The following is a 180,006-nucleotide window of genomic DNA, read 5'->3' on the forward strand; positions in this document are numbered from 1 at the left end:
GCATCATGGCGATCTGGCCATTGTCCTCATTGGCGGAGAATTGCAGCTCGCTGACGGTGTACCTGTCACCGGGCTTCACGAACAGCATCGGCTTGGCCCTGCCATCCGCATGCGAGAAGAAGCCAACCTTGCAGTGGCGGCCCGCGAGTTCCTGCGGGGCCGCAGGCGTCCCCATGCGTTCGAGATAGGCGGGCGACGCGCACGTCACGAACCCGGCATCGAACAGGTGCCGTGCCACGAGGGACAGGTCGCCGATGTCCCCGGCCCTGATCGCACAGTCCACGCCCTCGCCGACGATGTTCGCCGTTCGGTTGCTTGTGCCCAAGGCAATGGTTATGTGCGGGTATTGCGCATGGAAATCCGGCAGGTGCGGGATCAGGATATTCTGGGCGAACGTGGCGGTGGATTCGATGCGCAGATGCCCTCGCGGTGTCAGCTTGCTGCCGCGCACCGCTCCGTCGGCCTCGTCGATCTCCGCCACCAGACGGGCCGCATGGCGGTAATATTCCTCGCCCTCCGGTGTCACCGCGACGTGGCGGGTGGTCCTGTGCATCAGCCGGGTGCCGAGATGCTTTTCCAGATCGGTCACGAGCTTGCTCACCGTCGAGCGCGGCAGCAGCAGCTGGTTGGCAGCGCCCCGGAAGGAACCGAATTCAACGACCCGTACGAAGGCGCGCATCGCAAGCAGCTGATTCACCGCGTTTCTCCACGTGCGAACGATTGTCCACGATTATGGACAGTGATGCCATCAATGCGGCATTTTGTTTCCGATTTCAATCACCTATTTCCTGCTTTCAGCGCGGCCGGAGCCCGTCCGGCTGCTCGTCTCCCACAGGAAAGAGTGAATCCATGACCATCGATCCGATGAAAATTCTGCGCCTGAACCTGCCGCAATGGCAGGGCGGCGACCATCCCGACTATGCAATCGGCGCCCGCGTGCTCGCTGCCTTGGCGCCGCAGGCGCCGGGACCGGAAGAGACGGTGGCCGTGCCGGAAGCCGATGACGCCCAGCGGCCGGTCGAGCGGGGCATCGTCTCCCGCCAGCCGCTGCTCGATCTCATCGCCGCAACCAGCGCATCCATCGCCCGGCACGATCCCGAGGCCATTGTCACCCTTGGGGGCGACTGCCTCATCGACCTCGCGCCGATTGCCTATCTCAATGCGAGATACGGCGACGATCTCGCGATTCTCTGGGTGGATGCCCACCCCGACGTGATGGGACCGCAGCAGTTCCGCAACGCCCATGCGCATGTCCTTGCCATGCTGATGGGCATGGGCGATCCGGATTTCGTTGCCGCCGTGCCCAAGCCGGTGAAGGCCAGCCAGATCCTCTATGTCGGCCTGACCGAGACCACCCCGTTCGAAACCGATTTCATCCCGAAGCACGGCCTGGCACGGCTCAGCCCGGAAAACCTGGCGGGTTCGGCCGAGCCCGTCCTCGCCTGGCTGCGCGCGTCCGGCGCCAGGAAGGTGGCGGTGCATTTCGACCTCGATGTGCTCGATCCCGCTTTCTACGATTTCCTTCTTTCGCAGGACCCCGCTGCCAGTCCGGATGCCTTTGACGGCGTCGCGAAAGGCCGGATGCGCTTCGAGGAAGTGGCCGGAATTCTGCGGGCGGTGAATGCCGAAGCCGATATTGTCGGGCTGGCGATCGCCGAATACATGCCGTGGAGCGCGATCCGGCTGGCAAAATCGCTGCGGACACTGCCACTTCTCGGCAGCGGTTAGCCAAAACGGACGAGACGGGGCGCAAACCCCGTCTCGTCCATGTGTCGATGGGTCGACCCCCTAGTTCAGCGGGATCGAATTCTGATCCTTGCCCGCCTGATACTGGTTCGACAGATCCGCATATTTCTTGGCGATCCGGGCGGCACGGGCATGCAGCCTGCCCCGGTCCGGCTCCGGCAGCGCCGCGATCAGCGCGTGGATGGCAAAGCTTTTCCAGAACGCATTTTCAGTGTTGTAACCGCCGGGCTCCAGCGTGAAGACTTCCTTCAGAATCTTCAGGTCATGCGGGATGGCGAAGGCATCGCGGGAATCCTCATGGCTGAAGAAATAGTAGAAATTGTCGAAGCCGGCCCAGGTGATGGCCGAAAGGCACATCGAGCAGGGTTCGTGCGTCGACAGGAAGATGAGATCCCTGGGGTCCGGACGCTTGTCCGGGTTCACTTCGTAGAAGCGCTTGAGCGTATGCACCTCGCCGTGCCAGAGCGGGTTTTCCGTCTCGTTGTTCGTCTCCGCCAGAACGAGCGACAGATCCGATTTGCGCAGCAAGGCGGCGCCGAAAATCTTGTTGCCTGCCGCCACACCCTTTTCCGTCATCGGAATGATGTGATGCTCCATCGCGTCGAGCAGCGCATCGATCGTCGCGGTCGTTGGTCTTTCCACAGTCATTGACGTGTCCTTCGCTTAAGCCTGCAAACAGTCTGGCCCGGATGCGGCATGCATCCGGGCCGCTTTTTCACACAGGGAACAGGGTGTAACGGACGACAAACAGGATCGCCACGAGCCAGGTTGCCAGATGCACGTCCTTGACCCGGCCCGTGAACGTCTTGATCACGACGTAGCTGATGAAGCCGAAGGCAAGACCGTTGGCGATCGAGTAGGTGAACGGGATCATCAGCGCGGTCAGTGCCGCTGGGGTTGCCTCGGTGACATCACCCCATTCGATGTCGGTGAGTTCACGCATCATCAGGCCGGCGACGTAGAGCAAGGCTGGTGCCGTGGCATAACCCGGAACGGAACCGGCCAGCGGCGAGATGAACAGGGCCGCCAGGAACAGGACGGCAATGGTGAGCGCCGTCAATCCGGTCCGGCCGCCGGCCTGAACGCCCGATGCGCTTTCGACATAGGCGGTGGTGCTGCTGGTGCCCAGCAGCGAACCGGCAACGATGGCGGTGCTGTCGGCAAACAGGGCGCGTCCGAGACGGTTGGGTTTCCCCTCCTCGATCAGGCCGGCACGCTTGCTCACACCGATCAGCGTTCCCGTGGCATCGAACACCTCGACCAGCACGAATACCAGGATCACCTGCAGCAGGCCCGTATGCAGGGCGCCCATGATATCGAGCTGCAGGAATGTCGGCGCGAGGCTCGGCGGGGCGGAAAACACGCCCTTGAACTCGCTGGCGCCCACGGCCATCGACAGGACGGTGACCACGAGAATGCCGATGAGGATCGCACCGCGCACCTTCAGGGCATCGAGCGCCGCGATGATGAAAAAGCCCAGCATGGCGAACAGGGCGGGCGTGCTGCCGAGATGGCCCAGACCGATGAAGGTGGCGGGGTTGGCGACGATGATCCCGGAATTCTTCAGCGCGATGAAGGCAAGGAAGAGGCCGATGCCCGCCGCAATGGAACTGCGCAGCGATTTGGGAATGCCGGCAACAAGCCAGCTGCGCACGCCCGTAACGGTGAGCAGGATGAAAATACATCCGGAAATGAAAACGGCACCCAGCGCCTGCTGCCAGCTGAAGCCCATCGCCGCCACGACTGTGAAGGCGAAGAAGGCATTGAGACCCATGCCCGGCGCCATGCCGATGGGCCAGTTGGCGACAAGCGCCATGACCAGCGAACCGACCGCCGCGGCGATACAGGTGGCGACAAAGATGGCATTGCGGTCCATTCCCGTCGACGACAAAATCTCCGGATTGACGAAGATGATGTACGACATCGTCAGGAATGTCGTCAGTCCCGCGAGCATTTCAATGCGTGCGGATGTGTTGTGTTCTCGTAGCTTGAAAAGCTTTTCGAGCATGATTCCTCCCCCTGGCTCTCGCCGAGTCTCCGGTTGCTGCGTGACCCCCTTGGATCGGCGAGTCGCATGGCTGCCTGTTTTGAGTTTTCGAACGTCTTCAATCAAGAGAAAACTGGCGCAGCTCCTCCACAGCCAGCCTCTCCTCAGTGCTTCCACTGCGGGGCTGATAGTGCGTCTTCCGGCGCGGCGATGCTAGGCCATGATTTCCGCAGACATGAGCGAAACAGCTTCAATATTTTATTGATGCCAGCTAAGTTTCGGATGGGAAAAGAGACAGATAGCGGCTGCCGCTATCCCGCTCATTCATAGAAACATTTGCCGCATCCCGCAAGCATCCCTCGCTGACTTAACTCAACCACAGGCTGGACAGCGGCATTGCATGCAGCTTTTCACCGAAGGGCGTTATCCGGTCGTGATCGTGCAGCACGATGCCGTGGACGAAGCGGTCGCCGACCGCCTCCTGCAGCTGGCGCAGCCCGCGCAGATCCTGCTGGCGCACGGTGGCCGCCGCCTTGACCTCGATGCCGATGACCCGGCCACGCCTGTCCTCGATGACCAGATCGACCTCGTCCTGATCCTTGGTGCGGTAATGCGAAAAGGTCAGGCGGCGCTCCGACCAGGCCGCCAGCTTGAAGATTTCCGACACGACAAAGCTTTCCAGGATGGCGCCGAACCGCGTGCGGTCGCTCAGCACGTCGTCGGCATCGGTGTCGCGCAGGGCGCCGAGCAGACCGGTATCGAGAAAATGCAGCTTGGGCGTCTTGATCAGCCGGGTCAGGCGGTTGGTGGACCAGGGCGGCAAGGTGCGCACCAGGAACAGGCGTTCGAGAATGGCGACATATTTCTGCGCCGTCACGCTGGAAAGGCCGAGCGCCGCACCGAAACTGGAATGGTTGGTCAGTTGGCCCGCATGTTCGGCCAGCACATCGAGCAGCCGCGGCAGGCGGTCCAGCTGATCGATATTGGCAATGTCCCGCACGTCGCGGTCGAGAATGAGGGCAACGTAGTCTTCCAGCCAGGCCTTGCGGCGCGCTGGCGACGACCGGCGCACGACCTCGGGGTAGCCGCCGCGCAGCACGATATCGCTCAGGGCCTGTCCGGTGACCGGGCGGGCTGCCAGCTGCAGATCGTCCCCGGCAAACAGCCGGTCGAGAAAATTGCCCGGCGTTCCCGCCAGTTCGCATTGTGCAAACGGCAGCAGCGGGATGACCGCCATGCGTCCCGCGAGGGAATCGGCGATGGCCGGAACCGTGGCGAGATTGGCCGATCCCGTCAGCAGGAAGCGCCCTGGCTCCTGATCGGTATCGACGCTCTCCTTGATCGCCAGCATCAGTTCCGGCGCGCGCTGCACTTCGTCGATGACGGCCCGTTTCAGCCCGCGGATGAAGCCGACCGGATCGGTACGGGCCGCCTGCAGGGTCGCGGCATCGTCCAATGTCAGATACGGCCTGTCGGCACCCGAGAACTGGCGGGCCAGCGTCGTCTTGCCCGCCTGGCGCGGGCCGGCGATCAGCACGACCCGCGTATCCGACAGGGCGGTTGCGACGTGCGGCCCGACGCGTCTTTCGATCAGGCCATGCTTTTCAGGCGGGGAATCACTCATGCGTCCACTCCTAAATCATTTACCGTCTGATTTAAAGCGAATAGACGTCTATTTTTAATCACATGCGCGATGCAATACAGGCGAACGAGCGGCGCTTCAGTTCGGAACAGGCGGCACTTGCAGCCTGTAGATCCGTGAAACCACCAAACCGCACCCGAAAGCGCTTGGCTGCGGGTTCAATATAACCCTTGGCCTCGGGCAAAATCGAACGGACCAGCTGATCCGCCTTGCCCAGCAGCCGGTTGGCATCGGCGCGCGTATCCACCGCACCGATCTGGATATTCCACTGGCCGCTTGTTTTCAAAGGCTGAAGACCACCGTCGCCCTGCTCGATGGCGGATTCATCGATAAGTTCGGCAATGCCGGGTTTGCGCTGCGGTTCGGCTTTGGCAATAAGATTATTGCCACGTTTGCCCGCATCGCTTGCAAGCGGCATGTACTGGGTCAAAAGCTCCGCCATCCGGTCATCACGCGACCGGCCGGTCTTGCCGCCGAGGACAACGCCGACAATATGCCTGTTGTTGTCAGTGAACGAGGATACGAGATTGAAACCTGAAGCGTCGGTATAGCCGGTCTTGATCCCGTCAACGCCGGCATAGCGATACATCAGATTGTTGTGACCGTTGATCTGCTTGCCGCGGAAGACGAAGGACCGCTGCGAGAAAAGACCATATTCCTTGGGGAAATCGCGCATCACGGCCACGCCCAGCACGGCCATATCCCGCGCCGTTGTCGTCTGTCCCTTTTCCGTCAGGCCGGATGCGTTGCGGAACACCGTGTTTCTGAGACCAAGCTGCCGTGCACGCTGGGTCATCTGCTGTGCAAAACGCGCCTCCGATCCGGCCAGATGCTCACCCATAGCGGAAGCCGCATCATTGGCCGAAAGGATGATCATGGCATCCACGGCTTCGCGCACGCTCAGCGTATCGCCGCCGCGCATCCACAGCTTCGCCGGAATCTTGCGGGCAGCGTTGGCCGACATGACGATACGATCATCCCACTTCAGCTTGCCCTTCCGGATCGCCTCGAAGGTTAGATAAAGCGTCATCATCTTAGCCAGCGAGGCCGGTCCGTGCGGCGCATAGCCGTTGCCCTCGCCTAGGACCTTGCCGGTCGGCACGTCGAGCACCAGCCAAGGCTGGTCCGCTGCCTGCGCCGCGCCCGCCAAACCGGTGGCAAGGGCACAGGCCAGCGCAAGCGTTCTGACGCGGTACAACAGGCTTTGACGAGCGAAACCAAGGAGCATTGCGGGATCTCCATGCGAAAGGGGCGAAGGGCATAATTCAACGGGTTGGGCGTCGGTTGAGACTACTGAGGCCGAGGTTGACAAGGTGTAAACAACCATGGTGAACGGCGTGATCTTCACCGCTGATTGAGCAGAAATTGCGGCCGGCCTATCCGCCCTGTCCGCCCCGCATGGGGCAACGAGGTTCATTGAATTGTCATTGGCTTGAAACGCAGCTGTCACAGACCAAGCCTAAGAAGACCCCGCGCCGGGTCGGGTCGAAAATGGCTTTCCCCCAGCACCACATGCGCCCCCATTGTTCGATTTTGAAGAGAGATATCCTGTGCGGATCATCCAGATCACCGACACTCACCTCAGCCCTTCCAAGGCCCATTTCAACGCCAACTGGTCACCTCTGGCCCAATGGGTCGCGGAGCAGAAACCGGACCTGGTGGTGCACACGGGCGATCTGTCCATCGACGGCGCGGATATCGAGGATGACCTGGCCTTCTCCGCCGGATTGCTGAACGCGCTTCCCGTCAAGGTCCTGAGCCTGCCCGGCAACCACGACGTCGGCCACATGCCCGGCAGCCCGCAGCCGGTCAACGCCACGCGCATCGACCGCTGGCGCGAAATGGTCGGACCGGACCGCTGGATTCACGACATGGACGGCTGGCGGCTGGTCGGCCTCAACAGCCTGATCCTCGGCAATGACAGCCTCGAAGAGGAAGAACAGTTCGACTGGCTCGAGGACGCGCTTGCCGAAGCGGAGACCCGCCGCATCGCCCTCTTCGCGCACAAACCCTTGTTTGTCGACGCGGCCGACGAAGGCGAAACCGGTTACTGGAGCGTTCGCCCTGCGCCGCGCAAACGGCTGCTCGACCTGATCGGGGAATATGATGTGGCCCTGCATGCCAGCGGGCACCTGCACCGCGCCTGGCAGGGCATGCACAACGACACCAGTCTCGTCTGGGCCCCGGCTTCGTCGTTCGTCGTCGGGGATATGGAGCGGGACATGCCCGGCCAGCGCATTGTCGGCGCGGCGATCCATACGCTGACCGACACGGTTGCAACAGACATCGTCGAGATCGGCAGCCTTTCGCGCTTCATCCTCGATGACGTCATCGAGGAGGTCTATCCGCGTGCACGCATCGCGCAGGCACCGGAGACAGCCGCATGAGCGCGTTCGCCCTCAGGAACATCTCGAAGTCCTACGGCACGAACAGCATCCTGAACGATGTCAGCATCGAAGCGGAAGACGGCGAGTTCATCGCCCTCGTCGGGCCATCCGGTTGCGGCAAGAGCACCTTGCTGCGCATTGCCGCCGGTCTTGACCATGGCGATGCCGGCAGCATCTGGATGGGCGACCGCGAAATCACGGCGGAGCACCCGGCCGACCGCAATGTGGCGATGGTGTTCCAGTCCTATGCGCTCTATCCGCACCTGACCGCCGAGCAGAACATTGCCGTGCCGCTGGCCATGCGCACGCTTTCCACCCTGCAGCGCATGCCGTTGCTTGGCCGCTTCATCGCGGGCCGAAGCGCCGCGCAGGCGGCAATCAAACAGCAGGTGCTGGCCACGGCAACCAGCCTGAAGATCGACCACCTGCTCGACCGCAAGCCGGGACAGATGTCCGGCGGCCAGCGCCAGCGCGTGGCGCTCGCCCGGGCGCTGGTGCGCCAGCCCGGCGTGTTCCTGATGGACGAGCCGCTTTCCAATCTCGACGCCAATCTGCGCGTGCACACCCGCGCGGAGATCGTCGACCTGCACCGGCGCACCGGCGTGCCGACCATCTACGTCACGCACGACCAGTCGGAAGCCCTCAGCATGGCCGACCGGGTCGCCGTGATGATGGGCGGCAAGGTGCTGCAGTTCGCCTCGCCTGCCGAGATCTATGACGATCCGCGCCATGTCGAGGTGGCAAAGTTTGTCGGCAGCCCGCGCATCAACATCATCGATGCCGTGACCGCGGACAATGGCACGGTGTTCTTCAGCGGCAAGGCCGTGGTCGACGGCGTCACCGGTCCGGTCGGCACGCCGGTCCAGCTCGCAATCCGGCCGGAGCGCATCAGGCTGAGGCCGCAGGGCGCCAAGGGCATTGCCGCCACCGTCACCCGGCTGGAGTTCCTCGGCTCGGAAGTGCTGGTGACAACGCAGGCCGATGGCGCCGGGGACGGCATTGTCATCAAGGCCGCCCCGGCCGACGTCACCCATCTGGGTATGGGATCGCCGGTCACGCTCGAGATCGACAGGGATGCCTGCCTCGTCTTCGGGCAGGACGGGCTGCGCGTGCCGCTGCGGGCAACGGCAAGGGTTGCCGTCGATGCATGAGACCGCGATACCCAATCTTCTTCCCGCCAGCCGGACCACTGCTCGGCAGGCGGCCATCCGCGCCGCCAAACGCGAAGAGCGCGTGGCCTGGCAGCTGGCTGCACCGGCAATCCTGCTCATCATCGTCCTGATATTGCTGCCGACACTCGCCGTCTTTGTCTTCAGCCTGACCAATTATGAGCTCGGCTATGACGACTTCCAGTTCATCGGCCTCGACAATTATATCGAGCTCTTCGCCGACCGGACGTTCCTCATCTCGCTGAAGAACACCGCCGTCTATACCGCCATCGTCACGCCCTTTTCCGTGTTCATCGGACTTGGCGTCGCTCTCCTCATCGAGAGCGAGACGCGCGGCCGCGCCTTCTTCCGCACCGTGTACTTCCTGCCCGTCGCCTCGCTGCTGGTGGCCATGGCAACGGTGTTCCAGTACCTGCTGCACCCGACCATCGGCCCGGTCAACGCCATGCTGTCCATGCTCGGCATTGCCGGTCCCAACTGGCTCGGCAGCAGCAGCACCGTGCTGATCAGCCTGGCGATCATCGGCATCTGGCAGTCGGTCGGTTTCAACATGGTGCTGTTTCTTGCGGGCCTGACCGCCATCCCGCGCGAACTTTATGCCGCGGCGGAAGTGGATGGCGCCAAGGGCAGCTGGGAGCGCTTCCGGCTCGTCACCTGGCCGATGCTCGGACCGACCACCCTGTTCGTCGCCACGATCAGCGTGATCAATGCGGTGAAGGTGTTCGAGACGGTCAAGACGCTGACCGAGGGCGGCCCGAACAAGGCTTCGGAAGTGCTTCTGTGGACCATCTATCAGGAGGGCTTCGTCTATCTGCGCGTCGGCTATGCCTCGGCCATGACCGTCATCTTCCTCGCTTTCCTCATCGTGCTGATGCTCGTCCAATACCGGGTTCTCGACAGACGGGTGCACTACACATGAAAAACACCGCCTTCTTCTCCATGCGCAACCTGCGCCTCGGTGTCCTGTCCGCCGGTGCGCTCGTCTTCCTGGCGCCCTATATCTGGATGATTTCCACGGCGGCGAAATCCCGCGAGGAAATCTTTTCGTCCTCGCTCACCCTTTTGCCGCAGCACTGGGCGCTGTGGGAAAACCTTGCCAAGGCGCTCACCCGGGTGCCGATGGGCCAGCTCCTGTGGAACGGGCTTGTCGTCTGCGGCCTGATCTTCTTCTTCCAGGTGGTCATCGCCATTCCCTGCGCCTATGCCATGGCCAAGCTGAAATTCCGCGCCGCCCGCACGATGATGACGCTTGTCATGCTCGGGCTGCTCATCCCCATTCATGCCACTGCCCTGCCCATCTATGTGGCCCTGAACAAGGCCGGCATGCTCAACAGCTATTTTGCCCTGTCCGCGCCGTTTTTCATCTCGGTCTTCGGCATCTTCCTGTTCCTGCAGTTTTTCCGCGCCATGCCGGACGACCTGATCTCGGCTGCCCGGCTCGATGGCATGTCGGAGCTTGCCATCGTCAACCGGGTGATCGTTCCCAATGCCTGGCCGGCCGTCACCGCCTTCGCCATCTTCTCGGTGGTGGCGCACTGGAACGACCTGTTCTGGCCGCTCATCGTCATCACCGGCAGCGAACGGGCGACACCGCCTTTGGGCCTCCTGTTCTTCCGCGCCGCCGAAGCCGGCGACGATTACGGCGCGCTGATGGCCGCAACCCTCATCATCACCCTGCCGCTCGTTGCAGCCTTCCTGCTGGCGCAGCGGCGTTTCATCGAAGGCATCACCCTCACCGGCCTCAAAGGCTGACCGTTCCCAAGACCAGGAGATAACAATGAGCTTCTTCCGAAAGACGATTGCGGCAGCCGCGATCGCCACCGCGTTCAGTGTTCCCGCTTTCGCGGAAACCACCCTGAACGTGCATTACCCGATGCCCGGCTTCTTCAAGGATGTGATGGATGTCATCTCCAAGAAGTTCATGGAAGAAAACCCCGATATCAAGATCAGCTTCGTCAGCCCCTCGGCCACCTATGAGGAAGGCATCCAGACGATCCTGCGGCAGGCGGGAACCGCCGAAATGCCCGATATCACCTTCATCGGCCTCAACCGCCTGCGCATGATTGCCGAGCGCAGCGTCAACGTCGACATGAAGCCGCTGATCGCCAAGGAGCCTGATATGGCGGCCCAGGGCTTCAGCGACAACATCCTTCGCCTCGCCCAGGTCGGCGACCAGCAGGTTGGCCTTGCCTTCGCCACCTCCAACCCGATCATGTACTACAACGCCGACCTGATCCGGCAGGCGGGCGGCAATCCCGACCAGCCGCCGAAGACCTGGGACGAGGTCATTGCCCTCGGCGCCAAGGTCAAGGCGCTCGGCAACGGCAATGAAGGCATCGATTTCCGCTGGCAGGGCGATGACTGGATGTTCTCCGCCCTGCTGTTCGGCGCCGGCGGCACCATGCTTTCGCCGGATGAAAAGAAAGTCGCCTTCAACGGCCCGGAAGGCATCGCCGCCTTCAACCTCGTCAGCCGTCTGGTCAAGGAGGGCGGCATGCCCGTCCTGACCAAGCAGGCGGGTGAACAGGCCTTCGTTGCCGGCAAGGTGGGCTTTGCCTTCCAGACCACGGGCGCGCTGCGCAACACGATCAAGAATGTCGGCACGAAGTTCGACCTGCGCACCGGCCCGCTGCCGCTGCTCAATCCGGAAAAGGGTCATCTGCCTACGGGCGGCAATGCCGTCGTCATCCTGACCAAGGATGCCGCCAAGCAGCAGGCTGCATGGAAATTCGCCAAGTTCGCCGCCGGTCCCTACGGCGCTTCGGTGGTGGTTCCCGGCACCGGCTATGTGCCGAACAACGAACTTGCTGCGAAGTCGCCGGACTATCTCGCCGATTTCTACAAGCAGAACCCGCTGTTCCAGGCTGGTCTCAACCAGATGAACCGCATGATCCCCTGGTATGCCTTCCCCGGCACCAATGGCGTCAAGGTGACACAGACAATCGTCGACAACCTCTCACGTGTCGTCGAACAGTCGGCCACACCGCAGGAAGCCCTGAACAACGCGGCCGACGAGGTCCAGAAGCTTCTGCCACGCCGCTGACACCGGTTCAATCAAGGACAGGCGCCCTGCCCACCACGACAAGGCGCCTGTCCGCATCACACGCATTTGCCAACTTGGTATAACGGTTTTGCAATGGTTTGAGACTATGACCATCAGGGACAACCACCGGCTTGAAATATGTATCCCGGATACGTACTCGCGCCGGACCATCAATCCTTGCTGGACCAGCCATCGATGCCACCAACCGAATCCGGCCACAAGACGGAAAAGCGTATTGAAGAACGCAAGCGGACACGCCTGCGCTCAGGAAAGCTTGCAACGCTTGAAGGCCAGTTTCTGACCGAGTGCCACTTTCACAACATTGCCGGCGGCGGCGCCCGCATCCGCACCGTGGGGCCCTGCACCATTCCCAACCGCTTCTGGCTGTTCGACGACCAGTATCGCGGGGCGCTGATGACCGAGATTGTCTGGCACCGGGATGGCGACTTCGGCGTGCGCTTCATCGAGGATGCGAATGTGACACCGCTGAGCGAAGCGGTCCTCAGCGCCCTTGCCGGAAAATACTATTCCCTGTGAGGCGGATCAGGGTGCCGCGGGTGCCTGCCGCTGCAGGCCCTTGGTGTTCTGGTCGCGGATTTCCTTGGCGGTGATGTAGTTGAACTGTTCGACCAGAAGATCGCGCACCAGCGGTTCGGGGAATTTGGCGTTGACCCCGTCGATGACCGCTTGCTTGACGCTGGCAAATTCAACCTTCTGCACGTCTTTCACATCGGAAAAGCGGCCGTAGAACTGGCGGAAGATTTCATCATTGATGAACGGCGCAACGGGCACGGTGACCGAGGCCTTGACGCGGCTGTCGAGCGTGTAGCCGAGCTGCACCACGATATAGCCTTCCACTGCCCCGTCCAGAATGATCGGGACACTGAAACTGTCGGTCTTGCCGAAATCGAGCACATCCTTGCTCTGCGACGCCACAGCCGCCGTCGCCGAATTCTGCCACACGGCAAAATACAGCGATCCCAGCGCCACGCCGCAGATCCAGAGGCCGATCAGGACAATACGGATCATGCGCCTTGCCCGTTCCTCATCTGCTGGGCGGTATAGGTGCCGTCGGCTTCCTGCGTTTCCAGCGCATCCCGGATGAGGCCGGTCAGCTCGGTCACGGCACGCAGATGCAGCTTGATGGCATCACAATTGCGGTCCAGCTTCTGCTTCAAGGCATCCAGCACCGGCTGCAGCGATTTCAGCGCCGGTACCCCGGCGGTTTTCGCAGCCTTGTTCATCGCCTTGTTGAAATCGCGCAGGCCACGGCTCTTGTGCGAGTTGATTTCGGCAAGATCGATGGTCTCGCCATCGAGCAGCAGTTTGGTTTCGCGCTCGACGACCTCTTCGAGGCGCTTGATGGCAAAGAGGACTGGCTCAAGCGCCGGTTCGACCTCGGGTACAAGGGGAGCGTGTTCGATCACGGTGCCGTTCTCTTCATTATCGTTGACTATATCCATATTCATTTCCTCCAATCTTGCCGGCATCAGCCCCGTTTGATCGCGTCAAGAGGTTTCGTCGTCTTCAATTGCTTGTGAATGAGTTGCCGTTCGATCTGGTACAAAATGACATTCGGGTCCGGGGTCTGATCGCCGGAGACCGCAGGCGCGGCGCTCGCCGCCGCGCTTTTCGCCTTGTTGGCGCTTTGCTGTTCCAGCATCCGCGCCACGCCGATGCCGCCGGCATCGGCCATCTTCTTGGCCACCGCCTCCGCCATCATGGATTTCCAGTAATCACCGGCGATGCCCTTGCCGAACACGGCCTGGTTGTCGCCGGTAAACATGGATTCGACAAAGGACTGCAGCATGAACGACTCGAATTTCTTGTAGGCGGGGTTCGGCGCGCCCGGCGCGCTGGTGCTCCCGACGGAAACCGTTGGTGTCCCGGCCTGCTGGATGGACGCGAATGTCTCGCGCGACAGCCGTGTCTGGGCTTCGACGCGCGCCGCTGCAAGGCTGCGAAGCTTCTCGACCGACGCCTGCAGGGTTGCCGGATCGGCTGCATTGGCAACATCCAGCACCAGATCGGAAGGTGGATTAATGGCCATCGGTCACTGTCCCATCGTGTTTCATGCTTCGTACCTTACCGCGCCAAACTTACGGGAGGCTTGTGCCGCCAACGATTGTATGGATGACATATTCCTCGATTTCCTCGGCAGCAGCGGCCCGTTCCAGCGCCTGTTCCAGCTGGCGCAGGCGGTCGCACAGAATATCGATGGTGCGCGACACCGCCAAAAGATCGCGCTTTTCCCGCACCATCCGTTCGGACAGGCCCGCCTGCTTCGCCTTGTTGGTTTCCAGCCGTTTCATGACGAGATCGGGCGGAACGATCCCGGCGCCATTCTCGAAGCGGTCGTTCTGCATCCTGAACAATGCCGTATTCTCTTCCGCGATGGCCGAGGACTGCGCATTCAGGCGCGCCAGCGCCATCTCGTGCCGGGCCTTGGTCAGCCGCTGCAGTTTGATCATTCCGCGCAGGGATTGGCGCGAGCCGGGCCTGATGCTCATGTCAGAAGTTCCGAAGGTAAGTGCCGGCCTCGCTGGTGAAGAAGCGCAGGAGATCCGGCATGCTGAAATAGAGAAGCATCAAGCCTCCGGCGAGAACGAACGGCATGGAGATGAAGTAGACGGGAATGGTCGGCGTCAGCTTGTTGATCAGCCCGACCGCAATATTCACCACGATGGCGAAGACAATGAACGGCGCGGCGATGCGGATGGTGCTGAAGAAGGCCTTGGACAGCGTATCGGTGAGGTTGACCATGGCGGTTGCGGGCTGGAAAACCCCATCCACCGGAATGGCCGAATAGGATGAAAGCAGGGCGCGCAGCACCTCGAGATGCAGATCCATCACGAAGAACATGAGTAGTGCCGACAAGGTGACGATGGTGGCGATGGCCGCCTGCGGTTCCTCCGATTCGATGCCCGCCCCCGGCGCGCCGGAATAGCCCGTCGCCATGGCGATGGTGTTGGCCATGAACTGCAGGGCCCAGAAATACATGCGCGCCAGGATGCCGATCAGCGCGCCCACGACGGCTTCGATAAGGATGATGCGCATCAGCACCAGCGGCGCGGCATTGGCCACCGGCGCCATCTGCTTGAACACCAGCGGCACCACCATCAGCGAACAGGTCAGGGCGAGAAACAGCCTTATCTGCATGGGAATGCGCGGGCTGGAAATGCCCGGCATGATCAGAAGGCACGAGCCGACGCGGGCGAACACCAGAAAGGCGGCGATCACCATGTCGCTGAGCGCCAGGTTCTGCAGCATCGATCAAGGCCTCACGAGATCGTGCCGAGCGAACGCACTTCGACGCCACGGGCAATCTCCACATGGGACAGCACGGACAGCGTGGCGAACAGCCGCTCGATGATCATGCGGATGTAGGGGCGCGCTTCCGGCGACGCGACGAGCACGAAGCGCTCGCCCGCGTCCAGATGCTTGCGGATGGCGGTGCTGGCTTCGGTGCCGAACTGTTCGAGCAGGCGCGGATCGATGTCGAACTCGACGATTTCGCCCTTGGCATCGCGCTTGAGGCTCTGGTGGAACACCATGTCCCAGCGGTTGCCGAGGCGCAGCACGCTGAGCACGCCATTGTCCGCCAGATCGCCGCAGATCTGCTGCGACATGCGCATGCGCACATGCTCGACGATCATTTCCGCACGGCGGATATGCGGCGCGACTTCCGCGATGGCTTCCAGGATCAGGTTGAGATTGCGGATCGATACGCGCTCCGACAGCAGCAGCTTGAGCACGGCCTGCAGGCCGGAATAGGACAGGTGCACGGGGCAGATGTCGTCAAGCAGCTTGCGGTATTCCGGGCCGAGCCGGTCGAGCAAAGCGCGCATGTCCTTGTAGGACAGGAGCTGCGCCAGATTGTTGCGGACGATCTCGCTCAGGTGCGTCAGCAGCACCGAGAGATTGTCGACGGTCATGTAGTTGTCGCGCTTCAGATCGGCGGCAAAGGTTTCCGGCACCGAATAGGCCTTCATGCCGAAGGCGGGTTCGCGCACCTCTTCGCCGGGAATTTCGGGAATGGGCCGGTCGCCGGGGATCACCAGGATTTCACCGACGCGCAGTTCCTGCGAGACCACTACGGTGCCGTGGATCTTGATGCGGTACACCTTCGGCGGGATGAGGAAATCATCGGTGACCTTGATCTCGGGAACCACGAAGCCGTATTCGGTGGCGAATTTCTTGCGCATCTTGTTGACGCGGTGCGCCAGCTCCAGCTGCGAGGCCATCAAGCGGGTCGACAGCTGCTTGCCGAGGCACAGCTCGATCTGCGCGGTTTCGAGCGAGGCGCGGACGGAATTGCGATCCTCGTCCTCCGCCTCTTTCTTCCTCTGGTTCTGCTCGGCCACGGCTGCTGCCGCCACCCGGGCGATCTTGCGCGGAACGGCAATGCCGATGGCGACGAGACCAAGGGCGAGAACGAAGAAGGGAAAGGAAGGCAGTCCCGGCAGCACGCCCAGCACGAACAGCAGCAGCGCGGCCACGAACAGAGCCTTGGGATAGGCGCCGAGCTGGCCGAAGACGGCCTTGTCGGTGGAGCCCCGCGTGCCGCCCTTGGACACCAGCAGGCCCGCCGCCAGCGAGACGATCAGCGCCGGAATCTGCGTGACCAGACCGTCACCGACGGAAAGCTTGGTGAAGACGTCGGCCGCCTGGCTGACTTCCATGCCGTGGCGGGTGACGCCGATGATGATGCCGCCGAAAATATTGACAGCGGTGATGATGAGGCCGGCGATGGCATCGCCGCGCACGAATTTCGACGCACCGTCCATCGAGCCGAAGAAGGCGCTTTCCTCTTCCAGCTCGCGGCGGCGGTGCTGCGCTTCCTTTTCGTCGATCAGGCCGGAGGAAAGATCCGCATCGATTGCCATCTGCTTGCCGGGGATGGCATCGAGCGTGAACCGCGCGCCGACTTCCGCGATGCGCGTGGCGCCCTTGGTGATGACGAGAAAATTGACGATGATCAGAATGGCAAAGACCACGAGGCCGATGACGAAGTCGCCGCCCATGACGAACTGGGAGAAACCGTGGATCACCTGCCCGGCGGCGGCATAGCCTTCATCGCCGTGGGTGAGGATGACGCGGGTTGTCGCGATGTTGAGCGACAGGCGCATCATGGTGGCAATCAGCAGGACCGTCGGGAATGCAGAGAAATCGAGCGGGCGCTGGATCCACAGGGACACCATGAGAATGAGAACCGAGAGCGCAATGGAAAAGGCCAGGCCGATATCGAGCACCATCGGCGAGACGGGCAGAAAGAGCACGGTCAGAATGATGACGATGCCAAGCGCCAGCCCGACATCGCTGCCGGTCAGATAGCCCTTGTCGCCCAGTTTCTTTACGGCAGCCTGTTGCACAGCATTCTCCTATGATCACAGCAAGCATAGGGAGCGAAGCTTACGCGAAGCCAAAGCGGCCACGTCGACCAGTTGCCACGCCCGCAATTGCGTCTGGCCATTGAGAAGGTGGGAAAGACGGGCGGTCCCTGGAACGCGGGTCTTGGGTATTCTGGTATGCTATGCTTGCGATCCTGGGGACCACCCGCCCCGGCAACCGGTTTCGTTCAATGCGGCATCATTGAACGCTCCCTCTCCGGCCGCACAGGTTTTCTTCCCTGTGAGGCCGAAGCGCCGGTCCTTTCCCGACTTTCGAAGGTTTCCGGAAGCATTCCCGCCGGAAAGGACAGGGATGAGAATAATGCGGGTTGGGATGTGGTGGATAAGTTGGCGTGATTTTTTGTGATGAGGGATGCGTTGCATAGCTGTCGTGCGCCCTTCGACAAGCTCAGGATGAGGGAGGTTGCATTTTTGCAGAGCGCTGGATTCCCTCATGGTGAGCCTGTCGAACCACGCACCAAAGACTCAAAAGCCCTTTTCGATCCGCGAATAGGTGAGCAGGGTCAGCGTGTTGATCTGCGAGCCGACGAAGGGGGCGGTCAGCGCAAGCACAGCGAGAATGACGATGATCTTCGGCACGAAGGTCAGCGTGACTTCCTGGATTTGGGTCAGGGCCTGAAACAGGGCAATGATGACGCCCGCCAGCATTGCGGCGCCGACGGCCGGGCCGGCGGCGACAATCACCGTCCAGATCGCCTGGTTGACGATGTCGAGCGCATCGGCCTCATTCATGGTCGGCGGCGGGCTGTCAACTGATGACGATGCCGGCGGTGATCGGCAGTGTGGCCCCGCCCTTGAGCGTGGCGATCATGCCGTCGCTGTAGATCTTGACCGATTCCACCACGCCGGTGACCTTGCCGTCGGCGCTGGTGACGGTCTTGCCGATAACGCCATCCGCCTGGGAAAGCGAGGCGCTGGCAAGAATCTGGTCGAGCTTCTTGTTCATCAGCGTCGCCTGCTCGACATTGGAGAACTGCGCGAGCTGCGCGACGTATTGCGTGCCGTCCATCGGCTGCGTCGGGTCCTGGTTCTTCATCTGCGCGACGAGCAGCTTCAGGAAGGACTGGTAGTCGACGCTCGGTCCGCCGGTCTTGGACGTGTCCGGTGTATTGCCGGTTGATGATCCTATGGGAGGTGTGGTGGTCATGCGATTGCCTCCGGCCGGTTTGGCTGATCCGAATGGGTGGGATGAATGGTTTCAAGCTCGCCGGAGAGGATTTGCGCCTCCAGCGGATAGAGCAGCCGTATGGCCTTGAGCGCCTCGAACACCCGATCGTTGCAGACGATCTCGTCGATCAGCTTCAGCTCCTTGAGCATCAGCGGATTTTCGAAGGTGGCCAAAAGGTTTGCCAGCATGCGCTTGAAGGTGATGCTGGCTTCATTCCTGATCAGCGGATTGATCAGCATGATCTGTGCGGCGTAATAGAGCTGGCGCAGCGGCGTCGTCGTCTCGTCCGCCTGCAGGACGTGACTCTCGAGCAGGAACGTCACATCGTTGAGAAACTCGAGGGAAACCTTGCGGTCAGCACAAAGGATAGCGCCGTTGATATAGACTTTCTCGCCGGCGCGCAGGGTGATTTTCATGGTGTTCAGATCCCGTCCCGAATGGTTCTGGTGATCTCGATAATGCCGTCATAGTCGGTCGACCGGCCCTGGCGGATCTCTTCAAGCTCCTTGAGGATATAGATGCCGATCGAGATCAGCGACGCCCGCAATTGCGGCGGCAGGCCGTTTTCCGGGCTGCCGAGATCTTCGATCACGATCACCCACAGGCGCGAGGTGAAATGCACGGCTTCGATGCCCTTGAAGGAATAGGCGCCCTCGTCGCGCGCTTCCTCCAGCATCATGATCGACTGGTCGAACAGCGAGCGTTCGCGCTCCTTGGCGCTGGCAGCGCCGTCATCCATGATGTCGTTGTATCGGGCCTGGTACATATGTTTTTCCGGTATCGGCGCAGACGGGCGCGGCAACCGCGCCCGCTACAGCTATTTCAGGTAGTTGAGCAGGCTCAGGCTCTGCAGCTTGACGGTCAGGGCGTAGGAAGCCTGGATCTGGTTTGAGAGTGCGTTCACGCGGTTCGCCGCCTCATAGGGATCGACGGCCTCCAGATCGAGAACGGAGCTGTTGAGCACCTTGATCTGCACGGTCAGGCGGTCCGTCGCATCCTTGGTCCGCGCCTGGGCATCACCCAGAAACGCCTGTGCGCCGGTCAGCGAGGTGACGGCCTGGGTTGTCGTGGAGATCGCCTTGTCCATGACCGCATCGAAAGCGCCCTGGTTCAAGCCGATATTGCTCAGTTCGGCAACCATGGTGTAGCTCAACGCCATCTGCCGGAACCCGGCATTGTTGGCACTGACCGAGGTCTCGGCCAGCTCCGTCGGCGCGATCCGGCTTTTGACGACGGTGTCTGACGCGGACGACCAGTTGCTGGACCACGAGCCGGCGCTGAACTGGGCGGTCATCGTGGTGTCGAGGAAGGTCTTCATCTGATCGGCGGTGATGTTCTTCACCTGCGGATCGGTCATGGGAAAGCCGAACTGCGTCTGGAAAGCCGTCTGGATGGCTGCGCGCGCCGGACTGCCGGCGGCGTAGTAGTCGTCCATCGGCTGCACGTCCGTGTTCACGCCGGCAAAGACATACTCGCCATTGTAGTTGGTGTTGGCGAGGCCCGTCATGGTCTGCAGACCGCTTTTCGCCTTGTCCAGGGCAACCGAATGACCGTCGGACGAACCGCGCAGCGCGGTCACGGTACCGAGAAAATCCGTCGCGCCCTTGACCATATTGCCAAGCGCATTCTGCGATGTCGTCATGCGCTGGCCGATCAGATTGTTCGTTTCGGTCAGAACCGTCAACCGGTCGAACTCCTTGCGCAGGGAGATGGACTGGCCCGTCCGGCTGCCGAGTGCGAGACCGGTGTCGGACACGAATCCGGTGGTCGACTCTTCCTTTGCCTTGATCAGGTCTGCCTGCGCCTTGGCCAGGATATTCCGGGTGGAATTGGCCAGCATGTAAGATGAAATCGATTGGGTTTTCATCGTCATTTCACCGCATTCATGAGTTCGTTCAACATGGCATCCACGGCGGAGAGAATCCGGGCCGACGCCTGATAGGAGTGTTCAAGCTGCAACATCGACTGCATCTCGACATCGATGTTCACACCCGACGCATTGGAGATCGCGTCTTCGGCCCGCGATGCCAGCACGCCGTTGTAGGTATTGGTCTCCGTGGCAGCCTTGCGCTTGGTTTCAAGCGAACTGATCGAGGCGGCGGAATAGTCCAGGAGGTTCTTCTGGCCGGTGATGCCGGCATTCGCATCGTAGCTGCGCGGCGCATTGATGGCGCCGATCAGCCCCTGCAGGCGGGATGAAAAGCCAGCCGACCCCGAAGTGTTCTGCACATAATCCGGATTGGCCGGGTTGGTGCCGCCGTCACGCAGGAGCGTCGGGCTGCCGCCTTCCGACTGGATATAGGCCGACGAGACCTTGATGGTCCCGGCGATACCGGGCGATATCGTTCCGTCCGCAGGCATGGCCGGCGCGCCGGAATAGGTGAAAAGCCCCGGAACGTCCGGCAGGGTCGGCGGCGTCTTCTGGTCTTTCTCGGCAAACATGCTGACAAGACTGCGCGCGATCTCGTCGAGCTGGTTCTGGTAGGCAGGCGCGGTCTGGTCGCGCAGCTGCAGCAGGCCGCTCAGCCGTCCCGTCCCGTAGGGCTGCTGGAACGTATCGTGCGACAGCGGCACGCCGTCCACATAAACCTGGTTGCCGGTGGTTCCCGCGGCAAATGCAGCGGTCGGCGTGAAGCTGACCTTGCGCGGCGATCCTTCGAACAGGGTGACCCCGGACTCGGCGAAAATCACGACATCGTTGTCGCCGCGCACCATCGTCGTGATGCCGATCTCACCGGAAATTTCCTTGAGCAGACCATCGCGCTGATCGAGGAAATCCGACACATCGGCGCCCGAGCGGGTTCCGTTGACCACCCGGTTGTTGATGGTTTCGAACTTTGCCAGCAGCGCGTTCAGATTGCTGACGGAGTCCTTGATGTCGTTGTCGGCATCCTGGCGCAGCTTCTGGATGTCGCTTGTTCCCTTGTTCAGGGCATTGGCCAGGTTGACGGCCTTGGACACCGCTGCCTCACCAACGGAGTTATTGCCCGGCTGCGATGCATAGAGCTGCAGGGAATCACGCAGGTCACCCAGAAGAGCGCTCGGCGAACCGGATGCGTTGTTGGCGGAGTAAATGCCGGAAAGCCTGTCAAGGCCGCTCTTCAGCGTCGAGGACGAGCCGTACTGGCTGTTCGTCTCGATGTATTTGGACAGGAGCGCATCGTCGGCCGAGCGGCTGACGGACAGATAGGTCGATCCGTTGGGGCCGCTGACGACGGAGCCAATGCGGCGCGTAAAATTGGGATCGTTGGCACCCGCAAGATTGCGGGATACCAACGCTGTCTGTTTCGACGTCGTCGTCAGAGCACTCTGAGCGGTAAGGAGCGCCGAGCTTAGTGACATGCCTTAGGTCCAATCAACATTTGCGATGCTACCTCTTCAGATTGACCAGCACGTCCATCAAATCCGCACCGGTCTGGAAGACCTTGGAATTGGCCGTGTAGCTTCTCTGCGCCTCAATCATCTCAGTCAGTTCCTGCGCGATATCCGCGTTCGATTCTTCCAGCGCGCCGGATGTCAGTGTTCCGAAGCTGCCCTTGCCCGGCCTGCCGAACTGCACATCGCCGGAATTGGCGCTGGTCGCAAACACATTGCCGGACAGGACAAGCAGATTGTCGGGGCTGGGAACGTCAGCCAGAGCGATCTGGTAGATGGCGCGCTGCGCGCCGTTCTTGTAGCGGGCAACGACGGTGCCGTCTGCCGCGATATCGACGTTCTCGATCGGGCTCGGGGTGCTGCCGTCGATCTTCGCCTCGATCGGCGTATAATCGCCTGCCAGCTGCTTGGTGGCCGACATGTCGATCTCGAGCATCTGGCCATTGGGAATCTGCACCGAAAGGGATTTGTCGGCCGACGTCATCTTGCCGGTTGCGCCATCGAAATTGAAGGTTTCGCTGGCCAGGGGCGCTTTTGAGTAGGGGAAGCCGCCGCTGGCCGCCGCATCGGCCTTGTTGTAAACCGTGGCCTCCCACGTGGCGTTCTTGGTGACCGGATCTTCACCCGTCTTGGTGAAGTAAACATCGAGAACCACCAGATTGCCGAGATTGTCAAAACTCTGAAGCGATGTCTTGGCGGTGTATTTTGCCGTCCCGGCGGCATTGGCGGCCGCATTGGACGGAAGGTCGGCGGCAGCGACAACGGCGGAACCCGCCGGCAGGTTGGCCGTGAACGTGCCCTTGCGGCTTGGATCGGCGACAAGATCGTTCTGCTTGACGTTGATCTTCTCGAGCCCCTGGTAGCCGTTGATGACCGAATTGGTCTGGCCGTTCACGATCGGATTGCCCATGAGATAGTAGCCGGCCGCATTGACCAGATTGCCCTGCGCATCCGGCACGAACGAACCGGCGCGTGTCAGGTATGGCGTGCCGCTGCTGTCATTGACCACGAAGAACCCGTTGCCCTTGAGCGCAAGGTCCGTCGACGAGGTGGTGAAGCGCAGCGAACCATCGTCGGAAATATGGTGACGCACAACCGTTTCGACGCCGCCGGAATTGTAGGAGCCGCCCGAGCTTGGCAGAACCAGCGAGGCAAACTGGGTGCTGGCGCGCTTGTAGCCGGTGGTGCTGGAATTGGCGATGTTGTCGGACACGGTCGACAGGCGATTGGCCTGGGCGTTCATGCCCGATACACCCGTCCGCATCATTCCATAGAGGCTCATTTCCGTCTCCTTGCGCGATGATTCCGTTGCGAATCGTAACCTGACGATGCTTGCGTGAACCTGACGCCTTGAATGTTTCGAGAACTTGCTGAACGCCCCGCCGGCGGCGGAGCGGTGGGGGCTCAATCGAGATTGATGCAGTAACCGAGGAACCGCTTGGAATCGATCGGATCGTGGCCGAGCTGCTCGCGCAGTTTCTTGCGCAGCTTGCTGATGTGGCTCTCGACCACGCTTTCCTCGACCTCACTGTCGAAAATGCCGTAGATCGCGCTGAATATCTGCGCCTTGTTCAAGCGCCGCCCGCGGTTGGCGATCAGATATTCCAGGATGCGGCGTTCACGCCGCGGCAGCGAAAACTCGACCCCGTTGACCTGCGGATCACGGCCGTCGGAGAAGACGCGGATCGGACCGACCTGCGTGCCCGTATCGCCGTTGCCGTAGCGCCGGCGGATTGCGTTGATGCGGGCGAGAATTTCCCGCACATGCATCGGCTTGCGCACCACGTCATCAACACCGGCCTGGAAGAGTTCGAGCGTGTGTTCGAGCGACTGCGTTTCGTTGACCGCAATGACCGGAGCCGAGCAGCGCTCACGAATCTTGTGGGGAAACTGGCTGCGGTTCGCACATTCCCCTATCAGAAACGCCTCAACCGCCATAATGTCGCTCTGCTGGACGGTCGAAACCCAGTCACCGAAATCATCGGGAGCGAACCCTGTTGTTGTAATGCCCTCGCGGGCGAACCACGCCGAATACCCACTCGTCACCAGACTTCGTTCGTCGACGACTACAATCACGGCCCCACCTTCCGAATCAGTAAAAACCCCACACAACACACACCTAGCGGGGTCGATGACTCGCCGACAATCCCCAACTAATTGACCGCAATTAATTGGGAGTCTGAAATGGGGAGTCCGAAGGGAAAACGGGAGGGAAACGCGATGCGACTCGCATGGCTGAATGTCTACCGCTCATACCTTAACGAAAGATGACCGCGTCAACAAATTCACGTTTTATTACCGATCATTAACACCCTCACTTATCGCAGAACATTCGCGCCTTTTGCGTCCAGTTTCCGAAGCCCGAAGCCACCATGTTTTCCATGACCCGGCAGACATATTGCTTCTGTGCCGGATTGTTGTTGGGACCCGCATGGTAGCGTGCCACCGCCATGGTCCAGTTGCCTTCGCGTGCCCGGAGCTGCTTGAGAAAGCGCGCGGCGTAATCGACATTGGTTGCCGGGTCCAGCATTGCCCCCACGGAGGGAAAGGCGCTGGCATGAAAATAGTGATTGATCTGCATGCAGCCGAGGTCGATGAGCTTGGCTCCCTGGCCATGCGCTTCGTTGAATTTCATCACGGCGGCCGCGGCTGACGGCATGAAAACCGCTTTGCCTTCGATGTTCATGGCGTAGGGCTGCAGCGAGTCCTTGCGCCCGGTTTCAGTCAATCCAACCGCATAGAGAATGCCGATCGGGATGTCGTACTTGCTCGACGCCCGGTGCATTTCGCGCTCGCAGAGATTGTCTGCAAGCGCAGCATGCGCGGTCAGCAGACTGCTACACGACCAGACCGCGAGACACAGTGCGATCAGCCATGGCTTTGGCAGTCTTGTCATCGCTTTCATCGGGTCTGCTGTCTCCAAAATGCTGCTGCCCGGACGAGCGGTCGCCCTGCGTTCCCTGCGAGCCGGTGTTGGCCTGTCCCCGGCTCCCGGCCGGCTGGTCCTGGCCGGTCATGGCCTGCTGGCCGGGTTGCGTGCTTGCCACGGCTCCACTGCGATCGATCACCGAAATGGTGACGGCGGATGCGTCATCGGCAACACCGGCGCGCTGCAGGGCCTTGCCAAGGGCTTCGTGGTCGCGCGCGAGGTGCTCGGCTGCCGCCTTGCTTTCCGCCATGAGCTGGATATGCATGCCTTCGCCGGTCAGACGCAGGCGGGCCGTGACCGTACCGAGTTCGACCGGCTGCAACTGGATCACCAGCGTTCGTGCCGCACTGGTGCTGTGATCCGAGATGATCTGGACATCCGCGATGGCGGGGCGGCTCTGCGGCGCTGCCGGTGCTGCCTCGGCGAGCGTTGTCAGGGTGACGCGCGGCTCGGCGGCGGGGGCCGGCTGGGCAACTGGAGCCGGGGTGCTGACGGCGGGCGGCGGCGCCTGTTCGGGAGCCTGTTTTGCACTGACGCGGGCCTTGGGCGCATCGGCCGCCGCTGCTTCGGCAGGCTGCGGCTGCGGGCCATCGGCCTTGTCCGGCTGAGCCTTGGTATCAGGATTGGCGGCGGTCTTCACAGCCGGCTTGCCAGCCCCATCGGCAGCGGATTTCCTGTCGGCCAGCGACGCAGGCGCAGGCGGTTCGTCCTGACCATCATTTCCGCCGGTATCGAGCGCCGTTTCCCCGTCGGTCAGGGCATTGGCGTCCAGTGCCCGCAGCGGCTTGTTCTCACGTCCCGGCTGACCGCCACCGGCCGATGCCTGCCGGTCAAGCAGCTGTTCCAGGGCGAGGATGGACTGGCCGAACATGGCCTGCACGGACGGGCCCGTGCTTGCCTGTTCATCGTCCGCTTCAACCGCCGGTTCGTCATCCATCGCGGCGACGTCATCCGGCGCGATCCCATCGCCCGCCTCGGACGGCAGGCGCAGCGGCTTTGCCTCCAGCATGGACTTGAAGTCAACCGCGTCGTCCTTGCCCTTGGCCGCTTTCCTGTCGGGCAGGCGGTTTCCCTTGCCTGTCTCCCCGACAATCGCGTCCTTGAGTGATCTGAGCGGCATATCCGGTCCGATGGTCATTTCCTGGCCTTCCCTAGAAGCGCATCGATTGCGTCAAGCTTCTTGCGTGTTTCATCGATCATCGGATCAACCGCGATGGCCGGTTTGGGTGCACCGGTCTTTGCCCTGGCGTCCGTTGGTGCGGCACCGGCCCTCACGACGGATCGCTGCGGTGTTTCCGCAACATCCGCGGATGGCTGCTCGAGGATTTTGCCCCCCATCGCCGCCGCTGCTTCCAGCAGTTTGACATCGCGTTCATGCAGGCGGTCGCGCGGCAATTCCGAGAGCATTTTCATCGCATCGTCGGTCTTTTCCGTACCGACATTGCTGATCCCGAGATAGAGCCGTGCCTGCGTGTCATCCGCCTTGAGCGACTGGGCCAGCGCTTCGGCTTTTTCCGACATGAATCGGGCGCGCTGCATGTCGCCGCCGACGATCGCACCGCGGGCTATGCGCAGGTAAAAGGGCATGCGGGCACCGGTCCAGGCCAGCGACGCCATTTCCTCGATCTCGTCATTGCTGATCTTGGCCTTGAGGACCATGACCGCATCGACCAGCTGGCGGAAGAAGTCCTCCGAATAGGGTGAAAGGGCAAAGCGCTGCAGATAATTGCGGGCCAGCAGCCTGACCTTGTCCTTGTCGCCCAGATTGGCGGCCATCATCAGGCCGCGCCGAAGGGCAGCCTCTTCCAGCAGGGTTCCCGGCGCCGTCAACCGGATATAATCCAGGCGCTTCAGCGCTGTCGGTACATCGATGGCGGCGAGCTGTGCTGCCGTCACCAGCGAGATGGAAGCGATCAGTTCGCTCGGCACATCCGGCGGCAGCTCCTCGCTGAAGTTTTCAACAATGCCAAGCGGGTTGCCATCCGCATAGGCCAGCGAACCGGCGACCAGCTTGGGACTGATGCCATCCAGTTTCGTCGTGGTGAGGATGGTGCGCACGACCTGCGGATTGCCGCCATTGAGGAGATAGATGACAATGGCGTAGGCGTTGGCCGGCTTTTGCCAGACATCCGGATTGGCCGCCTGGAGCTGCGCCGCAATATGGCCCAGCACCCGGTTGAGCATGGGCAGGGCTTCCGGCTTGCCGGAGGCCACCTGATCCTGCAGCATGCGCATGGAGCGCACCAGCAGATAGGGTTCCGGCGACAGAATGTCGGCCCGGGCCATGCCAAGAGGCAGGCTCACAAAACCGATCAGCAGCCATCGCAGACGGGAGCCCCACATCATCTCTTGGCCGTTTTCAAAAAGATGTCGATACGCCGGTTCTGAGCCGCGTAGGGATCGGCCGGCACCTTGGGATCGCGGTCGGCATAGCCTTCCACGCGCAGGATGCGCTTGGCATCGAGGCCGCCGCGCGTCAGCATGTAATAGGCCATGTGCGCGCGCGCCGACGACAACCGCCAGTTGTCATAGGTATCGCTTTTGAAGGGGCGTGCGTCGGTGTGGCCGCTGATGATGACGTCGCCCTTGCGCGTTGCGATGATCTTGGCGATCTGCTCGAGAACCTGCACCACCCGCTTGTCCGGCTTTGCCGATCCGATGGCGAACATGCCGTAGTCGACCTTGTCGGTCAGCTGGATCAGGACACCCTCGTCGGTGGGCACCACGGTGATGTCAGGCGCCTTTTCATCGGCGGCAGTGCCGGTCTTCTTGGAAATTTCCGAGGCAAGCTCGCGCGCCGAAGCAAGCTGCGCCGAATCCGGCTGCTTGTCGCCCTTCGCCGGATCGACGGTTACGCTGGCGTCGGCGGGCTTGGCTGCCGCCTTTTCCAGCTTCTGCTGGTTCGCCTGCTGGGCGGCACTGGCCGTATCCATCGGCTTTGCATCGGGCGTCTGCGCCTGCGCACCGGCCTTGTCTTCCACGCCCGCGGCCCGCTTTTCCAGCTGTTCCTGCGAGGGCGGCGGCACGGCGGGACTGTCGGTCAGCGGAAAGAGATCATCCTCCACATGGGTCGACCAATAGTTGGGATTGAACGGATCGCGATAGGCGTCGCCGCCCTGCGCGCCCGTGGATGGGCCGGCATTGTTGGACCCGCCGTCACCCTTGGCAGACCTGTTCTGCAACACGCCGGAATCCGTGGCGATTTCCGCAAGCACCGCATAGGGGTCCTTGAACATCTGCCGCTCTTCCGTCTCCGGCTTGGCTTGCAGTTCCTTTTCGTTGCGTGCGCTCTTGGTTTCCGCATCGGTCGAATTGGGGCGCTCGAACCGAACCTTGCCTTCCTGATTGTCCGTGGCTTCAATGCCCTTCGGCCGCGCCTGCCGGTCCATCAGCTTGACCGGATTGAAATAGCTGGCAACGGCCGCCTTGGTTTCCTCATTGGCGGCATTGATCAGCCACATGACCAGGAAGAAAGCCATCATCGCGGTCATGAAATCCGCATAGGCGATCTTCCAGACGCCGCCATGGTGGCTGTCTTCGCCGTCATTGCGGCCGCGCCGGACAATGACGATTTCGCGGCGGGTTTCCGGGTCGATATTCATCGGGTCGTATCCTTCACCGCATCAATCAGGTGACCAAGCCGCGTTTCGACAACCACATCGTCGAGTTTCATCGACAGTTCCGGTTGATCGGACCGGGTGAACGTAAAGCGCATGAGATCAATCCCCGGGCGATTGCGCAAAGCATCGATGAGGTGCGGTGGCCCGGAAATGTCGATCATCACGCCCTCCAGGCCCTGTGTCAGCCGCTCGATTTCCCCGACAAAGCCGGTAACAGCGCGCTCACGCAGATTCTTTTCAACCAAAGGGGAAAGAACGGTTGCAAGACTGCTCGACAGTCCCGCCGATATGACCGCCAGCCCCGCTTCCACCTGTTCGTACAGGCGGGTTCCGATCCGATCCATGAAATCCGCTTCCGCCGCCGCCAGCTGTTCCTGAAAATCCCGCTCCAGCCGCAGTTTTTCCGCATCGAAGAGCACGGAGGCCTCCGCCTGCCCCTCGGCGCGGCCGAGCTCGAAGGTTTCCTTGATCTTCAGCTCGATATCGATGAGATCGACAACATCTTCGGGAACCGCATCGTCCACCAATGTTTCAACGCGCTCACGCGTCGCGGCGGCAAAAACCGTCACCCGGTCATCGGGCACATGTTTCGGCGTGAAGTCGGTGAGCATACTGGCAATCGATCGGGCCATATCAAGCTGCCTCGTGAACCCATTGCTTCAGGATCGCCGCCACGCGCTCTTCATCCATATCGATCATCTGTTCCAGCCGGTTCTGCGCGGGAACGCGCATGCGCCGCCGCAGCTCGCTCAGGTCGTCATAGGGCAGGCTCTGGTCGGCATTGGCGGCCAGCGCCGGTTGCGGCCGCGATGCGGCGGTGAAATCGGGAACGGCCACGTCCGTGCCGGCCGCCAGCTGCAGCGCATCCTGCGGCTTGGTCATTTCGCGCATCAGCGGGCGAACGCCGAACCACAGGATCAGACCCACGGCGACGATCAGTGCAGCGGCATTGACGAAGCTGCCCGCCTGCCGCGATATCGTCTCCGACAGCGGCGTGGCGGCCGGCTGCAGCTGATCGTCGGTTGCTTCCATGAAGTTCAGCGCGGTCACGTTGATGACGTCCCCACGTTTCTGGTCGAGGCCGGCCGCGGTTGCCACCAGTTGGGTGATCTTGGCGATCTGCTGTTCGACGAATTTGTCCGGAACCGGCGTGACGCCTGCGGTTGCCAGCAACCGCGCCTGGTCGATGACGACGGCGATCGACAGGCGCTTGATCTGATAGCTGTCGCTGACCGTCGAGATCGTCTTGGAATTGACCTCGTAATTGGTCAGCTCTTCGCGCTTGTCGGTCTTTTCGGTCGAGCTGTCGCCGTTCTTGCTCTGGATTTCTTCCTGCGGGATGTTCTGTTCCACACCGGTCGCGTTGTCGCTCTTCGAGTTCTTCGAATCGCCGCTTTCGCGCACGACACGCACGGACCGCTCAACCTTTGATTCTGGATCGAACACGGTTTCGTTGGTTTGGCGCTTGTCCGTGTCGAGCGCCACCTGGACGCTGGTCTGGAAATGGCCGATGCCGAGATAGGGTGCCAGCGCCTTGCGGATATTGTCATCGACCGAGGCCGAAACATTCTGCTCCAGCGTCGCCGACATGACGGCACCGGCATTCGAGCCATCATCCTTGGATGCCAGGAGCCGCCCGTTCGTATCGAGCACGGTGACTTCGGAGGCAGTCAGCTGTGGCACGGCAGCCGCGACAAGCTGGCGGATCGACTGCGCCGACTCCATCGAGAACCCGCCTTCGGTGCGGATCACCACGGAAGCGGAGGGTGCCTGATCGCCGCGGCGGAAACTGCCCTTTTCCGGCAGAACAATATGCACGCGGGCGGCCTTGATGCCGCGGATCGCCTGGATTGTCCGGGAAATTTCGCCTTCCAGCGCCCGTACCCGGGTGATTTCCTGCATGAACGAGGTAAGGCCCAGCGAGCCCATATTGTCGAAGAGTTCGTAACCGGCGTTGTTGCTGGTCGGCAGCCCCTTCTCGGCCAGATACATGCGGGCCTGGTCCGCCTTGCCGAACGGGACGAGCACGGAGGTGCCGTCGGCCTTCACGTCGAACGGTATGCCGGCTTCGCCGAGAGCCATGCCCATGCGGTTGACGTCGTCGCGGCTGAGACCGACATACAGCGTCTCATATTGCGGGCGGTTGAGATAAATGCTGGAGACAAGGATGGTGGCGAACAGGGTGACGCCGACAAGGGCGAGCCCGATGAGCCGCCGCGCGCCAAGCTTTTTCATGGCACCCAGAAACTGCTCCAGAGACTGTCTGATATTCTTTTCCATCGATGCCCACCACGCTTGCGTCGTCCGACCATAGAGGCCGAAGCTTGCGCGAAGTTAGAGCGTGCTGCGAAGTGGAAAAGAAAAAGGCCACGCACGAGGCGTGGCCCAATTCAGTACCGATCCCGAGGGATCGTCATCCTTAGCGGAACAGCTGCTGGATGGTCTGGTTGCTTGCATTGGCAATCGACAGCGCCTGAACGCCGAGCTGCTGCTGAACCTGCAGAGCCGACAGACGAGCCGATTCCTTGTTCATGTCAGCGTCGACCAGCGTGCCGATACCACGATCAACGGCATCCGAAAGCGCGCTGATGAACGACTTCTGGCTGTCGATACGGGTCTTGGCAGCACCGAGCTGCGAAGCACCGGAAGCCAGGCCCTTGGCAGCAGCTTCGATACCGGTCAGCATGCCGTCAATCGCCGTGTTGTCGACGCCTGCAGCGGAAACGTCGATCGTCAGGATCGAGGTCTGCGTTGTGACAGGTGCGGCTGCTGCGTTGGTAACAGCAAACTGCTTGTCGAGAATGCCGGTCTTCGTTGCAGCGGTGCCGCCTGTGTCGATAAGACGGGTATTGGCAAGCGCAACGTCGATCGAGCCGGTCGTTACGACGCCGGTCGAGCTGCGGCTGTAGGAAGCGATCGTGCTGAAGTTTGCCGTTGCAGGAGCAGCGTCGACAGCCTGGTCGGTGGTGAGCAGGTTGGAACCGGCGTAGGAAGCGCCTGCGTTTTCCTTCAGGGCGCCGATAGCCGAGTTGATCAGCAGCTGGTTCTTGGCGCGGTCTTCAGCGCTGGCATTCTTGGAAGCCAGAACCAGGTTCTTGATGGTGTTTACCGAGTCAATGGCCTTGTTCATTGCGGAATAGGCAGTATCGATCTTGGAGCTGCCGAGACCGAGAGCGTCCTGGATAACCGAGTTGGCACCATTGTCCGAACGCATTGTCGTGGCAATCGACCAGTAAGCGGCGTTGTCGGAAGCTTCGGAGATCTTCAGGCCCGTTGCAATGCGGTTCTGAGTGGTGGCAAGGTTTTTGCCGGTTGCAGTAAGTGTCTGAAGCGCGGTCATTGCTGACGCGTTGGTAAGAATGCTGGCCATGGAAAAAGCCCCTATAAAAGATACATGTGATGGGGACATGTCGGATCAGAACCGACCTAACAGAGCGGCATGATGCCTGTAACCGAAGCGGTCACCTGTTATGACGAGCAGGAGTACGCCAGAATTGTTACGGTTTCAATAACGGCCAGGATTAATTTTCATCATGGTTACGAAAACGATCGTATCAAACTGCCGACCAGAATATTCCAGCCGTCGATCAGCACGAAGAACAGGATCTTGAACGGCAGCGACAGCACGGTCGGCGGCAGCATCATCATGCCCATGGACATGGTGAGTGTCGCGACGATCAGGTCGATGACCAGGAACGGCAGGACGATGAGAAAGCCGATCTCGAAACCGCGGCGCAGCTCGGAAATCATGAAGGCGGGCACGAGGATACGCATATCAATGGCCTCGTTGGCCTTGGTGCGGAAGGATTCGTCCGCCAGATCCTCGAACAGCCGCAAATCCTTGTCGCGCACCTGCCGCAGCATGAATTCACGGAACGGCGACATGATCTCGCGGATCGCCACATCCTGGGTGATCTGGTTATTCACCAGCGGCTGCACGCCATTCTGCCATGCCCGGTCGAAGACCGGCGCCATGACATAGAAGGTCATGAACAGCGCAAGGCTGATCATCACGAGATTGGCCGGCGTTGTCTGCAGGCCGAGGCCCGAGCGCAGCATGGAGAAGGCAATGGCGAAGCGGGTAAAACTCGTCGCCATGATCAGGATGCCCGGCGCGATGGAAAGCACCGTCAGCACCGCCAGCATCTGGATGATCTGGCCGCTGGTCGACGCGCTGCCCTGCGGGATCAGTCCATCCAGGAGCGAGGGCGTCTGGGCCATGGCGGTTCCGCCGAGTACAAGCAGCAGCAGGGGTGTCAGAAGACGCCGTTTCATTCCATCACCAATGCCCAGATGTACACTTTCTCGATCTTGCCCTCGGAGCGCATCCGCGCCCTCTCCTGCAGATCCATGCGCAGATATTCCAGCCCCGCCGCCCCGCGCAGCTGCATGAGATTGACGGTGCGCAGGAAGGCCATGAAGTCGCCAGCAACGGTTGCCGCCATTTCATCGGATATCTTCTCGCCGGGCTTGGCCACGATGCCCGCTTCCAGCCTGATCCAGACATCCTGCGGGATTTTCACGTTGGTCAGGATCGGTTTGAGCGCCACGACATTGCCGGATGGCAGGTCGGTACCGGCGGGGCGCGTCTTCTCACCCGCCCCGGCGGCCTGACCGGCCGGCACGCTCAGGCCGAGCTGTGTTCCAAGAAACCAGCCGCCTGCCGCAGCGACGAGCGTGAGGACCGCCACCGCAGCAATGACCGCCACGCTGGATGGTGCTTTCGGGGCGGGTGTCGTGTCTTCGGCGAGCGTGCTCATATCGGTCAGATCGGCGATACTTGATCGAGGATCTGCTGACCCCATGCCGGCTGCTGCGTTTCGCTCTGGCGCCCGCGGCCGCCATAGGAAATGCGCGCCTCGGCGATCTTCTCATAGGAAATGACATTGTCGCCGGAAATGTCACGCGGCCGTACGACGCCGGCGACATTCAGCACCCGCAATTCATAGTTGACGCGCACCTCCTGCGAGCCGCGGATGACCAGATTGCCGTTGGGCAGAATATTGGTGACGATGGCCGCAACCCTCAGCACGATCTTTTCCGACCGCTCGATCTTGCCCTCGCCCTTGGTGCGGCTATCGGATTTCAGATCGAGATTGCCGCCGATATTGCCGGCGGAGAAGCCGCTGCCGCTGATATCCGCCTTGCCGCCGACATCGGATGAGGCGACGCGCGAACGGCTGTTCTTGTTGTCGAACGTCGCCTTTTCGTCGATCAGAATGTTGACGGTCAAAACGTCGCCCGGATTGGTGGCGCGCGGATCGCGGAAGAACCCGGCCGCGCGGTCCTGCCAGAGCGAATAGCGTTTCGGCTGCGGCTGGGACGGATAATAGGATGGATCCGAGACGCTGAAGCTTTGCCCGACGCCCGCGCCCACCGGCGACATCTGTGGTGTGCGGTTCAGATCACGAAAATTGTCGGCGCATCCCGAAAGGGCAACGGCACCGGCGATGGCAAGCAGGGATGCCGCTTTCTTCATTGTGCGGTTCTTTCTTTGTTTGTGACCACACGGGATCCGACAATCACGCGGGCAAGACGCGAGGATTTTTCCGCGGGCATTTCATTCAGGATAACGCTGGAGACACGGGGATTGAGCTTCAGCAGCAGCGCGGCTGCCGGCTCGTCGCCCATCAGCGCCATCTGGGCCGCAGCCGCATCCGGCCGCATCTTGGAAATGATGCCCACCAGCGAATCTTCGGCCTTGTCGATGAACTCGTCACGCCGTTTCAGCCAGACTTCATATTCCTTGCGCTTGGCCTCCAGCTCCTGAATGCGGCTGTCAATATCCGCCCGCAGCTGCTCCAGTTCGCGCGTCTGCATGGCATAGCGCGCATCGGCCGCCTTGTCGGTGATGTTGGTGCAATAGCGGCCGATTTCCTGCCCGGTTTCATCCTTGGGGGCCGCATCCTGCGCCATGGTGGCGGATGGCAGCAGGGACATTGCCAGCAAGAATGCAGCGGCCTTGGAGGATGCCGTGATTTTCCGTCGCGCGTTCATGGCAACACTCATTGGACCACCAGCTCCGCATGCAATGCGCCGGCCGTCTTGATGCCCTGAAGGATGGCGATGATGCCCTGCGGCTTCACGCCGATCTGATTGAGACCCTTCACCAGGCTTTCAAGATCGGTTCCGCCAAGAACACCGATCTTGGAGGTTTGCCGAACCTGGATGTTGGTGTTCGGTTCGACCGCCGTCACGCCGTCACTGAACGGTTCCGGCTGAATGATCGTCGGCGTCTCGGTGACCTTGACGGAAAGCGTGCCATGGCTGATGGCGACCCGCGATATCCGCACCTTCTCGCCGATGACCACTGTCCCGGTGCGCTCGTCGACGACGACGCGCGCCACCTCGTCGGTCGGCACCGGCAGACCTTCGATTTCCGCGAGGAAGCGGGCCGCGGTGATATCCTTGGGCTTGCGCAGGCGGATCGACTTGGCGTCGCGCTCCTTGGCAACAGGCTGGTTGTACCGCCGTTTGGCAAAGGCATTGATCGTATCGGTGATGCGCACGACCGTGGTGAAATCCGGCTGCCGCAGCTCGACGAGAAGTTCGCCGTCCTGGCCGAAATTTCCGGAAACCTCCCTTTCAACCAGGGCGCCGTTGGGAATACGTCCGCTGGTCGGCGTACCCTGCGTAACGGTGGCGGCGTTACCGGATGCCGCGAAGCCGGACACGATCAGGTTGCCTTGAGCCGCCGCATAGACCTGGCCATCGGCCGCGGCCAGCGGCGTCATGACCAGCGTGCCGCCGGACAGCGAGGTGGCATCACCCAGCGAGGAAACGGTGATGTCGATCCGCGAGCCGCGCCCGGCAAAGGGCGGCAGATTGGCGGTGACGATGACGGCCGCGATATTCTTCGAACGCGACGCACCGGCCGGCGGGCTGATGCCGAGATTATCGAGCATGGCGCGCATGGATTGCTCGGTGAACGGCGCATTGCGCAGGCTGTCGCCGGTTGAGTTCAATCCGACAACGAGACCATAGCCGACGAGCTGGTTTTCGCGCACGCCCTGAATGGCGGCGATATCCTTGAGCCGTGCGATGACTCCGCCGTCGCCGAACTGGGAAGCCGGTCCGCCCCAGCGCCCGTCGTCGACGTCCTTCTGCCAGGCGGCCTGGGCTTGGGCCGGCGTCTTGTAGCCCCTTTCCTTGGGCGACGATTCGCCCGCATGCAGTGCGGTCGATGCAAGGAAGGCCAACAGGACAATCGCGAAACGCCGCATCATTGCATGCCTACCTGTATGCGCCCATCGGCGAGGATGGTGCCCGTTACGGTGATGCCGCTGTCGATATTGCGCACCTTGATGAAATCACCGACACGGCCCGGCTCCAGCGGCGTGCCCCGCGCCGTGATGACGAGCGCACCGGTATCATAGACCAGTACCGCCGGAACCCCGCGCTGCACCATGTCGGGTTCATTGACCGAAGACAGGAGGATAGGCTGCCCCGGCAGCAGTGTCCGGCGCGATATCTTGCCGACGAGTTGATCCGGCGACAGCACATATTGGGCGGCGGCGGAGGCACGGATTGTAAAATACTTTTCCGTCAATCCCGCATTGCCGATGGTCTGGCCGGGATAGATGATCTGGGAAGGCACCAGGAATGCAATGCGCTCGGCGCGGGCGGCGACGGAAAAGACCAGCGCGCACAGGCTGAGTGCCAGCACGCGAAGAGCCCAGTTCCCGATGATCTTTGCCGCCGTCATGATCGTCCTCAGCGCAGGTTCTTCGACACGACCGATGCCATTTCATCGGCTGCCTGGATAACTTTCGAATTCATTTCATAGGCCCGCTGGGCCGTGATCAGATCGGTGATTTCCTTGACAGGGTCGACGTTGGAATTTTCCAGATAGGCCTGCTTCAGCGTACCGAAACCGGGATCACCGGGGACGCCGACAACCGGAGCACCGGACGCATCCGTCTGCTTGTAGAGGTTATCGCCAAGCGGCTCGAGACCGGCTTCATTGGCAAAATTGGCAATGGTCAGCTGGCCCAGATTGATCATCGGAATCTGGTCGGATTGCTTGGCAAAAACCTGGCCGGAATCGGTGATTTTCACTTCAATGGTGTTGGGCGGAACAACAATGTTTGGCTCGACCAGATCGCCGTTGAGCGTCACGAGCTGCCCCGTCGCATTGGTGTTGAATGCCCCGGCGCGGGTATAGAGCGTTTCGCCCGCGGTGTTCTGGATCTGGAACCAGCCGCGGCCCTTGAGCGCCACGTCGAAGGGATTGCCCGTCTGATTGAGCCCGCCCTGAATATGCAGGTTGCGGACGGCCGAGGTCTGCACGCCGAGCCCGACCATCGCGCCCTCGGGAATGATGCTCTGGTTTGCCATGTTCGGCACACCGGCGCTGCGCTCCGTCTGATACAGCAAGTCCGAGAACTCGGCCTTTGCGCGCTTGAACCCGGTCGTGTTGATATTGGCGATGTTGTTGGCAATCACTTCCAAATTGAGCTGCTGGGCATTCATGCCGGTCGCAGCAATGGTGAGCGCTTTCATTCTGATTCCTTAAATCGGCATACGGCTGATTTCGAGATAGGCCTGGACGATCTTGTCGCGAATGGCGATGGCCGTCTGGAGCGATTTTTCCGCATCCATGACCGCGTTGACGACATCACGCGTCGGCACGTCGCCGGTCATGCTCTTGAGCGAAACCGCTTCGGCATTCTGGAGTTTGCCGGTGAGCTGCGACAGAATGTTGTCAAAGGACGGCTGACCGGTTGCGGCTGCCGCCGGCGACGCGGCACCGGGCATGGATGTCTGATTGACGGTTTCCGATAGTTTGGAAAGCGCGTTGCGGGTGGATACACTGAGAAGCTGGTCTATCATCAGGAGTTCCTTAAGAGATCGACGGTCATGGCAATCAGTTCACGTGCTTGCTTGACCACCTGGAGATTGGCTTCGTAGGAGCGGTTGGCTTCGCGCATGTCCGCCATTTCGACGACCATGTTCACGTTTGGATATTTGACCATGCCCTTGGCGTTGGCGGCCGGGTGGCTTGGATCATATTCTTCGGTAAAGGCGGAAACGTCATGCCCGACTTCCGCGATGCGCACGGTCTCGACGCCGCTGCCGCGGTCGAGCTCGGTGGCAAAGGAAACGGTCTTGCGGCGGTATGGATCGCTGCCCGCCGTCTTGCCGGTCGACTGGGCATTGGCCAGATTCTCGGAGACGATGCGCAGACGGGTCGATTGGGCATTGAGGCCGGAAGCGGCAACCTTGAGCGCGGCCTGGAGCGGATCTGACATCTGTTTCAGCCCTTTACTGCGGAGAGCATCATGCGGTGAAACGCCTTCACGATGCTGGTGTTGAGCGCGAACTGGCGATTGATCTCGCCGGACTTGACCATTTCCCCTTCGAGGCTGACCGTGTTCTTCGAATGGTTCTGTTCCGTCACTTCATTCTTGCGCAGCGCGGTGGCGGCGATGCCGGATGCATTGATTTCAAGGTGCTTCGCATTTGTCGCCGCCATGGTCAGCTGCGTCTGCTGCAACACGTCCTTGAACGGCTCCACGTCCCGCGCCTTGAAACCCGGCGTATTGGCATTGGCGACATTGCCGGAAACCGCGGCCTGCCTGACGGACAGCCACTCGGCCTGACGTGATGCCAATTCGAACAGATGAATCCCCTGCATGTGCCTGCCTCGCGTCCCGGACCAATCAATTGAGGTCACTCTATGCGGTCAATCTTGCGTGAGACTTGCGGCGGCGACAGCCACGGAACTTATGCATGGACAAAGAGGCATTTGATCAATTGGTTCGGCTGATCACTTCGCCGTCGGATGTCTTGATCTGCCACGAACCGTTACCATTGCCGCGCTCGATCGCAACCAGGGTGCTTCCGTCCGGCAAGGGCGATCCCTTCTCGACAAACCAGTAGCCGGTATTGTCTTCGATCATCACCAGACCGCCGACCACTTCGCGCACCAGGAACACCGGCTTGTCGGGAAATGGCTGTTTGCTGGCGGCATTGATCCCGGCCAGACGATCGCCGGTCAGGGCAGAGGTGGTTGCCGTGGTCATGAGGTCCACTTCGCCGGTTTTCGTTCTCGACAACGACACTTCGGTGCCGTTGTTCTTGCGCACGACCTTCTGGTTTGTCCGGTCCAGGGGGTCCCGAACGGTTTTGCCTGTGGCTTCCGGCTTGGGCCGTGCTTCCCAGATGTCGTAATACATCACGAAGGGCAGGATGGCGCAGATGGTTGCAAGGACAAATCCAGCACCCTTGATATAGCCGTCAAAGCGCTTGTCGCGCTGGCGGGGTGCGGGAATTTCCGTTGCGGGATCGCTTTCAGGCGCCAGGCCCGTGGTCTTCTGTTTTGTCATGCCCCCTCCTTTGGCCGAAGCGCCGCTGCCAGATCGCTGTAGGGATCCAGCGAAAGCGGCGTGGCCGGTGTCTGCTGCATAGCGTCGTAAATGCGTGGAACCAGATGCACGGCCTGATCGAGCAGGGGATCACCCCCCTCCTGATAGGCGCCGATCATCCGCAGGTCGCGGGTCTCTTCGAACCGCGAAATGAGGCCGCGCATGCTGGTGACGAGTTTCGCCTGTTCCGGCGACCAGTTGTGCTGCGCCAGGCGCGAAATGGAACCGAGAATATCCATGGCCGGAAAACGGCCCTGCGCGGCGATAGCGCGGTCGAGCACGATGTGCCCGTCCAGCGTGCCGCGGATCGCATCGGACACCGGATCATTGTGATCGTCGCCATCGACCAGAACGGCATAGATGCCGGTAATCGTACCGCTGTCCGACAATCCGGGGCCGGCGCGCTCAAGCAGGCGCGGCAACTGGCTGAACACGCTCGGCGGATAGCCGCGCGAAACCGGCGGTTCACCCGCGGCAATGGCGATTTCGCGCGCCGCATGGGCAAAACGCGTCACGGAATCCACGATCAGCAGAACATTGTCGCCCAGATCGCGAAAATATTCGGCGATGGCCGTTGCCGTATTGGGGGCAAGCCGGCGCATCATCGGACTTTCGTCGCCGGTCGAAACAACAGTGACCGTCTTGCCAAGCTTGCCGGCCATGGTGTCTTCGAGCATGTCGCGCACTTCGCGGCCGCGTTCGCCCGTCAGCGCCAGGACAACCGTGTCGAAATCCGTTGCCTTGGTCATCATGGCCAGCAGCGTGGATTTGCCGACGCCGGACCCGGCAAAGACACCCATGCGCTGGCCGAAACACATCGGCGCAAAGACGTCGACGACATTGACGCCGGTGCGCAGGCCGATTTCGACGCGGCTGCGGTTCATGGCGAGCGGAGCCGGACAATCCACGGGCTTGGGATTATTGCCTGCGGTGAGCAAACCCTTGCCGTCGAGCGGTAGACCGAGGGCGTTGATGACCCGCCCCTTCCAGTCGGGCGCCGGGGCAATGCGAAACGGCCCCTCGGGGAAGACGGGCGTTCCGAGCGATGGCACGATCCGGTCATCGAACGGCTTGACCAGGACGCGCGACTGCTCGATCCGCACGACTTCGGCCGGGTGCAGCCGGTTGTCGCTGCGGATGGTCACCATGTCGCCGAGCTGCGCCCGTTCCGAAATGCCGCGCACGCCGATGGCGGAGCGTGACACCTCATTCACATAACCGCCGACGGCCACGGGAGCCGGAGCCGTCACGACCTGCGAGACAAGCCGGGCCAGCGCCTCGAGACTGCCCGTCCCGGTGCTCATCGTCGGCAGGGCTGCTTCAAGATCCTGCATGCTTATCCCGCCGGTTCAAGGAGACGGTGCATCAGGTCTTCGATCCAAGTGTCTTGATGGCTTCGGAGAAGGTGCCTTCATTGCCGCGCAGCAAGGCATCGACCCGCTCGAAAGCCCGGGTAACGCTCATGAGCCGGGTCATTTCGCCGATCGCATCGACATTTGATCCCTCGATGGCGCCCTGAACAACCCCCGCATGCGGATTGTCGATGGTCGGCTGCGCGGTAATGCTCGGAATGACAGCCGAATTGTCGAAATAGGTCAGCTTGGCATTGGGGCTGATCGTGAACAGGCCAATGGAGCCCAGCTGGCGCTTGTTCTGATAGACCGCCCCATCGGCGGAAATCTGCGGCGGACCGCCATTGGGGTCGATGACCAGGGGCTGGCCGCCCGCATCCAGGATGGGGTAACCCTTGACCGAGCGCAGCTCGCCGGTCGTTGTCATCTGCATGCGGCCGTCGCGGGTGAAAACCTGCCCGGCCGGTGTCTGCAGCGAAAACCATACGTCGCCCTTTGCAGCGATATCCAGGGGATTGCCTGTCTGGGTGATCGGGCCCGCATCCGTCTTGATATAGCTCTGACCGGCTGAAACGAAGCTCGAATCCTCGGCCGCCTTCGACACCATGGTTTCGAATTTCATGCCCGTGGCGCGAAACCCCGGCGTCGACATGTTCGCCACATTGTGCGCCAGGGCATCCAGGCGGCGCTCCAGCGATATCTGCGAGGACAGGCCGACATAGATCGAGTTTTCCATCAGCGGCCACCCAGCTTGAACGACTGCAAGATCGTCAGGATATTCTGCGAAATGCCGATGGTGGTATCCCCGCCGAAAAGCAGCGAGGGAATGGTGGAGGCAGTCGAGGGATTGTTCATTTCATACATAGCCGTAAACCGGGTGAGGAATTTCTCAAGCTTCGCCGGATCCTTGAGAGATGCGAGATCGAGCTTGTCGGTGACCATCTTGGCCTGCCGGTCGATATCCATGTTGGACGCCTGCGTCGGGATGGAAAAGGTTGTCTGGAAGACCTTGAGCAGTGCCTTATCGCCGAGAATTTCATAAGCATTGGTGATCGTGGGCGCCTTGCGGGCAAAATACAGGGCAAGCCGCACGCCTTCATTGTCCTGCCCGGCTTCCTGCTCCAGTGTCTGGCGGGCATATTTGTCCGTCACCGGCTTGAGCACGGCCGGCTGGCTGGTTGCCTTGTCGCCCAGTTTGGCGAAATCGAACGTCGTGGCAAACTCCAGGTAGCGCTTGTCCGTCAGTTTGTTGGCAAAGCTGTCCTTGCCGGTACCTTCGGTGAGAACTTTGCGGATAAAGGCCTTGGCGAAAGCCATGTCCTCAAGCCCGATAGCCTTCAGGGCGTATTTATACAGCCGGTCATCCTTCATGAAATCGTCAATGGTTTTGACCTTGCCGATATTCTTCAGGTAGTAGTCCGTATCGCGCTGCACGACCGGTTCGGCCGCCACCCTCGTCAGCGAACGCGTCAGGTTCGACGAGATCAATTTATAACTGGTCATCGTATTGATCATGGCAACGGCACTCCCACGGCTTTCGCCTATCTGTGCCAAAGCAAGCTTGCCTGAAGCTGTCCGCGCAATTTCACCCCGACCACAAACCTGCGTCTCCATGCAAGGTTCACGCAAGCCGGACTTGCTACTCCTCGGCCGCTGGCAATATTTGCAGGAGAGCGCTTTGGGAATCCTTGTTGGACTTGTGGTAACGATGGGATGTCTCCTTGGCGGCTTCATTGCCATGGGCGGGCATGTGAGTGTTCTCATGCAGCCGTGGGAATTCGTCATCATCGGCGGCTCCGCGCTCGGCACGTTCCTCGTCGCCAATCCGTTTTCGGCGGTCAAGGATACCGGACGCGCCTGCATGGAGGCCTTCTCCAACAAGGTTCCCAAACAGCGCGACTACCTTGATGTGCTCGGCGTCCTCTACGCATTGATGCGGGAACTGCGCGCCAAGTCGCGCAACGAGGTGGAAGTCCACATCGACAATCCCAATGAATCACTGATTTTCCAGGCATTTCCGAGCGTTCTGAAGAACCATGATCTGACGCAGTTCATCTGCGACTACTGCCGCCTGATCATCATCGGCAATGCGCGCTCGCACGAAATCGAGGCGCTGATGGATGAGGAAATCCACACGATCTCCCGCGACAAGCTCAAGCCCTACCATGCCATGGTGGCCATTTCGGAAGGTTTGCCGGCACTCGGCATCGTTGCTGCGGTGCTGGGCGTGATCAAGGCCATGGGCGCCCTCAATGAATCGCCGGAAGTGCTGGGTCATCTGATCGGCGCGGCGCTGGTCGGCACCTTCGCCGGTATCTTCCTTTCCTATGGTGTGGTCGGCCCGATTGCCACCAAGATCAAGACGACGCGCGAGAAGCAGAACCGCCTTTACATGATCGTCAAGCAGACACTGCTCGCCTACATGAACGGCGCCCTGCCGCAGATCGCGCTCGAATATGGACGCAAGACGATTTCGGCCTATGATCGTCCGTCCATCGATGTGGTCGAGCAGGAAACCATCTCCACCGTTCCGATGCAGCAAGCGGCGTAGGCTGAACAATGGATGTCGAGACAGAACAGAAAAGACCGGACGTGCTTGCGGAAAGCATCCTGCGCGCCGCCGGCATGTCGGTGGACGATCTCAAATCCCTCGAGGCGGTGTTTCGCGACCTTGCAACGACGTTTGCCGGCAAAATAACCAGCCAGTCCGACGTCGCCATTGCGGCCGAATTCGTGCGCATGGAATCAATCGAGAAGGATGCCATTGCCAGCACCCTGATGCGCTCAGGACTGATCGGAACCGTGCAGGTCGTCAAATGGGCATCGCGTCTGCTGCTGGCTGCCGACCGGGCTTTTGTCGATTGCGGGGTCGATGCCCTGTTCGGGTCCGGCGCCAGCCAGGACCACCAGCCGCATCGCCCGATGACCTCGGTCGACCTTGGCATCGCCCGCCAGATCTTCACCGACGTCACCGCATCGCTCGATCACATGTTCTCGGGTGGCAGCGACACGCTGTTCCAGATCGCCGAACTGACGGAAGCCGCGCATTTCTCGGTTGCCTCGGTGACCGATACGCGCATGATATGCTGCACGATGCTGCTCAAGGTTGGCGGACACAGCGGCCAGATCATCATCATGATGCCGCGTTCGAGCTTCCGTCCCATGCAGGACGCCATCGCGCGGATGCTGCAACAGCCGGCACACCATTCCGATCCGACCTGGGCAAAGAAGCTGCGCCTTGAGGTGAGCCGGGCCCATATCGACATTGAGGCCTTCATCCAGCAGGGGTCCATGACGCTGGAACAGATCACCCTTTTGAAACCCGGCCAGATCCTGCAGCTGCCCAAGGATGCGATCAATCAGGTACGCCTGCGCAGCGGCAAACAGGCACTTTACAAATGCCGTCTGGGCAAGACCGGCACGGCATTCACCGTGCGCATCACCGATCCGATCAATGAAGAAGAGGACCTGCTCGATGAGCTTGCTGCTGGCTAATCTCATTTCCGCCGCCCTGATCGCAACCGGGCTTGTGGTCTTCCTCGTTGCCCTGCGCAAGGCCAACCGGCTGACGGCCATGAGCCGCGCCATGGCGCAACAGGTGGCCGGTTCGGCCCGGAGCCTCGAGCAGGCGCTGCTCTTCCTGCAGAACGAGCGTGAAACCTGCCGGGACGAAAGCGTGCGTCTGGAGGCCAAGCTCAAGGATTCCGACCGCGCCCGTTCGGAAATGACGCGCACCATCCGCATGGTTGAACGCGCGAAGAACGAGTTCAAGGACAATGTGCGCCCCTTCCCGGCCGTCGATGCCGCCCAGCGCGCTGCCGCACCCGCTTTTGCGCAGCAGCCGGTTCCGGCAGCCCCGGCGGAGCTTCGTCAGGGCGCGCCTATCCACAACCAGCCCGCGGCTCCGGCGAAAGTCCTGCCCGTGTTCGTCAATCGCATCGTCCGCAGTGCTGACGTGGCGAATGCCGTCCTTTAACCCAGTGTGAACGGGATTTCCCATCATGGCCATTTCCGACAAGAATTCCATCGAAGACGAGCTCAACGAGGCAATCGAAGATCTCAAGCGCGATGAACCGCAACCAAGCCGCAAACCTGCGGGATCGAAGCCGAACATCGATCTCATCATGGGCATTCCCGTCGACGTCCAGGTTGTTCTCGGCAGCACGTCGATGCCGGTGGCCAATCTGATGAAGCTCGGCCGCGGCGCCGTCGTGACCCTCGACAAGCAGATCGGCGATCCCGTCGATATCGTCGTCAACGGGCGGGTGATCGCACGCGGTGAAGTCATCGTCCTCGAAGACGACTCCTCGCGCTTCGGCGTCAGCCTCACCGAAGTCATCGGCAGCGGCAGCTAAGTCATCCGCCGCCGCGCCGCCTTCCCCCCTACAAGCACGAGAAGCCAGACCGCATGAGCGATCAAGACACACCTCAGGGCGAAAGCACCATCCAGGACCTGAGCGGCCCGGAAAAGGTGGCCGCATTGCTTGTGGCGATCGGGCGGCCATCCGCCTCGCGGCTTCTCAAGCATTTCAATGCGGACGATCTGCGCTCGCTTGCCGGCCATGCCCGCAAGCTCGAGCCGATCACCCCCGGCGACTTCGAAGAGCTGGTCAAGGAATTCGAGAACGCCTTTGCCGACGGCGCGCCGGTTTCGGAAGCCGGCATGCGCTTTGAGGGGCTGCTGCGCGAAACGCTGTCGGCGGAAGAGGCCAGCGCGGTGATCGAGAACCGCCGCCCCGAACTGCTGACGCAGGAATCCGTCTGGGATATCCTGCCGCGCGTGCCGCTCGACGTCCTGCAAGCCTATCTGTCAACGCAGCATCCCCAGGTGACGGCCTATGTGATTTCGCGCCTGCCTTCCGATATCGCGGCCCGGCTGCTGATCGGCTTTGCACCGCAGGAACGTGGTGCCATCATTCAGCGCACGCTGCATATCCGCAAGGTGGGTCCATCGACGATCGCGATGCTGGAAAGCATCCTGCAGCGCGAGGTCACCGGAAAAGACAATTCGGGTTCCGAGAAGAGCCATCACGGCACCGTTGCCAACATCATCAACCAGCTGGAAAAATCGGAGATTGACGAGCTGCTGGCGAGCCTCACCGATCTGGGCGCGGAAGACCTTGCCAAGATCAAGGCCAAGCTCTTCACCTTCGAGGATATCGTGCGCATATCGCAGCGCGCGCGCCTCATCCTTTTCGATGAAATCCAGACGGATGTGGTCACCTCGGCATTGCATGGCTGCGAGCCGCGCCTGCAGGAACTCATCCTCCAGTCCCTGTCCACACGCGGACGGCGCATGGTTGAAACCGAATTGTCCAGCCAGACCAACATCAATGCCAACACGGTCACGGAAGCGCGCCGCGCCATTGCCCGCACCGCCATTGCCCTGGCCGAACGCGGCGAGCTCAAGCTCGAACCGCAAGAATCCGAAACATGATCGGCAGGGCCTGCTAGAGCATGTCGGACGGGCCCGACAAAGAGAGTAAAACCGAGGAAGCAACTGAGAAGAAAATCAGTGATGCGGTCGAGAAGGGCAATCTGCCCGTCTCGCGCGAAGCGCCGATCCTCGCCTCCATCGCCGCCTTTCTCGTCATCATGGTTTTCGTCGCCGTGCCCAGCGGCTCGAAACTGGTGGCGTTCCTCTCGGCCCTGCTCGACAAGCCCGAGGAATGGCGGCTCAACAGCGCGCAGGATGCCCGGCAATTGTTCGGCATCGTCGGCCTGGCCGTGGGTGCGGCCTTGCTTCCCGTGTTCATCATCATTCCCACCGCCGGCATCCTCGCATCGGTGCTGCAGAATGCCCCGCGCATGGTCTTTGACCGTATACAGCCGCAGTTTTCGCGCGTATCCATTGCCAAGGGCTGGACACGCATCTTCGGCGCGTCGGGCCGCATAGAATTCCTCAAGTCGGTCTTCAAGTTCGCGGCGGCCAGCATCATCGTTTTCATGATGTTCTTCCGCAGCAGCCATTTCTTCGTCGACACGATCATCACCGAACCCAGCCAGCTGCCCGAGCTCATCCGCAGCAACATCACCCGGCTTCTGGCATCCGTGACGATTGCGGTGACCGCGCTCGCAGCCTTCGACCTTGCCTGGGCCCGTATTCACTGGCGCAGCGAACTGCGCATGACCAAGCAGGAAATCAAGGACGAGCACAAGCAGGCAGAGGGCGATCCGCTGCTGAAGGCCCGCTTGCGCTCGCTCGGCCGTGACCGGGCGCGCCAGCGCATGATTGCCTCGGTCCCGACGGCCACGCTGATCGTCGCAAATCCGACACACTTCTCCGTTGCTCTACGCTACAGCCCGGCGAAAGATCCGGCCCCTATCGTGGTTGCCAAGGGGCAGGATCTGATCGCTCTCAAAATCAGGGAGATCGCCGAAGCCAATGACATACCGGTTTTCGAGAATGTGCAACTGGCGCGCGCGTTGTACAAGCAAGTGCAAGTGAACAATGCCATTGCACCAGAATTCTATAAAGCCGTGGCAGAACTGATCCAATTCGTTAATGTACGACGTAAATAATAAAACCGTTTCCAATCGGGTAAACAGCAGATGAAAAGAACGCAGTATTCGGTTGCCCGGGTTGATATCATTTCAAACCATCTGACAGAGGTCATCCATGATCTTCGTCTTGTGGATGTTGCCGACTATATTGCCTTCATACGGTGTGAACTGTTCGGCAACATCGCCGATATCGTCAATTCAGCGACGGAACTGACATTCTATCCCGATACGTTGACGTTCGGTCTTGGCGGCGAATATGCACTGGACTGGAACACCGCGCCGAAAGTGATGCTCGATCTCGAGTTCAGCAATATGGGGGTCAATGCCTATTTCCGGCTGACGCTGTCCTCCGAAAGCACCGAGATCGATCTGCACCATCTGCGGTTTGCCGAAACGGGGCATAGTCCCACGCAAAACACCGCATTGCTGGCCCAGGCCTTCGAGAATGCACGCCTGCCGCAATTGTCGGCATCGGCAAAGGCGCAATAAACGCCTTCCTACAGATAGGCCTTGGCAACGGTGGGTATGTCGATCACGCCGAGAGCAAGCGCCGTCGCCACGGTCGATGTTCTGTTGGAACAGCCCAGCTTGTTCTTGGCGTTCTGCAGATAGGTAACCACCGTCCAGCGCGCGATATTGAGAATCTCGCCGATCTCGCCATCCGTCTTGCCATTGGCTGCCCAGAACAGGCAGTCGATCTCGCGCCTGGTCAAAAGATTGGAGATGATCGCGGCAAGGGCCGGATTGCGGGTGCCGTGCAGGGCGTTGTGGATACGCGCCGAAGCTGCCGATAACTGTTTGCGCCTGCGCTCGACAAAGGCACCCTGTTCAGCCTTTTCGACGTCGAAGGTGAAGAGCGTGATCCCGCGGAAGCCGAAGGCATTCGTCGCACAAATCGCAAGGTACAGGTTGCCAAGCCCGCGCCGTTCCGCGTCCATCAGATAGCGTTTTACGGCTGGCGAAGGGACGGCGTCGCCAGTCAGGTTGCAGATCGTGCCGGGCGCGTCGGCACGCGGCTGGAACAGCGTCATCCCCTGCATCACCGGATCGATCTTGAGATAGTCCTTGGCAAAATACCGCAACATCCAGCTGACCGGATAGGTCATCAGAAGCGGGACATTTTCATCGACCACATCGCTGCCAGGCCGCGGTTCCGGGTGCCCGACATGGGCAATATGGCGGCAGCCAGTCTGCTGTTTGACCTCGTGGAGCATTGCAAGCGTGTCCGAAGCCACCACGTCCTTGAACAGGCCCTTTTGAAAATCGGGAAAATGAGCCAGTTCAAGCAGCATTGGATACAAGTCATTCCTCTTGGCCCGCAAAGTGCCGGCTTCCGCAACGGTATTCTTCTGGATTTCAGATGGCTTTTCATCGCATGGGATTAAAAGCCCCTTCATGCTCGCACGAGACAGGCAGGCAGACAAGACGATGAACAATTGTATTTGCAGTTTTTCACATAAATGCTGCAAAAGGCAATTTATGGTTGAACCCTGCCTGCCAAGCTTTGATTGTCAGTATCAATCCTGACAAACCAGAAAACGCGCGTTTCCTTTAACCCACATTTTCCGGTATTTTCGGTCATTTTGCCGCAAAATTCGGGCACAGGCGCCCGACTGTTGCGATCGCGCCAGCCGTATCCACAACCGCTGCGCGCATGGTTCGCGCGCTTGCCTTTGGCCGGGAAGCGGCCCCGCAGCGGTTGCCGGCAAGGCCGGTTATTCCCGCTTCATCGCCGTACATTCATCCTGCCCGTCGCCTGTTCCCGCACAATGTGCTAATTGCCTTGCATGGGTGCCATTGCAAACGACGATTTCTTCGACTCGCTTCCTGTCTTCGTTGACTTCGAAGGCGTGGCGGATGCGGGCAATTATCGGCCGCTCCCCAACGACTGGATACTGGCGGTAGCCGATATTGTCGGCTCGACCGGGGCGATCGAAGCCGGGCGCTACAAGGCCGTGAACATGGCAGGCGCAAGCGTCATCTCCGCCCTGCTCAATGCTCTGGGCAGGCACAACTACCCTTTCGTCTTCGGCGGCGATGGCGCGCTTGTCGCCATTCCGGCCTCCGCCGCCGTGCAGGCGCGTGAAGCGCTTGCCTCGGTTCAGGCCTGGGTGCGTGAGGACCTGCAGCTGACCCTGCGTGCCGCCCTCGTGCCGATGAGCGAGATCAAGGCGCAAGGCCTTGACGTGCGCGTTGCCCGGTTCAGTGCCAGTCCCGAAGTCTTCTACGCGATGTTTACGGGCGGCGGCAGCAGCTGGGCGGAAGCGCAGATGAAAGCCGGCAAATATGCCATCGCCGCCGGTCCCTCCGGATCGCGCCCGGATCTGACGGGGCTTTCCTGCCGGTGGAATCCGATAGTGGCACGCAATGGCGAAATCCTGTCCATCATCGCCATTCCCGGCGACGCCGGCGCAACGGCGGCGTTCCAGCAGCTTGTTGCCGATGTCGTTGCGATTGCCGCCGAACAGAATCGCGGCGCGCATCCCTTGCCGGCGGATGGACCGCCCATTGCATTCAATACCAGCGGTGTGGAGACGGAAGCACGCGCCACGGCCCCCAGGGGGCAACGCCTTCTTCGCAAAATCGCGATACTCTGTCAGATCGGCCTGACCGTTGCGATGGACAGGCTTGGCCTGCATTGGGGGAAATTTGATCCGAAACAGTACAAGCGCGACGTCGCGCGGAACTCGGATTTTCGCAAATTCGACGATGGTCTGAAAATGACGATTGATATCGATCCGGCCCGGTTGCAGCGCATTGAGGCGCTGCTGGAAAAGGCATCGAAGGCGGGCATCGCCCGCTTCGGCCTGCACCGGCAGGATTCTGCCCTGATGACCTGTCTTGTCCCGACCCCCCTATCGCGCAATCACATGCACTTCATCGACGGGGCATCGGGCGGCTACGCCATGGCGGCCAGCAATCTCAAGGCCAAGCTGTCCTGACCTTAGGATTTCACGATATGCCCGGCGGCGAGCCCGCGCCTGGTGAAAATGTTGCGTGTATCGACGATCAGCGGCGACCATTCGGCCAGCGCCGCATAATCCACGTCGTCATGGTCGGTCGAAACCAGAATGGCATCGTAGGATTTCACCGTTTTCTCATCCAGAGGCACGGATGCACGGCCTTTCAGCGCCATATATTCGCGGGTCGATGGTATCTCGCTGACAAACGGGTCGTGGTAGTCCGCATGGCCGCCGCGCTCCTCGATGATTTCGATGAGGCGCAGCGACGGGCTTTCACGGATATCAGGCACGTTCTTCTTGTAGGCAAGCCCGAGAACCAGCACGCGTGAGCGGCTGAGCGCCTTGCCCGCCCGGATATCCAGCGCTTCCGCCAACTTGCCGACCACATAACGCGGCATGGCCGAGTTGATCTCGCCTGCCAACTCGATGAAGCGGGTCGGCAGCTCGTACTCGCGCGATTTCCAGGTGAGATAGAACGGATCGATCGGGATGCAGTGGCCCCCGAGGCCGGGGCCGGGATAAAACGGCATGTAGCCGAAGGGCTTTGTCTTGGCCGCCTCGATGACCTCCCAGATGTCGATGCCCATGGCGGCGTAGACGGTTTTCAGTTCGTTGACGAGCGCGATGTTCACCGCCCGGAAGATGTTCTCGGTCAGCTTGACCGCCTCGGCCGTGGCGTTGGACGAGACGGGAACAACCGTCTTGACCGCCGCACCGTAGAAAGCCTGCATCAGCCGGCTGGCTTCCTCGCCATCGCCCGCAACGATTTTCGGTATGGTCGAGGTCTGGAAATCGCGATTGCCGGGATCTTCCCGCTCCGGGGAAAAGCCGAGGAAGAAGTCCTTGCCGGATGTGAGACCGGTCTTTTCCAGAATGGTTTTGACCACATCATCGGTTGTTCCGGGATAGGTCGTCGATTCGAGCACGACAAGCTGGCCGGGCCGGAGCGCCGCGGCAATCGAGCGGCAGGTTGCCTCGACGAAGGACAGGTCGGGATCGCGATGTTTCGTCAGCGGTGTCGGTACGCAGATGACGATCACGTCGCACTGGGCGAGCCGGACAAAATCGCTTGTCGACCGGAACCGGTTCTGCGCCGTTTGCGCACCGAGCGCCGCGTCCGTGACCGCCTCGATATAGGAACGGCCGGCGTCGAGGGCGACAATCTTCTTCGGATCGATATCAAAGCCGGTCACCGAAAACCCGCTCTGGGCAAGGGTGATGGCGAGCGGCAGCCCGACATAGCCCAGCCCGATCACCCCAGCCTGGGCGGTGCGCGCGTCGATTTTGGCGGAAAGGTCGGAGAAGGGAGAGGAGGAAACGGCCAAGGCGATCTCTTCTTTGCGAAGCACGCCGCGTGAGCGGATGCGGTTGAGGGCGCAGTGGCGGCCCGGAATTCGTCCGGTTTAGATGGCTGCTCCGGCCACCGCTGTCAAGCAAGGCCGGCTGCGTCCGGCCTGTCACAAACAGTTGATGCGACGGCAAGCCCGCGCCAGCAGGCTGCTGACAGGAGGTTGTCAGGAGTGCGCGCCGATCCGGTGAATTAACCCCGGCGCCTCTATTGTTTCAGATCGGTGACATGCCCATTTCAGTGCCAGCACGCAATCAGGATCGATAGAGAACCGCCAGCCAGCCATCCATTTGAACAGAACCGGGCAGTGCAATTGTTGCCGGCGACCCCGCTGCCAGCGTTGACACCATTGTCCGGTTCGCTCATCTTGTCTCCGTATCTGCTTGTTTTGGGTATGATTTTTCATGTGCCCGGCCGATCACGGAACAGCGCATCGAAGCTGGACGCGGTTCGCAAGGACAAGGACGAGTGATGAGCACGCAAACGGATGTTTCCACCATACTTCTCGACAAGGTCGCAGACTGGCTCACACGTTCTTCTCTCGCCGGCGAGAATCTTGAGACAATCATACGCGGTTTTTGTGAACGCATTGCCGCGGCGGGCCTGCCGATTGCCCGTGTCCACCTGACGTTCTCCATGCTGCACCCGCTCTACGACGCGCTTGGCTTCACCTGGCAGCGCTCCAGCGGGCTCGTGGTGGAAGGCTATCGCCACAATGCGGGCGAGAAACCCGAACGTTTTCTGCTCAGCCCCTATTATTATCTGCTGTGCAACAACCTTGAACATGTGCGGCGGCGCATCGATGCGGACGGGCCGCATGAATTCCCCATCTTTGACGAGCTGAAGAAGCAGGGCGTAACGGACTATCTGGCGTTCGTGCAGCCCTTCAGTGGCGAGTCGACCCAGGGCATGATGGGCTCCTGGTCAACGGACAGCAGCGCGGGTTTCAGCGAAAGCATGATCGGTGCACTGCTGAAGCTGCAGAACCATCTGGCCGTTGCTGCCAAAATGGCGGTTCTCGGCAAGCTCGCCGACAACATGCTGACCACCTATCTCGGCGGCAATGCCGGCAAGCGCGTTCTCAACGGCCAGATTCGCCGGGGTGACGGCGAAACGATCCGGGCGGCTCTGGTGATGGGCGACATGCGCCAGTCGACCATGCTGGCCGAACGGGAAGGCCGTCAGGCCTATATCGACACACTCAATCATTTCTTCGATGCGATCGCCGCGCCATTCAACCGCGGCGGCGGCGAAATCCTCAGTTTCATGGGGGACGGTTTTCTTGCGGTCTACCCCTGCGGCCGGCACAAGGACGCTTCAAAGGTTGCCTGTCAGGCGGCTCTTTCGGCTGTTTTCAAGGCACAGGCCCGCGTGGCGGAGCTCAATCGCGACCGGCGCAAGGACGGCCTCAGCGACATCCGCTACGGCATCGGCCTGCATGTGGGCAATGTCATGTTCGGCAATGTCGGCCTGAAGGACCGCCTGACCTTTTCCGCCTTCGGTTCCGCCGTCAATGAGGTGCAGCGGCTGCAGGGCCTGACCAAGAAGTATTCGCGCGAAATCGTCGCCAGCCAGGCGTTCGCCAACTATTGCGGTGGCGACTGGACAACCCTCGGCGAAGAAAAATTGCGCGGCGTCGGGCAAAAGGTCACTGTTCTCCTGCCCAAACAATCGGCTACTGTCGTGGCGGAAGATGCCTTTGATGAAGTGGCCTATGACGGCCTGTCGGAAGCGGAACAGGTCATGCTGCTGCACCGCGATGCGAAAACACAGGATCAGAGGCCCCTTCTGGAGAAGTTCATGCAATGAAGCGAAAGACCGTTCTGATGGCTGCCCTGGCTGCAAGTTTGACTCTCTCATCCCAAGCCGGCGCAGAGCCAAGGAGCGACGTGCTCATCGACCGTTTTGATGGTCAGGACTTTTCGCCGGCCGGCGGCCTCTACTACCGCAAGAATTTCGAGCAGAGCGCCGGAACGGTTGAATTTCAATCCGAGGTCACGCGTAACGGCAGCGGCGCCCTCAAGCTGAGCGTCAAGCCATTGTGTCCGGGCACGAAGCACAATTGCAGCGAACGGGCGGAAATCTGGGAAAAGACCGACAAGCGCGTGCCCTACAACCAGGGGGTCTGGTACGGGTTTGCCGTCAAATTTGCCGATCCCATTCCCAGTGACGATCACCGCTATCTGATTGCCCAGTGGAAACGTGAGATCGGGCCGAAGGCGGTCGGCGATTTCAGCCCCTTTCTGGCGCTGCGGCTCAACCAGGGAAAGCTGTTCGCCACCATCGAGACCAATTACATCGCGCCGGCCAAAAAGAATGGAATCGCGGCGGATCCGGCGTGCGCCGGCGGACAGACACCGGTGTGGCTGCGCCCTGAAACCAACCAGATGCGCGCCCTCGTGGCGACCGATTCGAACTGGTCGGCCGAGAACGGCAAGCAATTCTCCACCTGCACCAGCGCCATGACGGTGACGGATCGCGGCAACAAGCTGCCGACGCCGGATTCGGGCTGGATCGACTTTGCGATCTACACGAAGCCCGGACCTGACGGCTCGGGCCATGTCGAGATTTTTGCCAACAACAAATGGATCGTGACGGTCAAGGGCCATATTGGCCATGCCGACAAGGGACTGGGCAAGAATCAATATTTCAAATTTGGCCCGTACCGTGCAGCCGACGACAAGGAATGGACGCTCTATTACGACGATTTCCGCCGTTCGCCGCGCTGTGAAGACGTCATGGACGCGCAGTTCTGCCCGGTGTTTTGAAGCTTTCCCATTTAAAAATAACCGTTAAAAGCCAGAGTGATGTCATCGGCGTGTGACCTAGCTAGACTCACTGTATATCGTGCGATAGTCTTCATCGTAATGGCGATAATAAAAACGCTCTGGGGGAATGAAAAACTGGCATGACGTCGGGGTCTGATCTGTTGCGTATCGAGAATCTCGGCATTTCGTTTTCGATGCTGGGCGGGCGTATGCATGTCGTCAAGGGTGCGAATCTGCGCATCCTTCCGGGAAAAGTAACGGCATTGGTGGGCGAATCCGGATCGGGAAAATCCGTCATCAGCCAGTCCGTCATGGGCATTCTGCCCAACACGGCCGCCGTAACCGGCAAAATCCTGTTTACGGACCCGATCGACGGCAAAACCACCGATATTCTGCAATTGGAGCGGGACGGACCCGAAATAAGAGCCCTGCGCGGCAGCCGCATGGCCAAGATATTTCAGGAACCCATGACGTCGCTCTCGCCGCTGCACACCGTCGGCAACCAGATCAGCGAAGTCCTTGCCATCCACACCAAGGCGACCAAATCCGAACGCCGTTCGCAGACCGAGGAAATGCTCGGACTGGTCGGGTTCTCCAATCCCAAACGCACCTATGACATGTACCCGTTTGAATTGTCGGGCGGCATGCGGCAGCGGGCGATGATTGCCATGGCGCTGATCTGCCGCCCTGCCCTGCTCATTGCGGACGAACCGACAACGGCACTCGACGTCACCATCCAGGCGCAGATCCTGGAACTGCTGCGCAATCTCCAGCACAAGCTCAATATGGCCATGCTGCTGATCACCCATGACCTCGGTGTCGTGGCCAACATGGCCGACGAGGTGGTGGTGATCTACCACGGCGAAATCATGGAGGCCGGGCCGGTCGATGCCATTTTCCGCAACCCCCAGCATCGTTACCTGAAGGGGCTGATGGCTGCCATACCGCATTTCGACATGAAACCCGGTGAACGCCTGAAGGCATTGCGTGAAGTACCGGTCAATTCCGGCGCGTTGTGGGGAAAGAGAAAGCACGAGGAAACGGCGCCTGACGTGCTTGTATCCGTGCGAAACCTCACCAAGAGCTACGGCATCCGCAAATCCGGTCTTTTCGGCAAGCAGGACAAGACCCGCATACGCGCCGTCGACGGTGTCAGCTTTGATATCCGGCGTGGTGAATGTCTTGGTCTCGTCGGCGAGAGCGGCAGCGGCAAGACCACCGTCAGCAAAATCCTGATGCGAGCGGTGACCCCGGATAGCGGCTCGGTGACGTTCGATGACGGCCGGGGCAAAATCGACGTGCTTGCCGCGCAGGGCGCCAAGCTTCTGGAATTGCGCACCAAAATCCAGATGGTGTTCCAGGATCCGGTTTCTTCGCTGTCGCCGCGCATGACCGTACAGAACATCCTCAGCGAGCCCCTGGAAATTCACGGGCGCGGGGATCGGGCCTATCGTCTGGAAACGGTGCGCGCACTGATGCAGGCGATCGGTCTTGACCAGCGGTATCTCAACCGTTACCCGCACAGCTTCTCCGGCGGCCAGCGCCAGCGCATCGGCATTGCACGGGCACTGGCGCTCGGACCGCAATTGCTGATCTGCGATGAGCCGGTTTCGGCGCTCGACGTTTCGGTTCAGGCGCAGATCCTCAACCTCCTGAAAGACCTGCAGAAGGAGCTGGGCCTGACCTATCTGTTCATTTCCCATAATCTTGCGGTGGTTGATTACATGGCCGATCGTATCGCCGTGATGTGTGCCGGGCGCATTGTCGAGATTGCGCCCCGCGAAATTATCCTGCGCGATCCCGTCCATCCCTACACGAAAGCGCTCCTTGCTGCCGTGCCCTTTCCGGACCTCGACCGGCCGCTGGATTTCAAGACGCTCAAGGCCAGCGGTGCCTCGGATGAACGTGCCTGGGGACCAAAATTCTCCAGCGGCGACAACGATGATCCGCTCTCGCCCGCGGATCTCGGCAATGGTCACGTGGTGCTGGCCCGGCGCAATGTCGATACACGGGAACTACGCTCGTGGTGACGCGGCGGACAGTCCTGGGCGCCCTTGCCGCCGCCGTGGTTCCGGTCACGGTCAAAGCGGCCGATCGCGAACGCGAACCGGAGTTTCTCGAGGACCGGCTGCGTGCCACCAGCCTGCCGCCGCTTGCCCAGCGTATTCCCAAACGGCCGCGGATTATTAACCTGAAGGAAATGGGCCGCGTCCCCGGACAGTACGGCGGAACGCTGCGCACCATCATCGGCAGCCAGAAAGATATCCGGTTCATGACCATCTACGGCTATGCCCGTCTGGTGGGATATGACGAACATCTCGTTTTGCGGCCTGATGTGCTCGAATCGTTCGAATCGGAAAACGACACTGTTTTCACCTTCAGGCTGCGCGAGGGGCACAAATGGTCCGACGGTTCGCCGTTGACAACCGATGATTTCAGTTACTGGTGGAACGATGTTCTTCTGAATTCGGACCTGACGCCCGCCGGCGGCGCGCTGGAGCTGCGCATCGACGGGAAGTTGCCTAAGTTCGAGGTCCTCGATCCGCTGACCGTGCGCTATTCCTGGGAGTCGCCGAATCCTGATTTCCTGCCCAGCCTGGCGGCCCCGCAAGCCCTGGTTGTGGTTGGCCCGTCGCTCTATCTGAAACAATTCCACAAGGATTATCAGGACAAGTTCCGCCTTGCCGCCCTGATGAAAGAAAACCGGGTCAAGAAGTGGGCCGATCTTCACATCAAGATGGCGCGCCAGTACCGTCCGGAAAACCCCGAACTGCCGGTGCTCGATCCCTGGCGGAACATGACAGCCCCTCCGGCCGAACAGTTCGTGTTCGAGCGCAACCCGTTCTTTCATCGCGTCGACGAGAACGGGCGGCAGCTGCCCTATATCGACCGATTCATCCTGAACATCAGCTCGTCGCCGATCATTCCGGCAAAGGCGGGTGCGGGCGAAAGCGAACTGCAGGCCACCGGCATCGATTTTGCCGACTACACCTTCCTCAAGGATGCCGAAAAGCGCTATCCGGTGAAGGTCGACCTGTGGAAACTGACCCGGGGTTCACGGGTCGCAATCCTGCCCAATCTCAATTGCGCGGATGAGGGATGGCGATCGCTTTTTCGCGATGTGCGCTTCCGGCGCGCGCTGTCGCTTGCCATCGACAGGCATGAAATCAACATGGCGGTGTTTTACGGCCTGGGAACGCCAAGCGCCGACACGGTGCTGCCGGAAAGCCCGCTGTTCAGACCGGATTATGCCAAGGCATGGATTGCATTCGATCCGGACAAGGCCAATGCGCTCCTGGACGAAGTGGGCATGCACAGGCGCAACGACGATGGCATCCGCCTGCTCCCCGATGGCCGCCTTGCGGAAATCACCATCGAAACGCCGGGCGAGAGCACACTGGATTCCGATGTTCTCGAGCTCATAGTGGATCATTGGCGCAAGATCGGCCTGGCGCTGTTCACCAGAACCTCCCAACGCGATATCTTCCGCAGCCGCGCCAAGTCAGGCCGGATCATGATGTCCATCTGGTTTGGCATCGCCAATGGCGTGGCAACACCGGACATGAATCCGGGACAGCTGGCACCGACCACCGACGATCAATGGCAATGGCCGCTTTGGGGCATGCATTACCTGTCGCTCGGGCAGAGCGGCCAGGCACCCGACCTGCCGGAAGCACAGGAACTCGTCGCCCTGCAAAACCAGTGGCGGAAATCGGCCCATTCGGCCGAGCGCGCGGACATATGGCACAAGATGCTGTCCATCTACACCGATCAGGTGTTTTCGATAGGGTTGGTCAACGGAACGTTGCAACCCATTCTGCGCTCCTCGCACTTGCAGAATGTTCCCGAAAAAGGTCTCTACGGCTTTGATCCGACCTGTTGGCTCGGAGTTTACATGCCCGATACTTTCTGGATGAGCGGGGGGAAGTAGACGTGCTGCGATATATCCTATGGCGCATTGCCGCGATGGTGCCCACGCTGCTGATTATTTCGGCGCTGGTTTTCGTCATCATCGATTTGCCGCCCGGCAACTTCTTTGAAAGCCAGATCGCCGAAATGCAGGCGCAGGGCGAAACCGTCAACCTGCAGGATCTGGAACAGCTTCGCCACCAATATGGCTTCGACCAGCCGCCGGTTCTGCGCTATTTCCACTGGCTGGGCGGCATGCTGCAGGGGGATTTCGGCTACTCCTTCGAGTATCAGTTGCCGGTTACCGCTGTCGTGGGCGACCGGTTATGGCTGACTGTTCTCGTTTCATTCGTCACAATTCTGGTGACCTGGCTGCTCGCCTTTCCCATCGGCATGTACTCGGCAACGCATCAGTACAGCTGGAGCGATTACGGGCTGACGCTTTTCGGCTTGCTCGGTATCGCCATTCCCAACTTCATGCTGGCCCTGATCCTGATGTATTTCGCCAATATCTGGTTTGGCACATCGATCGGCCATCTCATGGATCAGAAATATCTCAGTGAACCGATGAGCTGGGAAAAGGCGCGATCGATCCTCGCCCATCTGTGGATTCCCGTCATTATCGTTGGAACGGCCGGGACGGCCGGCATGATCAGACGCCTGCGCGCCAACCTGCTCGACGAGTTGCAGAAGCAATATGTGATGACGGCGCGGGCCAAGGGGCTGCATCCCTTCCGTACCCTGGTCAAATATCCCTTGCGCATGGCGCTGAATTTCTTCGTGGCCGATATCGGCTCGATCCTGCCGCATATCATTTCCGGTGCGGAAATTACCGCCATTGTCCTGTCGCTCGAAACGACCGGGCCCATGCTGATCAAGGCATTGCAGAGCCAGGACATGTATCTTGCCGGTTCGTTCCTCATGTTCCTGGCGTTTCTCACGGTGATCGGTGTGCTCATCTCCGACATTGCCCTGGCCTTTCTCGATCCACGCATCCGGTTGCAGGGCAGGAGCACGAAGTGACAGCACAACTCCCGCTCCCCGGCGCGCCCCTGCAGCACTATGTCTCAAGCGCACCATTCGATCCGATGTCGATCGAGACGATGACCGAGGCTCAGGCCAAGGTTCATCTCGCGTCACAATTGCGGCTGATGTGGTGGAAATTCAGACGCCACCGCCTTGCGCTGGCGTCCGGCATTTTCCTGATCGCACTCTATGGCATGATCATCATTGCCGAGTTTCTGGCGCCCTATAACCTGCACACACGCAATGTTGATTTCATCCATGCCCCGCCGCAGCGGGTCCGCCTGTTCCATGACGGAAAGCTGATCGGACCGTATGTCTATGGCCGTGAAATGATCCTGGATATGGACTCGCTGAAACGCGTATACACGGACAACAAGAGCGACGTGCAGCCGCTGCGCTTCTTCTGCCGCGGCGACGATTACCGCTTCTGGGGCCAGATTGCGACCAATGTCCATCTGGTCTGCCCGGCCAAGGGCGGGCAGCTGTTCCTTCTGGGAACCGACCGGCTGGGCCGCGACGTGCTTTCCCGGATTATCTACGGCGCGCGTATTTCCCTGACCATCGGTCTTATCGGCATCACCATCAGCTTCGTCCTCGGCATCATCATCGGCGGGCTCGCGGGATACCATGGCGGCTGGTTCGACCTGCTCGTTCAGCGCGTCATCGAGGTATTGCAATCATTGCCTAGTCTGCCTCTATGGATGGCGCTTGCCGCCATCATGCCGGTGACATGGAGCCCGATCATCATCTACTTCGGTATCACGCTCATTCTTGGTCTGCTCGACTGGACGGGCCTTGCCCGTGCGGTGCGCTCCAAAATTCTGGCGTTGCGCGAAGAGGATTATGTTCTGGCGGCCCAGTTGATGGGAGCAAAAAGCGGACGTATCATCGGGCGTCACCTCGTTCCGGGATTCATGTCACACCTGATTGCAACGGCAACCATATCCATCCCGGGCATGATTCTGGGCGAGACGGCGCTGAGTTTTCTCGGTCTCGGCCTTCGTCCGCCCATCACCAGCTGGGGTATTCTCCTGACCGAAGCCCGCAGCGTCAGTGTAATCGCTTTTTATCCCTGGCTGCTTTTCCCAATGATTCCGGTCATTCTAGTTATTTTGGCATTCAATTTTCTGGGAGATGGGTTGCGCGACGCCGCAGACCCCTACAGATAAGTGGAAAGTTGACATACCAATGGATTTGCATTCTCCCAGCCGTCCCGAATGTGCTGCGCAGCGAAACCTGCCAAAGCTATTCGTCTCAAAGAGGTTTTGACCATGATGCGGCGTTTTGAAGATGCTCGGATCCTCATGTACAGCCATGATACGTTTGGCCTCGGCCATCTCAGGCGCTGCAGGACCATCGCCCACTCGCTTGTCGAGGACTATCGCGGGCTCAATATACTCATCATTTCCGGCGCGACCATCGCCGGGGCATTCGATTATCGCGCCCGCGTTGACTTCGTGAAGGTTCCAAGCGTGATCAAGCTGCGCAACGGCGAGTACACCTCGCTTGCCCGGCACATCGATCTGCATGAAACCCTGAAAATGCGCCAGTCGATCATCCGGCACACCGCTGAAACGTTTCAGCCGGATATTTTCATCGTCGACAAGGAACCCATGGGCCTGAAAGGCGAGGTCGAGGAAACCCTGGCCTATCTCAAGTCGCGCGGCACGACGCTTGTGTTGGGCCTGCGTGAAGTCATGGACGCACCGCATCTGCTCGAGGCCGAATGGAAAAAAGCCAATGTGATGCAGAAGATCGATCAGTATTACGACAATGTGTGGGTCTATGGCCCGCCGGATTTCTACGATCCGCTGGTTGATCTCGACGTGCCGGCCGGCGTGCGCAACAAGATGGAGTTTGTCGGCTTCCTGCAGCGCAGCCTGTCGCACGACAACGCCTCGGTGCATGTGCCGGAAGGCGATTACATCCTGGTGACGACCGGCGGCGGCGGCGATGGCGCCGACCTCGTCCACAACGTCATCCACGCCTACCAGCAGGACCCGACACTGACGCACAAGGCCTTCATCGTGCTCGGGCCCTACATGCCCGCCAAGCAACGGGCCAAGCTGGTGAAAAAAGGCGGCAAGATCCCCTATATCGAGGTCATCGAGTTCGACAACCGCATGGAAGAGCTGATTGCCGGTGCGAAGGCGGTCGTGGCCATGGGCGGCTACAACACCTATTGCGAGATTCTGTCGTTCGACAAGCCGGCATTGATTGTCCCACGCATCCAACCGCGCGAGGAACAGCTGATCCGGGCCCAGCGCGCCTCGGAACTCGGCCTTGTCGACATGCTTCTGCCGGAAGAGGCCGAAAACCCCCAGTTGCTCGCCGAAGCGCTCAAGCGTCTGCCCGACCGGGCACCGCCATCGAAAAGCGGCAAGGGCGAAGGCATGCGCTTGGAAGGACTTGTCCATATCTCGACGATTGTCGGCGATTGGCTGGATGAGCGTCAGCAAGAACAACCTTTGGCCGTTGCCGAGTAAAGAGCCGATTTTGCCCATACGCCGTAAAACACTGGTGGTGCTGAAGGGTTATCCGCGCCTGTCGGAAACCTTTATCGCCCAGGAATTGCTCGGGCTGGAACGCGCCGGGTTCGACCTGACGCTCATTTCGATGCGCAAGCCGACGGACAAGAAGCGCCATCCCATCCATGACGAGATCAGGGCGCGGGTGGTCTATCTGCCGGAATATCTGCACGAGGAGCCGCTGCGGGTGCTGCGGGCACTGTTTGCCGGCTGGTCGAAGCCGGGCTTCAAACCGCTGCTGCGGCGCTTCTGGAACGATCTGCGCCGCGATGTCACCCGCAACCGGTTCCGCCGCCTGGGCCAAGCCCTTGTGCTTGCGCATGAATGGCCCGATGCCGGGGAATGGCTGCATGCGCATTTCATCCACACGCCCGCCTCGGTGACCGCCTATGCCAGCATCATGACCGGCGTGCCGTGGACCTGCTCGGCCCACGCCAAGGATATCTGGACGTCGCCGGACTGGGAATTGTCGGAGAAGCTGGCGGAGGCCCGCTGGAGCGTCACCTGCACCCGCAGCGGCTATGAACACATGCGTGGGCTGACCGATCGCCGGGAACAGGTGCACCTGAGCTATCACGGTCTCGATCTGGCGCGGTTCGGCCATTTCACCGGGGCGCGATCCGGCCGCAACGGTTCGAGCCCGGCAGATCCGGTGCAGATCCTGAGCGTCGGACGCGCGGTGGAAAAGAAGGGCTATGACGTCCTCATGCGCGCGCTGGCGGCTTTGCCCGGCGATCTCAACTGGACGTTCGTCCATATCGGGGGCGGCGACCAGCTGGCCAGGCTCAAACCGCTGGCGCAGAAACTTGGCATTGCCGATCGCATCACCTGGAAGGGCGCGCTCGCGCAGGAAGAGGTGCTGGAGCATTATCGCCGCGCCGATATTTTCGCTCTGGCCTGCCGGATTGCGGCGGATGGTGACCGCGACGGCCTGCCCAATGTTCTTGTGGAAGCCTCAAGCCAGAATCTTCTCTGCATCTCCACCAATATTTCCGGCGTTCCGGAACTGCTGACTGACGGGGAAAACGGTTTTGTCGTGCCGCCGGAAGATCCGCAGTCCCTGGCCCGGGCGCTGGAGGAAGCAATCCGCGCGCCAGACCTGCGCCACAGTCTCGGCCAGGCGGCCGAAGCGCGCGTGCGCGAGCACTTCGACCATAATTCCAGTATCCGGCAATTGACCAACCTGTTTGAAACCGAATGGCAAAGGACGGAATGACCGCTCCCCGTGTGCTCTTCTATGTCCAGCATCTTCTCGGCATCGGCCACCTTGCCCGCGTCAGCCGCATTGCCGCAGCGCTGGCCCGCGATGCATTCGATGTGACGGTCATTACCGGCGGATTGCCTGTTCCGGGATTTCCGGGCCCCGACGTCAAATCCGTGGCCCTGCCCGCCGTTGTCGCCGGCAATGCCGGTTTTTCCGGCTTGGCCGACGAGCACGGCAACCCGGTTGACGAGGACTTTCTCCACCGCCGCCGGGATCTGCTGCTCGAGACATTTCATGCCGTCCGGCCCGATATCGTCATCATCGAGGCCTTTCCCTTTGGCCGCAGGCAAATGCGCTTCGAACTGCTGCCGCTGCTCGACGCCATAGCAGCCACCTCCCCCCGGCCCAAACTCCTGACCTCCGTGCGGGACATATTGCAGGAACGGTCCAAACCCGGACGGGACGAGGAAACCGTTGCACTGATCAAGGCGCATTTCGATCATGTTCTCGTCCATGGCGACCCGGATTTCGTCACCCTGCCCGAGACATTTCCGCTGGCCGCCGAGATTGCCGGCAAGATCATCTATACCGGCCTCGTGGCTGCACCTGTTGCCGCCCTCCCTGCGGAAAACTTCGACATCGTCGTTTCCGCCGGCGGCGGCGCCGTCGGCCTTGATCTGATCCGCGCGGCCCTCGAAGCGGCGAGGACCTCGAACCATCGCAGCCGCTGGTGCCTGATAACCGGGCCCAATCTGCCGGAAGCCGATTTTGCGGCACTTTCACACGCCGTGCCCGACAATGTCAGCGTGGTGCGTTTCCGCAAGGACTTCCCTTCCCTGCTGCGCGGCGCGGCGCTTTCCATATCGCAAGCCGGCTACAACACGGTCTGTGACGTGCTGCGCGCGCAATGCCGTTCAATCCTCGTGCCATTCACCGCGGGGGGCGAAACCGAACAGACGGTGCGGGCAAACCGCCTCGCAGCGCTTGGACTGGCCGTGGCCCTGCCTGAAAACGGCTTGACCGGGCGCCTGCTCGGCGAGACCATCGAGACATCGCTCGCACAGCCTAAACCGGGCAGCCATCGTCTCGATCTGAACGGAGCGGCGCACACTGCAAAGCTGCTGCGGGACATGCTGTAGCGCAGTCGGGCTCCCGGCAACAGTAGCGTTTTGTACATCCGAAATCCGAGCGGAGAATTTCCGGTTCATTACCACTTGTTATCCCGCCTGCGATACAGTCGCCCAAATATAGTGCGGATGAGATCACGCGAATGCCAGTAATACGATCCTTTAGATGGCGGATTGTGCCGCAAATTACTCTGGCCATCGCTCTCATTGTGCTGGGAAGCTTCGCCGGATCGTGGATCGGCAGGCTTGTCATCATCCGCAGCGACCGCGGGCACATGCTGTCCCTGTCGAACCAGCTGCTGAAACGCGCCGACTTCGTTTTCGCCGAGGCGGATACGATCCTGTCCATGGCAAATGAAACTGGTTTTCCATTCTGTTCGAACGATGAGATCAACCACCTGCGCGATGCGCTTTTCGATACGAAGTATCTGAAGGACATCGGACGCGTGCGGGATGGCGCATTTCATTGTTCCGCCGTCTTCGGTTCAGCCAAGCCCACCCCACTTGCCAAGCCGGATCTGGCAACGGCTGACGGCACGCTTGTCTACGCCAATACGCCCCTTGCCATTTCCAACACCACGGCGCCCATAATCGGCAGGGGGAATGCGAACGTCGTGCTCGACCCCACCGCTTTCGACGCCATGGCCGACCCGAACTATAGTTTCGGCATCCTGTTCAAGCCGCCCGGCGCGCAAAACCCCGTCGCGATGTTCGGCGGGCTGAATGCTGGAAAGCGGCGAGAAAAGCTGCCGGAGGGTGCCGGGCGGGATGGCGATATCGTCTTTCGCAATCTTTGCGGCAAACGGGCCTGCGTTTCCCTGCAAGCCCATGTCAAGGACCTGGAGGAGGACGCATTCCCCATCGAGGCCAGCATCACCGGGCTTGGCGGCACCCTGGGCGGGGCACTCGCCCTGATCATCCTCCTTCTGCAGCGCAAGCGGCTATCGCTCGGTGCCAGGCTGGCCCAGGCCCTCGACAAGCGGCGTCTTACCGTCGTGTACCAGCCCATTTTCGATATCGGGACGAACACGCCGCGCAGTGCCGAGGCACTGGTGCGCTGGACGAATGGCAAGGACACCATCTCGCCGGACATCTTCATTCCGGTAGCCGAAGACGAAGGGCTGATCAAACGCATCACGCTCTATGTCCTCGACCGCGTTCTGGCCGATATGGATGCCTTCCTGCAAGCGGACCGGACCTTCCGCATCAACGTCAACATATCCGCTGCCGACCTTGTCGATCCGGCATTTGCTTCGGCGCTGGAACAGCGCCTGCGGCAGGCCAATGTCGGAAGCGACCAGCTCGGCCTTGAAATTACCGAGCGATCAACGGCCAATGCCGCTGCTGCGGTTGGCGCCATCCGGACACTTCGCGCGCGCGGCCACCGAATCTACATTGATGATTTCGGCACCGGCTATTCCAGCCTCGCCTATCTCGGCAACCTCAATGTCGATGGCATCAAGATCGACAAATCATTCACCCAGACGATCGGAACCGGCTCGGTGACGGTCTCGATTGTCCCGCAGATCATCGACATGGCCCGTGTCCTCAACCTCGGAATCGTTGTCGAAGGCATCGAGACAGCCACGCAGCGGGACTACTTCGCCGGGCTGCAAACGCCGATCGACGGTCAGGGATGGTTTTACGGCAGGCCGGTCAGTGCCGCCGCGCTGCAGGAACTGGTGCAGGAAAAGTTCTAGGGCCGCGGTGCCCAGAACGGCGCGGTGTCCTTGAACGCCCGCCATCTGCCGATCAGCTGTTCGCCGCCGGCTGCCTGGCGGTGCCCCTGCCAGCCGATGATGGCCCCAACGGCCCGGTTTGCCTCCGCGCCGAGGGAATCATGGTCGAGCGTATCCATGAGCTCATGCGCGCTCTTGATGTCGTTCGCCTCACCCAGAAGATCCTGCAGCCGCGACAGGCGCTTCAGGTATTTTGCGGTCACCGGCCGGCTGGAATAGAGCGGCAGAAAAAACTCCGCGGCATAGCGCAAACGCTTCAGGCCAAGGCGTAGCCGATGGCGCGCATCGGCGTGAAGATGGCGAAAGCCGTGCCCCCGCCTGCGGACCTGCCGTTCTACCCGGTCCAGCACCCGCGCCGCAAACTGCCCGAGCGGCTCGGTCAGGATGCGCAAATCCTCGCTGGCAATGTCGTTGCGCCAGCTCCTCTGTTCGATCACCAGCCCCAGGGACAACAGGAACCGGTTGGTCCTGGGATCGCCGATGATACGCCGGACGGCCTGGTAGGCCTGATCGTGGGAGGACATGCATGCCGCACGGAAGGCGGATATATTGACATGCGGCAGAGCGGCTTCCTCAATCTCCGCCAGGGTCGAATGCAGGAAAACGTCCCAGTTTCGGGCGGGACCCAGCGCCTGCCCGAACAGTTTTGCCTCGGTGCTGAGGTTCTCCAGCGACGGCGCCTGCAACTCGCGGCAGAGAAAATGCAGCGCCACGCGCAATCGCCGGAGCGCGACACGCAACTGGTGGACGCCTTCCGGCTCCTGTCCGGTTAGACTGGCGCAAAGATTGGCCACGATCTGCTGCTGGCAATTGGTCAGAAGCTTGGCAATCGCCTCATCGACCGTATCAGACCTGACGAAGCCGGACGGTGTCGCCTTGACCGCCGATGGTTCATCGCCAAGCGCCAGCGCATAGCCCCGCGCCGATTTGCTCTGCGTTTCCAGGCAAAGCGGCGCAACATCCATCAGATTGAGACCGAACTGATAGAGCGCCGCGACTTTCCCCTGCTTCAGCTCAAGTTCGACTTCCGACAGCGGCACGCGCGACGCGCCGAATTCAATGACGCCGTCATCGAGCGCAAGTTCGATCCGGGCGTCCTGATGGTCGAGCATCAGCAGATGCCGCCGGACCCTGGTCGCAAAAACCGGTGCCAGTTCATCCACCGTCATTCCGTCCAAAGGCGCGCCGATGTCGGCAAGCGGCAGCAGAGCAAGGTCGGGCGCCATGCCGCTCACCACCGTCTCCCACTCATTGCGTTGCAAAGAACCGTGATCCGCTGCCCGCTTGACCGTCTGCACATGTTGACGGCCCTCACGCCGGACACGCAGCGACAATCCCGCCGCAAACAGCCGATGATCGGAGGTGTCGTAATAGGTGGCATCAAGCCGCCGGATCAAGCCCTTGTTGCGGGCCGCCTGCTGAACCGCTGCGGAGGCGCGAATTTCATCGAGCGTGCCCACGGGTGCCCGCAGCTTCAACTCGATCTCGACAGGGGCACGCGGCGGAACGGCAGCAGTCCCAACGCCCGCACCGTCCTCCGTTCCGTGAACCGAAACTCCAGCCATTCCGTCCGCTCCCGTCGATCATCCCGTTGCACGAACTATACTATCGCGTGTGCGCCGTCTTGGTAGCGCAAATATTGTTGAGCCGGGTTGCCCGACTGATGGCCAGCCGGACCCAGGGCCGTCGCCGCTGTCATGCGCATATTACATTCCGGTTCTAGACCCTACCGGAAAGGTCTCCTTGCGCGATTCCAGGGGGCGGTCTTTTCCCAAGATCGACCCCGAGACCACCCGCCACACTGTCTTGTCAAAGGATTTTTCCATGCGCCATCTGCCGTCAATCCTGTTGCGGTTGCTTGCAACCTCCATGGCCATACTTCCGGCCGCAGCCTTTGCCGATAATTCGGTTGCGATCAGCGGTGCAACGCTCGTCAACAAGGGGCTGGTCGGCGTTGGACGAATTCCGGCCAATCAGCGCGACAAATTCGGCGAAACCTTCGGTTCCGGCTCGGGCATGGCGATGAACCCGGCCGACTGGAGCCGCGATGGCGACAGCTACAAGGGCACGATGCTGCTCCTGCCCGACCGCGGCTACAATGTAGCGGGAACAACCGACTACCGCCCCCGCCTCAACATGCTGTCGATCCGGTTCACGCCGGTGGCGCCCGGCGCAACACCGTCCGCCGACAAGCAGCAGAGCGGCGTCGAGGCCGCACTCACCGACACTTTGCTGCTGGTGGATGACAAGGGCACCGATACAACCGGCCTCGACCCGCAGTCCGATGTTCGCGCCGCTGCCGGGGATTTTCCCATGCTGCCGCAGGCCGTCAATGGCAAGATATCCCTGGACAACGAGGCAATCGTCCGCCTCGCCGATGGCACGATGTTCATCAGCGACGAGTATGGACCGAATATTTACCGCTTTTCCGCCGAGGGCCGCATGATGTCGGCAACCCAGCCTCCGGCAGCGCTGGTTCCCATGCGCCATGGCAAGGCGAATTTCTCATCCAACAATCCGGGACCTGGCGCACAGGCGCCTGATCCGAAGGATCCCGATACCGGCCGCCAGAACAATCAGGGCCTGGAAGGCATGGCACTGACGCCCGACGGCAAGTTCCTGATCGCCGTTCTTCAGTCGGCAGCCCGGCAGGATGGCGGCGATTCCAGTTCGACCCGCCAGAACACCCGCGCCCTCGTCTATGACGCGGCCGATCCGGCCCATCTGAAGCTGGTGCATGAATATGTCGTGCCGCTTCCCGTCTTCACCAATGCCAAGGGCAAGAAGGCTGTGGCAGCGCAGAGCGAGATCGTGGCTTTGTCGGACAAGGCATTCCTGATGCTGGCACGCGACAGCGGCAATGGTTATGGCCTTGACGGCGACACGTCGCTCTACCGCAACATCACCGTCGTCGACACCTCGGCGGCCACCGATATCGCCGGAAGCGCCTTCGATGCCGACAAGGCCGTTGCGCCCAAGGGCAATGTCGACCCTTCCGTTACACCGGCGACACTGACCCCCTTCATTGATATCAATGACAATGCGAACCTGTCGCGCTTCGGCCTGCACAACGGTGCGCCCAATGACCGCAACAACCTGTCGGAAAAATGGGAAGCCATGGCACTTGTCAGTGTCCTCGATCCCAAGCTGCCGGACGACTATTTCCTGTTCGTCGGCAACGACAATGACTTCCTGACCCAGGACGGCTTTCAGGTCGGCGCGAGCTACAAGGCCGAGGGCGGTGCCGATGTCGACACCATGTTCCAGGTGTTTCAGGTCACCATTCCCGGACTGCATAAGTAATCCGTTCGACTTATCATCGGAGAGGATTGCCCTCTCCGATGATACCAGCCTCCATGCATTCCCGTTCATGTTATATGATCGAGTGAGCTGAGTGCCCATGGAGCAAAACAGATGCTGCGACTTCTCCTGCTTCGCCACGCCAAATCGGACTGGCCTGATGGTGTTGACGACCACGACCGCCCGCTTGCCGAACGCGGCCGCCGGGCCGGCCCCCTGATGGCCCGATACATGACCGGAGAAGGGCTCATACCGGATCTCGCCCTTATCTCTACGGCACGGCGGACACGGGAGACATGGGAACTGCTGCGTCCCGTCATCGGAAACGGTATACGCTGGCGGGAGGAGCCGCGGATCTACGAGGCGCCCGCACGGGTGATCCTGGATGTTGTCAGGGCGGTGGAGCCGGGGATCGGGACATTGCTGGTTGTCGGCCATAATCCAGGGTTGCACGATGCAGCCCTCCGGCTTGCCGGTAGGGGACGGGAGGCCGATCTCACCCGCCTCCGGCAGAAATACCCCACGGCGGGGCTAGCCGTCATCGATTTCACCGCCGGGCGCTGGTCCGATCTTGCCGATCAATCCGGGGAACTGGAACGGTTTGTGACACCAAGGACCATCGGCCACGGGTGAGGCCATTCGCCCAAACCCCGATTCCACGGGCGTTCATGCGCCAAAATAGCTGCACTGAGGCGGTCATTTCAACTTTCAGCTGTTGATTATGACAATCATTTTTCGAATATGTGACAGGACCATTCACTGCAAACCGCGATTGGACGTCAGGATGCGCCTTAGAGAACTTCAGGAAATCAGGTACGAAGAGGAAACCGCCAACCTCAAGCTTTCGGGCCTCAACCCGTTCAAGGAAGCCAAGAGCGTCAACATTTCCATCGACAATCCCGAAGCATTCCTCAATGCGATCAAGACGGCGCTCTCGGACCCTGACGGCAAGCCCATCAAATTCGGCAAGGTCAAATAGGCCCCCACGCGCATCACGAAACAGCTTCCCCTGGCGGATGAAATCGTGCCAAGCCAGCAAGATAATGCTTGCCAGGCCGCGCGTTATTCCGTTCATTCTCGGAACGAACCGGCCAAGACCCTCACGCGCTACCCACCATGTGCCCAGTGTTGAACCAAAGGAGCTCCCGTGACTGAACCGACCATCGCGCCCGCTCCGCCCGTCACTCTGGTCATCTTCGGTGCAACGGGCGATCTGACGCGGCGGCTGCTCGTTCCCACCGTCCTCAACATGACGCAGAGCGGCCTCGTCAGCGACAGCCTGCAGATCCTTGGCATCGGCATTGAACCCGGCGATGACGAAATGCTGCGCGCCAAGCTTGAGGATTTTCTCACGACGTCCAACATCAAGGCCAACTACAGCGCCGAGACATGGCAGGGACTGCGCTCGCGCATCTTCTATCGGCAGGGCGACTTCACGCAGGATGCCATCTATGCCGAGATTGCCGGCCAGATCGGAGCGCAGGCCGGGCGGAACGCCGCCTATTACCTTGCGGTGCCGCCACTGTTCTTCGGCGATATCGTCGACAAGCTCGCCGATCACGACCTGCTGAAAGAAACGGGTGGTGCCTTCCGCCGCCTTGTGATCGAAAAGCCGTTCGGCACCGACCTCGCTTCGGCCAAGGCGCTCAATGCCAGGATATTGAACCGCGTCCCGGAAACGCAGGTCTATCGCGTCGACCACTTCCTCGGCAAGGAAACCGTGCAGAACATCATGACGGCGCGGTTTGCCAACATGATGATCGAATCCCTGTGGAGCAACAATTTCATCGATCACGTACAGATCACCGCGGCCGAACTCGTCGATGTCGGCACCCGCGGCAAATTCTACGACGCAACGGGCGCGCTCAGGGACATGGTGCCCAACCATCTGTTTCAGCTTCTTGCCATGGTTGCCATGGAGCCGCCGAACAGCTTTGACGCCGAGGCAATCCGCGACGAGAAGGGCAAGGTCCTGAAAGCCCTGCGGATCTACTCCGGCGAAGAAGCCGAGCAGAACTCGGCGCGCGGCACCTATACAACGGGGGTTTCCGGCGGCAAAACCATACCGAACTATACGGATATCCCGGATGTGGCGCGCGACAGCGCAACGGAGACTTACGTTGCCCTGAAGCTTTTTGTCGATACGTGGCGCTGGGCGGGTGTTCCCTTCTATCTGCGCACCGGCAAGGCCATGACGGCCCGCGATACCGAGATCGTCGTTACCTTCCGCCAGGTTCCCTTCGCCCAGTTCAAGGGGATGGGGCCGCAGCGCCGCCTGACGCCGAACCGGCTGATCATCCAGGTGCAGCCGGACGAGGGCCTGCACATCGAAATATCGATCAAGTCGCCCGGTCTTTCCGTCGAGACGGTGCCGGTATCCCTCGATTTCAACTATGCGGATTTCTTTGATATCGGCAAACTGACCGGTTATGAATCCCTGCTCTACGATCTGTTCGTCGGCGACCAGACCCTGTTTCAGCGCGCCGACAGCATCGAAGCGGGATGGGCGGCCGTGCAGCCCTTTCTCGATCTGTGGGCGACATCGGCAGAACGCCCTGATCCCTATCCGGCGGGCAGCATGGGGCCGCAATGCGCCGATGCACTGATCGAGCGCGATGGCCGCAAATGGCACCAGCCCGATGTGCAGCACCGGGTGAAAGCGAAGGTTTCCTGACTTGATCTGACGAACAAGAAAAACGAGAGGGACGGATATGACCGAGACATTCGTAATTGCGCAGGGCGGCGGACCGACAGCAGTCATCAACCAGACCCTTGCGGGCGCCACGCTGGAGGTGCGCAAGCGTTATCCCGGTGCCCGTGTGCTCGGTGCAAAGCACGGCGTACGCGGTATTCGCGCCGGCAACTTCGTCGATCTCTCGGCTCTGCCGGAACAACAACTGCGCCTGATCGCGGCAACACCGAGTGCTGCGCTCGGGAGCACGCGCGACAAACCCGATGCGGCCTATTGCGAGGCGATCCTGAAAAGCCTGCGCGAGGTCGGGGCAACGGCCTTCATCAATATCGGCGGGAACGATACCGCCGGAACCCAGCAGATCCTGGTGGAAGCGGCGGGCAAGGATATTGCCTTTGTTCACGCACCCAAGACGATCGACAATGATCTGGTCGAGAGCGATCACACGCCCGGTTTCATTTCCGCTGCCGAGTTCATCGCGGGCGCTTTCCTCAGTATCGATCTCGACTTCCGTGCGCTGCCCGGCATCTATGTCGGGATCGTCATGGGCCGCCATGCGGGATTCCTCACCACCGCGGCAGCCGCATGGCAGCACGACGATGCGAGCGCGCCTCATCTTGTCTATGTGCCGGAGCGGGCCTTTTCGGCAAAACGGTTCATCGATGACGTGCGCGAAGCGCAGAGCCGTCACGGCCGCTGCATCATTGCCATGTCGGAGGGCGTGACCGGCGAGGACGGGCGGACCGTGGTTGAAAACCTTGTTCCCGCCGATCGCCTTGAACGCGACGCCCACGGCAATATCCGCCTGTCCGGCGGAGAATTGGGAATGGCCATCGAACAGCTTCTCAGGGACGGCTTGCCGGGCGCCCGCGCACGGGTGGATACGTTCGGCTACCTGCCGCGCGGCAACATCGCCACAACCAATGCGACCGATGCACAGGAGGCTTTCGAGGCGGGGGTCTTCGCCGTCGAAACGGCGGCGCGCGGCGGCGGGTCGGTGGCGCTGCAATATGCCAATGGCAGCACCCGTCCGCAGATCGTTCCGCTTGCCAGCGTTGCCGGCAAAACACGCCACCTCCCGGACGATTTTCTCGAGCCTGAGCGCAACCGGATTTCAGCGCCGTGCCGGGCCTATTTCGAACGGCTGCTGCCAAAGCGCTTCACGCTCGCCGAGCCGTTCGCATAGGTGGCGTCACCCGCCATTGACCAGGCGAAGCACAAGCTGCTGGATGTTGCCGCCGTCGCCCATCTCGACCCGGTCGAAATCCCGCCCCTTCTGCCGCTGGGCAAGGGAAAGCTCGGAAAGGCGCTTCGTCATCTCGACCCGGATTTTCCGGCAGCCGGGATCTTCAGGCACCGACAGGCCGATGGTCGCGGCCTCGATCCCCTTGACCATGTCCTTGATCGTCTCGCCGTGCACGGCTTCATGGGTGCGCACACCGGCAATGAACGTATCCCAGTTCGCCTGTACCGCAGCCGGCAACCGTTCGGCGGGCTTCGGCAGCGTATAGGTGATGATGAGTTTCGGCGTTGCGGCAACCAAGGCGCAAGCATTGCCCTGCCGCTCATACTTTCTTTGCCACGTCAGTTTGAAATTGGTGTGGGCGATTGTCCGGGTGGCGCCGGCTATGATGGGCCCCCGCTCGCCGATCGACGCATAGAGCGCCGCACCGGATTTTCCGGCAATTGCGTAGGTTTCCACCTGTTCGACAGCTTTCCACGCCGCCTGTGCCGCCGCAGGCATGCCGACAAGGCAGACGGCAACCAGGCAGTACCCTGCAGTTTTTATCATGTGGCCCCTTCCCGTCACATCGGGGCGGACAGCATCAGGCTCTCGATGCCGCCGCCTTGTCCCGCACAGGAAGCTTCCAGCCGGGCCGGACGAAATGACAGGTATAGCCGTTGGGATACCTTTCCAGATAATCCTGGTGTTCCGGCTCCGCCTCCCAGAAATCGCCGACCGGTGCGAGCTCGGTCACGACCTTTCCCGGCCACAGACCGGACGCATCGACATCGGCAATCGTGTCCTCGGCAATCCGCTTCTGCTCTTCATCCGCATAGAAAATCGCCGAGCGGTAACTCAATCCCAGATCGTTGCCCTGGCGGTTGAGCGTTGTGGGATCATGAATCTGGAAAAAGAACTCCAGAATGTTCCGGTAGCTGATCCGTGCGGGATCGAAAATGATTTCGATGGCTTCCGCATGGGTGCCATGGTTGCGGTAGGTCGCGTTAGGGACGTCACCGCCGGAATAGCCGACGCGGGTCGACAGGACGCCGTCATAACGACGGATCAGATCCTGCATGCCCCAGAAACAACCGCCGGCAAGGACTGCGCGTTCGCTTGTCATCCGATTTCCTCCACCTGATTGAGATAGGCTCCATAGCCTTCCGCCTCCATGTCATCCCGATGGACGAACCGGAGCGAGGCCGAGTTTATGCAGTAGCGCAGCCCGCCGCGATCCTGCGGACCATCGGGGAAAACATGCCCGAGATGGCTGTCGCCATGGCTGGAGCGCACTTCGATGCGCACCATGCCGTAACTGTCGTCGCGCAGCTCGTTCACATGGGCAGGCTCGATGGGCTTGGTGAAGCTGGGCCAGCCGCATCCCGATTCAAACTTGTCGGATGAGGCAAACAGGGGCTCGCCGGAAACGATATCAACGTAAATACCCGGTTCCTTGTTGTCCAGATATTCGCCCGTTCCGGGACGTTCGGTCCCGTTCTGCTGGGTGACACGAAACTGCTCCGGAGAGAGTTTCGAGATCACGTCAGAGTTCTTTTCATATTTGCGCATATGTTTCCCTTCCATCAGGGGTCAGCGTGATTGCGGCATGTCCGGCCAACCATGAAGTGTGTTGGTGCATATTTGTGTCCGCCCGCCCCGGTTATCAAGCCCGGAGCGGCGCAAACATCATCCGCTGCAAGCGTTTACACCGCACCATAGCGCGCACGGATATGGCCGATGAAGTGGTCCGCATTGAGCTTTTCGCCGGTGGCGCGTTCAAGCAGTTCCGGCGTCGACCAACGCGATGCCTGAGACCAGATCTTGTCACGCCGCCAGCTGTTGATGGCCGCAAACTCTCCCTTGGCGATATCCCTATCGGCAGCCGGATATTCCGTTGTCAGCGCCGCCCATTGTTGCGCAGCCATCATCGCCCCGAGGGTATAGGACGGGAAATAGCCAAAGGCGCCGCTTGCCCAGTGCACATCCTGCATGGGCCCGTCCGCCGGGTTATCAATCGTCGACAATCCGAGGTAGTCGCGCATCTTCGCATCCCATGCCTCGGGCAGGTCAACCGGCTGCAATCTGCCCTGGATCAGGTCCTGTTCGAGTTCGAAACGCAAGATGACATGCAGCGGATAGGTCACCTCATCGGCATCGACCCGGATCAGACCGCGTTCGACCCGGTGAACATGCGGAATGATGTCATCCATGGACCAGGATTCAGCCAGATATTTGTCGACAACCGGAAGAGCCCATTGCCAGAATGCGGGGTTGCGGCCGAGCTGCTTTTCGACAAACAGGCTCTGGCTTTCGTGCACCGTCATTCCCCGCGCCTTCCCCAGCGGCCAATGCGACCACTTTTTCGGCAGGTTCTGTTCATAAAGCGCGTGACCGGTTTCGTGCAGCACGCCCATCAGCGAGGAGAGAAACTCCGTCGTCCGGTAGCGTGTCGTTATGCGCACGTCGCTCGGCACGCCCCCACAGAACGGATGGTGCGATACGGAAAGGCCGCCATGGGAAAGATCGAAGCCAACTGCCGCCATCATGGCAAGACCAAGCTCACGCTGCCTGTCGACCGGATAAACACCGGACAAGGGTTTCAGCGGGCGTTTTGCCAACCTTTCCGCCTGCACGGCCAGCGCCTCCGGCACGAAGTCCTTGAGGAAGGTTTTCAATGTGTCGAATACCGGCGCGATATCCGCCGTGCGATTGCCGGGGTCATATTGCTCGATCATCGAATCATAAAGACCAAGGCCGAGAATCTGCGAGCGCATGGCTGCTTCTTCGCGCGCCAGCGCAACGACACCTTCGAGCGCCGGCAGGAATCCGGCCCAGTCATTCTTGGCACGCAGGTCGCGCCATAACTGCTCGCAGCGCATACGCGTGTTCGTCTGGCGCTCGACGAATTCAGCGGGCAGGCAGGTCAGATTGACATAGTGCCGCTTGAACTCCCTGACAGCCGCGACCTGCTCCTCGTCCAGGTCCTCCCGCTCCGCCGCATCGATCCAGTCGGCAATTTCGGGCGCGGATGCCTGGCGATGATACATCCCCGCCAGCGTGCCCATGGCTTCCGCCCGCTTTTCACCGCCGCCAACGGCCATATGGGTGGCCTCGTCGGCGCCGAGAATGGCAAGCGCATGTTCAAGGGCTTCAAGCCTGTGGCCGAGTTCATCGAGTTTCTGGAAGGACATTCTGTTCCCCTTGGGCGAATCCTGATTCAAAACAGGGCCCGAGAGGACTTCAATTTTCCGGCGAGTGCAAGATTGAATCACGCGCCGGGATGTCAGGAGTGTGCATGGGGGAGATTGACAATCGGCGTTTCGAGGCGTTGAAGTATGGCGTGCAAGCCGCGATTTTGAGCCCCTTGCCGCCAACCCGATCCCGATCCCGCACATATACAGCTCGCCCGAGGTCTTCCGTGACCCGTCAACCACTATCCCGGCGAGTGGAAAGCCAGAACAACACATGTCTCAATCGGTTGAACGTTCAAAACGTCCGTTGATTGTTGCCTCCATCATGCTGGCAACATTCATGGTCGCCATTGAAGCCACCATCGTTGCCACGGCAATGCCGCGCATTGTCGGGCAGCTCGGCGGTTTCACCTATTACAGCTGGGTCTTCTCGGCCTTCCTGCTGGCACAGTCGACGACAACGGTGATCTACGGCAAGCTGTCCGATATTTTCGGCCGCAAACCCATGCTCATCGATGGCATTGTGATTTTCCTTGCCGGCTCGGCACTGGCCGGTTTTGCCTGGTCGATGACGTCATTGATCGCATTCCGCTTGCTGCAGGGGCTGGGCGCCGGAGCCATCCAGCCGGTGACGATGACCATCGTCGGCGATCTCTACAGGCTTGAGGAACGCGCCAAGGTGCAGGGCATTCTGGCCAGCGTCTGGGCGATTTCCGCCGTAACCGGCCCCCTCGCCGGCGGCCTGATCGTGGATCATGTTTCTTGGGCGTGGATCTTCTGGATCAACCTGCCGATCGGCCTGTTGACGATCATCGGCTTTACGCTGTTCCTGCATGAAAAAATCGAGCCGCGCAAAGCCCAGATCGACTATCTCGGCACCATCCTGTTTTCGATCGCCATCGTCTCGCTGATGGTCATCCTGACCGAAACGGACGCCGATCTGTCGATCCTCGCCGCGCTGGCTGCCGTGTTCATCGTGACTGCCATCCTGTTCTTCATGCAGGAGCGCCGGGCGCCGGAGCCCATCATTTCGCTTGCCCTGTGGAGCCGCCGGCTTGTCGCCACCAGCAACATAGCGACGCTTCTCGCCGGCATGGCGCTGATCGGGTTGACCACCGTCCTGCCGATCTATGTGCAGGGCGTCCTGGGACGTTCGCCGCTCGTTGCCGGTTTCACGCTGACCATGCTCATCGTCGGCTGGCCGCTCGCCGTCATGCTGTCCATCCGGCTGTTTCGCGCGTTTGGAATCCGCAGGACCCTGCGCGCCGGCAGCCTGATGTTTCCGATCGGCGCGTCCTTTCTGCTCTTCCTCACGCCCGAAAGCAGCCCAGTCTCTGCCGGCGTCGGTTCCTTCCTCATGGGTTTCGGCATGGGACTGATCAGCGTCACCAGCGTCGTTCTCGTACAGGAAAGTGTCGAATGGTCGATGCGCGGCAGTGCCACGGCATCGATCATCTTCTCGCGCAGCCTCGGCAACACCCTCGGCGCAACAACCCTCGGTGCCATACTCAATATCGGGATTGCGCATTTCGGCAGTGGCGATCTCGCCAATAAACTGCACGAGGTGATCAACCAGCCGTCGGGCCTGTCCAGCCTGGCGACGAACCCCGCCATCCGCCTGGTGTTTCACTCCGCCTTGCACTGGAGTTTCTGGGGGGTGTTCACCGTTGCCATCCTCACCTTTGCCACGACCTGGCTGATTCCGGTTTCACGCGAGGCCGGCCGCAAGCCGCCGACACAAACCGAGATGCAGGAAGCACTGTCGTCCTGACGGCAATGCCAGGGTTGCCGCATCACTCCGGCAGCCCTGCCTTGCGCAGCGCATCGAGATAGCGCTGCAAATGCTCGGGGTTTCGCCAGGGAACACCGGCACGTGTCGTGGCAATGCTGGTCCCCGGGGCGACATGGAGAAGGCGGTCAAGCGCGGCACGCGTCGCGTCTGCATTGTCCATCTCGCCGAGTGCCGCCAGAAGAACCCTGTGACCGGTCGGAAAATTGGGATTGAGATGCAGCGCCTTGCGCGCCCATTCCGCCGCAGCGTCATAGTGCCCGTCGGCAAACTCGGCCATGCCGAAAAATGCGAAGGTCCAGTAATTGGCCGGGTCGCGCGGGCTGAGCCGTATGGCCATCTTCAGGGTTTCGCGTGCATTGCCGCTTTCACCCGCCAGCGCATAATATCCGCCGCCCCACATGCGTGCGAACGCCAGATTGGGATTGATATCGATGGCCGTTTCCAGGCATCGCCGTGCATCGTCGAACCGCCGCATGAACAGGGCGACCGAACCGAGGATCGTATGCGCTTCGGCATCCCGTTCATCCAGTTCAACCGCGACGCGCGCCATTTCGTGGGCTTCGTTCATGGCCTGCAGCGGATTGGGGCTCCAGGCGTACAGCACATCGATGATATCGCACATGGCATGCACCACCCGGGCACGCGCCAGGTTCGGATCAAGGGCTATTGCCTTCAGGGCAAAATCCTTGGCTGCCGCGCTGTCTTCCCTTGTCCAGCGCCAGGCATGCCAGTTCGCTCGCATGACATAATCCCACGCGCTGAGGTTGGCGGGGTCTTTCCGGCGAGCCCGCTTCATCTCCGCGCCGATGAGTTCGGGCGTCACCACGCCGACAATGCTCGCCGTGATGTCGTCCTGGACAGCGAAGATGTCATCCATCTGCCGGTCGAACTGCTCGGCCCAGATGTGATTGCCGGTCGCCGCATCGATCAGCTGCGCGGTGATCCGCACCCGGGAACCGCTGCGCCGCACGCTGCCTTCCAGCACATAGCGCACGCCGAGTTCCCCGGCGACCTGCTTTATATCGACGGCACCGCCCCTGTATGTAAAGGATGAATTGCGGGCGATGACAAAGAATGCCTGGTTGCGCGCCAGCCCCGTAATGATGTCTTCGGCGATACCGTCGGCAAAATACTCCTGGTCCTTGTCGGCACTCATATCCTGGAACGGCAGGACGGCTATGGCCGGCTTGGCGACACCGTCGGCCGATGGCGCATCGGATCGGGGGCGTTTGGCACCCGCCATGATCTCCAGCACAACCCGGTAGACGCGTATGCGCTTCCTGATGTTCTTGACCTGCCGTTCGCCCAGATCTTCAAAGGTGAAGGCCACCTTGCCCGCGACCTGTTCAAACACATTCGCGGTGATCGATATTCCACCCGGATCAGCCAAGGCTTCCATCCTTGCGGCGATATTGACGCCGTCGCCAAAGATATCATCACCGTCAATGACGATATCACCTATGTTGATGCCTGCACGATATTGAATGCGGTGTTCCCGCGGCATATCCGCTTCGGCGTCCGCCACGCCGCGCTGGATCAGAACCGCACTTTCGACCGCGTCGACAACGCTGCCGAATTCGACAAGCAGCCCGTCACCCGTTGTCTTGACGATGCGTCCATTGTGTTCCCGCAGAACCGGATCGATCAGCTGCTGACGATGAACGCGCATGCGCGCTATCGTGGCGGCCTCATCGGTTTCCATATGGCGCGAATAACTGACCATATCGATTGCCAGAATGGCAACCAGTTTGCGTGCAACGCGGTCGATAGCCAACACTGCTCCCCATCTGAATGGCTCTGCAACCGACTTTATGAGTCTATGCCAGCCGAGTCCATGTGAAACAGGTGATCAGAAATGCAATCAGCAAGCCGCCACCGCTCCGGTGGCAAGGAAAGGCAGAGCAATCTGCCTGAGCCGCAATCCCATCGGCGGCTCCGTTCTCTAGGTGGAACTACCAATTTTCAAATCGATTTAAATGGCTAGAGTATCTTTCGAGGGCTTTGGTCTTCAGATGCACTCTTTTCCAATGACCAATATCTTTTTCAACGATCAAGGCACCGGTCTGGCAACAGACCGGTGTTTTATTGCGTATTCCGCCGCGGCAACCCCCGGTGCAGGACGACCCATCAACCATGCCGCGTTGATTATACTCAGCAATTTCGAAAGCATTGGTCAAAGCAGATTTAACGCACCGATCCCACGATTTTGCCGGAATCATGGAGCACGATTTTTGCGTGCCGCTTTCAAAGCACACCATAATCCTGCTGCACGTGCGTGCTTTGCAATGAGGTGATCGAGATGCGAATAATCCGGACATGTCTTGCCGTACTTCTGGTGCTCGGCTCCCTAGCCATTCCCGGCCTGGCCCAAGCCCAGGCGCCGTTGGAGAAAAGAATCGCTCTCGTCATCGGCAATTCGGCCTATCAAACCGGTCCGCTGCCGACACCCGCCAACGATGCCGGCCTGATTGCACAAACATTGCAGGCCGCAGGATTTGATGTGGTCGGAGCGAGGGACCTCGATCAGGATTCGTTGCGCCATACCTTCCGGGATTTTCTCGACAAGGCAACGGCCTCCGGACCCGACACCGTCGTCTTCGTTTATCTCGCCGGGTATGGCCTGCAGTATGAAGGCGAAAACTATTTTGCCGGTGTCGATGCGAAAATGACGCGCGCAACCGATGTTCCCGTCGAAGCCATACGGGTCTCCGATTTCACCAAATCGCTTGCCGCTTTGCAAAACAAGGGCACCATCATGGTGCTCGACGCGGCCCGAACCAACCCATTCGTCCGATCGGATCAGCCGCTGGCAGGGGGATTGGCCATTGTCGATCCCGATCCCAATGTCCTGATCGGCTTCAATGCAGCGCCCGGAACCGTCGCTCCGCCAGAGCCCGGGCCTTACGGCGCCTATGCGCACGCCCTTGCCGAGATGATCCGTGTCGGCGGGCTGGGGCTTGATGACGTCTTCGATCGCACGCGCCTGCGGGTAAGCGATGCGACCAAGGGCGGGGAACTGCCCTGGAATGCCTCGAAATTCCGCACGCCGTTCCTTTTCTTCGACAAAGGCCCCGATGCGCCGGCACAGCAAGTCTCCGCGCTGCAGGGCGGTGCGATGCGGGCCAAGGCCATTCGCGATTTCGATGCCCGCGACGCCTATCTCGCTGCGCTCGATCGCGATACGCTGCGCGGGTACGAGGATTTTCTTGCTGCTTATCCCAGCGACCCGATGGCCAAGCGTGTGCGGGCCATTGTCGCTGCCCGGCGTGAAGCGATCACATGGCGCCAAACCTGGGTCACAGACACGCCGGAAGCCTATTGGTCATATCTGCGCCGCTATCCGCATGGTCCCCACGGCTGGGATGCGCGCCGGCGACTTGACCATTTCGAGGCCGCGCTGGAGCCGCCCGCATCCTTCACAGTGATTGCTTACGACGTGCCGCCGCCACCTGAAACGGAAATCATCTATGTCGACCGCCCGGTCCTGTATTTCGATGATCCCGAATTCGACTTTGCGCCGCCGCCACCGCCGCCGGTGATCTTCCTGCCGCCACCACCGCCCGATTTCATCGTGCTGGCACCCCCGCCCCCACCTGTCGATCTCTATGTTCTTCCGGTGCCTGCATTCGTGCCCGTGGCGGAGTGGGTCCGCCCGGCGCGTGACATTGCACCGCCTGAAAACAACGTCATCTTCAACAATATTCATAACACGGTGATCAACAACACCACGACGATCGTGCAGGAACCTGCGGCTGCCCCCAGCCCTGGCCTGAGCACCGGCGCGAAAGTTGCCGGCGCCGCCGTTGCGGTGGGAGCCGCGGCGGCCGCCCTGCACGTTGCCCTGCCGCCATCGGTGCAGAAGAAGGCGGCAGTCATGCCAAATCAGAATCCCGTCGCACCCGCCAAACCCGCCGCTCCGGGCCCGGTACCCGCGGCCATCAAACCACAGGACAGCCATTCGCTCCCAGGAACCAACGGCAGCCGCCTCCCCCTCATCAACGGCAAACCCGCACTGCAAAACCCGGCACCGGTGCAGACACCAGCCCCGCAGGCTGTGACGAAAACACCCGGAAAAGCCAACGCCGCAGTGGTCAAGCCGCCATTGCCGGGGCACGCCCTCCCGGCTGCCCCAAGCAGTGCCGCACCGCTTGCCCCCGGGAAAGCTGCCGTGTCGACCGGCCGGAACAAAGCCGGGAAAAACGCCTTGCCGGCTGCTGTCAACCGCCAGCCCACTATTGCCGCACAGGCCAGGCACAAGGCTGCGCCCAATCCTCAACCCCGGACCATTCCACCGGCGGTCGCAAAACTGAATGCCAGCCCACGTCCGCACAATCAGGCCGCTCCCCGCCCGCCGGTTCAAAGGGCTCAGCCGCAGAACCAGGCACGGGTCAATGCGCAGGTGAGCAGGCCGCCCAGTCCCGTGCCGCAAGCCCATACGCCAGTGCAAATGCAGCCGCGGCGGCAGGTCGAGGCAAGGCCGCTAGCCGGAAGGCCCCAGCCACATGTGCCGCAAAAGCCCGGCATGAAGAAAGAGTGCGGCGGCCAGGATCAGCCCGCCTGCCCCAAATGAGAATCGGCATCTGCAACGGGAAACGCCGTTGCGATGCATCCATCCTTTATTCGGCGGAGTGAGAGCATGCACAGGGGTCGAATAGCAAGATTTTCAATCTGCGGGCTGATCCTGCTCAGCCCGCTCCATGCGGCGGCAGCGCCGGCCGCTGACAACCCTGCAGCGCAGATCGTGCGCGATCTTGCGCTGGTCGATGCAATAACGTGGGGTGTCAATCCATCGACGATGGCGGCCTATCACACGCTTGGCCGGGAAAAATGGCTGCAAACGCAACTCCATCCCGCGTCCGACGCGCTACCGGCAACGGTCCAGACACAGATCGGGGCCTTGCCGGTCAGCCAGAAATCCGCCTTCGATCTTGCCACGGACTTCGACGCGCAGGGGCGCACCGCCAACCAGACGGCCGATCCCGACCAGAAAGCCATTGCGCAAAAGGCTTTTCAGGATGGCATGAGCGACATGGCCCGGCAGGCAGCAACCGCCAGCCTGTTGCGGGCGCTCTATTCACCTGATCAGCTGCGCGAACGGATGACGTGGTTCTGGTTCAATCATTTCAACGTGCATCAATACAAGGCCAATCTGCGCATCCTTGTCGGCGATTACGAGAACAAGGCCATCCGCGCGCACGCGCTCGGCCGGTTTCACGACCTGTTGGACGCAACGCTGCGTCACCCCGCCATGATCCGCTACCTCGACAATGCCGACAACGCCGTTGGCCATATCAACGAGAATTACGCCCGGGAGATCATGGAGCTGCACACCATGGGCGTCGGCTCCGGCTATACGCAGAAGGATGTCGAGGAACTGGCGCGCATCCTCACCGGCGTCGGGATCGATCTCAAACCGGACAATCCCAAGCTGAAACCGGACCTGCAGCCGCTGCTCGTGCGCGATGGTTTGTTTGAATTCAATCCGGCACGCCATGATTTCGGCGACAAGGTTTTCCTGGGGCGAACGATCAAAGGGCGCGGCTTCGCCGAAGTTGAAGAAGCGCTCGATATTCTATGCAAACAGCCGGCAACGGCCCAGCATGTGTCCCGGCAGCTCGCCACCTATTTTGTCGCCGATGTCCCGCCGCCTGCCCTGGTTGACCGGATGGCCCAGACCTTCATGCGGACGGATGGCAATATCGCCAGCGTCCTCGACACGCTGTTCCATTCCCCCGAATTTACAGCCTCGCTTGGCGGGCATTTCAAGGATCCTGTCCGGTATGTTCTTTCCGCCATCCGTCTTGCCTATGACACGAAAGTCATCGTCAACAGCGCGCCCGTCCAGAACTGGCTGAACCGCCTGGCGGAAGGCCTCTATAACCACCAGACCCCCGATGGTTATTCCATGATGTCGACGGCGTGGAACGGATCGGGGGCGATGATGACGCGCTTTGAGATTGCCCGCCAGATCGGGTCCAATTCCGCCGGGCTTTTCAAGGCGGCAACGCCCGATGCGGTGGATCAGCCGGCATTCCCGCTCATCGAGAACGGGCTGTATTTCTCAAGCCTGCATCTGAAGCTTTCAGCGCCCACGCAGACCGCCCTCGACAAGGCGATTTCACCGCAGGACTGGAACACGCTGTTCCTGTCCTCACCCGAATTCATGCAGTAACAGCAACCCGACGAGGAGACGATCATGCATATCAATCGCCGTGATCTCATTGGTGGACTGGCAGCCGTGACCTCCATGACGGTTGCCGGGCGTGTCTGGGCAGCGCCCAAAACCGACGCACGCCTGCTCGTGGTGTTCCTGCGCGGCGCCTATGATGCCGCCAATGTGGTGATCCCGGTCAGCAGTGATTTCTACTATGCATCGCGGCCGAACCTCGCCATCGCCCGTCCGGACGCGGCCAATGCCGCCTCGGCACTTTCCCTCGACGTCAATTGGGGCCTGCACCCGGCCCTGAAGGACACGATCCTCCCCTTCTATCAGAAAGGGCAGGCCGCCTTCATTCCGTTCGCCGGTACCGACGACTTGACGCGCAGCCACTTTGAAACCCAGGACACCATCGAGCTCGGACAGGACGTCAACGGCACGCGGGATTACCGGTCCGGCTTCATGGCGCGCCTCGCCGGCGCCCTGACACGCGTGCGGCCGATCTCCTTCACCGACCAGATGCCGCTCACCTTCCAGGGCGGAGAGCCGGTCCCCAACATCGCGATCAACAGCGTGGGCAAGCCGGGCATCGACAGCCGCCAGGCGAGTCTCATCAGCGCCATGTATGACGGGAAATCATTGGAGGGGTCTGTGCGGGAAGGCTTTCGCGTCCGCGATGATGTCTATCATGCGATCACCGATCACATGATGGAAGCCAGCCGCGGCGCCGTCTCCGCCAAGGGGTTCGAGCTGTCCGCACGCCGGATCGGCCGTCTCATGCGCGAGCAGTTCAACCTGGGTTTCGTCGATGTCGGCGGCTGGGACACCCATGTCAACCAGGGGGCGGCGAACGGGTATCTCGCCGACAGGCTGAGCGAGCTCGGCCGGGGAATTGCCGGGTTCGCCGAAGAGATCGGCCCGCAATGGCAGGACACTGTCGTGGTGGTCCTCTCCGAATTCGGCCGCACGTTTCGCGAGAACGGCAATCGCGGCACGGATCACGGCCATGGCAGCGTCTACTGGGTTCTGGGCGGCGGCATCAAGGGCGGACGCATCGCCGGTGAGCAAATCGCGGTCGACCAGGCCCATCTTTTCCAGAACCGCGACTATCCCGTTCTGACCGATTACCGCTCCCTCCTCGGCGGACTGTTCCAGCGCATGTATGGCCTTGACCAGACCGGACTGCACCGCGTCTTTGCCGCCGTGCAGCCCCGTGACCTTGCCTTGATATGAAAGTGCGGAAAAAGGCCCGGTAGACTCAGCTTCCGGCCAGGCTTTTGACGGAGTCCCAGAATGGTTTCATCTGGTCGGACTGGGTGGAGAAATAGCCCGGAGCGATGACGAGAAACGCCCACAGGAAGCCCGACGGAATATTGGCCAGCTGAAACCGGAATTCCGTCATGCCGGCCACCCCGGCGACAACCGGAATGACAGCACGAACCGGACCGAAGAAATGGCCGAGAAAAACGCTGAAGACGCCATATCGCTCGAAAAACCGCTCTGACCGCTCGACCATGGCCGGATAACGGGAAAATGGCCAGTTTCTCAAGATGGGTTCGTGAAAGTGCCGCCCCACCCAATAGGAAAGCGTATAGCCCACGCATGCGCCGATGCCGCCGGAAACAAGCAGCGGCCAGAAGGGAAGCCCGCTCGCCCCGAACAGGCCGCCGATGCCCAGAAGGATGATCGTGGAGGGAACAAGCAGGGAGAGCAAGGCCAGGGATTCAACCAAGCCGAGCGCAAAGACGATGACCGGCGCCCATTTTTCATGCTCCCGCGTGAAGGAAATCGTGGCTTCGATAGTACTGGAAAGATCCATTGTGCCTGATGAGAATGAGAAATCGTGGTGGTTGCAGAATGGCCGGCAACCGAAAGGGACAGACCGGACGGGCCCGTCCCTTTCATGATGGTCTCCGGCTTTCCGGTTACTTGGAAAAGCCTTTCGTCGGGTCTGCCGGGAATGCGGCATTGGCCTGTTCGCCGCGCAGCAGCTTCAGGGCTTCGATCAGCTGCAGGTCGTCCTTCGGATCCGGCGGGACATAGGCAATCGAGCCCGATCCTTCCGCATCCTCCTGAACGCCCTTGATGTGGCCCTTCAGGCTGGATTCGCTCATCGGTTCGGCCCGACCCTTCAGATCGTCCGGCAGCGGCTGTTCGACCGCGATATCCGGCACGATGCCCTTGCCCTGGATCGATTTGCCGGCCGGCGTGTAATACAGCGCCGTCGTCAGCCGCAGTGCGCCATTCTCGCCCAGCGGGATGATCGTCTGCACCGAGCCCTTGCCGAAGGACCGCGTGCCCAGCACCGTCGCCCGGCGTTGATCCTGCAGCGCTCCGGCAACGATTTCAGCCGCGCTGGCGGAACCGCCATTGATCAGGACGATCATCGGCTTGCCGTTGATCAGATCGCCCGGACGGGCATCGAAGCGGGTTATGTCCTGCGGATCGCGGGCGCGGGTCGAGACGATCTCACCCTTGTCGAGGAAGGCATCGGAGACGGCAACCGCCTGGTCCAGCAGGCCACCCGGATTGAGGCGAAGATCCAGCACGAAGCCCTTGAGCTTGTCGGCGGGAACCTTGCTCTGGATGTCCTTGATCGCCTTCTGCAAATCTTCGTAGGTCTGTTCGGTGAAGGAAATGACCCTGACATAACCGACATCGTTCTCGACGCGGTATTTGACGGCCTTTACCTTGACCACGTCGCGCACGACGGTCAGCTTGATCGGCTTGTCGGCGCCCTGACGGATCAGCGTCAGCTCGATGGGCGTGTTGACATCGCCGCGCATCTTGTCGACCGCATCGTTCAGCGACAGGCCGCGGACATCGGTTCCGTCGATCTGCGAGATATAATCGCCGGCAAGAACACCCGCCTTGAATGCGGGGCCATCTTCCGTTGGCGTGATCACCTTCAACAACTGGTTTTCCATGGTGACTTCAATGCCAAGGCCGCCAAACTCACCCTTGGTCTGCACCGACATTTCCTTCGCCTGTTCGGCGTTCATATAGGACGAATGCGGATCAAGCGATGTCAGCATGCCGTTGATGGCGCTTTCGATCAGCTTCTGGTCATCCGGCGGCGTGACATACTGGTTGCGCACCCGCTCGAAGACTTCGCCGAAAAGCGACAACTGCTTGTATGTGTCAGTGCCCGCAGCTTCCGCGGCGGTTATATGCAGCCCGCCCTGCACAGCCACCATTGCCGTTGCACCCAAAAGGGCTCCGGCCATGAGAAGCGTTAACCTGCGTACCATTTGCATTCCTTCCAGAAAATCTGCCTACCCCAAAATGTGGTAACAGGATAATTATATGCCAACCAAGGCAGGATTAACACGACCAGAATATGACCGACACATACTGTGATCCATAATGCTACACTGCCGCTTCCGGTAAATTACACAAGAGCCGTTCGCGTGGCTTTTTGGCCCGAGCGAAACATATTTCGCTTGCTCCTATAGCCACTCGAGGATGCAGATTGACACCCGATTGTCAAACGGCAGCCGCGCATTGACGCCCTCGAACGACGAGCGGCATGCAAATTCCGGTTGCAGAGCGGTGCGCGATGCAGAACAGCAGCAGTGAATTGGACCATATCCTGGCAAAGCGCCACCAACTGCGCCTGAACACAGCGCAGGAGCTCGCGCGAATCCAGAAGGCGCATCGCCAGATCCGCAACCCGCATGCGCCGTCCGGTCTTCGCCTTCAGCGGTGGCTGCAGGCGTGCCTGCGCTTCACGGAGGTCAGGGCCTGTGCGCATCTGGTTGCCATATTGAACTGGTGTTCCCTGCGCCTCATCTGGTTCGCGCTGCCCCGGCTGGCCACCGGCCGCCTGGCAAAGCGGCGTGCCCGATCCCTGTGGCGGGTCATCGGGAAACTCAACCGGATTGGCATGGGAATTGTGCGCTGGCAACTGCGCCGCCACGGGTGAAACAGCCGCAGCCGATCCGGCGATCCGCGCAATTTCTTCCGCTGCCCATTTTCCGTCATGACACTGTCATGATCGTCCTTCTTAAGTCCCTTGCAAATGCTTCGGCAACGATGGCAGAGTACCGCGAATAGCGTCCTTTATTCATTGCATTCAAGCCATTAGGGGCCCGGTTCATGGCGTTTCATAAATATACACCGCCTGCCATCGGTCGCTCGATGTGGCTGAGCATGTGGGACCTGATGGCTTTGCTTTTGGTGATCGGCGCCATCGTGCTGATCGCCTATGGCGCTCGCGTGACCACGGTTCCGCTGTCGACGCTTGAAGCCGCCCCGCTTTCCCTTGATCCATCCAATCTGCCGGTTTACGCGCTCCGCACCATGCTGCGCATGCTCCTGGCCATTGCCCTGTCGCTCGTCTTCACCTTCATCTATGCCGCAGCCGCCGCCAAGAGCCGGCGTGCCGAGATGGTGCTGGTTCCCATTCTCGATATTCTCCAGTCCGTGCCGATCCTCGGCTTCTTGACCTTCACCGTCACCTTCTTCCTCAACCTGTTTCCGGGCAGTGTCCTTGGCGCCGAACTGGCATCCGTGTTTGCCATCTTCACCAGCCAGGCCTGGAACATGACGTTCAGCATGTATCAATCCATGCGCAACGAGCCGAAAGACCTGGAGGAGGCAACGCAGAGCTTCCACCTGACGGGCTGGCAGCGGTTCTGGCGGCTGGACGTTCCGTTTGCGATGCCCGGTCTTGTCTGGAACACCATGATGTCGATGTCGGGAGGCTGGTTCTTCGTCGTGGCGTCGGAGGCGATCACCGTCGGCGACACCACCGTCACCCTGCCGGGTGTCGGCTCCTACGTTGCGCTGGCCATCAAGGAGCAGAACATCATGGCAATCTTCTATGCCACGATGGCGATGCTCGCCGTCATCCTGCTCTACGATCAGTTCCTGTTCCGGCCTCTCGTGGCCTGGGCCGACAAGTTCCGCTTTGAAACGACCTCGTCGGAAACGGTTCCAAGCTCCTGGATGCTGGACCTGTTTCGCCGGGCCCGGATCACACGCCTGCTCGCCGCCCCGGTCGCCTTTCTTTCCCGTCTGGTCTGGAACCTGCGTTTGCCGGCGCTGCCGACATTCGGCTCGGGTGAGGCAAAGCCCGCGACGTCACGCCTTCTCGACCGGCTCTGGCTTGCCTTCATTGTTCTTGCCGCAGGCTATGCGGCCTATATCAGCATCATCTATCTCAAGGCCAATATTGCCTGGTCCGATGTGGCGACCGCCGTCGGCAACGGGTTCATCACCCTGTTGAGGGTGACCGTTCTGATGATACTCGCGACACTTGTCTGGGTGCCAGTCGGGGTGTGGATCGGACTGCGGCCGAAACTGGCGCAGAAAGTCCAGCCACTTGCCCAGTTTCTCGCCGCATTTCCCGCCAACATCGCATTCCCCGCCTTTGTCGTGCTGATCGTGCATTTCGGTCTCAACGCCAATATCTGGCTCAGCCCGCTGATGATCCTCGGCACGCAGTGGTACATTCTCTTCAATGTCATTGCCGGGGCCAGCGCCTTTCCCAGCGATCTCAAGGAAGCCGCGAACAGCTTTCATCTCCGTGGCTGGCGCTGGTGGTTCAAAGTCATTCTCCCCGGCATTTTCCCCTATTACATCACCGGCGCGATCACGGCCTCCGGCGGTGCGTGGAATGCCAGCATCGTTGCCGAAGTGGCCAGCTGGGGTGACACGCAACTGACGACACCGGGGCTTGGATCGTACATCGCCAATGCCACCACGGCGGGCGATTTCCCGCGTGTCGTGCTTGGCATCGCCGTCATGTGCATCTTTGTAACGCTGTTCAATCGCCTGTTCTGGCGCCCGCTTTACGCTTTTGGCGAGCGGCGCCTTCGTCTCGGTTAGTGCCGGATTATCGGATCAAAGGAATGTTCAATGCTTGATCAAGCTGACAAAAACCTGCTCGTCGACATCCGCAATGTTTCCCGGTCCTTCAAGAAAGGCAGCGGCAACGATGTCATGGTGCTCGACGATGTCGACCTGAACATCAGGGAGGGCGAGATCGTCGGGTTGCTCGGCCGCTCCGGCTCGGGAAAGTCGACGCTGCTGCGGATCATCGCCGGCCTGATCGCGCCGTCCTCCGGCGAAGCAAAGTGCCGCGGTTCCGTCATCCAGGGGCCGCCCCTCGGCATTTCCATGGTGTTTCAGTCCTTTGCGCTTTTTCCCTGGCTGACAGTCCTGCAGAACGTGGAGCTTGGTCTTGAAGCGCAGGATGTCGACCGGTCGGAGCGACGCAAGCGTGCGCTCGCGGCCATCGATCTCATCGGCCTGGACGGGTTCGAAAACGCCTATCCCAAAGAACTGTCCGGCGGCATGCGCCAGCGCGTCGGTTTTGCCCGGGCGCTGGTGGTGCATCCCGACCTGCTGCTGATGGACGAACCCTTCTCGGCCCTTGATGTCCTCACCGCGGAGACCCTGCGCACCGACATGATCGATCTGTGGATCGAGGGGCGCCTGCCGATCAAATCGGTGCTGATCGTGACTCACAACATCGAAGAAGCGGTGCTGATGTGTGACCGCATCCTGATTTTCTCGTCCAATCCCGGCCGGGTAGCGCAGGAACTCAGGGTCGATCTTCCCCATCCGCGCAATCGCCTCGATCCGGTCTTCCGGCAGCTTGTCGACAATATCTATGCCCGCATGACCCAGCGTACCGAGCCTCGCCTGCCATCCGTGGAAGGTATTCCGGGTACGGGAATGGGCATGATTTTGAACCCGGTTTCGACCAATATCCTGGCTGGCCTGATCGAGTCTCTGGCGGGCGAACCGTATAATGGGCGCGCCGACCTGCCTGTTCTTGCCGGTACGCTGCAGATGGAGGCCGACGAGCTGTTTCATCTCGGCGAAGCCCTGCAGCTCCTGCGCTTTGCCCATCTGAACGAGGGCGACCTCGTCCTGACCGACGCCGGCATGCGGTTCGCCCATCTCGATACCGATGCACGCAAGAAGGTTTTCGCGGAACACCTCGTCACCTATGTTCCGCTCGTCGGCCTTATCAGACGCGTGCTTGACGAGCGGCCGACGCATGCGGCTCCGGCAGCCCGTTTCCGCAACGAGCTTGAGGACTTCATGAGCGAAGATTATGCGGATGAGACATTGAAGACGGTGGTGTCCTGGGCGCGCTATGCCGAGCTGTTTGCCTATGACGAGCAGGCCGAGCTTTTCAGCCTGGAAAACCCCCAGTAGCGGTTAATCCGCGGAAGATCGACATTTATGGGAGTTGGGGCCGATTTGGCGGCGAACCGGCCTTCGCACGCTTCAAGATCAGTATGGCAATGAACCCGCACGCCACGACGCCGAGCAGAATCGCACTCGGCGCTTCAATGCCAAACAGCGACGCAATACCAAAAAGCAGCAAGAGTCCCAGCAAAGCCAGACCGGCGGTCCGCTCGGCCCGCCATTGATAGCGGCAAGCGCCCCAGAGGACACCCATGCCGACGGCAAGTGCCAGCACGCCGATAATCATTGAGCTCAAGACTTCTGAAAACTCTGCCACTGCGATCCTGCCGATTGTGCGCTTTAAATTTCACGCGCTTCTAGTGCTTTATACTACATCACAAGTTGCGGCTTATTAAAGTCGCAGCCGCGTCAATTGCGTGGCGGACGGTACCGGGCAACCGTGACATTTGGCGCTGCTGTTTTCTGTTGTTTCAGCGGCTCCAGACGTGCGTGGCGACTACACTTGCAGCGCATTTGCATGTAGCCTCCGCAACGGTCGAAGCAATCGATCGACATCCATCACCCAGATCGAGGGAAACACTTTATGAGTGGCGTATGCACGCAAGGGGTAGATACCGGCTTTGTGGCTTTGGGCACCGCCAAGGTCGCCGTGCTGGGCGTGGTTCAGGGCATTACGGAATTGCTGCCGATATCATCCACCGCGCATATGCGGCTGGTTCCGGCACTTCTCGGCTGGCAGGATCCCGGATCGGCTTTTTCGGCGGCGATGCAGCTGGCCGCGTTGACGGCGGTCATCTGCTATTTCCGGCGCGATATCTACGCCATAACCGGCGGATCGCTCAGCGCGATCAGGACGGGCGACTGGATGTCGCCCAAGCTGCGCATGGCTATCGGCATCGTGCTCGGCACCGTGCCGATCGTCATCGCCGGCCTGCTTCTGGCGCCGGTTCTCAATGCCTGCGACAGTCCGTTGCGGACCTTGCCGGTCATCGGCTTTTCCTGCCTCGTCATGGGTGTTCTGCTCGCGGTTGCCGAATGGGTATGCCAGCATAAACGTCCAGCGGACAGCATGCGGCTGCGCGATGCGCTTATCGTCGGCGTCGCGCAGGTCGGTGCCCTGATCCCCGGCGTTTCACGCTCCGGCTCGACCCTGACGGCGGCCCTGTTTCGCGATTTCACGCGGCAGGACGCCGCGCGCTTTTCCTTTCTGCTCGGCATTCCGGCTATCGCGCTGGCAGGCCTGCATGAACTTGTTGTCCTGGCCCGCGCTCATCTTCCCTTTGAAGGCTGGATGATCCTGCTCGTCGGACTTGTCATCGGATCGCTGTCATCCTTCGCAGCCCTGTGGGGCTTAATGCGCATTCTGGAGCGTTTTTCAACGCTGCCCTTCATCTGCTACCGGATTCTGCTCGGCCTGGTGATCCTCTGGATCTCATACGCCTGACAGACCTTCGGTGAAAGAACGGGAAGACGGGCGATAAACAGGGCGCTGTCCTGTTTATCGCCCGGTGCGTCACGCTACATTGTCGTCGTCGGTATCGCTGTCCTGTGCATCGTCATAGGCGTCGTCGAGACGGTCCATTTCGGCGTAATCGTTCTGCGTGCCGGTGCTCTTGTCATCGTTGTAGTAGTTGTTGATGACCGTCTCGCCGGCTTGCGGCACAGTGCCGGTTCCGCCGCCCGAGCCGCCAAACAACGAATTGCCGCCCATCATGTTCTTGATGCCCTCGAACATGAGCGCGCCGCCGGCCACACCGGCTGCCGTGGTCAATGCACCTTGCAGAAAGCCGCCGCCTTGGGCCTGCGGCGGGGCTGCCCAGCGCCCGGCCTGAGGTGGCTGTCCCTGTGCTGCATACGCGTCCTGGGGTGCTGCCCCGCCACCGCCCCACGGTCCGCTGAACCGGCCGGGAGAAGGCTGGGACGGCTGCGCACTTTGGGAACTGCCGAAGATCGAACCCAGCAAGCCGCCCGACTGTGGTTGCGGGGGCGGGGTATTCTGCAAATCCTTCACTTGCGCTTCCAGTGCCTGGATGCGCTCGTTACATGCGTTCAGGCCATGTTCCTGGACGATGACGGCCTGAGCCAGGAGATAGGGGGCCGAAGGCTGGCTCTTGATCTGGTCCAGAATGAAGCGCTCGGCTTCCGGGTCCCGGGGCGTATCGGCTGCCTGCCTTGTACGGTCAAAGAGGCCACTGAGAAGTTTCTGTTCATCGGCATTCATTTTCACTCACCTCCTTTAGGGGAAATGTGACTTCGATCCAGATTCATGGCATTTAGATGGCCTTAACAAAATGTAATTTTGCAAGCATAGCGGCCTTCCCGCCAATGTTTTTAGCCGCATAAATGGCTGCAGCGCCGGAAAAGCCGAAGCGCTCCCGGTCACGCCATCCGGCGTTTCGTCCCCTAGAACGAGTTCACAATCGGGCCGGTCTGCATCCGCGCGATCATCGTATGGGCGTGATAGTGCATCGCGCATTTTATCGCGTAGATCTGCATTACCACCGGCGAGCGGCGGCGCTTCAACATGGCCCATATCCGCCGGCGGTAGGTGCGGCGCAGCTCCTTGTCGGGAACCTGCCGCATCAGGCGCAGAAAGATGCCGACGGCTTCGAGCATCCATTCGGCATTGAGCTTTGCAAATTGCAAGGGATGGCGGCGCAGATGGCGCAGCCGCGTCTGTTCCGGTTCGATGCGTTCATCCAGATAAAGCGCATCGAGCCGGTCGAAATAGGCTTGGGGATTGTGAAGATCCTGCATGACCGCGAGATAGCCGTCGCGCAGTGCCTCGCGGCTGAGGTTGAGCGGAATGACATTGGTGCCAAAGGGCTGCTGATCCTCGGGATCAAGCCGCCCCTCCTTGAGCAATCGCGTATAGAGCGGCGTCTTCGGTATGGCCGCCAGCATGCCAACCATGGCGTTGACGATCCGCGCTTCCTTGATAAAGGCGCGCTGCGCGTCGAAAATCGAGGCATCGTCGCTGTCGAAACCGAGGATCATGCCGCACCACACTTCCATGCCTGAGCGCTGGATGGTGTGCACCTTTTCCAGCATGGTGGCGCCCTTGCGCAGATTCTGCAGCTTTTTTGTCTCCCGCAGTGCTGCCTCGTTCGGGGTTTCAATGCCGATGAAGACCACGCGAATGTTGGTATCGACCATCAATTGCATCAGTTCCGGATCATCCGCCAGATCAATGGAGGCTTCGGTCACGAAGGTCATGGGATAATTGTGCGCGACCTGCCAGGCGATGACCTCGCGCAGCACTTCCTTTATCGCCTTCTTGTTGCCGATGAGGTTATCATCGACAATGAAGGCGGTATCCATGCCTGTCGCCAGCAATGCCTCCACTTCGGCCAGAATCTGTTGACCCGTCTTGATGCGGGGCTTGCGCCCAAAGACAACGATGATATCGCAGAACTCGCAGGTAAACGGGCAGCCCCGGGAGAACTGGATGCTTCCCACCGCATAATCGTCCATTTTCAGGAGATCAAAGCGCGGCACCGGAACCGTGCTCATATCTGTCTTGTCAGCCTGCTCGTACCGGCGTGAATGCCGGTGTTCCGCCCATTCGGTCAGGAATTGCGGCCAGGTTTCTTCGGCTTCACCAATGAACGCCACATCAGCGAGATCGGCGAAATAGTTCTCCTGGACGGTGATCCATGGGCCTCCGACCACGACAAAACAGCCCCGTCGCTTCAATTCCGTGATGATTTCCTTCATGCGGAAGCGCTGCACGATCATACCGGTAACCCCGACAATGTCGGCGCTGGCACACAGATCGTAGTCGATGTCTTCCACGTTCTCATCGATGAGCGTGACCGTGTGTTCGGCAGGGGTCAGGGCCGCCAGCAAAGGCAGGCAGGCCACAGGAAGGTTGGCTTTTGCGTCGAATATGGGCAGGGCATGTTCCAGCCCCCAGTAAGAAGCTTCAAAACGCGGATTAATCAGCACGATATGGGGCATTGCAGTCACCCTTTTTGTTTGCTGTTAAAATGCTATATGTCTGTCCCGTTCCCGCTTGCGAATGGTATGCCTGTCCTTGAGGCCGATCCCTGCGACGTCATCGCCTTGAGAAAAAACCTGTTCCCGTCTGTATACTCCCCAATATTGGCCAATGATATCTCCAACTATCGGCCAAAATATGATGCGGCGAATAGTAAATTCATTGGCGGGCTCAGCTCCGGACACCGCTCCTCTGGCGCATGAACCAGCGGATGCTGCCGGCAACCGCAAAGGCAAGCAGCGGCCATGCGGCCCAGAACGTCCCGCTCCAGGTGATAAGGTTGATGCCGAGGAGGACGAACCCGACCATCGCCAGCATGGCGACGAACCGGTCAAGGCGGGTGGTCCGCACCCACAGACCGAAAGCAAGAGCAGCAAAGGCCAGGAGAGGCCATGCAGCCCAGAAATAGCCACTCCATGTGAGAAAATTGATGGCGGCAATCCCGGCGGCGATGGTTGCCAGCACACCGAACCGCCCTCTCCTGAACGGCAAAGGCTCCGGGTGTGCCTGCGTTTGGGTTCGCCGCAAATGGTCATGATGCGGCGGCGGCCCGGATTGCAGGGAAGGCCGCTGCGGACCAGATCCTCGGTCTTCTCCGATACGCACGGCATAGCTGGCTATACCGCCTTCAATGTTCTTGAGCGAAAGCTCGCCGAGATAGTCAAACCCGACGGTCAGCTTGTTGCGGACCTGATCGAAAACCGTGCTTGAAATCACGATGCCGCCGGGAGGGGCAGAGGCCTGCAACCGCGCGGCGACATTCACCCCGTCGCCATAGATATCGTCGCCTTCGGCAATGACATCCCCGAGATTGATACCGATGCGGAAAAGCATGCGGGCATCGTTCAAACGTTTGGCGTTATAACCGGCAAGCTCGTTCTGCACATCGATTGCCGCGCGCACCGCCTCGACGACGCTGGAAAACTCGGCAATCAGCCCATCGCCCCATGTGTTGATGACCCGGCCGGCATGCGCTTCGATCAAACGTCTCATCGCATCGCGGTACTGGTTGAGCGTATCGAGCGTCCGCTCTTCGTCCACTTGCATGAGACGGGTGTAGTCCTGAACATCCGCAGAGAAAATCGTGGTGAGCTTGCGACGCGTTTCAGACATGGTCTTCATTTTCCCGGTTCCTGGCTCTGGCAAGAAATCCATCCGACGTCGGCGGAGAATATAGCGTGTCGCTGAATGTGGGAAGCACCTGCCGGGGCAGGAGAACAAATATCGAGACCTGCCGTTCGAACAGCGTTTCGCAATGGGCTTGACATAGTATTTTTATTACTAGTATATATATGACTATGAAAACAATCAAACGCTCCCCGATCGCCCTCGCAATCCTCGCCATGCTGTATGAGGCACCCATGCATCCCTACCGCATGCAACAGCTCATCAAGGAGCGCGGCAAGGATGAAGTCATCAATGTCGCCCAGCGCGCCAGTCTCTATCAGACGGTCAACCGGCTGGAACGGGAGGGATTGATTGCCTCGCAGGGCACCTCCCGCGAGGAGAACCGGCCCGAACGCACCGTCTATGAGCTCAGCCCGGCCGGGCGCGCAATCATGCTGCAATGGATGCGGGAAATCCTTTCCACGCCATCACAGGAATTCCCGGATTTTCCCGCGGCGATCTCGTTTCTGCCGCTCCTGACGCCCGATGACGCCCGGCTGCAGCTCGAGCAGCGCGCCGTCGCGCTGCAGGCGGAAATCGACCGGATCGAACAGAATTTGCGCCATGCAATCGCGATGCCGGTGCCCCGTCTCTTTCTCCTGGAAATGGAATATCTGAGCGCAACCTATGGCACGCAGCTTGCTTGGGTACGCGCCATCACCGCCGACCTTCAGTCCGGCAAACTGACCTGGAGCGAAGCCTGGCTTCGCCAGATTGCAATGGAACTTTCCCAGCCCAGCGAACACACGTCTTCCTAGCGAAAGGCCGAGACCATGAAAACGAATACCTTGCAGGTGATCATCATCGGCGCGGGGACCGGAGGACTTTGCCTTGCGCATGGTCTCAAGCGGGCCGGCATCGGTGTCCGGGTGTATGAACGCGACCGCACGCGACGCGATGGCCTGCATGGCTATCGCGTCGGCATCAGCCCTGCGGGAAGCCAGGCGCTCAAGAGCTGCCTGCCGCCAGAGCTTTTTGATCTCTTTGTTGCCACCTGCGCGCGGGCACCCCGCCATTTCAACATGCTGACGGAAAACATGTCCGAGCTGATATCCATGCCGGTACCCGGCAGCGATGATCCGGTCGACAGCGAAAAATCGGTCAGCCGCATGACACTGCGCCAAGTCCTGCTCACCGGGCTCGAGGATTGTGTCGTGTTCGACAAGACATTCTTGAGCTACCGGAACAATGAAGACGGCACGGTTACCGCCGTCTTCGATGACGGTTCAACGGATACGGGCATCGCATCCATCGGCGGCAAGGTTGCGCTCACACCCGAAACCAGAGCGCTTCTTCCGGACAAGGTTTTTCACGGCATATCGATGATCATGGCACCGAAGGGCTATGGCGCCATTCTTCACGTCATGGAGTTCAAATGGGACAATGACGGCGTGAAGCACGGAGTCGGCGGCAATGATGCCGACCTGATTACAGAATGGCCCGGACTGCTTTTCGACAACACCCGCGATTACATCATGTGGGGTGTCTGGGGTGCGCGCAAGAACCTGCCGGAGGATCCCGCGTCCCTTCCCGGCCCCGACCTTGCCAGGATCGCCATGAAGATGACCCGGGACTGGCATCCCGACCTGCGCCGCCTGATCGCGCTTTCCGATCCAACCACCATCTTTCGCGTCAATATCCGCACGTCGGTTCCGGTTTCCCCGTGGCAATCGTCGAATGTGACGCTGCTCGGCGATGCCATACACACCATGACGCCCGGACGCGGCGTCGGTGCCAATACCGCCATGCGGGATGCTTCCTTGCTGTGCAGGCGGCTCACCGAGGTGCGCGACGGCGTCAGGCCGCTGGTGGAAGCCCTGCACGCCTACGAAGCTGAAATGCTGGAATACAGCGCGCGGGCAGTGCTCGAGTCACGCAAGCAGATGGACGCAAACGGCCTCAGCCACAGGCCGGTGCTCGGCCGCATCCAGCTGGCGGTCATGCGTGGCGCATTGCGCATCATCAATGCCGTCCCGGCTCTCAAGCGCCGCATGACTGACTCCGAAACCCGCCTGCGCAAAATCGACAACAAGCATGAATTTACGGCTTAGACGGGGTCGCTTGCCGGGGATGGAGGCCAGCGTTTCAGCGCATCCATTCCTGCCTGCGTCAGGGCATAGACGCCCCTGTCGACGCGCTCGAACCATCCGTAGACATTGCCGCGCAGTATCTGCGGAGCATTGGGGGCAACGGCGCGCAGATCGCGCGGCCGCAAATGACCGCGCTGCAGCGCCTCGGCACAGGCAAGCGCCTGCTGGCGGTACGCCGTCATGATCGGCGTGCGGGAACCGCCGCCCGATGTCGGATCGCCCTTGCGGCGCCGGTGCTCCGCAACCAATCGCGAACGCTTGCGCGTATTGTTTCGCGGCATCGGCGCCGCCGGACTGACAATGACGCTGACCACACCACCATCCGACACACCCAGCATGCCGAAACCCAGCCGGCGGCAAAGATCACGGAACCGGCGGTCGCTTTCACGTCCCTTGCCCCGCGCCGAAATGCGCGCCGCAAGCCAGACTTCATCGCTGAGAGCCGCCCGGTCGACCGCCTGCAGGAGGAGCTCAAGATTGAAACTGAGCTTGAGTTCGCAGATGACCACCAAAGGCGGCTCACCATCGCTCAGCGCGACGATATCACAACCGACGATCTCACCTTTGACGCTATAGCCGGCCTCTTCAAGAAAGCCTTTGATCGGGAGATAGAGCGCAGTCTCCAAGGTACATCCTTTGCCATACATGCCGTCCCCTCGCATTCGCAAAGCAACCGTGAGAGCGGGTGTCGCCCTATAGCATTTGAGCGGGCAAAGCGGAAAGGGTCAGAAGACGGCAAGCTCCGTTTCCGGATCGAACAAGTGCACATTCCCCGGCGCGATAAAGAGCTCTGTCTCGCGACCCCGGCTCACCTCAGGCCTGCCGCTATGGGCGGCCACCACCTGCTGGGAGGCGATGGATGCCGTCACGAATGTCATGCTCCCCGTCGACTCGACCGCTTCCACGACGACCTTGATCGCCAGATCACCGGCTTCGCGGGTGAAGGCAAGATGCTCCGGACGCAGGCCGGCCAGCAAACGCCGGCCGGGCGCCAGCGCTCGACCGAGCATGAGCGATTGAGCCTGATCCTTCTCCAGCATCAGCCTGTTGCCATCGGACCCGACCGTGACCGGAATGAAATTCATGGCGGGCGACCCGATAAATCCGGCAACGAACCTGTTGGCAGGCCGGTCGTAAAGATCGAGCGGGCTGCCCTGCTGCTCAACCACTCCGGCGCGCATGACAACGATATGGTCGGCCATGGTCATGGCCTCGACCTGATCATGCGTCACGTAGACCGATGTCGCCTGCAAGCGTTCATGCAGCTTGCGGATCTCGCTGCGCATGTGCACCCGCAGCGCCGCATCGAGATTGGAGAGAGGTTCGTCGAAGAGAAACACCTTGGGGTTGCGCACGATGGCACGCCCCATGGCGACGCGCTGGCGCTGGCCGCCGGACAGGGCTTTCGGCAACCGGTCAAGCAGGGCGCCAAGACCCAGCGTTTGCGCGGCGGCACGCGTGCGCTCGGCAATCTCCTGCTTCGGGCGCCGCTTCAGGCGCATCGAATAGTTCATGTTGTGCTCGACATCCATATGCGGATAGAGCGCATAGGACTGGAACACCATCGCCACATCCCGCTCGCGCGGCGGCTTGTGGACGACACTTTCCCCGGCGATGCGCAGATCGCCGGAACTCGTCTTCTCAAGGCCCGCGAGGGTGCGCAGCAATGTCGACTTGCCGCAGCCCGACGGCCCCACCAGCGCAACGAAGGCGCCCTGCTCGATGGCAATATTGATGTCCTTCAGCGCGTGAAACCCGCCATAATGCTTGTTCAGGTGGTCGATTTCGATCTGAAACATGGTTCACCTCATTTCAGCGCGCCGGCGGTAAGACCGCTGACGATGCGCCGTTGCAGCAGCATGAATACGAAAAGGATGGGCGTGACGTAGATGGCGGCATAGGTCATGATCCCGTTCCAGTCGCTGGCATCGGGACCCATGAAGGTTTGCAGGCCGACCGTCGCCACCTGCAGCTCGTTCTTGGCAATCAGGGACCTGGCGTAAACATATTCGCCGAAGGATTGCAGGAAGATCAGCACAGACGTGACGAGAATGCCGTTACGCGCCAAGGGCAGCATGATGTTGAAGAACGCACCGATGCGCGAAGAGCCGTCAACGAGGGCGGCATCCTCCAGTTCGCGCGGCACCTGCACAAATGTGGCCCGGCACAGCACGATATAGAGCGGCAGCATCTTGGCTGTCTGCGCCAGGATGACCGCTACGCGCGGGCTGGCCAGAAGGCCGATCTGATTGAACATGACGAAGATCGGCGTCACCATCAGCGAGGACGGCAGCACCTGCATCATCAGGATGGCGAAGAGAGCCATGTCCATCCAGATGTTGCGGACACGCGAGAGAACATAGGCACATCCCGTCCCCATGAACGTGACGAGAATAGTGACCCCAACCGCGATCAGCAGCGAATTCCAGATATACCGCCCCATGCCCCGGCTCTGCCACACCTCGGCAAAACTCCACTGGGGATTTGTCGGCCAGAAAGTTGGCGGATATTGAAAGATCTCGGAGCTGCCTTTGAAGGCGGTGAGATACATCCAGTACAACGGGAACAGATAGATCGCCGTCATCACCAGACCGATGGCGAGGAGAATATAACGTTTCACCGGCGCTCTCCTCAGTAACTGTGTTCGTGGCGGGTGGAGCGGACATAGACGGCGGCAACGACAATGACGAAAAGGATCATCATGACCGAGACCGCGCTGCCCAGCGATATTTCATAGGTCTGGAAGGACAATTGCCACGACCAGTATTGCGCGACGTTGGAACTGTCGGCCGGACCGCCCTGCGTCAGGGCCGCAATGAGATCGAACTGCTGCAGGGTGAAGATCACACCGAGCGAAATGACCGCGCCGAGCTGCGCCCGCATCAGGGGCAGTGTGATCGACCGGAAGCGTTCGAAGGGTCCCGCGCCGTCGAGTTCGGCAGCCTCGTAGACATCGCGCGGAATAGCGGCAAGACCAACGGAGAGCAGGATCATGTTGAAGGGGATGCCGAGCCACACATTGGCAATGATGACCGCGTAAAGCGCGACATCCGGGTCGGACAGCCAGAAGACACGCTCACCGGCAATGCCAAGCGACATCAGCACATAATTGATGACACCGAAATCCCCGGCGAACAGCCATTTCCAGATCGCCCCGACCACCAGAGCCGGCATGATCCAGCCGGCCAGGAACAACCCGCGCAGATAGGTGGCTCCCGGGAAATCCTGCTGGAAAAACAGCGCAAGGCCGAAGCCAATCGACAGCTGGAAGACGATCGACAGGACGACGAACTTGACGGTGTTCCACAGCACCGCCATCGCAATGGGTTGCGATATCACGTCATAATAGTTCTGCAGGCCGACGAAGGGGCGGTTGAACGAGGTGATCGTGAACATGTCCACCGTCTGCAGCGACATGATGATGTTGTAGAGAATGGGAAATGCCGAAAACGCAATCAGATAAGCCAATGCCAGACCGAGCAGCAGGATATCAAAGCCGCTCCCGTCCCTGATGGTCCTGATAATGCCCTGCATAGTGCCCTCCCGCCCCATGTGGATTGTTGGCCTGTCCCCGCATAACGAGTGCGAGGACAGGATTTGATCTACTTTTTCAGAACCACGTCGATCTGCTTCTGCGCCGCTGCCAAGGCCGTTTTCGGGTCGCTCTTGCGGGTGAGCGACGACTGTATGGCCGTGTAGATGGCCTTGGAGATTTTCGGCCATTCCGGATGCGGACCACGGTTGCGCGCATATTTCATGCTTTCCTCGAAGACCGCGTAGATGGCCGGTATTTTAGGGTTGTTGGACTGAATCCTCGCTGCGGGCAGAAAGCCGAAACGGTTCCAGACATCCGGCATCTTGCCGTAGAGAAATTCCAGCAGGATGAAGGCTTCCTTCGGGTGCTTGCTGTTGGCGAGAATGACATTGTCGCCCTCGCCCAGGGCCGAAGCCCGGGTGGCGCCCTCATGCGGAACCGGCAGCAGCGCGGCGCGGAAATCGAACTTCGCTTCCTTGCTCATGCGCGGCAGCTCCCATGGTCCGGAGATCGCCATGGCCGCATTTCCAGCATTGAAGGTGCCAGTCGAGTCGTATTGCCCGCGGATGAGCGTATCGGGCGAGGCCAGCTTCTCATCGAGCAGCTTGCTCCAGAACTGCAGCACTTTCACACCGCCATCCGTATCCACCTTGTTGTAGTCGCCGCCCGCCATTTGCAGCCACGGCAGAAACTGGAACGTTCCCTCTTCCGTTGCCACGGCGGAAAAGGCCATTCCATAAATGTTCTTTGCCGGATCGTTCAGCGTCTTGGCAGCAGCATAAAGCTCATCCCAGGTCCTGGGCGGCTTGTCCGGGTCGAGCCCCTTTGCCTTGAACATGTCGGCATTATAGTAGAGCGCCAGCGTGTTGGCACCGCGCGGAACACCATAGATCTTGCCATCCCATGTCACCGACGACAGCGGACCCGGAAAAATATCGTCCTTCCTGATCACCTTCGATTCCGCCAGCATCGGCGAGAGATCAAGAAGCAGTCCGCGCGAGGCGAAGAGCGCCACTTCGGGATTGTCGATATAGGTGACATCGGGCGATTCACCGGTTGCCGTGGCGCGCGCCAGATCATTGACCATGTCGCGGAATTGCACGGTTTTGACATTCAGCTTGATGTCCGGGTGCGCCTGCTCGAACTCGTCTTTCAGGAGATAGATATACTGATCCGGCCGGTCGATGGTCCAGATATCAAGCGTCACCGGCTCGGCATGCGCAGCCGTGCCCGACAGCATCAGTGCGGCAGCGGCAATCCAATGCGAAATGCTCTTCATAGGTTTCCTCCTCGTGTTGCTCGACACCGGCGTTGCGCTTCTTGGCGGCGCGTCTTTCCTAGTCGGATTTAATCTCCATCATCACCGGAACTCCCGTCCGGCAGCGGGCCCGCTCGGGGAAATCAGGGATTGGCGATGAAATCACCGCCACGGCTGTGTTTCAGATAATTCAGGGAATGCACCTGCCCGGTCATTTCCAGATCATTGCGATAGACCGGATCGTGCCAGCCCTCGATATCGATTGATCCCGACCAGCCGGCGAGGCGCAGTTCCGATATGACATCGGTCCAGTTGGTATCGCCAAATCCTGGCGAACGCATGAACACGAACTTCTCCTTGCCGAAAATCCCATGCTCGCGGATAACCTCCCAGCGGATCGTGGCGTCCTTGCCATGAACATGGAAAATCTTGGGTGCCCATTTGCGGATCTGCGGCAGGGGGTCGATGAGATAGACCATCTGGTGACAGGGCTCCCATTCGAGCCCGAGATTGTCGGCCGGCACTTCGTTGAAGATCATTTCCCAGGCATCCGGCGTATGGGCAATATTCCAGTCGCCGGTTGCCCAGTTGCCGTCCATGGCACAGTTCTCAAAGGCGAGCCTGACGCCCTTGTCGGCTGCTCGCCGCGAAAGTTCGCCCCAGACCTTCTTGAACTGGGGCAGACTGTCTTCAATCCGCTTGCCGCGCACGCGGCCGGTGAACCCGGCAATGGTGTTGGCGCCGAAGAGATGGGCATTGTCGATCAATGCTTCCCAGCCTTTCAACGTCTCACGATCAATATCGGTATCCTCCAGCGGATTGCCGAACATGCCGAGGGTCGAGATTGTCACATCGGCGTCGCCGATGGCATCCTTCAACTGCCCTGCGAGCGCCGGCAGGTCCTTGTTCATCACCTGCCAGAAGAACGGCTCGATGCTCTCGAAGCCATGCGGCAGGATGGTTTTGACATAGGCGGCAGGATCAGGCGCATTGCCTCTGATCATGGTGCCGATGCGGATCGATTGTGGCGGGTTGCTCATTCCGAATTCCTTCAGATCGTGATTTCAATACGCCGTCCGGTTTCGGCGCTTTGAATCGCACCGAACACCATGGCGAGGCTTTTGATATTTTCGGTCCCGGCCGTTTCCGGCGCGGAGCCGCCCCGGGTTGCCGCGATGAAATCCTGCATGACTCCGAGGTGACCGCCGATGCGGTGGGACGCATCAAGGGGAGGTATCTCGACGGCGGTCACCCCGGAGAACAGGCCATCCTTGCCGGAGGTGACGGCTTCGGCCCGTATGTCGTCATGCCCGTCCCAGACAATCGTTCCCTTGCTGCCGACGATGCGCCAGCTGCTTTCCCAGCTGGTCCGCAAGCCGTCGGCGCACCAGCTGCCGCGATAGGTGAAGACGGCACCATTGCTGAATTCGAAGATCGCGGCGGCGGAAGAACCCTGACTGTACCAGGAATTGCTTGGCTCCCACTCCCGGGCATAAACCGCGCTGGCGGCGTCCCCGGTGAGAAAGCGCGCCGCATCGAACGTGTGGATCGCCATGTCCAGAAACAGCACATGGTGCATCTCCTCGCGAAATCCGCCGAAATGCGGCCCGAGAAAGAAATCACAATGCAGGCTGGTCACATCACCAATGGCTCCAGAGGCAACAAGCTGGCGGATGCGACGGATTTGGGCAAGATAACGCCTGTTCTGCACAACCGCATGAATGCGTCCGGCCCCGTGTGCACGCCCGACGAGGTCCCGCGCCTCGTCCATGGTTTCAGCCATCGGCTTCTCCGACAGCACATGACAACCCGCGTCAAGCCCGACGGCCACGGTCGCATGGCGGGCGGCCGGAACGACGACGTCGAACAGGAGATCAGGGCTGGTCTTTGCCAGAACAGCGGAAAGACTGTCTGAGGCGATTGCCGCGCCGAGATCAAATTCTGCGATGCGCGCCTCCGCGCGCTCCCTCGCCAGGTCGACAACACCGACGATGTCGATATCGCCAATGGTCCGGACTGCCTCGAACCATGCTTTGCTCATGGCTCCGCAACCGACTAAAACGGCACGCTGCATTGTCTCTCCTCCCAACGAAATTCACCAGAAACCGGCTAAATCGGTTGCAAATGCCTTCCGTAAACGTTTACGATTTCATATCGGCGAATTATTTTTGTCAATCCCCCTTTCGGTGTTTTAAGAATGAAAGGGCATCAGCGCCGAGTCGCACAGGGAGAAAAAGCGTGAGCATCCGGGACCTTGCCCGCCATCTCGATATTTCGATCGGAACAGTTTCCCGTGCCCTCAACGGGAAGGCTGACGTCAATCAGGAGACGCGCGCGCGCGTGCTTGAGGCGGCCAAGCAACTTGGCTATGTGCCGAACCAGTCCGGCCGCAGTCTGCGACAGGGCACCACCAACACGATCGGCTTCATGATTGAATCAACCATCGAGACGGTCGACACCGGCGGCAGCTTCTTCATGCCTGTCTTCGAAGGCGTTCAGTCGGTGTTCCGGCGCCATCACCTCGACCTCGTCGCACTTCTGTGCGGCACCGACGAAGAGCCCGCCGCCTACCTCAACCGCGTGGTTGCGCGTCGCTTTGTCGACGGGCTGATCATATCGGCAACCACACGTCACGATCCCCGCATTGATTTCCTGCTGGAGCGAAAAATTCCCTTCATCACGCTGGGCCGCAGCGAAACAGCGGGCAATTACCCATGGATCGACCTCGATTTCGAAGGCGTTGCAACGGCCGCGGTCAGGCGGCTTGCCGGGCTGGGTCACAGCCGCATTGCCATTGCCGTACCAGCCAGCGACATCAACCTCGGCTACATCTTTCTCGATGCGTACAAACAGGCCCTCGCCGCCAGCGGCATAGCGTTTGATCCGGACTATGTGTTCCGGTCCCATGCCAACGAGGAAGGCGGCTACCAGATTGCAAGTGCCGTCCTTGCCCAGGGGCGAATGCCGACGGCCATCATCCTCGTCAATGAAAACATGGCCCTCGGACTGTACCGGCGCTTCTATGAGTCCGATATTCACCCGGGCCGCGACATCGCCGTCATCGGTTTCCGCGAGAGTACCCAAAGCCGGTTTCTGTCGCCCACGCTGACCTGTTTCAGGATTTCCCTGCGCGATCTTGGCATCAAGCTGGCGGAATCCCTGCTTTCAACCATGCCCGCTTATGAAGACCATTATCCGCAGGAAAGGGTGCAGCTCGTCTGGCCGCTGCAACTGATCCCCGGCGAGAGCGACAGGCACCAGCCCGTCAATTGACGCCGGTGATCATCGATACGATTTCGTTCTTGTCCGTCTCGGACGTCTTGCGGATACCGATCTGCTTCCCGCGCCGCAAAACACAGATGCGGTCGGAAAGCTTGAAGACCTGATCCAGACTATGGCTGATGATCAGCACACCGATGTTGCGGGTTTTCAACGATTGTACGATGGCTTCGACCTTGGCCGTTTCGGCCACGCCCAGCGCCGCCGTCGGCTCATCCAGCAGGATCAGCTTGCTCGCCCAATGGGTTGCCCGCGCGATCGCCACCCCCTGACGCTGCCCGCCGGACAAATCCCGGATCGTGGCATGGGCCGAAGGTATCCGCACATCCAGCTCCTGGACCAGCTTTTCAGTATCGCTGATCATCTTGCCGCGATCGAGCAGACCGAAGCGGTTGACCGGCTCGCGGCCGAGGAACATGTTCATGTAAACGGTCTGCTGGTCGGCGAGCGCCAGATCCTGGTACACGACTTCAATGCCATGGGCGCGCGCCATGCTGGCGCTTGCCATCGTCACTGTTTCACCCTCGATGGTGATCGTGCCGGCAGATGGGGCGTATACGCCTGAGATGATCTTGATCAGCGTGGATTTTCCCGCCCCGTTGTCGCCGACAAGAGCAACGATTTCACCGGGAAAGATATCCAGCGAGAAATTTTCAATGGCCGTCACGGCATCGAAATTCTTGCGGATGTCGGTCAGTTTGAGAACAGGTGACACGTCGGTGACAGTCATTCGATTTCTCCTATACAGGCCAGGCGGCGGTTTCACCGAAACCGTTTTCGATTGTCTCGACCTTGGGCGCACCTTTTGAAATACCGGACACGCCGACAATATAGGCGCGCGTCACGAAAGCCTGGCCGCGGAAGCCGAAAACGGCCGTATCGCCAGGGCGGGGTGAGTCGGGGGAAGTCGCGTCGATCATGGCGTAGTAATCAATGGCCGCGGGCGGCGGCACTTCAACACTGCGCAGCGCCGCGGCACTCACCGTCGGTTCGCGGCTTACAATCGCTCTCACGTCATAATCCGGGAAGATCGGGTCGATGTAGAAGCCGCCACCGAAGCAATAGGCCTTGCCGCCGGCAAGGTGCGATACCTCGGTCACATACAGTACGGCCGGAAGTTCCGGCAAATCCTCCATGACGTGAAGCGCCGTGGTTCCGTGCAGACCATTGCCCGGCTCGCATTGGGTGGCGCCCGCTTCGGCCAATGCGGCCAGCAACACCGACGATGTCGTTCCCGGCGCGTTCACCTCGACATTGGTCCGGCCCGCCTTCTGCAGGGCCTCGGCAGCCTTGGTGAGCGTTGCCAGATTGGGCGTGGGCTTCACCTTGCGCGCGGCATGATCGAACAGGAGTGCCGGGAATGTCGTGATGCCGGCGAAGCGGCCGCCCTCCACATCGTCTAGACAGTCGGCAACCCCGGCAATATCGTCCGCATCAAATCCGCCCTCATGCCCGCGATAGAAGGTGTCGCCTTCAGCCTTGATGCGGGCAAGCAGGTTCTGCGTGTAACCGGCAGCGCTGGCGCCCTTGCCGGCCTCCGCCGCTTTTTCCGTGTTGAACACAGTCCAGTAGTCCGGGCGAAAACGGGCAGCTGCAGCGGCGGCTTCATGACGTGCGACCTGCTGCAAATGGCCGAGATGCCCGAGCTTGAGGCCGGCATTGTGCACGGCCCGGGCACAGGCCATATCGACGGCAACGGCGGCATCGATACCGCCGCGCTTGATGGCACGGCAGAATGAACTGGACCGGCCGACCTGCTTGGTCATGCCGAAGATTTTCAGGCCCTGCCTGTCCGCTTCCGACTTGAGGACGCGCGCATTGGCTTCAACCGCGTCGAGATCAAGCACATAGGCATTGGCCGGAATGCGGCCTGCCTGATGCAGCTCGATTGCGCTTTCCACAAAGGCTGGGTTGCGGCGGCGTAGAATATCGAGAAACATGGAAAACTCCCTCAGCGCGACTTTTCACGCAGCGAAACCGCCACGGCAGCAAGAATGATGAGACCACGGACGATCATCTGGTCAGAGACGGACAGCCCCATCAGGATCAGACCGTTGTTCAGCATGCCCATCATCAGCGAACCGACCAGCGCACCGATGATGGAACCTTTGCCGCCGTTGAGCAGCGTTCCGCCGACGATGACCGCGGCAATGACCGTCATCAGATCGGTTTCACCCAGCGTGTATTTGGCGGCCTGCAGGCGGCCGGCATAGAGGAGGCCAGCCAGTGATGCCAGCACGCCGCTCATCATCAGGACCGTCAGGCGGATGCGTGGAACGCTGATACCGGATACGCTTGCAGCCCGGTTGTTGTCTCCCGTGGCAAGCACATGCGCCCCAAAGCGGGTATGGCGGTAGACAATGTGGCCGATGCATATGGCCCCCACCGTCCACCACACCAGCGAGGGGACGCCGAGCAGTGTTCCGGAGCCGAAAAAGCCGGTGAAGGTGCTGTTGGTCACCGGAATGGAGCGAAGATCGGTCAGCGACCGGGCAACACCGGCAAACAATCCCATGGTGGCAAGCGTCACCAGAAAGGACGGAAGTCTTACGTAAGCGACGAGAACGCCATTGACCAGGCCGATCAGCAGACCCGCACACAGGCCGGCGGCAATACCGGCCGTCATGCCGTAGCCGTTCATGGCAACTGCGCCCGCAAGCGCGGAGACGGCGACGATGGACCCGATCGAAAGATCGATTTCCCCGGCGGAAAGGACAAACACCAAGCCGATTGCCATGATGGTCACCGGCGCTGTCTGGAGCACAATATTCGACAGGTTGCGGACCGTCAGGAAGCCGCTGTCTCTCAGCACGATCGCAAAGAACAGAAAGATGGCGAGAAACCCGAGATAGACGACATATTGCTGTAGATTCGCCTTGCCCAGAAGGGACAGCGACCGTCCGGACGGCATCAGGCTTGGGTTGGTTTTTGACATGGTATCTTCCTCAAAGGAAAGTGAAACGGGAGCGGCCGATCCCTGCCGGGACGGCCGCCCGCACAGTCATTTCAATGCTTCGACGATGCTCTCGGGGGCGTCCTTGTTGAGCGAGGTCTTCCATCCCGCAAGGACGTTTTCTTTCGTCACAGCCAGTGAGTCGACGACCAGAAAGGGTTCGGCTTTCTTCCCGATCAGCGACCCCGCCGCAGCGCGCGCGGCGGTGCGGCCAATATTGTAAGCCTCGTCGGCAACGAGCGCGGTGAAGCTGCCGCCCTTGACCATGTCAAGCGCTGCCGGTTCATTCAGGTCGAGGGCGACAATCCGGGTGCTGGTATTGCCGGCAGCCTTGAGCGCCGCCAGAACATTGAGCGCCGGTTCGGCCCAGGTGACATAGATGCCGTCAAGATCGGGATGCTTGATCAAAAGGCCCTGGGCGATTTCCTCACTGCGCGCGGGATCGGCCATGCCGGCTTCGGCAACGATCTTCATATCGGGATATTTTGTCTCGATGGTTGTTTTGAATGCCCGATCCCGCTGATTGGTCACATAGAAATCGGCATCGTGATAGATGTAGCCGAGCTTCCCCTTCTTGCCGAGGGAGGCAGCCATGGCGTCGGCCGCCTTGCTGCCCATCTGGAACAGATCGTCGGAGACAATGGTCACATAGTCCTTGCCATGCTCGTATCCCGCCGGCGAATTGTCGATGAAGGCAAGCTTGACGCCGGCCTTGCGCGCGGGATCATAGACCGCTGCTGCGGTAGTCGGATCGACGGGCAGTGACACGATGATCGTCGGCTTCTTCGCCAGGACCGTTTCCACGTCGGATTGTTGGCGGGCACTGTCAAAGCTGGCATTGGTCTCCGCTACAATCGTGATGCCGAGCGCGGCGAATTCTGCTTCCGCCCCGCGATTGACCGCATTGGTGTATTCGCTCATCTCGTGCCAGACCAGCGCGGCGGTATAGTTGCCGTCCTTGATCTTCTGGACCTCGTCCGCGGTGAGGGTCACGCTGGCGGCGGGCGTCGGCTTTTCGCCATGCGGTCCGACGGTTACCCCTTCAGCCGCGAAGGCCTGCGTTGCGAAGATGCTGACAGCAAGCGCTGCCGATAATGTGAGAAATCTGGACATGACTGCCCCCTTGATTGGTTTGTCGAACGTTGAACCGTACTGCTTCGCGCTATTTCACGGCGTCGAGGATGGATTGCGGTGCATCGCGGTTGAGCGATTCCTTCCAGCCTGAAGCAATGGTCTCTTTGGTTACGGTCAATGCCGGAGCGACGATAAAGGGCGGCGTTGCCTGATTGAGCAGGGATTTCAGGCCTGTCGCCGCCATTGTGCGGCCAAGCTCGTAGGCTTTGTCGGCAACCAGCGCCGTCACGTTGCCGCCCTTGGCCATATCGAGCCCCACCGGCTCGGCAAGATCGAGCGTGACGATCTTCGTCTTGGTGTTTCCGGCAGCGCGCAAGGCAGCAAGCACGCCGTCGGCGGGCTCCGCCCAGGTCACATAGATGCCGTCAAGATCAGGGTTCTGCAGCAGCATCGCACTTGCCAGTTCCTCGGCGCGTGATGGATCCGAAATACCCTTTTGGGCAACGATCTTGATGTCCGGATAGTCTTTTTCGATTGTCGACTTGAACGCATTGTCGCGCTGGTTGGTGACATAATAGGTGGCATCGTGGAAAATCCAGCCAACCCTGCCTTTGCCGCCGATGGATTTCGCCAGGGCATCGGCCGCCTGCTTGCCCATCTGGAAGAGGTCATCCGTCACAATGGCAGCATAGTCGGAGCCTTGCTTGTAACCCGCCGGTACATTCGACAGGAACACAAGCTTGGTATGATCGGCAATCGCCTGCTTGAAGGCCTCGGCCGAGGTCACCGGATCAAGCGGCAGGGCCAGGACGACATCGGGCTTGGCGGCAAGCGCCGTTTCGATATCGCTGCGCTGGCGCGCGGCATCAAACCCGGCATCTGTCGTGACAACGACTTTCACTCCGGCGCGGGCAAACTCATCCTTTGCGCCAGCCGAAACGGCATTCACGAAATCCGATGATGTATGCCAGAGCAGGGCCGCCTTGTAGCCCTTGTCTTTCAGCGAGGCGAGATCGGCATCAGACAGGGTAATGGCGGAGCTTGGCGTTGCCGCTTCTCCCGACGGCCCGACTGTCTGCGCAAATGACGCAGAAGCCGACAGCAAGAAACAGGTCAGAGCCGTTGCATTCAGAAATCTTTTCACAAGCATTGGAATGTTCCCTTTTTATTATTGTGGTGTCGTTGGTCATTCAATAACGCCGCAGTATTCGGCGATAAAGCTGGCAAACGCGACGATTCCGGCCAGGTATTCCTCCACGTCGACGCGTTCCTCATAGGTGTGGCAGTTGCGGATATCGCCCGGGGCGCAGTACACAGCCGGCGTTCCCAGTTGATTGACGAAGAATGGTGACTCGGACCAGAAAGGCGCGCCCTCGATCACGCCGCGCCCCTGCATTGCATCGGCAACGGCCTTTGACAGCATTATAACCTCCGGCGCATGCCGGTCGATCTCGGCGGCGGTGCCGCCCAGCGGATGGTCGCGGCCCGCCGGATAGGAGATGTCGATCCTGATATCCGGATCGGTCACCGCGCCGCGAATGACGGCTTCCATCTCCGCTGCAGCCGTATCGAGGGATTCACCCGGTACAAGCTTGCGGATCAGCGAAAGCGTGCACTCCTCTGGAACAGCAATGAAGCCGCCGCCCTTCAGCCCGGTAATCAACAGGAAGCCGTGACCGATGAGGTCATGCTCCGCGCGCGCCGCCACCGCGTCAGAATGGTTCCACAGGGCCGACATGATGGCATGGCTCGCCTTCAACGCATCCTTTCCGAGCTCCGGCACGCCGAAATAAGCCGACTTTCCGGTTACCGTGATGTCGGCGATGAAAAAGCCGATCTGTGCCGAATAGACCGACAGCTGGGTCGGCTCGACATAGACGGTAAAGTCCGGCTTCGGGATGGCGCCTGCCTCGATGCGCGCGACATAATCCTTGATGCCCGCCGAGACGCCCGTTCCCGGCTGCCCGCTCTCCTCATCCCCGACAAAGGCGAAGGCGACATCCCCGGCTAGCCGGATACCGGCCTTGTCCAGCAGCGAGAGTGCGGCAAGCGCGGTGCATATGCCCGCTTTCAGGTCTCCGGCACCCCTGCCCCAGATTTGGCCGTCGATGACGGGAGCGGCGAACGGGTCCGCATGGGCGGTCCCCACCCAATGTTCGGCCCAACCATCGACATGGACCGTATCCGTGTGGCCGATGAACAGGAGCCGCTTTCCACCGCCATTGCCCCGGCGCTCGCCCCAGATATTCGGGCGCCCCGGCAGAAAATCAGCGGTTTCAATGGCGGTGAGCGGACGGGCGCGCATTTGTTCGTTCAGATAGGCAACAAAATTTGCTTCATTTCCGGTGATGCTGTTGCGCCCAATTGCACCCCGCAGCAGTGCCACGGCGTCATCGGCATCGAGAACCTCGCGTAACCGCGAGGCGAGATTGCTTGCATCCTTCATCATACAACCTCCCGCAATGTGACCGTGCTGGCGGGCGGAAGCGAGATACGGCTATCGGGCGCATCAGCACCGAAGAGCGTATTGTGCAGGTGCCCCAACCCTATGGCGGCAGCGCCGATAATGGCGGCACGCGACCCAAGCACACTGGCCTCGACATCGATCGGATAGGGAAAACAGCGTGGCAGCAGGTCTTTTACCCGCGACAGCATCTCCGGCCGCAGGCCTATTGAACCGCCGAGGATGACTTTTTCCGGATTGGCAATGGCCGCAATGGCGCCGATTCCGCGCGCAAGAAGGCGGGCAGTGTCATCGAGAACCCTGTTGGCATTGGCATCGCCTGCCGTTGCGGCCTCAAAAATAGCGGGCACACCCAATGATATCCCCGACAAGGCCTTATAACGCTCGATGATGCTCATCGAGGCGACCGCGCGCTCGAAGGCACCAGCGCTCAAGGATTCCGGATCGAACGGGTCGGAACCGAAGGGCAGAAAGCCGAGTTCGCCCGCCGCATGGATATTGCCGCGCACCAGCTGCCCGCCCACCATGAGGCCGCCGCCGATACCGGTTCCGAGCGCAATATAGGCAAGATTGTCGATGCCTTGCCCCTGGCCCAGCCAGTTCTCACCGATGACGGCAAGATTGACATCGTTCTCCAGCATGACGTCGACGCCGAACGCGCGTTCAAATGCCGTTGCCACATCCATGACGTCGAAACCGGCGATATTGGGCGCAAGCAGGATACGGCCGGTGTCGCTGTCCGGCGCACCCGGCGCACCGACGACGGCAAGCCTGATCTTCTCGCGCGGGATAGCCTGACGAGCGGCCGCCTGAAAACACATGTTGGCGATCTGGTCGATAACCGCCTGCCCGCCCCTCGGGTCCGTCGGCGCCGTATCCTCGGCAAAGACCTGGCAGGCCAGATCGACGATGGCTACGCGTACCTTCGTGCCGCCCAAATCAACGGCGGCGATGTAGGCTGCGCTTGGAATGAGCTCATAGGTGACCGCGGTGCGGCCGACGTGACCGCTGGTACGTCCGGTTTCCTGAACCCAGCCTTCCGCTTCCAGCTGGCGGACAATCTCCGAAATCGTCTGTTTCGACAGGCCTGTCTGCTTGGAGATCGAGGCCCGCGAAATCGGACTACCCTGCACGATAGCTTCGATTACAGCCCGCTGGGAGAACTTACGGGACAGGCGCACAGCTTCGTTCAACACAGCCTCACATATTTAGTTCGTTCTATCACCGAACTAATAACGTCTCGTCAAACTTGTCAAGCGTGCAACGCCAAAAATCGAACTATTGTTGTGGCAGGATGAAGAATGTCGACCGGGTGCAATTCAGGGGCATGGAGCCGTCGACAAGGACTGCCTATGGCGCGAAGCTGGTTGCCGAACCTTGTGGCGATATCCGGGCATAGGCGAGATCGGGTTGGGCAACCAAACCGGACGGACCGTGCCAGCCAGTTTTAATCAACTGACGGCTCACTATCTCGTCTCAAGCGGAGACACGACGCACACTTTCGAGCGCGTCAGGAACCGCACTTCGCGGCCATTGTCGAGCGAGAACATGCCGCCACGGCCCGGCACGACATCGATGATCAGTTCGGTATGTTTCCACACGCCATACTGGGAGGCGCTGATATAGACCGGTGCGCCGCCGATTTCACCCAGACAGACGTCCTGATCGCCGACGATGAAGTCCCCTTGGGCGTAGCACATCGGCGACGAGCCGTCGCAACAGCCGCCCGACTGGTGAAACATGATCGGCCCGTATTCCGCCTGCAGCGTCCGAATGAGATCGAGAGCAGCGATCGTGGCACTGACCTGATTTTGCATGATGCCTCCCCAATGGTGACACTGGCAGCGCCACGCAGGCGCCGCCAGCTTTGCAATGTCAGAGTGCTCAGAAGAATCCGAGCTTCTTCGGGCTGTAGCTGACCAGCATGTTCTTGGTCTGCTGATAATGATCCAGCATCTTCAGATGGTTTTCACGGCCGATGCCCGACTGCTTGTATCCGCCGAATGCCGCATGGGCCGGATAGGCATGGTAGCAGTTGGTCCAGACACGCCCGGCCTGAATGGCCCGACCGAAGCGGTAACAGGTGTTTGCATCCCGGCTCCATATGCCGGCACCCAGGCCGTAAAGCGTATCGTTGGCAATCGACAGCGCTTCGTCATTATCCTTGAAAGTGGTGACCGAAACGACCGGACCAAAGATTTCCTCCTGGAAAATGCGCATCCGGTTATGGCCCTTGAACACCGTCGGCTTCACATAGAAACCGCCGGCGAGATCGCCGGCCAACGCGTTGCGCTCACCGCCGGTCAACACTTCAGCGCCTTCCTGCTTGCCGATATCGATGTAGGACAGGATTTTTTCCAGCTGCTCGCCGGACGCCTGGGCACCGATCATCGTCGCGGGATCAAGCGGGTCACCCTGGACGATTGCCTCGACGCGCTTCAGCGCTCGTTCCATGAACCTGTCGTAGATGGATTCATGGATGAGGGCGCGGCTTGGGCAGGTGCAGACCTCGCCCTGATTGAGGGCAAACATGACGAAGCCTTCAATCGCCTTGTCGAAGAAATCATCATCCTCCGAGGTCACATCCTTGAAGAAGATGTTGGGTGACTTGCCGCCCAGTTCCAAGGTCACCGGAATGAGGTTCTGGCTGGCATACTGCATGATCAGGCGGCCGGTTGTCGTCTCGCCGGTAAAGGCAATCTTGGCAATGCGCGGACTGGATGCAAGCGGCTTGCCTGCCTCGAGGCCAAAGCCGTTGACGATGTTCAGAACGCCCGGCGGCAGGAGATCACCGATCAGTTCGGCCAGCACCAGAATGGAAGCCGGTGTCTGTTCCGCCGGTTTCAGCACCACGCAATTGCCAGCGGCCAGTGCCGGCGCGAGTTTCCAGATCGCCATCAGGAGCGGGAAATTCCACGGGATGATCTGGCCGACGACGCCCAGCGGCTCGTGGAAGTGATAGGCGACGGTATCATGGTCAATCTCGGAAATGCTGCCCTCCTGCGCCCGGATCACGCCAGCGAAGTAACGCAGGTGATCAATCGCGAGTGGCAGGTCTGCGGCGGTCGTCTCGCGGATCGGCTTGCCGTTGTCCCAGGTCTCGGCCTGCGCCAGCAGTGTCAGATTGTCCTCCATAACCTGCGCGATCTTGTTGAGGATGACGCTGCGTTCGGCAACGCTCGTGCGGCCCCACGCATCCTTGGCCGCATGGGCCGCATCGAGGGCTGCCTCGACATCGCTGGCGTCGGACCGGGCGATCTCGCACAGGACCTGGCCGTTCACCGGCGAGGTATTGTCGAAATACCGTCCCGACTTCGGCTCGACAAACTTGCCGCCGATGAAATTGCCGTAGCGTTTCTTGAAATTGGGTCGAATGGTGCGGTTGAATTCTACCTTGTTCATGGTGTTCCTCCCTGTTGCAGGGCCCTCCGCGCCGTGAAAACTTCGGAAAGGCCATCTGCACGCTGATTGATACCGCCTCCTGCGGCCCAGAGAGGATCGCGCGCGGAGGTGCGGGTGTCATCCCGCATCGACCATGCGGGCGAGCGCATTGTCTCACTTTTGAGACAATTGCCGGTGGCAATCAGCGAATACGCCGCAGCGTCAGTGAATACCGAGTTTCTTCAACTTGCGATGCAGGGTGGCACGCCCCATACCCATCATCGTGGCGGCAACCGAGATATTGCCGTCGGCTTTGGCAAGCACGCGCTGGATGACGCTGCGCTCGGCGGCAGCAAATTCCTGCTCGACATCCATGCTTTGCCCCAGGAGACTGGCCGCCGGCAGCGGCTTGCTCAAGGATTCATCGATGAGACCAAGAACATGCCGGACAGTGCGGGAAGCCCCGATGACAAGGTCGTCTTCATCGACGGCAATCAGCGCGCTGGCACTGCGCTCATAGCTCACATCCGGCCCGAGCTTGGCGAGCATGATCCGCGCCTTGGGAAAGGCCAGACGAAAGTTTTCCGCTTCCACGCGGCGCGCGGCATCAACGACAGCCATGGCGATCAGTTTGACGAAATCTTCCGTGAGGTCGTGACGCGCGGATGATACGTCAATGGCCGCCATCAGGCGCCCGCAATGATCGAAAATGGGCGCAACCGTGCAGGACAAGGCCGTATTGCGGCTGCGGAAATGCTGATCCCGATGAATTGTCAAAGCCCGCTGTTCCGCCAGCGCGGTTCCAATGCCGTTCGTGCCTTCGCGTTCTTCGCTCCACACCGCTCCGGTCCACAAACCAATCTTGCAGAAGGTTGCATCGTCCGAAACGCTGCCGCGGCGGTCAACCGGCACGCCGTCCTTATCCGCCAGGAGCACGCAGCATCCGGCACCGCCAACGGCAGAATAGAGACGGTCCAGCGTCGCCTGCGCGGTGGTGATCAACGATCCCAGCCGTTCGCGGGCGTCCGTCAGTTCCCGTTCGCTCAAAAAATCCGGCGGCGTCCCCTCTTCCGGATTGAGCCCGTAGAGACGCATGGAGCGCCCCCAGGAGGCAACGAGCGCAGATTGCGCAGCGGCACTTCCCAGAAGGGCGGACTGGATGTGTTCCGCATGCTGCCCATCGTACCGCGAAGCCATCGGTCTCCTCCCAAAGTCCAGGCGTCCTGACCCTAGGGTAAGCTAGTTTGCTTTTCGGTCAAGGGTGGGCCGCGGCGGGTGAAGCAGCACGCGGCCACAAATGGCCGCATGCTGCGTTGTTTTCACGCTAGGACAGGTGATGCACCGTCTGAAGACCATAGACCGGTGTCGGAATACCTTCCATGCGGGCCTTCAGCTGGAGCGACAGGTACTGTGAGTAATGGCGTGACTGGTGCAGATTTCCGCCATGGAACCACAAGGCCTGCTGCTGCGTCGGCTTCCACATATTGCGCTGTTCGCCTTCCCACGGTCCCGGATCCTTCGTGGTGTCCGAACCGAGCCCCCAGCACTTTCCGACTTTGTCGGCGACCTCGCGCGAGATCAGGTCCGCCGCCCAGCCGTTCATCGAGCCGTAACCGGTGGCGTAGACAATCAGATCGGCCGGGAGTTCCCGACCATCGTCCAGCACGATACCGCCTTCATTCAGTTCGCGGATATTCACGCCGCTGATCAGCTTGATCTTGCCGTCGGCGATAAGGTCGCAAGCACCGACATCGATGTAATAGCCGGAACCGCGGCGCAGATATTTCATGAACAGTCCGGACTCATCATCACCGAAGTCCAGCATGAAGCCAGCCTTTTCCAGCCGCTCGTAGAAGGCCGCATCCTTCTGACGGATCTTGTCGTAAACCGGCTTCTGGAACTCATGCATGATGCGATAGGGCAGCGAGGCAAAGATCAGATCAGCCTTGCGTGTGGTCATGCCATTGGCGACGGCGCGCTCGGAATAGAGATCGCCCAGGCCGATTTCCATCAGGGAATCGGATTTGACAATGTGGGTCGATGAGCGCTGCAGCATGGTCACGTCAGCGCCTGCTTCCCACAGCGCTGCGCAGATATCGTGGGCGGAATTGTTGGACCCCACAACCACGACTTTCTTGCCCGCATAGGCTTCGGGGCCGGGGTGCTGGGACGAATGCTGCTGCTCGCCCTTGAATACGTCCATTCCCTTGAATTTCGGCCAGTTGGCTTTGCCGGACATGCCGGTTGCGAGGACAAGCTGTTTCGGCCGCAGCGTGATCTCCTTCCCATCCCGCTCGACGATGACAGTCCATTCATTGCGTGCTTCGTCGAACTGTGCCGACTTGCAAACCGTCGAGCTCCAGTAATTCAGCTCCATCACTTTCGTGTACATCTCGAGCCAGTCGCCGATCTTGTCCTTGGGAGCAAAAACCGGCCAGTTATCGGGGAACGGGATGTAGGGCAGATGGTCGTACCAGACCGGATCGTGCAGGCACAAAGACTTGTAGCGCTTGCGCCAGCTGTCCCCCGGCCGCTCGTTCTTTTCGATGATAATGGTTGGTACACCAAGCTGCCGCAACCGGGCCCCGAGGGCGATCCCGCCCTGTCCGCCGCCAATGATGAGGCAATAGGGCTGGACGGAGTAGCCAAGCTCAGCCGCTTCCGTCTCGCGCTTTTCCTTCCAGCTCTTCCGTCCGGGTTCGCTGCCATGCTGCGCACCCATGGGCCGCAGAAAACCCTTTGGTTCCTCATGTCCCTTCAATTCGGACATGGTCGTCAGCAGCGACCATATGCGGCCGTTCTTGAGGCGGATGTGCCCGTATCCCCGCGCCGCGCCGGTATCAAATTCGATCCAGCCCTGGGTGACACCATCATCCTCGGTGGCAACTTCGTTCAGATCCTGCCGCAGGTCATGCGGTTTGATGCGCGCCAGCTGTTCGGTCAGCATCGCACGGATCTGATCATGGCCTTCAAGGGTCTTCAGATTCCATGTGAACGTGACAAGATCACGCCAGTAGCAGTCTTCCTGAAACAGGTTGACTGCCGCTTCAATATCGCCGTTCGCGAAAGCCTTTTCGAGCTTCCCGAGTACCGTTTCAATCTTCTGGTGGGGGCTGTCGTCAAGCATGAAATCTCCTCCATTCTGCCTGCCAATTGTATGAACTCTGTAAGATCGGATGCGGGCCCCTCCAGCCCGCACGACCTATGACGTCAGATCAATCAAGATCTTGAGATGTTTTCCCGCAGGATCGAGCAGGGTATCGAAACCCTCAGTCACCGCTTCATCCAGGGTGATCCGCTTGGTAACGACCTTATGTGCAGGCAAGAGACCAGAACTGATCAGTCTGATGACCCGCGGCCAATAATGCGTCGGGTAGGCCCATGACCCGCGGATATCGATATCCTTGAAGGTGACCTGGAACCAGTCGAGCGGATTTTCATGCGGATGAAGGCCCGTTTGTACCACCACGCCCTGCTTGCGGACGGCATCGGTACAGGCTTTCAAAGCGTGCTCGTTGCCCACGCATTCAATGGCCACATCACAACCGACACCGCCTTCGGTTCTCGACCGGACGATGTCGCCGACCAGCTCGCGCTTCGGGTTGATGGTGATCAAATCCGGCAGGATGCCGACCGCCAGTTCCAGCCGCGTATCGTTGATATCGGAGAGAAACAGCTGCGCGGCACCGGCCGCCCTGGCCGCAAGCAGTGTCAATACGCCAATCGGACCCGCGCCGGTCACAAGGACACTGCTTCCCGCCGTCACCCCGCCGCGATCACAGGCATAAACCGCCACGGCCGCCGGTTCGACCAGCGCCGCTTCCTCGTCGGTCATTTCATCCGGGATGCGCTGCACATTGTATTCATTCAGCAGCGCATATTCCGCCATGCCGCCGGATTGCCAGCTCAACCCGGCCAAGGCCAGATCCGTGCTCAGGTGAAAAAGACCGCGATCGGCAAAATAGTCGCCGGAGCGCGGCATGATCAAAGGCTGGACGGAAACGCGATCGCCCGGTTTAACCGAGGTCACCCCCGCGCCGACCGCTTCAACGACACCACCGAATTCGTGCCCCAAGATCTGCGGCCCGCTGGCCCTGGTGAACGGATGCGGTTCTACCGGAATAAAGATGGGCCCCGACACATATTCGTGCAGGTCCGTTCCGCAAATGCCGACAAACCGGTTGCGGATCAATACCTGCCCGGCCTGCGGCGCCGACGAAGGCGCGTCGATATTTTCAAGACGAAGGTCTTTCGCCGCATGGAAACGCAGTGCTTTCATTCATTCCTCCCGGCCCCGTTTCGCGACAAGGCCTGCCTGTTGTTCGCATCAAGCTTCCAGCAGTGCGATCAACGCACGCAGCTGGTGTGCGAAAGCATTGCAAGGAACGTGCCAGCAGCCGGAGTTTCCTCTATCTGACTGACTTTCAAATGTTTTTGTGACGAAGGACGAATTGGCGACAGCGCGGTTGTTGCAATTTGCCACAGCTGTGGCGCGACGCCCTGCAACAGTTGCAACACCAGGGCAGGCCTGACATCAATGCGCTGCCTTTTGGCGGACGCGGCGCAGCTGCCTGTGTACGGTTGAACGGTCGACACCAAGCAGGCGCGCCGCAGCGGAAATGTTTCCGTCCGTTGCCGCAAGAGCTTCCGTCAACCGGGAGTGTTCATCAGGCTTTTCACGCCCTGCGCTGACCGGATAATTTTGGGCCTGTCGCTGGACGTGCTCGGGAAGATCCGTCAGGTCTACACACCCGTTTTCACAGAGTGCCGCCGCAACATCAAGAACATTGAAAAGTTCGCGGATATTGCCCGGCCAATTGTGCCGCCGCAACGCCAACAGCGCTTCGGCGGAAACGACCGGAGCCGAACCCGTATCCGCCGTGCATTTCTTCAGGATTTCCGCAAGCAGCCAATCAAAATCGCTGCGGTTCCGCAGTGCCGGCAGTGACAGGGTGGCGGCGTTCAGGCGATAGAACAGGTCCTGGCGGAATGTGCCGTTGCGCACGAGTTCGGCAAGGTCGCGGTGGGATGCGGAGAGAATGCGTACATTGACCGGTTTGGCCCGCGATGCGCCGAGAGGCAAAACCTCGCCTTCGGCCAGCACCCGCAGAAGCCGGCTTTGCAGCGCCAAAGGCATGTCACCGATTTCATCGAGAAACAACGTGCCGCCATCGGCTTCCTCGACAAGCCCCTTGCGCCCCTTCGCCAAGGCTCCTGTGAAGGCGCCAGGCGCATAACCAAACAGCTCGCTCTCGATAAGCTGCTCCGGCATGGCGGCACAATTGACGGCAATAAAGCGTCCGCTGGCACCACTGCTGTCATGGATGGCGCGCGCCAGATATTCCTTGCCTGTACCGGTTTCGCCCTGGATCAGAATCGGCAATGACTTGCCGGCAAGCTTTGCCGCCTTTGTCTGCAGCCCAGCCAGATGCGGATCGCCGCCGCTCAACCGGCGCAGCGAGGCGGGGATGCGCTCCTGAACAATCGGTGCACCGCGCGATGGGTAGTGCGGTTCTATCGCATGCGCAAACAGAACATTGCCGTCCCGCGCAAACACCAGCCGGTCTTCGGACGGCCTCGTGCGGGTGAGATTGCCGAGATCGTCGACATCCATATCGAAAAACCGCGATATGGACTGCCCGATCAGATTCGCCGGCTGCCGCCAATCGAGCCCGGACGCGCGTGCCATGATCTTTGCGCCGTCGTGGGTCATGCCGATAATTCGCCCCGCACCGTCGATCGAGATCGCCGCTTCCGGATCGACGTCGAGAAATTCAGGAGAGCGCGAAAAACGCAATACCCACTCATTGCGCGTCTGGGCCATGAGATTGGCAAGCTCGATCCGCCGCGCCGTAGCCGTTACCAGGTGCAGCGCCAAGTTCTGGCTCGTCTTGATTTGCGGCGAACGCAGCAGCGAAATATCAAGCACGGCCGAAAGCTGCCCTTGCGCGTCATAGATGGGCGCGGCGGTGCAGGTCAGCGGTGTGTGGGTGTTGTCAAAATGATCGGTCTGATGAATCGTCAACGGCTCACCTGTCTCCAGGCAGGAGCCAACGGCACAGGTGCCTGCCCGCGCCTCCGACCATTCCGAACCGAGATAGAGACCCGCCTTGCGCAGATTGTTGTCGAACAGCGGATCGCCGAGGAATTCAACGGTGATCCCGTCGCGATCGGAAAGAAGCAGCACGTAGTTCTGACCGGCAACATGACGAAACAGGTTTTCGAGTCCCGACCGCGCGATTGAAATCAACTGCTCCGATTGCTGCCGATGCTCGCGCAACTGGGTTTCGGGAACGATGTAGGCCTCGCATGCCTGTGCCGGGTCCAGCCTGTGCTGCTTGATGCAGCGCAACCAGGATTCAACCACGGTTTCATCACGGTTGGTCGAGCCTCCCAGACTCACCGTCTCGATTTCGCGAATATGGTCCGAATGCAGCGACATGAGATTTTGCCATGCGCCTCCCAGCGCACCGCTCTCCCTTCTTCAGCCAGACCAGTCTGCACGAGTTGGACCAATTGTAAATGCGCGGGGACTTCACAACTCCATGCAACTATAAGTCACAGTGCTGCGCCGCGGCCGGTATACCCCCGACCTATCCCGCACGCCGGTCCGCCAAAATGTCCGCAAGGAAATTCTGAACATGGCCGAGCACCTGCATACGATCGTGCGAAATACCGGGAACAAGATCGAATTTCACGGAGACACCGGCACCTTCAAAGGAGCGCCGAAGGGCCGACAGCCGTTCCGGCCGCGTGCGCCCCGCATCGTTTGCCCCCCGCATCCAGTTTGTACTGCCCTCCGGAATGGTGATTTCCCATGTTTCCAGATCGGCATCGCCGACGACCATATGCATGGGGATACGGGCCAGTTTCTCCCGATCGAAGGTGATGCCAAACCGTTCCTGCAGATTGCGGATACCCACCCACCAGTCCTTGTCCGGATCAAGCAGGGTCACGGAACCGGGCGCGCCGATTGAGGCGGCCCAAAGTTTTTGCGGATGCAATATGGCAAAGCGGTGGGTGAAGTGACCGCCGCCGGAGAACCCGAACATGGCGAACATATCCCAATTCTGCTGGTATTTTGCGGCAACCTCCGCAACCATGTCCAGAAGAAGCAGATCGTAGCGGATATCGCCCTCGATCATGAACTTGTAGCCGCTGCGCGCGTCATCGCCCCGGACGCCGACGGGGAAAACGGGGCAAAGAATGGCGCAGTCGTTCCACCGGCCGAATTCGGCAAAGCCATCGCGGAAATCGAGAAACGATGTGCGTCCTGTACCGTGCACGGCCACCAGAAGATCGACCTTCCCGCCCTTGCCGACGATGGGAGGCACGTAAAGGCAATAATGAAACCGGGGATCGGATTTGCAGGCAAAAATGGCCGTGCAGCCAAGATCATAGATCGCTTGCGCCCGGCTTTCAGATGAAGATGACATGCTATTCCTCACTATAATGATTCAAGGCCGGCCGCCGGCTGATTTCCTGCCAACCCCGTCAAAACGCCATCCCAGTTCGACGCCGCCATTGTCGGTGCTGAACAGAGCGGGAATGGCCTGGAGCAGTTTGCGGGTATAGTCCTGTTGCGGATGATCGAAGATCGCATCACGACTGCCCTCTTCGACGATGACACCGTTGTTCATGACGATGACCCGGTCGGCGATCTGCTCGACCACAGCCAGATCATGGCTGATGAACAGGCACGAGAAGCCGTGCTTTCGCTGCAGCTCGGCGAACAGCTTGAGCACCTGCGCGCGGACTGTCACATCCAGTGCCGAAACCGGCTCGTCGGCGATGACGAATTGCGGCCGCCTGACAACAGCGCGGGCAATGGCCACGCGCTGGCGCTGGCCGCCGGAAAGCTGGTGCGGGAAACGCGTCGCGAACGCTGCAGACAGGCCCACCTCGTCAAGCACCTCCGCAACGCGGGCGCTCTTCTCTTTGCTCGTCAGTTCCGTGGAATGGCGAAGTGCCTCCCCTATCAGGCTGCCTATCGTCATGCGCGGATCAAGCGACGAGTAAGGATCCTGAAACACCATCTGGCAATTGAGCCGGTAATCCGCATAGTCCGCCGCCGATGGCTGGACGGACTTGCCATTGAAGAGTATCTGGCCATCTTTCGGTTCGATCAATCCGGCAATGGTGCGTCCCAGCGTGGTCTTGCCCGATCCCGATCCGCCGACCACCGCAACGACCTCTCCGGGCATCACGCTCAGGCTGACACCGTTCAGAGCCCGCTTGGGCTGCCCCTTGCGCAACAGGCTGCGGCGCGCGGCAAAGTCGACGATAAGGCCGTCAACGGTGATCCTTGCCATGGGCGAAACCTCTACAGCCCTTGCAGGCATGCGGTGCGGCAGGGCGGAAAGCAGTTTGCGGGTATAGGGATGCTGCGGTGCGCGCAGCAGATCCCGGGTATCCCCCTGCTCGACGATTTCGCCCTGCGACATGACCACGACCCGGTCTGAATATTTTGCCACCATCGCCAGATCGTGGCTGATCATGAGAACCGCCGTGTTGTTCTCGCGCGTCAGATCAACCATCAGTTCGAGCACATCGCGCTGGACGACGGCATCCAATGCGGTGGTCGGCTCATCGGCAATCAGCAAGGCCGGTTTGAGCAGCATCACGGCAGCCAGCATGATGCGCTGGCGCATGCCGCCGGAAAAATGATGCGGCATGGCCGCGAGCGCCGTCCGCGGGTCGCTCAGGCCAACCCGGGCCAGCATGTCGACAATCAGCCTGTGGCGCTCCCGTCCCGTCAGCCGCCGGTGCAGCCGCAGCCCTTCTTCCAGCTGGCGGCCGATTGTCATCGACGGATTGAGGGATGTCATCGGCTCTTGAAAAACCATGCCGATCCGGGCACCGCGCAATGCCTGCAGATCGCGCTTGTGCATGCCGCCGATTTCCCGGCCTTCGAAACATATCGTTCCGGCGGTACGCTGCACGGCAGGCGGATTGAGGGCGATGACGGCACGGGCTGCCATCGACTTTCCCGAACCGGACTCGCCGACAATCCCGACGATCTCTCCCGCTTTGACATCGAAGCTGATGGTCTTGAGTATTTTGATTCCCGTGCGTGCCACCTCGAGGGAAAGTCCGCGCACATCGAGCAGTGGTGCGTTCTCCTGCATCGTCAGCCCCTCATCCTTGGATCAAGTTTGTCACGCAGCGCATCGCCGAGAAGATTGATCCCGAGCAGGGTCAGCGAGATGCAGAGGCCCGGAAATATGGCCAGCCACACCGCCTGGGATATGAAGGGCCGCCCGCTCGCCAGCATGTTGCCCCAGGTCGGCGCGGGCGGCGGCACGCCGAGGCCGAGGAAACTGAGCGCGCTTTCGGCAAGCAGCACCCAGCCGAACATCGACGTGGCGAGGACCGTAAGCGGTGCGACACAGTTGGGCAGGATGTGGCGGCCCATGGTATAGGCGTTCGAATTGCCCATGACCCGCGAGGCCTCGATGAATTCCCGCTCGCGCAATGACAGGACGTTGCCGCGGACAATCCGCACGACAGTCGGGGTATAGGCGAGGCCAAGCGCCAGAATGATGCCGTACTTGTTCGCCCCGACAATCGCGAGCAGGCCGAGCGCCAGGAGGATACCGGGGAAGGCGAGCAGCGCGTCATTGAAGGTCATGACGATGCGATCGACCCAGCCGCGGAAATAGCCCGTCAATATCCCGATCAGGGTGCCGGCAGTTACGGCCAGCGCCACGGTGAGCAGGCTTATCCAGAAACTGGTCGCCGCTCCGGCCAGCAGCCGGCTGAGCACATCGCGGCCGAACTCATCCGTCCCCAGCCAATGGGCAGCACTTGGCCCGGCAAGCCTGAGTTTGAAGTTGAGGCCGAGCGGATCATAGGGCGTCCACACCGCCCCCATGAACGCTCCGGCCAGCAATGTTCCAATCAGTGCGCTACCGAGAAGCGCATTGGGAGCGAGATTTCTCATTCGGCAGTCACCCTCGGATCAAATAGGGGATAGAGCAGATCGACAATGAGGTTCACCAGCACGTACACCGTTGCAATGAGCAGAAGGCAGCCCTGGATGACCGGATAGTCCCTGGCGAAAATGGCATCGACAAGCAAACGTCCGAGACCGGGTATAGTGAAAACCGTTTCAACCACGGCGATACCGCCGAGCAGATTGCCGAGGACGATGCCGATCAGGGTCCAGGTCGGGCCAAAGGCATTCTTGAACGCGTGCCGCCAGAGGACCGCGGATTCCGACAGGCCCTTGGCCCGGGCGTGGGTGATGTAATCCAGCTGCATGACTTCCAGCGTCGAGGCGCGCGCCATGCGCAGGATCACGCCGATCTCGTGCAGGAAGAGCGTTACCACCGGCAGGATGATATAGAGCAATCCTTGCGGAAGGTTCTGGGACATCGAGACATAACCCAGCACCGGAAGCCAGCCCAGCTTCAGCCCGAAGAACAACAGCAGGAGCAGCCCCATCCAGAACGCCGGGATGGAAAGCAGGATGGTTGCGCCGCCGACCAGCGCCACGTCCGTCATGCTGTTTTGCCGCCAGGCGGCGATCATCCCCGCCGGCACCGCAACGATGCTCGCCAGGAAAACTGCGATCAGGACGATTTCCGCACTGATGCGCAAGCGCGCCAGTATCAGCGGCAGAACCTCCTGCTGGTTGGTTATCGACCGGCCAAAGTCGCCGTGCATTATATTGCCGAGCCAGATTGCGAACTGGGCGGGAATGGGCTGATCGAGCCCCAGCCTGCCGCGCAGATCCGCAAGACTCGCCGGATCCGCCAGGTCACCCAGCATCAGCGATGCCGGATCACCGGGAATGAGGCGGATGAGAAAGAACACGGACACCGCCACGATGAACAATGTCGGGATCGCAGTGCCAACGCGGGTAATGGCGAACTTCAGCATGCTGACCTCTCGGGCTTACGGGAACACAGCGTCTACTGCTCGAGACCGAGCTCCCAAAGCCGGAGTTTTGCCTGCCAGACAGGCGTGCCCTTCAAGCGCTTGCTGTTGACGGTTTCACCCGTGCCATTGCAGTAAATGATCAAGGGAACATCATGCAGCAGCTTTTTGTGAAGCTCGTCGAAGATGGCCTGCCGCTGCGCCTGATCGGATACTTCCATGGCTTTGGCGATCAGCCCCAGCGCTTCCGGATTGTCCCAGACCTTCCGCGGCTGTTTGTCCTTGGGCCCGGAGAACTGCTCGAAACTCAGAGCCGGATCGAGACGCGCGGAATAGGAGAAGGACATCATCTGGTATTTGCCGGAATTGTAGCGGTCGAGCTGGGTTGACCAGTCGAGGACCTCAATGCGGGCGTTGATGCCGACGGCCTGAAGCATGGCCTGTGCCACCACCGCCGCATCGAAACTCGGTGCGGTGGGACGCTTGTTGGCGATGATGTTGATTTCCTCGCCCTTGTAGCCGGCCTTGGCGAGCAGGTCCGCCACCTTTGCCGGATCAGGGGCAAAGGCTTCTTTCTGGATCTCGCTGTAGTAGCGCGAGCCGGGGAAGATGGCGGAATTGTTGGGACGACCGGTTCCGTTGGTCGCCTGTGCGACGAGGGTGGGAAGATCGAGCGCCGCGGCGATGGCTTGCCGCATCTCCACCTTGGAAAGCAGCGGATCTTTGGTCTGCATCAGGAATGTATGCTTGGATGCTTCCGCTCCCGTCGTTACGGTGAAATTCGCATTGGCTGAAAACTCCGGAATGTCGGTGCTCAGAACCGATGCGACATCCAGCGCGCCGGACAATAGACCGGCTTTCACCGTCGCCGGATCGGGTACGACAAGGAATTTGATTTCCTTGATCAGCGGGCGCTTGGAGCCGACATAGCCATCGGCCTTGTCTCCGCCCGGCGAAACATAGTTTTCAAAGGCGTCGAGGGTGATGTATTCCCCGCGCTTCCAGTTGCCGAACTTGTATGGCCCGGTGCCGATGGGCCTGTCCCAACTGCCATCGTCCTTGACCGACGCCTTCTGCAGGACGGCGGTCATCCCGCAATCCGTGCGCGCCAGCGTATCGAGAAAAATGGCGCTCGGGTGATTGATCTTCATGACCACGGTTTGCGGATCGGGTGTCGTGACCGCGTCCACTTTGAGGCCATTGCGGCCGTCGAATTCCGGCAGGCAGCGCCACTCGGTCTTGGGGTCCATGTAACGGGTCCAGCTCCACAGCACGTCGGCAGCGGTCAACGGCTCTCCGTTGTGAAAGGTAACGCCGGACCTGAGCTTGAACGTGTAGGTCAGCCCATCCGGCGAAAGCTCGAAGCTCTGCGCAAGCAGCGGCCCAACGGAGCCGTCTTCTTTATACCCGACGAGACCCTCCACCGTATGCAGGACCACAGCATCCGTATAGTCGTCGCGGTTGACGCCGGGATTGGAGCTGCGAATGTCAGCCGGAATTGCCGCGGTAATCGACTGGGCGGCGGCAGGCGCCGCGATCAGCCCCAATGCCAATGACATCAAAATAGCATTCTTCATATTCTGAACCCCATTATTCATTCGGGCTTAGGTGCCCGTTGGTTGAAGAAGGAAAGATTTCCGCCCTTTAAGCGGCCGCGACTTGAACCGGGTCCGACCGAAGGCTGTAACGGGTGAAGTTGCGGTTGATGGCCGGCAGGCAGGCAACCTCCATGGTGCCACTGGCGGGATGCATGATGACCATGGCAACCGTGGCCGAAAGGTTCCCTTCGGTGTTCAATCTCGGCGGCCTGCAAACGGCATAGGGCGTCAGGAAGTCATCGAAGAACGCGCGCTTCATATCGGCAATGCCGAGTTTTTCCCCGGCTTCCTCCAGTATCTTGCGCACGCGCCAGTCACGGTACGGGCTTTCCGGCACATGCGGCAGCCCTGTGTCCCGGAGTTTTGAAAGCGCCACGGGGCTCACCCAATGGTTGGCGTGAACAACCAACCCATTGGCCGGCAATATATGGAATACCTCGTCCGGTGCGCACTCAAGGTCGATTGCAAAACCCGCGCCGGTCGAAAGGATCATGTTGTTGGAGCAGGCCTTCGGCGTTCCCGCCACCGCCCGCATCGCAAGGGCGAAATGCTCCTGCTCCAATGCCTTGCGCCGGATCAGCGCAAGGGGGACGCCCTGCTGCCGGTAGTCGCGATCGGATTCAAGATAGTTTGCAGTGATGCAGACGCCGGCGCTGTTCATGCCGTTCCGCGCAAGACCACCCGCTTCGACGAATGTCAGGAAATCCGGGCCGTCCTCCTGCAGAACCCGCAAGACGATGGCCGTCTCGGCGCACTCCGTCTTCCAGTCCCAGTTCTGGCCGTGAATGAGAGTGCCGTCCAGGCTTCTCTCGGGAAGAATGACCGCGCCGGTGCACCCATCATCGATCTCATCTTCCTCGTCCAGCGGCGCGTTCTTTTCCAGACGCGCCTTGGCGATGACTTCGGTGCGCGCATTGATCATGACGATATCGTCGAAAGCAACGCCAGCGCCCTCGGCGATGCCGCGCATCTCCTCGATGTAGTGCGCACCGAAATTCGCGATTTCCCCGGCAAACTCCTCGATAAGCCGCGTCTTTTCGGATGCGCTGTAGCCCAGCTTGGCAAGCTGGTCGCCATACAGCGCAACGCTTTTTTTCACGCGCTCGGGCACCGCAGCACCATATTGGCGCCCACGCTCAAACGGCGTCCCGGAGATGGTTACGAAGGGAAAGGATGTCGGATATGAACTCATCGCTGCGCCTTATAGTGTATTTTGTTTAATTTACGTACACTTTAATACGTAATGATTGCGTGTCAATTGGCTTTTATGCAAAAATAAGCCGCATAGGATATGGAGCCAGGATTGACCGTCAGTGACCTTCAAATAGAAATCGCCCGCCAGATCGTTTCCTTGGCCTCGTCGGAACGCTGGCCCGTCGGGGAGCGCGTGTCGGATTTTGCTTTGGCCAGAAGGCTGGGGGTCTCACGATCGCCGATCCGCTCGGCCCTTGCTCTGCTGGCGAGCCGCGGCGTTCTGGCCCATGCGCCCGGCCGGGGCTATGTCCTGGCTCTCCTGCCCGATGGCAACGGCGATATCGATGGCATCGCGCCCCCATCGGAGCTGGAAGACATCCACAAACGGCTGATGGCTGACCGGGCGACGGGCGCAATACCGATGGAAGTATCAGAGACGCTGCTGGCGGAGCGTTACAGCTCCACACGGGGAACCATTCGCAAAGTCTTGCTGCGGTTTGCCGCCGAAGGCCTGGTCCAGCGCCAGAGGGGCCATGGCTGGGCCTTTGCCGAAAGCCTCGATACCGACCAGGTGGAGGAGGAAAGCTATCAGTTCCGTATGATTCTGGAATGCGGCGCCCTGCGGCATCCGGGCTTCAAGGTGGACAAGGACCATCTTGCTTCCATCCGCGCCGCGCAGGCGGATATCATGCGCATCCCGCCCGCATCGGTTCAGCGCGATCAGTGGTTCAACGTCAATGCGTCGTTCCACGAAGCCCTGGCGGTCTGGTCGGGCAATCGCTTTCTTGTTCAGGCCGTTCGCCAGCAAAACAGCTTGCGGCGCATTACCGAGTATGCCTATTTCGAAAGGCTCCCGCACGAACGCATTCGTCAGGTCTGCATCGAACACATTGCCATTCTCGACGCCCTATCCGAGAACGACGTGATCTTTGCCGAGGCCCTTTTGCGCCGTCACATCGAAGGCGCAAGCCGCTATGAGGTGGAATAACGGGATGCTGGACTTACCAGTCTCGGGTCATAATCAACCCGTTTCTGCCGTGATTCCCAAAAAAACAACCATAACTAGAAATAAAGACTTCAGACGATAGAAACTGCCGACATATTCGCGTATTGCAGACAGCGATAAATATGTGCGGGGGTGCATCCAATGAATGAAGCCATTCGGGAACTTTTGGCTAAGGTAGGCGGTTTGCCGGTCGCGGTCGATCAGATCAGCGATGAAGAAGACCTATACAATGCGGGGTTGTCCTCGTTCGCCTCCGTCCAGCTGATGCTGGGCATCGAGGACACATTCGATATTGAGTTTTCGGACCAGTTCCTCAACCGCAAATCCTTTGCCAGCATCAAGGCTATCGAACGGACAGTGGAAGCGATCCTCAAGAACAATGAGGACGCCTGATGAACGCCGGCGCCGGTAACAGTCTGCAGCAGCGCGCGTCGCGCGTTGCCGCCATCGCCGCCCAGTTCGCCGACAATGTTGATACCGAAGCACGGTTTCCGCGCGAAGCCATCAATGCGATGAAGGCCGAGCATCTGCTTGGTATCCAAGTTCCCGCCGATCTTGGCGGCGAAGCGGCGCAGGTCGAGCAGATCGCGGAAATATGTTCCATTATCGGACAGTCCTGTGCTGCCAGCGCGATGATTTTCGCGATGCACCACATCAAGCTGTCGAGCCTTGTCGAACATGGCCAATCCGCGAAATGGCACCGGGCCTTCATGCACCGGATTGCGGCCGAACAGCTGCTGCTGGCATCCGCTACCACCGAAGGCGGCATTGGCGGCGATTTGCGCAACAGCCTATGCGCCATCGAAATTGACGGCGATACCTGCCGTCTCGAAAAGAATGCGACAGTCATTTCCTACGGCACTGAAGCCGATGCGATCCTGATCACGTCCCGCTCGGGTACGGAGGCCGCATCTTCCGACCAGGTCATGACCGTTTTTGTCAGGGACCAGTATACGCTGGAGAAGACAAACGGCTGGGATACCCTCGGCATGCGCGGCACCTGCTCGGAAGGCTTTGTTTTCCGGGGAACCGGCAGCACGGAACAGATCCTGCCCCACCCTTTCGCGGAAATAGCGGCGCAGTCCATGCTGGCCATGGCACACCTCCTCTGGAGCGCGCTCTGGTACGGCATTGCAGTCGATGCCGTAACCCGGGCGCAGTCCTTCGTCAGGGCGGCGGCCAAGCGTACGCCCGGCGTTCAGCAGCCGGGAGCATTGCGTGTCGCCGAAGCGTCGAACATGCTGCAGATGCTGAAGTCCGAAATCGTCGCCTGCCTCAATACCTACCGGCATGCCAAGGACGATAGCGACAAGCTCGCCTCGATGGGCTTTGCCATTACGATGAACAACCTCAAGGTTGGCGCATCGCAATCCATTCTCCAGATCATCAATCATGCCATGCTCGTCTGCGGCATCATGGGTTACAAGAACGGAACACCCTACAGCCTCGGCCGGCATTTGCGCGATGCCAATTCGGCACAGCTCATGGTCTCCAATGAGCGCATTCTTGGCAACACGGCCACGATGCTGCTCATCCACAAACAGAACACCAGTCTCTTGGGGTAACACGGCATGGACGCTCAAATATCTTTTCTCGACCGCCTGTTTTCGGCTGGTCTCCTGCTCGATACCGGCGTTGACGGTCTTTATGGACGCAGCGGCCGTTTCGAGGACGTCATTGCCGCGTTCGAGCGGCTGATTGACCGCACCGGCGGCAGCGATGGTGCCGAAGCCATACGCTTCCCGCCCGGGATGAACCGCGCCATCTTCGAAAAAAGCGGCTACATGAAGAGTTTCCCGCAATTGGCCGGAACCATCCACAGTTTCTGCGGATGCGAGCTTGATCATGTCAATCTCATCCAGTGCATGGATGCCGGCAAAGACTGGACGAAAGAACAGCAAGCGACCGATATCGTGCTGACGCCGGCCGCCTGCTATCCGCTCTATCCCGTTGTGGCACAGCGCGGCGACCTGCCGGCAGATGGCGGACTGTTCGACCTGCAGTCCTATTGCTTCCGGCACGAACCGTCAAAAGACCCGGCGCGCCAGCAGATGTTCCGCATGCGTGAATATGTCCGCATGGGCAAGGCCGACGACGTGACGGAATTCCGCCAGCTCTGGATCGAGCGCGGCACGGACATCATGCAGCGGGTAGGCCTTCCCGTTCACATCGACGTTGCCAACGATCCGTTCTTTGGCCGCGCCGGGCGCATGCTGGTCAACAATCAGCGCGATCAGAACCTGAAATTCGAACTGCTTATCCCGATCACATCGACCGAGAATCCGACCGCCTGCATGAGCTTCAACTATCATCAGGATCATTTCGGCACGAAATGGGGCATTCAATTCGCTGATGGCACGACCGCCCATACTGCCTGTGTCGGATTTGGCCTGGAGCGGATTGCGCTCGCCCTGTTCCACCACCATGGCCTCGACATCGAAGCCTGGCCGGAACAGGTTCGCCAGGAATTGTGGGGCTGACCGGCGGCATGCAAGCTGTTTTCCCCCATATCGATCCGCAGACCTACCGGCCGCATGCCCTGCATGCGCAGGACCGGATTTGGCCGGAGACCAACTGCTACGTTGATCTGTGGATCGAGGTTCTTGCTGCACAGAACCTGCCGCCGGAAGCAATGCTGGGCTTCACCCTGAATCAGGACTTTGAAGGCGATCAGTTTACCTTTTTCAAGGTGCCGCTGGAGGATCTGGAGACGCTTTATGGCATTCGCGTCGGCGAGCTTGCTATCTTTGACACGGTGGAAAGCCACGTGGCCGCGCAGATGGCACGGGGCCACCTCACCCTCGTGGAGATGGACAGCTATTTCATGCCGGACACCCATGGGGTGGGCTACCGCAGCGAGCACGGCAAGACGACGGTTGCCATCAACCGCATGGATACGCAAAACCGCAGCCTCGATTATTTCCACAATGGCGGCTTCTTCCGCCTGGACGGCGACGATTTTGACGGCCTGTTCCAGCGTCATCTGACTGATGAGGACATGCCGTTCCTGCCCTACACGGAATTTGCAAAATTCCCGGATCAGCCAGCCGATGCCGCGTCCATACGCGCGAAATCCGCACGTCTGCTGCCCGGCCATTTCGCCCGCCGGCCCGCAGCAAATCCCATTCGTGCGTTCATGGATGTGTTTCCGCTGCAGGCCGAGGCCGTGGCGGAACGGCCCTTTGCGTTCTTCCACAAATACGCCTTCAACACGATGCGCCAGCTGGGCGCCAACTTCGAGCTTGCCGCCAGTCATCTCGCATGGCTGCGCCCGGATGGGGCCTTTGCTGCGGCGGCAAATGATGCGATCCGTATTGCCGAGGTCGCCAAGGCGGCACAGTTCCAGCTTGCCCGTGCCGTCACGCGCAAGAAATTTGCCCCGCTGGCGGATGCGCTCCTTCCAGCCGCCGATGCATGGGACAGCATGATGGATATTCTGGCTTCGGAACTCGGCCATCCCAAAGTGCACGCCGCTGCCGAAAGCCGCGTGGACGCTTGACGCGGATGGAGAGCGTGCCGCTGCCGATCCGTAACGAGGGTGGTCAACTTCTCGGCGATGCGTGGCACCTCATCCTGACAGCATCGGGCGAAGCAGCCGGGCCGGATCAGGTGCGCCGCGAAGGCGCTTTGCCTAATGTCCCGGTACCCGGCACAGTGGCGGAAGCCCTGGAACAGGCCGGCCGGTTTGAACGTGGCGCTCCCTTTCCGCTCAATCAACAGGACGCCTGGTATATCAGGGCATTCGGCGACGAACCGGCGGGAACGGCCATTCTCCGTTTCGAAGGGCTGGCGACAATCGCTGAAGTCTATTGGAACGGCAGCCGCATTCTGCAGTCCGGCAATATGTTCCTGTCGTCGGATGTTGCAGTCGAATTGACCGGCAGGGACGAGCTTGCCATATGTTTTCGCGCATTGGCGCCTCTTCTCAACCGGAAGGGGCCCCGCGCACGCTGGCGCACGCAACTGATGAACGAACAGGGCCTGCGTCTGCTGCGGACCACGCCTCTCGGCTACATGCCCGGCTGGTGTCCCGAAATTCATCCGGCAGGTCCATGGCGCCCGGTAAGGCTGTTGCGGCCGGACTCCGAGCCGATAGCGGATATTGACATCCACAGCGAATTGACCCGCGGTGGCGACGGCGTTCTCAACGTGAGTTTTGCCTGGTCGGGCCCGTTCGAACACCCCGTGGTGGAATGTGCCGGCTGCAGCATCGAAGCCGTTCTGAACGATGACGGCCGCTGGCATGCGTGTCTTGATTTACCCGGCGTGACCCAGTGGTGGCCTCACACGCACGGTTCGCCGGTCCTGCATGACGTCGTGCTACGTGCCGGGGATGAAACATATCGGCTGGGGCGCACCGGCTTCAGGAGCCTGGAGATCGACCGGGGTGAGGACAGCCAGGGCTTTGCCATGATCGTGAACGGCAAGCGCATTTTCTGCCGGGGCGCGGTCTGGAGCTCAGCCGACATTGTCCGCCTGCCGGGCAAGCGCGAGGATTACGCAGTCTGGCTGCGCCTCGCCGCAGAAGCCGGAATGAACATGATCCGTATCAGCGGCATTACGGTCTACGAAAGCAATGATTTCTTCGATCTGTGCGACGAACTCGGCATCTTGGTCTGGCAGGATTTCATGTTCGCCAATTTCGATTATCCGGTGAAGGATGCCGAATTCGCGGCGCAGGTCGACGCGGAAGCCCGGCAATTGCTCAAGAGAACACGCGGGGCCCCTTCCCTGGCGGTCCTGAGCGGTGGCAGCGAAATCTACCAGCAGGGCTCCATGCTGGGCCTGCCGGAAACCGTTTGGAAAGGGCCGCTGACCGAGGAAATCCTGCCGTCCCTGTCACGCAGTCTGCGTCCCGACGTGCCGTACGTTGCCAATTCGCCATGCGACGGTGCGCTGCCCTTTATCGCCAATGCCGGCGTCAGCCACTATTACGGCGTCAGCGCCTATTGCCGACCGCTGGAGGATGCGCGCCGCGCCAATGTCCGCTTCGCCACGGAATGCCTGGCGTTTTCCAACGTTCCGGAAGCCCGCACATTGACGGCGCACCTGAACGTGCCTGCGGTCCACCATCCCCGCTGGAAGGCAAGGGTACCCCGCGACAGCGGTGTATCCTGGGACTTCGAGGATGTGCGGGAGGCCTATCTCGCCATGCTGTACGGCTTCGACCCGACGACACTGCGCCGCGAAGACATGCCGTCCTACCTGCACCTGTCCCGGGCAGTCACGGCCGAAGTGATGGAAGCCACCTTTGCCGAATGGCGGCGGCCGGGTAGCAGCTGCTGGGGCGGGCTGGTCTGGATGCTGCAGGATCTCTTGCCAGGGGCGGGCTGGGGCGTCATCGACAGCACCGGCGAGCCGAAGGCGGCATGGTACGGCTTGAAACGCGCCTGGCGTCCGGTCAATCTCACCCTCACTGATGAGGGCGTCAATGGTCTTGCGCTTCACATCGTCAATGAACGGCCGGAGGGATTGGAAGCGTTCGTGGAGATCACGTGCCTGCGCGCCGGGAAACAGCCCGTTGTATCGGGCCGCCGTGACCTGACGCTCGAATCGGGTCAATCATTGACGCTCGCAGCGACGGATCTGTTCGGTGCCTTCTTTGACACAACCTATGCCTATCGCTTTGGCCCGGTTTCCCATGACGTGACCGTGGCCCGCTTGAAAGACCCGCAGTCCGGCAGGGTTCTCGCCGAGGCTTTCCATTTTCCGCAAGGCCGGACGAAAGCCTTCCATGAGGCGGCAGTCGAAACCGCCCTTACCCTGGAGGGCAATGTCTGGTTCCTTGAGCTGACCACGCCCGTGCTCGCCCAGTCAGTCCATGTGGATATCGAGGGCTACCGCCCCGATGACAACTGGTTTCATCTGGCGCCTGGCGAGACCAGGCGGCTCGAATTGATCCCGCGTGACGGCACTGCGCTTTCAGCCCGCCCAGCCGGCGAAATCCGCATTGCCGGAAGTCCTCGCACCGTCTGGTTTGAGTGATCGTCAGCCCGGAAAACGCAGCGCCATCCGTTCGAGCGCGTCAATATAGATATCGCGGGCGTGCTGCGGTGTGAGATTGTGATCCGCATCGGTGATCTTCTTGACCGACACATTGGGATACCCGGCAATCCTGCCTTCCCGCGCATCAAAATAGTAGCCGAAATATTCAAGTCCGGGATCCCGGTAGCTGTAGAGCAGTTCAACGGGACTCTGCCTGTCCTTCAACACGCCGAATGCCTTGTAGACGGCCCGGCCTTCTATCGTCCGGCCGCGAAGCAGATGCCGCGCCCGTTTGGCAATGCGCCGGCCCATTCCTCCGGCAACGTTTCGGGCGATGCCGACAAAATCCAGTTCGCCGCGGACGAGACGTTTGAATGTCGAGGCGCGCAACAGCCGGCTGCCATATTCTTCCAGGGTTCGGCTGCCTTCCCGCACGGCCTCATCGACTGAACGTCCCGGTTCCCAGTAAAAGGTAATGGGATTGACGAGGACCGCACCGGAAAGCCGCGGATCAGCAACGATGCTCTGAAACCCGAGATAGGCGCCACTGCAGCGGCCTGCAGCGATGATCGCCGCAGTGCCGAGGCCATTGAGAAAAGACAGCGCTTCGGCAACGTCAGCATTCTGCGCATCATGATAGAGCACTTGGTCGGGAACGCCGGGGACTGGCGGACTATCGGACGCATTGGCCGTATCAAACCGGAGCGAGGCGACGCCGCGCCGTGCCAGCGCGCGCGCTATGGTGACAATCGTGCGCCCCCATCCCGCATGCCGGTCATAGGCAGAGGTCAGGAACAGCACTGTCGCCCCGCGCCGTGTGCCTTGCGGCTCACACAACACGCCATAGAGCCGATCACCACGACCGAAACGCAGCGGGGTTTCCGCAAAACCATCGCCCTGCAACGTCCCGGCTTTCACGTCCTGAACGACAAGTGCGCGGGCCTCGATGGGCGGGGAGCGTCCGGCAACACCCGCGGCCCAATCGACAATGCGGTCGGCAACGGCGAGCGGCAGCTGCGAGATGACAGGATTGGAAACCAGTTTGTCATAGCTGGTGTAGTCCTCGGTCACCGTATCCATGCCGAGCTGGCTGAGATGCGCCGCGAACTCCCGGTCGGACGGTCGGTCCACCCGCACCAAAACCAGACATTCCGCTGCAATCTTGCTGCCAAGTGTCATCAGGTTTGCCCGGCGCAATCCTTCCGCCACTTCCGCAGGCAGTTTCAACGAGGCAATCGACACGCCAGTTTTGTCGCGCTGGGCTTCCGGCAAGCCAAGGTCGGCGTCAACCATGCCAGACCAGATCGCCAGTTCACGCGTATAGTGCCGGCCTGAAACAACCGGCGCCATGAACGCAATGGCTTCGAGCCCGTCCATTCGAGCCGCTGCATCGGCGGCGACAACGCAACCCAATCCCTGGCTCAAAACGATGATGCGCTGGCAGCCCGAGAGGTCCTTCAACAGCCCCGCCCCGGCCACAAGCGCGTCACTCCAGACCGCCAGTCCCCTGGAAAAGTCGCCATCATCCAGCGCGTCACCGGTTCCCGGCCAATCGAAGCGGAAGGACGGGATGCCCGTCTCAGCCAGTTTCTCCGCAATGATGCGCCAGAATTTGTGGGTGCACAGTTCTTCCAGCCCCCACGGGCTGGCGAAAAGCACCGCCGTACTGCCCGGATGATCCGCATCAGCCCTTTGAAAAAGTCCAATCGTCCGATTGAAAACAATAGGCTGCGCTGCCGCCCGCCCCCCTATCCTTATTGCGTCCGCAAGTTCCCCGGACTGGATATGGATTTCCTTGTTCATGGTCCGCCTCGCCCCCGATGCTGAAGGAACTGATCTAGCAGAGGAACAGGGGCAATGGCCACCGGCCCTTTCCATCCAGGTTACCAAACGCATAAGAATTCAACCTGCTGCACGCGAGAGCCAACAGCCGTAGTGACAATCGGCCGGAGTCTCCATTAACATCGCGCTGGATTACCTTGGGGTGGCCAATGGTTGAATCAGGTCGTTTTCCTGCTTCGCACCGGATGCCGCTGACCCGTATATTGACATCGCGGGAGAAAAGCATGGCCTCTTATAAATATGGAAAGTACCTGCTGAGATACGAGAGTGATCAGTTTGACAAAGAATTCGAACCCGGATCGATCCCCTACAATTCCGGTATATACCGCTGCAAAAACTGCGGTGAGGAAATAGCTGCAACAGAAGGCGTACCGCTGCCGGCTCAACACCGGCACTCGAATAACCTGCCAATCGTCTGGCAATTGCTCGTCTATGCGGCTCCGAGAGACTGAATATCCGGACATTACAAGAGCTGGCGGCGTTCCCGTTCCATCGCCGCCCGCGGGCAGCAGAGGCCTTTCACAACAGTGGGTGTTCCACAGCCAAGCGGCCCGGATTCGCAAATTGGAAGCCTAAGCGCTTTTCAATTTCGCCGAATGCGGCCATAGTTGCGGCGTTCGAATTGGAGGATTAAATGAAAAAAATTCTGATCACGGCAACAATACTCTTTGCTGCTCTTGGGTCAGCGGCACAGGCTGACGGAACTCTGGACAAGATCAAGTCCTCTGGCACCATCACGCAGGGTGTACGAGAGTCATCCGGATTGGCCTATACGCTCGGCAATGGCGTCTACACCGGCTATCACTACGATGTCTGCCAGAATATCATTGCGGACATCAAGAAGAAGCTTGGGCTTGAAAAGCTGGACATCCGGTATCAGCCCGTCACATCGCAGAACCGTGTGCCTCTGGTCCAGAACGGCACCGTCGATCTCGAATGTGGCTCTACAACGAACAACACCGCACGTGCAAAGGACGTTGCATTTGCCGATACCGTGTATGTCGAGGAAGTGAAAATTGCGGTCCGTGCCAACTCCAACATCAGCAAGCTGGAAGATCTGAACGGCAAGAACGTGGCGACCACGACCGGCACCACCTCCGTGCAGACCCTGCGCAAAAACAAGCGCGGCAAAGACATTACCTTCAACGAGGTCTATGGCAAGGATCACGCCGACAGCTTCCTGCTCCTGCAGAGCGGCCGCGCCGATGCCTTCGTGATGGACGCCTCGATCCTCGCGGCCAATATTGCCCGGGCACAAAAGCCAAGCGATTTCAAGGTTCTGCCGGAAGTCCTGTCCGTTGAACCGATCGCCATCATGATCCGCAAGGACGACCCCGAGTTCAAGAAGGCGGTCGATGAAAGCATCGTGGAACAGATCAAGGCGGGCACCATCGCCAAGCTCTACGACAAGTGGTTCATGCAGCCCATTCCGCCGAACAATGTTTCGCTGAACATGCCGGCCTCGGAAGCCACCAAGGAAGCCTGGGCCAATCCAAACGACAAGCCGACCGAGGACTACAAGCAACCCGGTCAATAGGTTTGAGCTTACCAGGGCCGGGAAACGCGCAGTACCTGCCCTGTTGATGCAACACGTGCGGGTGGGCGAGATATGATGGCGTATTGGCAGAACGTATGGGATCGCTGGCAGTTTCTTTGGGATGACCGGGGTGACGGCGTCACCTACTTTCAATGGATGCTGTCGGCTTGGGGCTACACGGTTGCCGTGGCCGCCACCTCGCTCGTGATCGCTCTGGTGTTCGGCATCGTCATCGGAACGTTGCGCACGCTGTCGGGACACCGGGTCATCTCCGCCTTCGCGGCGGGATGGGTTGAGCTTTTCCGCAATATTCCCATCCTCGTCCAGCTCTTCATCTGGTTCTTCGTGATTTCCGAACTCGTTCCTGGCATGCGGAGCGTGCCGGGCTTCGTTTTGGCCTGCTGTGCGCTCGGCTTCTTCACCTCCGCCCGTATTGCCGAACAGATACGCGCCGGTATCCAGGCCCTACCGACAGGCCAGCGTAACGCCGCCTATGCCGTTGGCTTCACCCAGTTCCAGACCTACCGCTATGTGATCCTGCCGCAGACCTTCCGCATCATCATCCCGCCGCTGACCAGCGAAGCGATGAATATCGTCAAGAACTCGTCAGTCGCCTTTGCGGTATCGATTCCCGAACTGATCAGCTTCGCCATGCAGACACAGGAAGAGACGTCGCGCGGGGTCGAGGTCTATCTGGCGGCCACGGTGCTCTATGCGGTGACCGCGCTGGTGGTCAACCGGGTCATGGCCTTCATGGAACGGCGGATGCGCATACCCGGCCTGACGGTCCAGACGCAGGGAGCGCACTGATGGCTACGCTCGACTTTTCGTTCTATACATGGGCCAATATCAGCAATTATCTGCTCAGCGGCCTCTATTTCAGCGTCTCGCTTACGATCGCCGCCACCATTGGCGGCATTGCCCTCGGCACCGTCATTGCCCTGATGCGCCTGTCCAACGTCAAGCCGCTGGAATATATCGCCACGTGGTATGTCAATGTGTTTCGCAGCGTGCCGCTGGTGATGGTGATCCTCTGGTTTTTCCTGCTGGTACCATCCGGCTTTTACGACCTCTTCCCGGGTGGAAGCGGCCAGAAATACCGGGCCGAGATTTGCGCCCTGATAACCTTCATTGTCTTTGAAGCCGCCTTCTTCAGCGAGATCGTGCGCGCCGGCATCCAATCCCTGCCGCGCGGCCAGACGAATGCGGGACAGGCTCTCGGCATGACCTACGCGCAGAACATGCGCTACATCATCCTGCCCCAGGCGATCCGCAACATGCTGCCGGTCTTCCTGACCCAGACCATCGTGCTGTTCCAGGATACCTCGCTGGTCTATGCCATCGGCGCCTACGACATCCTCAAGGGTTTCGAAATCATGGGCAATACGTTTGGCCGGCGGATCGAAACCTATCTCCTCGCTGCCGTGGTCTATTTTGTCATCTCCTTTTTCTTGTCCATGGTCGTCAAGAAACTGAACCAGAAAATCCGCATCGTGCGCTGAAGTGAAGGACGCAATCACAATGATCGAAATGAAAAGCGTTTCCAAATGGTATGGCACGACTCAGGTCCTCAACGACTGCTCGGTTAAGATCAACAAGGGAGAAGTTGTCGTCGTTTGCGGGCCGTCCGGCTCAGGCAAATCCACCCTGATCAAGACCATCAACGCGCTTGAGCCAATCCAGAAGGGCGAAATCTGGATCGACGGCGTCGCCGTTCACGACAAGGCCACCGACCTACCGAAATTGAGAAGCCGCGTCGGGATGGTCTTCCAGCACTTCGAACTGTTTCCGCATCTGTCGGTCACCGACAATCTCATCATTGCCCAGATAAAGGTGCTTGGCCGCCGGCGCGACGAGGCCAAGAAACGCGGCCTGCAAATGCTGGAACGCGTCGGGCTCATCGATCATCAGCACAAATTCCCCGGCCAGCTCTCCGGCGGCCAGCAGCAGCGCGTGGCCATCGCCCGCGCACTCTCCATGGATCCGATCATCATGCTTTTCGACGAGCCGACGTCGGCGCTTGATCCGGAGATGGTGGGCGAGGTGCTGGACGTGATGGTCGGTCTCGCTTCGGAAGGCATGACCATGATGGTCGTGACACACGAAATGGGTTTCGCCCGGAAAGTCTCCAACCGCGTCATTTTCATGGATGTCGGCGGACGCATTCTCGAGGATACGACAAAGGACGAGTTCTTCGGCAAGATCGAGGACCGCCAGCCACGCACGCGGGAATTTCTCAACAAGATTCTGCAGTATTGAGGTCGCAGCGGGGCGAAAGTCCCCGCTTTTGTTCAGGCCATCACTGGGCGCCGACCGGGCGTGGCGGATAGATGGCCTGCACCTGTGTGGACCTGGGGGTGCCGGATATCGCACCTGTCGTCATACCCGACGTGCCGGGGTGGGTTTTTCCGGCAATCAGCATATCTTCGTGCACCCAGCCGATCATGTCGGTAGCGGGAATCACGATGTGATGCCATTTGCCGGTTTTGCCATAGGAGCGCATTTCGCGTCCCTTTTCCACGGTACCCGCCGGTTCGGATTTATCCCACGCATTGCGCCGCAAGGTCAGCCTTTCGCGCGCATACACCACCGATGGCGTCATGTTGGGCATGTTGATCCCGCGTGGCAGGTGAATGCCCGTCCGCTCCGCTGGACCAACGGCCAAGGTCGGCCGCTGCAATGGTTGCGGCTGCTGTAATGCTGCCCGCTGCAGCGGCGTGGGCACCACGGGATTCGGCTGTGCGCCGACGGGAATGGAGGGGCGCGCTATCGGAGCATTGAAAGCGGTAGCCGGAATGTTCTCCTGGCGCGGCGCGGCTTTTGCAGTCGGTTTCACATCTGCGTCTGGCTTTACGGCGGCTGATCGACTGGTCTGTGCCGCTGGACGCTCGAACCATCCGGCGAAGGCTTTAAGCGGGCCTTTGTGCTGCGTTGCCGACCATATGCTCAATGCGCCAACGCCGACAATCACGGCAAGAGCCAGGAATATACCCGTCGAGGACCCGCGCGCTGCGGAGCGCGACGATGACCGCTTCGGCGAACGTGACGGTGAACGGGTGCTGCGCTTTCTCTTGGCCATATGAATCCTGCCCTCTTCGGCCCAGTCGCGGTTGGGCCAGATCAACATCGGGTTTAACAACGTTCCTGAGCGTCGAATCGCGATGTCACCCAGCCTGACAGGGCTTCCTTGGTATTTCGTTACCGGGCAGCAAGGACATGTACAGAAGCAGCTTGAGGGATGCGCTGGCTGGCGCCACAGACGATTTTCATCCCGTTATGCCGAGCCCGATACTATGCCGAACCCGCTCCCCAAAGTCCAAGATCTTCGGCATGACTTCAGCCCTGTGTACATTGCACACAGATACGTGTACAAAGCACACATGACCATGGACCGGATCTTTGCGGCGGCCAAAGCCGTACTCGAACAAGACGGAATCGCGGGACTCACCATCCGCAAGGTGGCGCAGAGCGCGCAGATGTCGACGATGGCGATGTACCGCCACTTCGCCGACAAGAACGCTCTGCTGAACGCTTTGATGGCGGACGGACTTCGGGCCTGGGAAGAGCGCGCGCGCGCCATCGGCACATCCGATCCGATGGAATGGCTGGAGGAGCTTGGCGAAGCTTACTTGGACTTCGCCATCACGGAACCCCACCGGTTCGACGCGGCGTTTTTCCTGCCCGCTCCCGAGGCGCGCCGCTTTCCAGACGATTTTGCGGCCGGCCGCTCGCCCGTATTGACCATGGCCATGAAGCGCATCGAAGAGGCGCAGGCAGAGGGATGCATCGAGGACACGCCCGCGCTCGAAATCGCCTTGGCGCTCGCGGCGCTCGGTCAAGGCCTCGTCTCGATGCATCGCGCCAACCGCTTTTCGAGCGAGACGCAGTTCAAAGCGCTCTACCACACGGCCCTTCACCAATGTCTCGCTTCATTCGAATCTGCTCGGAGAACAAGATGATCGCCGTCCTCGCTGCGCTGCTGAGCGGCGCGATGTTCTATCTGTCACAGGGCTTAGACGACGTATGGATGCTGGCTTGGTTCGCACCGGTGCCGCTGCTGTGGCTGGCCTACGGAAAACAGCCGATGTGGCAGGTGATGGCGGCGAGCGCAGCCGCGATCCTGGCAAGCGGTGGCTACATACTGCAACTGCCTTACATACCGCCGCTCTTCATAATCGTGCCGGTGCTGCTGCTTTACGTTGGCATGTTTTGCGCCGCCGTCTGGTTCGCGCGCTTTGTACACCTCTGGGCGCATCCGTTCGCCACACTCTTCGCGTTTCCAGCATGGTGGACGGCGTTCGAACTCCTGAGCCAGCTTCCATCGCCGAACGGTACCTACGGCTCGTTTGCCTACAGCACGATGTCAGCGCCCATCCTGATCCAGAGCGCTTCGCTCTTGGGAATGTATGCCGTCACGTTCCTCATTTGCCTCTTCGCCAACACCGTTGCCTTGGCGCTGCGCGCCGGACGGCAGGCCATCGCCGCCATCACTCTGGGCATTGCGATCTGCGCGGCGAACTTGGCGTTCGGGTTCGTGCGTCTGGCCCAGCCGCAGCCGTCCACCGTCCGGGTGGCAGGCATCGTCGATGAATCCATTGTAGCGAACGCCTGGCGCGCGCATGCTTTGCCGGAGGATCTCGCAGTGACGACAGCCTACGCACAGGAAATCCGTGAAGCGGCTCGCCAGGGCGCCCGTTTCATCGTGACGTCGGAAGGCGGCATGGCGTCGATCCCTGAGGCGCAGTCGGCCATCATCGCGCCGCTTGCATCCGCGTCCAGGGAAACGGGAGTACGGATCATTGCCGGCTTCCATTCTGACCACCCGCCAGCCGACTTCGCGCTTGCATTCGACCCCACAGGACCGACGCAACGCTATGACAAGCGGCATCCCGTGCCAGGGCTTGAAGAGCGCTACGTGCCCGGTCACGTCTCCGGGTCCCTGGCCGACGGATTCGCGATGGAGATCTGCAAAGACATGGATTTCCCCAGCACCATTCGCTCCGATGCCGTGAACGGAACCCGGCTGGCAGGTGTGCCGGCGGGCGACTTCGGCATCGACGGCTGGCAGCATGCGCGAATGGCCATCATGCGCGGCGTTGAAAACGGATTTTCCATGATGCGTCCCGCGCACCATGGCCTGGTGATCGCCAGCGATGCGCAAGGCCGCGTCATCGCCATGAAGGAGGATGCGCCGACGGGCCTGACCATGGTGGTCACGGACCTTCCGCTCGGCCCCGGGCCGACGCTTTACACGCGGATCGGCGATCTCTTCGCGTGGCTGTGCGTCGCCTCAACACTTTCGATCGCCATTCTCTCGATGTTGAAACGTCGGCGTGCAGTCACCGCTGCCCCTGCGCAGTCCTGATGCCCCACCGGTTGCGCGAGGTTCGGATATCGAACCGACCCTTAAACTTGCTGGTCCGCAACGATCAGGCAGCGGCCACTGTAAAAAAGGAATCGTCATGCGCGTTTCCGCCAAGTTGCAGTTGCGGGGACAGACCATTGTACCGAGCTTCAATCCTGGACTACCGGAAATCTCGGGTTTTAAGGAATGGGCTCGGGATACGTGCTAGATCTGCGCTTCGATGGCGGCCTTGTCTATCACTGACCATACCAGACTGATCTTTCCGTCTCGAAACTGGTAGAACACATTTTCGCTGAAGGACACTTTCCTCCCATTGATGGGGAGACCAAAGAAGTTCCCTTTTGGTGTCACGTTAAACAGGAGGCGGGCAGCAACATAGGATTGGTCGGAAATCAGCAGCTCGATATTGAAATACAGATCCGGAATTTCCACAAAGTCGTTCTCCAGCAGTCTTCGATACCCGGTCAACCCGATCTGCTTCCCGTTGTAGCGCACATCCTCCTGAACGAACGTTCCGAGGTTCGGCCAATCCTGCATATTCAAGCAGGAAATATAGGCGTTATAGATTTCCGCGAGGTTTGTCTCAGTCATGACAACTGCTCCTTGGCTGCCAGTGAGGTTCAGGACGAGGCGAATACGTGCATCGGTCATCGCATTAAGACTCAACCTATTGCGGCATGCCAACACTTATCCAGATCAGGTTCGAACCGGTCATATCCAGCGTTCACATCCGCTCGCCTTGAGGGATCAGGCAAATTGATGGGACAATTGAAACCAGAATGCCAGCGCCTCAGATTAACTTCTTGCGGCGGCAACTTTCTCACCATGCCGATGATCATCAGCTTATTCTGTAAAGCAACTGGACAAATCGTGATAATTTCAATCTATTAGACTGAAGATCCAAATTGAATCAGTGTTATTGCAGGGGGATTGAGCAATGAACATGAGAAGCTTTCTCACACTACTTGTTTTTTGTTCCACGATAATATTCTCGGCAGGTTCTGCTCTTGCTGATGTCGCCTATACAACCGGGAATGTTAATCTTCGCACCGGTCCGGCAACACATTACACCCGCGTCGGTACTCTGGCTGCGGGAATACGCGTGAATGTTCTGGCTTGCCAGTCAAACTGGTGCCGGATCGGACGGCAGGGCATCCGGGGATGGGTGTCAGCCAACTATCTCGATCGCGTGGCCGTTCACAGGCCTGCCATTGTGGTTCGGCCGACTATTGTTGTGCGGCCTCCCTATTATCACGGCCACCGCCCGCCGCCGCGGCCCCACCGCCCTCGCCCGAATTGCAAGATTGCGCCAGGATTCTCTTGCCGGTGAAATCTCGCCATTGTTCCTTCAACCGCACGGTTGGAGGAACGGCGCCACGCGTTAATTTGCCCTGATCCGATCAGTGTCGGCATTTGCGATGCTCCCGACGGACCAGTGTCCGTGTGCGGATCGTGCGGCAATACCTGCCAATCCGTCTAGAATCGTCCAAATGCCATTAACCGTAAATCGCCCTGCGGATCAGTAACATTGAAATAAAGCATTTTCATTCCGCAGATTAGAGTGTAGAAACGCATTCTTATTTCTGAGATTTCGCATCTATCAATACCCATCTCAACTTGAATACAACTGATCCTCCCCCGAGTGTTGTTACGAGTAGGTATGCGTCGATGAAATTCATTAGCCGGAATATTCTCGGACTAGCTCTGCTCCTATCTTCCAGCCTCTTTCTTCATGCAAATGCCGTGGCTGAACCAAGCATTTGCATCCGGCTTCGTCAGCAGCTCAAACTGCCAATCCGGGACGAGCCGCAGGTCAATAGAGCTGTCCAAGAGCAGGCGATGAAGCTGCAGCAAGCACGCGCACGCGCCAATCAGGCGGGTTGCGGCAACACGCTCTTTTCCAGGGGAGACCCGAAGCAATGCGCGCGTTTTCAACAGAATATTGAAAGCATTGCGGCAGAGCTTGAGAGGCGCAAGCGTGCGGAAACCCGTTCCAAAGGCTCCCCTTCCTCCAAAGCGCGTATTCTTGCGGCACTGAAAGCAAATGGGTGCGCAGAAGAGCGGCGGCAGGGGCTGCTTGAGGCGCTTTTCGGCAGTTCAGCGTCCGGGCCGGCAGTAACGAAAGTCGCAACGCTTCCCAGGCAGGCGATCGAACGGAAACGGCCGCGGCAACCGACGCAAACCCCTGATGCGTCCAGCACGAAACTCTATCGAACACTATGTGTGCGAACGTGCGATGGGTATTATTTTCCGATCTCTTTCGCCGTCCAGACCAAATATTTCGATCGCGACCAGAACACCTGCAGTGAAATGTGTCCGGCGTCGCCGGTAAAATTGCATTCCCATGCCATACCGGAGCAGTCTTCCGAGGATATGATCTCCGTCGAAACCAAGATTCCCTATAAGGACCTGCCCACCGCGTTCAACTATCGTCTTACCGGCGCTCCGCCAGTGGCCAATTGCACGTGTCACAATGCGCAGCAATCACTAAAAACATCGGTCAGCGCGGTGGCCCCCGCAGGTCAAGGAGCTTCAACAGCCCTTGGTCCTGAATTGCCAATCGCGCAACAACCCTCCGATGGGGAGACTGCAGCGGACACGGACGCGGCATCCAAAGGCAGCGGAAACCCCTTTGGCACCGTCTTGGCAGAACCCACCCAGGAGAACGATCGGCGAAATATACGCGTCGTCGGTTCGGCTTATCTTCCCGATGAAGAACGGAAAATTGATTTCAAGTCGCCACGGCCAGCCGAGCCGCTTTTTACGCAAGACCCCGATCGAGCAAACAGGTTCACATTCGGCATGGCCATCGAAACAGTTGCGACCGATATACTGAAGCGGCTTGGAGACTAAGAATCAACACTCGAAGGCCGTGGCAATCGACCTCCGCTTCAAACCAGCGCCGCCACATATTGCGCAATGGGCAGGCAGGACGTCAGCCCCGGGCTTTCAATACCGAACAGATTGACCAGTCCTTTTACGCCGTGCGACGACGGGCCCTCGATAAGGAAATCTGTCACCGTTTCGCCCGCAACACTCAGTTTTGGCCTGATGCCGCAATAGGCGGGCTGGAGAACCCCATCGGGCAACGCGGGCCAATATGTCCGTATTGCCTGGTAGAAACGCTCGGCCCGCGCCGGATCGACCGAATAGTCAATGGTATCCACCCACTCGACATCCGGACCAAACCGCATGCTGCCTCCCAGATCGAGCGTCAGGTGGATACCCAGGCCTCCGGGCTCCGGCACGGGATAAATCAGATGCTGAAACGGCGCGGCACCCGGCACCGAGAAATAGTTTCCCTTTGCATATCGGCGCTCCGGCACGTGATGCTTCGGCAATGCCGCAATTTTCGTCGCCAGTTCAGGCGCGTTGAGCCCGCAGGCATTGATGAACACGTCCGTGCGAAATTCATACGGCCGGTCAGTTTCCGTCTCGATTGTGTGAACGACAAATCCATCGCTGTCAGCGTCCACGGACACCACCTTGGTATGGAATGCGATCATTGCATCGTGCGCCTGCGCATCTCCAAGCAGCGCCAGCATCAGATCATGGCAATCAACGATTCCGGTAGACGGAGACATAATCGCGGCCGTGCAGTTCAATTCTGGCTCGACGCGACGGGCTTGCGCTCCGGAAAGGAATTGCAGATCACCCGCACCGCACCTGCGGGCGCGTCCGGCAATTTCGGTCAGGGTCTCAACCTGCTGGTTATCTGTCGCAACGATCAGTTTGCCGCAGCGCTTATGCGCCACGCCGTATGCATTCGCAAATCGGTAGAGCGCGGCGTTACCTTCCACACATAACTGCGCCTTCAAACTGGCTTCGGGGTAATAGAGGCCGGCGTGAATGACACCGGAATTGCGGGAACTTATTCCACTCCCTACCGCGCCGCTCTCTTCGGCGATGAGCGTTTCAATGCCTCGTCTTGCAAATTCCCGCGCTATGGCAATCCCGATAACGCCACCGCCCGCAACAACGCAGCCTATGCGATCCACTCTTCACCCCATCGTAGATTCATGATGTCAGTTTTTTCTCCAGACTCTGCAGCGTCTCTATAATCTTGCTGCCGACCCGCTCATAGCTGGGATAGTGCAGAAGGTGTTCTTTGTCCCAGTCAGCCGGCGAAAGATCATTGGCACCATCCTGCGGCGCAAAATTCTTCAGCTCATTGAGAAACTCCTGAACCGAGCGCGCCGTTGGCGGGGTTCCCGTCGCCGCATACAGAAAAAGGGCACGAAGCCAGAACTGGATCGCCATCATTTCTGTCCGTATCTGCTCGTCCTCGATCATGGAAATCCTGGCTCACACGCAACGCCCTCAGAACCATTTCTTTACCACTTTTGTGAGCCGGATTGGTAATTGGTCTGACGGATATCAGGTACATCCTTAAGCGTTCGGCCCAACTGCGAAGACAATAAAATCGATGATCTGCCGATATCTTTCAATGGACACGGCCGGGCCAATTGTCACCATTCGATTTGTGCCCGCGTCGTATTGAGGACGCGGGTACGTCGAACGGCTTAGCCGCCTTTCAACTGAATAGACAGCTTAAACCGGCTTCTGCAAAGCGCTAGAGTTAAGGTTGCCTGCGTGCCGCCGAGACGCAAAAAATCCGGCTGGCAACAAGCGCTCGAAAAACGGTCGACAATCATAAGAGAGGTCAGAGGGTGAGCGCTGTACGCCGGGCATTTTTCATGGCGATACTGGAACAGTATTCGCAAGTGATCGTCAGCGTGGCGATGATCACGGTCCTGTCGCGCGTGTTGAGCAGCAGCGAGATCGGGATAGCCGTCATCGGCTTGGGAATTGGCACGATTGCGCTCACCGTCAGGGAGTTCGTCACGTCAGAATACCTCATTCAGCGCGACACACTCACACGCGAAGACATAAGAACCAGTTTCACGCTGACCTTTGGGTTCTCGATGGCCACAGGCTGCGCCCTGTTTTTCTCTGCCCCGTTCCTTTCCCGATTTTACGCCGCGCCCGAGCTGCTTGCATTCATCAAAATCCTGGCATTCGCAGGCGTAGTAGACTCTGCTGTCTGTCCGATCATTGCGCTGTTGCGCAGGGATCTGACCTTTGGCGCGGTAACCCGCATCAACGCCATCGGCGGTATAACCAATGCCGTTGTGACGATCGCTTTTGTCGCATTGCATTTCGGCTTCATGAGCTTTGCCTGGGGAACACTCGCCTCGGCTATGGTGCGGACGCTTCTCGCTTTTCATACCAGACCAATCTTCTGGATGCTGAACCCTTGCCTGAAGAGCTGGCGGGCGGCTTTCGCCTTCGGCACATACAAAGGCGCCTCAACCCTGCTGGATCGGTCCTATGAAGCACTTCCCCAGCTTGTCCTGGGCCGGATCATGCCGCTCACGGCAGTCGGCCTCTACAATCGTGCAAATCTCGTTTGCGGGTTGCCGGACAAGATCCTGCTCTCGGCGATATTTTCCGTCGCCTTTCCCGCATTTGCATCGGAAGTCAGAGCGGAACGCGACGTCAAAGCCGCATATCTGCGCATCATAAGCTACATCACGGCCCTGTACTGGCCAGCAACCCTGGCGATGGCCATTCTGGCCTATCCCATTGTTCGCATCGCCCTGGGCCCCCAATGGTCCGAGACAGCGCCCCTTGTCCAGATTTTTGCGCTGGCCGCGCTCTTCTGGTTTCCCAACATCCTGACCTTTCCCGTTCTCGTCGCAATGGGCGCAAACAGACAGGCATTTGAAGCCAATTTCATTGGTCGGGGACTGTCGATGCTCGTGATCTGCGCAGCCAGCTTTTTCGGGCTCTACGCCCTGGCACTGAGCCAGTTCATTGTCCTGCCCTTTCAGATGTACCTTTCATTGGTCTATGTCCGCCGGCAGGTTCCCTTTGCGTGGGACGAACTGTTTCAGGTTTTATACCGAAGCGGCCTCGTGACGATATGGGCCATTGCAGGTCCGCTGCTCGTTCTTGCGGCAAACCGCTTTCAGTTTGACCTGTCGATTGCACAAGCCTGCATTGCGGGTCTGTTATCGGCGATAGGATGGCTGGCAGCCCTGGCTTACTTCAGGCATCCGTTCCTCGACGAAGTGGAAAACATTGCAAGAATCGCAATGCCGACACTGCTGGCAAGGATAAACGCCGCGGCCGTCAAATGAGCGGCCCTGTGCTTCGGCTCAAGGATTGGATTTTCGACGATGAAATCCATTGACGTGGTCATACCGAACTACAATTACGCTCACTATCTGAAAAACTGCGTCGACAGCGTGCGCAACCAGCCTGCCGAGAGACTGCGCATTCTGATCATAGACAATGCCTCTACCGACGACAGCGCGGCTGTTGCCAGGATGCTGGCCAGTGTCGATCCCAGAATAGAACTGATGCTGCGCCCCAAAAACCTCGGTGCGCATGCGTCATTCAATGACGGTATCGATTGGGCACAATCGGATTATTTTCTGATCCTTTGTTCCGACGATTACCTGGCACCGGGAGCTCTTGCCCGGGCGATGGCCTTCATGGAGGACAATCGGGATGTTCACCTGGTGCATGGCAAGACCCATTTTCGCGCAAACAACACAGAAGGCGATGGATTGCTGGACAATCCATTGCCTTCGGACTGGTCAAAGCAGGACGGCATGTCCTTTCTGAAATCCCTCTGTCAAAGCGGAAGGAATTTTGTGAGCGGCCCCACGGCGATCGTACGTACGGCAATTCAGAAGAAAGTCGGGTATTACAAGCCCGCCCTGATCCACACGGATGATCTTGAGATGTGGCTGCGTTTTGCCCTTCACGGTGCAGTGGGCCGAACGGAAAATATCCAGGCGGTCGCAAGGGTTCATGATTTCAATCAATCCGCGACCGTTCGCACCCTGGAGCAGTGGAGCATTGAATTCGAAGCGGCGTTCCAGTCATTCTTCGAGAATGACGGGGCAATCCTGACGGATGCTGACGTACTTCTACGGCAAGCGCGCAATGCACTGAGTGAAAGAGCCTACTGGTCGGCAGTCGCGCAATTGTGCCGGGGTGAACCGGAGGCTATGGCATTGATGCGTCATGCCATCAAGCTCCGACCGTCCGCAGCCTGGCTGCCGCCTCTCCGCTACCTCTTGCGCAGATCAGATGCCTCGGCATTGATTGGCCGCAGCGTCAAGGCTCTTGGGCGGCGACTTGGTACATCCACGACACCAGACGGCCGGCTATGATGACATGACAGGCTGCGCAGTGAAAAGCGGGCCGATAACCCTCTCTTCCAGCAGTTTTTCCTGAATGGAAAGCTGCCGTTGAACGCGCGCATTCACTTTGGCCAGTTCCAGATGCACCTCATTGAGGTTCGCAAGCATGCGACGTGTCTGATCTTTCAGGATATCAATATCGAAGGTTTCAATGTGCTGGCATGCGTGCTGATCATATTGTGCCAGCAGTTCATCATTCTTTTGGGCATATCCGAGCGAGATCGTGGGGCGAGCGAGCTTCAAGGCGCAGACAACATTGTGATAACGCGTCACAACCACAATATCGGTCTTGCCTATCTCCCGCATCAGATCATGGAGAGTGGCACCATGCTCCACGGTTACGCGTTCTTCGGGCTTGTCTTGAGCAGGAACCGAGACTCTTTCGACAATGTCACCCACCGCCCGCCAGTCCCGCTCGTCGCCGGTCAACAAGCGGACATTGTGCCCCTCATCGAGCAGCCATTGGATAAAGGAAGCCAATTTGCCGATGTATGAGCGGTAGATTGCTTCACCAAACACCGCATCCTTTGACCATCCGCGGTAGTCCATAACGCCTACGCCGACGGTTACGGGACTGTTGTATTTGGGAGGCGAGGAAGATGGGACCGGAAGCCGAAACGCGATATCGGGGAATAGGCCATCACGCTCGACGGAAAGGCCTATCCTTTTCATATAGGCCAAGGAGTAAGCGTCGCGATAGGATCGGTACTGCGCCATTCTGGCCGCCGAGCGCAGGAACCAGCGGCTGAGGGGATGCTCGATCGGACCTGCACCAATGCTGACGAATGCGATGTCCGCCCCACGCAACCGGGCTGCCAGGCACCAGCGGAAGAGCACAAACGGCCAACCAAAGGGCGTCTCCTGAAAATCATCCAGGATGCCGGTGCCGGGGATGATCAACAGATCTACCCCGCTCAAGCTTGCAAACAGCATATAGATACTGGCGATACGGCGCGGAATGTCGGCAAGAAACGCGTTCATTCGAATGAACCACTGGTCTTGCAGAACCAGGCCACTGATCCCGATCGATTTGATCTTGTATTCCTTTTCGACCAGTTCCGGGTTGGAACAGATGCACATGAGCTCGGCTTCGGACGGCAATGAACGCAGGAAATTCACCATAGCTTCGAGTGAACCGTCGTTCCCGGTATTACCGCTGCCAAATTGACCCAGTAAGCATATTTTCATCCACGCATCCTCAGCGTCGCGCGCGATCAATGGGATATTTTGTCCACGGAAGTTTGCCGCCGCCGCCGGGCAAAAAACACATGGTCTTTGGAACACCGCACCCAGCCTAATGAGCAAGGGGCTTCCCCCAAAGGGTTATAGGCCTCACCCGCCGCGACACATTCAATTCCCGCGGCTCCCGGTTCATGCTGTTTTCCGGATGAAGCCGAAAAACCCAAGGACAGGACTTCATGAAGTTCGCTTATTTCGTCCGCCCCCATATTGGCGGCACATATACGGTGTTCAGACAGCTGCGCGCCGCGCTGGCTGAAAAGGGAATTGACGTCCATTGGCTGGGGATGGCCACCTACGGCACTTCTTACGATGCTCAATGGCGTCCTGAGTTCTCTTACGGTTCCCTGGTGGAAACGCCCAACGGAGCAAGCGAACGGGATCAGGCCGAGGCCCTTGCGGAAGCCCTGGAAGAGGGCGAATTTGACGGAATATTCATCAACGTCCTCAGCGATCGAATTCAAACGAATATTGCGCGTTATCTGCCCGACAAATTCCTGCGCATCATGATCGTACACAACATCACTGCCGGGACTTACAGCGCGGCAAACGCGATCAAGAACCACGTGCATGCGACCGTCGGCGTTTCCGATCGCATTCGCAGTGACCTGGTCAGGAAACTGGGCTTTCCTGCAGACCGAACCTTCGCGATTCCTCATGCCGCGAGTGCGCCAACCATGCGGCAATTCCGAAGGGAACCCAACTCCGCCGACACATTGCGGGTTATTTTCCTTGGCCGTATCGAGGACGCGTCGAAAGGAGTGTTCTGGTTGCCGGAAATTTTCGCCCATTTGCCGCAGTCCATTCATCTGACTGTTGCCGGCGATGGGCCGGATCTCGAAAGCTTGAAGTCAAAGATGGCGACCCGCCAACGGCAGACCACCTTTCTCGGCGCGGTTCATCCCGAAGCTGTTTTCGATCTTCTGCTTCGGCATGACGTACTCGTCATGCCCTCGCGTTTCGAAGGATTTGGGCTGACCATCACCGAAGCAATGTCAGCCGGCTGCATACCGGTTGTTTCGCGTATCCGGGGAGTTACCGACACCATCGTCGATGATGGCACCAACGGTTTCCTCTTCACCATCGGAAATGTCAGGGAAGCAGCTCAGATCATCGGCCAGATCCATTCCAGCCGGGAAACCGCGCAATGGATGTCTGACGCGGCACGACACAAGGCCAATAGCACATTCACCATCGGGAATATGGCTGAACGGTATGACGACGTGATCCAGCACATCACGACGCACAGACCTGCCATCGCACCACCGCTCAAAATGCGGGATTGGTCCATGCCGAAAGGCTTGCGCTCGGGTTTGCGAACATTTGTGCCACGCCCGGTGAAGAATTGGCTGCGCATGATGCGGGAGCGCATTTGAAGAGATATCGGCAGATCAGGTAAAAGGGGTTTGGCACATGACTGCATCGATCCGCAATTTTGAAAATTCAGATCACTTGCGCGAACTCGCGCATGATCTGATTCCCGGTGGCGCACATACCTATGCGAAAGGCGATGATCAATACCCCCTGCTGTCGCCTGGCTTCATCGCCAGGGGCTACGGCAGTCACGTGTGGGACATCGATGGCAATGAGTATATCGAGTACGGCATGGGCAACCGTGCCGTCGGATTGGGCCACGCTTATCCTCCCGTCATTGAGGCGGTCATGCGCCAGCTCCAGCTCGGCTGCAACTTCGCCCGCCCTGCCGAAATCGAGGTCGAATGTGCAGCGACCTTCCTTGAGACGGTTCAGTCAGCTGAAATGGTCAAATTCTGCAAGGACGGCTCCGATGCCACATCTGCGGCCGTTCGACTGGCCCGGGCCGTCACAGGGCGGGATATGATCGGTATTTGTGCAGATCATCCATTCTTCTCGACAGACGATTGGTTCATTGGTTCAACGGAAATGAACGCCGGCATTCCAACCGCCATTCAGGCACTGACCGTTGGCTTCAAGTACAATGATCTCGAAAGTGCGCGCGCACTCTTTGAACGATATCCCCACAGGATCGCCGCGCTCATACTCGAACCTTCGCGCAGTGATGGTCCGGCCCAACCGTTTCTGAACGATCTGATGGAGCTGTGTCATGAAAATGGCGCTCTGCTCATTCTCGATGAAATGATTACGGGTTTCCGCTGGCATGCCGGAGGCGCACAGAAACTCTTTGGGATAGAACCCGACCTCTCGTGCTTTGGCAAAGCGCTCGGCAATGGCTTCTCTGTCTCGGCGCTCGCCGGCAAACGCGAGTTCATGAATCTCGGCGGCATTACGCAAGTGTTCAAACCGAGGGTTTTCCTGCTGTCGACCACGCATGGTGCGGAAACCCACGCTCTCGCCGCGGCGATTGCCACCATGCGGATTTATCAGAATGAACCGGTGATAGAACATCTTTACGCGCAAGGACATCGGCTGAGGAGTGGTGTTCAACAGTCGATTGCCCGGCACGACCTCACCGGTTACGTCAGCGTCACCGGCGCCAATTGCTGTCTTGCCTATGCCACGCTGGATACGGAGCGCTTGCCTTCGCAAGCCTTCAGAACGCTGTTTTTACAGGAAACGATACGCCGCGGTATTCTGATGCCATCGCTGGTCGTGAGTTATGCGCATACGGATAAAGATGTTGACCGCACGATAGACGCGATTGATGGAGCGCTCGGCGTGTACAAGAAAGCGCTGCAGCACGGGGTGGACAAGTATCTCGTCGGCCGCCCGTCGCAGCCGGTCTTCCGCCGCTTCAACAGTCCCGACGCGCCCGCTCCCGTTTTAAAACGCGCCAGCAATGCTTGACGCATTTCCGAGGCGGGTTCTGCTATGGGCACTTTTGTTACTCCTTGGACTGTGCACATCGGTTAATGCAAAAGAAGCTGTGTTTCCCCTGCGCATCTCAGCCAACCAACGCTATTTGGAAGATGCTGCAGGGCGGCCATTCCTGATGACAGCGGACACGGCGTGGTCTCTCATAGGGGATCTGTCTCGCGAAGAAGCCGATCACTACCTGGAGGATCGCAAGAAACGCGGTTTCAACACCATCTTGGTTTCGCTCATCGAGCACCGCTTCAGCCGCAACGCACCGGGCAATTTCTACAGGCGAAAGCCATTTGCGGCAGGCGGCTTTGTCGCCCCCAACGATGCCTATTTTGACGATGCCGAGTGGATTCTGCGCCGGGCGCAGGATCGGGGATTTCTTGTACTGCTCGTCCCGGCCTATCTCGGGGTGAATGGCGGAGATCAGGGATGGTATGGCGAGATGCGCGATGCCGGTGTCGAAGCAATGAAGGCCTATGGAACCTACATCGGCAAAAGGTTTGGAAAATTCAACAATATAATCTGGATACAGGGCGGCGACTACGATCCGCCGGATATGAGCCTGGTCGAGACTTTGGCCGGATCGATTGCACGCGCTGACCCGGATGCACTACAAAGTGTGCATGGCGGGAGGGATGCAAGAACGGACCTTGTCTGGAAAGCACCCTGGAAAAAGCTCGATACGCTCTACACCTACGGCAATGTTGCCCAGGCTGCACTCGTTCAATATCTCGTCTCACCGGCAAGACCCTTTTTTCTCATTGAGGGGATGTATGAGGGGGAGAACGGTGCAACGGAGGAAACGGTTCGAGTAGCAGCTTATTCCGCTCTTCTGTCCGGTGCCGGGGGCCAGGTATTCGGCAACAATCCCGTATGGCATTTTTCCGGTCCAGGCGTGCATGAGGAAACCATGCCCTGGCAAAAAGCGCTCGCAAGCCGCGGTGCCCAAAGCATAACCTATCTCAAACAATTCTTCGAAACCATTCCCTGGTGGGATCTTGAACCCGATCAGGGCAAAGTGCTGACGACGCAAGGCCAGCCGGCAGCGGGCATCGCGGTGGCCGCGCGTTCGCCTGGCGAAAGACTTGTCGTGGTCTATCTCTCGGGTATGAACAGCGTCGTTCTCAATGCACAGGCAGACTGGCAGTCCACCAGAGATATCCGTTGGTTCGATCCATCCTCCGGACAATACATGGCTGCCAAAGAGCCAATAACGAACGTCGCCGGCACAATGGAATACCGTGTTCCTGCAACCCGGAATGCGTCGGGTTACCGGGACTGGCTTCTCGTTGTGAAACAGCGCGATTAACACAGATCAGGCAAAAGAAGTAGGCGCTTCGCCGAAGGTTCAGCCAATTGCATTTGCGATCCTCCAAACTCCTCTCTCGTCCCAACCCGCCCACTGGAAGTACCGTGGCATCAAAGACGGTTTCTTTGAAAGGGTTGGAACAATGAAGGTACTTGTGACAGGACATCGCGGCTATATCGGTTCAGTCATGGTTCCTTTCCTGCAAAAGGCAGGCCATGAGATTCACGGCTTCGACAGCGAACTCTACCGGAATTGCCATTATGCGCCCGGTGGAGCCCTGCCTGACATACCGGGATTATGCAAAGACATACGCGATGTCACCGCAGACGAACTGGTAGGCTATGATGCTATTGTTCATCTCGCAGCACTCTCCAACGACCCGCTGGGGAACCTCAACCCGGAGGTCACCTACGACATCAATCATCGCGCAAGCGTTCACTTTGCGACGACCGCGAAGAAGGCCGGCGTTCCGCGTTTCCTTTACGCCTCTTCGTGCAGCAATTACGGTCAATCCGGCAGCGACATAATTGATGAAACCGGAGCATTGAACCCGGTCACTGCCTATGGTTGTTCGAAAGTATTGGCCGAACGCGACATCACGGAACTCGCCGACGAGACGTTCAGCCCAACCTATCTGCGACCGGCAACGGCCTATGGTCTTTCCCCCATGCTGCGTTTCGATATCGTGTTGAATAATCTCGTGGCATGGGCCGTGACGGAAGGTGTCATCCTTTTGAAATCCGACGGAACCCCGTGGAGGCCAATCGTCCACATCGAGGATATTTCACGGGCTTTCCTGGCGGTATTGCAGGCCCCCCGGCATGTCGTACACAACGAAGCATTCAATGTCGGGCAGTCCGAACACAATTACCGTATCCGCGATATCGCTGAAATCGTCGCGGATATCGTTCCGGGCTGCCGGCTGGAATTTGCACCCGGCGCTGGCCCCGATACACGTTCGTATCGGGTCAGCTTTGACAAGATCAGGCGGGTTCTTCCCGATTTCAAGCCACGCTGGGATGCAAAAGCCGGGGCCGAGCAATTGCATGCGGCCTATGTAACCGCGAATTTGACACTGGCGGAATTCGAAGGCCCCCGCTATCAGCGGATCAGCCATATCCGTCAGTTGCTCGACGATCGGAAACTCACCTCCAGCCTGCGCCGTATTTCAGCAGTGGAGCGCCATCCAGCGCTGTCCGATGCCGTCATATGATCATCCCGCGCCAGTTGTTAACAACATGGTAAATGCGCCCGACCGGACAAAGTCCTCCGTTGGAACAACGACAGACATCGGCCTTTCCATTCACACCCTGGCCGCCCGTCTGTTTCCTATATGTCGCAGCATCACGGGCGACGGCGTCCGTGACACCTTGGCCATTCTGGGCCAGCAAATCGATATGGTCGTGCACGAAGTCCCCACGGGAACCCCGGTGTTCGACTGGGTAGTACCGTCCGAATGGAATATCCGCGATGCCTACATCAAGGATGGTTCCGGCCGCAAGCGCATCGATCTCGCCAAATCCAATCTGCATGTAGTCAGCTACAGCAACCCCATTCACCGTATCATGCAACTGAGCGAACTCAGACCCCATATCCACACACTACCCGATCAGCCCGACCTGATCCCGTATCGAACCTCATACTACAGCGAGCAATGGGGTCTGTGTACAAGCCACAATGCCCTTCTTGCGCTCGCGGACGGCGAATACGAAGTCCTGATTGACGCTGAAAAGACTGACGGTCATCTCACCTATGGTGAATACCTCCACAAGGGTACCACCGACAGAGATGTGCTGTTTTCCGCCCATATCTGTCATCCCTCGCTTGCCAATGACAATTGTTCCGGCCTCGCCCTCTTGACCCTGCTCGGCAAGAGTTTGCAGTCCCGCAAGACACGCTACAATTATCGCTTCCTCTTTGCGCCGGGAACGATCGGCGCGCTGACCTGGCTTGCCCGCAACGAAGACAAGGTTGCACGCATCGATCACGGCCTGGTCGTGTCGTGTGTCGGGGACGGCGGCGGCCCCACCTACAAGCGCAGCCGTCAAGGCAACGCCATTATCGATCGGGCAATGGAAAGCGTCCTGTGCTGCGGCAATCGACAGGCAATCATGCAGGACTTCAGTCCCTATGGATATGACGAACGCCAATATTGCTCCCCGGGATTCAACCTTCCCGTCGGTCTGTTCCAGCGCAGCGGTTTTGGAACCTTCCCTGAATATCATACCTCAGCGGACAATATGGCGCTCATTACACCCGAAAACCTTGCGCTTTCCTACCAGATGATCAGCGAAGTCATCGATATCATTGAAACGAACTGGACCCCGGTCAACCTTTTTCCCAAGGGCGAACCGCAACTGGGCAGGCGCGGCCTCTACGCCTCGCTGGGCGGTGACAAATCGGCCGTACAGACCTCGATGGCCTTTCTCTGGGTTCTCAACCTCGCAGACGGAAATCACAGCCTTCTCGACATGTCGCTGCGTTCCCGCCTGCCCTATCCGGATATTTTCCGCGCCGCACAATTATTGCTGGAAAAGGGTCTGCTCGGCGGGGCGCTGCCGCAGGCGTGATGGGATGAGCGTGGTTGGGGCCGGACAGGCTCCTATATCCTTTGCCACATCCATGTGTTGGGGCTTTAACTCAAAGCTGCTCGCCCAGGAGCGGCCAGGACCGGTCCTTGTCGGAAAGAACTGCGGGGGGCGCCGGCCAATCGATCGCAAAGGCAGGGTCATCAAAACGCACGCCGTCAGCAGCAGCTGGATGGTAAAATTCTGAAATCAGATAGGACACCACGGCATCATCGCTCAGGGTTTGGAATCCGTGCGCAAAGCCCTTGGGTATATAGAGCTGGCAATGGTTGCCCTCCGACAGGTCAAATCCGGCATAACGCCGGTAGTTCGGCGAATCCGGTCGCAGATCAATGATGACGTCCCATATTGCACCCTTTATGCATGAAACCAGCTTGACCTCCGCATGGGGCGCCTTCTGGAAATGCATGCCGCGCATTGTATGCATTGTCAGTGAATGCGAGGCGCTATGCTGAACGAACTCGGAGGCAAGCCCATGTTCGCGGAACTCCTGCGCGCAGAAGGTCCGCGCAAACGATCCCCGCGTGTCGTGGTGGGGAAGCGTCTCGATAAGCCATGCTCCGCTCAGTTCTGTCTCGGTGAACCGCATCTGATCCCGCCTCGTCCACGACGATCTGCCAATGATAGGCACAATCTTGTCAGAGCCCCGGCAGGAATGAAACTCTCCAATAGAGGTAGCGAAAACTGTACTTGAGGTTGTCTGCGGCACCATCCCGCCCGTTTCGCTGCGGTGCCGTTTCAAAGCACACCGTTTGACGGAACGCCGCTTTCGCGGGTCATCCGTTCGGATGATCCGTTTGATCGCATTGGCAGGTCGCCTACCATCACGTGAGGCCATAGATTCAGACTGGGGAAAACAGTCATCCCCCGCATCCAGGACACCGACAATTCATCGGGAGCGAAGGTATGAATTTACTGGCGAACACGTTTTCCCTGGCGAACCAATCAGGCAGCAGAACCCATTTCTGCCGCCTTTGCAGCGCGCCGCTCAGGCATACATTCGTTGATCTGGGTATGTCGCCGCCGTGCGAGAGTTTCGTTGCCCGCGACCGGCTGGATGATATGGAACCCTATTATCCGCTGCACGCCTTCGTTTGTGAGGAATGTCTGCTTGTGCAACTGAACGAATATGTCACCCCGCAGGCCATCTTCGAGGAATATGCTTATTTCTCGTCCTATTCGACCAGTTGGGTCGAACATGCGAAAACCTACTGCCATCAGATAGCAAAGCGTTTGCAGCTCGATACGCAAAGCCTTGTTGTCGAGCTCGCCAGCAATGACGGATATCTCCTGCAGCATTTCATCCCGATGAAAATTCCGGCGCTCGGCATAGAACCGGCGGCAAATGTCGCCAAGGTCGCGATCGAAAAAGGCGTATCCACGCGCGTGGAATTCTTTGGGGAGGCCTGTGCCCAACAACTGGTCTCGGAAGGCCTACAGGCTGACCTCATCGTCGGGAACAATGTCCTGGCGCAGGTTCCGGATCTCAATGATTTCGTCGCCGGCATGGTCACGCTGCTGAAACCGCAAGGCGTTATAACCCTTGAATTTCCGCATCTTGAGAAATTGATGTCGCAAGGTCAGTTCGACACGATCTATCACGAACATTTCTCCTATTTCTCGCTGCTGACCATCGAACATCTGGCAAAAAGACATCACCTCAAACTCATCGATGTGGAAGAGCTGACGACCCACGGGGGATCGCTGCGGGTGTACCTTACCCACGCCGCCAGCACATGGCTAGTGCGGGAAAGCGTCGCCCGGATCAGGCAGGATGAGATAAACGCGCATCTTGATCAGCTTGCCACCTACACCGCCTTCGCCAGCCGCGCCCGCAAGGTCAAGCGCGATCTCCTGACATTTCTCATAGCGGCCAAAACTGAAGGCAAGACGATTTGCGGATATGGCGCGCCCGGCAAGGGCAACACCCTGCTCAACTATTGCGGCATCGGGCCTGACTTCCTCGATTTCACGGTGGACCGCAACCCCTATAAGCACGGCCGTTATACACCCGGGATGCATATCCCGATTGAGCCTGTGGAGGCGATTGACCGGCTCAAGCCTGACTACATCCTCATTCTTCCCTGGAACCTCAAGGACGAAATCGTGAAGCAAATGCATCATGTTCGCGAATGGGGTGCCAAATTCGTCGTACCCATTCCGGGTGTCGACATTGTTGATCCGAGAGGTGACGAGCTATGAAAGTGGTTCTGTTCTGCGGCGGTATGGGTACCCGTATTCGCGAGTACTCGGAAAACGTACCCAAACCCATGATTCCACTCGGTTCCCAACCCATATTGCGCCACGTGATGCAGTATTATGCCGACTATGGACATGAGGACTTTATTCTTTGTCTGGGTTACAAGGCGAATGTCATCAAGGATTTCTTTCTCAACAGCAGACCGCAGACCTTTGCCGATTGCGTCGTCAGCGGCGACGGGACTGTCGAGGTTCTGGGTGAATCCCAGAAGGACTGGCGCATATCCCTGATTGATACCGGCATATGGCGCAACATCGGCGAGCGTCTTTGGGCAGTGCGCGATCAGTTGCGCGGCGAACGCGTCTTTCTCGCCAATTACAGCGATGGGCTCACCAATGTCGATCTTGACGACATGATCGAAAAATTCGAGGCGAGCGGCAAGATCGCCTGTTTTCTTGCCGTGCGCCCGCCCCTTACCTACCATCTTGCGGATATTGCCGATGACGGCCGCGTTTGCGAGTTTCGATCCTCCGACCGTTCGGACATCTGGATCAATGGCGGATATTTTCTCATGCGCAGTGAAATATTTGATTACATGCGCGAGTCCGAAGAACTGGTGCTTGAGCCTTTCAGCAGGCTTATCAAGGATAACATGCTCATGGCTTACAAGCATGAGGGTTTCTGGCGCTCCATGGATACGCTTCGTGACTGGCAGGCACTGCAGGAGATGGTGGAAAGAGGCGAAATGCCATGGATGGCCCATGCACCCGCCCGCAGTAACTCCAGGGCGTCAAAGGTCAAAGTTTTATGAGGTCATTGCCCTTTGCCTACCACGGGCAACGGCTGTCGGTATTATGCCTCGGCGCCCATTCCGACGACATCGAGATTGGTGCGGGCGGTACAATCCTGCACATGATTTCGGGCGGCGCCTTGCTTGACGTTCACTGGTGCGTGATGAGCAGCCCGGGTGACCGGGCCATGGAAGCGCGCGCATCAGCCGATGCATTTCTTGCCGGCGCATCATCAACGCATGTAGAGATCGCCCAGTTCGAAGACAGTTACTTTCCAAGTCAAACGCGCGAGTTGAAGGCGTGGCTCAACGCGTTGCGCGACCGCGTCTCGCCTGACATTATTTTCACCCACGCGCGCCATGATGCACATCAGGACCATCGCGCGATCAACCAGCTCACCACAAACGTATTCCGGGACCATCTGGTGCTGGAATATGAGATTCCCAAATGGGACGGTGACCTGACCGAGCGCAATGTCTACGTTCCCCTGACCGAAGAGATCATGCAGCGCAAAACGGAACTCCTTCTGAAACACTTCGGAACGCAGCGATCCAAAGACTGGTTCGACGCGGATACATTCCGCGGTCTTGCGCGCCTCAGAGGCATTGAATGCCGGGCACCGGGCAGATTTGCAGAAGCTTTCACAGCCCGGAAACTGGTGATCAGCATGGGCACCGGTCAATAGGGCAAACCGCCTTGCCTGGTTGCAGCCGAATTATCCGGCGATGGGGTGACCTGCTTCCGACCGCCGTACGCAGCGACTCAAGCGAAACAGAGCAAACGTTGTTCGCCCCGATTCGGAACCATCGTTTCATAACGTCTGCGCGGTCTAGAACGCAGGGCTAAATCCCGTGCTAAAGCCAGTAATACGCCCGTTCTATTTTGACCGGTTTACCCCTCTATTTTAATTATACTAATGGATTAGTCATTTCATAATTGCCTGCTTGCTTCCCATCCAAAGGACTACGCGTGGGATTAAAGACTTTCCTCCATGGAAGGCGTAAATTGATATTGCCAAAAGAAGTGCAATTGAGCGGAACAATCCGTTCATGACAAACAAACATGCAAAAAAGCATCAAACTTGGGGATAAATTATGGAAAACATGCATGGTAACCATACTCTAGACGAACTGGTAGATGAGGATATTCATAAAATTATAGAAATCACTGATAACTCATCTTACACAACAAGTGCCAACGAAAACAAATTCCAAAAGTATTCTACCAACGACTATTTGCTTATCATTGACCGCCGTGCCCTTGAGAGGGAGTGTCTGGCCCAGGCCTTAGCCGCCCATCACATGGGTTTGAAGGTCAAAACCTGCGGCTCGCTGCAAGAATGGCAAGCTTCCATCAACAATCCTGCTGGGCTGCGCGCCGTACTCGTCAACACGGGAAACCGCAATCTGAGCGACGGCGATCTCTCCGCAGAAATATGCGAACTGGTCGAAGCGTTCCAGAGGGTGGCTATCGTCATGGTTGCGGACAATGATGATCTGACAACTATTCTCAAGGCCCTCGAACTGGGCGTGCAAGGTTATATTCCGACAACCGTTGGAATTGAGATCTGCATGCAGGCTATCGAACTGGCGATCGCCGGCGGGAAATTCGTTCCTGCAAGCTGCGTTCTGTCTCTCAGGAAACTGATGGGTGGCCGCAGCGATGAATTCCGGCACATAACGACCTCGTTTACGGCACGGCAATCGGCTGTCGCCGAGGGGCTGCGCCGGGGCAAGGCCAACAAGATCATCGCCTATGAGCTGAACCTGTGCGAGAGCACGGTGAAGGTTCACATACGCAACATCATGAAGAAACTGGGTGCAACCAACCGGACAGAGGTGGCCTACAAGATCGGCGACATGATTCCACACGAAACCAGGTTTTGACGCCGGCTGGACCCCAGTCGTTCGCCATCCGATTTTGCAGGAACTCACGCAATGATTTTCTCCGACAGCATTCCTCACGCATCAGGGCCGGCAATCCATCGCTTTGCTTCAGTTATTCTCAAGAGGCGGAAAACAATGCTTGCGGCGTTGTCGGCATGCCTCTTGCTGACAACCGCTGCCTATATGAGGACGCCGGCCCAATACGTGTCCGAGGCAATCCTTGCTCTGGACGTTCGCAAATTGCAGGCCCTGCCAACCGAGTCTGTTGTCTCGCCTTTGCCGCAGGAGAGCCCGGTGCTGCGCACTGAGCTCGATATCATCAGCTCACGCATGATGGCAGCGAAAGTGCTGACCCGGCTCGATAGCCTGAACTTTGATGCCGATGGACGCATCAATCCCGCCAATCGGCAACCGCCGGCAAATACAGCTGGCCCGGATCAGATCAGCCCCTTGCCGGCGCAATCGGACGAGGACCGCAATCGCAGCCGGATTGACAAGTTGGTCTCCAACGTCAGCGTCGTGAATGACGGCAGATCATACACCATCTACATCAGTTACAGGGCAGACAACCCACAATATTCAGCTGCAGTGGCCAATGCCTTTGGCGAAGCCTACCTTGACTATCAGGTCGATCTGCAAACATCCGCGACCCGGCGTGTGAGCGACTGGCTTGGCGGAAAACTTGTCAGCCTGCGCGCGACACTTGAACAATCGGAGCGGGCAGCCGCGGACTTCCGTGAGAAATCAGGTCTTGTCAAAGCCAATGGCATGACCCTCCAATCGCAGCAGATTGCTGCCCTCAACACGGAACTTGCCAATTTGCGGGCGAAGCTCGCAGGAGCAGAAGCGCGTCTTTCCACCGCAATCGACGCGTCGAACAACAAAGCTGGCGTTGCATTGTCTGAAATTCTCGGCTCGCCGGCTATTCAGCAGTTGCGTGCCGAGCAGTCGCGGGTCGAGCGGTCTCTCCAGGAAATCAGCGAAAGCGGCGCCACGCAAAGTGTGCAGCTGCCTCAGTTGAACTCGCAACTTGCCTCGTTGAAGAGCCAGATTGCCGGAGAAGTGCAGCAGGTTATCGACAGTTTGAGGAACGAGATCAATGTCACGCATCGTCAGCAGGTGGCAGTGGAAGCGAATCTCAGGGAAATGCAAGAAGGCATGTCCGCCGCAAACCAAGCCCTCGTGCACGCTGACCAGCTCGACCGCGAGGCGAGCGCAAACCGCGCGATCTACGAGAGCTACCTGACCAGGTACAAGCAAACCATTGAACAGGACGGCATAGCAACGGCCGAAGCCCGCATGATCTCACGTGCCGTCCCAGCACGATCGAGAGCAAGCCCCCACCTTTCGCGGTGGATGGCACTTGGTATGATTGGCGGTACATTCCTGGGCATATGCGCGTCCTTCCTTCTTGAAATGAGGGACAAGTCAATCCGGTCGGCGCAAGCGCTCGAAAATGCGACCAAAACCCCCATCATCGGCCGGATCCCCAAATTGTCCAGCCGCGAGCGCAAGAATGCTGCACTCATTGTCAGCGAAGGGCGCTACGGCTTTGCGCGCGCGATTGCGGATTTGCAGGCCCATCTTCTTCTGTCTTCACCTCAAAAAATGGCCCGTGCCATCGCTGTCACATCAGCCGGGACCCAGGAGGGCAAAACGTTCATTATCGCCGGACTGGCCCGGTCATTGGCCGCAACAGGTGTTCGTACCGTCATTATCGACGCCAATTTCACCGCACCCATGGTTGGACAGGAATTCGGCGATCAGTTCGGACCCTATCTGGAGGATGTGATCAGGGGCAGGCACACGCTGGAAGCCGTTATTCAGCACGATGTATTCTCGTCGATCGACTTTGTGGCAACGCAAGTCTGTTCCGTTCCAGCTGAGTTCCTGTTGGGACACGAGCAATTTGCCAAGGTGATCAATGCCCTGAAGCATCAATATGACGTCGTGCTCATCGATACTCCAGCAGTTTGTCTGGGTGCGGATGCAATTCGTGTGGCCTCGCTGGCCGATACCACAATCCTTGTCGCACAATGCGAACGGACCAACATGGACGACATTCTCAACGCCGTGAAGATGCTCAGTGCCGACGGACGAAAACTGAACGGCATTGTCATCAACAGCGACCCAAGCATAAAGGATGCCTCTCCCCCCGATCACCAGCCGCCAGCACCCGCCACACCGAAGCGCTTCACGCTGGAAATCGCTGGCTATAAGAAACTCCGCTCTTCAGCGGCCAAGGTATGAGGGCGAAAATGCTCAAAGGACGAAGGAAAAGCCCGGCATCTCTGCTATCGCGGGTGAGCAGTCTCCTGATAGCGGGAACCGTATCGTCAACGCTCTTGCTTTCCCTGGCGGCCGCGCCTGCCCAAGCAAATCCGGAGCCGTACAAGATCGTTTCGGGAGATGTCCTGCTCATAACGGTCTATGGAGATGCCGGATTGACAGGTACCTTTCCTGTCAGCGTCGATGGAACAATTGCCTATCCCATTCTTGGCAATATAGCCGTTGCCGATCATACGATCACCGAAATCGGGCAAACCATCACACAATCGCTTCTACAGCACATACCCGGTCTTTCCGTTTCTGTTGCCGTGAAGGAATACGCACCGGTCTTTGTCATCGGCGATGTGCAGAAACCTGGAAAATATGAATACCGGCCGGGAATGATTGCCCTGGAATTGTTTGCGTTGAGCGGAGGTTCGCGGCAGGCCGCTGACAAGCTGGACACCGCGGGCATCCAACTGGTTGCAGCACGGCAGGAATATACCGACACCTCACTGCAACTCTTTGCGCAGGACGTGAAGCGGGTGCGTCTCGAAGCCGAATTGAATGGAAAGCAGTTTGACTATGATCTGACAGCGAGCCTCGATGCGATCGATGACAAGGCCGAGCGGCAGCGGATCGTCGATTCCGAGCGAAAACTTTTCGATCTTCGGCTTTCCGCCCTGCAAAGCGAAGCAACCGCGCTTGAGGCCCAGAAGCAGAACTATGCCGAAGAAATCACCACGCTGGAAGAAAGCACAAAGTTGCGCAACGAGGAAATTTCGCTTCTCGAGCAAAATGTAAAGGCATCCCAGAGTCTGGTGGACAAAGGCCTTACCGCACAATCAACACTGCGCGATACCCAGCGCCAGCTTTCGGCAATGCGCCGGGATGCGCTCGAATTCGGCTCGTTCCTGGCACGCGCGAAGCAGAATGAGAACGCGATCCAGCAGCGCCTGCTCGCCCTGAACGATTCTCGGTCCAATGATGCGGCCAAAGACTTGCGGGACATTGATCTCGACATCATGAGACTGCGCAAAAAAATTGCGTTCATCGCACAATCCATGGGTGAAATCGGCGCCGCGGCCCAGCGCGTGACGTCACGCGAGGAAACAGTCAAGCTGACCTTCACGGTGGTTCGGGTGGTGGACGGAAACTATCAGGAAACGGCCTTGTCGGAACATGATGAGATCAGGGCCGGAGATATTCTGCGTGCGCAACTTGAACTTCCCAAAGCGGTCGTACCCAAGGCTGTCAATTGACCGTGCGTGTCTTGTAGTCAGAGCCTTCCGCCAGGGCGTATTCCAACGCCCGCGTTCATCAGGATCCCGTCTGCGCCAACCCGTTTGAAGGCGCCAACGACGCCCGCCAGCGGCTGTAGAGATCGCGAATACCGGCCTCCAGCTCGATACGGGCATGCCATCCCATAGCCTCCATATGCGACGAATCCAGCAGCTTTCGCGGCGCCCCATCCGGCTTCGACGTATCGAAATCCACGCAACCACGATAACCCACGATCCTGGCGATCAGGAGCGCTAGGTCGTGGATGGAAATCTCCGCACCGGAACCGATATTGATGTGGCTGGCCGAGGCATAGTTTTTCATCAGAAAGACGCAGGCATCCGCAAGATCATCCACGTGGAGAAATTCGCGCCTGGGCATTCCCGTGCCCCAAACGACAGCTCTGGGGCTGCCCATCTCCTTGGCCTCATGCATTTTTCGTATCAACGCCGGCAGAACATGAGCCTGTTGCAGATCGAAATTATCATTCTGCCCGTAGAGATTGGTTGGCATGGCTGTAATGAAGCACTGTCCGTATTGACGCGCATAAGCCTCCGCGAGTTTCAGTCCCGCGATCTTGGCAATCGCATAAGCCTCATTCGTCGGCTCAAGGCTTCCCGTCAGCAATGCCTGCTCTTCGATGGGCTGGTCAGCATATTTCGGATAAATGCAGCTGGACCCAAGCCATAGGAGTTTCTCCACATCAAGCCGGTGCGCTGCATGCATGATGTTCATGGCGATCATGGTATTCTCGTAGAGGAAATCTGCGGGATGATGGGCGTTCGCCAGGATTCCGCCCACGCGCGCCGCAGCGATGAAAATGACGTCCGGCCGCGCAACCGCCATCCATTCCTCTGTCTCGCGCTGACGCGTCAAATCGAGCTTGTTGTGATCGATCGTGATGAGGCGGCACTCTTCCCGTCTCAGCCGCCGCACCAGAGCGGATCCGACCATGCCGGTATGTCCGGCAACCCAGACCCGTTTGCCCCGAAGCGCGAAACTGTGCCGGGACGCCTCAACCATAGAAGTCATTGCGGCTTTCTTCCCGCATGATGGTCCGCATATCCGATTCTACCATTTCCGATACGAGATCTTCAAAAGCGGTCGTGTGGCTCCAGCCCAGCTTGATGCGGGCCTTTTCCGGGTTCCCCAACAGCAGGTCAACTTCCGCCGGCCTGAAATAGCGCGGATCGATCTCGATGATCTCCTTGCCGCTCTTGCGGTCGTAGCCGATTTCATCAACGCCGGTACCGCTCCATTCAATGGATTTTCCCACGGTTGAAAACGCTCGTTCGACGAATTCGCGCACCGTGTGGGTTTCACCCGTTGCAAGCACATAATCGTCGGGATCATCCTGCTGGAGAATACGCCACATCCCATCGACATAGTCGCGTGCATGGCCCCAATCGCGCTTGGCCTCGAGGTTTCCCAGACGAAGCTTGTCCTGCAATCCACGCTCAATCGCGGCGACGGCACGCGTGATTTTCCTGGTCACGAACGTCTCACCGCGGATCGGACTTTCATGGTTGAACAGGATGCCGTTTGAGGCGTGAAAGCCATAGGCTTCCCGATAATTGACCGTTATCCAGTAGGCATAGAGCTTGGCCACCGCATAGGGGCTGCGCGGATGAAACGGCGTGCCTTCATGCTGAGGTGCCTCGATGCTTTTGCCGAAGAGCTCCGATGTCGAGGCCTGATAAAAACGGCAGGTCTTTTCGATCTTCATGATGCGCATCGCCTCCAACAGGCGCAAAGTACCCATCGCGTCGGCATTGGCCGTATATTCCGGCGTTTCGAAGCTGACCTGCACATGGCTTTGCGCTCCGAGATTGTAAATCTCGTCAGGCTGAATTTCCTGAACCACCCGGCAAAGGTTGGTGGCGTCCGTCAAGTCACCGAAATGCAGATGAAACCGGACATCGTCATCGTGCGGATCCTGATAGAGGTGGTCGATACGGGCCGTGTTGAACGACGACGATCGACGCTTCAGTCCGTGCACGATATAGCCCTTTTTCAGGAGAAACTCGCTGAGATAGGCTCCATCCTGTCCCGTAACCCCAATGATCAATGCCGTTTTCCCAGTCATTCGCAATTCCCGTCCGTGTGTCCTTGAAGTGTGGTGACAAGCGCATTGCCGTGCCGAATTCCATCATGGAGAAACCCGCCCATCGGCAATGGATGGAAGCCAAGTATAGGCGGCGACATCGAATAGACACTTCGGGAATAGGGATAGGAATGCTGATCGAAAACAGCGATTCCGCCATGTGACGGCCGATAATGGCAAGACGGCATGCACGTCTGTCCGCCTCACCCTCTCCAGAAGGCGTAGGGGCTTAAGCCCCGCCAGGACCGCCTGTAGTGCGTTTGTTGATCTTGCTTGCGCGCGCCGCCACCTGCGAAACTCCATTTCTAGCTTTACCTGCGGCCATACAAGCGGCCCGGGTATAGGAAGGATCCGGAATGAGAATCGTTTTCGCAAACCGTTATTTCCTGCCCGATCAATCGGCCACCAGCCGCATGGTATCCAGTCTGGCGTCCGCGCTTGCGCACCACGGCTTCGACATCACGGCAATTGCAAGCCGCACACTTCACGACCATTCGGGTGTCGTTCTTCCGGCGGAAGAGATGATTGCCGGCGTTGCGGTGAAACGGCTTTGGGCCACGCGGTTCGGCCGCCATCACCTGGCAGGAAGGATCGTTGATTATCTGACATTCCACATATCGGTTTTCATATGGTGCCTGAGGTATCTTCGCCCCGGCGACTTGTTCGTCGTTTGCACGGATCCTCCATTGTTGTCGGTGACGACCGCCCTGCCGGCTTTGTGGCGCAACGCCAGGATGATAAACTGGGTCATGGATCTTTTTCCCGAAGTCGCCATGGAACTGGAGATGCTTTCGAGCAAAGGCATTCCGGGGAAAATCAGCAAGATGCTGCGCAACTGGTCTATGCGCAAGTCGACCATGATTGTCTGTCCGACCGAGATGATGGCGTCCTATTTGCAAGGCAGCGGCATTCCCGGCGATCGGATTCGTGTCATGCACCATTGGTCGGATGGCAGCGAAATCTATCCGGTTCCGCGATCAGACAATGGCCTGAGACGTCACTGGGGACTTCAGGATAAATTCGTCGTTGGCTATTCCGGTAACTTTGGGCGGGCGCATGACTTTACCACCCTGATTGAAGCCGCAGCCCTGTTGAAAGACGACAGCGATATACAGTTCCTCCTGGTCGGGGGCGGGCAACAGCGGGCACGTATCGAGGAAATTGCCCAGAAGCGTCAGTTGAAGAACATCCTGTTCAAGCCATTGCAGCCTCCGGAAAATATTTCGGAAAGCCTGAGTGCCGCCGACGCCCACATTGTCTCGCTCATTCCCAGGCTTGAGCATTGCATTGTCCCGAGCAAGTTTTACGGCATTCTGGCAGCTGGCCGCCCCACGCTCTTCGTTGGAGCGCCCGATGGGGAAGTGGCTAACGTGATTGCATCAACTCGGTGCGGAGAGGCCGTTGAAATCGGCGAAAGTCAAAAGCTTGCGGCCCTGATCGTCCAGCTGAAAAACGCGCCCCAGCAATGCACCCAGATGGGGTGCAACGCCCGGGACCTGCTGGAAACGGTCTATTCGCGGGACAACGCAGTGCAGTCATGGTCCGACGTCATGTCTGCGTTTCAGCAACCGGGTACGGATCCGTTGAGGTCCACCATTTTTAGGTCAGCATGATGGGTGGAACAGTTGTCGTCAGTCAGTTGGGCGCGCGAATGCATTATGCCGTGCCCCGCATACTCGCCTCGCAAGGTCGGCTTGCTCATTTTTACACGGACATCTGCGCGACCGATAGCTGGCCCCGCGTGATCAACACCGTGCCCCGATCGATGCTCCTGCCATCCCTCAAGCGCTTGATCGGCCGCGTGCCCAAAGGTGTGGCGCCAGACCTGACCTCTACCTTTCCCGCATTCGGTGTCATCTCGGCTATCCGCCGGCTCAGAGTTACAAATGTGATTGAACACACAAAACATGCCGTTTGGGCCGGCACCCATTTCTCACAACTGGTGGCATCCAGCGGATTTCATGGAGCAGCCGGCCTCTACGCTTTCAGCGGCGATGCGCTCGAGCAAATGCAAGCGGCCAAAGCACAGGGAATGTGGACGGCCGTGGAACAGATGATCGCGCCGCGCCAGGTCGTTGAAGAACTTGTTCAACAGGAACAACGCAGTTTTCCCGACTGGGCAGGGAAATATGAAGTGAACCACTATGCGCAAACCTTCGCCGCACGTGAGAAGGCCGAATGGGCGCTTGCGGACATCATTATCTGTCCGTCCGAATTTGTACGCCGCAACGTCGTCGCTTCCGGTGGCCCCTCTGATCGATGCGTCGTCGTTCCCTATGGCATCGACTCTGAATTCGAAGATCGCAAGACCATTCGAACGGATGGCCCCCTGCGTGTGCTGACCGTCGGCGAGGTGGGGTTGCGCAAGGGCTCGCCCTATGTGGCCGAGGCGGCAAGGCTGGTTGGACCATCCGCACAGTTCCGCATGGCCGGCCCCACCATACTGTCGCCTGAAATCCGGCAGAAGCTGGCTGCAGCGGTGGAACTGCGCGGCATCATACCCCGGTCGGAGATGATGAAAGAATATCAGTGGGCGGACGTCTTCCTTCTCCCCTCGATATGTGAAGGCTCCGCCACTGCGATCTATGAGGCGCTGGCTGCCGGTTTGCCGGTCATTTGTACCGAGAACGCCGGAAGCGTCGTCAGGGATGGAATAGACGGCTTCATCGTTCCTATCCGGGATAGCAGGGCGATCGCCGACGCACTCCTGCGGCTTGCAAAAAATCCGGCATTGCGCGCCCGGATGTCGAGCCAGGCAAAGGAGCGGGCTTCCGAATTCACCGTCGAGCGCTACGGCCAGCGGCTTATGGACGTTCTGGCTCCCCGTCTTCAAAAACAATTCGCGGTGGAACGATAGGTATGGAAATTCATCCCATGCAGCCTTTGGCTGAACGGATACCAAGCAGGAGCGTTCCGATATGCGTATAGTTCATATCATTTCTTCCATTGATCCTGTGCACGGCGGTCCACAGGGCGGGTGCATCCGTTTGGCAGCGGCACAGTCCAACCAGGGCCACGATGTTCATATCGTCAGTTATGGGGGGCCAGACATACAGAAACGGGCTTTCAAAGCCGCAGATACTGTCCCGCATTTCGCTTCGATAAACTGGCATTTGCTGGCAGATCCGGATATGAAAGAGCGCTTTCTTTGCCTGCAGGGCCGCAAGCAATTGCGGGCAATTCTCGACGCGGCATCCTTCGTTCATGTCCACGGTGTCTGGGAGCCGTTGCTCAAGGTGGCGGCAAAAATCGCACACGGCAAAGGCATTCCATATTGCGTACAACCGCACGGGATGCTCGATGTGTGGAGCATGAAACAGAAAGCCTTCAAAAAGCGGATTGCCTTGCTTTTGGGGTATCGCGCAATGCTGAACAACGCCAAATTCATACTGGCGCTCAATACAGACGAAGCGCAACTGCTGAAACCGCTCGAACTCGCATCGCCCAATCTCATCATTCCCAACGGGGTCTTTCTGGAAGAGTTCGAAGAGCTTCCCTCGCACGGGTTCTTCAAGGAGCGGTTTCCGTTAATCGGCAACAAACGCGTCATTTTATTTCTATCGCGGCTTCATACCAAGAAGGGACTGGATGTCCTGGCAACAGCTTTCGCCCGCATCGCCGGCGCCTATCCCGATGTCGATCTGGTGGTAGCAGGTCCGGACGGTGGCGCGCGGGACGCATTCATCAATCTGGTCGGCCAGTTGCACCTGAACGACCGCGTCCATTTGGTCGGCGGCCTTTATGGCAAGGACAAGCTGCGCGCTATGGTCGATGCCACATGTTTTTGCTTGCCAAGTCGCCAGGAAGGCTTCAGCGTCGCCATTCTCGAAGCGCTTGCGTGTGGATTGCCGGTGGTCATCAGCGACGCCTGTCATTTTCCGGAAGTCCGGTCGGCCCGCGCCGGAGCTGTTGTAACCCTTGCACCGGATGACGTCGCATCTGGTCTTCGCGACATTCTCAGCGATGCCGGAATGGCACATGCTATGGGCCGAAATGGCCAACAGCTTGTTCGCGACCAATATACCTGGCCGCAGATCGCCGCGTCGACGATCAATGGCTATATGGGGAGCATACGTCCAACGCTGCCGGCCTCGTAAAACGACACGTGCCGGGATTCACGCGGGGCCGCCACGGCGTCGTCTGACCGGCTTCGCCGGATTGCCGACATAGATTGTCCACGGATCCAAGGCACGCGCGGCGACAGCTCGCGCGCCGAGGACAGCACCCTCCCCGATGACGACACCGGGGCCGACAAAGGCCTCTGCAGCCACCCAGGCGTTCGCCTCGATGATGATGGAACGGCTGGTCAGCGGAAAATCACCGTCATCGACGTCATGGGTGCCGGTACATAAATGGGCACGCTGCGAGACGATCGCAAAATCCCCGATCGTTATTTCGGCGACATTGTAACAAAGCACCCCCGGTCCCATTGATGCATGCTGTCGCATCACAAGATTGCCGGGCCACCAAATCCGCGCACTGCCGCGAACAATCGCGGTCGGATGAATCCGCGCCCCAAACCGCCTGAGCAACCAGATGCGCCAGCGGCTGCACGGAGAAGGGGTCCACGCGGCCAACAGGGTCCAGCAGATCGTCCAGCTCAATCGCATCAGCCGGTATCTCAGCGCGAAAGTTGCGCCGCCGAGGCGAGGCAATGGCTCTCCTGATGTGTCCAAGGCTGTATCGGCAAAGCGTGATTGCATCGCATTATCTCCCTTAAAAAAATTGCACCGCCGTTCGATTGTCGATCCAACCATCCCGGCTTAGCCGGATACGACCGGGCGAAGAACAGCCAGTTCACGCCAGCATCCCCACGGCAAAAGTTCGGGCATCCCGTTCGCTGCGATCTTTCCACACCGAAGAACGCAGCACATACCAGAGGATCTTTGGGTACTCCTTGAAAATCTGAATGCCGCCCTGCCCGACCGCGGTCCGCCAAATGGGAGCGTCCGGCTCAACGGGAACCGACTGCCACTGGATATTGAACGCGATCGTTTTGAAGCTGCTTAGTGCGCGGCGGGAATGAAACCAGCTGGTGACAAGAATAGCTTTGCGCACCTGCATGCGTTGCAAGATGGGATTGGAGAAAAGTGCGTTCTCCCATGTGTTTCTTGACTGGCACTCAACCGTGATTGATCCGGCATCGATGCCATATTCCAACAGGGAATTGCGTATCCAGTAGCAATCCCCGTCGCCGGTTACGAGAATTTTCGGCGCCATACCGGCCTGCCACAAGCGCGCGGCTTGCGCCGCGCGCGCATTCCCGTCCCCACCCAGAATAACAATAATGTCCGCCCGAGTTGCCGGGTTGCGCGCACTCAGCAGCGTGTTGGCGAATACCATGGCCAAGGGATAGCTGCACAGGGCAAACAGGCCCAGGAAAAGGATGGCGGCGAGCCTCCAGCGACGAACCAGACCACCGCGTCGACGCTTCGAGATGGCAGCAGGCCGCGGCGTCATATCGAAAGACCGTGTTCGCGGCGGCGCTGCTCCTGGATCTTGATCACAATCATATACTCGTAAGCGGCAAGAAGCCGGCAATAATGGTAGCCTTGCCAGCCATCCAGGAATCCGCCTCGCAACAGATACATATAGGCAAAGCGGGCCGCTGGACGGAACGGCACCCGATAGGACAGTTCCTTGAGCGCTCTGCGGCGGGCTTCAGGGGCTGAACTGAAAAAGTCCTTCCATGGGATACCTCTATCGCGCAGGATCTGCAGCGACTCCGTCGCCTCAAAACCGGAATACCGGTTGTGTTTGTCAAACCAGGCAGTCAGTCCCTTGCTGAAACTGTAGTGGATGAAGTGGGAGTTCAGCCGTCCCGTCGGACCGTCACCCACGCAACGTGAATGGCACTCGCGCTCATACCTTACCCGCTCCGGACGGCACAGCCGCGTTATCCATGTCGGATAAAGGCTGCTGTGCTTGATCCAGCGTCCCATGAACATGTTCTTGTAGCGGACGCGGAAAAGCGCCTCCGGCCGATCCGGATCACGCGCTATCGCCAGCATTTCGTCGCGCAGATCATCAGGCGTAATTTCGTCCGCGTCCGGCATGTAAACCCACGGATGCTTGAACTCTATTTCCTTGAGGCCGTACATGCGCTGCTTGGTTTCAGTTTCATATTTGTGCTGATAAATCCGCACGCCTGCCTTGCGGGCTATTTCGAGGGTTTGATCGGTGCTGAAGGAATCCAGAATGACGATGTCGTCACACCAGGACAGTGATGCCAGACAGGCCGGAAGACTTGCTTCCTCATTTAGCGTCATGATCAGGACAGATACTGACACGTGAACACTCCATTCGCAGGTGCTAAACCGGGTCCGACAATATGCCGGGTTTCGGCTGCACCGATTGATGATTAGCGCCGAAGTTCTTGCTCGCCTCCGTGCGGAGAAGAACTGGCGAAACAGGATTGAGCTGCCCCAATGTTACCGGACGCACACGGACAGTATTGCCGGTGCCATTCGACACGAAAACGAACGCCGAATGAATGATGACCGGTATGAACAGTCCAAATGTCATGAGGTAGTTGGAGGCCCCTGTCAATGCCGGTTGAATTTTCCCCAGAAGTGCCGAAGTAAAATTCCCCAATTATGCCGATGTGGACGCCAAGGAGATTTGGGGATTTTTCGGCGGCCGACCGCGTGGTTTTTGAGGGGGCGCAAACGCCGGGGGTGCGATCAAGGCTTTGGACCGGACATGCTCTGGCATCAACTCGGCATGCTGCCGCAGCCGGTAGCTGGATCCTTCGATCTGCACGACGACGGCATGGTGAAGCAATCTGTCGAGCAGCGCTGTTGCGACGACGGGGTCTCCGAACACATCGCCCCATTCTGCGAAGCCGCGGTTTGACGTCAGGATCATCGCACCCCGTTCATATCGGGCATTGACGAGCTGAAAGAAGAGATTGCCGCCGCCGTGGACGACCGGCAGGTAGCCGATCTCGTCGACAATCAGCAAGCTCGGCCTGCAGAAGAAGCGGATCCGCTCCTGCAGTCTGCCTTCTCGTTCGGAACGGGCAAGCGAACCAATGAGGTCGGCGAGCGTCGTAAAATACACACTCTTTCCGGCCTTCACGGCTTCGACACCGAGCGCTGTGGCGAGATGGCTTTTGCCTGTTCCCGGCGGACCAAGGAAATGGACGGCCTCGTGACGATCGACGAATCCGAGCTGCGCCAGGGTGAAGATGCGATCTCGGTCGAGCGAAGGCTGGAAGGTGAAGTCGAAGCCGGCGAGTGTCTTGATCGTGCCGAGCCTGCCCATTCGCAGGGCCGTCTTGATCCGGCTGTTCTCACGCAGGGTCAATTCTTCGGACAGGAGGATATCGATGGCTTCCAGCGCAGAAAGCTCACCGTGCTCGAGGCGTCGAACGACATGGTCGAGAGCTTCGAGTGCACGTGGCATCTTCAGGCCGACGAGATCATGACGGATACGATCGATCATGGACGGAATGGCATCAAGGGCCGCGCTCATGGGCGGTTCTCCTGTGCCAGAACTTTGCCGACGGCGTCATAGAAGGCGAGAGATCTCTGAAGCACGGTGTCGCCTGCGGGCTTGACGACAATGGCATCGTCGCGCGTCCTGGAGCGATGTTGCGGCGCGAGTGCTCGTCGATGGTCGGGCTGAACCCGGCGCTGTTTGCGTCCCTCCAGGACGGGATGGGCTGCGATCAGCATGCCGTTCTCGAAGATGCGGATCTCGTCGGCGAGCGAATGGACTTCGACCATACGGCTACGGGTCGCATCCGGAACGCTGTAGGTGTTGCCGCCAACGCTGACCATGCCTTCCCGCGATACTCGGCGCTCCAGCTTCAGAACGGATTTGAACGGAGCCAGCGGTAACGGTCGCAGGTGCTTCCGCTCCTCGGCGAAGGCCTCATTGACGATGCGCAGGGTCGTGGCATGCTTCCTTGGATTGGCGACCGTATCCAGCCAGTGCCGAAGCTGAGCATTCAGGTCGTCCAGGTTGCGGAATGAGCGGGCGAGGAAGAAGTCTTCGCGGATATAGCGAAACGGCCGCTCGACCTTGCCCTTCGTCTTGGCGCGATAGGGTTTACAGGCCTTCGGGTGGAAGCCGTAATGGCGTGCCAGGTCTATGAGGGCACGGTTATAGACGATGCCTTCTGTCTGGCCTTCGCCGATGACGGCCGTCTTCATCCGGTCGTAAAGCACTTCCCGCGGAGCACCGCCGAGAGCCTCGAAGGCCGCGATATGGCAACGCAGAACGGTCGGCAGGTTCTGATGCATGACGAAGCGGGCCCAGATCAGACGGCTGTGCCCCAGCACCATCGAGAACAGCCAGACGATCCTCGGCGTCATGGGTTCATCGGTGAAGACGACATGGAACTGGGCGAAGTCGACCTGGGCCTGCTCACCAGGCGGCGTCTCGAAACGAACTTCAAAGCCCTGACTTGCAGCAGGGCGCACATCGCGGAGAAAATCCGTCACAGCCGTGTAGCCGCCGCTATAGCCTCGCTCCCGCAGTTCTCGAAACAATCGGCTGCCGGTCAGGCCGGGATAGGATTTGATCCGCTCCCGCAAGTAAGAAGCGAACGGGTCGATGACCGTCGCGCGAGGCTTTCTTGGACCATAGGCCGGAGCCTTGAGGCCTCGTTCAATGTATTTGCGCACCGTCTTGCGATCGATGCCAGTTTGTCTGGAAATAGCCGACACCGTCAGCCCCTGCTGATGCAGATCCAGGATCATGATCGTCTCCCTCAGCTTGATCACCAAAATCTCCCTTCCGACCATCGGAAGGAGTATCGGCGATGACGCGCCGCCGGTCTTCCGGGGCGCGCCCCGGAAGACCGGCGGCCGCAGCACCTGGGGAAGATTCAAACGGCACTATTGGGGAGTATTGATCCGGTAGTGACA

The 180,006-nt window shown here is 59.6% G+C and carries 166 protein-coding genes (1 of these 166 only partly in view); 72 read left to right on the plus strand and 94 right to left on the minus strand.

Annotation, left to right across the window (positions count from 1 at the left end):
• Positions 1-697, minus strand: partial view of a LysR family transcriptional regulator gene (locus AC1Q5O_RS18895; RefSeq protein ID WP_492565085.1) — the 5' portion only. It extends 227 nt beyond the left edge of the window; only the first 697 of its 924 coding nucleotides appear in the window; it begins with the start codon at positions 695-697; its stop codon lies off the left edge, out of view.
• Positions 698-849: 152 nt separating this feature from the next.
• Between AC1Q5O_RS18895 and AC1Q5O_RS18900 the strand changes: the two genes are divergently transcribed.
• A complete protein-coding gene (locus tag AC1Q5O_RS18900) occupies positions 850-1,728 on the plus strand; it encodes an arginase family protein (protein ID WP_492565086.1) in 879 nt (292 codons plus the stop codon).
• A 60-nt stretch (positions 1,729-1,788) separates the two neighbouring features.
• On the opposite strand, the gene AC1Q5O_RS18905 is transcribed toward AC1Q5O_RS18900, so the two are convergent.
• The 4 genes from AC1Q5O_RS18905 to AC1Q5O_RS18920 all read right to left on the minus strand — a co-directional run bounded on the left by AC1Q5O_RS18905 (position 1,789) and on the right by AC1Q5O_RS18920 (position 6,603).
• The gene (locus AC1Q5O_RS18905) at positions 1,789-2,394 is read right to left on the minus strand and encodes a deaminase (RefSeq protein WP_492565088.1); all 606 of its coding nucleotides are present in this window, start codon (positions 2,392-2,394) and stop codon (positions 1,789-1,791) included.
• Between the two features lie 67 nt (positions 2,395-2,461).
• A complete protein-coding gene (locus AC1Q5O_RS18910) occupies positions 2,462-3,754 on the minus strand; it encodes an NCS2 family permease (RefSeq protein ID WP_223615447.1) in 1,293 nt (430 codons plus the stop codon).
• Positions 3,755-4,100: 346 nt separating this feature from the next.
• The gene (locus AC1Q5O_RS18915) at positions 4,101-5,357 is read right to left on the minus strand and encodes an ATP-binding protein (protein WP_492565091.1); all 1,257 of its coding nucleotides are present in this window, start codon (positions 5,355-5,357) and stop codon (positions 4,101-4,103) included.
• A gap of 58 nt (positions 5,358-5,415) precedes the next feature.
• The gene (locus AC1Q5O_RS18920) at positions 5,416-6,603 is read right to left on the minus strand and encodes a serine hydrolase (RefSeq protein ID WP_492565092.1); all 1,188 of its coding nucleotides are present in this window, start codon (positions 6,601-6,603) and stop codon (positions 5,416-5,418) included.
• A gap of 322 nt (positions 6,604-6,925) precedes the next feature.
• Between AC1Q5O_RS18920 and AC1Q5O_RS18925 the strand changes: the two genes are divergently transcribed.
• The 6 genes from AC1Q5O_RS18925 to AC1Q5O_RS18950 all read left to right on the plus strand — a co-directional run bounded on the left by AC1Q5O_RS18925 (position 6,926) and on the right by AC1Q5O_RS18950 (position 12,511).
• Positions 6,926-7,762: a metallophosphoesterase family protein gene (locus tag AC1Q5O_RS18925; RefSeq protein ID WP_492565094.1), complete on the plus strand. Its 837-nt coding sequence runs from the start codon at positions 6,926-6,928 to the stop codon at positions 7,760-7,762.
• Positions 7,759-8,913: an ABC transporter ATP-binding protein gene (locus AC1Q5O_RS18930; protein WP_346307666.1), complete on the plus strand. Its 1,155-nt coding sequence runs from the start codon at positions 7,759-7,761 to the stop codon at positions 8,911-8,913. Before AC1Q5O_RS18925 ends, AC1Q5O_RS18930 begins: the two co-directional genes overlap by 4 nt.
• The gene (locus tag AC1Q5O_RS18935) at positions 8,906-9,850 is read left to right on the plus strand and encodes a carbohydrate ABC transporter permease (RefSeq protein ID WP_492565095.1); all 945 of its coding nucleotides are present in this window, start codon (positions 8,906-8,908) and stop codon (positions 9,848-9,850) included. Before AC1Q5O_RS18930 ends, AC1Q5O_RS18935 begins: the two co-directional genes overlap by 8 nt.
• Positions 9,847-10,683 (plus strand): carbohydrate ABC transporter permease, encoded by an 837-nt coding sequence (locus tag AC1Q5O_RS18940; protein WP_492565096.1) that lies wholly within the window; start codon positions 9,847-9,849, stop codon positions 10,681-10,683. The genes AC1Q5O_RS18935 and AC1Q5O_RS18940 overlap by 4 nt, the downstream gene beginning before the upstream one ends.
• A gap of 25 nt (positions 10,684-10,708) precedes the next feature.
• On the plus strand, positions 10,709-11,974 hold the full coding sequence (locus AC1Q5O_RS18945; protein WP_472459738.1) for an ABC transporter substrate-binding protein: 1,266 nt from the start codon (positions 10,709-10,711) through the stop codon (positions 11,972-11,974).
• Positions 11,975-12,169: 195 nt separating this feature from the next.
• Positions 12,170-12,511, plus strand: a complete 342-nt coding sequence (locus AC1Q5O_RS18950) for a PilZ domain-containing protein (RefSeq protein WP_346307662.1) — start codon at positions 12,170-12,172, stop codon at positions 12,509-12,511.
• Positions 12,512-12,517: 6 nt separating this feature from the next.
• On the opposite strand, the gene AC1Q5O_RS18955 is transcribed toward AC1Q5O_RS18950, so the two are convergent.
• From AC1Q5O_RS18955 to AC1Q5O_RS19125, 35 genes are all read right to left on the minus strand, one after another.
• The gene (locus tag AC1Q5O_RS18955; protein ID WP_492565099.1) at positions 12,518-13,003 is read right to left on the minus strand and encodes a hypothetical protein; all 486 of its coding nucleotides are present in this window, start codon (positions 13,001-13,003) and stop codon (positions 12,518-12,520) included.
• On the minus strand, positions 13,000-13,437 hold the full coding sequence (locus AC1Q5O_RS18960; RefSeq protein WP_308526412.1) for a flagellar protein FlgN: 438 nt from the start codon (positions 13,435-13,437) through the stop codon (positions 13,000-13,002). Before AC1Q5O_RS18960 ends, AC1Q5O_RS18955 begins: the two co-directional genes overlap by 4 nt.
• Positions 13,438-13,463: 26 nt before the next feature.
• Positions 13,464-14,024 (minus strand): rod-binding protein, encoded by a 561-nt coding sequence (locus tag AC1Q5O_RS18965; protein ID WP_403184608.1) that lies wholly within the window; start codon positions 14,022-14,024, stop codon positions 13,464-13,466.
• Positions 14,025-14,073: 49 nt separating this feature from the next.
• Positions 14,074-14,484 carry a hypothetical protein gene (locus tag AC1Q5O_RS18970; RefSeq protein WP_492565102.1) on the minus strand — a complete coding sequence of 137 codons (411 nt, stop codon included), beginning with the start codon at positions 14,482-14,484 and terminating at the stop codon, positions 14,074-14,076.
• 1 nt (position 14,485) lies between these two features.
• Positions 14,486-15,244, minus strand: coding sequence for a flagellar biosynthetic protein FliR (fliR, locus tag AC1Q5O_RS18975; RefSeq protein ID WP_223615458.1), 759 nt, complete (start codon positions 15,242-15,244; stop codon positions 14,486-14,488).
• Between the two features lie 11 nt (positions 15,245-15,255).
• Positions 15,256-17,346 carry a flagellar biosynthesis protein FlhA gene (gene flhA / locus AC1Q5O_RS18980; protein WP_464664419.1) on the minus strand — a complete coding sequence of 697 codons (2,091 nt, stop codon included), beginning with the start codon at positions 17,344-17,346 and terminating at the stop codon, positions 15,256-15,258.
• 504 nt (positions 17,347-17,850) lie between these two features.
• Positions 17,851-18,117: a flagellar biosynthetic protein FliQ gene (locus tag AC1Q5O_RS18985; protein WP_105735188.1), complete on the minus strand. Its 267-nt coding sequence runs from the start codon at positions 18,115-18,117 to the stop codon at positions 17,851-17,853.
• A 16-nt stretch (positions 18,118-18,133) separates the two neighbouring features.
• On the minus strand, positions 18,134-18,532 hold the full coding sequence (flgD, locus tag AC1Q5O_RS18990; protein ID WP_472459734.1) for a flagellar hook assembly protein FlgD: 399 nt from the start codon (positions 18,530-18,532) through the stop codon (positions 18,134-18,136).
• Positions 18,529-18,969 carry a flagellar biosynthesis repressor FlbT gene (gene flbT, locus AC1Q5O_RS18995; protein ID WP_472459733.1) on the minus strand — a complete coding sequence of 147 codons (441 nt, stop codon included), beginning with the start codon at positions 18,967-18,969 and terminating at the stop codon, positions 18,529-18,531. Before flbT ends, flgD begins: the two co-directional genes overlap by 4 nt.
• Before the next feature lie 5 nt (positions 18,970-18,974).
• On the minus strand, positions 18,975-19,319 hold the full coding sequence (gene flaF, locus AC1Q5O_RS19000) for a flagellar biosynthesis regulator FlaF (RefSeq protein WP_223615462.1): 345 nt from the start codon (positions 19,317-19,319) through the stop codon (positions 18,975-18,977).
• A 51-nt stretch (positions 19,320-19,370) separates the two neighbouring features.
• Positions 19,371-20,420 (minus strand): flagellar hook-associated family protein, encoded by a 1,050-nt coding sequence (locus tag AC1Q5O_RS19005; RefSeq protein ID WP_464664422.1) that lies wholly within the window; start codon positions 20,418-20,420, stop codon positions 19,371-19,373.
• Positions 20,421-20,422: 2 nt separating this feature from the next.
• Positions 20,423-21,895 carry a flagellar hook-associated protein FlgK gene (gene flgK / locus AC1Q5O_RS19010; RefSeq protein ID WP_464664423.1) on the minus strand — a complete coding sequence of 491 codons (1,473 nt, stop codon included), beginning with the start codon at positions 21,893-21,895 and terminating at the stop codon, positions 20,423-20,425.
• 28 nt (positions 21,896-21,923) lie between these two features.
• Positions 21,924-23,210: a flagellar hook protein FlgE gene (locus tag AC1Q5O_RS19015; protein ID WP_403184563.1), complete on the minus strand. Its 1,287-nt coding sequence runs from the start codon at positions 23,208-23,210 to the stop codon at positions 21,924-21,926.
• A 122-nt stretch (positions 23,211-23,332) separates the two neighbouring features.
• The gene (ftcR, locus tag AC1Q5O_RS19020) at positions 23,333-24,004 is read right to left on the minus strand and encodes a flagellar transcriptional regulator FtcR (RefSeq protein ID WP_105735195.1); all 672 of its coding nucleotides are present in this window, start codon (positions 24,002-24,004) and stop codon (positions 23,333-23,335) included.
• A 238-nt stretch (positions 24,005-24,242) separates the two neighbouring features.
• A complete protein-coding gene (locus AC1Q5O_RS19025) occupies positions 24,243-24,713 on the minus strand; it encodes a transglycosylase SLT domain-containing protein (RefSeq protein WP_223615515.1) in 471 nt (156 codons plus the stop codon).
• Between the two features lie 52 nt (positions 24,714-24,765).
• Positions 24,766-25,995, minus strand: a complete 1,230-nt coding sequence (fliK, locus tag AC1Q5O_RS19030) for a flagellar hook-length control protein FliK (RefSeq protein ID WP_492565108.1) — start codon at positions 25,993-25,995, stop codon at positions 24,766-24,768.
• Positions 25,992-27,200 (minus strand): chemotaxis protein, encoded by a 1,209-nt coding sequence (locus AC1Q5O_RS19035; RefSeq protein WP_492565110.1) that lies wholly within the window; start codon positions 27,198-27,200, stop codon positions 25,992-25,994. The genes fliK and AC1Q5O_RS19035 overlap by 4 nt, the downstream gene beginning before the upstream one ends.
• A complete protein-coding gene (locus AC1Q5O_RS19040) occupies positions 27,200-28,459 on the minus strand; it encodes a MotB family protein (protein ID WP_492565112.1) in 1,260 nt (419 codons plus the stop codon). Before AC1Q5O_RS19040 ends, AC1Q5O_RS19035 begins: the two co-directional genes overlap by 1 nt.
• Positions 28,456-29,109: a hypothetical protein gene (locus AC1Q5O_RS19045; protein ID WP_492565113.1), complete on the minus strand. Its 654-nt coding sequence runs from the start codon at positions 29,107-29,109 to the stop codon at positions 28,456-28,458. The genes AC1Q5O_RS19040 and AC1Q5O_RS19045 overlap by 4 nt, the downstream gene beginning before the upstream one ends.
• A 1-nt stretch (position 29,110) precedes the next feature.
• Entirely contained in the window at positions 29,111-30,757 is a 1,647-nt protein-coding gene (gene fliF, locus AC1Q5O_RS19050; protein WP_492565114.1) for a flagellar basal-body MS-ring/collar protein FliF, read from the minus strand.
• 139 nt (positions 30,758-30,896) lie between these two features.
• Positions 30,897-31,847 carry a flagellin N-terminal helical domain-containing protein gene (locus AC1Q5O_RS19055; protein ID WP_223615471.1) on the minus strand — a complete coding sequence of 317 codons (951 nt, stop codon included), beginning with the start codon at positions 31,845-31,847 and terminating at the stop codon, positions 30,897-30,899.
• Between the two features lie 167 nt (positions 31,848-32,014).
• Positions 32,015-32,752 carry a flagellar type III secretion system pore protein FliP gene (gene fliP / locus AC1Q5O_RS19060; RefSeq protein ID WP_346307959.1) on the minus strand — a complete coding sequence of 246 codons (738 nt, stop codon included), beginning with the start codon at positions 32,750-32,752 and terminating at the stop codon, positions 32,015-32,017.
• Positions 32,749-33,237 carry a flagellar basal body-associated FliL family protein gene (locus AC1Q5O_RS19065; protein ID WP_288193890.1) on the minus strand — a complete coding sequence of 163 codons (489 nt, stop codon included), beginning with the start codon at positions 33,235-33,237 and terminating at the stop codon, positions 32,749-32,751. Before AC1Q5O_RS19065 ends, fliP begins: the two co-directional genes overlap by 4 nt.
• A 5-nt stretch (positions 33,238-33,242) precedes the next feature.
• The gene (gene flgH / locus AC1Q5O_RS19070) at positions 33,243-33,956 is read right to left on the minus strand and encodes a flagellar basal body L-ring protein FlgH (RefSeq protein ID WP_492565115.1); all 714 of its coding nucleotides are present in this window, start codon (positions 33,954-33,956) and stop codon (positions 33,243-33,245) included.
• Positions 33,953-34,393: a MotE family protein gene (locus AC1Q5O_RS19075; RefSeq protein ID WP_346307966.1), complete on the minus strand. Its 441-nt coding sequence runs from the start codon at positions 34,391-34,393 to the stop codon at positions 33,953-33,955. The genes flgH and AC1Q5O_RS19075 overlap by 4 nt, the downstream gene beginning before the upstream one ends.
• 89 nt (positions 34,394-34,482) lie before the next feature.
• On the minus strand, positions 34,483-35,700 hold the full coding sequence (locus AC1Q5O_RS19080) for a flagellar basal body P-ring protein FlgI (RefSeq protein ID WP_492565301.1): 1,218 nt from the start codon (positions 35,698-35,700) through the stop codon (positions 34,483-34,485).
• Complete coding sequence (gene flgA / locus AC1Q5O_RS19085) at positions 35,700-36,182, minus strand: flagellar basal body P-ring formation chaperone FlgA (RefSeq protein ID WP_492565116.1); 483 nt, start codon at positions 36,180-36,182, stop codon at positions 35,700-35,702. Before flgA ends, AC1Q5O_RS19080 begins: the two co-directional genes overlap by 1 nt.
• 8 nt (positions 36,183-36,190) lie before the next feature.
• The gene (gene flgG, locus AC1Q5O_RS19090; RefSeq protein ID WP_472459725.1) at positions 36,191-36,979 is read right to left on the minus strand and encodes a flagellar basal-body rod protein FlgG; all 789 of its coding nucleotides are present in this window, start codon (positions 36,977-36,979) and stop codon (positions 36,191-36,193) included.
• Between the two features lie 9 nt (positions 36,980-36,988).
• Positions 36,989-37,309: a flagellar hook-basal body complex protein FliE gene (gene fliE / locus AC1Q5O_RS19095; RefSeq protein ID WP_492565117.1), complete on the minus strand. Its 321-nt coding sequence runs from the start codon at positions 37,307-37,309 to the stop codon at positions 36,989-36,991.
• Complete coding sequence (flgC, locus tag AC1Q5O_RS19100; RefSeq protein ID WP_492565118.1) at positions 37,309-37,728, minus strand: flagellar basal body rod protein FlgC; 420 nt, start codon at positions 37,726-37,728, stop codon at positions 37,309-37,311. Before flgC ends, fliE begins: the two co-directional genes overlap by 1 nt.
• Before the next feature lie 5 nt (positions 37,729-37,733).
• Positions 37,734-38,114 (minus strand): flagellar basal body rod protein FlgB, encoded by a 381-nt coding sequence (flgB, locus tag AC1Q5O_RS19105; protein WP_346307955.1) that lies wholly within the window; start codon positions 38,112-38,114, stop codon positions 37,734-37,736.
• Positions 38,115-38,229: 115 nt separating this feature from the next.
• Positions 38,230-38,805, minus strand: coding sequence for a hypothetical protein (locus AC1Q5O_RS19110; protein WP_464664433.1), 576 nt, complete (start codon positions 38,803-38,805; stop codon positions 38,230-38,232).
• The gene (gene fliI, locus AC1Q5O_RS19115) at positions 38,802-40,178 is read right to left on the minus strand and encodes a flagellar protein export ATPase FliI (protein ID WP_492565121.1); all 1,377 of its coding nucleotides are present in this window, start codon (positions 40,176-40,178) and stop codon (positions 38,802-38,804) included. Before fliI ends, AC1Q5O_RS19110 begins: the two co-directional genes overlap by 4 nt.
• Positions 40,179-40,209: 31 nt before the next feature.
• On the minus strand, positions 40,210-40,935 hold the full coding sequence (flgF, locus tag AC1Q5O_RS19120) for a flagellar basal-body rod protein FlgF (RefSeq protein WP_223615519.1): 726 nt from the start codon (positions 40,933-40,935) through the stop codon (positions 40,210-40,212).
• On the minus strand, positions 40,932-41,711 hold the full coding sequence (locus AC1Q5O_RS19125) for a DUF1217 domain-containing protein (RefSeq protein ID WP_492565123.1): 780 nt from the start codon (positions 41,709-41,711) through the stop codon (positions 40,932-40,934). Before AC1Q5O_RS19125 ends, flgF begins: the two co-directional genes overlap by 4 nt.
• Positions 41,712-41,874: 163 nt before the next feature.
• Between AC1Q5O_RS19125 and motA the strand changes: the two genes are divergently transcribed.
• From motA to AC1Q5O_RS19160, 7 genes are read left to right on the plus strand one after another with little or no spacing between them, the layout of a single operon-like run.
• The gene (gene motA / locus AC1Q5O_RS19130) at positions 41,875-42,747 is read left to right on the plus strand and encodes a flagellar motor stator protein MotA (RefSeq protein WP_319025573.1); all 873 of its coding nucleotides are present in this window, start codon (positions 41,875-41,877) and stop codon (positions 42,745-42,747) included.
• Between the two features lie 8 nt (positions 42,748-42,755).
• Positions 42,756-43,691, plus strand: coding sequence for a FliM/FliN family flagellar motor switch protein (locus AC1Q5O_RS19135; protein WP_464664436.1), 936 nt, complete (start codon positions 42,756-42,758; stop codon positions 43,689-43,691).
• Positions 43,672-44,172, plus strand: coding sequence for a BAB2_0123 family type IV secretion system effector (locus AC1Q5O_RS19140; RefSeq protein ID WP_492565126.1), 501 nt, complete (start codon positions 43,672-43,674; stop codon positions 44,170-44,172). Before AC1Q5O_RS19135 ends, AC1Q5O_RS19140 begins: the two co-directional genes overlap by 20 nt.
• Before the next feature lie 25 nt (positions 44,173-44,197).
• Entirely contained in the window at positions 44,198-44,551 is a 354-nt protein-coding gene (gene fliN, locus AC1Q5O_RS19145; protein ID WP_105735218.1) for a flagellar motor switch protein FliN, read from the plus strand.
• 53 nt (positions 44,552-44,604) lie between these two features.
• Positions 44,605-45,633, plus strand: a complete 1,029-nt coding sequence (locus AC1Q5O_RS19150) for a flagellar motor switch protein FliG (protein ID WP_223615482.1) — start codon at positions 44,605-44,607, stop codon at positions 45,631-45,633.
• A 20-nt stretch (positions 45,634-45,653) separates the two neighbouring features.
• Positions 45,654-46,718: an EscU/YscU/HrcU family type III secretion system export apparatus switch protein gene (locus AC1Q5O_RS19155; RefSeq protein WP_464664438.1), complete on the plus strand. Its 1,065-nt coding sequence runs from the start codon at positions 45,654-45,656 to the stop codon at positions 46,716-46,718.
• 30 nt (positions 46,719-46,748) lie between these two features.
• A complete protein-coding gene (locus AC1Q5O_RS19160; protein ID WP_492565127.1) occupies positions 46,749-47,189 on the plus strand; it encodes a BspJ family T4SS effector nucleomodulin in 441 nt (146 codons plus the stop codon).
• Between the two features lie 8 nt (positions 47,190-47,197).
• On the opposite strand, the gene AC1Q5O_RS19165 is transcribed toward AC1Q5O_RS19160, so the two are convergent.
• Entirely contained in the window at positions 47,198-47,992 is a 795-nt protein-coding gene (locus AC1Q5O_RS19165; protein ID WP_464664439.1) for a helix-turn-helix transcriptional regulator, read from the minus strand.
• A 495-nt stretch (positions 47,993-48,487) separates the two neighbouring features.
• On the opposite strand from AC1Q5O_RS19165, the gene AC1Q5O_RS19170 reads away from it, so the two are divergent.
• Positions 48,488-49,642 carry a DUF3095 domain-containing protein gene (locus tag AC1Q5O_RS19170; protein ID WP_492565128.1) on the plus strand — a complete coding sequence of 385 codons (1,155 nt, stop codon included), beginning with the start codon at positions 48,488-48,490 and terminating at the stop codon, positions 49,640-49,642.
• Positions 49,643-49,644: 2 nt separating this feature from the next.
• Here AC1Q5O_RS19170 and AC1Q5O_RS19175 read toward each other — a convergent pair whose 3' ends face one another.
• The gene (locus AC1Q5O_RS19175) at positions 49,645-50,988 is read right to left on the minus strand and encodes a nucleotide sugar dehydrogenase (RefSeq protein WP_492565129.1); all 1,344 of its coding nucleotides are present in this window, start codon (positions 50,986-50,988) and stop codon (positions 49,645-49,647) included.
• A gap of 494 nt (positions 50,989-51,482) precedes the next feature.
• On the opposite strand from AC1Q5O_RS19175, the gene AC1Q5O_RS19180 reads away from it, so the two are divergent.
• The 10 genes from AC1Q5O_RS19180 (at position 51,483) to AC1Q5O_RS19225 (ending at position 65,273) form a co-directional block, all read left to right on the plus strand.
• On the plus strand, positions 51,483-52,820 hold the full coding sequence (locus AC1Q5O_RS19180) for an adenylate/guanylate cyclase domain-containing protein (RefSeq protein WP_223615488.1): 1,338 nt from the start codon (positions 51,483-51,485) through the stop codon (positions 52,818-52,820).
• Complete coding sequence (locus AC1Q5O_RS19185) at positions 52,817-53,779, plus strand: polysaccharide lyase family 20 protein (RefSeq protein WP_492565130.1); 963 nt, start codon at positions 52,817-52,819, stop codon at positions 53,777-53,779. The genes AC1Q5O_RS19180 and AC1Q5O_RS19185 overlap by 4 nt, the downstream gene beginning before the upstream one ends.
• Positions 53,780-53,919: 140 nt before the next feature.
• Positions 53,920-55,809, plus strand: a complete 1,890-nt coding sequence (locus AC1Q5O_RS19190; protein WP_492565132.1) for an ABC transporter ATP-binding protein — start codon at positions 53,920-53,922, stop codon at positions 55,807-55,809.
• Positions 55,803-57,710 (plus strand): ABC transporter substrate-binding protein, encoded by a 1,908-nt coding sequence (locus AC1Q5O_RS19195; protein WP_492565134.1) that lies wholly within the window; start codon positions 55,803-55,805, stop codon positions 57,708-57,710. Before AC1Q5O_RS19190 ends, AC1Q5O_RS19195 begins: the two co-directional genes overlap by 7 nt.
• Positions 57,711-57,712: 2 nt before the next feature.
• Positions 57,713-58,711 carry an ABC transporter permease gene (locus tag AC1Q5O_RS19200; RefSeq protein WP_223615492.1) on the plus strand — a complete coding sequence of 333 codons (999 nt, stop codon included), beginning with the start codon at positions 57,713-57,715 and terminating at the stop codon, positions 58,709-58,711.
• Complete coding sequence (locus AC1Q5O_RS19205) at positions 58,708-59,883, plus strand: ABC transporter permease (RefSeq protein ID WP_492565137.1); 1,176 nt, start codon at positions 58,708-58,710, stop codon at positions 59,881-59,883. Before AC1Q5O_RS19200 ends, AC1Q5O_RS19205 begins: the two co-directional genes overlap by 4 nt.
• A 102-nt stretch (positions 59,884-59,985) precedes the next feature.
• Positions 59,986-61,200: a glycosyltransferase family protein gene (locus tag AC1Q5O_RS19210; protein ID WP_464664445.1), complete on the plus strand. Its 1,215-nt coding sequence runs from the start codon at positions 59,986-59,988 to the stop codon at positions 61,198-61,200.
• A gap of 10 nt (positions 61,201-61,210) precedes the next feature.
• Positions 61,211-62,458 (plus strand): glycosyltransferase family 4 protein, encoded by a 1,248-nt coding sequence (locus tag AC1Q5O_RS19215; RefSeq protein WP_492565140.1) that lies wholly within the window; start codon positions 61,211-61,213, stop codon positions 62,456-62,458.
• Complete coding sequence (locus AC1Q5O_RS19220) at positions 62,455-63,585, plus strand: glycosyltransferase family protein (RefSeq protein WP_492565142.1); 1,131 nt, start codon at positions 62,455-62,457, stop codon at positions 63,583-63,585. The genes AC1Q5O_RS19215 and AC1Q5O_RS19220 overlap by 4 nt, the downstream gene beginning before the upstream one ends.
• A gap of 164 nt (positions 63,586-63,749) precedes the next feature.
• Positions 63,750-65,273, plus strand: a complete 1,524-nt coding sequence (locus AC1Q5O_RS19225) for an EAL domain-containing protein (protein WP_492565144.1) — start codon at positions 63,750-63,752, stop codon at positions 65,271-65,273.
• Here the strand turns inward: AC1Q5O_RS19225 and AC1Q5O_RS19230 are convergent.
• Complete coding sequence (locus AC1Q5O_RS19230; RefSeq protein ID WP_492565146.1) at positions 65,270-66,877, minus strand: CYTH and CHAD domain-containing protein; 1,608 nt, start codon at positions 66,875-66,877, stop codon at positions 65,270-65,272. The two genes, AC1Q5O_RS19225 and AC1Q5O_RS19230, sit on opposite strands and share 4 nt — an antisense overlap.
• 304 nt (positions 66,878-67,181) lie before the next feature.
• On the opposite strand from AC1Q5O_RS19230, the gene AC1Q5O_RS19235 reads away from it, so the two are divergent.
• The 5 genes from AC1Q5O_RS19235 (at position 67,182) to AC1Q5O_RS19255 (ending at position 72,490) form a co-directional block, all read left to right on the plus strand.
• Entirely contained in the window at positions 67,182-68,615 is a 1,434-nt protein-coding gene (locus AC1Q5O_RS19235; RefSeq protein WP_492565303.1) for an esterase-like activity of phytase family protein, read from the plus strand.
• A gap of 111 nt (positions 68,616-68,726) precedes the next feature.
• Entirely contained in the window at positions 68,727-69,245 is a 519-nt protein-coding gene (locus tag AC1Q5O_RS19240; protein ID WP_492565147.1) for a SixA phosphatase family protein, read from the plus strand.
• A gap of 151 nt (positions 69,246-69,396) precedes the next feature.
• Positions 69,397-69,591, plus strand: coding sequence for a hypothetical protein (locus AC1Q5O_RS19245; protein WP_464664039.1), 195 nt, complete (start codon positions 69,397-69,399; stop codon positions 69,589-69,591).
• 168 nt (positions 69,592-69,759) lie between these two features.
• Positions 69,760-71,286, plus strand: a complete 1,527-nt coding sequence (gene zwf, locus AC1Q5O_RS19250; protein WP_492565148.1) for a glucose-6-phosphate dehydrogenase — start codon at positions 69,760-69,762, stop codon at positions 71,284-71,286.
• 37 nt (positions 71,287-71,323) lie between these two features.
• Positions 71,324-72,490: a diphosphate--fructose-6-phosphate 1-phosphotransferase gene (locus tag AC1Q5O_RS19255; RefSeq protein WP_492565149.1), complete on the plus strand. Its 1,167-nt coding sequence runs from the start codon at positions 71,324-71,326 to the stop codon at positions 72,488-72,490.
• 6 nt (positions 72,491-72,496) lie between these two features.
• On the opposite strand, the gene AC1Q5O_RS19260 is transcribed toward AC1Q5O_RS19255, so the two are convergent.
• The 4 genes from AC1Q5O_RS19260 to AC1Q5O_RS19275 all read right to left on the minus strand — a co-directional run bounded on the left by AC1Q5O_RS19260 (position 72,497) and on the right by AC1Q5O_RS19275 (position 75,720).
• A complete protein-coding gene (locus AC1Q5O_RS19260; protein ID WP_492565150.1) occupies positions 72,497-73,096 on the minus strand; it encodes a DUF922 domain-containing Zn-dependent protease in 600 nt (199 codons plus the stop codon).
• Between the two features lie 34 nt (positions 73,097-73,130).
• Positions 73,131-73,652 carry a peptide-methionine (S)-S-oxide reductase MsrA gene (msrA, locus tag AC1Q5O_RS19265; RefSeq protein WP_492565151.1) on the minus strand — a complete coding sequence of 174 codons (522 nt, stop codon included), beginning with the start codon at positions 73,650-73,652 and terminating at the stop codon, positions 73,131-73,133.
• A complete protein-coding gene (msrB, locus tag AC1Q5O_RS19270) occupies positions 73,649-74,098 on the minus strand; it encodes a peptide-methionine (R)-S-oxide reductase MsrB (RefSeq protein ID WP_288194906.1) in 450 nt (149 codons plus the stop codon). Before msrB ends, msrA begins: the two co-directional genes overlap by 4 nt.
• Before the next feature lie 134 nt (positions 74,099-74,232).
• Positions 74,233-75,720 carry a carboxypeptidase M32 gene (locus AC1Q5O_RS19275; RefSeq protein ID WP_492565153.1) on the minus strand — a complete coding sequence of 496 codons (1,488 nt, stop codon included), beginning with the start codon at positions 75,718-75,720 and terminating at the stop codon, positions 74,233-74,235.
• Between the two features lie 274 nt (positions 75,721-75,994).
• Between AC1Q5O_RS19275 and AC1Q5O_RS19280 the strand changes: the two genes are divergently transcribed.
• Entirely contained in the window at positions 75,995-77,491 is a 1,497-nt protein-coding gene (locus AC1Q5O_RS19280; RefSeq protein ID WP_492565155.1) for an MDR family MFS transporter, read from the plus strand.
• A 22-nt stretch (positions 77,492-77,513) separates the two neighbouring features.
• Here AC1Q5O_RS19280 and AC1Q5O_RS19285 read toward each other — a convergent pair whose 3' ends face one another.
• Positions 77,514-79,286, minus strand: coding sequence for an adenylate/guanylate cyclase domain-containing protein (locus AC1Q5O_RS19285; RefSeq protein ID WP_492565157.1), 1,773 nt, complete (start codon positions 79,284-79,286; stop codon positions 77,514-77,516).
• 525 nt (positions 79,287-79,811) lie between these two features.
• On the opposite strand from AC1Q5O_RS19285, the gene AC1Q5O_RS19290 reads away from it, so the two are divergent.
• The 3 genes from AC1Q5O_RS19290 to AC1Q5O_RS19300 all read left to right on the plus strand — a co-directional run bounded on the left by AC1Q5O_RS19290 (position 79,812) and on the right by AC1Q5O_RS19300 (position 84,902).
• Complete coding sequence (locus AC1Q5O_RS19290; protein WP_492565159.1) at positions 79,812-82,082, plus strand: caspase family protein; 2,271 nt, start codon at positions 79,812-79,814, stop codon at positions 82,080-82,082.
• A gap of 66 nt (positions 82,083-82,148) precedes the next feature.
• Positions 82,149-83,684, plus strand: a complete 1,536-nt coding sequence (locus tag AC1Q5O_RS19295; protein WP_492565161.1) for a DUF1800 domain-containing protein — start codon at positions 82,149-82,151, stop codon at positions 83,682-83,684.
• A gap of 30 nt (positions 83,685-83,714) precedes the next feature.
• On the plus strand, positions 83,715-84,902 hold the full coding sequence (locus AC1Q5O_RS19300; protein ID WP_492565305.1) for a DUF1501 domain-containing protein: 1,188 nt from the start codon (positions 83,715-83,717) through the stop codon (positions 84,900-84,902).
• A gap of 25 nt (positions 84,903-84,927) precedes the next feature.
• Here the strand turns inward: AC1Q5O_RS19300 and AC1Q5O_RS19305 are convergent, their stop codons facing one another.
• Together AC1Q5O_RS19305 and AC1Q5O_RS19310 are read right to left on the minus strand one after the other, a co-directional pair.
• The gene (locus AC1Q5O_RS19305; RefSeq protein ID WP_492565163.1) at positions 84,928-85,488 is read right to left on the minus strand and encodes a DedA family protein; all 561 of its coding nucleotides are present in this window, start codon (positions 85,486-85,488) and stop codon (positions 84,928-84,930) included.
• Between the two features lie 106 nt (positions 85,489-85,594).
• Positions 85,595-86,920 carry a S41 family peptidase gene (locus AC1Q5O_RS19310; RefSeq protein WP_492565164.1) on the minus strand — a complete coding sequence of 442 codons (1,326 nt, stop codon included), beginning with the start codon at positions 86,918-86,920 and terminating at the stop codon, positions 85,595-85,597.
• Between the two features lie 278 nt (positions 86,921-87,198).
• Between AC1Q5O_RS19310 and AC1Q5O_RS19315 the strand changes: the two genes are divergently transcribed.
• The 3 genes from AC1Q5O_RS19315 (at position 87,199) to AC1Q5O_RS19325 (ending at position 90,842) form a co-directional block, all read left to right on the plus strand.
• A complete protein-coding gene (locus AC1Q5O_RS19315; RefSeq protein WP_492565166.1) occupies positions 87,199-87,594 on the plus strand; it encodes a hypothetical protein in 396 nt (131 codons plus the stop codon).
• Positions 87,595-87,767: 173 nt separating this feature from the next.
• Positions 87,768-89,501 carry an ABC transporter permease gene (locus AC1Q5O_RS19320; protein ID WP_492565168.1) on the plus strand — a complete coding sequence of 578 codons (1,734 nt, stop codon included), beginning with the start codon at positions 87,768-87,770 and terminating at the stop codon, positions 89,499-89,501.
• A 30-nt stretch (positions 89,502-89,531) separates the two neighbouring features.
• Positions 89,532-90,842 (plus strand): ABC transporter ATP-binding protein, encoded by a 1,311-nt coding sequence (locus AC1Q5O_RS19325; protein WP_492565170.1) that lies wholly within the window; start codon positions 89,532-89,534, stop codon positions 90,840-90,842.
• A gap of 25 nt (positions 90,843-90,867) precedes the next feature.
• On the opposite strand, the gene AC1Q5O_RS19330 is transcribed toward AC1Q5O_RS19325, so the two are convergent.
• Positions 90,868-91,152, minus strand: coding sequence for a hypothetical protein (locus AC1Q5O_RS19330; protein WP_492565172.1), 285 nt, complete (start codon positions 91,150-91,152; stop codon positions 90,868-90,870).
• A 267-nt stretch (positions 91,153-91,419) separates the two neighbouring features.
• Here AC1Q5O_RS19330 and AC1Q5O_RS19335 point away from each other — a divergent pair, with 267 nt between their 5' ends.
• Positions 91,420-92,280 carry an undecaprenyl-diphosphate phosphatase gene (locus AC1Q5O_RS19335; RefSeq protein ID WP_464664067.1) on the plus strand — a complete coding sequence of 287 codons (861 nt, stop codon included), beginning with the start codon at positions 91,420-91,422 and terminating at the stop codon, positions 92,278-92,280.
• Positions 92,281-92,349: 69 nt separating this feature from the next.
• Here AC1Q5O_RS19335 and AC1Q5O_RS19340 read toward each other — a convergent pair whose 3' ends face one another.
• The 3 genes from AC1Q5O_RS19340 to AC1Q5O_RS19350 all read right to left on the minus strand — a co-directional run bounded on the left by AC1Q5O_RS19340 (position 92,350) and on the right by AC1Q5O_RS19350 (position 95,949).
• Positions 92,350-93,057 (minus strand): DUF2076 domain-containing protein, encoded by a 708-nt coding sequence (locus tag AC1Q5O_RS19340; protein WP_492565174.1) that lies wholly within the window; start codon positions 93,055-93,057, stop codon positions 92,350-92,352.
• A gap of 182 nt (positions 93,058-93,239) precedes the next feature.
• Positions 93,240-94,796 (minus strand): B12-binding domain-containing radical SAM protein, encoded by a 1,557-nt coding sequence (locus AC1Q5O_RS19345; RefSeq protein WP_346306444.1) that lies wholly within the window; start codon positions 94,794-94,796, stop codon positions 93,240-93,242.
• A 211-nt stretch (positions 94,797-95,007) separates the two neighbouring features.
• Positions 95,008-95,949 (minus strand): adenylate/guanylate cyclase domain-containing protein, encoded by a 942-nt coding sequence (locus AC1Q5O_RS19350; protein WP_492565176.1) that lies wholly within the window; start codon positions 95,947-95,949, stop codon positions 95,008-95,010.
• A gap of 185 nt (positions 95,950-96,134) precedes the next feature.
• Here AC1Q5O_RS19350 and AC1Q5O_RS19355 point away from each other — a divergent pair, with 185 nt between their 5' ends.
• Together AC1Q5O_RS19355 and AC1Q5O_RS19360 are read left to right on the plus strand one after the other, a co-directional pair.
• Positions 96,135-96,761, plus strand: coding sequence for a PadR family transcriptional regulator (locus AC1Q5O_RS19355; RefSeq protein WP_492565308.1), 627 nt, complete (start codon positions 96,135-96,137; stop codon positions 96,759-96,761).
• A gap of 15 nt (positions 96,762-96,776) precedes the next feature.
• A complete protein-coding gene (locus tag AC1Q5O_RS19360; RefSeq protein ID WP_492565178.1) occupies positions 96,777-98,054 on the plus strand; it encodes an FAD-dependent oxidoreductase in 1,278 nt (425 codons plus the stop codon).
• Here the strand turns inward: AC1Q5O_RS19360 and AC1Q5O_RS19365 are convergent.
• The 7 genes from AC1Q5O_RS19365 to AC1Q5O_RS19395 all read right to left on the minus strand — a co-directional run bounded on the left by AC1Q5O_RS19365 (position 98,051) and on the right by AC1Q5O_RS19395 (position 104,960).
• Positions 98,051-98,719, minus strand: a complete 669-nt coding sequence (locus tag AC1Q5O_RS19365) for a DUF2161 domain-containing phosphodiesterase (protein WP_492565180.1) — start codon at positions 98,717-98,719, stop codon at positions 98,051-98,053. The genes AC1Q5O_RS19360 and AC1Q5O_RS19365 overlap by 4 nt on opposite strands.
• Before the next feature lie 99 nt (positions 98,720-98,818).
• The gene (locus tag AC1Q5O_RS19370; RefSeq protein ID WP_492565181.1) at positions 98,819-99,892 is read right to left on the minus strand and encodes an ABC transporter ATP-binding protein; all 1,074 of its coding nucleotides are present in this window, start codon (positions 99,890-99,892) and stop codon (positions 98,819-98,821) included.
• An 8-nt stretch (positions 99,893-99,900) separates the two neighbouring features.
• A complete protein-coding gene (locus AC1Q5O_RS19375; protein ID WP_464664462.1) occupies positions 99,901-100,677 on the minus strand; it encodes a carbohydrate ABC transporter permease in 777 nt (258 codons plus the stop codon).
• A 47-nt stretch (positions 100,678-100,724) separates the two neighbouring features.
• Positions 100,725-101,627 carry a carbohydrate ABC transporter permease gene (locus AC1Q5O_RS19380; protein ID WP_223615241.1) on the minus strand — a complete coding sequence of 301 codons (903 nt, stop codon included), beginning with the start codon at positions 101,625-101,627 and terminating at the stop codon, positions 100,725-100,727.
• A gap of 68 nt (positions 101,628-101,695) precedes the next feature.
• Complete coding sequence (locus tag AC1Q5O_RS19385) at positions 101,696-102,907, minus strand: ABC transporter substrate-binding protein (RefSeq protein WP_288194749.1); 1,212 nt, start codon at positions 102,905-102,907, stop codon at positions 101,696-101,698.
• Between the two features lie 122 nt (positions 102,908-103,029).
• On the minus strand, positions 103,030-103,926 hold the full coding sequence (locus AC1Q5O_RS19390; RefSeq protein ID WP_492565184.1) for a sugar phosphate isomerase/epimerase family protein: 897 nt from the start codon (positions 103,924-103,926) through the stop codon (positions 103,030-103,032).
• An 11-nt stretch (positions 103,927-103,937) separates the two neighbouring features.
• Positions 103,938-104,960 carry a Gfo/Idh/MocA family protein gene (locus AC1Q5O_RS19395; RefSeq protein WP_492565186.1) on the minus strand — a complete coding sequence of 341 codons (1,023 nt, stop codon included), beginning with the start codon at positions 104,958-104,960 and terminating at the stop codon, positions 103,938-103,940.
• Positions 104,961-105,124: 164 nt separating this feature from the next.
• On the opposite strand from AC1Q5O_RS19395, the gene AC1Q5O_RS19400 reads away from it, so the two are divergent.
• A complete protein-coding gene (locus AC1Q5O_RS19400; protein WP_492565188.1) occupies positions 105,125-106,159 on the plus strand; it encodes a LacI family DNA-binding transcriptional regulator in 1,035 nt (344 codons plus the stop codon).
• Here the strand turns inward: AC1Q5O_RS19400 and AC1Q5O_RS19405 are convergent.
• From AC1Q5O_RS19405 to AC1Q5O_RS19495, 19 genes are all read right to left on the minus strand, one after another.
• Complete coding sequence (locus AC1Q5O_RS19405) at positions 106,152-106,895, minus strand: ATP-binding cassette domain-containing protein (RefSeq protein WP_223615246.1); 744 nt, start codon at positions 106,893-106,895, stop codon at positions 106,152-106,154. The two genes, AC1Q5O_RS19400 and AC1Q5O_RS19405, sit on opposite strands and share 8 nt — an antisense overlap.
• Positions 106,896-106,905: 10 nt before the next feature.
• Positions 106,906-108,105, minus strand: coding sequence for an alanine racemase (locus tag AC1Q5O_RS19410; RefSeq protein WP_492565191.1), 1,200 nt, complete (start codon positions 108,103-108,105; stop codon positions 106,906-106,908).
• Between the two features lie 11 nt (positions 108,106-108,116).
• Positions 108,117-109,100, minus strand: coding sequence for an ABC transporter permease (locus AC1Q5O_RS19415; protein WP_492565193.1), 984 nt, complete (start codon positions 109,098-109,100; stop codon positions 108,117-108,119).
• A 66-nt stretch (positions 109,101-109,166) separates the two neighbouring features.
• Positions 109,167-110,231 (minus strand): substrate-binding domain-containing protein, encoded by a 1,065-nt coding sequence (locus AC1Q5O_RS19420; RefSeq protein WP_464664089.1) that lies wholly within the window; start codon positions 110,229-110,231, stop codon positions 109,167-109,169.
• A gap of 49 nt (positions 110,232-110,280) precedes the next feature.
• Positions 110,281-111,342: a substrate-binding domain-containing protein gene (locus AC1Q5O_RS19425; RefSeq protein ID WP_463013678.1), complete on the minus strand. Its 1,062-nt coding sequence runs from the start codon at positions 111,340-111,342 to the stop codon at positions 110,281-110,283.
• Between the two features lie 36 nt (positions 111,343-111,378).
• A complete protein-coding gene (locus AC1Q5O_RS19430) occupies positions 111,379-112,638 on the minus strand; it encodes a M20 family metallopeptidase (protein WP_492565196.1) in 1,260 nt (419 codons plus the stop codon).
• A complete protein-coding gene (locus AC1Q5O_RS19435; RefSeq protein WP_492565198.1) occupies positions 112,638-113,849 on the minus strand; it encodes an ROK family transcriptional regulator in 1,212 nt (403 codons plus the stop codon). Before AC1Q5O_RS19435 ends, AC1Q5O_RS19430 begins: the two co-directional genes overlap by 1 nt.
• Before the next feature lie 273 nt (positions 113,850-114,122).
• On the minus strand, positions 114,123-114,473 hold the full coding sequence (locus AC1Q5O_RS19440) for a DUF779 domain-containing protein (RefSeq protein ID WP_492565199.1): 351 nt from the start codon (positions 114,471-114,473) through the stop codon (positions 114,123-114,125).
• Between the two features lie 67 nt (positions 114,474-114,540).
• Positions 114,541-116,058, minus strand: coding sequence for an aldehyde dehydrogenase (gene adh / locus AC1Q5O_RS19445; protein ID WP_492565200.1), 1,518 nt, complete (start codon positions 116,056-116,058; stop codon positions 114,541-114,543).
• A 201-nt stretch (positions 116,059-116,259) separates the two neighbouring features.
• Positions 116,260-117,234, minus strand: coding sequence for a GAF domain-containing protein (locus tag AC1Q5O_RS19450; protein ID WP_492565201.1), 975 nt, complete (start codon positions 117,232-117,234; stop codon positions 116,260-116,262).
• A gap of 127 nt (positions 117,235-117,361) precedes the next feature.
• On the minus strand, positions 117,362-119,164 hold the full coding sequence (locus tag AC1Q5O_RS19455; protein ID WP_464664099.1) for an NAD(P)/FAD-dependent oxidoreductase: 1,803 nt from the start codon (positions 119,162-119,164) through the stop codon (positions 117,362-117,364).
• Positions 119,165-119,239: 75 nt separating this feature from the next.
• The gene (locus AC1Q5O_RS19460; RefSeq protein WP_223615257.1) at positions 119,240-120,316 is read right to left on the minus strand and encodes a 2,3-butanediol dehydrogenase; all 1,077 of its coding nucleotides are present in this window, start codon (positions 120,314-120,316) and stop codon (positions 119,240-119,242) included.
• Between the two features lie 255 nt (positions 120,317-120,571).
• Positions 120,572-122,479, minus strand: a complete 1,908-nt coding sequence (locus AC1Q5O_RS19465; RefSeq protein WP_492565203.1) for a sigma-54-dependent Fis family transcriptional regulator — start codon at positions 122,477-122,479, stop codon at positions 120,572-120,574.
• Positions 122,480-122,630: 151 nt separating this feature from the next.
• Entirely contained in the window at positions 122,631-123,473 is an 843-nt protein-coding gene (locus AC1Q5O_RS19470) for an alpha/beta hydrolase family protein (RefSeq protein ID WP_492565205.1), read from the minus strand.
• Between the two features lie 21 nt (positions 123,474-123,494).
• Positions 123,495-125,165: a dipeptide ABC transporter ATP-binding protein gene (locus AC1Q5O_RS19475; RefSeq protein WP_492565207.1), complete on the minus strand. Its 1,671-nt coding sequence runs from the start codon at positions 125,163-125,165 to the stop codon at positions 123,495-123,497.
• A 2-nt stretch (positions 125,166-125,167) separates the two neighbouring features.
• Positions 125,168-125,980 (minus strand): ABC transporter permease, encoded by an 813-nt coding sequence (locus AC1Q5O_RS19480; RefSeq protein WP_105735270.1) that lies wholly within the window; start codon positions 125,978-125,980, stop codon positions 125,168-125,170.
• Positions 125,977-126,921 carry an ABC transporter permease gene (locus tag AC1Q5O_RS19485; protein WP_492565209.1) on the minus strand — a complete coding sequence of 315 codons (945 nt, stop codon included), beginning with the start codon at positions 126,919-126,921 and terminating at the stop codon, positions 125,977-125,979. Before AC1Q5O_RS19485 ends, AC1Q5O_RS19480 begins: the two co-directional genes overlap by 4 nt.
• Before the next feature lie 32 nt (positions 126,922-126,953).
• On the minus strand, positions 126,954-128,495 hold the full coding sequence (locus AC1Q5O_RS19490) for an ABC transporter substrate-binding protein (RefSeq protein ID WP_492565211.1): 1,542 nt from the start codon (positions 128,493-128,495) through the stop codon (positions 126,954-126,956).
• A 67-nt stretch (positions 128,496-128,562) separates the two neighbouring features.
• Complete coding sequence (locus AC1Q5O_RS19495; RefSeq protein WP_492565213.1) at positions 128,563-129,708, minus strand: C45 family autoproteolytic acyltransferase/hydrolase; 1,146 nt, start codon at positions 129,706-129,708, stop codon at positions 128,563-128,565.
• Between the two features lie 111 nt (positions 129,709-129,819).
• Here AC1Q5O_RS19495 and AC1Q5O_RS19500 point away from each other — a divergent pair, with 111 nt between their 5' ends.
• From AC1Q5O_RS19500 to AC1Q5O_RS19525, 6 genes are all read left to right on the plus strand, one after another.
• Entirely contained in the window at positions 129,820-130,698 is an 879-nt protein-coding gene (locus AC1Q5O_RS19500; protein WP_223615265.1) for a GntR family transcriptional regulator, read from the plus strand.
• 159 nt (positions 130,699-130,857) lie between these two features.
• Positions 130,858-131,109: an acyl carrier protein gene (locus tag AC1Q5O_RS19505; RefSeq protein WP_223615266.1), complete on the plus strand. Its 252-nt coding sequence runs from the start codon at positions 130,858-130,860 to the stop codon at positions 131,107-131,109.
• A complete protein-coding gene (locus AC1Q5O_RS19510) occupies positions 131,109-132,281 on the plus strand; it encodes an acyl-CoA dehydrogenase family protein (protein ID WP_492565216.1) in 1,173 nt (390 codons plus the stop codon). The genes AC1Q5O_RS19505 and AC1Q5O_RS19510 overlap by 1 nt, the downstream gene beginning before the upstream one ends.
• Positions 132,282-132,287: 6 nt before the next feature.
• Positions 132,288-133,196 (plus strand): amino acid--[acyl-carrier-protein] ligase, encoded by a 909-nt coding sequence (locus tag AC1Q5O_RS19515; RefSeq protein ID WP_464664118.1) that lies wholly within the window; start codon positions 132,288-132,290, stop codon positions 133,194-133,196.
• An 8-nt stretch (positions 133,197-133,204) separates the two neighbouring features.
• Positions 133,205-134,215 carry a DUF1839 family protein gene (locus AC1Q5O_RS19520; RefSeq protein WP_492565219.1) on the plus strand — a complete coding sequence of 337 codons (1,011 nt, stop codon included), beginning with the start codon at positions 133,205-133,207 and terminating at the stop codon, positions 134,213-134,215.
• A gap of 14 nt (positions 134,216-134,229) precedes the next feature.
• Positions 134,230-136,701: a glycoside hydrolase family 2 protein gene (locus tag AC1Q5O_RS19525; RefSeq protein WP_492565221.1), complete on the plus strand. Its 2,472-nt coding sequence runs from the start codon at positions 134,230-134,232 to the stop codon at positions 136,699-136,701.
• A 3-nt stretch (positions 136,702-136,704) separates the two neighbouring features.
• Here AC1Q5O_RS19525 and AC1Q5O_RS19530 read toward each other — a convergent pair whose 3' ends face one another.
• On the minus strand, positions 136,705-138,504 hold the full coding sequence (locus tag AC1Q5O_RS19530; protein ID WP_492565223.1) for an alpha/beta hydrolase: 1,800 nt from the start codon (positions 138,502-138,504) through the stop codon (positions 136,705-136,707).
• A gap of 188 nt (positions 138,505-138,692) precedes the next feature.
• Between AC1Q5O_RS19530 and AC1Q5O_RS19535 the strand changes: the two genes are divergently transcribed.
• The 5 genes from AC1Q5O_RS19535 to AC1Q5O_RS19555 all read left to right on the plus strand — a co-directional run bounded on the left by AC1Q5O_RS19535 (position 138,693) and on the right by AC1Q5O_RS19555 (position 142,339).
• Positions 138,693-138,995, plus strand: a complete 303-nt coding sequence (locus AC1Q5O_RS19535; RefSeq protein ID WP_492565225.1) for a hypothetical protein — start codon at positions 138,693-138,695, stop codon at positions 138,993-138,995.
• 182 nt (positions 138,996-139,177) lie between these two features.
• Positions 139,178-140,080, plus strand: a complete 903-nt coding sequence (locus AC1Q5O_RS19540; protein ID WP_403184415.1) for an amino acid ABC transporter substrate-binding protein — start codon at positions 139,178-139,180, stop codon at positions 140,078-140,080.
• A gap of 72 nt (positions 140,081-140,152) precedes the next feature.
• A complete protein-coding gene (locus AC1Q5O_RS19545; RefSeq protein WP_223615274.1) occupies positions 140,153-140,890 on the plus strand; it encodes an amino acid ABC transporter permease in 738 nt (245 codons plus the stop codon).
• Positions 140,890-141,582 carry an amino acid ABC transporter permease gene (locus AC1Q5O_RS19550; RefSeq protein ID WP_492565226.1) on the plus strand — a complete coding sequence of 231 codons (693 nt, stop codon included), beginning with the start codon at positions 140,890-140,892 and terminating at the stop codon, positions 141,580-141,582. The genes AC1Q5O_RS19545 and AC1Q5O_RS19550 overlap by 1 nt, the downstream gene beginning before the upstream one ends.
• Positions 141,583-141,601: 19 nt before the next feature.
• Positions 141,602-142,339 (plus strand): amino acid ABC transporter ATP-binding protein, encoded by a 738-nt coding sequence (locus AC1Q5O_RS19555; RefSeq protein WP_223615276.1) that lies wholly within the window; start codon positions 141,602-141,604, stop codon positions 142,337-142,339.
• A 40-nt stretch (positions 142,340-142,379) separates the two neighbouring features.
• On the opposite strand, the gene AC1Q5O_RS19560 is transcribed toward AC1Q5O_RS19555, so the two are convergent.
• Complete coding sequence (locus tag AC1Q5O_RS19560) at positions 142,380-143,207, minus strand: hypothetical protein (protein WP_492565227.1); 828 nt, start codon at positions 143,205-143,207, stop codon at positions 142,380-142,382.
• A 253-nt stretch (positions 143,208-143,460) separates the two neighbouring features.
• Here AC1Q5O_RS19560 and AC1Q5O_RS19565 point away from each other — a divergent pair, with 253 nt between their 5' ends.
• Both AC1Q5O_RS19565 and AC1Q5O_RS19570 read left to right on the plus strand, forming a co-directional pair.
• On the plus strand, positions 143,461-144,039 hold the full coding sequence (locus AC1Q5O_RS19565; protein ID WP_492565229.1) for a TetR/AcrR family transcriptional regulator: 579 nt from the start codon (positions 143,461-143,463) through the stop codon (positions 144,037-144,039).
• Positions 144,036-145,445, plus strand: a complete 1,410-nt coding sequence (locus tag AC1Q5O_RS19570) for a nitrilase-related carbon-nitrogen hydrolase (protein WP_492565231.1) — start codon at positions 144,036-144,038, stop codon at positions 145,443-145,445. Before AC1Q5O_RS19565 ends, AC1Q5O_RS19570 begins: the two co-directional genes overlap by 4 nt.
• A 204-nt stretch (positions 145,446-145,649) precedes the next feature.
• Here AC1Q5O_RS19570 and AC1Q5O_RS19575 read toward each other — a convergent pair whose 3' ends face one another.
• The gene (locus AC1Q5O_RS19575; protein WP_492565310.1) at positions 145,650-146,036 is read right to left on the minus strand and encodes an ester cyclase; all 387 of its coding nucleotides are present in this window, start codon (positions 146,034-146,036) and stop codon (positions 145,650-145,652) included.
• Between the two features lie 352 nt (positions 146,037-146,388).
• Between AC1Q5O_RS19575 and AC1Q5O_RS19580 the strand changes: the two genes are divergently transcribed.
• Both AC1Q5O_RS19580 and AC1Q5O_RS19585 read left to right on the plus strand, forming a co-directional pair.
• Positions 146,389-146,775, plus strand: coding sequence for an SH3 domain-containing protein (locus AC1Q5O_RS19580; RefSeq protein WP_223615373.1), 387 nt, complete (start codon positions 146,389-146,391; stop codon positions 146,773-146,775).
• Positions 146,776-147,113: 338 nt separating this feature from the next.
• Positions 147,114-148,298: a DUF2865 domain-containing protein gene (locus AC1Q5O_RS19585; protein WP_492565233.1), complete on the plus strand. Its 1,185-nt coding sequence runs from the start codon at positions 147,114-147,116 to the stop codon at positions 148,296-148,298.
• A 38-nt stretch (positions 148,299-148,336) separates the two neighbouring features.
• Here AC1Q5O_RS19585 and AC1Q5O_RS19590 read toward each other — a convergent pair whose 3' ends face one another.
• Both AC1Q5O_RS19590 and AC1Q5O_RS19595 read right to left on the minus strand, forming a co-directional pair.
• Positions 148,337-149,443, minus strand: a complete 1,107-nt coding sequence (locus tag AC1Q5O_RS19590) for an NAD(P)/FAD-dependent oxidoreductase (protein ID WP_492565235.1) — start codon at positions 149,441-149,443, stop codon at positions 148,337-148,339.
• Between the two features lie 19 nt (positions 149,444-149,462).
• A complete protein-coding gene (locus AC1Q5O_RS19595; protein ID WP_105735295.1) occupies positions 149,463-149,738 on the minus strand; it encodes a hypothetical protein in 276 nt (91 codons plus the stop codon).
• Between the two features lie 377 nt (positions 149,739-150,115).
• Here AC1Q5O_RS19595 and AC1Q5O_RS19600 point away from each other — a divergent pair, with 377 nt between their 5' ends.
• On the plus strand, positions 150,116-151,588 hold the full coding sequence (locus AC1Q5O_RS19600) for an oligosaccharide flippase family protein (protein WP_492565237.1): 1,473 nt from the start codon (positions 150,116-150,118) through the stop codon (positions 151,586-151,588).
• A gap of 39 nt (positions 151,589-151,627) precedes the next feature.
• Positions 151,628-152,632, plus strand: a complete 1,005-nt coding sequence (locus AC1Q5O_RS19605; RefSeq protein ID WP_492565239.1) for a glycosyltransferase family 2 protein — start codon at positions 151,628-151,630, stop codon at positions 152,630-152,632.
• On the opposite strand, the gene AC1Q5O_RS19610 is transcribed toward AC1Q5O_RS19605, so the two are convergent.
• Positions 152,627-153,967 (minus strand): polysaccharide pyruvyl transferase family protein, encoded by a 1,341-nt coding sequence (locus tag AC1Q5O_RS19610; RefSeq protein ID WP_492565241.1) that lies wholly within the window; start codon positions 153,965-153,967, stop codon positions 152,627-152,629. The genes AC1Q5O_RS19605 and AC1Q5O_RS19610 overlap by 6 nt on opposite strands.
• 113 nt (positions 153,968-154,080) lie before the next feature.
• Between AC1Q5O_RS19610 and AC1Q5O_RS19615 the strand changes: the two genes are divergently transcribed.
• The 5 genes from AC1Q5O_RS19615 (at position 154,081) to AC1Q5O_RS19635 (ending at position 160,582) form a co-directional block, all read left to right on the plus strand.
• Positions 154,081-155,277 (plus strand): glycosyltransferase family 4 protein, encoded by a 1,197-nt coding sequence (locus AC1Q5O_RS19615; RefSeq protein ID WP_492565242.1) that lies wholly within the window; start codon positions 154,081-154,083, stop codon positions 155,275-155,277.
• A 37-nt stretch (positions 155,278-155,314) separates the two neighbouring features.
• Positions 155,315-156,685: a glutamate-1-semialdehyde 2,1-aminomutase gene (locus AC1Q5O_RS19620; RefSeq protein WP_492565244.1), complete on the plus strand. Its 1,371-nt coding sequence runs from the start codon at positions 155,315-155,317 to the stop codon at positions 156,683-156,685.
• Positions 156,678-158,012, plus strand: a complete 1,335-nt coding sequence (locus AC1Q5O_RS19625) for a glycoside hydrolase family 140 protein (RefSeq protein ID WP_492565246.1) — start codon at positions 156,678-156,680, stop codon at positions 158,010-158,012. Before AC1Q5O_RS19620 ends, AC1Q5O_RS19625 begins: the two co-directional genes overlap by 8 nt.
• Positions 158,013-158,154: 142 nt before the next feature.
• Positions 158,155-159,225: an NAD-dependent epimerase/dehydratase family protein gene (locus AC1Q5O_RS19630; RefSeq protein WP_492565249.1), complete on the plus strand. Its 1,071-nt coding sequence runs from the start codon at positions 158,155-158,157 to the stop codon at positions 159,223-159,225.
• A gap of 25 nt (positions 159,226-159,250) precedes the next feature.
• Positions 159,251-160,582 carry a DUF4910 domain-containing protein gene (locus tag AC1Q5O_RS19635; protein ID WP_492565251.1) on the plus strand — a complete coding sequence of 444 codons (1,332 nt, stop codon included), beginning with the start codon at positions 159,251-159,253 and terminating at the stop codon, positions 160,580-160,582.
• Between the two features lie 70 nt (positions 160,583-160,652).
• On the opposite strand, the gene rfbC is transcribed toward AC1Q5O_RS19635, so the two are convergent.
• Positions 160,653-161,189 carry a dTDP-4-dehydrorhamnose 3,5-epimerase gene (gene rfbC, locus AC1Q5O_RS19640; RefSeq protein ID WP_492565313.1) on the minus strand — a complete coding sequence of 179 codons (537 nt, stop codon included), beginning with the start codon at positions 161,187-161,189 and terminating at the stop codon, positions 160,653-160,655.
• Between the two features lie 317 nt (positions 161,190-161,506).
• Between rfbC and AC1Q5O_RS19645 the strand changes: the two genes are divergently transcribed.
• The 6 genes from AC1Q5O_RS19645 to AC1Q5O_RS19670 all read left to right on the plus strand — a co-directional run bounded on the left by AC1Q5O_RS19645 (position 161,507) and on the right by AC1Q5O_RS19670 (position 169,007).
• Positions 161,507-162,802 carry a methyltransferase domain-containing protein gene (locus AC1Q5O_RS19645; RefSeq protein ID WP_492565252.1) on the plus strand — a complete coding sequence of 432 codons (1,296 nt, stop codon included), beginning with the start codon at positions 161,507-161,509 and terminating at the stop codon, positions 162,800-162,802.
• Positions 162,799-163,611, plus strand: coding sequence for a glucose-1-phosphate cytidylyltransferase (locus AC1Q5O_RS19650; RefSeq protein WP_464664165.1), 813 nt, complete (start codon positions 162,799-162,801; stop codon positions 163,609-163,611). Before AC1Q5O_RS19645 ends, AC1Q5O_RS19650 begins: the two co-directional genes overlap by 4 nt.
• Entirely contained in the window at positions 163,608-164,276 is a 669-nt protein-coding gene (locus AC1Q5O_RS19655) for a PIG-L deacetylase family protein (protein WP_492565255.1), read from the plus strand. The genes AC1Q5O_RS19650 and AC1Q5O_RS19655 overlap by 4 nt, the downstream gene beginning before the upstream one ends.
• A gap of 409 nt (positions 164,277-164,685) precedes the next feature.
• A complete protein-coding gene (locus tag AC1Q5O_RS19660; protein ID WP_492565257.1) occupies positions 164,686-165,477 on the plus strand; it encodes a LuxR C-terminal-related transcriptional regulator in 792 nt (263 codons plus the stop codon).
• A 51-nt stretch (positions 165,478-165,528) separates the two neighbouring features.
• Complete coding sequence (locus AC1Q5O_RS19665; protein WP_492565259.1) at positions 165,529-167,727, plus strand: GumC family protein; 2,199 nt, start codon at positions 165,529-165,531, stop codon at positions 167,725-167,727.
• 8 nt (positions 167,728-167,735) lie between these two features.
• Positions 167,736-169,007, plus strand: coding sequence for a polysaccharide biosynthesis/export family protein (locus AC1Q5O_RS19670; protein ID WP_492565261.1), 1,272 nt, complete (start codon positions 167,736-167,738; stop codon positions 169,005-169,007).
• A 58-nt stretch (positions 169,008-169,065) separates the two neighbouring features.
• On the opposite strand, the gene AC1Q5O_RS19675 is transcribed toward AC1Q5O_RS19670, so the two are convergent.
• Together AC1Q5O_RS19675 and gmd are read right to left on the minus strand one after the other, a co-directional pair.
• Positions 169,066-170,058 (minus strand): GDP-L-fucose synthase family protein, encoded by a 993-nt coding sequence (locus tag AC1Q5O_RS19675; RefSeq protein ID WP_492565263.1) that lies wholly within the window; start codon positions 170,056-170,058, stop codon positions 169,066-169,068.
• Positions 170,042-171,112, minus strand: a complete 1,071-nt coding sequence (gene gmd / locus AC1Q5O_RS19680) for a GDP-mannose 4,6-dehydratase (RefSeq protein WP_223615298.1) — start codon at positions 171,110-171,112, stop codon at positions 170,042-170,044. The genes AC1Q5O_RS19675 and gmd overlap by 17 nt, the downstream gene beginning before the upstream one ends.
• 431 nt (positions 171,113-171,543) lie before the next feature.
• Here gmd and AC1Q5O_RS19685 point away from each other — a divergent pair, with 431 nt between their 5' ends.
• The 3 genes from AC1Q5O_RS19685 (at position 171,544) to AC1Q5O_RS19695 (ending at position 175,227) form a co-directional block, all read left to right on the plus strand.
• Complete coding sequence (locus tag AC1Q5O_RS19685) at positions 171,544-172,743, plus strand: glycosyltransferase family 4 protein (protein WP_492565315.1); 1,200 nt, start codon at positions 171,544-171,546, stop codon at positions 172,741-172,743.
• The gene (locus AC1Q5O_RS19690; protein WP_492565266.1) at positions 172,743-173,987 is read left to right on the plus strand and encodes a glycosyltransferase family 4 protein; all 1,245 of its coding nucleotides are present in this window, start codon (positions 172,743-172,745) and stop codon (positions 173,985-173,987) included. Before AC1Q5O_RS19685 ends, AC1Q5O_RS19690 begins: the two co-directional genes overlap by 1 nt.
• 61 nt (positions 173,988-174,048) lie before the next feature.
• Complete coding sequence (locus tag AC1Q5O_RS19695) at positions 174,049-175,227, plus strand: glycosyltransferase (RefSeq protein ID WP_492565268.1); 1,179 nt, start codon at positions 174,049-174,051, stop codon at positions 175,225-175,227.
• A gap of 18 nt (positions 175,228-175,245) precedes the next feature.
• On the opposite strand, the gene AC1Q5O_RS19700 is transcribed toward AC1Q5O_RS19695, so the two are convergent.
• From AC1Q5O_RS19700 to istA, 5 genes are all read right to left on the minus strand, one after another.
• The gene (locus tag AC1Q5O_RS19700; RefSeq protein ID WP_492565270.1) at positions 175,246-175,833 is read right to left on the minus strand and encodes an LbetaH domain-containing protein; all 588 of its coding nucleotides are present in this window, start codon (positions 175,831-175,833) and stop codon (positions 175,246-175,248) included.
• Between the two features lie 94 nt (positions 175,834-175,927).
• Entirely contained in the window at positions 175,928-176,590 is a 663-nt protein-coding gene (locus AC1Q5O_RS19705) for a YdcF family protein (protein ID WP_492565272.1), read from the minus strand.
• Complete coding sequence (locus AC1Q5O_RS19710) at positions 176,587-177,420, minus strand: glycosyltransferase family 2 protein (RefSeq protein WP_492565275.1); 834 nt, start codon at positions 177,418-177,420, stop codon at positions 176,587-176,589. Before AC1Q5O_RS19710 ends, AC1Q5O_RS19705 begins: the two co-directional genes overlap by 4 nt.
• A 304-nt stretch (positions 177,421-177,724) precedes the next feature.
• Complete coding sequence (istB, locus tag AC1Q5O_RS19715; RefSeq protein WP_492565277.1) at positions 177,725-178,606, minus strand: IS21-like element ISRel3 family helper ATPase IstB; 882 nt, start codon at positions 178,604-178,606, stop codon at positions 177,725-177,727.
• Positions 178,603-179,862 (minus strand): IS21 family transposase, encoded by a 1,260-nt coding sequence (gene istA, locus AC1Q5O_RS19720; RefSeq protein ID WP_492565279.1) that lies wholly within the window; start codon positions 179,860-179,862, stop codon positions 178,603-178,605. The genes istB and istA overlap by 4 nt, the downstream gene beginning before the upstream one ends.
• Positions 179,863-180,006 lie beyond the last annotated feature (144 nt).

It is taken from the genome of Phyllobacterium sp. MT110 (assembly GCF_058792715.1).

Bases quoted from the DNA above. Each gene is read 5' to 3' on its own strand.
- AC1Q5O_RS19650 (WP_464664165.1), top strand. From the start codon at position 162,799: ATGAAAGTGGTTCTGTTCTGCGGCGGTATGGGTACCCGTATTCGCGAG.
- AC1Q5O_RS19700 (WP_492565270.1), bottom strand. From the start codon at position 175,833: ATGCAATCACGCTTTGCCGATACAGCCTTGGACACATCAGGAGAGCCA.
- AC1Q5O_RS19410 (WP_492565191.1), bottom strand. From the start codon at position 108,105: ATGTTTCTCGATATTCTACGCCGCCGCAACCCAGCCTTTGTGGAAAGC.
- flaF (WP_223615462.1), bottom strand. From the start codon at position 19,319: ATGTACCAGGCCCGATACAACGACATCATGGATGACGGCGCTGCCAGC.
- AC1Q5O_RS19255 (WP_492565149.1), top strand. From the start codon at position 71,324: ATGACCGAGACATTCGTAATTGCGCAGGGCGGCGGACCGACAGCAGTC.
- AC1Q5O_RS19460 (WP_223615257.1), bottom strand. From the start codon at position 120,316: ATGAAAGCACTGCGTTTCCATGCGGCGAAAGACCTTCGTCTTGAAAAT.
- AC1Q5O_RS19290 (WP_492565159.1), top strand. From the start codon at position 79,812: ATGCGAATAATCCGGACATGTCTTGCCGTACTTCTGGTGCTCGGCTCC.
- AC1Q5O_RS18935 (WP_492565095.1), top strand. From the start codon at position 8,906: ATGCATGAGACCGCGATACCCAATCTTCTTCCCGCCAGCCGGACCACT.
- AC1Q5O_RS19340 (WP_492565174.1), bottom strand. From the start codon at position 93,057: ATGAATGCCGATGAACAGAAACTTCTCAGTGGCCTCTTTGACCGTACA.
- AC1Q5O_RS19480 (WP_105735270.1), bottom strand. From the start codon at position 125,980: ATGAGAAATCTCGCTCCCAATGCGCTTCTCGGTAGCGCACTGATTGGA.
- adh (WP_492565200.1), bottom strand. From the start codon at position 116,058: ATGAACAAGGTAGAATTCAACCGCACCATTCGACCCAATTTCAAGAAA.
- AC1Q5O_RS19150 (WP_223615482.1), top strand. From the start codon at position 44,605: ATGAGCGATCAAGACACACCTCAGGGCGAAAGCACCATCCAGGACCTG.
- AC1Q5O_RS19380 (WP_223615241.1), bottom strand. From the start codon at position 101,627: ATGCAGGGCATTATCAGGACCATCAGGGACGGGAGCGGCTTTGATATC.
- AC1Q5O_RS19485 (WP_492565209.1), bottom strand. From the start codon at position 126,921: ATGCTGAAGTTCGCCATTACCCGCGTTGGCACTGCGATCCCGACATTG.
- AC1Q5O_RS19420 (WP_464664089.1), bottom strand. From the start codon at position 110,231: ATGTCCAGATTTCTCACATTATCGGCAGCGCTTGCTGTCAGCATCTTC.
- AC1Q5O_RS19395 (WP_492565186.1), bottom strand. From the start codon at position 104,960: ATGCAGCGTGCCGTTTTAGTCGGTTGCGGAGCCATGAGCAAAGCATGG.
- flgK (WP_464664423.1), bottom strand. From the start codon at position 21,895: ATGTCACTAAGCTCGGCGCTCCTTACCGCTCAGAGTGCTCTGACGACG.
- AC1Q5O_RS19580 (WP_223615373.1), top strand. From the start codon at position 146,389: ATGAGAAGCTTTCTCACACTACTTGTTTTTTGTTCCACGATAATATTC.
- AC1Q5O_RS19280 (WP_492565155.1), top strand. From the start codon at position 75,995: ATGTCTCAATCGGTTGAACGTTCAAAACGTCCGTTGATTGTTGCCTCC.
- AC1Q5O_RS19370 (WP_492565181.1), bottom strand. From the start codon at position 99,892: ATGTTTCAGATCGAAATCGACCACCTGAACAAGCATTATGGCGGGTTT.
- AC1Q5O_RS19125 (WP_492565123.1), bottom strand. From the start codon at position 41,711: ATGATCAATACGATGACCAGTTATAAATTGATCTCGTCGAACCTGACG.
- AC1Q5O_RS19305 (WP_492565163.1), bottom strand. From the start codon at position 85,488: ATGGATCTTTCCAGTACTATCGAAGCCACGATTTCCTTCACGCGGGAG.
- AC1Q5O_RS18970 (WP_492565102.1), bottom strand. From the start codon at position 14,484: ATGAGCATCAGGCCCGGCTCGCGCCAATCCCTGCGCGGAATGATCAAA.
- flgG (WP_472459725.1), bottom strand. From the start codon at position 36,979: ATGAAAGCGCTCACCATTGCTGCGACCGGCATGAATGCCCAGCAGCTC.
- AC1Q5O_RS18955 (WP_492565099.1), bottom strand. From the start codon at position 13,003: ATGATCCGTATTGTCCTGATCGGCCTCTGGATCTGCGGCGTGGCGCTG.
- AC1Q5O_RS19185 (WP_492565130.1), top strand. From the start codon at position 52,817: ATGAAGCGAAAGACCGTTCTGATGGCTGCCCTGGCTGCAAGTTTGACT.
- AC1Q5O_RS19505 (WP_223615266.1), top strand. From the start codon at position 130,858: ATGAATGAAGCCATTCGGGAACTTTTGGCTAAGGTAGGCGGTTTGCCG.
- AC1Q5O_RS19515 (WP_464664118.1), top strand. From the start codon at position 132,288: ATGGACGCTCAAATATCTTTTCTCGACCGCCTGTTTTCGGCTGGTCTC.
- AC1Q5O_RS19670 (WP_492565261.1), top strand. From the start codon at position 167,736: ATGCTCAAAGGACGAAGGAAAAGCCCGGCATCTCTGCTATCGCGGGTG.
- AC1Q5O_RS19015 (WP_403184563.1), bottom strand. From the start codon at position 23,210: ATGAGCCTCTATGGAATGATGCGGACGGGTGTATCGGGCATGAACGCC.
- AC1Q5O_RS19665 (WP_492565259.1), top strand. From the start codon at position 165,529: ATGATTTTCTCCGACAGCATTCCTCACGCATCAGGGCCGGCAATCCAT.
- AC1Q5O_RS19165 (WP_464664439.1), bottom strand. From the start codon at position 47,992: ATGCTGCTTGAACTGGCTCATTTTCCCGATTTTCAAAAGGGCCTGTTC.
- istB (WP_492565277.1), bottom strand. From the start codon at position 178,606: ATGAGCGCGGCCCTTGATGCCATTCCGTCCATGATCGATCGTATCCGT.
- flgD (WP_472459734.1), bottom strand. From the start codon at position 18,532: ATGACCACCACACCTCCCATAGGATCATCAACCGGCAATACACCGGAC.
- fliN (WP_105735218.1), top strand. From the start codon at position 44,198: ATGGCCATTTCCGACAAGAATTCCATCGAAGACGAGCTCAACGAGGCA.
- AC1Q5O_RS19450 (WP_492565201.1), bottom strand. From the start codon at position 117,234: ATGGCTTCGCGGTACGATGGGCAGCATGCGGAACACATCCAGTCCGCC.
- AC1Q5O_RS19615 (WP_492565242.1), top strand. From the start codon at position 154,081: ATGAAGTTCGCTTATTTCGTCCGCCCCCATATTGGCGGCACATATACG.
- flgH (WP_492565115.1), bottom strand. From the start codon at position 33,956: ATGAAGAAAGCGGCATCCCTGCTTGCCATCGCCGGTGCCGTTGCCCTT.
- AC1Q5O_RS19625 (WP_492565246.1), top strand. From the start codon at position 156,678: ATGCTTGACGCATTTCCGAGGCGGGTTCTGCTATGGGCACTTTTGTTA.
- AC1Q5O_RS18960 (WP_308526412.1), bottom strand. From the start codon at position 13,437: ATGGATATAGTCAACGATAATGAAGAGAACGGCACCGTGATCGAACAC.
- AC1Q5O_RS19545 (WP_223615274.1), top strand. From the start codon at position 140,153: ATGATGGCGTATTGGCAGAACGTATGGGATCGCTGGCAGTTTCTTTGG.
- AC1Q5O_RS19075 (WP_346307966.1), bottom strand. From the start codon at position 34,393: ATGGCGCAGGATGCGGCCCCCAAGGATGAAACCGGGCAGGAAATCGGC.
- AC1Q5O_RS19335 (WP_464664067.1), top strand. From the start codon at position 91,420: ATGAGTGGCGTATGCACGCAAGGGGTAGATACCGGCTTTGTGGCTTTG.
- AC1Q5O_RS19295 (WP_492565161.1), top strand. From the start codon at position 82,149: ATGCACAGGGGTCGAATAGCAAGATTTTCAATCTGCGGGCTGATCCTG.
- AC1Q5O_RS18915 (WP_492565091.1), bottom strand. From the start codon at position 5,357: ATGAGTGATTCCCCGCCTGAAAAGCATGGCCTGATCGAAAGACGCGTC.
- AC1Q5O_RS19540 (WP_403184415.1), top strand. From the start codon at position 139,178: ATGAAAAAAATTCTGATCACGGCAACAATACTCTTTGCTGCTCTTGGG.
- fliP (WP_346307959.1), bottom strand. From the start codon at position 32,752: ATGAAACGGCGTCTTCTGACACCCCTGCTGCTGCTTGTACTCGGCGGA.
- AC1Q5O_RS19275 (WP_492565153.1), bottom strand. From the start codon at position 75,720: ATGTCCTTCCAGAAACTCGATGAACTCGGCCACAGGCTTGAAGCCCTT.
- AC1Q5O_RS19325 (WP_492565170.1), top strand. From the start codon at position 89,532: ATGCTTGATCAAGCTGACAAAAACCTGCTCGTCGACATCCGCAATGTT.
- AC1Q5O_RS19495 (WP_492565213.1), bottom strand. From the start codon at position 129,708: ATGAGTTCATATCCGACATCCTTTCCCTTCGTAACCATCTCCGGGACG.
- AC1Q5O_RS18945 (WP_472459738.1), top strand. From the start codon at position 10,709: ATGAGCTTCTTCCGAAAGACGATTGCGGCAGCCGCGATCGCCACCGCG.
- AC1Q5O_RS19160 (WP_492565127.1), top strand. From the start codon at position 46,749: ATGAAAAGAACGCAGTATTCGGTTGCCCGGGTTGATATCATTTCAAAC.
- AC1Q5O_RS18910 (WP_223615447.1), bottom strand. From the start codon at position 3,754: ATGCTCGAAAAGCTTTTCAAGCTACGAGAACACAACACATCCGCACGC.
- AC1Q5O_RS19470 (WP_492565205.1), bottom strand. From the start codon at position 123,473: ATGTCATCTTCATCTGAAAGCCGGGCGCAAGCGATCTATGATCTTGGC.
- fliR (WP_223615458.1), bottom strand. From the start codon at position 15,244: ATGCTGCAGAACCTGGCGCTCAGCGACATGGTGATCGCCGCCTTTCTG.
- AC1Q5O_RS19350 (WP_492565176.1), bottom strand. From the start codon at position 95,949: ATGTCTGAAACGCGTCGCAAGCTCACCACGATTTTCTCTGCGGATGTT.
- AC1Q5O_RS18905 (WP_492565088.1), bottom strand. From the start codon at position 2,394: ATGACTGTGGAAAGACCAACGACCGCGACGATCGATGCGCTGCTCGAC.
- AC1Q5O_RS19405 (WP_223615246.1), bottom strand. From the start codon at position 106,895: ATGACTGTCACCGACGTGTCACCTGTTCTCAAACTGACCGACATCCGC.
- AC1Q5O_RS19055 (WP_223615471.1), bottom strand. From the start codon at position 31,847: ATGGCCAGCATTCTTACCAACGCGTCAGCAATGACCGCGCTTCAGACA.
- AC1Q5O_RS19655 (WP_492565255.1), top strand. From the start codon at position 163,608: ATGAGGTCATTGCCCTTTGCCTACCACGGGCAACGGCTGTCGGTATTA.
- AC1Q5O_RS19630 (WP_492565249.1), top strand. From the start codon at position 158,155: ATGAAGGTACTTGTGACAGGACATCGCGGCTATATCGGTTCAGTCATG.
- AC1Q5O_RS19430 (WP_492565196.1), bottom strand. From the start codon at position 112,638: ATGAAGGATGCAAGCAATCTCGCCTCGCGGTTACGCGAGGTTCTCGAT.
- AC1Q5O_RS19040 (WP_492565112.1), bottom strand. From the start codon at position 28,459: ATGAATATCGACCCGGAAACCCGCCGCGAAATCGTCATTGTCCGGCGC.
- AC1Q5O_RS19245 (WP_464664039.1), top strand. From the start codon at position 69,397: ATGCGCCTTAGAGAACTTCAGGAAATCAGGTACGAAGAGGAAACCGCC.
- AC1Q5O_RS19425 (WP_463013678.1), bottom strand. From the start codon at position 111,342: ATGCTTGTGAAAAGATTTCTGAATGCAACGGCTCTGACCTGTTTCTTG.
- AC1Q5O_RS19465 (WP_492565203.1), bottom strand. From the start codon at position 122,479: ATGTCGCTGCATTCGGACCATATTCGCGAAATCGAGACGGTGAGTCTG.
- AC1Q5O_RS19605 (WP_492565239.1), top strand. From the start codon at position 151,628: ATGAAATCCATTGACGTGGTCATACCGAACTACAATTACGCTCACTAT.
- AC1Q5O_RS19510 (WP_492565216.1), top strand. From the start codon at position 131,109: ATGAACGCCGGCGCCGGTAACAGTCTGCAGCAGCGCGCGTCGCGCGTT.
- AC1Q5O_RS19575 (WP_492565310.1), bottom strand. From the start codon at position 146,036: ATGACTGAGACAAACCTCGCGGAAATCTATAACGCCTATATTTCCTGC.
- AC1Q5O_RS19620 (WP_492565244.1), top strand. From the start codon at position 155,315: ATGACTGCATCGATCCGCAATTTTGAAAATTCAGATCACTTGCGCGAA.
- flgA (WP_492565116.1), bottom strand. From the start codon at position 36,182: ATGACGGCGGCAAAGATCATCGGGAACTGGGCTCTTCGCGTGCTGGCA.
- AC1Q5O_RS19535 (WP_492565225.1), top strand. From the start codon at position 138,693: ATGGTTGAATCAGGTCGTTTTCCTGCTTCGCACCGGATGCCGCTGACC.
- AC1Q5O_RS18920 (WP_492565092.1), bottom strand. From the start codon at position 6,603: ATGCTCCTTGGTTTCGCTCGTCAAAGCCTGTTGTACCGCGTCAGAACG.
- AC1Q5O_RS18965 (WP_403184608.1), bottom strand. From the start codon at position 14,024: ATGGCCATTAATCCACCTTCCGATCTGGTGCTGGATGTTGCCAATGCA.
- AC1Q5O_RS19455 (WP_464664099.1), bottom strand. From the start codon at position 119,164: ATGCTTGACGACAGCCCCCACCAGAAGATTGAAACGGTACTCGGGAAG.
- fliI (WP_492565121.1), bottom strand. From the start codon at position 40,178: ATGCAGGATCTTGAAGCAGCCCTGCCGACGATGAGCACCGGGACGGGC.
- AC1Q5O_RS18900 (WP_492565086.1), top strand. From the start codon at position 850: ATGACCATCGATCCGATGAAAATTCTGCGCCTGAACCTGCCGCAATGG.
- AC1Q5O_RS18930 (WP_346307666.1), top strand. From the start codon at position 7,759: ATGAGCGCGTTCGCCCTCAGGAACATCTCGAAGTCCTACGGCACGAAC.
- AC1Q5O_RS19385 (WP_288194749.1), bottom strand. From the start codon at position 102,907: ATGAAGAGCATTTCGCATTGGATTGCCGCTGCCGCACTGATGCTGTCG.
- AC1Q5O_RS19635 (WP_492565251.1), top strand. From the start codon at position 159,251: ATGGTAAATGCGCCCGACCGGACAAAGTCCTCCGTTGGAACAACGACA.
- AC1Q5O_RS19155 (WP_464664438.1), top strand. From the start codon at position 45,654: ATGTCGGACGGGCCCGACAAAGAGAGTAAAACCGAGGAAGCAACTGAG.
- AC1Q5O_RS19135 (WP_464664436.1), top strand. From the start codon at position 42,756: ATGGATGTCGAGACAGAACAGAAAAGACCGGACGTGCTTGCGGAAAGC.
- AC1Q5O_RS19025 (WP_223615515.1), bottom strand. From the start codon at position 24,713: ATGCACCGGGCGTCGAGCAAGTACGACATCCCGATCGGCATTCTCTAT.
- AC1Q5O_RS19675 (WP_492565263.1), bottom strand. From the start codon at position 170,058: ATGACTTCTATGGTTGAGGCGTCCCGGCACAGTTTCGCGCTTCGGGGC.
- AC1Q5O_RS19570 (WP_492565231.1), top strand. From the start codon at position 144,036: ATGATCGCCGTCCTCGCTGCGCTGCTGAGCGGCGCGATGTTCTATCTG.
- AC1Q5O_RS19220 (WP_492565142.1), top strand. From the start codon at position 62,455: ATGACCGCTCCCCGTGTGCTCTTCTATGTCCAGCATCTTCTCGGCATC.
- AC1Q5O_RS19595 (WP_105735295.1), bottom strand. From the start codon at position 149,738: ATGATCGAGGACGAGCAGATACGGACAGAAATGATGGCGATCCAGTTC.
- AC1Q5O_RS19360 (WP_492565178.1), top strand. From the start codon at position 96,777: ATGAAAACGAATACCTTGCAGGTGATCATCATCGGCGCGGGGACCGGA.
- AC1Q5O_RS19260 (WP_492565150.1), bottom strand. From the start codon at position 73,096: ATGATAAAAACTGCAGGGTACTGCCTGGTTGCCGTCTGCCTTGTCGGC.
- AC1Q5O_RS19705 (WP_492565272.1), bottom strand. From the start codon at position 176,590: ATGACGCCGCGGCCTGCTGCCATCTCGAAGCGTCGACGCGGTGGTCTG.
- AC1Q5O_RS19310 (WP_492565164.1), bottom strand. From the start codon at position 86,920: ATGGTACGCAGGTTAACGCTTCTCATGGCCGGAGCCCTTTTGGGTGCA.
- AC1Q5O_RS19475 (WP_492565207.1), bottom strand. From the start codon at position 125,165: ATGCAGGAGAACGCACCACTGCTCGATGTGCGCGGACTTTCCCTCGAG.
- gmd (WP_223615298.1), bottom strand. From the start codon at position 171,112: ATGACTGGGAAAACGGCATTGATCATTGGGGTTACGGGACAGGATGGA.
- fliE (WP_492565117.1), bottom strand. From the start codon at position 37,309: ATGATAGACCAGCTTCTCAGTGTATCCACCCGCAACGCGCTTTCCAAA.
- AC1Q5O_RS19565 (WP_492565229.1), top strand. From the start codon at position 143,461: ATGACCATGGACCGGATCTTTGCGGCGGCCAAAGCCGTACTCGAACAA.
- AC1Q5O_RS19520 (WP_492565219.1), top strand. From the start codon at position 133,205: ATGCAAGCTGTTTTCCCCCATATCGATCCGCAGACCTACCGGCCGCAT.
- AC1Q5O_RS19320 (WP_492565168.1), top strand. From the start codon at position 87,768: ATGGCGTTTCATAAATATACACCGCCTGCCATCGGTCGCTCGATGTGG.
- AC1Q5O_RS19045 (WP_492565113.1), bottom strand. From the start codon at position 29,109: ATGGCCCGATCGATTGCCAGTATGCTCACCGACTTCACGCCGAAACAT.
- AC1Q5O_RS19315 (WP_492565166.1), top strand. From the start codon at position 87,199: ATGCAAATTCCGGTTGCAGAGCGGTGCGCGATGCAGAACAGCAGCAGT.
- AC1Q5O_RS19375 (WP_464664462.1), bottom strand. From the start codon at position 100,677: ATGACGGCGATCTATCTGTTCCCGTTGTACTGGATGTATCTCACCGCC.
- AC1Q5O_RS19530 (WP_492565223.1), bottom strand. From the start codon at position 138,504: ATGAACAAGGAAATCCATATCCAGTCCGGGGAACTTGCGGACGCAATA.
- fliF (WP_492565114.1), bottom strand. From the start codon at position 30,757: ATGGAAAAGAATATCAGACAGTCTCTGGAGCAGTTTCTGGGTGCCATG.
- AC1Q5O_RS19140 (WP_492565126.1), top strand. From the start codon at position 43,672: ATGAGCTTGCTGCTGGCTAATCTCATTTCCGCCGCCCTGATCGCAACC.
- msrA (WP_492565151.1), bottom strand. From the start codon at position 73,652: ATGACAAGCGAACGCGCAGTCCTTGCCGGCGGTTGTTTCTGGGGCATG.
- AC1Q5O_RS19230 (WP_492565146.1), bottom strand. From the start codon at position 66,877: ATGGCTGGAGTTTCGGTTCACGGAACGGAGGACGGTGCGGGCGTTGGG.
- AC1Q5O_RS18985 (WP_105735188.1), bottom strand. From the start codon at position 18,117: ATGAATGAGGCCGATGCGCTCGACATCGTCAACCAGGCGATCTGGACG.
- AC1Q5O_RS19190 (WP_492565132.1), top strand. From the start codon at position 53,920: ATGACGTCGGGGTCTGATCTGTTGCGTATCGAGAATCTCGGCATTTCG.
- AC1Q5O_RS19415 (WP_492565193.1), bottom strand. From the start codon at position 109,100: ATGTCAAAAACCAACCCAAGCCTGATGCCGTCCGGACGGTCGCTGTCC.
- AC1Q5O_RS19235 (WP_492565303.1), top strand. From the start codon at position 67,182: ATGGCCATACTTCCGGCCGCAGCCTTTGCCGATAATTCGGTTGCGATC.
- AC1Q5O_RS18940 (WP_492565096.1), top strand. From the start codon at position 9,847: ATGAAAAACACCGCCTTCTTCTCCATGCGCAACCTGCGCCTCGGTGTC.
- AC1Q5O_RS19390 (WP_492565184.1), bottom strand. From the start codon at position 103,926: ATGAGCAACCCGCCACAATCGATCCGCATCGGCACCATGATCAGAGGC.
- AC1Q5O_RS19440 (WP_492565199.1), bottom strand. From the start codon at position 114,473: ATGCAAAATCAGGTCAGTGCCACGATCGCTGCTCTCGATCTCATTCGG.
- AC1Q5O_RS19180 (WP_223615488.1), top strand. From the start codon at position 51,483: ATGAGCACGCAAACGGATGTTTCCACCATACTTCTCGACAAGGTCGCA.
- flgB (WP_346307955.1), bottom strand. From the start codon at position 38,114: ATGCAGGGGATTCATCTGTTCGAATTGGCATCACGTCAGGCCGAGTGG.
- AC1Q5O_RS19645 (WP_492565252.1), top strand. From the start codon at position 161,507: ATGAATTTACTGGCGAACACGTTTTCCCTGGCGAACCAATCAGGCAGC.
- AC1Q5O_RS19240 (WP_492565147.1), top strand. From the start codon at position 68,727: ATGCTGCGACTTCTCCTGCTTCGCCACGCCAAATCGGACTGGCCTGAT.
- AC1Q5O_RS19690 (WP_492565266.1), top strand. From the start codon at position 172,743: ATGGGTGGAACAGTTGTCGTCAGTCAGTTGGGCGCGCGAATGCATTAT.
- AC1Q5O_RS19065 (WP_288193890.1), bottom strand. From the start codon at position 33,237: ATGAGCACGCTCGCCGAAGACACGACACCCGCCCCGAAAGCACCATCC.
- AC1Q5O_RS19170 (WP_492565128.1), top strand. From the start codon at position 48,488: ATGGGTGCCATTGCAAACGACGATTTCTTCGACTCGCTTCCTGTCTTC.
- AC1Q5O_RS19355 (WP_492565308.1), top strand. From the start codon at position 96,135: ATGAAAACAATCAAACGCTCCCCGATCGCCCTCGCAATCCTCGCCATG.
- AC1Q5O_RS18950 (WP_346307662.1), top strand. From the start codon at position 12,170: ATGCCACCAACCGAATCCGGCCACAAGACGGAAAAGCGTATTGAAGAA.
- AC1Q5O_RS19110 (WP_464664433.1), bottom strand. From the start codon at position 38,805: ATGACAAAACAGAAGACCACGGGCCTGGCGCCTGAAAGCGATCCCGCA.
- AC1Q5O_RS19585 (WP_492565233.1), top strand. From the start codon at position 147,114: ATGAAATTCATTAGCCGGAATATTCTCGGACTAGCTCTGCTCCTATCT.
- flbT (WP_472459733.1), bottom strand. From the start codon at position 18,969: ATGAAAATCACCCTGCGCGCCGGCGAGAAAGTCTATATCAACGGCGCT.
- AC1Q5O_RS19210 (WP_464664445.1), top strand. From the start codon at position 59,986: ATGATGCGGCGTTTTGAAGATGCTCGGATCCTCATGTACAGCCATGAT.
- AC1Q5O_RS19490 (WP_492565211.1), bottom strand. From the start codon at position 128,495: ATGAAGAATGCTATTTTGATGTCATTGGCATTGGGGCTGATCGCGGCG.
- AC1Q5O_RS19080 (WP_492565301.1), bottom strand. From the start codon at position 35,700: ATGCGGCGTTTCGCGATTGTCCTGTTGGCCTTCCTTGCATCGACCGCA.
- fliK (WP_492565108.1), bottom strand. From the start codon at position 25,995: ATGACCATCGGACCGGATATGCCGCTCAGATCACTCAAGGACGCGATT.
- AC1Q5O_RS19345 (WP_346306444.1), bottom strand. From the start codon at position 94,796: ATGCCCCATATCGTGCTGATTAATCCGCGTTTTGAAGCTTCTTACTGG.
- AC1Q5O_RS19685 (WP_492565315.1), top strand. From the start codon at position 171,544: ATGGTATCCAGTCTGGCGTCCGCGCTTGCGCACCACGGCTTCGACATC.
- AC1Q5O_RS19005 (WP_464664422.1), bottom strand. From the start codon at position 20,420: ATGAAAACCCAATCGATTTCATCTTACATGCTGGCCAATTCCACCCGG.
- AC1Q5O_RS19555 (WP_223615276.1), top strand. From the start codon at position 141,602: ATGATCGAAATGAAAAGCGTTTCCAAATGGTATGGCACGACTCAGGTC.
- AC1Q5O_RS19560 (WP_492565227.1), bottom strand. From the start codon at position 143,207: ATGTTGATCTGGCCCAACCGCGACTGGGCCGAAGAGGGCAGGATTCAT.
- AC1Q5O_RS19695 (WP_492565268.1), top strand. From the start codon at position 174,049: ATGCGTATAGTTCATATCATTTCTTCCATTGATCCTGTGCACGGCGGT.
- AC1Q5O_RS19550 (WP_492565226.1), top strand. From the start codon at position 140,890: ATGGCTACGCTCGACTTTTCGTTCTATACATGGGCCAATATCAGCAAT.
- msrB (WP_288194906.1), bottom strand. From the start codon at position 74,098: ATGCGCAAATATGAAAAGAACTCTGACGTGATCTCGAAACTCTCTCCG.
- rfbC (WP_492565313.1), bottom strand. From the start codon at position 161,189: ATGCGGTTCACCGAGACAGAACTGAGCGGAGCATGGCTTATCGAGACG.
- AC1Q5O_RS19660 (WP_492565257.1), top strand. From the start codon at position 164,686: ATGGAAAACATGCATGGTAACCATACTCTAGACGAACTGGTAGATGAG.
- flgC (WP_492565118.1), bottom strand. From the start codon at position 37,728: ATGTCAGATCCGCTCCAGGCCGCGCTCAAGGTTGCCGCTTCCGGCCTC.
- AC1Q5O_RS19035 (WP_492565110.1), bottom strand. From the start codon at position 27,200: ATGTGGGGCTCCCGTCTGCGATGGCTGCTGATCGGTTTTGTGAGCCTG.